We start from the raw sequence: 204,225 nt of genomic DNA, 5'->3' as shown, positions 1-204,225 counted from the left end.
AACCAGTACTAATTGCCCGTGCGGCTTGATCCTATAACCGGTATGTTTCCGGCTGGGTCCGCCTTGTGCCTGATACACACAAATCACAACCCCAAATCTACATTCCCATATTGGTCGCGTTGACCTCGTCAACGTGGCGACAAGTCATAGCCTGGTGACCATAGCGAGTCGGTACCACCCCTTCCCATCCCGAACAGGACCGTGAAACGACTCCGCGCCGATGATAGTGCGGATTCCCGTGTGAAAGTAGGTCATCGCCAGGCTCTCCCATCTACACCCCAGCTCTCACACAGAGCTGGGGTGTTTGCCTTTGCGCGATCAGCTTCGATATCCAGCTCCTCCCGGAGCACCACAGCCCTGAACCAGAGCACAGAACATCCCCTGCAAATACCCATCCGGAAAGTGATCTTTGTGCCATTTTCTGACAAGGAAACCATCAGTTTCAAGATGTTCCCTTTGAATCACCACAATGCCAGTGCTTGAGGTAGTGCTATCGCTGGCTCACGACACATTCGCAAAACTAGGCTGCGTTGAAGGAAAGCTGTGATACTGTATATTTATACAGTATTCATCGGCTTCCCTTGGCGTTTCCATGTTTGCGTTGTCTCCGTCTCTTTCCATCGCCGAAGGTGTGGCGGAATATCCCGTCGCCGCGGGGCGTACAGAGCCTAGATCTCGGTCGCCGGCGCGGAAAGCTCCGGCGGCGGTGTTATCTCCAGAAACGCTGCATCCGGCGTTGTGGAATGCAGGCCATCTGGCGCGAGGCGACGGACGCGTTCTGACCACTGGATATGACGCGTTGGATGCTGAGTTACCTGGCGGTGGTTGGCCTCTCGGTGGATTGACCGAGCTGCTGTGCCCGCAATCCGGTATTGGTGAGTGCCGATTGCTGCGTCCGGCGTTGTCTACGCTCAGCGCGAACGCCCGGCGCATCGCGCTGGTCGCGCCGCCGCATCTGCCGAATGCAGTGAGGCTGGTGGGTTGGGATTTTTCTCCTGAACAAATCGTCTGGGTGCGTGCTGGCGAGTCGGCCGATCTTCTATGGGCAGCCGAGCAGCTTCTACGCAGCAAGGCTTTCGATGGTGTGCTGATCTGGCTGAACCGGGCACGCCCAGGAGAGTTGCGCAGGCTGCAAGTGTTGGCCCAGGCGGGAGAGAGCGCCATCTGGGTGTTCCGGCCGGCTCAGGCGCAGCGTGAGTCGTCGCCGGCGGTGCTGCGGCTTGGGCTGGAGCCAGCTGGCGCCGATGCGCTGTCCATCTTCTTCCACAAGCGGCGTGGGCCGTTGCGTGAATCTCCGTTGCTGCTGCCGTTGGCGGATCCGCTTCGGGCCGGTCGCGCTTCCGTGCGTCCGTTGCCTGTGCCATCGGTCGAGCCGTTCATCATGGATCCGGCCACGGCGAAATTGCTGGCCGCGCTTTCGTCTCCTTCGTCTTCTGTGGCGTTCGACGCTTTGTCGGACGTTTCCGATCAAAACACTTCCGATCATGCCGTTCTGGATCGCGGTGCATCTGCCCCGTCTCCCACTCGACGCGCTTCGACCCCGGTGGTCTGATCCGGCCGCGCTGCCTTTGCCGGTCGTGGTGCTGGAGCAGGAGCGTGTAGTGTCGGCCAACCGTTTGGCGATGCGCGAAGGCGTACATGCAGGCCTGCGCCGAGCGGGCGCGCAGGCGTTGGTACCGCACGCTATACAACTTGACCGTGATGTGGCGGCCGAGACGCGGTTGCTGCAATCGCTGGCGCTGGCGCTGCTGGCATTCACGCCGCATGTCACGTTGGACGTGGCGGATGAGGCGACCGTGTTGTTGGAGGTGGAAGCCAGCTTGCGCCTGTTCGGTGGACATCGCGCGCTGTGTCGGGCAGTGAAGTATTGCGCGGTTCGGTTGGGCGCCATGCCGCAGCTTGGCACCGGGCCGACGGCACGCGGCGCGGCATGGCTTGCCAGTGCGCGGCCGGCGCCGATGCGTGGCCGTCGTCGCACGGCAGGGCGTCACGGGCGAGCGAGGAGGGCGGTTCGGCAGGAGCGGCTGTCGGCGTTGCTTGATCAATTGCCGATCGATGCGGTGGCGCGACTCACGCGGCCCGATTGGCTTGAGGGCCTAGGCTGCCGCACGCTGGCCGATTTGCGGGAGTTACCACGTAGCGGCCTGCGGCGGCGCTGCGGGCCGTTGCTCGTGGATACGCTCGATGCGGCGTATGGCAACGGGCACGAAAGCTTCACCTGGTTTACCGCGCCGTTGCGCTTTGATGTGCAGCTGGAGTTGCCCGGCCGCATCGATAACGCGGAAGGTGTGCTGGCAGCCTCGGAGCAATTGTTGTTGCAACTGGTCGGCTGGCTGTCGGCGCTTCAGTTGGGCGCCAAGACGTATCGACTGACGCTGGAGCACGAACGCCGGCGCGGCCGGAGCAGTGAAGATGCCGCCTCCTCCACGCCGGTGGAGATCGCGCTGGCGCAGCCGGTTCGCACGCTGGCGCACTTGTCGCGGGTGCTGCACGAGCGCGTGCATCGGCTCACGCTGATCGCCCCGGTGGTCGAACTGCGCCTGACGGTGACCGATGCTACGCCGCTCGCGCCGCCTACGGAGTCGCTGTTCCCTGAGCCCGGTGGTCGCGCTGAAGACGCTGCGCGCCTGATCGATACACTGATCGCTCGGCTGGGTGCCGAGAGCGTACTTCACCCCCAGCCGTGTGCCGACCATCGCCCCGAGCGCGCCAACCACTGGGTCGAGGTGAATGCCGCGACCACCGCGCAGAGCCGTGCCGCCGCGCGTCAAGCATTGGCGCAATGGCATGCGCAGCAGCCGGAGCGGCCGTTGTGGTTGCTGGAGAAGCCGATCCCGCTGCTGACACGTCAGAATTATCCGTATTACCGCGGGCCGTTGCGGCTGGTGTCGATGCCCGAGCGCATCGAATCCGGCTGGTGGGACGACGATCTAATCAAACGCGATTACTTCATCGCCGCAGGAGAAAAAGGCGAGCGTTACTGGGTGTATCGCGAGCGCGTTTCCGCAGGCAAGGCCAACGCGGCAGAAGAGGAAGCACGCTGGTATCTGCACGGTTTGTTCGGCTAGGTACATCATGACTTCGCCCACGCCACTTCCCGTTCTGCCCGACTATGCCGAGCTGCATTGCATCAGCAATTTCACGTTCCTGACCGGAGCGTCGCATCCGCATGAACTGGTGGAGCGCGCCAAGCTGTATGGTTATCAAGCGCTGGCGTTGACCGATGAATGCTCTGTCGCCGGCACCGCGCGAGCGCTTGTGGCCTCCAAGGAATACGAACTGAAGCTCATCATCGGCAGCCGCTTTACGGTGCGCAATGCCGATGGCGAACCCTGGCTGCGGCTGGTGCTGCTGGCACAGAACATCGAGGGTTACGGCAACCTGAGCGAGATCATCACGCACGCGCGGCTGGCAGCCCCCAAGGGTGAGTACCGCTTGCTGGCTGACGATTTGGCTACGCCCCAAGGTGAACTCGCTCATCTGCGCGGCGTGCCCGATTGCCTGGCGATTCTGCTGCCTGATTACGATCCCGACCCGCAGCAACTGCTGGCTCAGGCGTGGTGGTGCCAGCGCGTGTTCGGTGAGCGGCTATCGATTGCGCTGGAGTTGCCGCTACGGCATGCAGATGACCGCCATCGCGGCACGGTCTCGGCGGTGTCGGAACAAATCGATGTGCCTATGGTCGCGACCGGCGGCGTGCAGATGCACACGCGCCAACGCAAGCCGCTGCACGACGTGCTGACCGCCATCCGTTTGTCCAAGCCGCTTGCTGAATGCGGGCTGGAACTTGCCCCCAGCGCTGAACAAGCGATGCGCACGCGCATGCAGTTCGCGTTTCTCTATCAAGGGGAGCGCGGTGCCAAGATCCTGCGTCGGACGGTGGAATTGGCGGCGTTGTGCAATTTTTCCCTTGAAGAGATCGAATACGAATATCCGAGCGAAGTCGTGCCGGAAGGCATGACGCCGGCCGAATACCTGCTTGCTGAAACGTTGGCCGGTGCCGCAAAGCGTTATCCAGACGGCGTGCCGAAGAAGGTGCGTGCGCAGATCCAGGAAGAACTCGGACTGATTGCCGAACTGGGTTACGAACCGTTCTTCCTGACCGTCTATGACGTGGTGAAGTTCGCGCGCAGCCAGGGGATTCTCTGCCAGGGGCGTGGCTCGGCGGCCAATTCGGCGGTGTGCTATTGCCTGCAGATTACCGAGGTGAACCCGAACAGCGGCAACACGCTGTTCGCGCGCTTTCTTTCGCGTGCACGCAATGAGCCGCCCGACATCGATGTCGATTTCGAGCACCAGCGCCGCGAAGAGGTCGTCCAGTACATCTACAACAAGTACGGCGTGACACGTACCGCGCTGGCGGCCGCACTCATCACGTATCGCACGCGTAGCGCGCTGCGTGACGTCGGCCGGGCGTTGGGCATTGATCTCGGGATCATCGAGCAGGTGGCCAAGGGGCAGGCGTGGTGGGATAGTCGCAAGGAATTTGCCCAGCGCGCAGGCCAGCAGGGTCTCGATCCGGAATCGCCGTTGGTGCTGCGCTGGGCGCAACTGGTGGATCAGTTGCGTGGTTTTCCGCGCCATCTGTCGCAACACGTGGGTGGGTTCGTGATTGCGCAGGGCAAGCTTTCACGCCTGGTGCCAATCGAGAATGCGGCGATGGAGAACCGCCGTGTCATCCAGTGGGATAAAGATGATCTCGAATCGCTACGTCTGCTGAAGGTGGACGTGCTGGCGCTGGGCATGCTGACGGCCATTCGCCGCACGCTCGATATGGTGGACGCGTTGCCCGGACGGCGCGAGCACTACGGCGCAACCGGCAAGCTCGCCATGCAGCACTTGCAGGATGACGACGAGGAAACCTACGACATGATCTGCCGCGCCGAAACCATCGGCGTGTTCCAGATCGAATCGCGCGCGCAGCAATCGATGCTGCCGCGTCTGCGTCCGCGCGAGTATTACGACCTTGTGATCCAGGTGGCCATCGTACGGCCCGGGCCGATCCAGGGCGGCATGGTGCACCCGTATCTGCAGCGGCGCGAGGCAAAGCGCAATGGCAACACCGATTGCGTGACCTACCCCGGCCCCGAGGTAAAAGCCGTGCTCGAACGCACGCTGGGTGTGCCGATCTTCCAGGAGCAGGTGATGGAGATTGCCATGAAGGCCGGCGATTTCACTGCGGATGATGCTGACCAATTACGTCGCGACATGGCCGCCTGGAAGCGCAAGGGCAATCTCACACAGCATCAGGAGCGCTTGGTGCATGCGATGGTCGTCAAGAGGCGCTACGACCCCGCTTTTGTCGAAGCGCTATGCAAGCAGATGGAAGGTTTTGCCGAATACGGCTTCCCCGAAAGCCACGCGGCAGGCTTTGCCAAGCTGGCTTACGTCAGCAGCTTCCTGAAGTGCCACGAGCCGGCGGCGTTCTTTGCGGCGTTGCTCAACAGTCAGCCCATGGGGTTCTATTCACCGTCGCAACTGGTGCAGGAAGCCCGGCGTAACCATGTGCGCGTGCTGCCGGCGGACGTGACGGCCAGCGTATGGGATAGCACGCTGCATCCCCGCGCCGATGGCGAGGTCGGTGAGAATGGCGTGGTGCAGCCCGACATCCGCCTGGGGTTGAATCGCATTCGGGGCATGCGCAAGCCGGCCGCCGAGCGCATCGAAGCGGCTCGGGCTCAGGCTCCTTTTACCAGCGTGGAAGATCTGGCCCAGCGCGCGGCACTCGATCGCCACGACCTGAACGTGCTGGCCGCTGCCAATGCGCTCAAGCCGCTGGCCGGCCACCGTCGTCAGGCGCTATGGCAAACGCTCGCCCTGCAGGAGCCCGGCCAGGATCACGCGTTGCTACGCCAGGCCCGTCCGGTGGAAGCGCCGCTCGTGCTGCCCGCACCGCCCATTGGTGAAGAAGTGATGGCCGATTACGGCAGCCTGGGGTTGTCGCTGCAGAGTCATCCGGTAGGGCTGCTGCGCGCACGGCTCGACCGCATGCGTTTTGCCACCGCCGCCACGCTGGCCGGCTATCGTAACGGGCAACTGGCGCGCGCTTGCGGCATTGTCACGGTGCGGCAGCGACCGGGCACCGCCAACGGCACCATCTTCGTTTCCATTGAAGACGAGACGGGCGCCATCAACGTCATCCTCTGGCCGCACTTGATCGAGCGTCAGCGACGCGAAGTGCTGAACGCGCAGTTGCTGGGCGTCTACGGCAAATGGCAATGTGAGCGCGAGACCCGGCACCTTGTCGCTCAGCATCTGGTGGATCTGACCCCACTTCTGGGGCGCCTCGCCACTTCCAGCCGCGATTTCCATTAATCCCTCCCTACCCACAACTGCCCGTCGCGTCACCTCCGGCACGGCAATTGCGTGACGAGAGGCGCGCGCAGTCGCCCGACGACGGCACAGGAGGCTCAGGCGGTTCTCTCCCGCAGAGCACCCTCCGATTGGTGGATAGGGCAAGCGCGGATCGACGAAGTGTGGTGCGGGTGCAAGGATTTGCGCTTGAGGCGTCACAAAAAGAGCCTGACAAGCGAAGTAAACGGCATCTACGAGGGAACCGACCCTCGGGATGTCTTGTCACCATAAACAGGGTTGATGAGATGCGCTTTCATCACGCGTCGATATTGGGTGCAGTCGAAATTACGTCTACTCTGTAGAAAACACATCACGGAGGCCGCCCCAAAAAACGTGTGCAACGGCGTGCATAGATGAACCGCCGCTGTTGCCGTGTTGTGCATGACCGCGGATGAAGGTGCAGCCACCGGACCCGCATATTTTCAGCCCATCGTTCGGGTCCAGACCCGGCGGTGTTTCCCATCTCAGGTGCAGGAGCGAACAGATGGAACAGCCTTTCAAGCAGTTACACAGTCTGCGCAAGTCGCGCAAGCTCAAACAGGAAGATGTCGCCAAGATGGCCGGTATCTCTCGCGAAGCGTATTTGCGCGCGGAATCCGGTCGTGCCGATCCCCGCCTGTCGACGCTGATGGCCGTGGCCGGCGCGCTGGGGCTGGAGGTCGTTCTGGCGCCGCGCGAAGCCGTGGCCGAGATCGAGCGCGTGATCGCCAATCACCCGGCGCAGCCGACGCAAGGCGGCGGAGCGGAAGCCAGCCACGAACGTTCAGAGCACGGCGCGATGGGCGGCACCGGTGGCGGTCATGGCCTGGCAGGCCAGTATCGCGGGCCGGAGCGCCATCCGCAGTCGGCCTATCATCCGGGCGCGTCGCATAGCCAAGCGGGCCAGCAAGGTGCGCCGCATGCCGGCAGCAGCGCAGAAGACCGCTCGCGCATGACGTCTTCTTCGGACCGGCCGGGTGCTGGCGGTTCGTCGGGAGGCTCAGATCGTCCGGGCGGTTCGGGTTCGCGCGAATCGTAAGCTGAACCTTCTCTGGTATAGGCCGGGCACGTAAGTGTGCCCGGCTTGCGATTGAGCGCAGGAAGCCGTCGCACTACAATCGGCCGGGCAAACCGCGCCCAGCTGGTTTGTGCGCGTTTGCGCTAACGTTTCCTTTCCCTTTTGTATGAACGGCGATCCGCCACGCACGCATATGGCGCAAGCCGTGTCGCAACACCCGCCGTTCTGGCACAGCCTTAAACAAGACGTTTTTTTCTGGTCGCTGTTGGCCATCTGCGGCGCGCTGACGCTCGCGGCACCCCGGCGCATCATTGAATATCCGGCACTCATTGATTGGCACACCATTGCCGCGTTGGCCGGTTTGCTCATCTTGACCAAGGCGGTTGAGGCCAGCGGCATGCTGCAGCTGCTCGGCCGGCGCCTCGTCGAAGTAGCCAGCAGCCAGCGTGTGCTGGCACTCAGCCTGGTAGCGGCTTCGGCAGCGCTATCGACCGTGTTGACCAACGATGTGGCGTTGTTCGTGATCGTGCCGCTCACCGTCGGCTTGCGGCAGGTGGCCAGTCTGCCGGTGGCGCGGCTGGTGATATTCGAGGCGCTGGCGGTCAATGCGGGCTCCGCGCTCACGCCGATCGGCAACCCGCAGAACCTCTTCCTGTGGCATCAATCGGGGCTGTCGTTTGGTGCGTTTGTCTGGCAGATGACGCCGATGATCGTGCTGCTGATGGCCTTGCTGCTGGTGGTAACGTGGCTGGCGTTTGCCTCGCACGAAATCCATCTGCACAGTGAAACCGGCGACGTGGAGTTACACAAGCGCCTGCTTGTGCCGGCGCTCGTGCTGTACGTGCCGTTTCTGGTGCTGACCGATCTGGGCCATCCGCTGGTGGCGGCGGCCGGGTTGATCGTGCTGTACCTGATCGGCGCGCGCTATGTGCTGGCCCGAGTGGACTGGGGCCTGCTGCTCGTGTTCATGCTGATGTTCATTGACCTGCGGCTGGTGGCGCAGCTTGGCATCGTGCGGCAGGCGCTGGATGCGCTGGCGTTGAGCAATCCCATGCATCTGTATTGGGCGGGCATTGGCGTGTCGCAAATCATCAGCAACGTGCCGGCGGCGATCCTGCTGGCCGAGTATTCGCACGACTGGCCGATGATTGCCTTCGCGGTCAGCGTGGGCGGATTTGGCACGCTGATCGGGTCATTGGCCAACCTGATTGCGTTACGCATGCTGGGTGACCGTCGTGCCTGGTGGGTATTTCACGTGTACTCGATGCCGTTTCTCTTGGCTGCGGCGGGCATCGTGTACGCGTGGCTGATGTGGCTGCGTTAGGCTGGCACGGCATCCCAATCGGGCGCGAAGGCTGGCTGTACGTAACGCAGCGTCTTCGGCAAGGCGGCAATGGCGACACGGTCTGCGTCGTCCAAGCGCAAGCGCAGCGCGTCAAGGTTCGCCTGCTGGCTTTCACGCCGCTGGGCCTTGGGGATGGCGATCACGTCAGGTTGCTCCAGCAACCATGCAATGGCCACCTGTGATGCCGAAGCGCCATGCTTGCGGCCAATCGCCTGCAGCGTAGCATCTTCGGCCGCGCGCCCTTGCGCCAGCGGCGCGTAGGCGGTAAGCGGAATGCCCTTGCCGCGCAGGTAGTGCAGCAGCGCCGATTGGTCCAAAAACGGGTGGTATTCCACCTGCACGCACGCGAGGGGTGCGCCGATCGTGTCGATGGCGGTTTTGAGCATCGGCAGGTTGAAATTACACACGCCAATGGCCCGCACGCGGCCGCTTTCACGCAGCGCCATCATCGCTTCCATCGTCGCCGCCATGTCCATGCCGGGCGCGGGCCAGTGGACGAGATACAAGTCGACGTAATCGAGTTTCAGCTTGGCAAGGCTCTGCTCCAACGCCAGAGGAACGGCGCGCGGCGCAAGCTGGTCATGCCAGACCTTTGTGGTGACGAACATCTCTTCACGCGGCAGGCCCGAGGCGGCGATGGCCGCGCCGACGGCATCTTCGTTGGCATACATCGTGGCGGTGTCGATGTGCCGATAGCCCAGCGCCAGCGCGCTCTCGACGACGGGCTGACAGACGTTGCTCGCCACGCGGAATGTGCCGAGGCCCAGCCTGGGAATGGAAACACCTTGCGTCTTCAATGCTTCTTGCATGTGCGGCTCCTTCGGTTTGCCATGAATGTTGGAGGGCCATGGTGCCGATTGCCGATCTTTGAATAAAGTGCGTACCATGCAAATCATTCGTGAAAAAATTCCCGCAATAGCCACGAAAGGGAAGGGATTGCATGACGTTCGATGGGCAATTGTTCTCCGGCATTACGCTGTTGGCGGCCGTCGTGGAAAGCGGCAGCTTCGTGCGCGCGGCCGATGCGCTCGGGTTGTCACCGTCCGGAGTGAGTCGCGCCGTCAGCCGGTTGGAAGCGCGCATAGGCGTGCGGCTGATTGAGCGGACGACGCGTTCGCTCACGCTCACCGACGAAGGCCGTCGCCTCTACGAACAGGTCAGCCCGCACCTGACGGGCATCGCCGACGCCGCAGCGATGGCCTCGGGTGCAGTTGGCACGGTGCAAGGGCGTTTGCGGGTGAATGTCGATCCGTTTTTCTCGCGGATGGCCCTCGCGACGCCGGTGGCCGGTTTTTTGGAGCGCCACCCGGACTTGTCGCTTGAACTGATCATGCGGGACGACGTCGGCGATCTGGTGGCCGACGGGTTTGATCTGGCGATTCGCTTCGGGCCGCCGCCCGTGGGTTCGTTCGTGGCGCGCAAGCTGGTCGAAACGCGCATCGTGACGGTGGCATCGCCGGATTACATCGCGCGGCGCGGCAAGCCGGCACACCCACGCGATGTGCCTTCACACGAGCGCATCCTGTTCTACAACCCGGTGACGGGGCGCCCCTACGAGTGGGAGTTCTGGCGCCAGAATGAACGCATCGAGATCCGGCCCGCCGGGCGGTTGATGGTGTCGGACGTGCGCACGATGCATGCGGCATGCGTTGCCGGCGCTGGTATTGCCCAGGTGATGGCGCTCGGTACAGAAGAGTTGCGGCGTAGCGGTCAGCTGGTCGACCTATTCCCTGATTGGCCGGACGAGCGCTTTGCGCTGTACGCGCTGTATCCGTCGCGCCGCTACCTGCCGGCGAAGGTGCATGCGTTTATCGATTTCTGCGTCGAGAACCTGCCTGCAGGCTAGCCCGTAAAGTACTGCGGCCGCACTAGGCGGCCGCAGGCAGATGAAGCTGGAAAGCGTCAGACCTTCTTGGCCGCCATCACGGCTTCCGACACGTTGCGCGGTGCCTCAGCGTAGTGCTTGAACTCCATCGTGTATGTCGCACGGCCCTGGCTGAGCGAACGCAGATTGGTGGAGTAGCCGAACATTTCGGCCAACGGCACCTCGGCGTGCACGACCTTGCCGCCGCCGCCCGGAATGTCTTCCGTGCCTTGCACCATGCCGCGTCGTGACGACAGATCGCCGATCACGTTGCCCATGTAGTCCTCCGGCGTTTCCACTTCCACGGCCATCATCGGTTCGAGCAGGATGGGCCCGGCCTTGCGCATGGCGTCTTTGAAGGCCATCGAGCCGGCCATGCGGAACGCGTTTTCGTTCGAGTCCACGTCGTGGTACGAGCCGAAAGTCAGGCGCACCTTGACGTCGACCACTGGGTAGCCCGCCAGCACGCCCGTGTTGAGCGTGTCCCGGATGCCCTTGTCCACCGCCGGGATGAATTCACGCGGGATCACGCCGCCCTTGATCTCGTCGACGAACTCGTAGCCTTTGCCGTCGTTCGGCTCCAGCGTGATGACTGCGTGGCCGTATTGGCCCCGTCCGCCCGATTGCTTGACGAACTTGCCTTCGACGTCTTCCGCGGCCTTCTTGATGGTTTCGCGGTAAGCCACCTGCGGCTTGCCGACAGTCGCTTCCACGCCAAACTCGCGCTTCATGCGGTCGACCAGGATTTCCAGGTGCAGCTCGCCCATGCCAGAAATAATGGTCTGGCCGGATTCCTCATCCGTCTTTACGCGGAATGACGGGTCTTCCTGTGCCAGGCGGTTCAGGGCGATGCCCATCTTTTCCTGGTCGGCCTTGGTCTTGGGCTCGACAGCCTGGCTGATCACGGGCTCAGGAAATTCCATGCGCTCGAGCACGATGACGTGTTCCGGATCGCACAGCGTTTCGCCGGTTGTCACATCTTTCAGGCCGACCGCAGCCGCGATGTCACCGGCCAGCACTTCCTTGATTTCTTCGCGCTGGTTGGCGTGCATCTGCAGGATCCGGCCCAGGCGCTCGCGCTTGCCCTTGACCGAGTTGTAGACCGTATCGCCGGAATTGATCTTGCCCGAGTACACGCGGAAGAACGCCAACTGGCCGACGAACGGGTCGGTCATGATCTTGAAGGCGAGCGCGGCGAAGGGCTCGCTGTCGCTGGCGTGGCGCTCAAGCGGTTCGTCTTTCTCGCCGTGACCCTGGATGGATGGAATGTCCACCGGAGACGGCAGATAGTCGACCACCGCATCGAGCATCGCCTGCACGCCCTTGTTCTTGAACGCAGAGCCACAGAGCATCGGCACGATCTCGCCGGCGATGGTGCGCTGGCGCAGGGCGCGCTTGATCTCTTCCTCGGACAGCGTTTCGCCGCCAAGGTATTTGTCCAGCAAGGCTTCATTGGCCTCGGCTGCGGCTTCGACCATCTTGTCGTGCCACTCCTGCGCGGTCGCCTTCAGCTCTTCGGGAATGTCGACGTACTCGAACTTGACCCCCTGACTCGCGTCATCCCAGACGATGGCCTTCATCTTGACGAGGTCGACCACGCCACGGAAATGGTCTTCCGCGCCAACCGGAATCTGGATCGGCACCGGATTGCCTTTCAGGCGATCGCGCATCTGGCGCTCGACGCGGAAGAAATCCGCACCGATGCGGTCCATCTTGTTGACGAACGCAATGCGCGGCACCTTGTACTTGTTGGCCTGGCGCCAGACGGTTTCGGATTGCGGCTGCACGCCGCCCACGGAGTCGTAGACCATGCACGCGCCGTCGAGCACGCGCATGGAACGCTCCACCTCGATGGTGAAATCGACGTGGCCCGGGGTGTCGATGATGTTGATGCGGTATTCCTGGCGATCCCCCGCCATGCCGCGCCACATGCAGTGCGTCGCGGCAGACGTGATGGTGATGCCGCGCTCCTGCTCCTGCTCCATCCAGTCCATCGTGGCCGCGCCGTCATGCACCTCGCCTATCTTGTGATTGACCCCTGTGTAGAACAGGATGCGCTCGGTCGTGGTAGTTTTGCCGGCGTCGATGTGCGCCGAGATGCCGATGTTGCGATAGCGCTCGATGGGGGTCTGGCGGGGCATGATGTTTCTCTTCCGTTGAAGGACACTCGCATCGCCGACTCCGCACCATGCGAAGGGCGAATGTGCGAGTGGGAACACATTATAGGATCGGTCCTAACCCATCGCATGTAGGGGTATTGGATGAAATTTCATCCCCTTGCCACCTCATATGCGAGTTGGTGCAGGCCCGCAAAGTCCAGCAGTTCGATTTCTCCGTAAGCCAGCCTGAGGATGCCGCGCGCCTGGAAATCCTTCAAAACCTGGTTCACGGTTTGGCGGGACAGTGCCAGCAATTGCGCGAGCTGCTCCTGTGGCACGTGCAGCACACGCCGCGAGCCCAGGCGCAGGTCGCCGTAGCCGTCGGCCATCAGTAGCAGGCGCCGCGCCACACGCACGGGGGCCGGCAGCAGCGCGGTCTCTTCGAGCACGATGAAGGTCAGGCGCAGCTTGTGGGTCAGTAGCAAGGCAAACGCATGCAGCAGCGCGGGTGAGCTATCCAGCAACGCAATCAGCGCCGCTTGTGGCACGTGGAGCAACGCCGTATTGCCGTCGGCGCGGGCGTCATGCGTGCGCGGCTGGCGGTCGAACACGCCGATCTCGCCAAACCAGTTGACGGGTTCCAGCACGGCCAGCAGGGCTTCGCGACCGTCTGCACTCGTCGCGCCGATGCGGATGGTGCCTTCCACCACGCAGTACAGGCCGTCGGGCGCGTCGCCACGCTGGAAGAGGATCTCGCCAGCGCCCAGGCGGCGGACGGAGGCAATGTCGATCAATGCGTCCTGCAAGGCGGCCTCCAACGTGCCGAACCAGCTGCTGGCGTGCAGGCGTTCGCGGTAGGAGCGGGCGTCCAGCGTGCCGGATGGGGCGACGGGGTGGTCCATGGGGGCGGCTGAAGAGCGCTTCGGAAACGTCGAATGTGTCGGCTACGCGACAGAGCGGCGTGCCGTTCACTGACTAGGATGAAACGATCATAACGAGCGTGCGGCTGGAGCGTCCATGCTGCAAACGCACAAAACCGGAGGCCCTCATGCGCAACCTGTCTGACCATCTTTCGAACTACGCCGCCTACCACCAGGACGGCCGCAACATCGCCACGCACTTTGTCGGCATCCCGGCGATCGTGCTGGCGGTTGCGGTGTTGCTGTCGCGCCCTGTGCTGGCAGACCTGTCAGGCGTGCCCGTGACACCCGCGCTGATCGTGCTGGCGCTGACGACGCTGTTCTACCTGCGCTTGGATGCGATTTTCGGCGTGGTGATGTTTGCGTTGATCGCCGCATGCGTTTGGGTGGGCAACCATGTCGCCGCGCATTCGACGGCGGCCTGGTTGTCGGTGGGCATTGGCCTGTTCGTGATCGGCTGGATCATCCAGTTTGTTGGTCACTACTACGAAGGACGCAAACCGGCGTTTGTCGATGATCTGGCGGGCTTGGTGATCGGCCCGCTATTCCTCGTGGCCGAGACGGCGTTTGCTCTGGGTTTGCGCGTGAAGCTGCGCGACGAGGTGGTCAGCCGTTCGCACGCCATGCGCGCCTCGATGGGCGGCAAGCACGCCGCCGTCTGAACTGCTCGCGTCGGGCTATTTCCCTTCAAGCTTTGCGGCCGGTTGAAAGACCGGCGCACGATTCTGCATACCGGCCAGCACCGCCTCGCGCTGATTGGCCGCGCCGATCAGCCCGTCTTGCTCGATCGACTCGGCCAGCAGAATGGCGGCTGTGTCGCCGTCTTCCACAACACGCATCAAGCGCTTGCCGGCGCGGATGGCATCGGGGCTCTTCTGCGCAATGTCGCGGGCTGCCGCCAGCGCTGCAGCGCGCGGATCGTCTACGACATGCGTCGCCAGCCCCAGGACGCAGGCTTCTTCGCCATTAACGACGCGGCCGCTGTAGATCAGCTCGCGCAATCGATCGGGGCGAACCAGACCGCGCATGAGTGCCATGCCGCCCATGTCGGGCACCAAACCCCATTTGATTTCCATGACGGACAGGCGCGTGTCGGCCGCCACGTAGCGCACGTCTGCGCCCAGCGCAATCTGCAAACCGCCGCCGTAAGCGACACCATGCACCGCAGCCAACACCGGCACCGGCAGGTCGCGCCATACCGTGCAAGCGTACTGGGGCAGATTGGCCGCCCCATGCGTGCGCTTGGCAAGACGGCCAGCGCTGATGTCGGAACCTGCATCGCTGCTGCCCAGGCTCGCCATGCTGCCCATGTCCAACCCCGCGCAGAAGGCACGACCCTCGCCTGACAACACCACGGCACGCACATCCGTCTCGCTCATCAGGCGTTCACCCACGGCGACGAGCGCTTCGAACATGGCCGGGTCGATGGCGTTCATTTTCTCGGGGCGGTTGAGTCGGACTTCAGCCACGCCGGCGTCGATGCTGAGCAGGATGCGGTCAGTCATGGAGAGTTGTTCTGTGTGAGGTCGACGTCGAATCAATCGGGAGCGATGACCAATGCGTCGCGCTTGTCCTTCACCTGCGCCCAGTGCGCATGATCGGGCAACGGCGGTTGCACCTTGGTCAGTCGGGGCCAGTCAGCGCGGCGCGAGAGCTGCGCATTCAGTGCGATGAAGTCCTGCTGGTCGGCCGGCACCTCGGCTGCCGGATAGATCGCGCCAACCGGGCACTCCGGCACGCAGATCGAGCAATCAATGCATTCATCCGGATCGATTACCAGGAAATTCGGGCCGGCGTGGAAGCAGTCCATGGGGCAGACTGCGACGCAGTCGGTGTATTTGCATTGGATGCAGGATTCGGTAACTACATATGGCATAACTACGCGGGGTGTTCAAAACCTGTTCAAAATTCGTTCAAAATTATGCAGCATCAATCTGAACTCTGACAGGGCTCAGCCCCCGAGAGTTTGCATAGAGGGCGGCCATTTCGTCAGAGGTGTGACCCAGCAGAGTTTTTGTATCGACGAGCCCCAGCTCGAGATACGTCCGCTTGCAGAGTGATCGGATCTCGTGGAATGAGGGGGCATCCTCGCCACCAATCCCGGCCAGTGTGCGAGCTTTGGCGAACGCCAGGGAGATGCTTGTCAGCCTGATTGGATCTCCGCGCTTCGCATCGCCTTGTGGCTTGATGTGGTGGATCAAATACTTGGTGACCACGCCTGTGGAGCGGCATCGGGCGATCACGTCCCCAAGGGTTACGTTCATGGCGTTAAGACGCAGCTCGAGCGGAATTGCGATGCGCAAGCCGGTTTTCTTTGCGGTCTTGGACCGTTGCAGTACCACCGCGTCGCCCTGGGTGTAGCTGAAGAGCCAGTTCCGAATTGTTGATCGGTCCTGCCCGGAGACGAGGGCTAGCAGCATTGCATTTTGTAGCCACTCCCATACTTCCGGTGCGCGTTCATAGATTCGCTGAAATTCGTCGAGCGTAAGGCGGCGACGCGTGACGGTGACATCGACCCGCTTAGTCGCGCTCGCCGAGTTTTTGTCCATCCATCCAAGGCCCATGCCTTCGGTGCACATTGCGATAAGCCTGCTGCGCAGTGACTGCGCCATGCGGGCCTTGCCTGCCTCTCTGTAAGGCAAGAGCACGGCGGCACACTGCTTGGTCGTTAGCTCGTGGCAAGGCACGTCGCCGATCGCAGCGCGGATTGTTTTATCAAGCGTCAGCCACGTCTTGCGCGTGCTTTGTGAGATGCCGTCGTAGGGCATCTTGTCGAGCAGGTCCGCTACTGTTTCTACGGGCGCAGAAATCTGCTCAACGAGGGAACGGCGCGGCTGCAATGGCAGCGTTGGCCTCGTGCGCTTCAAAGATGGCCTGCGCCAAGGGTATGCGACCTAGAACGTGCAGTTTGCCGTTGCGCGGATCGCGGAACGTGTAATAGCCCTCGCGTGGCTCGTGCAGGTTCGCTGGCCAGTTGGCGCGCTTGCGGATTCTTGGGCGTGCAGCCATTACGCAGCGATCCGGTGGACAAGGCGCCGCCGGGCGTCCTTTGAAAAGACGGCGTGCTCGTCATGATTTGATTCAATTTGGCGAGATCTTTTAGCGGCAGTGGCATATGGGCTCTCCAATAATTTTGGAAGAGTCTAAGGTCGAATCGCCGGTTTGTGGCGCTGAACACCATGCGGTCGCGTGTGTGGCGCGGCCGAGACGGCCGCCCCGCGTAGCGACATTCGAAGCGCCGCCCCTACACCCCCGCCTCAATCAAATCCGAAATCTGCACCGACGCCCGCGCAAAGTCCGTCAGCGCGCGGGCGCGCTTGTGCCGATAGCTGCCGGCGGAGATGACGACGGGCTCTTTGGCGTCGTCGTGCTGCAGGACGATGAGCATGCCGGTGTAGCGGTCCGCCTGGTAGATGTGTTTGTTGAGCAGTTGCAGCGCGCGCTCGACGTCGGCGGGGTAGAGGCTGGCGAGCTCTTCCGGTGTGCGGGCTGCGCGCGGCGCGGCGTCGAACCGGTGAGCCAGGAGCACGGGGCCTATTGTGATCTTCTGAGGATGCGGTAGGGCGAATACGTGCTAGCCCGTCCGGGCGATTCCTCGTGATGTTGATGGGCCGCACGATCTGGCCGGTGCCATTGGCACGGAGTCGTGTGGTCCGGTGTGTGACTACCCGGGTCCTCCGAGGCCAAGCGTGTCCCGCTTGGCTTTTTTTGAGCTGAAGAGGTTGCCGCGACAGTACGCAAACACTGTCGCAGCCGATTGCCCTACACCCCCGCCTCACTGTGCGGATGCTTGATCTCCATCAATACACAAACCTTCCTGGAAACTAGCTTTTTTATGTCCCCCTTTCTTTAGGAGGGCTCGATACAGGAGTTGGCATGATGACCGATCTCGAACTGCGTCAGGATGTGGAGAGGCAACTCGCGTGGGATCCGCAAGTCGAGCACCATAAGATCGCGGTGCTTGCCAAGGACGGTGTGGTAACGCTCACTGGTGAAGTCCCAACGTACTTTGATAAATGGCAGGCGATTAAGGACGTCAAGCGCATCTGTGGCGTGACCGGAATTGCAGAGAATCTGGATGTGACGCTGAGCGGTGCGCAGCCGGATGACACTGACTTGGCTGAAATGGCATTGAACTCGCTCAGATGGCATGTTGCCGTTCCCAAGGATCAGGTCAGACCGATCGTCAGTAATGGCTGGATCACGCTCGAGGGTACAGTGCAGTGGCACTATCAGAAGGACGCCGCAGCCGACGCGGTTCGATACCTGCCCGGGGTCAAAGGGGTAAGTGACTCAATCGTGGTTGAAAACCTTTCAGATGCAAAGGATGTCAGCGACAGGATTGCCGAATCACTGACACGCAATGCGCGTATCGATGCCAGTCATATCTCTGTGCGAGTGCGCGAACATATTGCCCGGCTTGAGGGGACCGTGCGATCCGTGGCCGAACGAGACGAAGCGGAGGCAGCAGCTTGGTCTGCGCCGAGCGTGAACGCGGTCGAAAACCACCTATCAGTGCGTTACGACGGGTGAGCGCTAGTTTCACGGACTCGCCGGGCGCCTAAGATGGCTGCCCGCCTAGTGCCAACGCAACCTTCGTGACCGCGGGGCAGATGCGCGCATCGCTTAACTTCTCTAACCTCTAAGCACCTTTTCTCGACGCTGCTCTAACAGGCAGCGTCTGGACTTTTGCACGGCTCAACTTACAGCTACGACATGCGCAGCGAAGCGCAGCTAGATATCACTTGAGAAAAGCGTGGCAGCGTGCGATGCCCCCCCATAAAGCTATGGCTTCATGATCCAGGGGGGGAGGGCTACCGCGCACAATTCATTGATTGACTCGAAGAATTGCGGCGCGTATAAGAGTTGAGCAGGGTCCTCGAGTTGCTGTCGAACGAATCGTATTCGGCCTTCGCAAGCCGACCATCATTCCAAGTTCGCTCTTGATCATCAAGCCCACTGGAAGTCTCGTCCTGTGGAGATTTTGGGAGCGCAAACATGGATGTCGGCGTCGTCAAGTGGTTCGACCCTGCCAAAGAGTTCAGCCTCACGCTTTCCTCTTCACGTACGCGCTTACGTGCCACCGGGGCGGCAATGCGTTCGGCAAGCATGCCGCTCGGCCTTTCGACGAAGGCGGACCTTGCGTGCATCGATGCAATCACCTCATCGATGCGGATGGTCAAGAAGGGCTCTGCCCTCTACCGAGAGAACGATCCGTTCGGCAGCATCTACGCGATCCATGCAGGGTCATTCAAGACGACCGTTGTGCTCATCAACGGCTTCACGCAAGTTACGGGGTTTCATCTTGTTGGGGACACGCTTGGTCTCGATGGCGTCTTTGCTGACCATCACCAATGTGAGGCGATCGCGATTGAAGATAGCTGTGTTCGCATTATTCCCTTCAAGCGTCTAGAACACTTGTCCGGTGAGGTGAGAGAGATTCAGCGACTTGTGCATCGGGCGATGAGCAGCGAAATCGTGCGGGAATCGGAGCTGCTGCTGCTTCTCGGCAAGATGTCGGTCGATCAACGTATCGCCGCGTTCCTGCTCAACTTGTCAGGCCGTTTTGAGGCTCGTGGTTATTCACCGGTGGAGTTCAGCTTGCAGATGAGTCGGGGGGAAATCGGCTCCTATCTCGGCATCACGCTCGAGACAGCCAGCCGGGCGTTTTCGAAGCTTCAATCGAGCGGGATAGTCTCGGTGCAGGGTAAGAGAATTTGCATTCTCGATTTCGACCGCCTTAACCGCGCGTAGGAGGGTGAGATGCAAACATGGGCAATTCAGCAGTGCCAAGGTTGTTCGATCCACGTGCTGGCGATGCTGGGGGGCGGTGTCGATTTTACCTATGCATACACGGGCTTTGTCTGCGCCCCCAAGACTGAGGCGATGGAATATCCGCGTCTGGAGCGGTTCCACCACATTCGCGCCGATTTCGACTCGACCGACGCAGCCATCTCTGCCGGGATGTCTGAAGGATGCGCAATTGCCGAGCGTTGGTGCTCGTTGGCTCCTGAAGTGAACGTTGCTCGGAGCTGATCTCGCTGTTCACTGCATCTCATTGATGCTGAGCGGCAACCGCTGTCGGTACGTTGGAAAGAGGTGAGTGCGCAACGCCTCGAAGCGCTTACAGAATCCGGCCTGCTTTCTTGAGTTCAATGACGGCGGCCAACAGATGGGCCAAACACTCGCCCATGCTGTTGCAGTCCGTCTGTTCAGGCCGTACAGGGCGGCGAGCTTGACGGGCCTTAGCGGCCCTTGAATTCGAGCACCGAGCGTGGCGTGCCGGCCTTCAGGGCCTTGATGGCCGAAGCCAGCCCGTCCTTCACGTCTTCGGTCTCGAACAAGGGCATGGCAATGTTGAACATCACATCGTCGGCTGCCTGGACACCGCCGTTAGCCCAGGCACGCAGCAGGGCCTTGTGGGCAGCGTGGGCACGCGTCGGGCCGTGCACGAACTTCGCGGCGAAGGCATGCGCCTCTGCAAGCAGCTCGGCATCAGCGACGACGCGGTTGATCACGCCGAAGCGCTCCATCGTCGCGGCGGGGACCCGCTCGGAAGTCAGCGCCCATTCCATGGCACGTGCGCGTCCTGCGCGTTCGGCGATGCGGTAGATGCCGCCCAGAAGGGTCACGAGGGCAAGCGACTGCTCGGGCTGGCAGAACGTTGCGCTTTCGGCGGCAAAGATGACATCGGCGCGCAGCGCCAGTTCCAAACCACCGCCGGCGCACAAGCCGTGCACTACTGCGATGACAGGCAAGGGCAGGCGTTCGAAGCGATTGAAGACGTCCATGTAACCTTCGAAGCGCGCACGCAACTGGCGGGAAGTGTCGTCGGGCCAGGGCATGATGTCGCCGCCAAAGCTGAAGTTCTCGCCTTCGGCGCGCACCAGCACGACGCGCGCCTCACTGCGTTCGATCGCGTTGATTGCCGCGGCCAGTTCGTCAACCATCTGGTCGCCGATGCGATTTTGCGGCGAGCGATCAAGAATGATCGTGGCAATGCCATGCTCGATGGTATGGGTGAGATGAGACATGTCGGGCTCCTGCATTGTCGCAAGTTGAGGTTACGCGAGGTGTTCCTTGAACCAGTCCAGCGCGGCGGCACTGGATTGATCGAATCTGGTGATGTACGGATCGAAGTGGCCGCCTGGGATCGTCACAAGGCGCTTCGGCTCAAGGGCGCGCTCGTAGGCGGCCAGCTCCAGATCGGTCAGCGTGATCGTGTCCTGCAGCGCGACGATCATTAGCAGCGGCGTGGGAGACACGCGCGTAATCCACGTGCCCGGTTCGTACATGCGCGCGGCGCGCGTCGAGCGCACCGTGACGCTGTTCTCCCAGGCGCCGTCTGGCACGGGCTGCAGATAGAACTCAATGGCATCCTTGGCGCGGTACGAAGCAGGGATTGCAGGATCGGCGCTGACGATCGTCTGCCTTCGCGGCGCGGCGCCGCGTGCTTGCGCGCGCTCGTCCGCCGTGAAGGCCTCCTCGATGGCGGCGATGGCGTCGGGCGGAATGCGGCGCAAGCCTTGCTCGAAGCCGCTGATCGTCGGCACCTGCGCGACGATCGCGCGCAAGCGGCGTTCTGTTGCGCCAAGCACGAGCGCGTGGCCGCCGGAATAGCTCGTGCCCCACAAGCCAATGCGCTTCGCGTCGACGACGTCCTGGTGTTCGAGGAAGCTGATCGCGCGCCGCCAATCGGCGATCTGACGCCATGGGTCGATATCCTGGCGCGGCGTGCCGTCGCTGGCGCCGAAGTTGCGGTGATCGTGCAGGAGGACGACAAAGCCGCTGGAGGCGAATTTCTCGGCGGATGGCTCCAGGCCGTGCTCCTTCACGCCGGCATAGCCATGCGCCATGGTGATGGCGGGATAGGGGCCGGTGCCGCTGGTGGGCACATAGAGCCAGCCGCGCAGTGTGATGCCACCCTCTGCTTCGAAGGCGATATCGGTACGTTGAAACATGGGAGTTCTCCCTGTAGAAAGATGTCAGGTGGCGCTCGTCGCCAAGTCAAGCACCCGGTCGCTCAAGCGTGAAGAGCTGCCCCGCGCCGATTTCGAAGTAGTCGGCCGGTCCACCGCCACGCAGGATCGGGCGCGCCTGCGCAGTCTGGTACACACCGTCCTTGATCAACTGCCGGTCAATGTGGATCGCTACCGCCTCGCCTAACACCAGCCACGCCGGGAGCGCCGCGCCGCTCTGCGCCTCAAGCTGCACGATCTGGGTGACCACGCATTCGAACTGCACCGGGCTGGCCGCAACGCGCGATGGCCGCACTTTGGCAGAGGGCAGCGTCTGCAGCTTGGCCAGCTCGAACTCATCGACGTGCGCTGGCACCATTGCCGCGGAGGCGTTCATCGCCTCGGCGAGTTCTCGCGTCGCCAGGTTCCATACGAACTCGCCGGTGTCTCGCGCGTTGGCGAGCGAGTCCTTTGCACCAAGCGAGCAAAAGCCGACGATCGGCGGCTTGTAGCTGAACAGGTTGAAGAAGCTGTAGGGCGCAAGATTGCGCACGCCGTCGTTAGAGACTGTGCTGATCCAGCCGATCGGTCGCGGAGCGACGATGGCGTTGAGGGGATCGTGGCGCAAAGAGTGCCCCTGCGCCGGTTCGTAGAAATGCCAGTCGGTCATAGCTTTACCTCTTGGGGGACGGGCGCAAGGAATGCAGCCTCCAACGCCTCCGGCTCGGTGCGCGTCGGCAGCACCAGGGCCGGAGTGGTGGCTCTATTCATCCCGATACGCGTCCAGAGAATGGTGTCGGATCGGGGGGGCATGAGCCCCCCACCTGAGAAACGATCGGGACGTCCGTTTCAAGTCATTCACTGCCCCGAATCCAAAGAGCAGGGCAGCTTCGTCCTTCTTACTTGTTGACCCAAGGCATAGAGAGGTCGATGTCAGAGACCAGCTTTCCACCGCCGAAGCTCATGCTCTCCAGGGGGATGGCGTACATCAACAGGGTGACATCGTCCTGGCTGACGCCAACCTTTTCTACGGCGTAGCGGGTGACCAACTCCGCGAGCTTGCGCTTTTGCTCCACTGTCCTGCTGGTGCCGGACGTCACCGTTACGATCATGCGTTTGTCGGATCTCTTCAGGTTAGGAAAAGTCGGATGGATGAAGAATTCGTCGTCCTTGTGCTCACTGATGATGACGAAGCGATCATCCATAGGCGTATCCATGGCTTCATGAAGAGCGAGATTTAAAGCATCCGCCAGAGCCCGCTTCTCTTCGCTAGAGAATTTTTGAGCCGGAATGTGGGCATGAAATATTGGCATGAGCGTTTGCTCGGTTGTGTTGTTCAGATTGGATGAGGCGATGAAGTTGGCTGTTTCCCGGCTTAGCTAAAGAAGTCCTGACCGAGTGTTCCCACGAGCCGCTCCTTGAGGTCAGATGAGAATTCGCGGACGACGGGAAACGGGCTTTGGAAGAGCTTGATGTTGTTGATGAGGCCAGACTCATTTCGAGTGAGGATGGTGATGCCGGCGACAGGCTTGCCACTGTGGATGGCATCCCACTCAAGGTAGGTCTTCGTACCGTCCATCGTCTCCGCAGTGAACACGAAGTGTTCATACATCGTGCTCGTCGCGGTAAAGAACGCCCCGATGAGCGTCGGGCCGACCACGGCCTTGCTGAGGGCTGAAGTCTGAAGGCTGGCGTCAGCGGTGAACGACGTCGCGAAGTCGCTCGTTCCTTTCTTTTTGACGATTTGCATCCATGCCGTTGCCGGCGTGTTGTTGTCAGTAGTCATTGCAATCTCCAATCTAGTGTCTATGTCTTCGTTGAGGGGCGCGCGTGCTACTTCTCGAGGTGCCCGAGGAGAAACTCGCCGGCTCTCTGCAGCGCGTCGTGGGCCTGAGGCAAAGAGCCTGTCTGAATGTGCCAAACGTGCAGCATCTCGGGCCAGACCTCGAGGTGCGAATCGCCGCCGGCCGCGCGCACCCTTCGGTCAATTTCAAGCGCGTCGTCGAGAAGTACTTCGTCGCTTCCGACATGGATGAGCAGCGGAGGAAAACCGTGCATGTCAGCGAACATGGGTGAGATGCGCGGATCCTTTAAATCGTGGCCCCCAGCGTAAGCCTTGACCATCTCCCGCATCGCGCTCGTATTGACCATGGGATCGCGTTCGGCCAACTGTGTTAACGAGGGCAGCGTCAGCGTTAGGTCTGCCCAGGGGCTAATGAGTAGGGCTGCTCGCGCGTCCTGGTGGCCTTTCGAGGATGCGTAGGCAAGAACGTTGAGAGCCATGCCACCGCCGCTGGAGTCTCCCGTCACGGCGAACGGCTTGCCAAGCGCACGCACTGCCTCGTAGCCGCGGATGGACTCGTCGTAGGACGCCGGAAATGGGTGCTCAGGTGCCCAGGAGTGGTCCAGGACGATGACCTGGGACTTTGCTGCTCGCGACAGCTCTCCGAGCATGCCCAGATGCGAGGCAGGAGAGCCAGCCACCCAACCACCACCGTGAAAATGGTAGATGACTCGATCTTTGGACGCGCCGGGCGCCGTAATGGCCACCGCGGCTACGCCGCCGAGCTGGGTCGGTTCGACGGTCAGGTCGGCCGCCGGCGGGTTCGCTTGTGAAATTGCCTCCATGCCGACGCGGAGCGTCTCGATGGTGCGTACGGGGTGCGCAAAGCCGGAAGCGAACATCGCCTCGCGCAGCTTGCGGATGGAAGATGAATCGTAGGTCATGGTTCAACTCACTTCAGGTTTACGAAGGTTGCCGGTACCCAGTCGTAGCCAACGCCGGTGTCGGCCTTGCGAACACGGCCCAGGCCAGGGAACGGCATGTGGGCGGCGGCAATCATCGTCTTGTCCGCAGCGAGCTTCACCAAAAGGTCTTCACGCGTTTTGATGGCTGCCGCACTGTCTGAGTCGAAGGCGATGCCGATTTCCGGGTGCGGCATCTGGACGGCGGTGACGTGAGTGACATCGCCCCAGACCAGCAATGACTGACCCTTTGAAGAAATCATGTAGCCGGTGTGACCGGGTGTATGGCCGGGAATGGCATACGGAGCAATGCCGGGAACGATTTCGCCCATGCCTTCGTACGGCTTCCACTTGCCTGCGGCGATGTAAGGCGCGGCGGCATCCTGGGCCACCTCGAAGAAAATTTTTGCTTCTTCCGGGGCCTTGGCAGTGATTTCCTTCGACAGCCAGAAGTCGGCGTCGGCCTTCTTCATCATCACGGTCGCGTTCGGGAAGACGCGTTTCCCGTCTTTGTAGATACCGCCAACATGGTCGGCATGAAGATGGGTCAGCAGCACCAGGTCGATCTGCTCCGGCTTGTAGCCGGAGGCCTTCAAGTTCTGCACGAGCTTGCCCAGGGCGGGGCCGCCCCAGTGACCGCCTGCACCCGTATCGATGAGGACGAGCTTGGAGCCGGTGTTGACGAGGTAGCCTTGGACGGTGGCCGAGACGTTCTTGGGATCGTTCTGGAAGGAGCGCGCCAGGAGGGACTGGATGAGTGCCGGATCGCCATGTAGGAGGTTGGAGTCAATGCTGCCGCTGCCGTCATGGAGAGCGGTGATTTCATAGTCGCCAATCATCGAGCGATAGAAGCCCGCAACCTGCTTGTGCTGCATCGGCGCAGCAGCTCGGGCCGGTGCTACAACAACGAAGGACCCAGCGAATGCTAGCGATGCCGCGAGCACGGTCCGCGAAATGATTGTGGAGAATTTCATAGTGGTTTCCTGACCAGCGTGTGTAGTGGGATACGTTTGTACGTAATGATCTTTAGCGAAACGCCAACTCATCGTGCCTTGTCGGTGCTGCCAGCTTTTCGGCCACCCGCGCGACCGAATTGCTGCGGTGACCCGTGATGAAAGCCGCACGTGCGTTCGATTCCTTCTTCGAGGTGGCATGACCTCTAAGCACTTGCAAAGTGCAAGTGGTTGAAGAATATTCTGACCTCTTGCATAATGCAAGTAGAAATTCAAGGAGGTTGGCTGTGCAACAAACGGGACGATCGGGCTGCCCGATCAACTTGACGCTTGAGCAGATTGGCGACCGCTGGAGCCTGATCGTTATCCGCGATGTCATGTTCGCGAACCGGCGCAGCTATGGCGCCCTGTTGGAGCGAAATGAGGAAGGCATCGCGTCGAACATCCTCGCAAGCCGACTGAAGCACTTGACCGCATCTGGCCTGCTGACACGATCTCCGGATCCGAATCATCAGCAGAAAGGGATCTATAGCCTTACGGAAGCGGCCATACAGCTTGTGCCTGTGCTTGCACAGATGGCTGCCTGGGGCCTCCGCCATACGCAAGCGAGCAAAGAGGCGTCTTTACGCGCGGAGGTGCTGGAAAAGGGCGGCCCTTCACTTTGGAGTGTCCTTATGGACGAACTACGTCACCTGCATCTCGGTGCTCCGCGGCCGGCGAGCTCGGCATTGGACGAACTCCGCGCCGACGACGAGAAGGAAAGCGCAAATTAGTACTAATTGCGTCCTGACATACATCTTGTGGTGCAAAGCTAGCGGTGTCCGCTATGTGAAAACTTCGCCACGGTCTGCAAAGATCACATAGCTGAAGTAGTCGGGCAAAGAAGCTGATCATCCGCCCCTGAAAGTACCAATGGCCGGTCTGTCATCAGAACCGGCCATTTTTCATGGAGAGGCCTCCGTCCGCTTTCGGCTGCCGATTCAACCGGTCAATGCATCAGATCGATGGAATCGTTCCGCTGGCGTATCGAAGTTTAGAGTCTTGCGCGGACGCTCGTTGAGTCGTCTGGCGACAGCATTGAGCTTAGCCTGCGAATGCATGGAGAGATCAGTACCTTTCGGGAAGTACTGTTTCAAGAGGCCGTTCGTGTTCTCGTTCGAGCCGCGTTGCCAGGGATGATGAGGACACAGAAGTAGACCTTGATGTCCGTAGCAACGGTGAAGCGCTTGTGGTCGGCCATCTCCTTGCCGCGATCCCACGTCAGCGACTTGTACAGTTCCTGAGGCAATTTGACGGCGTTCTTGATCAGGGCGTTGATCACAGTCCCCGTATCTTTGCTGGCCACTTTCAGCAGCGTCACGGACCTAGTCTGACGCTCGACCAAGGTGACGATCTGGCTGTTAGCGCTGCCGAAGAGCAGGTCGCCTTCCCAGTGGCCGGGCACCGCACGGTCCTCCGCCGTAGCAGGCCGCTCGCTGATCGGCAGCGTCTCAGAGATCCGGCCATGGTCGTCCGTCTTCTGCGTATGGTGCCGCCAAGGACGCATGGCTCTTTCACGCCGCAAGTGTTCGAGCAGCTCCTTCTTAAGCGCACCGCGGGCCTGTATGTACTGGCTGCGATAGATCGTCTCGTGTGACACCAGGGTAGTCCTTGTTGACGGCATATGCATGCTTGAGCCAGCCGGCAATCTGCTCAGGGGACCACTGTAGCCGCAGCTTGGCTGCCACGACCTGCGCTAGGGTCCGGTTTCTAACGAGCTTGCATAGCTTGGGACGCCGTGCTCGAACCCAGGCAAGTTCATCGGCCCGATTTGCGCGATAGCTATGGATTCCACCATTTCGCCGGAGTTCGCGGCTAATGGTGGACGGAGCTCGCCCTAGCCGGGAGGCGATCGAACGTATCGAGAGCCCCGCCACAACCGAGCGAGAGATCTCTTCTCGCTCGGCAAGCGTCAACGCCAGCCTGGAGCGGTGGCGTTGTGCCGGCTGGATACCGCCGGTCTGCACGAGAATCCCTTGTACAGAAGAATGGTTCCGATCGAACAGTTGGGCAATATGCTGGAGAGAGTCGCCCTTACGCCAGCGCTCCCACATGAGTGCCTTCTGACTCTCTGTGTAATAGATCCGGCGCCGTTGTTTCATTTGCAACACCTCCACTGCTCATGCAGTCTCTAGTGTGTTGCATTGACCGGTTGAATCCGCAGCCAGAAGCAGCCAGTCAAGATTGCCCGCACCGCCGCCAACCCGACCAGCGATGCGAGCCCCAGGCCAACCCCCTACACCCCCGCCTCAATCAAATCCGAAATCTGCACCGACGCCCGCGCAAAGTCAGTCAGCGCGCGGGCGCGCTTGTGCCGATGGCTGCCCGCGGAAATCACGACCGGCTCTTTTGCGTCCTCAGCCTGCAGGACGATGAGCATGCCGGGGTAGCGGTCTGCCTGACTTGACCGGAACAGAAGCCCCGGGGCTCCGTCAGCCGCAAGCCGGTATGATCGTTGGCTGTCACGAGAATCGCAGGGCGACGACGCCATTGATGGCAAGGAGAACCGCATGATCAAGGTCACCGTGATGTACCCGTACACCGAAGGCGCACGCTTCGACCACACCTACTACCGCGAACGGCACATGCCGATGGTGAAGGCCGCGCTGGGCAGCGCCTGCGCTTACTACACCGTTGACAAAGGCTTGACGGGCAGGGCGCCCGGAGAACCGCCCGCCTTCGTGGCGATGTGCGCGTTCATCTGTGATTCGGTCGAAGGCTACGAGGCGGCCATCCAACCGCACCGCGCCGAAATTCTGGGCGACATCGCCAACTACACCGACATCGTGCCAGTGGTCCAGGTCAGCGAGGTCATCGTCGAGCGGTTGGCTCTTTGAGCGCGACGGATCGAGTCTGACGATACGCCCAACGCCTGCACCCCGGCGGGCTGCCGTTAGCATCGCAGCTAGGCCACATTCAAGTGCGTAATTCGCTCGTGCGCGTCGGTGAGGTGGAATCCGTACTGCTCGATATCGTCCAGGCACGAGTTCACATCGACGCCACGGTGCGGCTCGTCCGGGTGCATGTCGAGCACCTTGAACGGGCTCCACGGGCCGTGCCGCTCGGGCAGGTTCGTGCCGCGCTCATCCAACGTGAAACCGAATACGCGACCTTGGCCTCGAAATATGTGTACTTGCATGGTGTTCTCCAGTTGGGCCATTCTCAAAAGGAGAACGCCGCTTTACACTGTGTAAACTAAGTTGGAGTTTACACAGTGTCAAGTCCAGAGCCAACGACGCGCGCCCGGATTCTGCTAGCCACATTGGCGCTCATCGAGGGCGGCGCTACCGGCATCACGATGAGTCAGATTGCCAAGCAGGCAGACCTGTCCCGCCAAGCGCTGTATCTGATCTTTGAGAACAAGGCGGATCTATTCGTCGCGCTGCTTCGATATGTAGACGGCAAGCGGGGGATTGTTCAAGAGCAGGCCCGCATCAGGGCGGCTGAGAACGGTCTTGCAGCACTGCTGGCCCTTGTAGACCGACAGGCTCGACTGTGCCCCGCGTACAAGCCGCTTGCAGATGCCTTTGAACTTCTGCGACGGCAAGATCCCGATGCAGAGCAGGCATGGCAAGACCGGCAAAGCGATCGCCTGGAAGGCTGCCGTGTCGTTGCCGCCCGTATCAAAGCAGACGGCACACTCCGTGATGGGATTTCGGTTACTGCCGCTGCGGATCTTATTTGGTCACTCACCTCATCTGCGACTTGGGATGATCTGGTGGTCAAGCGCGGCTGGACTGCGGCTGCGTATCGGCGGCACGTTAGCGAAGTTTTGCGGCTGTCACTTGTGAAATGAAAATGCGGGTCTGCCTTTGGCCATGGGTTCGGATTGGCGGAGCTTGCCAATCACCTCTGCGACGAGCAGCGCCAAGAAAAAAGGGCGACTATCCGGCCGCCCGTCTTACCCATGCGCCATAAGCTCTATGGCTGCGCGGGCCAGAAGCCCGCTGCGTGTTTCAGCCGTTTTCTGGCAAGCAAACTTACCTGGGTCGAACTGAGCCCAGCAGCGCCAACTCGGCCGCATTCGCAATCTGATCTGCAAAGGTCGGGCTTCCAACCGCACGTGCGAGTGTCACCGCGCCTACTAAGGAAGCCAAAGCTGAATACGCTGCTTCAAGGTTCCGCGGGACGCGGGGCGACGCGGGGCCATCTACGACAGTCTGTGCAACTTCGCGCAATGCCACTTCGAAGGCGGCGCGCGACTCCTGATCGGAGCGAGCCACTTCAGTCGGCAACGTCTGCAGCGTGCAGCTTTCCGACAGGTCGCAGGTTCGCTTTGCGCTGAGATAGAACCGCACAAACTCTGGCCACCAGGCGCGCCCATGCTCTGATTGGAAGTGAAGAACACCTCTTCGCAAATCGTCCATTCCTTGCCTCAGCGACTCACGGAAAACGTCGCCCTTGGAGTCGAAGTGGGCATCCCAGGGCCAGGAAGGAGTGCTTGATGCTGCTTTCAAATTACCTATTCTTTACCGACGCCTGCGAGGAGGCTCTGCGCTGCTATGAGGCATGCGGGCTGGGCCGGATTGTAGAGATGGTGCGATACGGCGCAGACGGGATGCCGCCCAAGAGCGAGGCAATGCGTGGCAAGGTCTGCACGCCAAATTCGAAGGGGATGGTATCGCCTTCTATGCTTCGGACAACGATGACGCAGAGCCGATGCGAGAGTCCGCGCACCATCTGGCGATGGACAGCAGGCGATCGACCGATCAGCTGTTCAGTGCGTTGAGTTCAGGAGGCCTCGTGACGACTGCACTCGACATGCAGCCGTGGGGGGACTACTACGGAAAACTGACGGATCGCTTCGGTGTGCAATGGATGTTGAACTGCCATGAGCCGGCTCGATCGTGATTGCCGAAGGCGCGTGCTAGGCGTTCTTGTCGAGGAGGGGCAGTGCTTGCTGCAAGGTATCACGTCGGTTCCAATAACCTGAGTGCCTCTTCAGGATCGGAAACAGCTCTTCAGAAGTCGGGCGGTCAACATCCGCTTTCGGCCAATGACGGCCAGCCTCAACGACCCGCATCGCTAGGCCAACCCGGCCAGCGATGCGAGCCCCGGCTCAACCCTGTACCGCTGCCTCAATCAAATCCGAAATCTGCACCGATGTAACGGTCTGTCGGATTTGGCCGAAGGTTCCGACGCCGCTGTCCAACCACACCACGCCGAGACCCAGGGCGGCATCGCCAACTACACCGACGTCGCGCCGGTGGTCCAGATCAGCGAGGTCATCGTCGAGCGTTTGGATCGCTGCATCTGTTGAGACTATTTCCCGGCCGAGTAGTTGATGGGAATCCAACGGAAGCCATGCTTATCCGCTTGCAGATGCCCGAGTCCCGGAAAAGGCACGTGAGCGGCGGCGAAAAGTATCTTGTCGTTGGCGATGCGGGTGAATTCCTTGATGCGTTCCTGTTCGGCTAACTGGCTGTCGCTATCGAACGAAACGGTGACCGTCGGATCCTCAAATTGAATAGCCGCGACATGCACGATGTCGCCCACGACCATCAAGCGATTCCCCTGGCTCTCGATCATGTAACCCACGTGCCCAGGTGTATGTCCAGCGCTCTGGTACGCATGGATGCCGGGGCTCAACTCTTGCGCGCCGTCAAACGGCCGCACGCGGCCTGCTCTGATGTAGGGCTCCATGATCGTCATCGCACGGCGATAGCTGCCCTTTTGGTCGCCGCGATTGCCCTCTGGCGCCTTGGCCATGTTCGCCTCGCTTAGCCAGTAATCCAGCTCACGACGATGGACGCGGACGATCGCATTGGGAAAGCGCATGTCTCCATCCGTCGTCAGCCCACCAATATGGTCTGCGTGCATGTGCGTGATGTCGATTTCATCCACCTGGGACGGCGCGTAACCGGATGCCTTCATGTTGGCTGCCAACCTCCCCAGGTGCGGGCCGAAGATGTTGCCTGCGCCGGTATCGATCAAAATCAGTTTGGCACCCGTATTGATCAGGAAGGCGTTGTAGGACGTTTCGAGCGGACTTTGTAGGTAATTCTCGGCCAGCACTTCGTTGACTTTTTGCGGTGTGGTGTTCGTCAGAAACTGGTCAACCGGCAATTCCAGTGTGCCGTCATTGAGTGCGGTGATCTCATAACCACCCAACATGAAACGGTAAAAGCCTGGCGCTAAGGTACGAGCAAAGGGAGCTGCCGCGTGGGCTGCAGACTGCAGTAGCAGAGACATGGCCAGAAGGCTGCAGAGGACAAACAGCTTGGTCATTGGATGTCGATATTTCATGATCGTCTTTTCTGTATCGGTGGCCGCATTGGCATCAAAACGGCGCGGCGGGAGTGCGGTTTGGGTTGGCAGCAACATGGCCACCTACGTCATTTCCCATTCAAGGTGGCTCTGGCCATCGCCGACCAATCCTGGTCGCCGTAGCCGGCATCCACAGCGTCCTGCATGCGCGCATAAACGATGTCGAGCATAGGTAGCTCGCCGTTGGCGTCCCGTGCGGCTTCTTTCGCCAGCCGCAGATCCTTCAGGCCCAGTGTCGCCTTGAAGCCTGGCGGATATTCGTTCTTGATGATGTTGCCGGAGTAGGTCTGATAGGGGCGAGAGCCAAACAAGGTGCCGAGGCTCAGTTCCAGAAAGCGTTCCCGCGGCACACCATGCGCTTCGGACAGCACCACCGCTTCGGCCATCGCTTCGATCGCGAAGCTGATCATCATGTTGCACGCCAGTTTGGCGGCATACGCCATGCGCGGATCGTCGCCCATGTGCCAGATGCGCTTACCAATCACCTCCAGCGCGGGCTTGACCTTATCGATCGCGGCCGGGTCACCGGCGGCAAGAATGTTGAGCTCGGCCCGCGCAGCGACATCGGGCCGTCCCAGTACCGGCGAGGCGACAAAGGCGATGTCGTGGGCGCGATGATGATCCGCCAACTCTTGTGAAAACGCAGCCGAGATCGTGGACGACACCACATGCACCAAGCCAGGCCTTGCCTGCGCCAGAAGATCGCCTTCCATCAACACGCTGCGAATGGCAGAGTCGTCGGACAACATGGTCAATGCCATGTCGGCTTGCAATGCCTGCATTGGCGTATCCATCATTCGCACGCCTGCGACGCTGCCGCCCGAGCGATTCCATGCGACAACCTTGTGGCCGGCCGCAGCCAGGTTGCGTGCGATTTCCCGACCCATCGCACCAAGGCCGATGATTCCGATTTCCATTTGCTTTGCTTTCTCCAGAAAGTCAGGCCCAGCTTGAACGGAGCCAGCCGGGCTGTTGACTGCAGCCAATCGTTCGGCTGGCGATGGAGCGTAGTCTCGCAACGTTCGATACTGTTCATCAACTGAATATAATGAACACCGTCCGTTCAGTTTTGTAAGGGGTGACATGGAGTGGAGTGATGTGAGGATCTTTCTTGCTGTCGCCCGCACGGGCACGCTCGGTGCCGCTGCACGGGCTCTGCGCGTGAGCCACCCGACCGTGGGCAGGCGATTGCGCGCTTTGGAAGAGGCCACAGGGCAGGTGCTGTTTCAGCGGACGGCCGACGGTTTCGTTCTGACTGAAGAAGGGATGGGAGTGCTTCCTCTTGCCGAGCAGATAGAAGAGGGCGCGTTGGCGATGGAGCGGCGACTGGCCGGGAAGCAACAAGCGCTCGACGGCACGCTACGCGTGACCTCCGCCGACTGGTTTGGCGCCTACGTGTTGCCTCCGGTGCTGGCGGCGTATGCGGCCAAATACCCCCAAGTCCAGATTGAGGTGCTTACCGGAACGCGCCTGTTCAACCTGGCGCAACGGGAGGCTGATGTGGCGTTTCGCATTGTGCCGTTCGAGGAGCAGGACATCGTCCAGCGGCGGTTGCTCCAGATGCGCTATGGCGTCTACGTGTCTGCCACCGGGCCCGCCCCGGTCGCTGGCGACGGCAGCGGATATCGGCTGATTACGCCGGATGTATTAAGTGGGTCGTTTCCGGATACGGCATGGCTGAGAGAAATGTTTCCGAATGCAGGCGTCGCGCTGCATTCGAACAACCGGAACGTCAAAGCGCAGATGTGCGTGATGGGAATGGGCATTGCAGTGCTGCCGCGCCCGCTGGGTGACCAGACCCACGGTATCCGCCGGCTGGAGCTGGACGTGGAACCGCCGCATCGCGAGATCTGGATGGGCTACCACCGCGACTTGAGGCGGCTTAACCGCTTGTCTGCATTCGTTGATTTGACGGTCAGGCATCTCGCCAACTCTGCATTTGATGCCTCTGCCAGATCGCTGTGAACGCCCAACTTTGCGTGCAAGCGCATCCATGGGCCGAATGGTTTCCTTCGGCCAATAGTGGCCAACCTCGCTGGCCTGCACCGCCGCCGCCCAAATCCGAAATTTGCACCGACGCCCGAGCAAAGTCGGTCAGCGCGCGGCAGCGCTTGTGCCGATAGCTGCCGGCGAAGATGACGACCGGCTCTTTGGCGTAATCGGCTGTCTCCTCCCAGCGGCATTGGCGACCTACAGGACTGAGCATGCCGATGTAACGGTCTGTCCGGTCGCCCGGAACGGAAGTCTTAAGCCCCGTCGACTGCAAGCCGGTATGATCATCGGCACTCACGAGAATCGCTGGGCGACGACGTCAATGATGGCAAGGAGAACCGCATGATCAAGGTCACCGTGATGTACCCGTACACCGAAGGAACGCGCTTCGACCACACCTATTACCGCGACCGGCACATGCCGATGGTGAAGGCCAGGTTGGGCAGCGCCTGCGCTTACTACACCGTCGAAAAGGGCTTGGCCGGTGGAGCGCCCGGTACACCGCCTGCCTTCGTGGCGATGTGCGCGTTGATCTGTGATTCGGCCGAAGGCTTCCAGGCCGCCATGCGAGAGCACGGCGCCGAGATCCTGGGCGACATTGCCAACTACACCGACATCGCACCGGTGCTGCAGGTTAGCGAGGTCGTCGTCGAGCGATCGGATCGCTAGCCATACGCTGTCGCGCAAATCACGTGCGGAAGTCGTGGCGAGCGGACACCGATGACCTCAGCGATCCTCTATCCCTCGTCGGTCTCGTGAAGTCGGCGCGCGACATGATCGCGGGCTCGCCAGCCGGCTTCTTTTGATACCGCGTACGGCGGCTGCGCTTGAGCAGGATCAACTCTGCGCGCGCTCACCCTCTGTGTAAAAGAGAGAGTCGTACTTAACTTGAGTGAAGGCGTTTGTTTGGAGAACGCCTCTGACGGCGTACGGCTTTTCTGCACTGAAGAGGACCTATGACAGGCGAACCGAAAAATTCCGACGAGCTCATTCAAGTCAAAGCAGTTCTCCGGCGCAACTTGGAGTCCATGGGCGCTATTGCTGCGCGCATGGTGGTGTTGATGAAGTTTCGCGAGGCGGTCTTGCCTTACCTGCCTCCCTCGGCGGCTGAGGGCGCGCTCGATGCATTCAATGCAAGTCTTGAAGAGGCGATCCCGCTGGCTGCTGAGTTTGGAACATTGCCCGCATACAGCGATGCGTTTTTCGACGAAGTGTTGACCACGCGAGCAGCGCTGCAGCGGCGGCAGAACGGGGAGGGGATTCGCGATCATTGAGGCAGCGGCCCGCCCGCATGGGGTTGGAGGGTGGGGCATTGCCAGTGCCGTTGGCGTAGGGTGTTGGTCTGGTGGCGGGAGGCGGTAGGCGGTAGTGTGGCGTTGCGCCATACCGCTTCCCGGGCTGGCCAACGCTATGCGGCGGCGGGTAGGGCGGCGGTGCCTTCTTCAGCGGTCTGCTTGCCGAGCAGAATCGCCGCACTCAACGCCATGCCTTCTGTTACGAAGCCTTCGGGGGAGCATGCAGACTTCCATTCCGACGGTGCTCGCCCGGTAGGCGCGTAGCGGAACTCGCTGGCCCATCTGCCGTCGGCTCGTCGCTGGGTGCGTATTTCGACGTGGCCTTTTTGTGCTTTTACGATTAATTCCATGGGACCCTCGTTATTGTGTCCCCCGCTTCTCCCGGAAGCGGGCGCCATTCTGTGCGGCGCGTCCAACAGCTTCAAGGTATGAACGATTGAACGCAATGTCTAGCGATTTTCTGAGTACATCGCGCGAGGTGTTGAGTGGATGCGTGTTTTCAGGATGTACCGAATCGCGATGCGGTTATTTCTGCCGCGGCAGCGTGCGTCGCTGACTTGCCTTTGGGTGTGTAGAAAATCGTTTGTGCAGATAGCAAGGGTCAGCGCGCTTGCCCAAGGTTCTCCGCTTGCGAATGCGAGCCCGTACGCAAGCAGCGAGTTTTCACCGAGGAGGGCGGCGACGATCGCAGTAAGCCCGCGCAGCAAATCAAAGGAGCCTACACAGCGCGTTTTTTTTGAACGCGCGCCGCGCAGGCTTCCGAGTCTTCCCGTGCGACTGCGGTTGACGTTCGGATACGCTCGAACACATTCGATACCTGTCCTGCTTCGGAACGCGGGGGGATGCAATGCGGAATGCACAGATTGAAGAGACTGGCGGCCCCGCTGAACTGGAGCTGGGTGCCCGTGTCGCCGAGTCGCCGACTGGTTGAGTATTCGGCTCGAACTGCAGGCGGGGGACATGCTCTGGGACAAAGGCTTTGATATGGACGCCGTTGCGCCGTCAGCCTTCTTCGTGAACGAGTCGGGTTGCGCTAACACCTTGCAGTAGAACCGCGCCGTCCTTTTCTTCCGTGGGGATTCCGGTGCTGTGTATCGTGCCGCCGACAGCGTGCCTCTCCGGAAGATGCTCCCCCCAAAAGCGTTGGCGTTCTACAACTCTGAGCGGTATGCGCCCATTAAGGCGCACGTCAGGAGGCCTAGCAGGCGTGCGTGTTTGTCGTCGAACATGCGTTGAACCCACTCACCACCGAACGGTCCTGCCGCGGTAGTCGAGATACTCGAGGCCGGGACGCCCCAGTTTGTTCAGAATCACGTTCACGACGCCCGGAATACTCTCTTCGATTGACAATCGTCCCTCGGGTCCGCCGAGGTCGGTGCGCACCCAACCGGGGGCCACCAGCAGCATGGCTAAGGGCGTGTGCGCCTGGCGCGCAGCGAAGCTGCGCATGAACTGGTTCAGTGCCGCTTTGCTGCCACGATAGAGTTCGCGCTGGCCGGATTCATTGTCGGCAATGCTGCCTTGCCCTGACGACATGATCCCGATCAGCCCAGCCGGCGGAACAAGATGGGCCAGGCTTTCGACCACGCGCATCGGGCTGAGCGCATTGGTCATCATGAGCGCCACGAAATCCTCGGTGGATACCTCGCCGATGGTCTGCGTCGGATCCGGATTGGTCGTCCCCGCATTGACGAACAGAACATCGAACGTCCGGCCGGACAGGCGCTCGCTCAGGGCCCGGATCTGCTCGGGCCGCGTGATGTCCAGCGTTTCGATGGCGATCCGGTCTGGATGCGCATTGGCAAGATCGTGCAAGAGCGTCCTGTCGTTGCCGGCGCGGACCGTGCCCACGACGTTCCATCCCTTCTTGAGAAACTCGGCCGCCATGGCATGACCAAGGCCCCGTGAGGCGCCGATCAGCAAAACGGTGGGCGGGTGGGTGGGAGCGTTGGACAAGGCATTCTCCGTTGTGCGCAGGGGATGCCGTGTATTGTGGGAATAGCTCGTGCTTTGCACCAGACGCCTGGTCGACAATCCACGATTGCACCAGACGCCATAATTGGATCGGTTTTCGATTATTCTGGCCGCATGTCACGCGTCGACCTCAACCTCCTGACTGCGCTGGATGCATTGCTCAGTGAACGTAGCGTCACCGGCGCGGCCCGGCGTCTGAATCTCAGTGTCTCTGCCATGAGCCGCACGCTTTCGCGCCTGCGCATGGCGACGGGCGATCGCCTGTTGTTGCAGGCTGGCCGCGCGCTGGTGCTTACACCTTATGCCGAGCAACTGAGCCAACGTATTCCTGCACTGACCCGTGAAGCGGAGGCGGCGCTGGGGCGTGCCGAACATCGGTTCGACGTCGCTACCCTCGAGCAATGCTTCACCGTGCGCGCGGGTGAAGGCTTCGTCGATTTACTTGGCGCGGCCTTGATGGACCGCATCCATCGTACGGCGCCGGGCGTGCAAGTCCGCTTCACGCCCAAGCCGGACTGGAACGCCCAGCCCCTGCGGGACGGTGCGATTGATCTGGAGATCGGTATTGTCCGAACGGCCGCCCCTGAAGTCCGTACACGGCCGCTTTTCCGCGATCGCTATGTCGGGGTGTGCCGCGTGGGCCATCCTCTCCTGGGCGATGCTCACATCCGCCTGGAGCAATGGGCCGCATGTGGCCACGTCATGGTTTCGCGTACGGGGCAAGCGGAAAATGCGATCGACGTGGCACTGGAGCCGCCAAACCTTCGGCGGAAGGTGGCAATCGTGGTGCCGTCCTATATGAGCGCTATGCAACTGGCCCGCCATTCGGACTTATTGGCCGCCGTTCCATATTCCTGCTTGGGTAATGCCTTTGTAACGGATTACGCGGCTGCCAACGGGCTGCAGTATTTCGAGCTGCCGCTGGCCATACCCGCTTTCACCATTTCAAAGATCTGGCATCCGCGCCTCGATCACGATCCGGCGCATCAATGGTTTCGCACTGAAGTGCTGGAGCTGTGCCAAGCGGCATATCCGCAGAATCCACCACAGGATGCGCGCTGATGGCAGGTAGGCCGTTATCGCCGAATGGCCGGCGTCGGTGCCCGGTCGCACGCTTGACTCTTATATAAGATATAAGACATTTGACCGTGTGGGGTATTGCGATTAGAATCGCGCCCAAGCGGCGCCCGGACCAGCCTCGGGGTGCCTGAAAAGATCCCCTGTAACGTCATCTCAGCAGGTCTCCCATGCTTGAAAACTTTCGCGCTCACGTGGCCGCGCGCGCCGCGCTCGGTATTCCTCCCCTGCCGCTGACGGCTCAGCAGACCGCCGAACTGGTCGAACTGCTGACGAACCCGCCCGCCGGCGAAGAGCAGACGCTGCTCGACCTGATCACCCATCGCGTGCCCGCTGGCGTGGACGAAGCCGCCCGCGTGAAGGCAGGCTTCCTGGCTGCTGTCGCCAAGGGCGAGACCGCTTGCGCGCTGATTTCGCGTGCCCGCGCCACCGAACTGCTCGGCACGATGCTGGGTGGCTACAACATCCAGCCGCTGATCGAGCTGCTGTCCGACGCTGAAGTCGGTGCCACCGCCGCAGAGGCGCTGAAGAAGACGCTGCTGATGTTCGACCAGTTCCATGACGTCAAGGAACTTGCCGACAAGGGCAACGCGAACGCGCGCGCCGTGCTGCAAAGCTGGGCCGACGCCGAATGGTTCACGAGCCGTCCGGAAGTGCCGGAAAGCCTGACCATCACCGTGTTCAAGGTCACGGGCGAAACCAACACCGATGACCTGTCGCCTGCACCGGACGCCACCACCCGCCCGGATATCCCGATGCACGCGCTGGCGATGCTGAAGAACGCGCGCCCTGGCATCACGCCGGAAGAAGACGGCAAGCGCGGCCCGGTCAAGTTCATCGAATCGCTGAAGGAAAAGGGCCACCTGGTTGCCTACGTGGGCGACGTGGTCGGCACGGGCTCGTCGCGCAAGTCGGCCACGAACTCGGTGCTGTGGTTCACGGGCGAAGACATCCCGTTCGTTCCGAACAAGCGCTTCGGCGGCGTGTGCCTGGGCGGCAAGATCGCCCCGATCTTCTACAACACGATGGAAGATGCCGGCGCACTGCCGATCGAACTCGACGTGTCGCAGATGGAAATGGGCGACGTGGTCGAACTGCGCCCGTACGAAGGCAAGGCACTGAAGGACGGCAAGGTCATCGCCGAATTCCAGGTCAAGTCCGACGTGCTGTTCGACGAAGTGCGCGCCGGCGGCCGCATTCCGCTGATCATCGGCCGCGGCCTGACCGCCAAGGCGCGTGAAGCGCTGGGCCTCGCACCGTCGACGCTGTTCCGCCTGCCGCATCAGCCGGCCGACAGCGGCAAGGGCTTCTCGCTGGCGCAGAAGATGGTTGGCCGCGCGTGCGGCCTGCCGGAAGGCCAAGGCATCCGCCCGGGCACGTACTGCGAACCGAAGATGACCTCGGTCGGCTCGCAAGACACCACGGGCCCGATGACCCGCGATGAACTGAAGGACCTGGCGTGCCTGGGTTTCTCGGCCGACCTGGTGATGCAGTCGTTCTGCCACACCGCCGCGTACCCGAAGCCGGTGGACGTGAAGACGCACCAGACGCTGCCGAACTTCATCAGCACGCGCGGCGGTATCGCGCTGCGCCCGGGCGACGGCGTGATCCACTCGTGGCTGAACCGCATGCTGCTGCCCGACACCGTCGGCACCGGCGGTGACTCGCACACGCGCTTCCCGATCGGCATCAGCTTCCCGGCAGGCTCGGGCCTGGTCGCCTTCGCGGCTGCTACCGGCACGATGCCGCTGGACATGCCGGAATCGGTGCTGGTCCGCTTCAAGGGCAAGATGCAGCCGGGCGTTACGCTGCGTGACCTCGTCAACGCGATTCCGCTGTACGCCATCAAGCAAGGCATGCTGACGGTTGCCAAGCAAGGCAAGAAGAACATCTTCTCGGGCCGCATTCTCGAGATCGAAGGCCTGCCTGACCTGAAGGTCGAGCAAGCGTTCGAACTGTCGGACGCCTCTGCCGAGCGTTCGGCCGCCGGTTGCACGGTGCACCTGAACAAGGAACCGATCATTGAATACCTGAACAGCAACATCACGCTGCTCAAGTGGATGATCGCGCAGGGCTACCAAGACCCGCGCAGCCTGCAACGCCGTATCAAGGCGATGGAGCAGTGGCTGGCCGATCCGCAACTGCTGCAGCCGGATGCCGACGCCGAGTACGCTGCCGTCATCGAGATCGATCTGGCCGACATCCATGAGCCGATCGTGGCTTGCCCGAACGATCCGGACGACGTGAAGACGCTGTCCGACGTGGCCGGCGCCAAGATCGACGAAGTGTTCATCGGCTCGTGCATGACCAACATCGGCCACTTCCGTGCGGCGTCGAAGCTGCTGGAAGGCAAGCGCGACATTCCGGTCAAGCTGTGGGTGGCGCCGCCGACCAAGATGGACCAGAAGCAGCTGACCGAAGAAGGCCATTACGGCGTGTTCGGCACGGCCGGTGCGCGTACCGAAATGCCGGGCTGCTCGCTGTGCATGGGCAACCAGGCTCAGGTGCGCGAAGGCGCGACGGTCATGTCGACGTCGACCCGCAACTTCCCGAACCGCCTGGGCAAGAACACGAATGTGTATCTGGGCTCGGCGGAACTGGCGGCAATCTGCTCGCGTCTGGGCAAGATTCCGAGCAAGGAAGAGTACATGGCCGACATGGGCGTGCTCACCGCGAACGGCGACAAGATCTATCAGTACATGAACTTCGACCAGATCGAAGACTTCAAGGAAGTCGCCGACACCGTGCAGATGTAAATGCGTTGTCGCAGCTGCGTCGGGTCGTTCCTGACGCGCTGATGTGTGATGTGAAAAAGGCGCCGGGGGCATTCAGCCCCCGGCGCCTTTTTCTTTTGGATGCGTCGCTGGATTCCGCCGCTCGGCGGAACCCTACAGGGAGGCTCCCTGCGCCGCGCGCCGTCAGTGGATGATGATCGACACCGTGGAATACGCCGGCACCGTGATCGTCTCGCTGTACGTGCCGGCTTTCGTGCCGCGCGCCACCGGGAACTGGCCGAAGCCTTGCAGCGTGGCCGGCACGGACGTCGGCATGGTGCGCTGGCTGCTGTAGCTCGGGCCATTCAGCGCCGGGATCGAGAAACCGCTGTCCGAGCGCGCCGGATACGCGAAGCCCGACGGGCTGCCCGGCACCGGCAGCAGCGCGACCGCCGTGCCCCAGCGGCCCGTTGCATCGCCCAGGCCTGCGCCACCACCGGCCTGGATGGCGTTGTTCAATACCGCAGTCGAATCCGTCGACGAGAAGTTCTGCAGCAGGTTCGTGTAGTACGCAATGCCGTACTGGCGCAGCAGGAAGCCGCCCAGGCTGCCCGAAATCGGATACCCCGGGCACGACGAAGACAGCGACGGATCGAACGCCGTCAGCGAGCAGTCGTACGCGCTTTGCAGCCAGGCCGGGAAGCGGCTGTCGCGCACGTTGTTGAAGGTCGGATCGATCTGGCTGGAGAGCACGTCTTCCATCGTCATCGCTGTCATTTCTTCCAGCCACGTGCCGTACATGTACTGCGAGCCGTGCAGCACGCCGCGCTGGTAGAAGTTGGCCATGTGCGTGAACTCATGGCCGAGCGTCGAGATGACGGTATTCAGTCCGTCGGTGCCGCCGAGGTAAATGGTTTCCGAATCCACATACAGCGACAGCGACTGATTCGACAGCGGCTGCGAGCTGGTGGTGAAGTTGTTGCGTGCCCAGAAGTAGCCAACGCGGCCATAGGCCTGGCCGTCGGGCTGGATGTTCAGCACCACGATGTCGAGCGCCTGGTTCGGGTCGATCAGGCTGGCCGAGCTGGAGTAGCTGCCCCACGGCTGGCCGACCAGCGAAGTGGCCAGCGTATAGACCGACTGCGTGCCCGAAGCGAACTTGGTGATGAGCGTGTTGATGATGCCGTCGCTGATCTTGCTGGAGCCGTATTCGGTGTTTTCCACCCACAGGTTGACGATGCGGCCGTCGGTGGCTGTGGTTTGCTGGCGCAGCGTGGCCGTACGCACGGTGGCGGTGCCGTCCGGCTGCTGGTGGTTCCACGTTCGCTGCGTGCCGACGCTGGCGACCGACTGCGGACGCAGCACCGTATCGTTGGAGGCGCCTTGCGTCTTGAGCGGGCTGCCGCCGGTGGCGTAGCCGTCCAGCGCATGGATGTTGAAATCGGAAAGCTGGCGGTCGAACGCCGCGTTGGCGTCATTGCCGGCCACGTCGGCGGCAGGCTTGGCGACCGGCGCGCCCGTGGCGTTCAGCAGCCCCAGGCCCGTCAGCGAGACGGATGGCATCGGCTGCGCCGCCGCACTCTGGTTCGTGTAGACGAGCGTCACGCTCTGGCCCGTGAGCCCCGCGATCGACACCGGCACCGAGCCGGCCGCTGCGCCCGTATTTGTCGCTTGCCACACGCCCACGCCGGAGCCGGCGTAGGTGTTGCCCAGTGCGCCGCAGTTCGACCCGCTGCACGCCGCCGCCACAGTGATATTGGCGGACGAGCCTTGCGTGGCTGCCGGGGTGGCCCCTGAACTGCCGCCGCCTCCGCCCCCGCCACATGCGGCCAGGGTGCCTGCTGCTGCCACCATCATCGCGATGGTCCATTGCTTCGTGCCGCGCACGACGTTGCTGCTGCGTTCCATCCACTTCTCTCCAAATCCGCACATACCGAATGCGTGCGCAAGGGCGGCTCGTGACTGCCTCAAGCGCAACATGCCGACGGATTCTCTAGGTGAAGTGGCGGATTCGATCCGTGGAAATAACGCCTTCACAGGCGCCAATTCCCCCCGATGTGGGGGTGCGCAAAGTTTGCGTTGTCGAAAAGGTTGAAAAAGTCGTAGCCCCCAGATGTAGATGCAGAAAATGGAGGAGGGCGCCTGGCGCCACTTTGGCGACGGTACCGTCCGCTAGAATGGGCCGCCCGCTCATTCACCGCGCCGCAAACGCGCTCAATACGTCACCCGCCGATGCTCGTTGCGCAGCTCAAATCGTTCTTCATGGTTGCCCGCCTGGGCAGCATCACGCTGGCAGCCAAGCAGCTTGGCCTGTCGCAGCCGACCGTGACTTCGCAAATCCGCGCCCTTGAAGAGGCCTACGGCGTAGAGCTGTTCTACCGGGGCGGGCGCCGGCTCTCCTTGTCGGACGCGGGCGTGCGGCTGATGCCCCTGGTGGACCAGCTCGTGCGCCAGGAAACCGAGATTGACTTTTTCCTGCGCAACTCCGGCGACATGGGATCGGGTCACCTGCGCATTGGCGCGACGGCGCCGTATTACGTGCTCGACATCGTGGATCGGTTCTGCAAAAGCCATCCCGGCATTGACGTCAGCATCGAAGCCGGTAATTCGGTGCAGATGCTCGAAGCGCTGCAGGAGTACCGCGTCGACGTGGCGTCGTCGTCGCAGCGGGTGGACGACGCGCGTTTTCTGCGCATTGAACTGGCGCGCGATCCGCTCGTGCTTGTCGTGCATCGAAGCCACGCGCTCGCCGGCCAGACGAGCGTGCCGGTCAGCGCGCTGTCGCAATGCCGGCTGCTGGTGCGCGAAGTCGGGTCGACCACCCGCGCCATGACGGAAACAATGATGGCCCAGGCAGGCGTCACGCCGGCTTCCACGGTCGAGATCGGCAGCCGGGAGTCCATCCGGGAGGCCATCACGCGCAATCTGGGGGTGAGCGTCATCGCCCGCCAGGAAGTGCCAAGCCACGCCGATCTGCGTGTGCTGCCCTTTGAAGGTGGCGCGCCGGAACTGAGCGAATACCTGTACTGCCTGCAGGATCGGCGCGATGTGCGCTTGATTGCCGCCTTCCTGAGCGAAGTCCGGCCCGTCGCGTCATAGACCGAACCAAAATCCGGAAATGCGCGCATTGGCGTTTTTGGGGTAACTGCCACAAGGGGTACATGTCGGCTGGCTACAGTGGCGACCGTTTTTGCCATTGTCTGCGCCCCCGTGCCCATCTCTCCGCCTGTTATCTACCCGACCGCGGGTTCTGCCGCGCCGTTCCTGTCTGTGCGGCAAGTCTCGCGCCGCTTTGGCGCGTTCACCGCACTCGACGGTGTGTCGCTGGATGTCGCGCAGGGCGAATTCGTCTGCCTGCTGGGCCCGTCGGGCTGCGGCAAGACGACCTTGCTGCGCATCATTGCCGGGCTGGAGGCGCACGACGGCGGCCAGATCGTCGCCGGTGGCCGCGATATTTCCAACCTGGCGCCGCGCGAGCGTGACTACGGCATCGTCTTCCAGTCGTATGCGCTGTTTCCCAACCTGACGGTGGCGCAGAACGTTGGCTACGGACTGGACGCCAGCAACGGCAACCGTGCGCGCATGCAGGAGCGGGTCTCGGAGATGCTCGCGCTGGTTGGCCTGGCCGGCAGCGAGGCGAAGTACCCGTCGCAGTTGTCGGGCGGCCAGCAGCAGCGCGTGGCACTGGCCCGCGCGCTGGCGCCGGCACCGTCGCTGTTGCTGCTGGACGAGCCGATGTCGGCGCTGGACGCCCAGGTGCGCGAACACCTGCGCGTCGAGCTGCGCCGCCTGCAGCGCAAGCTGAACGTCACCACGCTGATGGTCACGCACGACCAGGACGAGGCCATGGCAATGGCCGATCGCATCGCCGTCATGTCCAACGGCCGCATCGAGCAGACCGGCTCCCCGGCGGAGATCTATTCGCGCCCGGCCACCGGGTTTGTCGCCGGGTTTGTCGGCCAGGCCAACTGGCTGCCGCTGGAACGCGCGGAAGATGGCACGCCCACGCTGGCCGGCCAACCGCTGCTGCTCGATCCGGCTTTCGCAGATAGTGCGTCCACGCCGGGCCGCCTGTTCTGCCGCCCCGAAGCCGTCACGCTGCACCCCGACGACGACGCCCCCAACCGCCATCTGGCCCGCGTGGTCGATCAGATTTACCTGGGCAGCCGCACGCGCGTGACGCTGTCGATCGATGGATTGGCCGATGCACCGCTGGTGGCCGAAGTGGCATCGAGCGCGCTGCAAGTTGGCCGCAGCGGCCTGGGCGACAGCAAGCTGTGGATCGCGCTGGAGCGCGACGGCCTGCGCGTGTATGCCTGAGGCCACGATGTCGATGCTGCCCCCCGAGACCCACGTGGTTGCGGCCACGCAATCCGAACCGGTTCGCGCTGCGAGCCGGCCATTCTGGCGTACGGATGCTCCGGTGCTGACTGGCATGAAGCTTGGCTGGCTGCTGTTGCTCACCATCGGCTTGCTGCTTCCCACGGCCATGATGTTGTTGCAGGCCACGGGCCTCGTCGCCAGCGTGCGCAGCACAGACGAGCATGGCTTCGCGCTGGTAGCCCACGTGGTCCAGGCGCCGAATTTTCTTGCCATGGTGGGGCGCACGCTGGCCGTATCCAGTGCCGTGGCCGCGATTGTGGTGCCGCTGGCGTTTGCGCTTGCCTATGCGGTGCAACGCACGCGCATGCCATTGCGCGGCACGATGCGCACGCTGGCGATGCTGCCGCTGTTTGCACCGTCGCTGCTGCCCGGCATTGCGCTGGTCTACCTGTTCGGCAACCAGGGCCTGTTCAAGGCATGGATGAACGGCGGCAACATCTACGGCTTCTGGGGCATCGTGCTGGGCGAGTTGTTCTACACCTTTCCATATGCACTGATGCTGCTGCTGGCGACACTTACGCTCGCAGACGGTCGCTTGTATGACGCCGCGCGTGCCATGGGTGCGAGCCCGTGGCGCACGTTCCGAACGGTCACGCTGCCCGGCGCACGCTACGGCTTGTTCGGCGCCTTTGCGCTGGTCTTCACGCTGGTCGCGACCGACTTTGGCGTGCCGACCGTGGTGGGCGGCAGCTACCAGGTGCTGGCCGTGGAGGCCTACAAGGCGGTGGTAGGGCAGCAGCAGTTTGCGCGCGGCGCCGTCATCGGTTTGATGCTGTTGCTGCCAGCGCTGCTGACCTTTGCGGTGGAGCGCCTCGTGCAGCGCCGTCAGCACGCCGCGCTGGCCAGCCGCGCACAACCCTATCACCCGCAGCCGGATCGCCTGCGCGACGGGCTTTTCCTGCTGCTGAGCGTACTGGTGGTCGGCGGGATTCTGCTGATGCTTGCCACTGCCGTTGGCGCATCGCTGGTGAAACTCTGGCCGTACAACCTCGAGCTGTCGCTGCGCAACTACGACTTCGACAACATGGACGGCGGCGGCTGGCTGGCGTATCGCAACAGCCTGAAGCTGGCGGCGCTCACGACCGTTTTCGGTACCGTACTGATCTTCAGCGGCGCATGGCTGGTCGAAAAGACACGCGCTGCCGGATGGTTGCAATCCGGGCTGCACTCGGCCATCCGCTTTGCCGTGCTGCTGCCGATGGCAGTGCCCGGCCTCGTGCTCGGTCTGGGCTACGTCTTCTTCTTCAACCATCCGGCCAATCCGCTCAACGGCCTGTATGGCGGCATGGCGCTGATGGTGCTCTGCACGATCATGCACTGCGCCACGGCGGCGCACCTTACGTCGGTGGCGTCGCTCGGGCAGCTCGATCCGGTGTTCGAAGCGGTGTCGGCCTCGCTCAAGGTGTCGGCGCTGCGCACGTACTGGCGCGTGACGCTGCCGATGTGCCTGCCCGCCGTCCTGTCGTGCGCGCGTTATCTGTTCGTGTCGGCCATGACCACCGTGTCGGCGGTGATCTTTCTCTACAGCCCCGACACCGTGCTCGCTTCCGTGGCCGTGCTGAACATGGACGACGCCGGCGACATCGGCCCCGCTGCGGCCATGTCCACGCTCATTCTCGCCACGTCGATCGTCGTATCGCTGCTGCTGGAACTCGCCATGCGCGGCATCGTGCGCCGCACGCAGGCTTGGCGCACGGCAGCGCATTGAATTCGCAGTTCGTCATTCGTAGTCCGTCATTGCAACAGCAGAAAGGAAGCAAGAACATGGGTGATTCCTCCCCAATCACGGCGCGCCAGGCGGGCGCAGACCGCCTCAATCAGGGCAGCACGCCGTTGCGGCTGGAAGCTGCGGTGCTCGACTGGGCCGGCACCGTGGTCGACTTTGGCTCGTTTGCGCCCACGCAGATCTTCGTGGAAGCGTTTGCCGAATTTGGCGTGGCCATCACGCTGGACGAGGCACGCGGCCCGATGGGCCTGGGCAAGTGGGACCACATCCGCACGCTGTGCAACGACGGCGCAATTGCCGCACGTTTCTCGCTCGCGCATGGCCGCATGCCGACCGATGACGATGTCACCGCCATCTACAACCGCTTCATGCCGCTGCAGATCGAAAAGGTCGGCGCGCATTCCGCCATGATTCCGGGCGCCCTGGACACCGTCGCCGCACTACGCGAAGCGGGTCTGAAGATCGGCACGTGCTCGGGTTACCCGCGCGTGGTGATGGACCGTGTAGTCGACCTGGCTGCCAGTGCCGGCTACACGCCGGACTGCGTGGTCGCTTGCGACGAAGTGCCCCGCGCGCGCCCGTGGCCTGCGCAGGCCTTGCGTTGCGTGGTCGATCTTGCGATTGGCGATGTAGCGGCCTGCGTGAAGGTCGACGACACGGTGCCCGGCATCGAAGAGGGTCGCCGCGCCGGCATGTGGACCGTTGCGCTGCTCATGTCGGGCAACGCGCTGGGCCTGCCGTACGAGCAATACATCGCACTGTCTGCGGATGAGCGTGCGCGTCATCGCGTTGCCATCTCGGCCGGCTTTGCTGCCTGCCGTCCGCACTACGAGATCGACACGATTGCCGATCTACCTGAAGTCGTGGCCGACATCAACCGCCGCCTCGCGCGCGGTGAGCGCCCGCAGTGCATCTGAGTTTGTTGTCCTGTTTGTTGTCTTTTCCGCTGCATCACACCATACCGAGGAAACCATGACCGCACGTCTTTCCCTGCTGGCCGCCGCAGTCACTTCGGCCGCGATGGCTTTCGCCACGTCGGCTTTTGCCAAGACCACGCTGACCGTATATACGGCGCTGGAAGCTGATCAAGTGAAGGCGTACCAGGAGGCTTTCGAGAAGGCCAACCCGGACATCGAGATCAAGTGGGTGCGCGACTCCACCGGCGTTGTCACCGCCAAGCTGCTGGCCGAGAAGAACAACCCGCGCGCTGACGTGGTGTGGGGCCTGGCCGCATCGAGCCTGGCCATCCTGGACAAGGAAGGCATGCTGACGCCGTACGCACCGGCGGATTTGTCGAAGATCGGCGCTACCTACCGCGACAAGGCGAACCCGCCGGCATGGGTGGGCATGGACGCCTGGGGCGCCGCCATCTGCTTCAACACCGTTGAAGCGCAGAAGCAGAACCTGCCGAAACCGACTTCGTGGGCCGACCTGACCAAGCCCGTGTACGCCGGCAAGATCGTCATGCCGAACCCGGCTTCGTCTGGCACCGGCTACCTGGACGTGAGCGCATGGCTGCAAACGATGGGCGAGCAGAAGGGCTGGGCCTACATGGACGCCCTGCACCAGAACATCGGCCAGTACACGCACTCGGGCTCCAAGCCTTGCAAGATGGCGGCCTCGGGTGAATTCCCGATCGGTATCGCGTTTGAATACCGTGCCGTGAAGTCGAAGAAGGAAGGCGCACCCATCGACATCGTGCTGCCGTCCGAAGGCCTGGGCTGGGACGTGGAAGCCACCGGCATCATGAAGGGCACGAAGAATCTGGACGCTGCCAAGAAGCTGGCCGACTTCTCCGCAAGCCCGGCCGCAATGGCGCTGTACGAGAAGAACTTTGCCGTGGTCGCCACGCCGGGCTTCTCCAAGCCGGATCCGCTGCTGCCAGCCGACTACGAAAAGCGTCTGATCAAGAACGACTTTACGTGGGCCAGCGCCAATCGTGACCGTATCCTGGCCGAGTGGACGAAGCGCTACGACGGCAAGTCGGAGAAGAAGTAAGCGATGCAAGCTCCCGTAACTCAAGGGGGCCTGGATGCCAGCACCGACGTCGCCATTGTCGGGGCTGGCATTTTGGGCTTGGCCCACGCAGCCGCTGCCGTCAAACGCGGCCTGCGCGTGACGGTATTCGAGCGCAGCGATATTGCCGTCGGCGCATCCATTCGCAATTTCGGCCAGATGCTGGTGACCGGCCAGCCGCTCGGCATCATGCTGGACCTCGCGCGCGAAAGCCGCGCGCTGTATCTCGACTGGGCCGACAAGGCTGGCATCTTTGCGCGCGCCAACGGTGCTCTGCTATTTGCCCGCAATGCCGCAGAAGAAGCTGTGCTGGACGAGTTCATGGCAACGCGCGCACCGGCCTTCGGCTACAACGTCAAGCTGCTGCGCAGCGCAGACCTGGCGAACCTCTACGATGGACGCTTCATGCGCCACCGTGCAGCGCTCCAGGGCTTTGACGATCTGCAGCTCTATTCGCGGGAAGCGATTCCGGCGTTGGCCTCGTGGCTGGCCACGCAAGGCGTGCGCTTCCATTTCGGTACGCTCGTGCGCCATGTGGAAGGCGGCCGGCTGGAGACCACCGCCGGCGTGTGCAACGCCCAGCGCGTCGTCGTCTGCAGCGGTCACGATTACCAGACCCTGTGCGCTGACCACCTTCGTGCTCTGCAACCGCAGGTGTGCCGCCTGCAGATGCTGCGCGTCACGCCTGAAGACGGCTTCCGCCTGGAACACGCCGTGCTGACCGGCCTGTCATGCACGCACTACGGTGCATTTGCGGATTTGCCGACCGCCCAGGCGCTGGCCATGCAGATCGAGCATCAGCGCCCCGAGCTGGCACGCCACGGCATTCACCTGCTGGTGAGCCCGACGCCCTATGGCGACTGGATCGTTGGTGATTCGCACGACTACGGCCAGGACGCACGCCCGTTCAACGCCGAGTCGGTCGACAACATCATGCTCGACCTCGCGCGTGACACCTTCGGCAGCAAGCTGCGCGTGGTGGAACGCTGGCAGGGCGTATATGGCGCCAAGTGCCATGTACCCGGCAGCGGCGCGTTCTCGATCACCCGCGTCGACGATCGCACCACCGTCGCGCTGATGCACAGCGGCATTGGCATGAGCGTCGGACCGGCGCTGGCGCATCGGCATATGGATGCGCTGGTCGACGGCACCGAACTGCCCCAATGGACGCCGCCGGCAAGCGTGCCCGCAACGGTGGCTGCCTGACGGAGCGTCGTTCACCAATAAGACGCCCGCACGGTTCACGCCGCGCGGGCGTTCTTGTTTTCAGGCAGCAAAGAGTTCGACGATGGGCCAGCCGCGCGATTCGGCCACGGCCCGCAAGGTGGGGTCGGGGCTGACGGCCACGGGGTGCGAGACGGCCTCGAGCAGCGGCAGGTCGTTGCGTGAATCGCTGTAGAACACAGTGCGCGAGAAGTCCGTCATGCGCTGGCCGCGCTGCGCGAGCCATTCCGTCACGCGCACGATCTTGCCGGCGCCAAACGTGGCGGTGCCGAGCGGGTTGCCCGTGAACGCGCCATCGCTCTGACCGTTGAAGGTCTCGCCCTCGACCGCCAGCAGATGCGGCACGTTGAAGGCGGCGGCAATCGGCTCGGTCAGGTAGCGGTGCGTGGCGGTGACGATGCAGCAAAGGTCGCCGGCGCGCAGGTGTGTGTCAACCAGTTGCCGTGCGCGCGGCAGCATGGCGGGCGCGATGACATCGCGCAGGAACGTGGCACGCCAGGCGTCGAGCCGCGTGCGCGGGTGCTGGGCCAGCAAGCCGAGCGAGAAGCGCGCGTGTCGCCCAAAGTCGAGCGTGCCGTCGCGGTATTCCCGCATCCAGCGTTCGTTGGCTTGCTCGAAAACGCTTCGATCCACGGCGCCCTGGGCGACCAGGAAGCGGCCCCATTCGTATTCGCTGTCAATGGGCAGCAGGGTGTGGTCCAGGTCGAACAGGGCAAGCGATTGCATACAGCGGGCGGGCAGGGGCGGTTGAAAAACCGCGAGGTTACGGCCCTAGCGCGTCGCGGCTGTGTCCATCGCCATAACTTTGGCGATGAACGCATTGGCGTTTTTCTTCGGTGCCTGCGCAACCTGCGGGTTCAGGCAGTCGAGGAACGCGCGTACCAGCCGTGCGTCCTTGCGCTCCTTCAGGAAGTACAGATATTCGTGGATGACCGGCGCGTTGTCTGCAAACGGCAGCACGCGCACGTCGGGGCGGCGCGGTGCTTCCCGCGCGGGCACGATGCTGCAGCCAAGCCCCAGGCTGATCGCCTCGTAAATGGCTTCGCGGCTGCCGATGATGCTCGTGCTGGCAGGCTCGATGCCGGCTGCGGCGAACGCGTCTTCGGTAACGCGGCGGGTGACCGAGCCCGGTTCGCGCATCAACAGCTGGCAGCCTGCAACGTCATCCAGCGTGATGCTCGGCCGCCGCGCAAGCGCGTGGTCCAGCGGCACGACCAGCACCATGGTGTCTTCGGCCAGCGTGATGCGATGCAGGCGTTCGTCATCCACCGCATGAGACGACACAGCCAGGTCGATGCGCACCTCCGACAGCGCCTCGAGCATCTGCTGCGAATTGCCGAATTCGATGGTGATCTCGATGGTCGGATGCCGCGCGCGAAACGCCGCCACGCTGGGCAGGATGTAGTAGGGGCCCGTCGCGCCCACCCGCAGGTTGCCGGTGCGCAGATCGCCGGCATTGCGCAGGAGAAAATCGACGTCGCCTTCCTGCTGCGCAAGGCGCTCGACGATGGGCATGAGGCTTACGCCCAAGTCGGAGAGGTCCAGCCGGCTGCCGCGGCGGTGGAACAGTTCTACGCCGTACATCTCTTCCAGTTGGCGGATGCGTCCGGTCACGGTCGGCTGCGACAGACGCAGGCGCTTGGCAGCCGAGGTGACGCTGCCCTGGCGCGCCACTTCGAAGAACGACATCAATAGATCGCCCAGCATGCTTGTGTTTCCCTGATATGTCTTTCTGATCGTCAGCCGCACAGTCTAGGCAGCGTTTGTGACGCTACATACTGTGAAACCTTACGGTCAGCCAAGGCTGCGCGCGTGGGCGGTGGTCAAGTGCCACGCGCTTGTCAACGCAAAGTGCGCCGAATGGGAGCAAGTTGCGAGGAGGGCGCCGGGCGCACATCATGCTACCGTGTGAACCTACGCGCGTAACACAGGAGACACCATGCCGGTGCTGAAGGTCGATGTCGTCACGGCAGAAGAACGGCTGTACGAAGGCAACGCCAAGTTTGTGGTCATCCCCGGCACCGAGGGTGAACTGGGCATCCTGCCCGGCCATGAACGTCTGCTTACGCGCCTGCGTCCTGGCACCGTCCGTGTCACGCAGGAAAACGACGAGGAGGTGATCCTCTTCGTGGCCGGCGGCTTTGTCGATGTGCAACCCGAGCAGGTCATTGTGCTGGCAGATACCGCCGTGCGCGCGCACGATCTGGACGAAGCCAAGGCCGAGCAAGCCCGCAAGGCCGCGGAAGAGCACATGCAGAACAGCAATAGCAAATTCGACTACGCACGTGCGCAGGCTGAACTGGCTGAAGCCGTTGCCCAACTGGCCGCCATTGAACGTTTGCGCAAGCGCCGCCGCTGAGCCTTTGCCGTCACAAATGCCCCGTGCTGGCGCCACACCACAACGGCGCCCGCATGTCGCCCCAGCCGGGGTGGGGTAAAGAACCGCGCTGGCTCTCCGTTTTAGAGCAGAACTATCGAATTCCCGCTGAACGTCCCTCCAGAGACGTGATCGATTCTGCCGGTCCCGCTGATGTCGCCTCTTGTTGTCATTGCCCGTGTGCTTGCGCTTGGTTGCCGGAAACATCCGAGTGCCGAGCATTTATTCGCGTTGCCTCTGCGCTTGGCCGCGGTGCCACTTGCCAGAAAACGATGCACGCAAATGTTTGCGGTGGCCGGTGCATTGCTTTCTCAGCCCGCGCTGGCACAAACAGACGTCGCCGATCTGACCGCGTTGCCTATCGAGCAACTCATGCAGGTGCAGGTCGTCACCGGGGCGTCCAAGTACGCGCAAGCCGCAAATGAGGCGCCCGCCAACGTCTCGGTCATCACCGCGGCAGACATCAAAGCCTACGGCTGGCGCACGCTGGCCGACATCCTGGGCAGTCTGCCGGGGCTCTACACCAACTACGACCGCAACTACACCACGCTGGGCGCTCGGGGCTTCTTGCGCGCGGGCGACTACGACACCCGTTTCCTGTTGCTGATTGATGGCCATCGCACCAACGACCCCATCTTCGACCAGGCGTCCGTCGGCACCGAAGCCATCCTGGACGTCGACCTGATCGAGCGGGTGGAGTACGTGCCCGGAGCGGGCTCGGCGGTGTACGGATCGAACGCGCTATTCGGTGTGATCAACATCATCACCAAGCGCGGCCGTGACATTGACGGCTTGCAGGCCAGCGGATCAACGGGCAGCGCCAATGCGCGCGATGCGCGCGTGATCTGGGGCAAGCGGGCAGAGAACGGTGCCGAATGGCTGCTGTCGGCCAGCGTGAACGATGCCCCGGGGCGCGACCTCTATTTTCCCGAGTTCAACCAGCCCGGCGTGAGCGACGGCGTGGCTCGCGGCATGGACTACGACCGCGCCAAGCGCCTGTTTGCCAAGGGCAGTTTTGGCGAGTTAGGGCTGACCTTCGGCTACGTCGATCGTACGAAGGGCGTGCCGACGGCGCCTTACGACCAGAGCTTCAACGACCCGCGCTCCCGCACCGTCGACACGCGGCAGATGTTCAACGGCACCTGGCAGCACGCACTGGACGACACGACTGATGTGTCGGCGCGGCTGTTCTGGGGGCGCTATGTCTCGCAGGGGGATTACGCATACAGTCCACCGCCGGTCGGCATCAACCGCGATACCTTTGACACCGCGTGGTACGGCACGGAACTCAAGCTCGTGACGCGCCGCATCGAACGCCACACGCTGGTCATCGGCACGGAGCTGCAACGCGACTACCGTGATGCAATGCGCAATTTCGATACGGTGCCGTACGCCAGTTACCTCGATGACCATCGGAGCAACAACCGGGTGGGCGTGTATGTGCAGGATCAATTCCTGCTCCATCGGGATTGGGTGCTGGATACGGGCCTGCGCTACGACCACACGAGCTTCGCATCGGGCATCTTCAGCCCGCGTGTGGGCCTGATCTGGCATGCCGCCCCAACGACCACCGTCAAGGCGATCTACGGCATGGCCTATCGCGCGCCCAACGATTACGAGCTGAACTACCAGACCAGCGCGCCCGGCGGCCAGCAGGTCACCAATGGGTTGTCGGCCGAGCGTATACGAACGTATGAAACGGTGGTCGAGCAACAAGTTGCCGCTGGCGGCAAGGCGACCTTGTCGGTGTTTCAGAACAACGTTTCCAACCTGATCAGCCAGAGCGAAGACCCGAACACCGGGCTGCTCTTTTTCAGCAACGTAGCGCGTGTGCGCACGCGCGGCGCGGAACTCGGCTACGAGCAGAACTGGCCGGGCGGCACGCGCCTGCGCACGAGCTACAGCTTCCAGCGTTCTGAAAATCTCGATACCGGCCAGGCGCTGAGCAACTCGCCGCGTCACATGCTCAAGCTCAACGCCACCGCGCCTGTGTGGCGCAGCGACTGGCGTGCTGGGGTGGAGGCGCAGTACATCAGCAATCGGCTGACGACCGCTGGCCAAGTGGGCGGTTACTGGATCGCCAACCTGACCTTGCTGGCGGCACGGTTGGCGCCCAATCTGGAGATGTCGGCCAGCGTCTACAACCTGTTTGATCGGCGCTATGCGGATCCGGCTGGTCCGGAGTTAGCGCAGTCGTCAATCGAGCAGGATGGCCGTGCCTTTCGCCTGAAATTTACCTACACCTTCCGATGAGCACCCCGCACGGCAGCGTCCGACGCGCCCGAAGACCCGGCCCGCGCAGATTCTGCGCGGTGTTGGGTGCCGTGCTGGCGGGCGTGGCATGCATGGGCGCCACGCATGCGCAGATGCAGGCCAGCGAGGTGCAGGTCAAGGCGGCGTTCATCTACAACTTTGCACTGTTCACCAACTGGCCGGCCGACGTCATGCAGGCCGACGCCCCGATGGTGGTGTGCGTAACTGCCCAACATCCGTTGCAGGCTGCATTGGAAAAACTGACAGGAAAACCCGTGCGCGGACACCGCCTGGAAATCCGGAAGATCAACGACGGCGCCGTCACCGGATGCCATGTCCTCGTGTTTGATGCGCGTACCCCGAACGGTGTGCGCGTCGATCCGGCTGCGCCCGTGCTGACAGTGTCCGACAGCCCAAAGAGCCAGCGCGCAGCCGGCAACCCGGAGCCGATGATCGCGTTGGCCCTGCATGACGATCGCGTGGTCTTCGACATCGATGCCGTGGCTGCGCGGCAAGCCCATCTTCAGCTCAGCTCACAACTGCTGCGGCTAGCGAGGACCGTGCAATGAGCGAGTCCATCATGACTCCACGGCCTCGATTGGGGCACTCCATGGTGCGGGCCAACATGGCGGGCGCTGGCGCAGCGCTGACCATCGCTGGCTTCCTGCTCATCGTGTTCCAGTTCATCGCGCTGCATGCGGCGTTGGTGCGCGACGTGCACGTGCAGGCGCGCATCGTGGGCGCCAACAGCGTGGCCGCGCTGCTCTTCAATGACCGTCGCGCGGCGGAAGAAACCCTGGCGGCGCTGGAAGCATCGCCGCCGCTGCGTGCCGCCGGCATTTTCAGCGCACTGCGCAAGCCGTTGGCGCTGTATCAGCACGGCGATGCCGCACCGGTGCGCGCGCCCGATGCCACCATGCTGCGGGACTCGGATGTGTCCACGCTCACCACCCTGGAGGTGGTGGAACCGGTGGAGTCGGAGCGCCGCGTGATCGGCTATGTGGTGGTGCGCTCCAGCCTGACCGAGCTGTACATGCAACTGCTCGGCTATGCCGTGCTCACGGTGTCGGTGGGCATCGGCGCGATGGGCCTCGCGTATCTGGTGATCGCCCGCATGCGCCGCGCGGTGCTGCAGGCAGAGGCGCATCTGGATTACCTCGCCCACATCGATTCGGTCACGGAACTGCCGAACCGGCACGCCTTCAACGAGCGCCTGCAGGTGTCGCTCAAGCGCGCGGGCCAGGCGGGTGCAGTGGGGCTGCTCCTGCTGGATCTCGACAACTTCAAGGTTGTCAACGACACGCTGGGCCACAACAACGGCGACCGACTGCTGCGCCAGGTTGCACGGCGGCTGAACGACGTGATCGACCAAGCCAACTTGCGTGCCGTGTTGTGCCGCATCGGGGGGGATGAGTTTGCGGTGATCGCTGAGCTGTCCGGCCGGGCGCAGATTGCCGACACGGAAGCGGCAACGCTGGCCGACGGATTGGCCAAACGCATTCTCGCCGCGCTGGCGGCGCCGTTTGCACTCGACCTGCATCAGATCTACGTAACGGCGAGCGTGGGCGTGAGCCTGTATCCGCATGACGCACGCGATGTTCAGGTGCTCACGCGCAACGCCGACACGGCGATGTACCACGCCAAAAACCACGGCAAGAACGCAGCTGCGAGCTTCACGTCGGAGATGGATCAGCAGGCGCGCCGCCGCCTGCGCGTGGAAGCCGATCTGCGCCGCGCGCTCGATCGCGAAGAACTGCTGCTGGCCTACCAGCCGCAGGTGCGCCTGCGCACCGAAGACGCGCACGATGCGGTGCTCTGCAAGGCAAACGTCTATGGCGTGGAAGCATTGGTGCGTTGGCGTCATCCGGAGATCGGCCTGATCGGCCCTGGCGAGTTCATCGCCGTGGCGGAAGAAACCGGCCTGATCGTGCCGCTCGGCCTGTGGGTGTTACGCACCGCGTGCGAACAGGCCGTGCGCTGGATGCGCGAAGACGGCCTCACGCTGCGGGTGGCCGTCAACCTGTCGGCGCGGCAGACGCGCGATCCGGCCCTCGTGGAGAACGTCATGGACGTGCTGCGCGAAACCGGCATGCCGCCACATCAGCTCGAACTCGAAATTACGGAAAGCGTGCTGATGGAAGACATCGAGACCAATATCGCGCTGCTCGAATCCCTGCACGCGGCCGGCATCAGCCTGTCCATCGACGATTTCGGTACCGGGTATTCGTCGCTGGCGTATCTGCAGCGTTTTCCCATTCAGAAGCTCAAGATCGATCGCAGCTTCGTACAACGCATGCCCGGCGACGGCGAGGCCATTGCCGGTGCGGTGATCGCCATGGCGCATAGCCTGCGCATGCAAGTGGTGGCCGAAGGCGTGGAAGACCCCGAGCAGCTTGCGTTGCTGCGTGAGGCCGGATGCGACCTAGGACAGGGCTACTTGTTCTCGCGCCCCCAGCAAGCCGACGCGTTGCTGGCGTGGCTCAACCGGCTGGACAATCCTGCGGACAACGGCACCGCTGCATGTGCCGAAGAGGATGCGGTGCCGAGCGAATCGTTGCCGTCGTCGTTGGCGGGGTGATTTTGTTCCGCAGAAAGCCCGGTTTCCAGAATTAACCTATTTGGTGCCATAACCAACTAGGTTAAGTTGGCGTGCATGGAAAAACCTACGCCACGCTGCTTCTACAAGAGCATGACGACGCATGCCGACCATCGCGTGTGGCAGGACGTCTATCACGCCAAGGCGAGCGACCAAGACATCTACCTGAAGCTGACCGTCGTTGATGGCGTGCTGATCGTTTCCTTCAAGGAGCTTTGAACATGAAGTGCCCGAGCTGTGGTGCCGCCGAGCTGATTCATGACACACGCGATGTGCCGTATGCCTATAAAGGCGAGACCACTGTCATCCCCTCCGTGACGGGAGATTTCTGTCCGGCATGCGATGAAATCGTGCTCGAACGTGGGCAGGGCGACCGATATGGCGAACTGGTGTCAGCCTTTCAGCGCCAGGTGAATTCGACCTACGTTGACCCAGCCTACATCACCGCGGTGCGTCGCAAACTCAATCTGGACCAACGTGAGGCCGCCGAGATTTTTGGTGGCGGCGTCAATGCGTTCTCCCGCTATGAAACTGGCAAGACGAAGCCGTCTTTGGCGCTGGTGAAACTCTTGAAGCTCCTCGACCACCACCCCGATCTGCTGGCTGAAATCAGGATGGCTTGATCGCCCCAAAAGAAAAAGCCCGCCAATGCGCGGGCTTTTTGTTGGGCGCCATCGGGGAGGCCCTCAGGCCGCCGCCCGCCGCGCCGCCCGCGTAGCCCCGGCCGTCAGTACCACCACCGCAGCCAGGATGATGCCCGTCGCGCCCAGCGTCTGCGGCGCGACCACTTCATCGGCCAGCCAGGCGCCCATCAGCAGCGCGATGGGTGGGTTCACATACACATAGCTTGTCGCCATGACGGTGGACACGCGCTCCACCAGCGCCATGTAAGCCGTGAATGCGATGGCCGAGCCGAACACCACGAGGTAGCCCCATGCAAGCGCGGCATGCATGCCGATGTGCTTCGGCCACGCTTCGCCGGTGATCAGGCTGAGCAGCACGAGCGCTACACCGCCAAAGGCCATCTCCAGCACGAACGCCATCATGCCCTTGGGCATGTCGATACGTTTGGAGAGCTGCGAGCCGAACGACCATGACGCAATGGCGGTGGTCAGCGCCAGTACGCCGACCGTGCTGGCCTGAAACTCCGCTCCGCGAAACAGCACCGCAATCCCGATGCTGCCCAGCGCGATGGCGCCAATCTCATAGGCACGCAGGCGGCCGCCGGCCAGCAGCGTCCACAGCGTGGAGAACAGCGGCATCGACGCGATCATCACCGTGGTGGCACCCGACGAGATGGTCTGCTCGGCCACCGCCGTCATGCCCATGCCGCCCACCAGCATGAACGCGCCGATCAATGCACAGTTGCGGACCTGGCGCAAGGTCGGCCGCTCTTCGGGCTGCTTGCGCTGTCGCAGGATGACCAGCGGGGCGAGCAGCACCGCAGCAGCCAGAAATCGCGAGCCCATCATCAGAAAGGGCGGCAGATCGGTCAGCGCAAAGCGGATGGCGAGATACGTTGTGCCCCACACCACGTAGGTGATGAGCAGGCACAGGGCGATGAAGGGGGACATGACGGAACCTCTGCGAGGAAGTCCCGATGCTACTCAACGCCGGCTTATGCGCAAAACGAGTTTTGTTATCGCTCGTTGTGAGCGGCGTTAGCAAGCAAGTGAGCGGAGGCGTATGTGGAGTTTGAGACCCCAATCACGGGGTTCCAGACCTCACGTTCGGGGTTACGAACCCGGCGTGCGGGGTTTTGGAACCCCATGCATGGGGTTCAGAACCTCAATGTCGGCGTTGGGACTACGAGATATCGAGGTTCTGAACGCCACCGGTCACGTTCCGAACGCCAACGGTGGAGTTCGGAACCTCAAGCGCGGCGTCCGGAACCTCAAGCGTGGAGTGTTGGAGCCCCAAGTGTCGAGTTCAGAACGCCAAGCCTGACGTTCCGAACCTGGGCGGTCGCTCAGATGACCCGGAACCCGTGCGTTCCGTCGCGCCGCAACTGCTCCACCAGACCGAACTCCCAGTCGAGATAGGCCTGCATCGCGGTGCGCGGGGCGCTCGTGCCTTCATACGGGCGGCGATAGCGGTCGATGCGGGCTGAGGCCAGATGGGTCTCGCCGGTTTCAACGGCCAGGCCGGCGGCCACCCATGCCGCGGTGCCTCCGTCGAGCACCCACACCTCGGCCTGCGTCAGCTTGGCAAGGTCGGCGGCGGCAAAGCGGGCGAGCTGGCTGGAGCCGCACGTGAGCACGTAGCGGCGTGCCGCCGGGATGCGCGCCAGCGCTGCGGGCAAGTCTGAGCGCACGGCAAACCACGCCCCCGGAATATGCCGCGCAACGTAGTTGGCGCTTCGTGTGACGTCGATGACGGCGGTGTCCCCCGCTTCCAGCCAGCCGGCCAGGGCGCGGGCGTCGACCGTGCGCACGGCCGGAGGTTGTGGAGCGGGCGTCTGCCCCGTGCCAGTGACGCTGCGCTCGCTGGCGTCGACCGGATCGACGACATAGACCTCCCAGCCCATCTGTGCGAGCCACGAGGCGGACATGTCGGCGCGCACGCCGTCGTCATCGGCCAGGACGATACGGGCGCCGCGCACGGCAGCCGTGTGGTCGGTTTCCTGCACGAGCTGGCCGCCGGGCGCGCTGGCAAAGCCGGGCAGGTGGCCGGCGGCATATTCCTCGGGCGTGCGTACGTCGAGCTTGTAGACCGTGCGGTCCGGTGTCTCGAGTTTGGCAACCTCAGCCAGCGCAATGCGCGGCACGTTGGCGCGTTCGGCCACGGCGCGTGCATCGGCCTGGGCCTGCGCGCGCGTTTCGGCAGACACGTCCTGCGGGTGACGGCGGCTGGCGCCATGGTCCAGCACCTGATCGGCCAGCAGCCAGCCGATGGTGCCGTTGCGCAGTGCCGCCACCGGGTTGGGAATGCCGGCATTCACGAGCGATTGCGTGCCGATGATGCTGCGCGTGCGGCCTGCGCAATTAACGATGACCTGCGTGCTCGGGTCCGGCGCCAGCTCGCGGATGCGCAACACCAGCTCTGCGCCCGGCACGCTCGTCGCCGTGGGGATGCTCATGGTCTGAAACTCTTCATAGCGGCGTGCGTCGACGATGACCACGTCGCGCTTGGCATCGAGCAGCGCTTTGACCTCCTGCGCGCTGAACGAGGGCGTGTGGCGGTGCGCCTCCACGTATTCGCCAAAGGCCTTGCTGGGCACGTTCACGTCCTGGAAGACTTCGCCACCGGCAGCGCGCCAGCCATCGAGGCCGCCTTCGAGCAGGTACACGCGCGTGTAGCCCAGTTCAGCCAGCTTGGCCGCCGCGCGCGGAGCAAGGTCCACGCCGTCGTGCACGCCGTACAGCACGATCAACGTATCGCGGCGCGGAATGCGCGACCACGCTTCCAGCTCTAGCCGGGAGAGCGATAGGTTGGCTGCCCACAGCGGATGCGCTTGCGCGTACGGGTCTTCTTCGCGTACGTCGATCAGCGCGATCTCCTTGCGGGACAGCAGCGCGGCACGCACCTCGGCATACGTGAGCGCGGGGACATGGGTTTCGGCCAGCGGTGCAGCGACCGGCGATTCGATGGCGTCGATGGTGGTGCTCATGATGCAGGCGTGTCCTTGGAGCGGTCCCAGAGATTGGGCAGATGGGTATTCGAATAGCCGGAGACGAAAGGCTTGCGCTCGCCGTCTTCCGTATAGACGGAGCGGTGGATGCCGCCGATGTTGCCGCCGTAGACGTGGATGCTGATCGACGTGCGATCGTCAAAGGCGTTGTGCACGCGGTGGATGTCCCCCACGCGCGGCGAGACGTGTTCTACAGCGCCCGGCTCCAGGCGGATGGCGGGGCCGTCGGGTTGCGGTTTGCCTTGCGCGTCGAGCTTGAACGGCTGCGAGTATTCAGCGCCGCGCAGCATGCCGATCAGACCCCACGTGGTGTGGTCGTGAATGGGTGTGCGCTGGCCCGGGCCCCAGACAAAGCTGACGATGGAAAAGCGCTCGCCGGAATCGGCATGCAGCAGGAACTGCTGGAAGTGTTCGGGGTGCGGCTGCGCGTATTCAGCAGGCAGCCAGTCGTCGCGGGCGACCAGCGCGCCGAGCAGGGCGCCGGCGCGCGAGAGGATCTCGGCTTCGGTCGGCTGCTGATCCAGCAGGCGCGACAGCGCGGTCACGAAATCACGCAGCGGCGCGATGGACTGGGTTGCAGGTGCCGCAGAGGAAGCAGCAGCGGAAGCGGCAGCGAGGGCGGGCGTGCTCATCGGCGGGTTCCTGATGTGGGGTTTCGGTGCATCTTGCTGGACTTGATGGGCGGCGTCCAGCTAAACCCCGAGGGCAGTGCGGCCGGCTGCCAGCAGGATGGAATCGTTCTGCGGCGTGTGGATGCGGCTGCACAGCACATCGCGATAGTGGCGCTCCAGCGGGTTGTGGCGCGACAGGCCGTGGTTACCGGACAGCTGCAGCGCCAGCTCCACTGCGCGGATGGCGTTGGTGGTGACCGTGTACTTGAGGAGCCCGCTATCCGTGATGGAAAGCGGGGCGCCCGCATCCGCTGCCTCGGCTGCATGATCGAGCAGCACGCGGTTGGTGCGCAGCGCAGCCGTAATCTCGCCCACCGCCTCCTGCATGCGCGGCAGCGTGGCCAGCGGCCCGCCCAGGTTGGCCGGTGCCCGCGTGTTCAGAAACTGGACAAGCCAGTCGCGCGCGGCCTGCGCCACCGCGTCGTACAGGCTGCCGAGCAGCACGGTCATCCACGCCTGCTGGTCGAGCTGCGCGCTGGTGTCGGCTTGTGCGGCGCCGTGTACCGGCCATTCGGCAGCAGGGCGGATGTCGACGGCATGGTCGAGCGGAATCTCCACATCTTCCAGGACGACGTCGTGGCTGCCCGAGGCACGCAGGCCGAGGTGGTTCCAGGTTTCTTCAATGCGGATACCCGGTGTTTCCGGCAGCGGGCGCGGCACGAGAAAGATCCCCACGCGCGGCTCGGCTTCATCGGTGCGGCCCCACACGGCCAGCCAGCGCAGGGCAGGGCTTCCGGTGCTGTAGAGCTTGCGGCCCCGGATGCGCCAGGTGGTGCCCGCACGCGTTGCCACGGTGGCGGGCAAGCCACCGCGTGCGGGCGTGCCCAGGTCGGGCTCCACACGCAGCGCGTTGATGAGCGCGCCTTCATTCAGGGCGGTGGCAAACACCTGTTGCCTGACATGCGCCGGCCAGCGTGTATCGGCACGTGCGATGGCGCGGTGCTGCAGGTACGTCATTGCCAGGACCAGCGCGGTGGCCGCATCGGCGTGCGCAATGGACGCAATGATCTGGCGTGCGGCCTTCAAGCTTGCACCGCCACCGCCATGCGTTTGTGGAATGACCTGCGCGATCAAGCCCGATGCATGCAGCAGCGCAAAGTTGTCGTGCGGGAAGCTGCCCTGCAGGTCGTGCTCTGCGGCGGCGGAGGCCAACTGCGGACTAACAGCGGCCAGCACTTCAGCAAGCCGGTCGGGCGGCGTAGGTAGACGATGCAAGGGCGCAGACGACATGACGGTGAAATGTGCGAAGCAGGTGATGTTGCCGCACAGCGTATCGATGTTGCGGAGCGCCGCGAACGATCGATGCCGAATATGCAGCGTTGAAATTATTCGTTAGTGCAGCGCTGGTGATGACGTAACTTCATTCGCATTCACGGCGGGGCGTGACGCCTTGCCCACCTTCTAACGATATGTAGAACGGAGCCAGCATGAGCGTCGATTTCATCGGCATGATCCAAAGCCAGAAGCAATCTGAAATTCACCCGCCCGAACCAAACGGGCCCGTGATCGACCGCGATTACGTACGTGCCTTTGCACAGGCGCACGAGCAGGCCGGCTTTGATCGCATCCTCGTGCCCCATCATTCAACGGGGCCGTCGGCCACGCTCACGATTTCGTATGCAGCCGCATTGACGGAGCGCATTCACTTCATGCTTGCGCACCGGCCCGGATTTACCAATCCGACGCTGGCCGCGCGCCAGATCGCCACGCTGGATCAGTTCACCGGTGGCCGCCTGGGCGTGCACTTCATCTCGGGCGGCTCCGACAGCGAGCAACGTCGCGATGGCGACTACCTTGACCACGACCAACGCTACGCGCGCACCGACGAATACCTCGGCATCCTGCGGCGCATCTGGACAGAGTCGAAACCGTTCGACCACGAGGGCGCGTTCTATCGCTTCGAGCAAGGTTTCTCTGAAGTGAAGCCCGCGCAGAAGCCCCACGTGCCGATCTACTTCGGGGGGGCTTCGGACGTAGCCGTCGAAGTGGCCGGCAAGCATGCCGACGTGTATGCGCTGTGGGGCGAATCGCTCGACCAGGTGCGCGATCTGACGACGCGCGTGCGGGCCGAGGCCGCCAAGCACGGGCGCAGCATCCGGTTCTCGGTGTCGTTCCGCCCGATCCTGGCCGAAACGGAAGACGCCGCCTGGGCACGGGCAGAGAGCATCCTTGAGCGGACCCGCGCGCTGCGTGTGCAGCAGGGCTACAGCCGAGGCGGCCCGCAACAGAGCGAGGGCGCACGCCGCCTGCTCGCGGCGGCCGAACAAGGCGAGCGCGTCGACAAACGTTTGTGGACGGCCATCGCCAAGGAAACTGGTGGACGTTCCAATTCCACCGCGCTGGTCGGCACGCCGGAGCAGGTGGCCGATGCGCTGCTCGACTACTACGACCTGGGCGTCACCACCTTCCTGATCCGCGGTTTTGATCCGCTGGAAGACGTGGTGGATTACGGCCGCACGCTCATCCCGCGCGTGCGCGAGCTGGTCGCGCAGCGTGATGCGCAGCGCAAGGCCGCGTGAGGCCCGGGCATGAGCGCAGTCCTTTCCATCGAGCGCCCGGCATCGTCCACGCTCAAGCTGAACAGCACGCCGCAGCAGAAATTCTGGTTTGATCCGCCCGCCCCGCGGCCGACGCTCGAGGCCGAGCGGCGCCATCGGCAGGAGCGCCTTGCGGGCGCGTTCCGCCTGTTTGCGCGGCACGGCTTCGACCTCGGGCTGGCGGGGCACATCACCGCACGCGATCCGGAGTTGACGGACCATTTCTGGGTCAACCCGCTGGGGGTGCATTTCTCGCGCATCAAGGTGTCGGACCTGCTGCTTGTGAACGCGCGTGGCGAGACCGTTGTCGGCAACCGGCCGCTCAACAAGGCGGCGTTTGCGATTCATGCGGCGATTCACGAAGCGCATCCGCACATCGTGGCTGCGGCGCACACCCATTCGACCTACGGCAAGGCGTGGTCGACGCTGGGCCGGCCGCTGGATCCGCTCACGCAGGACGCGTGCTCGTTCCATGAAGACCATGCGCTGTTCGACGACTTCACCGGCATGGTGGTCGATTCCGGCGAGGGCGAGCGCATCGCGCAAGCGCTCATCAAGCCCGACGGCGGTACGCACAAGGGCGTGATCCTGAAGAACCACGGCATCCTCACAGCCGGCCCGACGGTGGAAGCCGCAGCGTGGTGGTACATCGCGCTGGACAACGCTGCTCACACGCAACTGCTGGCCGAGGCCGCGGGCACACCACAGCCCATCGATCCCGCCACGGCGCGCCACACGCACAGCCAGGTGGGCGGGCAGGAGGGTGCGCTGCACGCATTCGAGAGCCTTTACGCCGGCCTGGTCGCGGCCGAGCCGGATGTGCTCGATTAAGAAGCCGTCGCCTGACAAAACAGATCGAATACATCATCACGGGGAGCATTCAATGAGCGAAGAGACTGCGGGCATCTCGCGCCGCAAGATATTGCACGCAGCAGCCGCCACCGCGCTGGCTGCACCGGCATTGATCCTGGGCCGCAAGGCCTACTCGCAACAGCGCAAGCTGACGTTCGCGTGGAACCAGAACTCGTTTTGCCTGACGCCCATCGTGGTGGCGCAGGAGCGCGGCTTCTTCGAAAAGAACGGGCTGCACGTCGACCTGATCAACTACAGCGGGTCGACCGATCAACTGCTCGAATCCATCGCCACCGGCAAGGCTGATGCGGCAGTCGGCATGATTCACCGCTGGCTCAAGCCGCTGGAAGCGGGTTTTGACGTGAAGATCATCGGCAGCTCGCATGGCGGCTGTGTGCGGCTTGTCGGCTCCAAAGCGGCAGGTGTCACGAACCTGGCGGCGCTCAAGGGAAAGACCGTGGGCGTGAGCGATCTTGCCGCGCCGGGCAAGCACTTCTTCACCATCCTGCTTGCCAAGAACGGTATTGACCCGGACAAGGACATCACTTGGCGCCAGTACCCGGCCGACCTGCTGGGCGTGGCGGTGGACAAGGGCGAGATTCAGGCGATTGCCGATGGCGACCCCAACCTTTTCCTGCTGGAGAAGCGCACGAACGGGGCCTACGTGGAGCTGGCCACGAACCTCTCCGGTGAATACGCACGCAAGGTCTGCTGCGTGATCGGCGCACGCGGCGAGCTGGTCCGCAATGACCGCCCGACGGCATCCGCATTGGCGCGTTCGATTGTGCAAGCCACGGATTTCGTCAACGAAAACCCGAATGAGGCCGCCAAGGTGTTTGCCAAGTATTCGCCCAAGGTGGCGCTGGACGACTTGCGCAAGCTCTACGCCACGCTCACGTACACGCATCACCCGACCGGCATCGACCTGCGCGACGAGATCGCCTTCTACGCAGAAGACTTCCGCCGCATCGGCGTCATCAAGAAGACCACCGATCCGCAGCGCCTGGCGCAGCACGTGTACGTGAATGTGCTGGCCTGATACATGGCGCGTAAGCAGATGAGGAACACATCGACATGAGCACCATCCCGCAAACACTGGAGGCGCCCGCCGCGCTCTCCAACCCATTTGCCGATGCCGTCGAGCGCGGAGGGGCATGGCGCACCGGCGCCGTGGCCGCATTGGCCTGGGCCGCCTTCGGCCTGCTGACGTGGCGCTGGCCCAACCACGTGGTCGGCTTCAGCGATTGGGCATTCACGGCGGAGCTGGGCGTTGCCGCGTTGATCGTCGGCATTGCGCTGTTCGTGGTGGCGTTGGCGGCGGGTCTTGTGACCCCGTTGCGCCCCGTGCAGGAAGCGCTGCAACCGGCGGGGCCATGGCTGATCGCCGTGCCTGCGGTGCTGGCGTTGTGGGAGGTGCTGACCGCCAAGTCCGGCGCATTGCCCACACCGTTCTTTGCGCCGCCGCAGGCGTTGATCGAGGTCTATTTGGAAGACTGGCCGCGTCTGGGCGACAGCGTGCTGAATACGCTCAAGCTGCTCGGCATCGGCTATCTGCTCGGCGCGTTGACGGGCTTTCTGGTAGGCGTGTCGATCGGCTGGTCGCGGGCGGTGGGCTACTGGGTGCATCCGGTGCTGCGCATTCTGGGCCCGCTGCCGGCGACGGCGCTGTTGCCGCTCACGTTCTACTTCTTCCCGTCGAGCTATTCGGCGGCGGCTTTCCTGATCGCCCTGGCGGCCGGCTTTCCGGTGGCGGTGCTCACGTGGTCCGGCGTGGCGGGCGTGAGCAAAAGCTACTACGACGTTGCCCGCACGCTGGGCGCATCCAACGCATTCCTGGTGCTGCGTGTGGCGATTCCGGCAGCGCTGCCCCAGGTGTTCGTGGGTCTGTTCATGGGGCTGGGCGCGTCGTTCACGGTGCTGGTGACGGCGGAGATGATGGGCGTGAAGTCGGGCCTCGGCTGGTACCTGACCTGGGCGCAAGGCTGGGCGTCGTACGTCAACATGTATGCCGCGCTGATCGTCATGGCGCTGCTGTTCTCCAGCATCATCACGCTGCTCTTCAAGGTGCGTGACCGCGCGCTGGTCTGGCAGAAGGGGACGCTGAAATGGTAGCCGTGCTGGAACGCGAGGCCCCGCCATCTGCGGCCACAGCCGGGGCGCGTATCGACGTGCAGGGCGTCAGCCACTGGTTTGGCAGCCGCGCCAATCCGCTGCAGGTGCTCGACGGTGTGAGCCTGACCATACAGCCGGGCGAGTTCGTTGCGCTGCTGGGGCCAAGCGGTTGCGGCAAGTCCACGCTGCTGCGCTTGATTGCGGGGTTGGAGCCACCCACGCGCGGCCGCATTCTGCAGGACGATGCGCCTATCAACGCGCCGGACCCATCCCGTGTGGTCGTCTTCCAGGACCCGACGCTCTACCCATGGCGGCGCGTGTGGGACAACGTCGCGCTGGGCCTGCAAGCGCGCGGCGTGCTCAATGCAGAGCTTGACCGCGTGGACGACGCGCTGGAACGCGTGGGCCTGGGCGGCTTTCATCGGGCGTTTCCGCATGAGCTGTCGGGCGGCATGGCGCAACGTGTGGCGCTGGCGCGTGCGCTGGTCAACGAACCGCAGTTGCTGGTGCTGGACGAGCCGCTGGGCAAGCTGGATTCACTCACGCGGCTGGCCATGCAGAGCGAGCTGGTGACGCTGTGGCAACGCGCGCGCTTCTCGACCGTCCTGGTGACGCACGATGTGGAGGAGGCGCTGTTCCTGGCGCAGCGGGTGGTCATCTTCAGCCCGCGCCCGGCGCGCATCACGGCGGAACTGACGGTGGATCTGCCTTACCCGCGCCATCGCGGCGACCCGCGCTTAAGCGCGTTGCGGCACGAGGCGCTCGGTCATCTCGGCTTGGGCGAGACCTGGTAGATGGCGGCACCATCATGAGCGGACCGGAACCGACGGTCTGGCTCAACGCGCTGCTTGGCTTTCTGCAATGGGCGCAGCATGGCGTGCTGGTGCTGCTGCACACGCTTGGGCTCGCTGGCGAGGTGCACGGGCAGCCGGCATGGCCGTGGGACGTGCGCATCGCCGGCGAAACCCTGCTGATCGATCTTGGGCAAGCGCGGCAACTTGGCCTGACGCTCATCGCCGTAACGCTGGCTTTGCTGGCCATCGTGATGGCCGTGCTGGTGCGCCGCTGGCGGGCGGTGTTGTCTGGTGCCGCGGTAGGCCTTCTGGTGGCGGCGCCGTGGCCGTCGGCGGTTGTGCTGGCGCCCGCCGTGCCGACGAGTTTCCATGTCAGCCCAACGGCGTTTTCGGTGGCGTCGATCACGCACGGTACGCGCCTCTACAGCGCCGCCTGCGCAAGCTGCCACGGTGCAGACGGCCGAGGTGAAGGCCCGTTGGCCGCCACGCTCACGCGCTGGCCCCCCACGGTGGTCGGCCCGTTGCTCGGCCGTCATGCCGATGGCGAGCTGTTCTGGCACATCGCCCACGGCATGCAGGACACGCAAGGTGCGTCGACCATGCCCGCATTTGCCGGTCGACTGAGCGACGCCGATATCTGGGCGGTACTCGACGCCATGAAGGTGCTGGCCGCGCGTGGCGGCGTGCGCGCCGGCGGCTGGCCGCTGCCGGTGGCGCTGCCCGCGTTGTCCGTGCGCTGCGGCGATGCGCCGACTCAATCATTGGCGGCGTGGCGCAACGGCCAGCGTGTGCGCGTGGTGGCGGTGGATGTTGCATCGACAAACGGCATCCCGCTGGAAGATCCGCGTTTCCAGACGTTGCTCATCACGCCGGATGGCACGTTGCCATCGCACCCGGGCGCTTTCCAGGCGCGTTGCGTGGCAGCAGAGGCAGACGCGTGGAACGTGTTCGCCGCTATTGCCGGCGCCGAGCCACAAGCTTTTTCCGGCACGCAGTTGCTGGCTGACCGCAACGGCTGGTTGCGCGCGCGCGGTGCGCGGGGCGCGACGTGGTCCGACGCTGATTTCCTGTGTACCTCTGCCGCACGGGGCGCCGCTCGCAGCACAAGCGGCCTCGATTCCTTGATCGCCCGCATGGACGCCGAACCCGTGCGCTATGTGAAAGGCGGCTTCATCCACTGACCCTCGACCGCATCGCTCCATCACCATGCCGCACCATCGCCGACGTTTTCTGCAATCCACGCTGGCACTTGCTGCCGCGCCTGCCTTGTCCATCGCGCAACCCCGTCTCGTGCTCAAGGCGGGCGACCAGAAGGGTGGCCTGCGCGCGCTGCTGGAAGCGGCCGACGCGCTCAAGGGCGTGCCGTACGACATCCAGTGGACCGAGTTTCCGGCGGCCGCACCGTTGGCCGAAGCGCTCAATGCGGGCGCTGTCGACCTCGGCCCGATAGGCGATGCGCCAGCCATCTTTGCCTTGGCGGCGGGTACGCGCATCAAGCTCATCGGCGCCAACCGATCGGACCCGTACGGCACGGCGGTGCTGGTGCGGCCCGATTCTCCGTTGAAGACCGCGGCAGATCTGAGGGGCAAATCAATCGGCACCAACCGGGGGTCGATTGGGCATTTCGTTGCGCTCAAGGCGTTGGAATCCGCAGGGCTGGGTCCGGACGATGCCAACTTCCGTTTCCTGCCGCCGGCGGATGCCAAGCTTGCGCTGGTCAACGGGTCGATCGATGCGTGGTCAACGTGGGAGCCCTACACAGCGATGGCCGAAACGGCCAAACATGCGCGCGTGCTCGTCAACGGACGAGGGTTGTGGTCGGGCCTCAGCTACCTGGCAGCGACCGACGCTGCGCTGGCGGTCAAGCGCGACGCACTGCGCGATTTCCTGCAGCGCGTGGTGCGCGCGCAGGTGTGGTCGTACCAGCATGTCGACAGTTTCTCGGCCACGCTGGCCCGCATCATCGGCATCGCGCCGGAGGCCGCGCGGCTGCAGTTCGCACGGCGGCAGACCGTGTGGCGCGCCATCGATCCGCAGCTCATTGCGGAACAGCAGCGCACGGCCGATTTCTACGTGAAGGTGGGCCTGCTCAAACAGCGGCTGGAGGTGGCCACCACGTTTGACACGGGGTTTCCGCTGATCGCCTAGCGGGTGTTGCCCGAATGGGATTCCGCACTGGGCCGAGAGCCGCCATGCGGGCCGGCAGTACCCGGCGCTTCTGCGACGTTCTTGGGCAGGTTGGTGGCCGGCGTGACGGCATCTGGCGCGTTGTTGCCGCCCTTGCCAAAACGCGCTGCCAAACGGTCCTGCACTGCGGTCAGCTGGACCTGCTCCTGCGCTTTCTGGGCGCGCTCCGTCTCGGCCTGCTGGGCAGCGGCGGCTTGCTCAGCCGGCGTGGGCGGCGGCAGTTTGCCGTGAGCGGGATGCGGCAGCGCAACCACGGTCAAGCCGATGGCCGATGCGGCGAGCCACAGGGCCGAGCGTGGAATGTTGTTGGGTGTCTGGGGCATGGCGGTCTCCGGGTGGGGATCGCCGTGGCTCCAGCAAATGCGGTGCCGCGTGAGTTCAGCGCCCCTCGGCTAGCGCGTTGTGCAGCACCGTCTTGAGCACGTTGAACACGGGGTTGTCGTTGTCCTTGCGATAGGCCATCCAGAGTTCAACCGGCTTGGCCGGCGTGGTGCGCACCGGGCGATAGACGACGCCCTCGAAGTGCAGCATGGCCGCCGCCGCCGGGATGAGCGCTACGCCAATGCCTGCACGCACCAGCGCCAGCATCGAGTGGATCTGGCTGACGTATTCGACGATGTCGGGCAGCACCTCTGCGCGTTCCAGCAGGCCGCTCACCATCTGGTGGAAATAGCGCGCCTCGTATGGCGAATACATGAGCAGCGGCTGGCCTTCGCAGTCGCGCAGGCTGGGGCGTTGCGGCCAACTATCGGCCACGGCTTCCGGCAGGGCGATCACGAGCGCTTCCTGCGAGCACGGCACGGCAATCAGCTCGCCGTGCTCCACCGGCGGGCGTAGCAGGCCGACATCGATTTCGCGCGCATCCAGCGCCGAGAGCTGCGCGCCGCTCACCATTTCTTTGAGCGTCAATCGCACGCCGGGTGAAGCCGCCCGCACGGCGCTCACCAGCGAAGGCAACTTCCCGTAGCCAACCGATGCGGTAAACCCGATCGCCAACTGTCCGGCAGCGCCCGTCGCGACACGCCGGGCCGTGGCGGCCGCTTCGTCCGCCAAACGCAGGATGCGCGACGCATCGGGCAGGAAACTGCGCCCCGCAGCGGTCAGCTTGACCGAACGGCTGTTGCGCTCCAGCAGCTCTGTCCCGACTTGGTGTTCCAGCAGGCGGACCTGGCGTGACAGCGGTGGCTGCGTCATGTGCAGACGCTCCGCTGCGCGCCCAAAGTGCAGTTCTTCGGCCACGGCAACAAAGCAGCGAAGTTGGCTGAGTTCAAACATCGATTCAAAACCTGTATGGATTGAGTCAGTGCTTATCTTGGATGGGAAAGATCGCCGGTGCAAGAATCGGCTCGCCCCTTCGTCTTGAAGGGCCAATGACAACCATCAGGAGACGAGCATGTCCATGGAAAGCGCGGAAGTCGACCGCCGCAGGTTTCTCAGGAGCGTGGCAGGCGCAGGGCTTGCGGCGGCCAGCGGCCTTGCAGCCGCACAGAAGATCGAAGGGTTCAAGCCGAACGCGCGCTACCCGGACGTGGCGGTAGAAGTGCTGGATCCGAGCTTCCTGAAATACCGGCTCTACAGCAGTTCCGTAGAGCAACTTGCCACCGGCATGCGCTGGGCGGAGGGGCCGGTGTACTTTCCCGCCGGGCGCTACCTGCTGGTGAGCGACATCCCGAACAACCGCATCATGAAGTACGACGAGACGAACGGCGCGTTCAGCGTGTTCCGCGAGCCGTCGAACTATGCCAACGGCAACACGCGCGACCGGCAGGGGCGCCTCGTCACGTGCGAGCACTCCGTGACGCGCCGCATCACGCGCACCGAATTCAACGGCGGCATCACTGTGCTGGCCGATCAATATCAGGGCAAGCGGCTGAATGCGCCCAACGACATCGTGGTCAAGTCCGACGACAGCATCTGGTTCACCGACCCGACGTTCGGCATCAACGGCAACTGGGAGGGCTTCAAGGCGCAGCCTGAGCAGGCCACGACCAACGTCTACCGGATCGACCCGAACGGCGGCATCCGCGCGATCATCACCGACCTCGTCAACCCGAACGGCCTGGCGTTCTCGCCCGATGAGAAGAAGCTCTACGTGGTCGAGTGGAAGGGCACACCGTCGCGCAGCATCTGGAGCTACGACATCGCACCCGACGGCACGGCGTCCAACAAGACCAAGCTGATCGACGCCAACGGCGCGGGGGCGCTGGATGGTTTTCGCGTCGACAAGGACGGCAATCTCTGGTGCGGCTGGGGCTCGGACGGGCGCCTGGGCATCAATTCTGCCGACTACGACGGCGTGAAGATCTTCAACGCGCACGGCAAGCCGATCGGCTTCATCCACCTGCCGGAACGCTGCCCGAACCTGACCTTCGGCGGGCCGAAGAACAACCGTCTGTACATGGCCAGTTCGCATTCCCTGTACGCCCTTTATGTGGAGGCCGAGGGCGCGGTGTGACGCGCCAATGACCAAACGCGGCCGCGCCGTCACGTGCGGCTGCAGCATCGAAATCGGAGACTTAGGGAAGACCCTGTATCAATACAAGTTTTGTATTAATCGAGACAGCAGTTGGCTTGGACTTGAATCGATGCGGGTGCAAGAATTCGTTCATCAACAACACGCATTCATCGCGAGCGAGACATGTCCCGATACAGCCCCAAAGAATTCGCCCAACAGATCGGCTCTGGTCTGCTGTCCTTTCCGGTCACGCACTTCAAGGCGTCGGACCTGTCGTTCGACGAGGCAGCGTATCGCGCCAACCTGAACTGGCTGTTCAGCCACGATGCCGCTGGCCTGTTTGCCGCTGGTGGCACCGGCGAATTCTTCTCGCTCACCGCGGCAGAAACCGACCGCGTGGTGCGCGCTGCCGTGGCGGAAACCGGCGGCAAGATTCCGGTGATCGCCCCGGCGGGCCGCGGTACGGCCGAATCGATCGAATACTGCAAGGCCGCTGAAGCTGCCGGCGCCGACGGCATCCTGCTGCTGCCGCCGTACCTGACCGAAGCCTCCGCCGACGGCGTGGCCGCGCACGTGGAGCAGGTCTGCAACTCGACCAAGCTGGGCGTGATCGTCTACAACCGCGCCAACCAGATCCTCGACGAAAACCACCTCGAACGCCTGGCAGACCGCTGCCCGAACCTGGTCGGTTTCAAGGATGGTGTGGGCGATCTGGAACTGATGACGCGCATCTACGCCCGCCTGGGCGACCGCTTTACCTACGTTGGTGGCCTGCCGACCGCCGAGACCTTTGCGCTGCCGTACCTGACGATGGGTGTGTCGACGTATTCGTCGGCCATCTTCAACTTTGTGCCGAAGTTCGCGCTAGAGTTCTACGCCGCCGTGCGAGCGTTCGACAATGCCAAGGTCTACAAGATGCTCAACGAGTTCGTGCTGCCGTACATCCAGCTGCGCAATCGCAAGCGCGGCTATGCGGTGTCGATCGTCAAGGCCGGTATGAAGGTTATCGGTCGTGACGCAGGTCCGGTCCGCGCCCCCTTGACCGATCTGACCGACGCCGAAATGGCAGAACTGTCTGCGTTGGTGTCGCGCATTGCCGAAGTGGAAAAGCTGGCGGCCTGAGCGCAACCGAAAACACAAGGAATCGATATGCAATTGAGCGGCGAACTGTTGTTGGGTGCTGCCCGCGTGGCGGGTGGTGCCGGCAAGGTTCGCGCCATGAACCCCGCCACCGGGGAATGGCTCGAACCCGAATTCACCCTGGCCTCCAAGGCCGATGCCGCACGTGCCGCTGAACTGGCCGCCGCGGCTTTTGACGTTTACCGCGAGACCTCGCCGGAAACCCGCGCTGCCTTCCTGGAAGCCATCGCCAGCCAGATCGAAGCGCTGGGCGATGCGCTGATCGAACGCGCGATGGCCGAATCGGCACTGCCGCGTCCGCGCCTGGAAGGCGAGCGTGGCCGCACGTGCAACCAACTGCGCCTGTTTGCAAGCGTGGTGCGTGCCGGGGATGCCGTGGGCGCCCGTCTTGATTCGGCCCTGCCGGAGCGCAAGCCGCTGCCGCGCTCGGATCTGCGCATGCGCCGCATTGCGCTGGGCCCGGTGGCGGTGTTCGGTGCGAGCAACTTCCCGCTGGCGTTCTCGGTGGCGGGTGGTGATACCGCATCGGCGCTGGCTGCAGGTTGCCCGGTGGTCGTGAAGGCGCATCCGGCGCACCCGGGTACGTCCGAACTGGTGGGTCGTGCCATTCAAGCTGCGGTTGCCCAGTGCGGGCTGCCGGAGGGCGTGTTCTCGCTCATCCTGGCGGACAACGACGCGGCGGGTGCACTGGTGGCCGATCCGCATATCCAGGCAGTTGGCTTTACCGGTTCGCGCGCAGGCGGTCAGGCGCTGCTGCGCATTGCGCAGGCACGCCCGCAGCCGATTCCGGTGTATGGCGAGTTGAGTGCCATCAACCCCGTCTTCCTGCTGCCCGATGCGCTGGCCAAGCGCGCTGCTGCGCTGGGCCAGCAGTACGTGGCATCGCTCACGATGGGCGCGGGCCAGTTCTGTACGAACCCGGGCTTGCTGCTCGCCATCGACGGGCCGGAACTGGATGCCTTTGAAGCTGCCGCCGCTGCTGCCATGGGCGACGTGGCTGCGCAGCCCATGCTTACGGCGGGCATTCACTCCGCTTACACGCGCGGCGTCGACAAGCTGGCTGCCGAAGCCAACGTGCGCTGTGTCGCGCGCGGGCAAGGCAGCGACCAACCCAACCGGGGGCAAGCCGGCTTCTACATCACCGATGCGAAAAGCTTCCAGGCGCAACCGACGCTGCACGACGAGATCTTCGGTGCCACCGGCCTGGTCGTACGCTGCCGCGATGCAGAAGAGCTGCGCGCGCTGGCTGAATCGCTCGAAGGCCAGTTGACCGCCACGCTGCATCTGGATGCGGGTGATACAGCCATCGCGCGTTCGCTGCTGCCGATTCTGGAACGCAAGGCGGGGCGCATTCTGGCCAACGGCTGGCCGACCGGCGTCGAAGTGTGCCACGCCATGGTGCACGGTGGTCCCTGGCCGGCAACGACGGATGCACGCACGACTTCGGTCGGCACGGCAGCCATCGAGCGCTTCCTGCGTCCGGTGTGCTACCAGGATCTGCCGGCCGAACTGCTGCCCGAAGCGCTGCAAGACGCCAACCCGCTCAAGCTGCGCCGACTGGTAGATGGACGCTGGGCCTGAAGCCGTAGCGCTCGAATAGCAAAAACTACACGCCGGGCCGCACAGGACCCGGCAACCTGAACCACCGGCACGACGGGTGTCGGCTTAAGGAGGAGACGATGGACATCAAAGCCCCCGCAGTGGGAGCACAGGCCGTGCCGCGCGCTGAGCGCATGAGCCGCGTGCGTTTCGTGATCCTCGCGATGCTGTTTATCGTGACGACCATCAACTACGCTGATCGGGCGACCATCTCCATTGCCGGCTCGGCCATGCAGAAGGAGCTCGGCATCGATGCCGTGTCGCTTGGCTATATCTTCTCGGCGTTTGGCTGGGCCTATGTGATTGCGCAGATTCCAGGCGGCTGGCTGCTTGACCGCTTTGGCTCCAAGCGCGTGTACACCTTCAGCATTCTGCTGTGGTCGCTGTTCACACTGGCGCAAGGCGCGATCGGCTTCTTTACCGGGGCCACCGCCATCATCATGGTGTTCTGCCTGCGCTTCCTGGTAGGGGCGGCAGAGGCGCCGTCCTTCCCTGCCAACAGCCGTATCGTGGCAGCCTGGTTTCCCGCCAATGAGCGCGGCACCGCAGCGGCGATCTTCAACTCTGCGCAGTACGCCGCCACGGTGGTGTTTGCCCCGCTGATGGCCTGGCTGGTGCACGCATTCGGCTGGCATCACGTGTTTATCGTGATGGGCGTGATCGGCATCGTCATGGCGGTCGTGTGGAGAGCCTTCGTGCACGAGCCGAAGGACCACCCGGGCGTCAACCGTGCCGAAATCGAGTACATCGAAGCTGGCGGCGGCCTGGTCAACATGGACCGTGCCGGCGTGGCAAAGACGGAAGGGCCGAAACTCGGCTACGTCAAGCAGCTCCTGCAGAACCGCATGCTGATGGGTGTGTACATCGCGCAGTACTGCATCAATGCGCTCACGTACTTTTTCATCACGTGGTTCCCGGTGTATCTGGTGCAGGCGCGCGGCATGTCGATCCTGAAAGCGGGCTTTGTCGCGTCGATTCCCGCGGTGTGCGGCTTCCTCGGCGGCATTCTGGGCGGGATCATTTCTGATGCACTGCTTCGCCGTGGCGCCTCGTTGTCGGTGGCGCGCAAGGTGCCCATCGTGCTGGGCATGCTGCTCTCCATGACCATGGTGATCTGTAACTACGTCGATGCGCAGACTGTCGTGGTGGCCGTGATGGCGCTGTCGTTCTTCGGTAAGGGCCTCGGCGCGCTGGGCTGGGCGGTGAACTCGGATACGGCTCCGAAGCAGATCGCGGGTTTGTCTGGCGCGCTGATGAACACGTTCGGCAACCTGTCGAGCATCACGACCCCCATCGCCATCGGTTACATCGTCAACACCACGGGTTCGTTCAACGGTGCGCTGGTGTACGTCGGTATCCATGCCGCCGTTGCGATCGTCTGCTACCTGTTCATGGTGGGTGAGATCAAGCGTGTGGAACTCAAGCCGCTGTAAGCCACAGGAGCCTTTGAAGTGACGTTGCAATCGATCGAATCCGGCGCGCGCACCCACACACCGCGTGTGACGGAGATGCAGGTGATCCCTGTCGCTGGCCGCGACAGCATGCTGCTGAACCTATGCGGCGCGCATGCTCCGTTCTTTACGCGCAACCTCGTCATCCTGAAGGACAACGCCGGGCGCACCGGCGTGGGCGAGGTGCCGGGCGGGGAGGGCATCCGTCAGGCGCTGGAACGCGTGATTCCGCTGGTGGTTGGTCAATCGATCGGTCGTACCAATGGCGTGCTGAACAGCATTCGCCGGGTGCTTGCGGGCGGGGGCAATGCGGCGCACCCGGCGACGGTGCACCAGGTGACCTCCGCTTCGGAGGCCGCTGTGCTGCGCCAGCCGCACGAGATCAACCTGCGCATGGACAACGTCATCACGGCGGTGGAAGCCGCGTTGCTCGATCTGCTTGGCCAGTTTCTGGAGGTGCCGGTGGCCGAACTGCTCGGTGCCGGCCAGCAGCGCGATAGCGCGCCGATGCTCGCCTATCTGTTCTACGTGGGCGACCGTCGCAAGACTGATTTGCCGTACCTGGATGGCATCAACGGCGCCGACGACTGGCTGCGCCTGCGCCACGAAGCCGCGATGACGCCCGACGCCATCGCACGCTTGGCTGAAGCCGCCACCGCGCGCTACGGCTTTGCCGATTTCAAGCTCAAGGGCGGTGTGATGCCCGGTGCCGATGAGATGGAAGCGATTGCCGCCATCAAGGCGCGCTTCCCGCAGGCCCGTGTGACGCTGGACCCGAATGGCGCATGGTCGCTCAACGAGGCGATTGCGCTGTGCAAGGGCCAAGGGCATCTTCTGGCTTATGCCGAAGACCCGTGCGGCCCCGAAGCCGGCTACTCGGGCCGTGAAGTGATGGCCGAGTTCAAGCGCGCCACCGGCATTCCGACAGCTACCAACATGATCGCCACCGATTGGCGTCAGATGGGCCACGCCGTCCAACTGCACGCGGTCGATATTCCGCTGGCCGATCCGCATTTCTGGACCATGCAAGGCTCCGTGCGCGTCGCGCAGTTGTGCGACGAGTGGGGCCTGACGTGGGGCTCGCACTCCAACAACCACTTTGATGTGTCGCTGGCGATGTTCACGCATGTGGCTGCCGCCGCGCCGGGCAACATCACGGCCATCGATACGCACTGGATCTGGCAGGAAGCCGAGGAGCGCCTGACGCGCGAACCGCTGCGCATCCAGGGCGGCCACGTGGCCGTCCCGGAGCGTCCGGGCCTTGGCATCGAAATCGACATGGAGCGCGTCATGGCGGCCCATGCGCTTTACAACACCCTGGGCCCTGGCGCGCGTGACGACGCCATGGCCATGCAATACCTCGTGCCGGGCTGGACGTATGACCCGAAACGTCCGAGCCTGGGGCGTTGAAGCAAAACCCGTTTGAATCAATCACGGAGTCTGTGATGTCTGAACCGACGCTGGCCCCTGAGGCCGGCAACGCAACTGAAAAGGCGCTGACGATTCGCGTGCACGACGGTGACAACGTCGCCATCGCCGTCAACGCACGCGGCTTGCCGGCCGGCACGGCATTGGTCGATGGCACCGTGCTCGTTGAGGGCGTGCCGCAAGGTCACAAGGTGGCGCTGGTCGACCTGGCCGAAGGCGACGCCATCATCCGCTACAACGAGGTGATCGGCTATGCCGTGAAGCCGCTACCGCGCGGTAGCTGGGTCAACGAGCATGCCGTCAAGCTGCCGTCCGCGCCCGCGCTGGATGAGCTGCCGCTGGCCACGCGCCCCGACCCCAAGCTCGCCAAGCTTGAGGGTTACACCTTCGAGGGCTATCGCAACGCAGACGGCACGGTTGGCACGAAGAACGTGCTCGGCATCATGACCAGCGTGCAGTGCGTGGCCGGCGTGACGGATTACGTTGTTGGCCGCATCAAGCGCGAGTTGCTGCCGCGCTTCCCAAACGTTGACGATGTGGTGGCGCTTAACCACGTGTACGGCTGCGGCGTCGCCATCAATGCGCCGGCCGCCATCGTGCCGATTCGCACGCTGCAAAACCTGGCGCTCAACCCGAACTTTGGCGGCGAGATCATGGTGATCGGCCTGGGCTGCGAAAAGCTTGTGCCCGAGCGCCTCGTGCCGGAAAAGCTCGCGCCGGGCGGCCGCATTCCCATTGAAGTTGCCGGCACCGCAGATTCGCCCGTGCTGCGTCTGCAGGACGAAGCCTTCGACGGCTTTATCGGCATGACCGACGCCATCATGGAGATGGCCGAGCGCCGTCTGGAACACCTGAACAAGCGCCAGCGCGAAACTTGCCCGGCATCCGATCTCGTGGTCGGGGTGCAGTGCGGCGGCAGCGATGCGTTTTCGGGGGTCACGGCCAACCCCGCGGTAGGCTTTGCGGCGGACCTGATCGTGCGCGCAGGCGGCACCGTGATGTTCTCGGAAGTGACCGAGGTGCGTGACGCCATTCATCTGCTCACGCCGCGCGCCATTGACGAAGACGTCGGCCGTGCGCTGCTGCGCGAGATGGCCTGGTACGACGACTACCTGAGCGGCGGCCAGACTGACCGCAGCGCCAACCCGTCGCCTGGCAACAAGAAAGGTGGCCTGTCCAACGTGGTGGAAAAGGCGCTGGGTTCGATCGTGAAGTCGGGCAGCACGCCCATCGTCGACGTGCTTGGCCCCGGTGAGAAAGTGCGTCGCAAGGGCCTGATCTTTGCGGCAACGCCCGCGAGCGATTTCGTGTGCGGCACGTTGCAGCTGGCCTCCGGCATGAACCTGCAGGTCTTCACCACCGGCCGCGGCACGCCGTATGGACTGGCCATGGCGCCCGTCATCAAGGTGTCCACGCGCAAGGCGCTGTCCGAGCGCTGGCATGACCTGATCGACCTCGACGCAGGCCGCATCGCCACGGGCGAAGCGAGCATTGCCGACATCGGCTGGGAGCTGTTCCACCTGATTCTTGACGTGGCGAGCGGCCGCAAGCAAGTTTGCGCCGACAAGCTGGGCCTGCATAATGCGCTGGCTCTGTTCAACCCCGCCCCGGTGACCTGATATGACCACTGAAGTCCACGTTCAACCCGACCCGCTCGCGGGTGTGACCACGCGTTGCCACCGCCTGCTGCTCACTGGCGCAGGCGGCAACCTCGGCAAGGTGCTGCGCGAGCGTCTGCCCAAATACGCCGATTTTTTGCGCTTGTCTGATATATCAAATCTCGGCGAAGCGCGCACCGGCGAGGAGCTCGCACCGTGTGACTTGGCTGATGCGAAGGCCGTCGATGCGCTTGTTGCCGGCACGGATGCGATCGTGCATCTGGGCGGCGTGTCGGTCGAGCGGCCGTTTGAAGAGATCTTGCCGGCCAATATCGCAGGCACTTACAACCTGTACGAAGCTGCCCGTCGCCACGGCGTGCGCCGCATCGTGTTTGCCAGCTCGAACCACACCATCGGCTTCTACAAGCAGGGCGAGGTGATCGACAGCACCGTGCCCACCAAGCCCGATGGCTACTACGGGCTCAGCAAAGTATTCGGCGAACAGCTCGCCAGCTTCTATTTCGATCGCTATGGCATCGAGACGGTCGCCATCCGGATCGGCTCCTCGTTTGCCGAAGCGAAGGACCGCCGCATGCTCGTCACCTGGCTCGGCTACGATGACTTGGAACAGCTTATCCGCCGTGCCCTGTTTGTGCCGAGCGTGGGCTTTACCGTGGTCTACGGTATGTCGAATAACCGCGACCGCTGGTGGGACAACCGCCACGCCGCGCACCTCGGCTACACACCTACGGAGACGAGCGAGATCTTCCGCGCGCAGGTCGAAGCACAACCACCGCTGCCCGCAGATGACCCGGCGGCGCAGTACCAGGGCGGGGCGTTTGTCAAAGCCGGCCCGTTCGGAGACTGACGCAATGCAAGTGAACGTAGAGCCGGTGGTCGAGCGGGTTGGCAGCATGCAATGCGGGGTGGGCGAAAGCCCCATCTGGCACGCCGGCGAGCAGGCGCTGTACTGGACAGACATTCCGGGCCGCAGGCTATGGCGCTGGAACTTCTTCTCCGGCCAGGCCAACAGCTGGGCGTTGCCCGAGATGGCCGGCTGTATTGCCATGACGTCCAACGGCTGGGCGATGGCCATGGAGACGGGCATCTTCCTCGCGCCACAGCCCAGCGCCGGCGCCGAGCTTGGCCCGCTGCAGCGCCTCGCCACGGTGGCGCACCCGCGCCCTGACATGCGCTTCAACGACGGCCGCTGCGACCGCCAGGGCCGTTTCTGGGGCGGGACGATGGTGCAGGACACGTCGCTGGGTCTGCCGATTGGCAAGCTGTATCGCTTTGATGCGCAGGCCACTCACGCCGGGCGTGTAGATGCCGTTATCGACGATCTGATCGTGCCGAATGGCTTGGCTTTCAGCCCCGATGGCAGGACGATGTATCTGTCGGATTCGCATGCAAGCCGCCAGACCATCTGGGCCTTCGACTACGACGTCGACACCGGCACGCCGCACAATCGCCGCGTCTTCATCGACATGAATGTGCACCCGGGGCGTCCGGATGGCGCCGCGGTGGACGCCGATGGCTGCTACTGGATCTGCGGCAACGATGCTGGGTTTGTGCACCGTTTCACGCCGGATGGCCGTCTCGATCGCAGCATTGCCATTCCCACGTCCAAACCTTCCATGTGCGCATTCGGTGGGCCCGGGCTGGACACCCTGTTTGTGACGTCGATCCTGATCGGCGACGACCCGCTCTCGGGCGCCACGTTTGCAGTGCGCCCGGGCGTGACCGGATTGCCGGAACCTGTCTTGCACCTCTGAACCCGCAGTTCGCCCCACACACAAGAACACACCGGGGCTTTTAGGAGACAACTCATGAAACCCATCAAAGGCTTGCGCTGGTGGATCATCGGCCTCGTACTCAGCGGCCTGATCATGAACTACCTGGCCCGCAATGCGCTGGCGGTGGCGGCGCCTGAAGTCAACAAGGTGCTGAACATCAGCACGCAGCAGTACGGCTACATCGTCGCGGCATTCCAGGCGGCCTACATGGTGATGCAGCCGGTGGCAGGCTACGTGCTTGACGTGCTGGGCACCAAGCTGGGTTTTGCGCTGTTTGCGGCGGCCTGGTCGGTGGTCTGCCTGCTGCACAGTACGGCGGGAAGCTGGCTGTCGCTGGCGGCGTTCCGCGCGATGCTCGGGATGACGGAAGCGGCCGGTTTCCCTTCGGCGCTGCGGGCAACGGCAGAGTGGTTCCCGGCTAAGGAGCGGTCGATTGCAACCGGCTGGTTCAACATCGGCTCGTCCGTGGGCGCGGTGGTGGCGCCGCCTCTGGTGGTCTGGTGCATCTTGCACGGCAACTGGCGTTTCGCCTTTGCCGTGATCGGCGGGATCGGCCTGGTGTGGAGCGTGCTGTGGTTCCTGCTGTATCGCGTGCCCGCCAAACACCACCGCCTGTCGGCAGAAGAGCGCGATTACATCCGCGCCGGCCAGGAAACACCCGACGACAACGCGAATGTGCCCAAGCCGTCGTGGGGCAAGATCGTCAGTGGCCGCCGGTTCTGGGGCATCGCCATCCCGCGCTTTTTGTCTGAGCCGGCATGGCAGACGTTCAATTATTGGATTCCGCTTTATATGGCCACCGAGCGCCATATGAACCTGAAAGAGATCGCCCTGTTTGCGTGGCTGCCGTTCCTGGCAGCGGACGTGGGGTGCGTGCTGGGTGGCTATCTGGCGCCGTGGTTCCAGAAGCGATTCTCGGTATCGCTCGTGACGTCTCGCAAGTTGGTGATGGTGACTGGCTGTCTGTGCATGATCGGCCCCGCCTGCATTGGTCTGGCGACGAGCCCCTACACGGCGATTGCGCTGTTCTGCGTGGGTGGCTTTGCGCACCAGACGCTCTCTGGCGCGCTGTACACGCTCACGTCCGACATGTTCGGCAAGCATGAAGTCGGCACAGCTGTGGGGCTGGCGGGCATGTCCGGCTACATGGGTGGCATGCTCTTCTCGCTGGCGGTCGGCACGCTGGCAACGACCATCGGCTACAACCCGCTGTTCGTGGCGCTGGCGGTGTTCGACATCGTGGCGGCCATCCTCGTGTGGACCATGCTCAACGACAACCAGGCGCGTCCGGTGCCAGTGCAGCCAGGCGGAACGGCGCCCAGCACGGCGGTTTGATTTCTCTTGTCGCCAACGTCGATCACGCAGCCCGCTGAGCAATCTTCGGGTTGAGCTTGGCAGGGCTGAGCGGGTCGAAGTCGACCCACTCGCCGTCGCGCCAGCGGCCTGCGGCTTCTTCAACATCCATTCCGCCGCCGCTGGCCAGAATGCGCGCGGCTTCGGCCTCTCGCTCCGGTGTCACATGTACGGCCAGCAGCACGCCGGAATGGCGCGTGCGCAACGTGGCGTCGGGCGGCTGCGCAGGATTGGGCTCGTCTCGCGTGGCGAGCATCGCACCCGCCAGCGAGCCGATATAGGCGCCCACCCCGGCCGCCACTACCGAGAACAGCACGGCCACGTGCAGCGCAATCAGCACCATTACGCCGGCGACCGCGCCAATTGCGGCGCCAATCGCCATTCCCTTGCCGGCGCCCGCATGCGCGCGAGCAGCACCCGGGTCTGCGTTGCGGTCGCCGCCAATCGGAAACGCTGCGTGCTGGCCGGATGGGTTGACGAAGAAGACGTTCACATCGTCCTCGGAAAAGCGCTCGGCAAAAAGCGCGCGTGCGGCGCCTTCGGCGCGTTCAAACGTGTCGAAACGGGCAGCGACGATGAGCGACATGGGGCCTCCTGAGAAACGCATTTCTCATAGCGCAAGCAAGGCGGGGGCCAGCACCCAAAGTGGACCCAAAGTTACCTAGATCAGGTAATTGGCCGGGCAACCACTCGTCTCCATACTTGCCCACCAAGGCCTGATCAAGGCCAATCTCCAGCCACACGATAACGAGAACGTGGCTGCCCAGAAGTCGGGGGCAGCCGGCCGATACCGCCCGGCGATCTGGCGGTCTTTTGGTATTACAACGGGAGGGTGTCTCATGTTCAACGGCTTTTCTGCGGTGCCGGGCGCGGTTGTGCCCTATGCATACGACTGGCTGCTGGTGGGGCTGTCGTATCTCATCTCGGTGGCGGGGGCGTATGTCGGCTTGCGATGGTCAAGACGCGTGCGCAACAAGAACGGCACCATCGACATGGACCGGCTGCTCTGCGCCAGCGTGGCGCTCGGCGGCGGTGCTGTCTGGTCTATGCACTTCATCGGCATGGCGGCCTATCGGACACCCGTCCGGATCGAGTTTGATCTCTTCATGACCATGGTGTCGCTGGTGGTGGTGATGGTGTTTGCCGCCGGCGGCCTTGTCATTGCATCGCGCACCACGGGCAACCGCCTGCGCAACATTTCCGAGGGTGGTGTGCTGACCGGCCTTGGCGTGGCGGTGATGCACTACACCGGCATGGCTGCTGTGCACACCAACAGCAACTTCGACTGGGACATCTCCATCATGGGCATCTCGGCGTTGATTGCGGTGGTCGTGTCGATGGTCGCGCTGTGGCTTGCAACAACCGTCAAAACACGCAGCCAGCAGTGGGGCGCGGCGCTCATCATGGGCGTAGCCGTCTGCGGCATGCACTACACGGGCATGACGGCCGGCACGATGATCTGCACGGGGCAGAGCTATTCGCCGTCGCTGTTCGCCATTGAAGGCAGCAACATCGGCTATGCCGTGTTTGCGCTGGCCGGCACCATCCTGATGATCATTCTGCTGATCGAGGCCTCGCGCAGCGCAAGCAGTGCACGCGCCACTGCATCGGGCACGCTGCGCTGAAACGTGTTGCCTGAACGCCCGGCCGACTGTTTTTCGGTCGGGCGATTCTCATGGCGGTGGCGCGCCCCGCTACAATCGCGGCCTGGCATTTGTCGATGGCGTTTGAAATGGTGCTTGGCTGGTTTGGGATTTCCACCGTGTGGCTGCTGCCGCTGGTGTGGCGGTATGTAACGCGCGCGCTGGCGGGGGAGCGGGACTTCCTCAAAGGTCGGGGCACCGTGCGGCTCTGGCTGGTGACGCTCGTCGCGCTGAGCGCCAGCGCCGCGCTTGAAGCTCTGACTTCCGGGGCCGATCCGCAGGACAAGGCGGGAGGTGCTGCCGGGCGCGCAGTGTCGTCGCTGTTCTCGCACATGCTGGGCTGGACAGGGGCGTTCCTCCTGATGCTGGGCGTGCTGATCTGGGTCGCGCCCATGGTGTTCGGACGATCGTGGGGTCAGGTGTTCAACCGCCGCCGCACGGCTGATGCCGAGATGTCTGCCGAGCCAGACACCCGCCACGACGAACCCGTTGACGATGGCTTGAAACCGACCGCGCTTGGTCTCGGCGGGGCAGGGGAGGCGCGCTGGAGCGGTAATACCGGCCACACGCAGCCCGCCGTGCGTCACCGTGGCATCGAAGCCGTTTCTGCGCGGCGCCAGCCCGCGTGGCAGCCACCCCCGCGAACGCGCCCCTCGCCGCCGCAGCCGGGCGAAATCTGGCCGCTGATCGATGCAAAGAAGGGCGCGCCGGCAGACGCGCCCGCAAGCGCGAAGACGGCGCCGCCTGTCGCAGCGCCCATTCCGCCGCAGGCGCCTCCAGCGCGCCCCAAACCGCGCGCCACGATCGTCAGCAGCCCGTTCCATCAACCGCAACTGGGTCTGCAGGCGCCAGCGCCGGCACCAGCTGCACAGGCCATGCCCCCAGGCGAGCCGGTTGTCCTGGCCGAGCCGGCCGTGCCGGAGTTGGTGGAAGCGCAAGCTCCCGTTGCAGAAACTCAGTCCGTGGATCTGGACGCCGTACGCCAGGAGGCTGAGGCGCTCCTGGCCGAACTGCGCGGGCTGATGGCGCCCGCCGTAGCGACGATGCCCGAGCCGGAGGTTGCCGAGCCGCTAGTCGAAGCTGACGCTGCTCCGATTGTCGAAGCATTGCCCGAGGCGGAAGTGTTGTCCGAGGCGGAAGCACTGCCCCGCACGCCGTCCATCGAGCCTACCGCGCAGCCGGAAGCCGCGCCTGCATTGCCCACGCCCAAGCCGCGCATCGTCTTGCCTGCCGTGGTGGGGGAGGTGGTGTCACGGGCGGCACCGGCCATCGCCGCCGTGCCCGCTCCGGCGCCCGCTCCTACACCTGTTCCGGCTCCTGTTGCACCGCGCATCGTCGATTACCGCCTGCCGGGCACCGCATTGCTGACCGCCGCATCCACCAGCGCTGAAGCGGTCTCCGCCGAACACCTGGAGGAGACCAGCAACCTGATCGCCCAGCGCTTGGCGGAGTTCAAAGTACCGGTGACGGTCGTTGGCGCCTCGGCCGGCCCGGTCATCACGCGTTTCGAGGTCGACCCGGCGATTGGCGTACGTGGCGCGCAGGTTGTCGGGCTGATGAAGGACCTGGCGCGCGCGCTGGGCGTGACGTCCATCCGGGTGGTCGAGACCATCCCCGGCAAGACATGCATGGGCCTGGAGCTGCCCAACGCCAAGCGCGAAATGATCCGCTTGTCGGAAGTCGTGAACGCGGCGGATTTCCAGTCGCACGCATCGCACCTCGTACTGGCCATGGGCAAGGACATCACCGGCAACCCGGTGGTGACCGATCTCGCACGCGCACCGCACCTGCTGGTGGCCGGCACGACCGGCTCGGGCAAGTCGGTGGCCGTCAACGCGATGATCCTGTCGATGCTGTACAAGGCCACGCCCGACGACGTGCGCATGATCATGATCGACCCGAAGATGCTGGAGCTTTCGGTGTACGAGGGCATTCCGCATCTGCTGGCACCGGTCGTGACGGACATGAAGCAGGCCGCGCACGCGCTCAATTGGTGTGTGGGCGAAATGGAAAAGCGCTACCGCCTCATGTCGGCGCTGGGCGTGCGCAACTTGGCCGGCTACAACCAGAAGATCCGCGCGGCGGAACAGGCCGGCCGCAAGGTGCCGAACCCGTTCTCGCTTACGCCCGATGCGCCCGAGCCGCTCTCAACGCTGCCGCTGATCGTGGTCGTCATCGACGAGTTGGCCGACCTGATGATGGTGGCCGGCAAGAAGATCGAAGAACTGATCGCGCGCCTCGCACAGAAGGCCCGTGCCGCCGGCATACACCTGATTCTGGCGACGCAGCGGCCGTCGGTCGACGTCATCACCGGCCTGATCAAGGCGAACATTCCCACGCGCGTGGCGTTCCAGGTGTCCTCCAAGATCGACTCGCGCACGATTCTCGACCAGATGGGCGCTGAATCGCTGCTTGGCCAGGGCGACATGCTGTTCTTGCCGCCGGGCACTGGCTACCCGCAGCGCGTGCACGGCGCGTTCGTTGCCGACGAAGAAGTACACCGCGTGGTCGAACACTGGAAGCAGTTTGGCGAACCCGAATACGACGAGGCCATCCTCGCCGGCGATCCGGCTGAAGTTGCCGCGAGCGGTGATCTGTTCGGTGGCGAAAGCGGCGATGCAGAAGCCGATCCGCTCTACGACGAGGCCGCGGCGTTTGTGCTCAACACGCGCCGCGCGTCGATTTCCTCCGTGCAACGGCAACTGCGCATCGGCTACAACCGTGCTGCACGGCTCATCGAACAGATGGAGGCGGCGGGGCTGGTGTCGCCGATGGGGCGGAATGGGCAGCGTGAGGTGTTGGCGCCGGCAGGCGGGGAGTGACAGGCGGGTGTCTGCCACTCCCGGGGGGGGTGCGGCGCGACTGATTCATTGCGTCTGCTGCGGACCTGAAAACCTTGGCCGACTGGCGGTTTCCCAGAAGCCCAGTCGGGTATCAACTGCCGGCGCCGCTCAACTTTCGGCGGTGACGTTCAACGATTGCAGCCACGCCCCGAGCTGCACCTCGCCCTCCTCATCCAACTGCCCCGACAACACGCCATACCACTCAACGACCCCCTCGGCCGGCAGGGTGGCCTTGAGAATGGGCAGGCTGTTCTCCAGAAAGCCCGGAAAAAACGGGATGCCGCGCATGTACAGGAAGTGCGAATCGGTGATGCGAACGTGCGCGTAGACATCGCGCAGCCAATCCAGATACGGCAATGCCTCGGCCACGTGCCCGCTCTGCGTGAGCGACGAGATGAACTGCGTGCGAGCCGTGACGCTGGACATTTCGTGCGTTTGCTCGTTGATCTCGTCGAACTTCATCAACCAGGCTTCGCCGCGCTTGAGTTCGCCGCACATGACGGAGGTCGTCGCTAGCTGCAGCGCGTTGTGTGCGCTGGGTTCCTGTTCGAACAGCGCAAGCCAGTAAGGAAACGCCTCGGCATAACGGCGCATGTCCGAATAGGCGAGTGCGCATAGGCGGTTGGCGTCGGCGTGGCGACTCGCGTAGGGTGCTGCCGCGGTGATGGCTGCTTCGTACTGGCCTTGTTGGTAGGCCTCCAAGGCAGGGGCGAGTTGGGGGGCGACGTCGGGCGAAGGGTCGTCGCCCTTCGGCGATTGGGGCGGGTTGGGGACGCGGTCGTTGGCGTTTCGGCCGAATAGTTTTTTCAGTAAGCCCATGGTGTCTTCTCGTTGTTCGTCAGTTTGACCACGCACTCTGTAGAGCGAGTAGCCAGCCTAGACATCCGCATACTGCTGGCACATAAACTTGGCGCCGAGCATGTCTGCAATCTCACCGAACGCCGAAGTGAGCGCGTTCACGTGCTGTGCCTCATTGGCGAAGGGCAATTCGTATCGGGCGATGCGTCCGCGAGCATCTGATGAGCGATCGTTACGGGAAGCTCGGAATTCAAATGTGATGTCGTATCCGCCGCCGCCGCGGGCCGGATAAATGACCGTGCATATCACTTTCGCCACAGCGCGATGCCGAAAGCGGAAGCTGTCGTTTCCGCATTTGAAGCCCACCCATGCCTTGTCGTGCGAACGGAATACCACGAGCACATCGTTCGGCGGCAACTGTCGCAGACCGTCCGCCGCTTCGCTTGCGGAAACCATTGAGGTGCCTGCGTCGCCATGGTCTTGTTCCACGACCTCGTGTTGGGCGACCATTCTTAGCAACAGGTCATAGATGAGCCGTGTTGCAGCTTGGCGACCGCTCTCTTCGCCGTACACGATTAGCTGGCGAAAGCGTGCTCTAGCACCAGTCTTCTCCGGCATCGGGACGTCGGCGCTCTCTACAGCGGTCCCAGCCCGTTCATTCTCAGGATTGGCTTTGCTTCGACGGTCCAGCACGGCGCTCAACCAGATGAGAAGAGCCGTTTGCGGCACCAGTACGGCGATCATCACGGCAATCAGGGCACCGAGTCCCGCGAGGAGGCCGTGCTTAGGTGCGACGTGCGATGCAGCTTGCGCCCCGGCGTAGACAGGAAGGGTCAGATAGAGAAGCCAAAACATCTATGACCTGCTCAGTTGCCGAGAACGAATTTAACGTGCTGGATTCGCTAGGGCACACGATGGAAGTGCCGAATGCGATGTGGCCACGGACGCGAGTCGGTCGATGTTGCGGGACCGTGTGCGATGTTAGTGCGAAGTACCGGGGCTGATCACTGTATCGCCGCGCTTAAGGGCGTTCTCGATCAAACGTTTGTTCAGTTCTACACGATTTTTCTTGCGTTCGCGGGAAACGTGCGAATTGATCATTCTCATTCAGCAAGCTGGAACGCCCTGTCAACAGGACGTCCGATTCAGGGTCGTAATATCTCTGCCACTTACCACGCAGGAACTGAGCGATCGTTTGTTCCACCAGGGTCTGCGCCTCAGCGTTCGTCTTTATGCTCTTATCGTTAAGTAGAAGGGAGCTACCTGGCAGGGCAAACGCCATGTTCAATTGCGGGATCAACCACTTTTAACTTTCCGTTGGGTTGACGCATCAAGCAAAAATTTGCGCCGTAGACGAAGCCCGCGTCGGCGTCGTACGGAACAAGGCCGATTCCATACAGCACGCCGGGCTGGAGCTTTTTGGGTTCCGTCAGAATATTGGCGCCCGCGATAGCCTGGCCATAGGTGAGGCACTCGCCGCGCTTCAGATAAAGCGGTTTCGAGGATTCCGGAACCTCGACCTGCCAGTATGACTCACTTCCAAAAGACCCCGTTGCATGAGAAACGCCGACGAAATGGATCCGAACAGGTTGATTTCCATTCTCATCAGCCGCCGCAAGACATACGACGGGCGAGTCACCTGTTTGTTTAATTGCGAGCCCGATCGAACCCTTCGAAGTAGCGAAGCTACACGACGAAATGAAGAAAAAAGAGAGGAGTCCGGCAGCTTTATTTCGGAAGATTCGATGCATTGTCTGGATCTTTCAAAAGAGGGTCAAGCACCTGCCTTAGTTGGTTTGGTGTACCAACATTTCCGGCGTGAATGACGGCTCCATAGTCTTTCAATATACAGAGGGCAAAATAGTCTGAAACCAGGTTGCCCTGCTGCTCCATGTTGTAGTCGCTAAAAACCTGGTTCGGCTCAATCTGATAACGGTAGGCGCTGTTCCCTCGAATGGTCACTGTCAAGCCATGCAAGCGGACAGAGTATCCTTTTTGGTACTGCCAAACATGCGTCATTTCGTGCATGAACCACGCGCGGTTCATGTTTACGGTACGTTTCTGCTTCTCATTTGGGTCTTGAGAGAAATCCTCGACGAAATCTTCATCCCGGAAGTACATGTTTCCATTCGGGGTGACCGCGGTATCTTTACTTTGCAAGTCAAACCAGAAGTAACTACCCCGATGAACTCGTACTCGACTGTAATCCACGCTGTCTTTGAATACGGTTTTGGCCATCTCGATTTCACCTTCCGTCAAGGGGCGCTCGTCACCCTTTACCGTAACCTTCTTAACGGAGGAGCCGACCTCTGTGTCGTTGGTTTTTACGCCGGACAAATCAACCTTCAATTCTTCCGGTGGATTCGTGTTGGTTATTCCGCAACAATCGACGTGTTGTGTGGGAGTCAACGTAGCTGTTTGAATGGGAACTGGTCGGTCAGTGGCAATGCGTTGCGTTTTACCACCATCATCGGTGACGCCAGAAACTGTAGTCCCATCCTGCAGCTGGAGTTTGTAGCTGACATTCGAAAGTACATCGCCTCGCTGATTAACAAACTGGATCTGTTCGTCATAAACCGCAATAGGTCCGAGCAACCCCACAGGCAACGCCGGCAACGCCGCCGCCTGCCCCCCAGGCCCCTCAAACGGATGCCCAGCCCCCTTCACCGACAGCAACCCAGATGTCTCAAACGTCACCGCATTCCCTTCCAGCCGGATCAACGAATCCCCGCCGTGCAGCACGATGTTCTGCTGCGCGAGGATCTCGACTGAATCGGCGGACGAGGTCACGGTAACCGCCTTGTCTGCCAGCACGGCCAGCGCATCGGTATGCGCCTGGATCGACACCGGCCCGCCTTCGGCAATCACGCGCACACCATTGCGTTGAGCAAATAGGCTCACGCCTTTGGCCGCCGCCGCTGCGATGACATTGCCTGCCGCGAGGTGCCAGTCAGCCTGCGCGGTGCCGTGCAAATGCCGCCCCGCGTAGACGGTGGTCGTGGCTTGCGAGGTGAGCGCGATGGTGGATGGCGATTCCGTCACCAGCAGCGGCTGGCCAAATTTGTCGACTGGCTGCTGAGAGTCCTGGCCGTTGACGTTGCTGGGGTACTTGCCGTCCTGCGCAGGGTCGAGCGCTTTGTCAATCGGCTCGAAGGCTTCGTTGGCGGCCAGCGGCAGCGCTTGCTGGCTGGAGGCCGCGTCGGACAAGCGCTGTGCAGTCTGCTGCGCGGCGGTGAGTTGCCCGCGCGCTTCATGGGCGTCGAGCAGCGTGCCGGCGGCTTGCGCGCGCGCGGTGGTCGAGAGCAGCAGGCCCGCGCCCGCGCGCACCACGGCCCAGGCATCGGTGCGCAGTTCGGCGCCAGTGCCGCGCCAGCTGCCGCGGTCTCCGCCTGTGGCGCCGTGCGAGGTGACATAGCCGAGGTTCAGCTGGCTGTTGGCGGTGGAGCTGGCCAGGCGGGTGCGCAACTGGCCGGGATGATCGTCGACGACCCACTGGTTGTAGCCATCGCCGCCGAGGCCCTGCGAATGCCAGCCGGAAAGGGCTTGCCCAAGCGGCGCATCGGCAGGGGCCCAGGGCAGGGCGTCCTGCGTGTTGTGCAGCTGCATGGCGATCATCGGACGATCGATATCGCCGTCGATAAACGTCAGCAGGACCTGCGTGCCGGCGCGCGGCAGGTGATTGCCGCCCCAGTTCGGGCCCGCGCTGGCGCTGGCCACACGCACCCAGGCGGTGACCTGCGTGCGGTCGCTGCTGGACGGGTCGGAAAACGCATTGGCCTCCGGCGCGCGCAGCCACGGAAAACGCACGCGCACGCGGTGGTCGCGGTCGGTGGTAAGCGGCGCGCCGTCATCGGCGATGACCACGGCGGCCTGGCCCTCAGGCGCCGTCGGGCGACGGCGATAGGGCGGCACGATGGGCGCCTCTGCCGGCACAGCGACGAAACGATTGCGGTAGCTGCCCGATTCGATCTCGGTGGTGGAGAGCAAACGCGCGATGTCGGCGCCGAGGTTGTTGGCGGCTTCGTGCTCGACCTGCAGCGTGACGAACGCGCTGTGCTTGCTGTCGAAATGCTGTGTGAGCGTAAAGCGTTGGCCAGCGCCCAATTGGCGCACGCTGCCTTGCCCCTCGTAGCGCAGGTATGCGCCTTCGTGCGCCTGCATGCGCAGTTGCGCGGCGCGGCTGGCCTCTTGCGTATTCGTATATTGATACGAGCCCGAGGCCTCAAAACGCTCCAGCGTCGGCAGTTCGCCACCGGGTTCGCTGGCGCTGGCTTGGGCGCTGGTGGCGGCCAAGGCCTTGTAGTCCCACGAGGCGAGCGTCACTGCGTTGGTGCCGACGCTGTGCGCGTTTGACAGGCGCTCGATCGCGTCGTCGCTTTCGGTGGCGTCAACGCGGTGGAAGCGGATCTCCGGCTGCGGGCAGGCGGGCCGTTGCGCATCGTTGTCGAAGATGACGACAGTGTGACGTGACTGCGCGCTGCCTTGCTGTTGCTTGTCGTCGCTTTGCTCGTGTTCAATGCGGAACGACAGGCCTTCCTCGGCCAGCAGGCGCATCACGAAGGCGTAGTCGGTCTCTCGGTATTGGCAGCAGATCGAGCGCTTGGTACACGGCTGTGTGGCGGCAATCTTGTAATGCGCGGTGGGATATTCGCTGAAAACCTCTTCGATGATCTCCAGCGCGGTCTTGTCCTGATAGACGAAGCAATCGCTGCGCGTGCGCAGCCGATCCAGCCACGGCACGACGCGCAGGCGGTAGCGCGCGAGACCGCCGTCGCCACCAAGCGATGCGCAGTCGGCCACGTAACCGTGCCACGCGCGCCGCTTGCCGTCGGCTTGCACCAGGCGCAGCGTGACTTCCTGCGAAGCCAGCTTGGCGGTATCCAGATGCGCCGATGGGCTCAGGCAATCGATATGCAGGACGAACGAGGCCGACACCGCTTCGGTGGCGGTAAAGCGCTCCACGACCAGGTTGTCGGAAGCGAGCGCCGTCTCAAGCGTGATCTGGCGGGTCTGCTGCCCGAGCAGCGCGCCCAGGACGGCTTGTGGCACGGCGGCCGGCAGGTTGGACAAAGGCTTCATCGGAACAGCGTCGCGCTGGGGTTCGTGTTGCGGTTCAGCAGGAGGATGGGCACGCGGCCCATCGTGGCCATCACGGCAGCGAAATCGTCAGGTGCGAAAAGCGCGGCCCGAGCTTGATGACCTGCGAATAGCCTTCCAGCGTTTCGTTGGTCTTGGTGCTTAGCGTGTGCGACAGGCCGAGGAAGCCCAGCAGCCCGATCAGCGCAAACACGGCGCCGAAAATCCACAGCGGCGTTTCACGCTTGAGCATGTGCGCGACCTTGTCGGGCAGCGGCCAGTGCGGGGCAAACGCGGCGCGCTTGCCCTTGATGGCGGAAATTTCGTCGCCCAGGCGTGCGGTCAGGTAAGCCAGTTTCTCCGGGCCTTCGAGGATGTACTTGCCGCGAAAGCCCAGCAGCAGGCACATGTGAAAGACTTCCAGCGCCTGCAGGCGCGGCGCACCGTGTGCACGCAGCTCTTCAAGCTTGACGAAGAAGGTCTCGCCGGCGAGCTGTTCGCCAAACAGCACGAGCTGCAGCGGGCGGCGCTCCCAGGCCGGGCGGATCGCAAAGTTGGACGACAGGATGGTTTCGTCCACGGCGGCGCAGAACGCGTACTTGGCGTCGAACACGTCTTCGGCCGACACGTTCAGGCGCTTGGCGCCGCGGTCGAAATCGTCGAGGAAGGCACGTACGCGCGAGAGGAAATCTTCTGCGCTGGTCGGCTGCTGGGCATTGCGCAACTGGAACAGCATGAAGAAACCGTCGTACAGCAAGTCGAGCAGCGTGCGCGCGTGCGTGTTGGATTCACGTGCATCCGCCGCAGCGGTTGCCGGTGCCGAGCCGCCAAACAGCGAAGGGGTGGAGGTAGCGCTCATGAAGTCACCGCGATCAATTCAAGTTTGAGTTCCCGGATACCGGCCGGGGCATAGATGGTGAGGGTCTGCGCCTGCAGCATGCGTTCGTACAGCATGCCCCGCGCTTCAACGGCGAAGTAGCACGCGCCCGGGCGCACCGGAATGGCGGGGGGCACCTGCGGCGTGTAGGTGAGCGGCACGCCGGGCATGGACGACAGCACGAGCTTTTCCACGTCGTCTGGGGCGCCGACCTTGAAGCGCGCCGGAATTGCTTCCACCAGTTCGGCTGCGGGCATGTCTGCCGACACCGACAGGTAGAAGCTGGTCTGGTCGTCGATCTTGCCGGAGTCGATGCGGCCGAGGTGGAACGACGGGCGCGTCTCTTCCAGGGCAATCGCAAAGTAGCGCGTGGAGATGACGGTATCGAGCAGCTCGCGCACGATCGTGTCGAGCTTGGCAAACACCGGGCCCGGATTGTCGTGATCGTAGGCGGGTAGGTCGGCCAGCGTGTAGCTCTTGGTGAACGTCATGAGCGCGCCGGCCAGGCGCAGCATTTCCTGGAAGAGCCGCTCAGGGTGCAGGTCGGGGTGGTGATACAGATGCGACAGCGCCGCAAAGGCCGCATTGGCCGTATGCAGCAGCCAGAAGGATGCAATGTCGCCGGAGCGGAATTCGATGATGTTCTTGGTCGGCTCGCGGTGGAAGCCGTACAGCGCGTTGACCTTGGCCTGCAGCGCGTCGAGCAGGCGGCGCAGGCGCTGATACAGCACGGCCGAGGCGTTGATCGCCATGCTGGGCGCGACAAAGCTCTCGTCCAGCTCAAAGCCGCCGGTGCCGGTACGCCGCACACGCACCACGGGCAGCGAGATGAACTGCTCGCGCGGCTCCGTTTCGGCAATCAGCTTGACCGACTTCTTCAGATACGTAATAGCGGCGGGTTCGGCCTCCGTATACAGGTCGGCCGTTTCCTCTTCCGTGCCGACAAAGCGTGACACAGATGCGCCCTCGATCTGCTCGCGATAGTTGCCGCCGTTGTCTTGCAGCGGATACAGCGCGATATGGAAGGTCAGCTCCGACACGCCAGCCGGAATGGCGTCGAGCACCAACGGCGGCGGAAGCGCGTCGGCCTGTGGAGCGAAGTACAACTCGCCGTCGGGAAAGAACAGCGACAGCTCAATCACGCGCAGCACGCCGCTGGCCAGCGCATCGGTATCGAAGCGCGCATGGCGGATGCCCCATCCGTACGGCTGGATGACTTGCGCGGTCGCGTGCAGGCGCGATTCGTGATACGCGTCCTGACGCTGGAAGTGCTGCGGACGCAGGAACAGCCCTTCGCCCCAGAGAATCTTTGCGGAGTAACTCACGTTGGCCCTTGTTGTTCAGCTACCGCACACCGCGGGGGAGAGCAGGTTCAGATCAGTCAGCGGCGTGGTGCCGGCGGGGGTGGTCAGCGTGCCGGACGTGACCGTCATGGCACAGGCGTGCAGCCCGATCACGATGCCCGACTTCTCGTTCTTCTCGGTGTTGAAAGCAAACTTCCAGCGCTGTGACGCGGGGCTGCGGAACAGCGCCACGATGCCCAGCGTGGTTGCTTCGCGCGAGACCTTCTCGGTGAAGTCGTAGCGCTGGCCTGGGATCAGCGTCATCTCGCGCACGTTGACCAGATCGGCGCCCAGCGTTTGCTTCTCACGCGCCGGGTCGATGAAGGTGTCATACGGCGCCTGCAGGAAGCTGGTCGGGTCTTTCAATGAATACAGGCGCACCACTACCGCTACCGGACGGCGGTCGTTGGCGGCGTTCAGGTTATTGCCCGCCGTCATCTTGAGCGGCACTTCGCGCGGCGGCTTCTGTGCATCGGGCAGGTTCGACGATTTGAGCCCCATCGCTTCCAGCGCACCGTTGGCCGCGCCGGCCAGCACGCTCGCACCGGTGGAGCAGGCGGCCAACGCCACCACGGTGGCGCTTACCAGCATCAGCTTGAGCGCCCCTGCGAGACGGTGCTTCAGAGAGTGCTTCAGAAGGCGGCCGCAGCCCGGCTGCCTTGCCGCTTGCCCCCAAGCAGCATCGAATTTCATCATCTTCATGCCTGATTTCTGAATTACTTAATTCTCTTTGTTTGACTGCTGCTGCGCCTGTTCCACTAAAGGGGTGGCGAATTGTTTCGGTTTCTTAATAAAGTAAATCGAAAGAATGTTTCGGTTTCTTAATAATCGGAGATTGTTGCCGGATGTGGCGCTAAGGTACTGAATACAAAGGATGTTTCGGTTCCTTAATAATCCGTTTTTGGTTGTCAACGGCAACGAGCGGAGTGTACTATTTCGCGCCAGTCGAGACCAACAATTAACTCGTCAATTCCGGCGAATTTGATTGGGTATCGACACACCGCTTTGAAACTTTGAAGAGTCTCGCCGTGGCCAAATCCTCGTCTACTTCCGTTCTCCGTTCCTTCATCGTGCTGGCTGCTGCCACCGCGCTCTTTGCGGGTTGTGCGACCAATAACCCCGGACCCCAAACCGACGAGGCCTTCGGCAAGAGCATGTCGGAGGCGGAAGCTGCGGCCAAGGGTGGCCAGCAGGACAAGGCCATTGATCTGTACCAGCAGATCGCCAAGCAGAACCCGACCCGTGACGAGCCATGGGTGCGCATCGCGCAGATCCAGTTCGGCGCAGAGAAATACCCCCAGGCCATCCTGGCTGCAGAAGAAGCCCTGCAGCGTGACAACGCTGATCGCCAGGCCAAGAGCATCCTGGCGGTGAGCGGCCTGCGCGTGGCGCGCCGTTCGCTGCAGGAGCTGCGTGCCGACAGCGCGCTGGCCGGTGACGTGAAGACCGACGCGCAGGTGCTTGCCAAGATGCTGCGCGACACGCTGGGCGAACAAGTCCTGTTCCCGGGTGAGCAGCCGGTCGCCAAGCAGCCGGTGCGCCGCCCCGCGCGTGTTGTCCGCCGCGCAGCGCCGGCCGCCGAGCATGGCACCACTGCTGCGCCTGCAGCAGCCACCGGTGCTGCCAGCGGCAGCGCAGACCCGTTCGGCGCACTGCGTTAAGCACAGCGCTGGTTCGCATTCCTGGAGGAACGTGATGGCCAAGAAAGAAAGCGTACAGAAGCGTCTGCAGAAGGTGCGTCCGCCGCGTGTGCAATTGACGTATGACGTCGAAATCGGCGACGCAATCGAGACGAAAGAGCTGCCATTCGTGGTGGGCGTGGTGGCTGACCTGTCGGGCCAGTCCGAAGTGCAGCAACCCAAGCTGCGCGACCGCAAGTTCGTCAACATCGACCGCGACAACTTCGACGAAGTGATGAAGGGCGTGGAGCCGCGTGCGGCGTTCCAGGTGCCGAACACACTGACGGAAGACGGCGGCCGTTTTGGCGTCGACCTGAAGTTCCGCTCGCTCGAAGACTTCAGCCCCGAAGCCGTTGTCGAGCAGGTTGAGCCGCTGCGCAAGCTGCTCGAAGCCCGCTCCAAGCTGGCTGACCTGCGCAACAAGATGGCCGGTAACGACAAGCTCGAAGACCTGCTGTCGGAAGTGCTGAAGAACACCGAAAACGCGAAGAAGCTGGGCGCCAAGCAAAACGGGGGCGAGGATGCTTGAGAACCAATCCGCTGCGCAGGGCGCCTCGGTTGCGGAAGAGGTGAGCCTGCTGGACAGCATCGTAGAGCAAAGCCGCGTCGCCAAGTCCGACTCCGAGCGTGAGCGCGCGAAAGACATCATTGGCGAGCTGGCCAGCCAGGTGCTGAGTGGCACCGTGGTGGTGTCCGACAATCTGTCGGCCACCCTCGATGCACGCGTGGCCGAGCTGGATCGCCTGATCTCGCAGCAACTGAGCGCAATCATGCACGCGCCGGAATTCCAGAAGCTGGAATCCACCTGGCGCGGGTTGAACTATCTGGTCAAGGAAACGAGTACCGGCCAGACGATCAAGATCAAGGCGCTCAACGCGACCAAGCGCGATCTGACGAAGGACTTCAAGACCGCCATCGAGTTTGATCAGAGCGCGCTGTTCAAGAAGGTCTACGAAGAAGAATTCGGCACCTTTGGCGGTGCCCCGTTTGGTGCACTGATTGGCGACTACGAAGTCACGCGTCAGCCTGAAGACATGTACTTCATCGAGCAGATGGCGCACGTGGCAGCGGCATCGCATGCGCCGTTCATTGCGTCGTCATCGCCTGAGCTGCTGGGCCTGGAATCCTTTGCCGACCTGGGCAAGCCGCGTGACCTGGCCAAGGTGTTCGACACGGTCGAATACGCCAAGTGGAAGTCGTTCCGTGACTCGGAAGATTCGCGCTACGTCGGTCTGACCTTGCCGCGTTTCCTGGGCCGTCTGCCGTACAACCCGAAGGACGGCACCGTGGTCGAGAGCTTCAACTTTGTTGAAGACGTGGACGGCACCGATCACAGCAAATACCTGTGGTGCAACGCCGCCTGGGCGTTCGGCGCACGCTTGACTGCGGCGTTTGACGACTTCGGCTGGTGTGCTGCCATCCGCGGTGTGGAAGGTGGCGGCCTGGTCGAAGACCTGCCGACGCACACCTTCAAGACAGACGACGGCGAAATCGCACTCAAGTGCCCGACCGAGATCGCCATCACCGACCGCCGCGAGAAGGAGTTGAGCGACCTCGGCTTCATCCCGCTCGTGCATTGCAAGAACACGGACTACGCCGCGTTCTTCGCCGCACAGTCGGCGCAGAAGGCCAAGAAGTATGACTCCGACAGTGCAAACGCCAATGCGGTCCTGTCTGCGCAGCTGCAGTACATCTTCTCGGTATCGCGCGTGGCGCATTACCTGAAAGCGATGATGCGCGACAAGATCGGCAGCTTTGCCTCGGCCAAGAACGTTGAGACGTTCCTGAACCGCTGGATTTCGCAGTACGTGCTGCTGGACGACAACGCCACGCAAGAACAGAAGGCGCAATTCCCGCTGCGCGAGGCGTCGATCCAGGTGGCGGAAGTGCCGGGCAAGCCGGGCACGTACCGTTCGGTGGCGTTCCTGCGGCCGCATTTCCAGCTCGATGAACTGTCGATCTCGCTGCGTTTGGTGGCGGATCTGCCCAAGTCGGCCAACTCGTAATTCCTGACCGGACTCTCCCCGGGGGGGAATGTTCGGGCATAACCACCCGTTACGCTCGTTACCCGTTGCAGTACCAACAACCAATCTATTGAAGAGGGTCTCTGTATGAAGGATATCTACGTCAAGTTCGACAGCCCGGCAATCAAGGGGGAGTCGCAAGACAAGGATCACAAGGACTGGATCGAAATCAACAGCTGGTCGCAGGCCATCAGCCAACCGCGTTCGGCCACGGCTTCGACCGCCGGCGGCCACACGGCTGAGCGTTGCGAGCACCGCGACATGGTCTTCACGAAGGATCTGGACGTCGTCAGCCCGCTGCTGTACCAGCACGCTTCGGGCGGCACGACCTTCGGTGAAGTGACCATCGAATTCTTCCGCGCAGATGGCGAAGGCAACCGCGTGAAGTACCTCGAAGTCAAGCTGAAGAACGCCATCCTGAGCGAAGTCGATTCGCAAGTGGTCGCCCAGGGCATTCCGACCGACACGTTCAGCCTGCGCTACGCCGCTGTGCAGTGGAAGTACACGCAGCAGAAGAGCGCCGGCGGCCAAGGCGGCAACTCGCAAGGCGCCTGGAGCCTCACCAAGAACGACAAGACCTACTCGGTTTAACGTTTGGTGTTCTCCTGATGACAAGAGCCGCAGCCGCCGTGCTGCGGCATCTTGTTTTCTAGCAGCATATGAAAGGCTTCGAACCCAGCCTGCTCGACAAGCTCTTCGACGACGAGCCGCACGCGCCCATGCCCACGGCATTGCGCCAGCTCTCGCTGGAAGAACTCAAGAGCACCGTGGCACGCGATATTGAATCCTTGCTCAACACGCGCATCGTGTTGGAAGAGGACGACTTGCACGGCTTGCCGGAATGCAAGCGGTCGTTGCTCACGTATGGCCTGAACGATTTTTCCGGCCTGAGCCTGGCCAGTTTCTACGACCGCAACTACATCTGCCAGTCGCTCACCAAGGCGATCGAGCGGCACGAGCCGCGTTTGCAGCATGTGAATGTGTCGCTGGAGATCAACGAGCGCGCGACCAACGCCTTGTGCTTTGGGATCAGCGCGGTGCTGCTGGTGGGGCCCGCTCGCGAGCCCGTGAGTTTTGACGCCATGCTGCAACCATCGACGCTGCGGTATTCCGTTTCGCGCGGACGCGGCTGAGATTGCACGGACCTGCACAAACGCACCACCCGCAATACGCTGAAGCACCCGCAGGATCGCCACCGGACCGCCACGAAGAATGGAAGAGCTGCTGCCTTATTACGAACGAGAACTGGCCTTCCTGCGCCGGTACTCGCGCGACTTCGCCGAGCGGTATCCGAAGATCGCCGGCCGCCTTGCCATGTCGGGCGACGGCTGCGACGATCCGCATGTCGAGCGGATGATCGAGTCGTTTGCCTTCCTGACCGCACGCGTCAGCAAGAAGCTCGACGACGACTACCCAGAATTTACCGAGGCGCTGCTGGAGGTGCTGTATCCGCACTACCTGCGGCCCTTTCCATCGTGCTCGGTGGCGCATTTCGATGTGCGCGGCGTGGCTGCGCAACTGAGCGCGCCGGTCACGATTGCGCGCGGCACATTTCTCACCACACGCGTGGTGCGCAAGGTCGAATGCCGTTTCCGCACGGCATACGACGTCACGTTCGCGCCGGTGCGCGTTGCCGGCGCGACGTTCGAGCGCGCAGTGTCGGCGCCGGCGGCCGTGCAATTGCCCAAAGGCGCGACGGGCGCCATTGCCATCACGCTCGAATACGTGGGCGAGCGCGGCGGTTTTGAATCGCTGCCACTGGACAAACTGCGCGTCTATATGGACGGCGAGCCGTCTTTCGTGGCTGCGCTCGGTGACGCGCTGTTCCTGCATACCGCGGCTGGCTATGTTGAAGCTGAACGCGCAGGCGTCTGGAAGCGCCTGATTTCCGTGCCTTTGCACGAAGTCGGTTTTACCGAAGACGAATCCCTGATCGATTGCCCGGCACGCTCGCACCCGGCCTATCGGCTGTTGACCGAGCACTTCAGCTTTGCCGAGAAATTCAACTTCTTCGACATCGACCTGGCTGCATTGCGACGCGGCCTGACGCCGGGCGTGCCGGTGCGCCGTCTGACGCTGCATCTGGTGCTGAAAGACGTGCGCAGCGATTCGCACGCCGCACGCCTGCTCGAGAACCTGCAGCCGGAGCACCTGCGCCTGCATTGCACGCCCGTGGTCAATCTGTTCCAGCAGAAGGCCGACCCGATCCGCATCGAACATACGGCCAGCGCCTACCCAGTGGTGGCCGACAGCCGTCGCGCGCACGGCTTTGACATTTATTCCATCGACAACGTGCAACTGGTGCGCGAGACCGCGGCACACGAAAAGGTCACGGAGTTCCGGCCGTTCTACTCCCTCCATCACGGGGAAGAGCCCGGCCGCGCGGGCCATTATTGGCTGGCACGCCGCAACGAGCTGATTGCGCAGCGCAGCCCGGGTTTCGAAACTGAAATCTCCATCGTCGATACGCAGTTCGACCCCGCCAGCCCGCAGACGGATACGCTGAGCCTGACCGTCACCTGCACGAACCGCGACCTGCCTTCGACGCTGGCGTTCGGGCAGCCCGATGGTGATCTGTCGATGGAAGGCAGCTCCATCGCCCGCAACATCACCTTCCTGCGCAAGCCGACGCCGTCGATGCGGTTTGGCGGCGGACGGGCGGCGCAATGGCGTTTAATCTCGCTGCTGGCGCTCAACCATCTGTCGCTCGTGCAGAACGGTCTGCCGACGTTGAAAGAGATGCTGCGTCTGCACGATCTGCCGCGCAACGCGATCTCGGCACGGCAGATCGAGGGCATCGTTGCCCTGGACTACCAACCGGCGACGCAGTGGCTGGCCGGCAAGCCGTTCGCCACCTTCGTGCGCGGCTTGGAAGTGCGCCTCACGCTGGATGAAGACGCCTTTGTGGGCACCGGCATGCACCGGTTCATCCGTGTGCTGGACCACTTTTTCGGCCTGTACGTCCACATGAACAGCTTTGTGCAGTTGATTGCGGTCTCGCGCCGCAGCGGCAAGGAATTGGTCAAATGCGCACCCCGCAGCGGCGAATCGATCCTGGTGTGATCCGGCGGCTGCTCCAGCAGCCGCACCGGTACCAGTTCTTCCAAGCCGTGCGGTTGCTGGAGCAGCTGTTTGCGCGCGAAGGCGGCATGGCGCCCGAGCAGGCACTGGCCACGCGCCTGAGCTTTCGTAACACGCTGTCGCTCTCGTTTCCGCCCAGCGAACTGCAGCACATCGAGGCCGAGGGCATTACCGCCGAGATGCTCGAAACCGATACCGCGTTCATCGCTGCGCTGGAAGAGGGCGCACTCGATTCGCTGGCGATCACGCCCACGTTCTTCGGCATGCTGGGCGGCCAAGGTGCCTTGCCGCTGCGCTACACCGAAATTGTGGCGGAGCGCGAAAGCCTGTGGCGCGACCGCGCTGCACGTGCGTTCTTCGACATCTTCTCGAACCGGGCAACGGCGCTGTTCTACCTGGCGTGGAAGAAATACCGCCTGCCGTTCCAGTACGAAGTCGACAGCAGCAAGCATTACCTGCCGCTGCTGCTATCGCTGGCGGGTGCGGCTGACAAGACGCTGCGCCGCGATCTTTCCACCACGCCGGGGCCGATCCTCGACGAAGCGCTGGCCGGTTATGCCACGGCGATCCGGCATCGGCCGGTGTCTGCGGCGTACCTGCAGCGTGTGCTGTCGGATTACTTCCAGGCGCCGATGCGGGTGGAGCAGTTCGTCGGCGGGTGGTATCGCGTGCCGGCGTCGCAGTACACGCGGCTGGGCAGCACCAACAACGTGCTGGGCGCCACGGCGCTGGCCGGCGCGCGGGTGTGGCAGCGCGACCTGCGCGTGCGCCTGTGGGTCGGGCCGCTCAAGCGCGCGCAGTACCGCAATTTCCTGCCCGGTGCCTCTGGCGCGCTGGCACTGCGCAAGATGCTGACCATCCTGTGCGGCACCACGCTGGAGTTCGAGATCAAGCTGATCCTGCGCCACCAAGACGTGACCGGCAGCACGCTGGACAACAGCAATGACGGCCGCCTGGGCTGGGACACCTTCCTGTGCTCCCGCCCCGCGCAGCAGGACCGCAGCGATGCGCAGTACACGCTCGCGCCGCTGCATTGATACCGACACATTCATCGATTCTTTCGGAGCGCTGCCGCCATGGCCATCCCACTCAAAACCCTGATCGCCAAGCTGAATGCGACCAGCCGGCAAGCCGCCGAGCGCGCCGCGTCGCTGTGCATGGCGCGCGGCAACTACGAGGTCGATCTCGAACACCTGTTCCTGGCGTTGCTGGAAAACCGCCGCAGTGATTTTGCTGTGGCTGCCCGTGCCAGCGGTATCGACCTAGCGGCGCTGCAGCGTGACCTGGAGGCCGAGATCGGCCGCTTCCAGACCGGCAACACGCGCACGCCGGCGTTCTCGCCGTACCTGCCGAAGCTGTTCGAGCACGGCTGGCTGATTGCCTCGCTCGATTCGCAAATCACGCGCATCCGGTCCGGCCATCTGCTGCTGGCACTGTTGACGGAGCCGAGCCTGTCGGCGCTCGCGCAACGTGGCTCGCGCCTGTTCGGGCAGATTCAGGCAGACCGCCTCAAGCACGATTTCGATCGACTGACCGCCGGTTCAGACGAACAAGTGCAGGCCGTGGACATTGCTGACGACGGCGCAGATGCAGCACAGGGCGAAGGCGGCAAGCCCGCTGCTGCCCTGACGTCCACACCCGCGCTGGACCAGTTCACCGTAGACCTGACCCAGTCCGCGCGCGATGGCCGCATCGACCCCGTGATCGGCCGCGATGCCGAGATCCGCCAGGTGATCGACATCCTGATGCGTCGTCGCCAGAACAACCCGATCCTCACCGGCGAAGCGGGCGTGGGCAAGACCGCTGTGGTGGAAGGCCTCGCCCTGCGCGTCGCCGCCAACGATGTGCCGCCGCCGCTGCAGGGCGTGACGCTGCGCACGCTCGACATGGGGCTTCTGCAGGCAGGCGCCAGCGTCAAAGGCGAATTCGAGAACCGGCTGAAGAACGTGATCGACGAGGTGAAGAAGAGCCCGAAGCCGATCATCCTGTTCATCGACGAGGCGCACACCATCATTGGTGCAGGCGGGCAGGCCGGGCAGAACGATGCAGCCAACCTGCTCAAGCCTGCGCTTGCACGCGGCGAGCTGCGTACGATTGCAGCCACCACGTGGAGCGAATACAAGAAGTACTTCGAAAAAGACGCCGCACTGGCGCGCCGCTTCCAGGTCGTGAAGGTGGAAGAGCCCAGCGAGCCGCTGGCGGCCGCCATGCTGCGCGGCATGGCCGGGCTGATGGAGCGCCATTTCGGCGTGCGCGTGCTGGACGAGGCGATTACCGAGGCCGTGCGCTTGTCGCATCGCTATATCAGCGGCCGCCAGTTGCCGGACAAGGCCGTTAGCGTGCTGGACACGGCGTGCGCCAAGGTGGCGCTGGGCCAGAGCGCCACGCCGGGCGCCATTGAAGACGACCAGAAAACGCTCGAACGCCTGCAAGGCGAGATCAATGCGCTGGAGCGCGAGCAAAGCGCCGGTGCCGAGCACGACGCGCGCCTGAAGGCACTGAGCGAGCAGCGTACGGAGCTGGAGCAACGCGTCGCGCAGAACACCGAACGTCTGGCGCAGGAGCGCGCGCTGGTCGCACGCATTCAGGCGCTGCGCGAGGCGCGCGAAAGCGGTACCGCCCAAGCCGGCGAGGAAGACGCATTGCCCGTGGCCGCCAATAGCGACGTCGTCTCGATCCCCAAGCGCAAGCGCGCTGCCGACAAAACGGACGAACAGGACGAACTGGCCAAGCTGCTCGCCGAGCTGCGCGCGCTGCAGGGCGAATCGCCCATGGTGCCGCTGCAGGTGGATGGTCATGTCGTGTCGGAAATCGTCTCGGCCTGGACGGGCATTCCGCTGGGCCGCATGGTCAAGGACGAACTGCGGACGGTGCTGAACCTCAAGCCGCTGCTGGCCGCCCGCGTTATCGGGCAAGACCACGCGCTGGATGCCATTGCCCAGCGCGTGCGCACCGCCACCGCCAACCTGGAAGACCCGAACAAGCCGCGCGGCGTGTTCCTGTTTGCCGGCCCGTCGGGCGTCGGCAAAACGGAAACAGCGCTGGCACTGGCCGACATTCTCTACGGCGGTGAACGCAAGCTCATCACCATCAACATGAGCGAGTACCAAGAAGCGCACAGCGTGTCGGGCCTTAAGGGCTCGCCGCCGGGCTATGTCGGCTATGGCGAAGGCGGCGTGCTGACCGAAGCCGTGCGTCGCAACCCGTACAGCGTTGTGCTGCTGGATGAAGTGGAGAAGGCCCACCCGGACGTGCTGGAGATGTTCTTCCAGGTATTCGACAAGGGCGAGATGGACGACGCCGAAGGCCGCCCGATCGACTTCCGCAACACCATCATCATCCTCACGTCGAACGTCGGGTCGCAGGCCATCATGCAGGCGTGCCTGAACAAACCTGCCGAGGAACTGCCCGACACCGATGCGCTGGCAGAGCTGCTGCGCCCGACGCTCTACAAGGCGTTCAAGCCCGCATTCCTCGGGCGCATGAAGGTCGTGCCGTATTACCCGATTTCCGACGACGTGCTGGCCGAGATCATCACGCTCAAGCTGGGTCGCATCCGCGATCGCGTGGCCATTAACCACAAGGCGACGTTCCAGTGGGACAGCGCGTTGGTTGAATCCGTGCTCGCACGCTGCACGGAAGTGGATGCCGGCGCCCGCGCGGTTGATCACATCCTCAACGGTACGCTGCTTCCGCAGATTGCCGAGTCGGTGCTGACGCGCATGGCCGAGGGCGACAGCGTCGAGAAGATCAAAGTCGGCGTCGGCAAGAACGGCGAGTTCAAGTACCGCATCAACTAAGTGGCTTCGCTGGAGCACATCATGGTCTCTCCGACCGAGTTGGCAAACCTGCTACGTGCGTCGTTCTCCCAGGCCGACCGGCTGCTGCGGCTGGAAACGCCGTTGGGGCCGAACGCGCTGCTGCCTGAACAGGTGGACGCTGCCGAGCACATCGACGCAGGCGGTTTTCGCCTGGAACTCACGGCGCTGTCTGACAACGCCGACATCGATTCGGCCAAGTTGCTCGGCCAGCCGGTGCGGCTGGACTTGCTGACGCAGCAGAGCCGAAGCGCGCTGCGGCCGTTTCATGGTCACGTGACGCGCTTCGAGCAGGTGGGGGCCAACGGCGGCCTGGTGCGCTATCGGCTGGTGATCGAACCCTGGCTGGCATTCCTGCGCCACCGGCAAGACAGCTTCCTGTTCCAGGACATGTCGGTCATCGAGGTGATCGACAGCCTGTTTGGCGACTACCAGGGCCAAGGCCGCCTCGTGCCCGCATGGCGCTGGGCCTTGCGCGACAGCTCGGTTTACACGCGTCGCAGCGTCATCACGCAATACGACGAAAGCGACTTTGATTTCGTCACGCGCCTGCTGGCCGAAGAAGGGCTCTTCTATTTCTTCGAGCACGAAGCCAAGGACGGCGATGCGCTAGGCGTGCACCGCATGGTCATTGCAGATTCGAATGACGTCTTTGCCGACAACGCACAGGCGAGCATCCGTTTTGGCCGTGCAGATGCCACCGCCACCGAAGACGTGATCGACCGCTGGCAAGGCGCCCGCCGCTGGCAAACGAACGCCGTGTCGATTGCAAGCTGGGACTACCGCACCAACGCCAAGCGCGCCGCGCAGCTCGGCGCGCAGCAGCAAGGTAACGACGGCCCGCAGCTGACGCTGCAAGACACCGATTACCCCGGTCAGTACTGGTTTGAAGACAACAACCAGGCACAGCGCGTCGCGCGGCTGATGATGGAAGCGCTGGAGCTGCGTGACAAGCAGTTCGACGGCGAAGGCACAGCGCGCACGTTGGCGACCGGCACGCGCTTCCAGTTGCTCGATCATTTCGATCACGACGATGGCGAGCAGCGCTTTGCCGTGTTGGCCGTGACGCACCAGGCGCGCAACAACTTCAACGACCGCTTCGGCCAGCTGCTGACCGAAACGCTGGGCGCACTGCGTGGCGGCGATGTGCTGGCCGCCGGCAGCAACCACGGCACGGGCGACGACGCGCCGTTCTATCGCAACCACTTCACCGTCGTGCGCGACAACGTGCCCGTGCGCCCGCAGCAGAGCGACGAGCAAGGCCGTGCGTTGCACCCACGTCCGACCGTCAACGGCAGCCAGACCGCGTTGGTGGTGGGCTCGGAAGGCCCTGTGCATACCGATCGGGACCATCGGATCAAGGTGCAATTCCACTGGCAGCGCGGCGCGCGGTCAGCCAGCCGCCAATCGCATCCGGCCGGCGACGACAACGCGCGTGCCAGCGCAGGTCTTGGCGCATGGGTGCGCGTGACCGTGCCCGTGGCCGGACCGAACTGGGGCGGCGTGGTACTGCCGCGCGTCGGCCAGGAGGTGCTGGTCGAATTCCTGCAAGGCGATATCGATCGGCCCGTCGTGGTGGGCGCGGCCTACAACGGCAGCGGCCAGACTGACGCGCAGTACAACCAGAACCAGGCCGGCGCAGCCGGCGCCACCGGCAACGCGCCGGCGTGGTTTGCCGGCGACAGCAAGAGCCAGGGCGCCTACGCCCACAACGCAGTGCTGTCCGGCATCAAGACGCAGGCGCTAGCCGGCAGCCAGTCGGGCTCGTCGGGTTACAACCAACTCGTCTTTGATGACTCCGAAGGGCAGGCCCGCACGCAGCTCAGCACCACGCAGGCCGCCACGGGCCTCGTGCTTGGCCATCACAAGGAACAGGTCGACAGCGCGCGGCAGGCAGATCTTGGCCACGGGGCCGCGCTGGCCACCGACGACAGCGGCAGCGTGCGCGCCGGCGCCGGCCTGCTACTCACCGCGCACGGTGCCGACGCCGGCGCCGCGCTGCAAGACAGCGAAGCCGCCGCCAGTCAGATCGAAGCCGTGAGCTACCTCGCCGAATCGCTTGCCGACGCAGCGCAGAAGCAGAAGGCCGGCCTGGCCGATGAACCTGCCGCCAAGGAGCTTCCCGCGCTCAAGCAACTGCGCCACACCACCGAAGTGCTGCGCCATGCGGAAAGCGCCGGTGAAGGTGCGCAGGCCGTTGCCTACAGCGAACCGCATCTGCAAGTCTCGGCGCCCAAAGGCATCGTCAGCACGACACCGGCCGATGCAGTGCTGGTGGCCGGCACGCAAGCCACGTTGGTCGCCAAGGAGGACACCAACGTCGCCGCGGGCGGCAATCTCTCAGTGGCGGTGGCCGAGGGGCTGAGCCTCTATGCGCACGGCAAATCGCTCCGGCAAGCCGGGGATGCCACACCGGGCATCGCCATGCATGCCGCAAGCGGCAAGGTCGGGCTTTCGAGCCTCAAGGGCGAGACCCATCTGGTGGCCGAGAAGGCCGTGACGGTCGCCTCCACGCAAGGCAATGTCACTGCGGAGGCGAAGCAGCACGTGCTCGTCAATGCGGCCGGTGCGCAGATCAAGGTGACGAATGGAACGATTGAGCTGCATGCGCCCGGGATGGTGACGTTTAAGGGGGCGGGGCATCGGTTTGTGGGGCCGGGTGGGGCGGGGGGGGATAACAACCTAGCCAGCGGCAATCTGAAGGGCTGTGGCGTGCAGGAAAGTAGCGCTGCCGCCAATGGTGCCGGCTCGGTGTCACGTTGAACCGGCAGGACCAAAGCATGACCAATCGCACGTTGGCGGACTTGGAAACCTCTCTATTTGCGGCCGACAGCACAGATACAGACGTGCCACATCCCGACGCCATGGCAAGGTGCCGTGAGTTGGCTGCCCGCTATCACGCGATGAAGGTGCGACAACGGCCGTGGTCACACCCATTGCGCGCCTATCTTCTCTTGGACGCGTGGGAAAGCAATCCGCTGGCTGGCGCGATTTCCGAGGCTTGGCCGGAAGCCGCCACCCTGCGCGTTGCCGTGCCAGACGACTTTTACACGGGGCGCGAGGACGAAGCACCCTGCGTCGTGCCGCTGCCCGACAGCGCGTTACCAGACGGCGCAACGGACACATTGGAGCAAGAGCTGTCACGAGATGCAGTCGCCCGCTTGCTGGAGGCCGCGAGTGTCCAGGCACATCAACGGCTGGTGCGGCAAGGTTTGGGTGCAGTGCTGTTCAGCGCCGACTCTGCGGCCGGGCTTGTACAACACCTCCGCATGCTGGGGTTTCAATATCCCCCCGAAGGCCGGAACGCCAAAGTCTTTCGCTACCAGGACCCACGCGTGATGCAGCGAGTGTGGCCCGAACTGACTGCCGCGCAGCAAGCCATGTGGCTGGGCCCGGTGCAGGGATGGTGGTCGTTGACGCAGCCATGGGGGCCGTGGGCGTTGGAGGACATGGTAGCGACGCAGGATGCCGCCGTGTCGGTACCGGTATGGTTCAGGGCCGAGCAGCCGATGGAGCCAGACGGGCGGGCGGAGGGGACGGTGTTGAACCGCTTGATGGATGCGAAGCAGTGGCAGGCGGCGCATTTGGCGCCGGTTGGGAATCGGGTGTGGGCGCGGCTTGCGGAAAACGGCGTCACTCCAGGCGAGCAACCCAATGCCATCCTGATGCGGCAATTGCTTTCAATCGGTACCGCGCACCATCTGGATGGGGGAAACCTCGAAGACTTCGTCTGGTGCAGCATCCGATACCGCGAAGCACCACCTTCGATTGACTGGGACACGCCGCACTGGTCGCGCGTGTTGAACCAAACGCTGAAAGCACTGAATGCAGATCCGGACGCGCGTTTTGTGAGCGCCTTCGCTGCCTGCCTGAACCCCGGAGACGAAACACATGGTTTGCACCAACCCGTGTGACGATTGCAAGCGAGAAGGCTTGCCGATTCTCTTTACACGCTACGCCGTTGGCTACAGTTCGCGGCCCGAAGGGCTGAGTCTTCTCGACAAGTTCAAACCGACCGGCAAGCTTCAAGCCCAGCCAGGCGGGGTTTCCATCAAAACGGGACGCTACGGCGTACGGATGCTGCGCGCCGGTTACTTGTACTTGCGCATCGAGCGGCGCGGCCTGCTGGAGTGGGAGGGGTACGCCATCCACCCGCATGGCTATCTGAAGCAGTTTCCTGTAATGCTCCCGCAGCAAGCTGAGGCCAAGATCGCCTGCGCACGGGATGCGCGGCAGGCCAATAACAGCTTGGTCTGGATCAAAGACGCAAAGAACGTCAAATCGCTCTGGTATGCGTTCCATCCCGATCCAATCGAGCCGGCGCACCTCAAACGCGAGATCGAACCGAACCCCGCAAAGTATATGCAACAGTTCGATGTTGCTGGCTGGCTCGGTGGCAATACCGGCCAGGCAGACAGCATGCAGCCTGCGCAACTGGACAAACAGGTGCTGGAATATGCCGCGCTTGGGGATGAGAAAGTTCAGGTTGTCGGGAATGAGCAGTTCTTCGGCCTGATGGGCATGACGCCGCAGGAGCGTGGCTGGGGCAATTACGAGGTCGAGGAAACCGACCAGCAAGTCATCCCCACGCCCGATGCGGCGCCGGTGATCATTGAAGAGGTGCGCACGGTCGTCGTAACGCAGCCGACATATCAGAAGGCGCACGGCCCGCGCTTGGAGGGTATACGCAAGTTTCTGCACGACAATAAAGGCGCTGTAGTGGCGTGTGAAGATGCGCTAGGAATTGCACAGGAATTGAGCCTGCATCATTTGACGGCGGCGATTCCGTATGTAGGGTGGCTCAAGACACCCGATGCCAAGGGAGTCAGCAACGCCTGGAAGGACAGCGCCAGCCGCAGCATTCAGACCATCCAGGTGGCGCTCGAGAAAAAAGCGATCGACGACTACGACGCGACCACCGACCGCCTGCGTGAAGTGCAAGAGAACATGGCAGGTCACTACCCCGGGTCCGACAGCCCGATGCCGGTTAAGATTCGCCGGCCTGATGGCAGCTACGAAATCATCAGCGTCCAGGAGTTGAATCGGCGGCGGCGGGCCGATCTGCAAAAACAGGTCGATGCACGTACGGCAGCGCACGACAGCGCCGTCCAGGACATGAACAAGGCTGCGCAGAACAGCATTGCGTCCAACTGCGACATGTCGCGCGTGGAAGAATTTAACAACGAGCACAAGAAGGAACTCGGCGAGCGGGACGCGCAGATGGACCGTATCGCCAGCGATCTCGTCCAGTGGCTCAAGGCTGACGGCTTAACCCATGTGGCGCTGGGCCGTTATAGCGAAACAGCATCCATTGATAGCGGCGATGGCAGCCGCTGCGCCGGCCAATTGTGCTCGATTCTTCTGCAACTGGATAACAGCCCCAAAGGACGTGCGTGGTATAGCGCGCTGGATACCTTTACTCCGGGAAAGAAGAACTTGGTCTGGCGAATGCTAAGCCTGAACAACGCGGAGATCAGTCAGGAAATGCAGGCTGCGCTCAAGCTGGTCGCCAATCCTGTGCCGCCATCTGAGCAGGCCGCTGCCAACGCCCAGGACAGTGCGCGTACCCAGAAAAGCTATGCCGACATGGTTGCGGCGCTGGCCAGCATGAGCAAGACCGTCAAGAACGCGGACAAGATCAGCAAAGAGGTAAAGACGGTCATGGACGGTGGCGAGGCAGTCGCTAAGCGTTTCAATTCTTTAATCGAAATTGGCAAGGCTGCCAAGGACAGCATGCCCGCTGTTCTGCTGTCTGCCATCATGGGCAAGATCAAGGAGCTTTCACCGAGCGCGCTGGAGAGCATGGTGGCGCGGGGGCAAGCGTTGATGCTTGCGCGTGGGCTCGGCACACAGGCAATCGCGCATATCAAGCAACAGCAGGCCGATGCTCTCAGTTCGGCCCTGGTCAAGCAGGCTAAATCGATTCAGCGGCGAGTAGAGCGTGCGATCCTCGGTGGGAGCGCGAACAGTGCCATGCAGGAAATGCGCATAACCCACACTTTGTGCGCGGTGAATGCGCTGGCTGTTTTACCGGCGCTTGGTCGGGCCTATGCCAGGCAGGACACGCGCACCACAGTGGAACTGGCAGGCACAGTCGCCTCGCTGGTCGGTACCTTGAAGCAAGCTCGCGCCGATTTTTATGAAAAGGCATTGTTCAAGAAGGTCCCAGACATTGTGTATAAGACGCACAAGGCCGGGACCGCGACGGTTGCCGAACGAGAGTTGCTGACGCTCAAGGCCGGTGCTGCACGTTATGTGGCTGCAGGAATGGTGGTGGGGGTTGTCTGGGATGCAGTTGACGCGGTAACGGCAAAAACCGAAAAGCAAAATGATCTTATGTGGGCGTATATCGCTCGGACGATCGTTGGAGGTGCTACCGTGGTGGGTACGATTGTTGGCGCCCGTACCCTCACGGCGCCACTACTTTTGCTGAGGTTCAATCTCTTGAGCGCGGTAGTGACAGTGGCGCTTACTGCGACAATAGCGAAACTCAAAGGGCAACCTTGGGTGAACTGGCTGCGCGCTCAGCCTTTCCGCAAATCGGATAGCCCGAAGGTTCCTCATCGAAGTGAAGCGGAAATGATGGACAAGCTAGCCGACGCGTTGGCCGAGATAAGTTGAAGGAACCTTATGTTTGACTGCGAAGCCGCGTTTCACGCGCACCGAAAAAAGCACGGTCAGAAGGAGGCTATCGAGTATCTGGCGGATATCAATCGATATACGCTGCTACGTGCGCCAACGGAACGTGCAAAGGACAAATCGGTCAGCCCGGCTCTTGACTGGGCGCGCACGCTATTCGACTACAACGAGCACTTCATCGAGCTTTCTAACATGGGAGAGGAAGACCGCTCCCTGATGTTCATGTTGGCAATCGCTGTGCTGACGCTTCTTGCGCTGCCGATCATGGGGCTGGCGTTGACGCTGCCAGGGGAGCCGCTATTTACGCACGATTGGAATGTATCGATCATTGCCGGCGGGGGGCTTTTGGGCTTTGTGCTGACATTTGTTTATTTCCTCTGGCCCACCCAGTTTGCGCCAAATTACTTCACATACCTCCGAGCCCGCTATCGCTTCAATCGCAGCACCCGCAAGGTGTATGTGCTCCGACCCAAGCGCTATGGTGGCAATGTCATTCTCGATTGGGACCGCGTCAAAGCTCACGTGAACTGGTGTGCCCCACGCGACATGACGCCCGACCAGATCGATGACAAGTTCGCCCGCCAACGCAGGCAGGAAACCGCGGGCGGGCAGTTCGGCATGCGCGGCTTGGTGCTGTATTGGCCGCCGTTGGACCCGGCCGACCACGAACGCAGAGGTGAAGAGGTGCTCTGGGTTGGCCCCAAGCTGGCTGGAGAGGGTTTGTGGCAGTACATCCGCACGTTCATGGAAGAGGGCATCGACAAGGTGCCGGCCCCGACCGAGTACGAATGGCTGCGAAAAGGCTTCCATACCCCGAGTCAGCATCTTGAGGAAACGGAGTTGTCGGCCTCGCGCGTACTGGATCGTGTCGGTGGTCGCGGCGAGAATTCCGCGCAAACGCAGCTCACATTCTTGGCGACGTTTCTGTGGGCGCCGCTGCATTGCTTGGCGGAGCGGCTGTGCACTTGGCCAACATTTCCGAAAGAGTGGAATAGCGACAGTGGCCGGAAGCGCCGCGAGGACGGCATAGGGCCAGAGGAGCCGCTGCGATGGAAAGCGTCTCCGGAAAGAACTGTTGACGAGCGCCCAGAGCCCAAACATGTTTGACTGTGTGGCAACATTTCACCTGCATCGACAGAAGCATGACAAGAAGGAGCCGTCGGATATATAGCTGATATCAACCGATATACCCGTCTTAAATCGCCGACTTCCTTGCCAAGCGTCGAATACCTGGGTTGCGCTCGATATTGGCGATCCTTAAAAATTACGACAAAAGTTATGGCTATTTAACGTTCTTGTGATTCGGTCTTTGGTAACAAATGCAGCACCGGCAGCTATAAAACTGCTAGCGAACAGGATGAGAAGTTGTCGGCTGCTTTGGTAAAAATGCGTTTCCGATAAATGAGCATCGAGCAACGTCCTGAAGGGCTGGTAAAGCTGACGGGCACGATAACGAACTACAAGGTGACCCGTGCAGAAGCGAGTTTCGTGTTTACGGAGGCCGATCGGGACAAGCTCGGAGTGGTCGCCATTGCAGCGGGCATCGCGGGGTTGAGTGGACCCGCGATCGCGACAGCAGCGTCCGCATCGAGTGCGGAGGAGCATGCTGATTATGTCGAATTCGACCTTGATGGCGATCCGGTCAAGGGCTGGGTCTGGCGCAGTCCTTTCAAAGAAGGGGACAAAGTCGAAGTGGCCGCCGAATGGCATAACGATCACTATGAGACAGCGGGCATTGCGAGACCGCAGGACCGCATCATCGCGTTGTACCCGCATTGCTCTCGGGGTAAGGCACGGCATATCAAGAATGCGGTGAAGTGGTGGGTTATAGGAGTAGCAGGGATACTTGTGGGACTAGGGGCTTCAATACTGGGAATCATGCTGCTGCTCGTCGAGTCGCCGCAGAACTTGCTGCACGACGTTTTCCCGTACGGCTTCCTCGCCATGAGCGCCGGGTTCTATGCGTTCTTCGGCCTGATGACCATTAGCCTCGCCCGAAAATGGATGCCCTTCGTGCGACTGACGGAGCGAGTCTGCCGCACCCTGGGCATCCCTGACTCTGCCAATGTCGATTTGGTCAAATCTGCGAAAGCCCAGCGCAAGCCCGATGACCCGGGGGAATACGGTTCCTTCTACTTCCGCTATTGATCTGACTCCAGAGGCGAATCTCGGTCGATTCCGGGCACATGAAGATTTAGAAACAATCCCCCCAACCGCCTCAAGCCTGCGTAGCATCTCCACCGTCCGCCCCGCGCGTGCGGACGTCACATTTCACGCACGCTGATATGAACGCACTGTCCCGCCTCGCCGCCGCTTTTGCTGTGGTCGCGTTGCTCGTCACGCCCGCTTTCGCTCAGGACGACACCCCGCTGCAGGTTTCGTACCGCCAGGTGCTGACCGAGTATTTCAAGGACGCGCCGACGGCGTCGAAGAAGTACGACGGTCGCCGCCTGGTCTTCAAGGGCCAGGTCTATCCGTTGTCCGACGACAGCCTGAACACGCTGGCCCTGACCGAAGAGCTGAAAGTGGGCGCGCCGTTCCAGGACGATCAGCGTGACGCGCTCAAGGCGCTGTTTCCCGATCACAAGCTTGCGGCGTACAAGCCCAGCAAGGACATCACGCTGGATTGCCTGAACCGGCAGTTCGTTGGCCTGACGCTGGCGCTGGCGGATTGCCGTGTCGGCAAGCCCTGATTTTCGTATTGCATTCCGGTTTCGTTTCCGAACATGGCCTCTCTTCCGTTTGACCAATTGCTCGCTCCGCTGCCCGGCGCCCAGCCGTGCGGTGAAGACATGCTCTTCTCTGCAGAATTCGACAGCATCCAGGATGCGCGCCGGTTTGATGACCCGTCACTCGATCAAGGTGAGTGGGTCACGGAGATCAAGGAGGCCGACTGGCGCGCCGTCATTGCCGAGAGCACGTCACTGCTGCAGAACCGCACGAAGGATCTGCGCCTGGCCGCATGGTTGGCCGAGGCGCTGTCCAAGGAGCGTGGCTTTGCCGGCCTGCGCGAGGGCTACGAATTGATCGCCGGCTTGTGCGAACAGTTCTGGGAGCACCTCTATCCGCTGCCGGAAGCCGATGATCCTGAAGCCCGCACGGGCAGCATGGCGTGGCTTGCGACGCGTTCGAGCCAGCTCATTCGCGAGGTGCCGCTGGTGGACGCGGGCAAGGGCGGCTACAGCCTGATCGATTGGGAAGTCGCGACCAGCCTGGTCGAAGCCATCCGCCGCGATCCGGAACAGGCAGACGAGCTGTCACGCGGAAAAATAACGCAGGAGCAGTTTGAATCCGCACGGCGCGCCACGCCGCCTGCGTTCTACAAGACGCTGCACGACGATGTGGTCGGCTGTGGCGCCGCGCTGCTGCGGTTGGAATCCGTTCTGGATGCACGGGCGGGGGATCACGCGCCGAGTTTCCGCCCGGCGCGGGAAGCCTTGCAGGCGGTGCGCGCATTGGTGGAGCGCTTTGGTGGCAAGCCAGAACCCAAGCCCACCGCGGTGGAAGCGAAGGGCGCTCAACAACAGGCTGCCCAGTCAGCCGCAGGCGCGGTTGTTGAAACGGTTGCCGTCGGCCCGATCCGCACGCGTGCGCAGGCGCTGAACCAGCTGCGCGATGTAGCCGAGTTCTTCCGTCAGACCGAGCCGCACAGCCCCGTTGCTTACCTCGCCGCGCGTGCCGCGAAATGGGGCGACATGCCGCTGCATGCGTGGCTGCGTACGGTGGTCAAAGATGATGCGACGCTGTCGCAGATTGAGGAGCTGCTGGGGCTGGGCGATCCGCCGTCGGAAAGCGCGAGCTGAACCGGCTAGCTGCTCGAACAACCGCCGCAGCCGCTGGATCCGCAGCTACTCGATCCGCAACTGCTGGAGCCACTGCTGCTTGAACTGCAGTTGCTCGACGTGTCGCCTCCGGAGCCGCCGGAACTGGCGCCGGCGGGTGGTCCCATCATCGATCGGTATCCGGCCCACGCTGTGTTGGCCAGCACGCTGGTGCCGCCAAACGCGGTCAACCACAGTAGATCGTGCGTCGACAAACCGGCACGTGGCCCCTGCTGGCCGCGCTGACGATAAGCATCGAGCGCGGCGTTGGCCCCCGCAGTGGGGCCGGCACGGCCGACGCCGATCAGCCGCGCCGTCACGCCCCAGTACACGATGGCGAACAACGCCATCTCGACCAGCAGCCACATCACCGGACGCTCCCGGGACAGCCCCACAAAGACCTTCATCACGCCAAGCCACAGCGTCGCCAGCACAATGGCCCACGCAGCGAGCGTCGTTCCTCGCATTGCCCCGCGGGTCCACAGCCATCCTTCGCTGCGTAGCCGATCTGTCATGTCGGATGCTTCATCGACGAGCCGATTGCGAAAGTTCGGCCACGGCGAGCGCTCCTGCGTTTGCCGGGCGAGCCATGTCCATGCGTTGACGTGGCACTCCGGCGTTCGGTCCTGGTTCGCGACCACGTAGGTGTTGCGGTCGCGTTTCCTTTTAGCCGGAGGGACCATGCGGATCGCACCCGCATCAAGCAGCGCCAACGCCGCAACCTGTGCCATTCGTGCGGCGTCACCGGTGATCAGCGCGGCCTCGGCAGGCGTCAGCTGACGCGGCACGTTGCCCCCGCTGGTTCCCCTTGGGTTGCGGCTGTATGCGACTCGATGCAGGGCCCGGATCAGCAGACATGCCATCACGCATGCGCCCAGGTAGAACGCGAGAAAACGCGGCCCCGAATAGCTCAGCACATCGACATCCGAGGCGGCATTCGTGGTGATGGCGATGAGGCTGACGCCGATCACAAGCCATACGGATGGCATGAATGAGCGCGCGGTTGATGCAGGCGGCGGTGTGACAGGGTTGGGCGGATGTCGTGCGGGGCTGGCAGCCTCTGGCGCACTGTCTGGCTGGACAGGTTCCGGCACCGGCCAGATATCGGGAGGCGGCTCCATACCAAACGTGCGCTGATAGCTTTCGATCGTTTGCTGGTAGTGCTGTGCGTAGGTGTCGTCTTCGTCCGGGGCACCAATACCTGGCGCATGGTGGAGCGGCGCGCCCAGTACCTCCCCGCAGAACACCGTCCAATACTCTTTCGAATATTGCAGATGGAGATGCCAGGCGGCATCAATGGCCTCGGAAGGCGTGACGGGGTGCCCTGCAAACACCGCTAGATACGCGAAGCGCTTGTATTCCTCGATGACAGTCAGCGTATATAAACGCGACCACCCCTCGGCTTCGGCCAGGCGGTGGCTAAACGGCACTGGAGCATCGGGCGCGTCCGGTGAATACTCGCTCAGCCGACGCAGGCAGGCTTCCCGATCGGCTTCGGTCGGGGCGGAATCGGGCAGGATCGATGGGGCGGACGGTGTCATGTGCGTTGCTGTCAACCGTTAATGCCTACTTGCTCGGAGGACACTGCGCGCTTGCATGCACCTAGCCGCGAACGACTAATTCTCTTCATGTCGCTCCAACGCTTCAAATACCGCGCGCTCACAGCGGCCGAAGTCAAAGCTGCGCAAGCGGAGATGGCGGTTACCGTATTCACCAGCCGCCATCATTTCTGGGATCGGGCGCAGAGGCCCCGCCATCAGGCGCATCAGCGTCTGTGAAATGACCACGAGCAACATCGGCGCCAGGGTAAACATCCCGACCATCATCCCCGTGAGGGTGCTGGCATCTTCGAGACCCAACTCGCTGCCCGCCACAAAAAGCATGATCACGAGCATCAGCGCGCTGAAATAACCGAGAAGGCCGATCGCCTCGTTAAAGCCGGAGCTCCTGCGCGACAGTATGGTCTCCAGCGGCTCCGGCAAGTCGCGAGGGCGCTTTGCAACATAGACGGTCTGTGGCTCACGGCGGCCGGTCAAGCGCATGCCCCACGCCGAAAAACAGTCGTTGTCCCACCAGCCTGCAGCAAGCACGCGCATGCCGTTCAGGCCTGCGAAATAGGGCGCATTGGACGAAACACGACGGTCCGTGACCTGGTATTCGCAGAAGTAGATGACCCGGTTGTCCGTCAGCGTGATGACGACGGGGGTCACGCGATAGTAGGTGTCTCGCGAGATATCGTCGGTGTAGTCATATGCGCTGTGCGCATTGGTGTCGACGCTCCGTCCCATGGCCTCATAGGCCTTGAATGCCGCGTTATCCACCTGTACTGAGCGAATGATTCCGCTGACGATCGCGACGGGCGCGCCCTGTCGTCGACTGGCAAGCCAGTGCTCAAGCTGCTGCCAAGCCCATACCAGATGGCACCAGAGCCACCAGATACGCTCTTTCATCGGAGAAAACTGCGCGATTGGCTGCGACGGCTTCCTGGTGGGGGCGAGGTACTCAAGCCGGATCTGGGAGGGCGCACGCCGTTCATCACCCGGCTGTAATGAGGTAGCAGGCGACGGCTCACGCAACCGTGCCCGCCGGCGAGCATCCTCCCGCGTCACTTACTCGCCCGAAACTCAATCCGCCGATTGCGCGAGCGGCCTTCATCGGTGTTGTTGGCGGCGACTGGCTGATCCGGCCCCACGCCCATCGCGGTGAGCGTGCCTTGCTCGGCGCCCTTGGCGATGAGGTAGTTCTTGACCGTTTCTGCGCGCGCCTGGCTCAGGTTGAGGTTCAGCGCGCGGCTGCCGGAGTTGTCGGTGTGGCCGACGATCTCGATCTTGCGGCCGTTCAGGCGCGGGAGCACGGCGGCCATTTCATCCAGAATCGCGCGGCCTTTGGGCGTGAGCGTGGCGCTGCCGGTTTCAAATTCGATGATGCGGTTAGCCAGCGTCTGGTCCAGCAGCCCTTGCTCGGACACCGCTGCCACGCGCAGCCCGTTCTTGATCGTGTAGCTCTGGCCGAGCGCTGTTGCCATGTCGCTTGTGAGCTGCTGGCGCTGCGCCTCGTTACCAACGTCGCCGTGCAGGGAAACCTGCGTGCCGTCGATGTTGAGCTGCCCGCGGTTGACCTGCTTGATGGCCGGCGACAGGATCTTCTGCACATTGGCCGACCAGTTGGGCGGCGACACCACGTTGCCCACTTCAATCTGATCCACCACGTTGGCGCTGCCGTAAAGCTCGCGCAGCTTGGCCAGCACGGTCGCCTTGGTGGCTTCGTCCGGCACCATGCCGCCCGCGACGACCTGGCCAGGCACAGGCGCAGCATCGCCCGCCGCGGCATGCGCGGGCAGGGCACTGCCCAGGCAGGCCAGCATGGCGGCGTTCGCCAGGAGTGTTGCAGGCCGGAAGCCGCGCTTGATTGCATCCAGACCCATGTTCATTCTCCGATGAAGACTTCGCGGAAGGTATCGACTGCCACGCGCAGCGAGAGCTGCGGTTGATCCAGGTAACTCACGAACTTGGCCAAGCCGTAATCTCCGCTGACATGCTGGTCGACCCATTCCGGATCGTCGATGTTGATGTTCTGTTCGGCATACGCCAGCGGCGACATGACGCTGTGCAGCGTGCGTGACGAAGCGCCGTTGAAGCCGATGACCAGTCGCTCGGCACCGTTGATATCGCCCAGGAACAGCGACAGCTCGAAGTCCGCCCGCTGCAGGAAGCGCGACACCAGCTCCAGCCAGAAACTCGCCACCAGGCTGCGATAGAGCGGGTCTGCGGGCAGCGGCAGTGTGAGGCCTTTCTCAAGCCGCGACGAGCCATTCGCCATCACGGGTTGGAGCAGCGTGCCAAGCGCCAGCAGCGTGCGGCGCAGGCGGATGTTGTGGCCTTCCGAGCGCAGCATCTGCTCAAGGCCGGCAACGGTCTGGAAGTCGATGAAATCCGAGAAGCTTGCGTCGTGCGATTGCGTGCTCGTGCCGCCCGTGCCGGTCTCTACGCCGTGCTGACCTTCGGCGAGCAGGCGCAGGCCTTCAGTCGCGTCGGTAGCCGTGCCGAGCGAGATCATCTGCTGGCCGGCGCGTGTCCAAAGGCGCGCCAGTGCAATCGGGCTGCGCGCGATGAAGTTGATCGGGCGATCGACCTCCATGGCTGCCGCCGTCAGGAACGGAAAGCGGCGCGATGACAGATCACTGCTGGCCATGAGCGTGCCCGCAATAGCGAGCTTGCTCTGCGAGCCGAGAAACGCAAACTGCACTGGCTTCCAACTGTCGTAGGTCGTCTTCCAGTCCGGGGCTTCGGCCAGCAATTCCATACCTTGTGCCAGCCAGCGGTCCAGCGTGTCGAGCAACTGGACGTTGTTGGCGCTTTTGACGAAATCGCCGCGCGAAGGAAGCTTGCCGAAGTACGAAAGCTGCAATTGGGTCTGGCTCATTGCGCCGTCCCTCCTTGCTCTTCCGTGATGCTGTGGCGAGCGGCCTGCGTTGACACGGCCGCTTGCGCCGCAGGCGGCGTGCCTGCGGGTGCTGCCGGGGCGGGCGGCGTCAGGGTGTTCTGCGGTGCCGATGCATCGGCAATCGACGTCGGCAGGCGCAGACCGCGCAGGCCTTGGCCTTGCGGCGAATCCGATGCCGTCGTGCCGGCGGTCTGCGGGCTGCTGATGATGCGCAGGCTGATCGATACCGTCAGGTTGTCCTTCGTCCAGGACAGATCGAACGCGCCATCCGGACGACGCTTGCGCTGTGCCGTGGCAATCAGGCGCTCCAGGCCGAAGCGGCCGGGCTCGTTGAGCAGCTCCACCGTGCGGCCGTCAAACGTGGTGGCTGTCACGCGTGCACCCGGGGTGCCTTGCGGATTCGGCCAGACAAAATTAGCCCACTGCGGTGGCGTGTTGCGATAGCGCAGTTGCTGCCCATCGATCTCGATCGTGTACTCGGTCGCGCCTTGCGACGGCACCGGCAGGATCTGGAACACCGTCTGCGGTGCCGCGGCTGCTGCACCGCCTGCGCCGCCGGCCGCACCGCCCGTGAGCGGTGCGATCCAACGCGTGAAGCCCGTGGTGAACTCGGGCACAAATGCGATGCCCAGATCGCCCCACGTGCGGGAGGCGATCATGTCGCCGCGGCGCACCGACAGCGGACCGATCGTCGTGCTGGCGAACTTGGCAATCGCGCCATCCGGGCCGAACACCTGGCCGATCTCAGCCGCACTGGCCTCGATCTTGGCGTTGGGTGCAAACGGATACTTGTCTGCCAGCGTGGTGGCGAACGGCTGATACACCTGCGCGTTCCACACCTTGTTGACTTCGGTCGTGGCCGGGCGGATCGCCACCGCATAGGACTGCAGCAGCGGGCGCACCAGCAGCGGACGCAGCGTGGCGCGCTCGCTGTCGGTCATGCCGGTCAGCATCTGCTCATCCACGTACTTGAGCGTGTCGGCCAGTTCCGAGCCGTTGCCGTCCAGTGTTTGCTGCATGAGCTGGCGTGCACCCGGCCCCGGATCGCCCTGGTTCTTGATCTGGTTGAAGCGCGTGCGCACCTTGGAGAGCGAATCCATATAGCCGCGCAGCAGCGACTTGTCGTCGCGCATGACAACCACGCGGGCGAGCCCCGAGAACTCCTTGCCGACCGGCCCCATCGGAATGGCGCCGGCTTCAGCATTGCCGCCCACCTCCAGGTTGACGTTCACCTGCGACGGCGTCTGGCGCGCGAACAGCTGCTTGAACCATCCCAGCACGCCGGTCTTGGCCTGCTTCAGGCCGGCATTGAACATCGACGGGTTGTCCCACGACGTCTGCTCATACGCGGTGTCGAGCACCTTGCGGATCGGCGAGTTGGTTGGATCGCCCAGCAGATTCATCCCGGTGACGGCCTGATCGAAGCTGGAGAAATCCTGGATCGCCACGCCTTGCATGAAGCGTTGCCATTCACGCGCGTATTCGGTCTTGTACATCGTGACCAGCGCCTTCTGGATCTGCTCGGGGCTGCCTTCCAGCGTGAGGTCGTCGCGCGCGGCAACGTTCAGCACCCAGTCCTTGGTCTGCAGTTCCTTGTTGGCGGCCTCCTTGATGGCGGGCTGCACGTAGCCGAGCCACGCTTCCTTGGTGAACGTGCCGGGCACGGCGTAGCTGCCGGCCACTAGGCCGGCGCCGGTATCGCCGACGATGCGTGCGACGGTCATCGGGGCGTAGCGCGTGGAGGCGCGGGCCTTGATTTCGGCGTACGCGCGTTCGCGTGCGGGCATGCCGCGCACCACGCGGCGCAGATTCTCACGCGTCTGGTCGACCAGCGCGAGGTTGCCTTCCAGCAGCGGCCAGTTGTCGTCGTTCACGCGGGCGAGGAAGAACGACAGGTTGCGCTCCGCCGAGCGGATCATCTGCTCGCGCGGCATGTTGCCCCGGTTGTCTTCCAGCCAGCCGCGCCAGAAGCGCGTGACTTGATCGGTCAGGTGCGCGACTTCCACGTGACGCTTGTCCGACAGCATCAGGTAGGTCTTGAGCGCGTTGTAGCCGTCTTCCACGTTGGTGGGCGAGGCATCGGTGTAGCGCTTGGCACCGGTTGAAGCCGTGGCCTGGTTCGGTGCAGCAGGCGCATTGGCGGCGGCACCTGACGCACCCGACGCACCCGACGCACCCGACGCACCCGACGCACCACCCACGGTGGCGGTGGCCGTCGTCACGGACGTGGTCATCACCGCGCCGGTTTCCGGCGGACGCACCATCGGAGCGAGCTGATCCGGGTGCGCGTTGACCTCCGCCAGGAAGGTTTCGATCGCGCCGCCGACCGGCTTGAGCATGACCTGGCGCAGGCCGTTGTAATACTCGTCGAGCAGCTTGTGCTGCAGCGTGTCACCCTGGTACAGGCCGAGCGACAGCGCGAGCGGATGGTCGTTGCGATACCGGTCGAGCTGTTCGATCCGGTCTTGCAGGATGTCGAGTGCCTCCAGGCGAGCCTGCAGGTCCACCCGGTTCTGCTGCATCTTGACGATCTTGTCGAGGTCGGCTTGCACGTTGGCAGTCAGCGTGCGGTTGCCCATGTACGACCATGTCCAGCCGCCCAGCATCACGCCCAGCGCCAGCACGAGCGCAAAGAACGTGGCGATGCGCAGGCGCGTCTTGGCGGGGCTGGCGAATTGCCGCACGGTCTGCTTGTCGGCAAAGATCACCTTCGAGAACAGGTCGCGCAGGAAAAAGCCGTTCTTGGAGAACACTTCGCGGGTGCGCGCAGCACCGTCGGTCGACAGGCCAAAGCGGCGCGCAATGCGCTCCGCCGACACGCTGTTGGTGGCGCCTTCCTGCAGCGCGCTGGTGAAGTAGAAGCCGCGGAACACCGGCTTGTACTGGAACGGGTTTTCATCGAACAGCGTCATCAGGAACGCGCGCAGCGTCGGCTTGATCGATGCAAACTCCAGCGGGAAGCTCAGCAGCCCCGGCGAGAGCTTGTTGTTCCGGTGCAGCGCGATCTGCGCAACGCTGATCTCCTTCAGCCCGTCGCACAACTCGTCAAAGCGTTGGTCGAACACGGCGGCCACATCCGGCTTCGAGTCCGGCTCGAAGGGCAGGGTGGCGCCCCATACGCGGTCCCGCTCCTGCTTCTCGCTGTCGCCAAAGAATTCGGTAAAGCCGGTGATCAGGTCGGCCTTGGTGAACATCACATACACCGGGGCAAACACTTCCAGGCGTTCGGTCAGTTCCTGCACACGCTGGCGCAGGTTCTTGGCCAGGTTGATGGCGAATTCGGGGCGGTTTTGCGTGAGTTCCGACACGCTGACCGTCACGACGATGCCGTTGATGGGGGCCTTGGGGCGATAGCGCTTGAGCAGGTCGAGGAAGCCGAGCCACTCGCGGCGGTCTTCTTCGTGCACCGAGTAGCGGCCGGCCGTGTCGAGCAGGATGCCTTCGGTGGTGAAGAACCAGTCGCAGTTACGCGTGCCGCCGATGCCCTGGATGACCGCGCCGCCCTTGTCAGCAAACGGAAACTGCAGGCCGGAGTTCAGCACGGCCGTGCTTTTGCCTGCCGCCGGGTTGCCGATCACGATGTACCAGGGCAGCTCGTACAGCGCTGCGCTGCCCGACATCTGTCCGAGCTTGGAGCGCTTGATGGTCTTGACGGCTTCTGCCAGGCGCACGCGCAGGGCTTCCACTTCTTCGCGCTTGTCTGGCGTGGCGGCCTTGTCGGCGGCGGCTTGTTCCAGCACGCCCTCCAGCTTGTTGCTGGCCTGACGGGCGCGCCAACGCTTCCACAGATACGTCAGCAGCCACAGCGCAAGCAGCACGCCTAACGCGACGCCGACCCAGACCAGGCCAACCTCGAAGGTCTGCGCCATCAGCAGCAGGAAGATGGTCAGCACGATCACGCCAAGAATCGATAGCGTGCGTGAGTTGGTCAGGAAGTTCAGGAAGCGTTGCATGTTGCCTTCGGCTCGGGAACAGACGGAATCGGAATCAAAATCAGGAACAAGGTCACGTCAGACTCGGCACCACCGCGATGGCGCCGCGCTGCTGGATGTCGTTGGCGGTAATGGCCAGCACCGGCTTGCCGGTCTGCTGGCTCAACTGGTGCGCCACCACGACCGAGAGCAGCGGGCCTGCAGCGCCCACGTAGCCGCAGGGCGTGCCAATCGGCAGCAGATCTGCAGCCAAGTCCAGCGCTGGAAAACGTTCGGAAAACACGCGTGCCACCTCGACGGTGCGCACGGGGTGCATGCCAGTGTCTGAAACGACGCCGGCAACGGTGATGGGGTCGGCAGCCGAATCGCCTTCTGCGCTGCCTGCCTTCTCGGCGGGTGCTGCGTCCTGTTTGGCCTTGACTGGCGCAGCGGCCAAGGTATCGAGGACGTGGCCCACGGCGTCGCCGAGCGCCTGCAGTTGCGGCTGGCCGCGGTCAGGCGTCGGCGATTCAAGCCGTGCCACGCCGGCGCGCGTGATCGTGAACGACTCCATCGCAGCGGCTTCGCCCCCCAGCGTTGGCGGAAGCAGGCGCTGCGCAATGGCAGGCGCGCACAGCAGCACGCCCGCAGCGGCTTCGCCCGGCACGCGGCCATGCTGGCGATTGGCTTCGAACAATTGCTCGTGCTGCATCAGTTGTTCGACAGCGCTGGGGCCGACCAGCGAATCCGCCACCACCACCATGCGCAGCACGCGCTCGTCGCTGCTGCGGTTCACACCTTGCGTGGCGCGATCGAGCAGCAGCAGCGCATCGGCATCGCCCTTGGCGGTGATGGGCTCAAGCGTCAGTCGGTCGGCGGGCCAGATCAACGCGACGCGTTGGCGCAGCCAGCCATCGGCCACGGCTTGATGCTGCGGTGTCCAGTCGCGCGGGAGCAGGGCGGTGATGATCAGGCGCGTGATTTCCGGCGTGGTCATTTCCGGAACCGTAGCAACGGCGTGTGCTGCCAGCTCTTCGGCCACCTGGCCGGCCAGCAAAAGGGCGCGCAGGCGTTCGTCCAGCCAGTCGACGTCGGGATGATGCTCGGCAAGTTCGGCGCGCAGGTCTTCAATGTCGACGCCTTCCACTTGCGCGGCAAAGATCGGCTGGCCGAAGCCTTGCACATCGGTCAGGCCAGGTTGCGTACTGGCTTGCACTGCGTCCACGACCGAGGCCGCGTCATTGCCCGCGGGCGCGCGCAGGGCGCTGGCCAGCAGCACGGCGCGCCATTGGCGCGTGGCGTCTTGCGGGTCGGGGGCTTTGGCCTCGGTGCCCCCAGCGGCCGGTGCGGTCGCGGCCAGCTCCCGCCCTGCAGCCACATTGGAGCGGATGCCATCGAGCGCGCGCTTGATGACCCAATAGCCGACGATCATGCCCACCGGCAGCAACAGCAGGTAGGTGAGGATGTCGGCGGTGGTGGGCATGCGGTTGGCGGACTGCCACCACACGATGACGGCAATCCACACCACCACGAAGACAGCGAGCAGCGTCAGCCCGGACCGAAAGAGTCTTGCAACCATGTCGTACGCGTTCAGATGCTGCCGGTGTTGCCTTGGCTGGACAGGAGCGTGGCGCCGCAGGCGGTCTTGTCGCCATGGCGCGCCGCCTGCTTGCCGTCGATGATGACGTTCGGGTCGCCCGTCACGATGACGGTCGTGCCGCCGTGGCCGTTCTTCGGACACGTCACTTTGTCGCCCACGCAGGCGATGCCCTTGCCGCCGGTGCTTGTGTTGCCCGATGCGGTGATCACCACGCCGCCGTGGTCCGTCTTGTCACCCAGCAGGATGAAGGGCCGTGTCATTGCATGCTCCCCATGTGTCCTATCGTCATTGCCTTGGTGCGGGCTGTTTGCCGAGCACGCCTTTGCGGCGCAGCTCCACGTGGCCCAGGTCCATCATCTTCCAGCGGCCGCCCCACACGAGGCCGACCGATTCCGCCGTCTGGCCGTACAGCTCGTAGCCGCGCATCGCCCACGGGTCTTTCTCGCTGATGATCAGCTTGCCGTCGCGGAAGAACGCGTTGTCCGCCGCCAGGCCGTACTGGTGATAGCTCTGGAACGCCGTGGCCTGCGTGACATTGCTGCCCATTGCCGCCAGCTTCACTTGCCGCTCGGGGCTTCGGTAGCCTTCGAGCAGCGCCATTTCGTAACCGTGTTCGTCGCGCATGATCTTGTAGACGAGCAGCAAACGCTGGCGGAAATCCGCGTCGAGCAGGTTCCAGTCGCGGCTCGCATCGCGGATGGCCGGGCGGACCTGCTCGACTTCACGCGTGGTGAACACCTCCGGCGGCAAGGGCGGCGGTGGGATCAGCCGTTCGCCATTGAGCAGCGCCGAGATGTGCGGATCGGGCTCGCGCACCTGGTCGTCATCGAACTCGAACGACTGCTGCTCGCGCAGCGCCAGTGCCAGCATGGGCGGCACCGAAAGTACGCCAAGCGCACCGAGCAGCAACATTCGCCGCCGTACCACGAACTGCTTGAACGCCGATACGCCCGACGTCGCGTTGTCCACCGACTCGCGCAACGATCCTGCTGAGCGCGCGCCCACCACCGCAGCCCCTGTGCTCACGCGCCGCCATTGCGCACGCAGCAACGCCGCGCAGCGCTGCCGCACCGACGGCAGCAGCAGCACGGCAGCCACCACCACCATGGCAACGAAGTAGAGAACCAGAGCGAAAAAAACCATACCGACCTGCGGAGCGTGAGCGCCTACGTCAATTCATCCAGATTTATATCTGTATTTAGAACTCTAAATTATTAATAAACGGTAATAATCAAGCGCTCGCTACGCAGAAATATTAAGAAACGATAAAGAAAATACTGCAACGTGCGTCAATCATTTGTCTTTCAGCAAGGCCAGACTTAGAATCAGCAGCCACCACCGGAATCGGCGCTTGTTTGTAATCCATACGTTCGCCGCGCATTCTATTTCAATTCTGGACCCGTGATGAGTAATAACGGCGATTTGAAACAAGAAGGGCCACCAACGCTCTTCAATTCTGAATCCGAGACCGATGAGGCCGGGCATACGCGCATTCTGGCGAGCCTGGAAGGCCGCGTCGCGGCCAGCGGCAAGGCACCGAAAAAGTCGGGACAGCGCTATGGCGTTGCCGCGGCGGTCGTTGTGCTCGCCGCCGGTATCGGCGCATGGATCATGCTGAACCCAAGCGGCGAACCTGCGCCCGCACAGATGGCTGAGCAAGCAGCGCCAGCGGCCGCTCAACCGGCCGCAGCCACGCAAGCAGCACCTGCGGAAGCTACTCACACGGCCGCTGCGGCGCCTGTTGCCTCCGCGAGCGAACCCGTGGCGGAAGTACAGGCTGCCACCATCGTCAATGTTCCGGCGGGCGAAGACCACGCCACGGAGAAGAGCGACAAGGCGCCGGTTGCAAGCGCACTCGCCAAGGAGGCGCATGACGAGGCGCCGGCCACGCACACCCTGGCGGCAAAGTCTTCAGGCACCCCGGCCAATACCGACGAAGGCAAGACGGCAACCGCCAAGCTGGTCGCCAAATCGACGAATACACCATTTAAGGCGTTGCAGCAGCCAACAAAGCCCAAGGCGCAATCCTCTGCCAAAACCGCCAAGAACAAAAAAGGCACATTGGCGCCCGATGATCCTGACGCCGATCTGCTGGCCGCATTGCTTGCGCCGCAGAATGCGGCCAATAAGGCCGCCAATTCACCCACTTACAAAGGGCAATAGCCGCCCGGCTACCCGGTTGGTTGTTTTTACAATCGGGTAATTGAGCGGGGGCGGGTGCGATGCTCGACATTGCGCTGCCTCGTAAATGCCCGCGCTGGTTTCACGAAATCCCTCGGTGATACGCCACGCGTTGCAGCATCGGACAGCGAATGGACGCCACGACCCTTCTTCAGAACCTCTTCGCACCAACACGCCGCCTGTATTCGCTGGAAGGCGATGGGCCGCTTGCGGACCTCGCGGTGGAAGCCTGGCTCGGTCGGGAGGCGCTGTCCGAGCTGTTCGAATGGCGTGTGGTGGCCGTGAGCGCCAATGCGCGCATCGCACTCAAATCGTTGCTGGGCCAGCGCGTCACGCTGGTCACAACGCTGGCCGATGGCACGCAGACCAAGCGCACAGGCCTGATCCGTTTGGCTGAGAAGCTTGGCGCGGATGGCAGCCTCACGCGCTATCGCCTGACCGTGGTGCCCTGGTTCTGGCTGACCACGCAGCAGCGCCATAGCCAGGTGTTCCAGAACCGGCCCCTGCCCGACATCATTGAACAGATGCTGTCGCCGTACGAGCCGTATGCCTCGTGGCGCTACGCGGCCGGTGCTGAAGCGCGCATGGCCGACTTCGGTACACGCGCACACATCGCCCAGTTTCGCGAGACCGACTACCACTTCGTTACGCGCCTGCTGGCCGAAGCGGGGCTCGGTTTCACCACGGTGGAAGACGACCAGGCGCATGGCGGCCACACGCTGGTGATTTTTGCCGACAGCACGCAGCTGCCGGAAGATGCGGAGTCCGCATCGGCAGGCGGTATCCGTTTCCACCGCGCGCACAGCCTGGAAGAGCGCGACGCCATCCAGCAACTCGCCTGCCACAGCCGCACGACGGTGGGCGGCGTGGCTGTGGCCGCGTGGGACCCGGAAGGCAAGCAGAGCGCTCGCGCCCACGCGCCTGCCCGCTTCGCCACCAGCGCGGGGAGCCCGGATGCGTATCTGTCGATCAGTCCGTCGCTGGCCCCCGATTCCGCCAATGCCCAGCGCATTGCCGAACAGGTCATGGAAAGCCTGGAGGCGCGCGCGCTGTTGTTTTCGGGGCGTGGCACGGTGCGTACGCTACGCAGCGGCACGCGCCTGCAGGTGGTGGATTGCCCGCACCTGCCGCAAGACGTGGAAGGCGCCTATCCGCTGTTGATGGATCTGGTCGAACACTGCGGCATCAACAACCTGACCGTCGATACGCACAACGCGCTCAGCCAGCGTTTGGGGGGGCTCGACGCCGCGCTGGAATTCGATACGCCGCCCAGCGCACCGGAATCCGGCCCTGGCATCTTCGGTTTCCAGGAGGCAGAAGGCCCCGTCGAGCGCAACGCCCCAACTGGCGATCTGCTCAAGGCCGCACGCACGCACGGCTACGCGGGAATGTTCCGCGCAAGCGATGCACGTCGGCCGTGGCGCCCCGCTGTGACAGAACCCGATTGCGGCCGCCTGTACGCCGCACCTACCGCGCAAGGCGTGCACAGCGCTATCGTGGTCGGCCCGGACGGCCAGACGCAGGCAGGCGGAGAGGGCGAACACCACGCCACCCCCGCAGGCGAAATCCGCGTGCGCTTCCCTTGGCAACAAGGCGAGCGTGCGGATGACCGCAGCAGCCGCTGGGTGCGGGTCGCGCAGCGGCAGGCCGGTTCCGGCATGGGCTGGCAATGGCTGCCGCGTATCGGGCAAGAAGTGCTCGTCAAGTTCAGCGAAGACGACATCGATCAGCCCGTCGTGATCGGCTCGTTGTACAACGGCCAGGGCGAGGCCGGCATTGCGCCCACGCCGGGCGGGCAGGGCGCATCCGACCAAAACGACAGCACAGCCCTCTACAAGCAAGGCAGCGACAGCGCCGCCAGCGCGCAAGGCAACGTGGCCGGCGGCCACAGCCCGGCGTGGCACGGCATGGGCACGGAGGCCGACGGTCACCGCAACGCCGCCGCCCACACTGGCTTCAAGAGCGCGGAACACGGCGGCAGCGGCTACAACCACCTCGTCTTTGATGACAGCGACGGCCAGTTGCGCACGCAGCTCGCTACCACGCAGCAATTCAGCCAGCTCAACCTTGGGCATCTCGTCCATCAGCAAGACAATCGGCGCGGCAGCTTCCGCGGCCAAGGCTTCGAGTTGCGCACCGATGGCCACGCCGCCGTGCGCGGCCAGGCAGGCCTGCTGCTGACCACCTACCGCGACGCCAGCAGCGGCAAAGCCGTGCCCACCGGCGACAACGCGGCAGGCATTGCGTTGATCAAGCAAGCCAAGGAATTGACGTCATCGCTGGGCCAAGGTGCGGTTACGCACCAGACGGCCGCACTCGACACCGCCAAGAACGACGATGCCCCGCTGGCCAAGCAAGCCAAGGCGGTGGCCGGCATGGTCGACGGCAAGGCGCTTGACGCCGCCAAGCAAGACGCCAGCGCCGGCAACACCGCCACGCAAGGCAAAGTGCCGCATCAGGGCGAAGCCATCGCGCACCTCGCAGGCCGCGCGGGCCTCGTCATGGTGGCGGGGCAAGACCTGCAGCTCGCCAACGGCGAAAGCATCGCGCTGGGCAGCGGCCAGGACACCAACCTCGCCATCGGCAAACAGGCGCGCATGCACGCCGGCCAGGCGATCGGCGTGGCTGCAGGTTTGTCCAAGGCGGGCGACAACAACATCGGCCTGCAGCTCACCGCAGGGCAAGACAACATCGACGTGCAAGCCCAGCACGACGTGCTCAAGCTGATGGCCAAGCAGGACCTGAAGCTGGTGTCGGCCAATATGAATGTGGATTTTGCAGCCGCCAAGCGGATTCGCATCGCCACGGCCGGCGGAGCGTCGATCACGCTCGAAGGTGGGAATATCACCGTGGAGTGTGCGGGGCCGATTACGTATAAGGCGGCGCAGCGGACGTTTGAGGGGCCGGTGAGCAAAACCGTCACTCCTGCAGGGTTCCCGACGACATCGTTCGGGCTCTATGATGAAACCTTCCGTCTGCTGTCCCCGAACGGCAAACCGATGCGGCCGACGCCGTACCAGATCACGGCTGCGCAGGGCGACGGGCACGAATCCAAGACGCAATCCAATACGGGTGGTACCCCTCGCATCGGTACCGAGGCTCCACAGCAGTTGCGTTTCTCGCTGCTGTGGCACGAGACCGAGGTGGATGAGCATGCTCACACCGGCGGGCCCGACCAAGACGTCAGCACGACATAAGCTACGAGGACATCAAGCGCGAGCCATGAGCGATGAAACGACCGTCACCGCTATCACCAACGACCGCCCAGACAGCTGCGTCGATGTGAACTGTCAATGCCCGACGATGTGGTCGCTGGCACAACAGTTTTGCTATCTGCGGCTGTCTAACCGCAAGGGCGAGAAAAACAACCGCCTCATCAACTTCTTTCCGGCCCGGGCTCGGCGTATCGCCGCCACCTATGCCCGCCTCTACCTTGAGCAGGAGGAGCATGGAGACCCGAGGAAAAAGGGACGCTACTACTGGATGGCGCTCGGTGCCTTTGCCAGCAAAACAGTGGCATGCTCGTTGGAGACCCTGCAGTTGTCGACCCGGGCGGTGGGCGATACCGTGCGTACGGGGTTAGGCAAGGGTAACTTCTGGCTGTTTAACGATATTGCTGCATGGCACTGGTATCACAACTTCGATGCTGACTCGTTCGACACGTGCTTGAAAATGCGCGACGTAGACACCTACGTGGACAAGGTCAAGGAGCAGGTGCACAAGATGCCGTGGGCTGGCGAGGCGCTGCCGAAGATCAAAAACCTGCGGTGGACGCCAGAAGTCAAAGAGGCGTTCGATAAAGTCAAAGAGTTTGACGGAGCCACGAGCGACGTGAAACGACGAGATTTCCAGTTCAAGAATCTCATGGCCCTGGCCCGCCATGAACAAGGGAACATCTTGCAACCGCTGATCTATAACGATTCGGATTTCGCTTGGTGGGTACAAGTACAGCGTGGTGGCGCCGATGTCGGCAAATGGACGTGGGGCCATGCAGTAGGGGTCGCCACCAGTTGGATGGCACCCAAGCTCAAGGTGGCTTTCGTGGCGGCGTGCGATACCGACTTGCCAGCGTTTGAGGACGTCGCTCCGGAGAACACGAAACTGGAAAACTACGATAGCCGCATGAAGTGGATTGGCCTGGTTGCAGATAAGTTTCACGGCCTGATGATCAAGGATCCGCGCGGAATGGAAGCGCAACTCTCGACCATGGCTGGCTGGGTCGGCACGCCGGACAGCGTGCGCTACCCCGACGAAACAGCCCCCGCACGATGATGGTTCGAACACGCCGCACGGTTTCGTGTCTTCTCGCAACGCTGGCCGCGCTCCTGGTCATGGGGTGCCAGCCTTCCTCCACCAGCAAGTCATCCAGCAAAATAGTGATGCCGCAAAGTATTGAGATTGAGATCGGCGAGTCGCCGCAGGCGCTCATTGGGCGCTATGGCAAGGCCGTGGATGTTGACAACAAGAATGAGCAGGCCTACGGCGTTACCTTCTATGCGGTGGATTGGCCCGACAGCTCGCAAGGTACGGTCGTCATCAAGAACCAAAAGAGCGAGGTGCGTCTGGACACAGCCCTGGGTGTCTCGGGTTCGTTCGACAAGGCCCACGCTGAAGAAGGCATCTACGACTACAGCATCAGCCTGGGCATCCCCCCGCGAAACAACGTTACGCACGATCAGGCACGCCTGCAGTTCTACGAAATGCTCAAGCGTATCCAGCAGGCCGGCTGGAAGCGGTGGATATATCCGGAAAATCCGCGGTTGGCAGGTGCCGAGGCCTTTCGCTATCGGCTCGTAAAAGACCAAGGGGTGGATTCACTGGACCCGGAGTATGTGCCGGGCCTGGAAGACTGGATGAAACTCCCCGACATGACCTCGTGGCGCTTTTATCTCAACGGGGTCTACATGGACGTTCAGATGTCCAGAGACTCGACGCGCATGAAGGTGGATGAGCCGGGCGCGTACTTCGTCAAAGTCAAGCTCGAGGGCTACGCCAACTTCTGGCGCAATGCGTTCAATGAGCAAGACCGCCCACACTGGCGTGACCTCTTTTCCGGCCTGCAACGCCAGATGCATGCCGAGCGTGCCAACGCCGAGCAAAAGCTGAAGGCTCAGGGCTACACCATTGACACCAGCTACCGCAACCCGGACGAGACGTCCGATGATCAGCCCATCTCGCCGCCCGCCAAGACCGGCGCGAAATGATGGTCGGGCGCGGATGCTTGCAGGTCACTCGCGTGCGGTGACACGGTATGCCTCATGCGCTCGCGTTTCCACTTCCTAAGTCAGTCAGCTCTCTCATATGAACCTGCAATACAAACTCGCCGTAGCCCTCCTCACCACCGCCTGGATGAGCGCAGGCATCTGCGCCCAGCACACCTCCACCGTGCCGGCCTCAGGCAATGCCTCGCAAAGCGGAATCAAGAAAGCCGTGCACGCAAAGAAGCACGGTAAGCGAGCCAAGGTCGCCCGTGCGCGCAAGAACACGCCAGTCACCCGTGACGGCGACGCAGAAGTGCTCGCCCAGGTGCTGGGTTCGGATAACAAAAACCCATTGTGGGGAAAGCCGCAGCAGTAACCGGGCAAATGGCCGCAGCGGTTGTGCACTCAAGGTGCAGTCAGCGCGGTCAGCCCCCCGCCCGCTGCTTCTGCAATAGCGCCAACTGCGTCGTCAGGTAGTTGCTGGTGTTCGTCATGCTGGCTACCACCTTCGACAGCGCATTGAACTGCGCGTAATACAGCGCCTGCTTGGCATCGAGCTGCTTCTGCATCCGGTCGATCTGGGTGCCGAGCGAAGTGATCGAATTGTTGATGGCGTCGGTGGCGTTCTGCACCATGCCGTTGCTCGACAACAAGTTGCCCGATACGGTGTGCAGTTGCGCCGCGTAGCCGCGCTGCACGGTGACGGTGCCGCGGTCGCCCAGCGCACCGCCAGTGACTTGCACCGTCAGGCCATCCACAGCCGAGCCGCTGGCGCCGTACAGGTTCTGGCCCGAACCCGTGGCGGCAGCGCCGTTGATGGTGCCTTGCACATCGCGCCCGGCCGTGGCCGTCGGGCTGCCGCCGAGCAGCGACGCCGCGCCATTACCTGACACAGACACCGTCGATACCGATCCGTATTGCTTGTCGGTCAACGTCAGCACGCCGTTGGCATCGGCGCCGATGGCGACTTCCACCTTGGCTCGCTGCAAGTCAGGCGATGCGTTGATCTGACTTTGGATCTGCGCGGCCAGGCTCGACGGGGTGTAGCTGCCCGCGGGCACCTTGATGTTGGTCGTGATACCGCTGAGCGTGACCGACAGGCTATCGTTCGCGCCACTCTGGATGGTCGTGTTGGCTGCCGCCGAGCCTTTCAGCGAACCCTGCGTGGCCAGTTGCGTGACGTTGATGCCATAGCTGCCGGCCTGTGTGGCCGTCGAAAACGCCGAAACCTTCAGCAGTGAATCCGTCGCCGTGCCCGTGCCGGCAAACACGGCCGCCACCTGGCTGGGCGATTTCTTCAGGGCGGCGGTCAGCTTGGGGTCGTCAATCGACAGCGTCCCTTCCTTGTCCATCGTCACGCCGATGCTGCCCAGCGACTGGAACGCACCGTTGCCGATGCCCTGGCCCAGCACGTCGGTCAACTGGTTGATCATCATCTTGGTGCTGACGTCGCCGGCCAGCGCGCCGTTGTTGGCGGCGTTGGCGGTGTCGAACTTGGTCAGCGCGTTGAGCTGGATGCGCAACGCGTTGTACGCCTTCACAAAATTGAGCACCGACTGGCTGGCTTGGCCAGCGTCGCTGCCGACCGTGACGGTCGTGCTACCCGTCTTCGCCAGCGTGAACGAGGTGCCATCCACCACGTCCGTCAGCGTGTTGGTGGCGCTTTGCACGCTGATGCCGTTGACGGTGGCCATGGCGTTGCGGCCCGTAGCCACCTCGGTCATGTTCTGCGTGCCGGCCGGATCGTGGCTCAGCAGGGATTGCAGTGCGGGGTCGCCCGACACGGAAATCTTCATCTCCGAGTTGGCACCGCCTGCGGTGGACGTCAGCACCAGCCGATAGGGCGAATTGCTGCCGTCGTTGACGATGCTGGCCGAGACGCCCACGTTGGCGCTGTTGATGGCGTCGCGGATGCCGGCGAGCGTGTTGTTCGACGGGTCGATGGTGATCGAGCCGCCGGCCTGGTTGCCGTTTTGCGTGAAAGTGGCGCCGGTGTATTTGCCGTCGGCAAAGCTGCCGCCCGAGACGCTACCGAATGAAAAGGTGAGGGTGGTGGGCGTGCCGCCGCCAATGGGCGTCTTGCTGGATGCCTGCCCGTTGGCCGACAGCACCTGCGCCTGAGCAAGCTGCGTCACGTTGACTTGGTACGTGCCGGCGGGCGCCGTGTTGGACAGCGAAGCAGTGAGGATTGACGTGTCGTGCCCGCTGGCCTTGTTACCCGTGAACGTGTCCGGGTTGTTCAGGGCCGCCATCGCGGTCTGGAAGGTCGACAGCGCGCTTTTGAGGGAGCCGACCGCCGACAACTGCGTCTGAAACGCCTTTTGCTGCGTCTGCCGCAGCGTCATGCCCTTGCTCTCCGCCTGCATTAGCTTCGTAACAAGGTTGTTGACGTCGATATTCGTGCCGATGCCCGGAATGGAAATCGGCGGAATGTAGGTGTTGCTCGTGGACGAAGTGGCCATGGTCGGACGCGCGCAAACGCTTTCTTCACAATCTCCACAATGTGACGGCAGCGCAGCCCGGTTCTTTAGGGCAAACCCTGCTTGGGCAGGCTCTTTGTCCGGGTTTGCTCAGGAAAGCGAAAGGATTGCCGACGCCACACGACGCGACGGGCAGGGCCGACGGTCTCCACCAGGGTGAAGACCGCCGCGCCACGTCAGACCGTCGCGCCTTCCTTGCTCGGATCGACCTGCTTGCCGCGCGCTAGCACCGGGACCAATGCTGCGCCAGTGTGGCTGGCCGCCACCCGCGTCAACGCCTCCGGCCCGCAAGCCGCGACGATCGTGCCGCCCTCATCGCCGCCTTCCGGGCCGAGATCGAGGACCCAGTCCGCCTCGGCAATCACGTCGAGGTCGTGCTCGATCACGATTACGCTGTGCCCGCCGTCTGCCAAGCGATGCAGCACCCGGATCAGCTTGGCCACATCGGCCATGTGCAGGCCGACGGTCGGCTCGTCCAGCACGTACAGCGTATGGGGCGCCTTCTGGCCGCGTCGGGTCAGGTCATCGCGCACCTTGGACAATTCGGTGACGAGCTTGATGCGCTGCGCCTCGCCGCCGGACAGCGTGGGCGAAGGCTGGCCGAGCGTCAGGTAGCCGAGGCCAACGTCCTTCATCAACTGCAGCGGGTGGGCGATGCTGTTCATCGCGCCAAAGAACTCGACCGCTTCGTCGATTTCCATGGTGAGCACATCGCCGATGTTCTTGCCGCGCCACGTGACGGCAAGCGTCTCGGCGTTGAAGCGTTGGCCGTGGCAGACGTCGCAGCCGACCTTCACATCAGGCAGGAAGCTCATGGCGATGGTGCGCACGCCCTGGCCTTCGCAGGCGGGGCAGCGGCCGTCTCCGGTGTTGAAGGAGAAGCGCGAGGCGGTGTAGCCCCGTGCGCGCGCCTCCAGCGTGTCGGCAAAGAGTTTGCGGATGGTGTCCCACACGCCGATGTACGTCGCCGGGCACGAACGGGGTGTCTTGCCGATCGGCGTCTGGTCGACTTCCAGCACGCGGTCGATGGTTTCCCAGCCGGTGACGCTGTCGCAGCCGTGCCAGTCGTGTTTGACGTCGAGCTTGCGCGGCATCTTCGCCTCAGGCGTCTCAGCCTGCGCGGCCTTGCGTGCGCGCCGCGTGGCCGGCGAAGACAGCACCGAACGGCCGACCGCATCGAGCAGGTTCGTCATCAACACATCGCGCGCCAGCGTCGATTTGCCCGAGCCCGATACGCCCGTAATGGCCACCAGGCGCGACAGCGGCATCGTTGCGGTGACGTTGCGCAGGTTGTGCAGCTTGGCGCCGTGCACCGTCAACCATTGCTCGGGCACTGCCTGAGCGCCGATGCGTGGTGCGACCACCTGACGGCGCGGCTGCAGCGGATGCTCGATCGGCTGCGACAGGAACCGACCAGTGAGCGAATCCGGCTGGGCTGCCAGGTCCGCTACGCCGCCTTGAGCCACCAACGTGCCGCCGCGCTTGCCGGCGCCCGGGCCGATATCGATGATGTGATCGGCGCGACGGATCGTGTCTTCATCGTGCTCAACCACCACCAGCGTGTTGCCCTTGTCGCCCAGCTTGCGCAGCGCGTCGAGCAGGATCCGGTTGTCGCGCGGATGCAGGCCGATGGTCGGCTCATCCAGCACGTAGCAGACGCCTTGCAGGTTGCTGCCGAGTTGCGCAGCCAGCCGAATACGCTGTGCTTCACCGCCCGACAGGCTTGGCGCGGCGCGATCCAGGCTCAGGTAGCCCAAGCCGACTTCCTCCAGGAATGACAGGCGGCTGTGAATCTCGGCCACCACGTCGCGGGCGATGTCGGCGTCGCGACCGGTGAGGTCCAGGCCTTCGACCCAGCGGCGGGTCTGGCTGACCGTCCACTGCGCAATGTCGACGATGGGCTTGTCGGCAAACGTCACCGCGCGCGCCGTCGGGTTCAGGCGCGTGCCGTGGCAATCCGGGCAGGGCAGGTCGGTCATGCCTTCCGGATCGACTTCCTCCGACGGCAGCGTCTGCTCGCGGCCGCGATCGTCGCCGCCGAGCACGGTGTCGTCAAACGCGGCGCGCTGTTCGCGCGTGAGCGCCAATCCGGTACCGACGCAGCTCGCGCACCAGCCATGTTTGCTGTTGTACGAGAACATGCGCGGGTCCAGCTCGGGGTAGCTGGTGCCGCAGGTCGAGCACGCGCGCTTGGTCGAAAACACCTTCACGTTGCCGACGTGCGCCGTGCCGCCGTTGTGCATGGCGTGTTGCAGGCCATCCAGCGGCGCGAGCACGTGCATGATGCCCTTGCCGTACTCCAGCGCTTGTTCCAGAAGCGCACGCAGCGCCGCTTCGTTTTCCGGCGAGACAACGATGTCGCCCACGGGCAGTTCCAGCGTGTGCTCGCGGAATCGATCCAGGCGCGGCCACGGATCAACGCTCAGGAATTCGCCATCGACGCGCAGATGCGTATAGCCGCGCGCCTTGGCCCATTTGGCCAGGTCGGTATAGACGCCCTTGCGGTTCACGACCAGCGGCGCAAGCAGGCCGATGTGCTGGCCGCGATGGTCGCGCATGAGCTGGGCAAAGATCGCCTCCGGGCTTTGCGCTGATACCGGCGTGCCGTCATGGATGCAGTGCTGCACGCCCAGTTTCACATACAGCAGCCGCAGGAAGTGCCACACCTCGGACGTGGTCGCCACCGTGCTCTTGCGGCCGCCACGCGACAGGCGCTGCTCGATGGCCACCGTGGGCGGAATGCCGTAGACCGCATCGACCTCCGGACGCCCCGCCGGCTGCACGATGGAGCGTGCATAGGCATTGAGCGATTCAAGATAGCGGCGCTGCCCCTCGTGGAACAGGATGTCGAACGCCAGCGTCGACTTGCCCGAACCCGACACGCCCGTCACCACGTTGAACTTGCCGTGCGGAATATCGACGTTCAGGCCTTTCAGGTTGTGCTCGTGCGCGTGGACGATGCGCACGACGTTTTCGCCCTGGACTTCCGCAAGCGCAGCGCGCTTGGCGCGGCGCTCGGCCAGTGCCGTCTGCAGCGGTACGCCTTCGATGGCTTCCGGCTGGCCGACGCTGGCTTCGTATTGCTTGAGCGCGGCGCCGGTGTGCGATGCAGCACAGTCTTTGACCTGCGCAGGCGTGCCGGCGCAGACAAGCAGGCCGCCGGCATCGCCGCCTTCGGGGCCGAGATCGATGATCCAATCCGCCGCACGCACCACGTCGAGGTTGTGTTCGATCACGATCAGCGAATGCCCGGCGTCGAGCAGCTTGCCGAACGCGCGCATCAGCTTGGCGATGTCGTCAAAGTGCAACCCGGTGGTCGGCTCGTCGAACATGAACAGGCGGCCGGCGTTGGCGGGCACGTCCTGCTTCACGCGCTTGCGGGCGGCCGCCTGGGCGGCCTGTGCGGCTTCGGCCAGAAAGCCGGCCAGCTTCAGGCGTTGCGCCTCGCCGCCGGAGAGCGTCGGCACCGGCTGGCCAAGCTTCACATACTCCAGGCCCACGTCGACGATCGGTTGCAGCACGCGCAGTACTTCGGCGTCATCAGCGAACACGCTGGCGGCTTCGCTCACGGTCAGTTCCAGCACATCGGCCACCGACAATGCGCGGCCGGCACGCGGCAGCTTCACTTCCAGGATTTCGGCGCGATAGCGCGTGCCGTCGCAATCCGGGCAGCGCAGGTAGATGTCGGATAGGAACTGCATCTCGACGTGCTCGAAGCCCGAGCCGCCGCAGGTCGGGCAACGGCCGTCGCCCGAGTTGAAGCTGAACGTGCCGGCCGTGTAGCCGCGCTGCAGCGCCATCGGTGCCTTGGCGAACAGCTTGCGGATTTCATCGAACGCGCCAACGTAGCTGGCCGGGTTAGAACGCGCGGTCTTGCCGATCGGGGATTGGTCAACGAACACCACGTCGCTGATCTCATCCGCGCCGCGCAACGCGCGGAATGCGCCGGGCGATTCCGTCGCCTTGCCGAAGTGCCGCGCCAGCGCGGGGTGCAGCACGTCCTGGATCAACGTCGATTTTCCCGAGCCGGACACGCCGGTCACGCACACCAGGCGCTGCAGCGGAATCTCGACCGTGACATCGCGCAGGTTGTGTTCCGCTGCGCCTTCGAGCACCAGACGCGGCGTGGCATCGTTGACGGGACGCGCTTGCCAGTCGGTCGCATCGGCCACGCGGCGCTGGCCCGACAGATACGCGCCCGTGAGTGTGTCCGCGTGGCGGATGGCCGCCGGCGTGCCGTCGAAGACGATGTTGCCGCCGCGCTCGCCGGGGCCGGGGCCCATGTCGATCAGGCGGTCGGCGGCCAGCATCACCGAAGGATCGTGCTCGACGACCACCAGCGTGTTGCCCGCATCGCGCAGGCGTTGCATGGCTTGGACAATGCGATCCAGATCGCGCGGGTGCAGGCCGATGCTGGGTTCGTCCAGCACGAACAGCGTGTTGACGAGCGATGTGCCGAGCGCCGTCGTCAGGTTGATCCGCTGCACTTCACCGCCAGACAGCGTGCGGCTCTGGCGGTCGAGCGTCAGATAGCCGATGCCGACGTCGCACAGATACGCCAGGCGCGTGCGCACTTCGTCCAGCAGCAGCTTCAGTGCGTCGTCGAGCAGCGTGGTCGGCAGCGTCAGTTCATCGAAGAAACGACGGATGCGCTCGATCGGCAGCAGCATCAGGTCGTGCACGGTCAGCCCGGGCAAGGCTTCGAGCTGGGCGCGGCTCCAGGCCACGCCGCGCGGCATGAAGCGGTGTTCGGGTGCGAGCACGGCGTCGGCGTTTTCCTTGGTGCCGAGGCGCCATTGCATCGACTCGGTTTTCAATCGTGCACCGCCGCAGGTTTCGCAGGTCGTGTAGCTGCGGTACTTGGAGAGCAGCACGCGGATGTGCATCTTGTAGGCCTTCGACTCCAGGTAGTCGAAGAAGCGGCGCACGCCGTACCACTGCTTGTTCCAGCCGCCACGCTTGAAGGCCGGGTCGCCGTTGATGACCCAGTTGCGCTGGGCTTCGGTCATCTCTGCCCACGGCGTGCCGCGCGGGATGTCGGCTGCGGCGGCGTAGCGCATCAGGTCGTCCTGGCACTCCTTCCAGGCCGGCGTCTGCATCGGCTTGATGGCACCGTCGCGCAGCGTCTTGCGCTCGTCCGGAATCACCAGCCCCAGATCGACGCCGATGACGCGGCCGAAACCGCGGCAGGCATCGCACGCGCCGTAAGCGGAGTTGAACGAGAAGAGCGCGGGCTGCGGGTCGGCGTAGCGGAGGTCGCTTTCGGGGCAGTGCAGGCCGGTGGAAAAGCGCCAGATCGTGGGCTCCGCACCTTCATCGGCAGGAAGCACGTAGACGCTGACGCGCCCGCCGCCGCGCTTGAGCGACGACTCGATGGCCTCCAGGGCGCGGGCACGCTCGGTGCCCTGCAGGCGGAAGCGGTCGGCCACCACGTCGAGCAGCTTGCGCTTGCCCGTGGACGATTCGACCACGCGCTCGGCCTGCACGCGCGTATAGCCGCTGACCGACAGCCACTGCGTGACTTCTTCGGGGCTCGTATTGGCGGGCAGCTCGACGGGAAAGGTCACCACCAGGCGCGGATCGCCCTCGCGCGTACGCGAAAGCAGCTCGTCGTAAATGGTTTCCGGCGTGTCGTGGCGCACCGGCAGCGCGGTGTCGCGGTCGAACAGCTGTGCGGCGCGCGCAAACAGCAGCTTCAGGTGATCGTTCAGCTCCGTCATCGTGCCGACCGTCGAGCGCGAGCTTCGCACCGGGTTGGTCTGGTCGATGGCGATGGCGGGGGGCACGCCTTCAACGTGCTCGACCTGCGGCCGGTCCATGCGGTCCAGGAACTGGCGCGCATAGGCGCTGAAGGTCTCGACGTAGCGGCGCTGCCCCTCAGCGTAGAGCGTGTCGAAAACGAGGCTGGACTTGCCGGACCCCGATGGGCCGGTCACGACGGTCATTTCACCCGTACGCAGGTCCAGATCGAGGTTTTTGAGATTGTGCTGACGGGCTCCGCGCAGGCGAATGACACCGGAGGACATGGAGGGCGTTCCTTGGAGCTTGGAGGTAAGGGGGAATGCTGGCGCGGGTGAACCATTGGCAGCTGCGCCGGCAATCAGAATTCGAGCCATAAACTGTAGCGGATTATGAAGATCCGGTTCGGCTACGAAACATGTCGCGAGCGCGAGCGTAACGCAGGGCTCCTGACAACGTTTTGTCAGGAGGCTTCAGCGGAGGGGGCAAAAAGGAGTGGGGTGATGCCTATGTCACCCCAGCGGGAGCGCGATCAGCTTGCTTCGCGTCCGTAAGTGGCTTGGTTGGCGGGCAGGTCAAAACCCGTGGGGCCGGGCGTTCGTGGCACAAAACGGTGGTGCTCGACCATGCCGCCCTTGACGATCACGACAGTCTCTTCAGGGATCTCCGCCCAGGCGCCGGGCAGGTCGACAAGCGGCTCTGACAGCACAAGGAACGCCCCGTCCCCTGCGTCTTCAATTGCGGCGCTGTCAGGATAGAGCTGGTGCAGGTGCTTGAAAGATGTGCTGTGGAAGAGCGAGCGCGATTCGCCCTCGCTGGAATAGCGCGCTGCCACGATCTGGACGCCGTCCGTTGCACAGACCGTCATGTTCAGCGGGTATTCGACGCCGTGGCGGCGGCCGATGTCTTCGATCAGCCCGACCATCTGTTCGAGCGCGCCGCGCGGGTCGCGGTCAAGCCCGAACGAGAGCGCCAGGAAAAACATGATCTCGGAATCGGTCGAGCCTTCGATCCAGCGAAACAGCTCGGGCGCCACTTCCATCATCAGCGCGCGGCGGAGCAACGGATATTCGCGGATCAGCCCGTTGTGCGCAAAAAGCCACCGGCCGTAGCGGAACGGGTGGCAGTTCGTTTCCTGGGCGGGGGTGTCCGTTGCCGCGCGCACGTGGGCGATGAACATGGACGAGCGGATGGCGCGGGCGGCTTCACGCAGGTTGGTGTCGTTCCACGCGGGGTGCAGGCACCGGTATCGGAAAGGCACTTCAGAGTAGCGGCCGTACCAGCCGATGCCGAAACCGTCGCCGTTGGTGGTCGTCTCGCCGCCGAGGCGGGAGCGCAGGCTCTGGTCAATCAACGAGTGCCGCGGCCGGAACAGCACTGTCTCCATCTGAATGGGATTGCCTGAATACGCCAGCCAGCGACACATGATGCGTTTGCCTATAGGGATGCCTTGAAAGGTGAGTCTATGCAATGCGTTTGCGAATGCACAAGAAAATCCCGCCCCTCATCCGGCCAGGGTCTGGGCGGTTTTGCGGCCTTGACAGATGCGTCCGCCATCGTTTTTTTTGGGCGGCGGCTTGCACGATATTCAGCTCGCGAACGCGCATGAGCGCAGCGCACTGGGCATCTGCGAGGGTGGGGCGGACTGGCTGGGCGAGTGCCACCGGCATGTCGCAGAAGTGCTCGGTTGTGACCCAGACGTGCACGTTCAGCGCGGCAACACTGTCGTCAAAACGCATCACCATTGGCTCGCGTTCCGGGGCGGCAGCGTTTTGCACTGTCGCGGCTTGGTCCGGCGGGCGGAGGGCCGGTCCGGACGGGGAGGGGGGCAGAGAATTGAGTGCGCTTGAATGCACTAGCCGCCGCGCGACAGGCCCGGTTTCCAAAAAGACGTCGCCGCCCCTCAGGGGTCTCCAGGCGGGCGGCGTTAGGGTGTGCCCCTCTCGCAGGAGAGGATCGGTAGACCGTGCTGCTCGCTGCCCCTTACTCGTCGACCTCGCTACGCACCATCAGTACCGGCTTGTTGGTCTTGCGCACCACGCCCTCGGCCACGCTGCCGAGCACCAGATGCTTGAGCCCGCGCCGGCCATGCGTGCCGAGCACGATCAGGTCGGCTCCGGTCTCGTTGGCTTCCCCGACAATCGTTGCGGAAATTTGCCCCGGCGCAATGGAGTTTTCGAGCAATTTGGTCGAATGCTTGACGCCAGCCGCGTCCAGCTTCTTCGATACCTCGGCAAGGGTGTCACGGCCGTAGCCGACCACATGGTTGGCGTAGGCAATCGAGTCAACTCCAACCATGTCGAAGGTGATGTCGCTGCTATCGGCTACAAACAGAGCTTCGACTTCCGCGCCCGTCGCCTTGCTGACCACAATGGCCTGGTGCAGCGCAAGATAGGAGGCGTGGCTGCCGTCGACGGCGAGCAGGATTCGCTGATACATGATGGTCTCCAAGGCGTTGCGCAGTCGGGCACCGCGTGTAATCAGCGTAGACAGCATGGCGCCGAGGCTGTTGACGCGTGTCAAAGGTCTTCCGAAGACATCTGCAGGACGGCAGCGCCGGCCACCCGCCCGGCGCGGAGGTCGTCCAAGGCAGTGTTGGCGTCTTGCAATCGATAGGGCGTGACGTGGACCCGCAAGGGAATATTTGCCGCGATGTGCATGAGCGCGAGCCCATCCGCACGCGTGAGATTCGCGACGGAGACCAGCTTGCGTTCTTCCCATAGCAACCGGTACGGAAACGCGGGGATGTCGCTCATGTGAATGCCACCGCAGACCACCGAGCCGCCCTTGACCACGGCCTGCAGCGCCTGCGGCACGAGCGTGCCGATGGGCGCGAAGATCAACGCGGCGTCAAGCGGCTCCGGTGCGGGGCCGTCGCTGGCGCCTGCCCACTTGGCGCCGGTGTCCAGCGCAAGTTGTTGCGCCGCGGTGTCGTCGGCCCGGGTGAAGGCAAAGACTTCGCGCTGCTCTGCCACGGCAATCTGCGTGATGAGGTGGGCCGCAGCGCCAAAGCCGTAGATGCCGATGCGGCGTGCATCGCCCGCCATGCGCAGCGTGCGGTAGCCAATGAGGCCGGCACAGAGCAGCGGCGCCGCGTGTGCATCGTCGTATCGCTCGGGAATCGGCAGGCAGTATCGCGCGTCGCAGACGACGTATTGCGCATACCCGCCATCGCGCGTGTATCCGGTGAAGGCGGGGTGGTCGCACAGGTTTTCGCGCCCGCGCAGGCAATACGGGCAGACGCCGCATGTCCAACCGAGCCACGGCACGCCAACGCGCTCGCCTCGGGCGGGCGTTATCACACCTTCGCCGCATGACTCGACGATGCCTACGATTTCGTGACCGGGAATGAGGGATGGTTTCGGGGCGGTCAGCTCGCCGTCCACGATATGGAGGTCGGTACGGCAGACGCCACACACGGACACCGCGATCCGAACCTCGCCCGGCCCAGGCGTGGGCATGGGCACTTCACGCCAGATCAATGGCTTTCGGGCGCCTTCCATCACCATGGCCTGCATCGATTCAGACATCGCTGCCTCCGTAGCGCGTGTCTGGCTAGTATGGATCAGCCCCGCGGAACCACGTCCCGGCAGTCGACCATCGACTGCGCCAGATCAATCGAAAAGCGTTGCCGCGCACAATACTGAACGGGTGCAATGCAACGGCTATCCATATCCACCGAATGTCTTCACTACTGTCCTTCTCGGTTGCCTTGGGCGTGGGCCTGGCGATCGGCCTTGAGCGCGAGCGTAGCCACACCGGCAGCGCAGAACTGCCCGCGGGCATGCGAACGTTTGCGATCGGGGCGCTGGCTGGTGCCATTGCGGCAAGCCTACCGATACCGCTTGCCGTGCCTACCGTGTTGCTGGCGGTCGCGGTGTTGGCGGCGCTGGGTTATCACCATTCGGCCAATGTCGATCCCGGCGTGACGACGGAACTCGCATTGCTGGCCACCACGCTGCTAGGCGCCTATGCCGTGAGCGAGCCCGAAATGACGGCTGGCCTCGGCACGGTACTTCTTGTCCTGCTCTATGCCAAAGCGGGTTTGCATCGGTTTGCCCGCACGGTCATCACCCAGCGTGAACTCGCCGATCTGCTGATCCTTGCCGTCGCAGCATTGCTGATCTGGCCCGCGGTTCCCGACCGGGACATGGGGCCGCTGAACGCCTGGAACCCGCATACGCTGTGGCTGGTTGTGCTTCTTGTCATGCTGACCGGCAACATGGGCCATTTTGCGGCGCGATGGTTTGGAGAGCGCATCGGCTTGCCGCTGGCCGGCCTGTTTAGCGGATTTGCATCAAGTGTGGCAACGATCACGGTGATGGCAGCGCGGGTCCGGAAGGGCCATCGGCCCGTTGACGGTGCGGTTGCCGCAGCGCTGCTGTCCAATGTCGCCACGCTGGTGCAGATGCTGCTGCTGATTGCAGCCATCAACATCGACTTGTTGCGCGTGCTGGCAGCCCCGCTGGCGGTGGGCATGATGGCGACCGCGGCATGGTCGGCTCTCTGGATATGGCGCGCCAGCGAGCCGCATCAGGAGGCGCCTGAGAGTTCAACGTCATCCGTCAACTGGCGCGTGGCGATCGGTTTTGCGCTGTGGACTGCAGCCTTGCTGCTTGCCGCCGCCGCTGCGCGCACATGGTTCGGAACCGCAGCGGTGGTGGCTGTCACCGTGGTTGGTGCGTTTGCCGATGTGCATGCCGCAACCGCCTCCATTGCAACGCAAGTTGCCGGTCACACGCTGCAAACCTCGACGGCAGGCATGCTGGTGATGCTTGCGCTGACAGCCAATACGTTTTCGAAGGTTGTCGTGGCCATCAGCGGAGGCCGCGTTTTTGCCGGCAAGGTCACCGCCGGTCTGCTGACCATGCTTCTGTCCGGCTGGGCGGTGTTCTGGCTTGTCGCCTAGTCAGTCCCGCCCAATGCCCAGCACCCAATAGAGCGGGCACATGCGGATCAGGCCCGTCACCAGAGGTATCAGCCCCAACCAGCCCACCCACGCCGGCACCTTGCCAAAGAACGCCAGCAAGATCATGGCGATGCCGATCAAGATGCGGACGGCGCGGTCCGCGGTTCCAACATTGGTAAACATGGCTGGGCTCCTGAAGAACGGTGGGTAAAGACTTAGAGAATCAAATCGCACGGCTCATGCTGGCGAGACCCGGTAGCGTTGTCGCGGCCGAGAATGCCGGCCAGCAAGGTCCATTCGCCGCCGATGGCGCGGATGGTGTCGTCCAGGCTGAGCATGCCCACCAGCCGTTGTTGACGATCGACCACGGCCAGACGGTGCAGGCCGTGGCTCAGCATCGAGCGCAAGGCTTCACTGATCACCGCGTCATCGTGGATGGTCAGAAGGCCGCGCGTCATGACCTCCGATACGGCGATCTGGGTGCAGTCGCCGTGGCTGGCAATGCCGTGCACCACCATGTCCCGGTCTGTCACGATGCCCACCACGCGCGAACCCCCAGCGGTGTGTTCCGTGACAAGCAACGCGCGGGCGCTTTCGTCCCGCATCAACCGGGCGGCTTGCTGCAGCGTCGCCGTTGCCTGAACGTGGACGATGCGGTGTGAGCAAATCTCGTCGACCCTCATGCTGAACTCCGATGCGCGTACGTTTTCACTTTCACTATAAGAATGGGCCGGTGTCAGAAGTTGATCCCGCACAAAGTGCCGTGAGCTTTTCCAGACTGCACTAGAGGGGCAGCCGATTGCGGATGAGTCTATCGAGCGTGGGGCGCAAGCCCTTGAGGCAGATCAAGTGGCATCGCCCAGGCATCCGGTGCGCCAAACGCTGATGTAAATCAAGGGGTGATCCGCATGGTGGTCCAACATGGAATCCAGCAACCCCGTTCGGGGCGGACGACGGATTCGATGGAGGCACATCATGTACGACAGGATTCTGGTAGCGGTGGACGGCAGTCCGACAGCAGATCGCGCGCTGGACGAGGCAATCCAGCTTGCGCAAAAGCTTGGCTCTGAGCTGGTCATCGCCCATGTGATCGACAACTCGTATCTGATGTACGACGTTGGCTATATCGATGTCGGCGCCTTTACCGAGGCCTTGGTCAAACAAGGCAATCAAATCGTTGCCGACGCGCGTGCCAAGGCCGAAAAGGCCGGCGTGCACGTTCACAGCGTGGTGGTTGACGACCCCATCGGAACCTTCGATATCGGTACTGCCATTGAACAGGCGGCCCAAAACGTCGGCGCGCAAGTCCTGGTGCTTGGCACGCACGGGCGTCGCGGCTTCCGGCGTCTGTTCCTGGGTAGCGTGGCCGAGAGCGTTGTACGGCTGAGCACACTGCCGGTGCTGCTCGTGCACGCGTTGCCGACGGAAACGCCGCACACGGCCACGGAACCGCTGAGCAATGCCGTCATTGCCTAACCGGGCAGTTCATCTTCTGACACGACATCAGGATCTGACCATGAGCTACGCCAGTGTGATGGTGCATCTGGACCGCAGCGAACGCGCCATGCACCGCCTCAACCTTGCGGCGCAGTACGCACAGGCGCACGGCGCCAAACTCGTCGGCATCTATGCGAGCTTTGCGCCGAGCCTCAGCTGGTTCTACATGATGGAGAACGCTGCACGGTATCTGGAGGAAGACCGCATCCGCCGCGACGGCATCCGCGATGCCGTACACGCGCGCTTTCGCCAGGCGACGGAAAGCCTTGGGGTGGAAACGGAGTGGCGTGCAGTGGAAGGCGACCCCGTGGCACTCGTGCTGCGTGAAGCGCGGGAGACGGATCTTCTCGTCGTTGGTCAACGGAACCACGATGACCCGGACGAATTTATCGCTGGCGACTTTGTGGAAACCCTGATCCTGGAGTCCGGCCGCCCCGTGTTGGTAGTGCCGTACACCGGCAACTTTACGGCGCTGCCCAAGCGTGTGCTCGTCGCCTGGAGCGGCGGCCGCGAAGCGGCCCGTGCGCTGCACGACGCCATGCCAATGATGGCGGGCGCAAATGTGCACGTGCTGCAGATCACCAGCAAGCAGCCCAAGCACTGGGCCGAAGAAACCACGGTGGGTCAGGTGGCGCGTGCGCTGAACGCGCGCGGCATTCATACAACGGTGGAAGAGGCCGACTGTGCAGATTCCGACACCGCCGTGGGTGAGCTGTTGCTCTCGCGTGCGGCCGACTTCAATGCTGATCTGATCGTGATGGGTGCCTACGGGCACAGCCGCCTGCGCGAACTTGTGCTGGGCGGGGTGACGCGCACCCTGCTGAAGACGATGACCGTGCCGGCGCTGATGTCGCACTGAGCCTCGACTCCAATTGAACCCGACGAGATCACCATGAAGAACGATATCCAGCTCAAGCACGATGTCGAAGAGGAACTGCAATGGGACCCGGCGGTGGATGCCAGCCGCTTTGCAGTGCAGGCTAAGGACGGCGTCGTCACGCTCTCCGGCGGCGTCGACACATTCGCCGACAAGCATGCCGCTGAGGAAGCGATCCGGCGCGTTGCCGGCGTGACCGCGCTTGTCATCCATGTGGATGTACGGATGCCGCCAGACATGGCGCGCCCGGATGACGAGATTGCGCAGGCGATCAGCAGTGCGCTGCATTGGAATGCGTCGGTGCCGCCGGATGCTGTCCAGATCACTGTCGAAGACGGCGCGGTGACGCTGCGCGGTGAAGTCGAACAGGACTTCCAGCGCCGCGCAGCACTGGACACGGTGCACAGGGTGCACGGCGTGAAGTCCGTGGCCAATGGGCTGACATTGCGTGCCGCCGCCGGCCCGGCGGACCTGAGCGATCGCATTGCAAAGGCACTGCAACGCCTGGCAGCGGTCGACGCCTCGCGCCTGAGTGTTTCCGTGGCAGACGGCACGGTGACCTTGTGCGGGCCGCTGCGCAACCTCAACGAGTGCCGAGCGGCCCGCGAGGCCGCATGGGATGCGCCAGGCGTGCGTTCTGTCGTCGATCAGATGTGGGTTGGCTCCTAAAAGCAATTTCCCCGTTCCACTGCTTTCGAAATCCCTGGAGTACGAGATGGAAAAGAAGCTGATCGTGTACTACTCGCGCACCGGCACGGCACGTCAGGTGGCCGAGCAGATGGCCGCGCAGAGCGGATGGCAGCTTGCCGAGGTGACGGACGAGCATCCGCGCGCCGGCTTCCTGGGAGATGCGCGCTGTGTCATCGAAACGGTATTCCATGCGCGCGCCAAGTATCGCTATGAAGGTCCGCCCCTTGATGAAATCGAACACGTCATCGTGATCGCACCCATCTGGATGGGCCACCTGGCTTCGCCCATGCGGGACTTCCTGGCTGACCAATTGCTGGGGTCCACGCACCTTTCCGTCATTTGCGTCATGGCGGCGCGCGGGGCATTCCGTGCGGTAGAAGAAATCATGCGCATCACCGCGACCATTCCTGCACCTGTGCTGGCGTTGTTCCAGCGCGATGTGCTCAGCGGGTTGTCGCAGGAGGAGATGGCGGGCTTTATCGATCAGGTGAAGACCGCTGGCCGGTGGGAGCAATCGCGGCAGCGCGCGGCTTGGCTGTCGCCCACGGAAGCCTAACGCCGACACGCCGCGCGACGCTGATTCAACAGAAGGAGACTGGGCATGACCCGCTTTACCGAGGCGCAATGGAAACGGCTGAGGAGCTTGCTCGACGAACAGGAAGCACGCGTGCAGCGCCAGTTGTCTGCGCTGGGCGCATCGGCTGAGCCGGTGCCGCGTGAAGCGCCGTTCGAAAACGCAGAGCTTGCCGATGAAGAGGCCGGCGACCAAACGAACGACGTCATGCTCGCCCGTTACCGAAGCGAGCTTGAGCAACTGAACGCTGCACGCGAGCGTATGGAGCAGCGCAGCTACGGTATCTGCGTCGATTGCGGCGAAGCGATTCCGTTTTTACGCCTGCAAGCCCAGCCGACTGCCATGCGCTGTCTGCCTTGCCAAACAGCGCTCGAGCGCCGCCGGGCATAGCGAGGCGACTCTATCTAGCAGGAGCGAGTTATGAAAAGCGATCTGGGTATCAAGCAGGACGTCAACGACGAACTGCTTTGGGAACCTGCGGTGGATGCCGCAGCGATTGGTGTGGAAGTGGACAACGGCGTGGTGACGCTGACCGGCCACGTGCGCAGCTACATGGAGAAGGTCGCTGCCGAGCATGCGGCTGAGCGTGTTGCCGGCGTGCGCGGGGTCGTGCAGAAGATCGAAGTCCGCCTGCCGGGAGCACACACGGACGAGGATGTCGCTCAAGCCGCCCGTGCCGCACTTGAATGGCAGGTCAGCTTGCCGTCCAACCGCATCGAGGTGCTGGTCGAAAACGGTTGGGTGACGCTCTCGGGTGAGGTGGACTGGCCATACCAGAGCGAGCAGGCGGCGCATGCGGTGGGATCGTTGCGCGGTGTAGCGGGGCTGATCAACCGGCTGCGAATCAAAGCACGCGTGGCGCCAGCCAATGTTGCCGAGCAGATCGGTGCGGCGCTCAAGCGGCATGCCGCGCGTGAGGCCGACCACATCCAGGTCTCCGTTCATGGCGGGACGGTGACGCTCAGTGGCCACATTGGTTCGGCATCGGAGCGGCGCGCGGCCAAGGGCGCGGCATGGTCCGCACCTGGCGTGACGGAAGTCATCGATCATCTCCAGATCACGCCGTAAGGTTGGAAATAATGCAGGAAAAACGCCGCCCCACCAGAAAAAGCGGGGCGGCGTGATTTTTTGAGCGGCAGGGCGAGCGGTCAAAGCTCCGTCAGTGCCGCCTTGTCAGTCAGCTCGATGTTCTTGCCACTCACGACGATCCAGCCTTCGCGCTGGAATCTCGACAGCGCACGGCTGACCGTCTCAAGCTGCATGCCGAGGTAGCTGCCGATTTCTTCGCGGGTCATGCGCAGCGTGAAGCTCAAAGCGGAGTACCCGCGGTCCTGCATGCGCGTGGAGAGATTCAGCAGGAAGGTGGCAACACGCGCTTCCGCGCTCAGCCCGGCGAGCAGCAGCATGAGGCCTGACTCGCGCACGATCTCTTCAGCCATCAATTGGTGAAGGCGACGTTGCAGTGGGCGGATGTCCTGGCACAGGTCTTCAATGCAGTGGAACGGCATGGAGCAGACCGTGCTGTCTTCCAGGGCAATCGCATCGCAGGTGTGGCGATCTGCGGCAATGCCGTCCAGGCCAAGCGTTTCGCCCGGCAATTGGAATCCGGTGACGTGACTTGCGCCGTTGGGGTGCGACACGACCGTTTTGAACGATCCCGACCGAATGGCATAGAGCGCGTGGAAGCTGTCACCTGCGCGGAAGAGTGCTTCGCCTTTGGCGATCTTGCGCCAGGTGTGCACCATCTGATCGAGCTGTTCGCGTTGCCCGGATGGCACAGCGCTCGCGATACAGGTCCAATGCATCATGCAATTGCCACATTGGCTGTTCGGGATCAGTGGCGTAGTCTCCCGGGCCTGTGTGGCGTCGCGCACCAGCCTGAGTTGGGGCAGCGCAGCAGGCTGCCGAAGTTCAACGGGTACGGGGGACTCTATCGTGCGCGGAATCATGGGGCGGCTCCGGAAGGCGTCTGTGGTCTTTGAACCACACATCCTCGGTGAGGTGGTGGGTATCCGGTCACTGCCCTCCATCAAGGCTCGGTGTCCGTAGGCAGAAGTATCGGAGGCGCGGCGTTTGCGCGAAATCAGGCGGCGCTGAGATGTGCGTCGGGATGCGCCATGCCCCTGTCAGGGTTTCCTGACAGCCACAGCAGGGTTTTCCGGAGGGCTTCTCCGTCACATGGGGAGTATCAGCCGCTCCCGGAATGCGATATGTTGTTTGCTTCTAAGCCCTTTTCCGGTGTGCGGTGGCGGACCAAGACACTCAATCCTCGAAGGCAACGCACCGGCGCCTGCCGCAACTGCAATCCACTTCGGCCGAACTGATGGCGGGGGGGCTTGCGATTTTGCTGCTGGCCGCGACGGTTGCTCTGCGAGCCGTCGCCTTCCGGGCTTGGGATGCCCACTTCATCCTGTTGGCCGCGGCAAGCATCGCTGCGGTTGTCGCACTGGTGTTCTATTGGCTGCGGCTTCGGAAGTTGCGAGCCGCTGTCGCCCGGGACGTGACCTACCTTGAAAAGAGCGAAGCCCGGCTGGCCGGCATCATTCGTTCGTCCATGGAAGCCATCATTTCCGTGGATGAAGCCCAACGCATCGTGCTGTTCAATCCCATGGCCGAAACCCTGTTTGGTTGTCCGGCTCGCCATGCCATCGGCCGGCAGTTGTCAAACTTCATTCCTGAGCGGTTTCGCGGCGCGCACGAAGCGCACGTGCGGCGTTTCGGGGTGACGGGCGTGTCGGAGCGCCAGATGGGCAAGCAGCGCCCGCTGTTTGCCCTGCATACCGATGGGCGGGAATTCCCGATCGAAGCGTCGATTTCACAGATCGAGGTGAACGGGGGCAAGCTCTTCACGGTGATGCTGCGTGACACCACGGAACGTGTCCGCGCGGAAGCGGCGCTGCGGCGCTCTCAGGAAGAACTGCAGCATCTGTCGGACAGCGTTCTGGCCACGCGCGAAGAAGAGCGGCACCGCATCGCCCGTGAGCTGCACGACGATCTGGGCCAGCGTCTGAGCGCACTCAAGATGGACATTTCGCTGCTGGCGGCGGATCTGCGGGCCGCAGGAAGTGACAAGGCGCTAATCGACCAGACGCAGGCGATGCAACACGTGATCGACGAGACGATTGTTGCTGTGCGACAGATCTCTGCTGACCTTCGGCCGCCCTTGCTGGATGAGCTGGGGCTCGTGCCCTCCATCGAATGGATGGCCAAGAATTTTCGCCAGCGCTTTGGCTTGGTCGTGAACGTGCATGCGCAAGAGCTGGCAATGAACGAGCGCGCTGCCATCTCGGTCTTTCGGATCGTGCAGGAGGCGCTCAACAATGTCGTGCGCCACGCCGATGCCACTCGCGTTGAGATCGCGTTCTCGCAGCAGGATGACCTGCTGGAGTTGTCCATTCAAGACAATGGGCATGGCTGGAGTGGGGCGCCGCCGGCGGTGGGTGAACGCAAGCCACTGGGGTTGCTTGGCATCCGCGAACGTGCCCGGTTATTGGGCGGGCAGGCAACGATCACCCATGCGCCTGGCGGCGGCTTTCGCCTGAGCGTGAGCTTTCCCGCCGTTCACGAAGCCACTGAGGAGGCGCGGACATGATTCGCGTGATGATCGCCGACGATCATGCCGTGATGCGCGATGGCGTGCGCCATATCCTGGAGCGCGCGGGCGATTTTGAAGTCGCATGCGAAGCGTCCGACGGTACGCAGGTCTTGCAACTGGTGCGTGACAACCAACCGCAGGTGATCGTGCTGGATCTTTCGATGCCGGGGCGCAGCGGGCTGGAACTGCTCCGCCAGCTGCACGACGATCACCCCAGGGTGCGCGTGCTGGTGCTGACCATGCATGCTGAAGAACAGTACGTGGCCCGCGCCTTCCGTGCAGGGGCGGCCGGCTACCTGACGAAGGAAAGCGCCGCGACCGAACTGGTCACCGCGCTGCAGAAGGTGGCGAGCGGCGGCACGTATGTCAGCCCGCCCATGGCGGAGAAGCTTGCGCACAGCCTGGGCGAGCCCAGCGAGGAGGCGGCCCACACGCGCCTGTCCGATCGTGAGATGGAGGTCTATCGGCGGCTGGTGCGAGGCGAGCCCTTGACCGAGATTGCCACCAGTCTGTGTGTGAGCGCCAAGACCATTAGCACCTACAAGATGCGGCTGATGGACAAGCTGCAGCTCTCCAGCGAAGCCGCCCTCGTGCGTTACGCGATACGTCATCGCTTGTTTTCCGACGACGATACGCTGTAGCGCATTCTCCGCAGGACTGAGCCCGGCCTTGCGACACATCAAAGGCCGCCGCCCCGGAATCGCTATCGTTGATGCACATGCATCGGCCGGTCGGTATCACCCCGGGGCGCTCCCCTGTCTGCCGTGCATGGCCAAGGGGGCCATGTGCAAGCCATTCTCAAACTCGCTTACAAGCTGCTGGTCAATGACAAGGCCAAGCTGAGCGGCTTGCTGGTCGGCATTACGTTTGCGGTGTTTCTGATGATTGAGATGACGTCGCTGTTTGCGGGCGTGCTCAATCGGTCTTCGTCTGCCGTGTACAACATCGGCGCACGCATGTGGGTCATGGACCCGGCTGTCAACACCGTGGCCAACACGATCGGCATGCCGGAGTATGTTCTTGATGCGGTGCGCAGCATTCACGGTGTGAAGTTTGCCGTGCCGCTGTATTCAGGTGGTGCACTTGTGCGCCTGAAGAGCGGGACATATCAGCCTGTGACCGTCGTCGGCATCGACGACACCAGCCTGTTCGGCCGCCCGCACATGCTCAGCGGCCGTATCCAGGATCTGTACGGCGAGAACGCTTTCATCGTCATCCAGGACGCCGAGTTCGGAAAGCTGGAAAACCCGCATATCGGCACCGAGTTCGAGGTTAATGACCACCGGGGAGTGATCGTCGGCATTGGCGAGGTGGCGACCAGCGGATTGTTTGGCGTGCCCACCCTGTACACAACGTACCGTCGCGCTGTGCAATATCTGCCCGGTACGCGCTACACGATGTCGTACATCCTGATCGAGCCCAAGACCGAAGCCGACATTGCAGCGATCGAACGCGCGGTAGACCGGCTCGGTTATCGCGCCCTGACCAAGGAAGAGTTCATCAGCCGCATTTCGCACTTCTATACCTTCCAGACCGGGCTTGGCACCAACATCCTGCTGATGACGGTGATCAGCTTCGTGGTAGGGCTGTCCATATCGGGGCAGACGTTCTACACCTTCATTCTCGAAAACCTGGAGCGCTTTGGCGCACTCAAGGCCATCGGAGCCAAGGGGCGTGAGCTGGTCACGATGATCGTTTTCCAGGCCACGTTCGTTGCGCTGGTGGGCTACGGGCTGGGCATCGGCCTATGCGCCGCGTCGATTGCGCTGGTGCGCCTTCGCATTCCGGACTACGCAGCCATGATCACGTTCACCAATCTGATGCTGGCGCTGGCCATGGTGATCGTGATCGCCGGTATATCGGGCTATATCGGCGTGCGTAAGGTCCTGCACATCGAGCCCTTTGACATCTTCCGGGGTTGATCGTGGCCAACGTTGCCATTGCCGCACAGGCGCTCGATAAATGGTTTGGCGAGGGCGAGGCGCGTACTCGCGCGCTCATGCAGGTCAGTTTCGAGGCCGAATTCAACGAGATGCTGTTCATCGTCGGGCCCTCGGGTAGCGGCAAGACCACGTTGCTGAGCGTGATCTCCGGCATTCTGCGCCCGGATGGCGGCCGCGCTGTCGTGGACGGGGTCGATATCTGGAGCCTGGGCGGCGACGCACTAGCCGATTTCCGCTTGAGCAAGATCGGCTTCGTGTTTCAGGACTACCACCTGTTCCCGCGCCTCACCACGGTCGAGAACGTCGCCATTCCGCTGATCCTGCGGCATGTCGCGTGGGACACAGCGCTCGACCAAGCCATGCATTACCTCGATGTGGTTGGGCTGAAGAACCGTGCGCAGTTGCCGCCGGTCAAGCTCAGCGGTGGAGAGCAGCAGCGCGTGGCGATTGCACGCGCCATCGTTTCGCAGCCCGACATCCTCATCCTGGATGAACCCACCGCATCGCTGGATGGCGACACCGGCCGCTCCATCATGCAGTTCGTAAAGACGGAAATCCTGAACGCGCACCGCTGCATCGTGATCGTGACGCACGACGCGCGCATCCTCGACATGGCCAGCCGCATCCTCGATATGGAGGATGGCAAGCTGAGCCGCATTGAACACGGAGAGATGCGATGAAGATCCGATGGTTGTTTGTGCTCTCTGTGATCGGCGCGCTGGCTGGGGTTGGGGCGGCCATCTACTACGCACGGCAGAAGCCACCGCTGCCGCCTGTTTTCCAACCCGCTGCCAATCCGTACGCGACGGGCATTTACGCCAACGGCATTGTCGAAAGCGATCAGCCTAGCGGTGCCAATCTGAACCTGTATGCCGAGGTGTCGGGCACTGTCGCGCGTATCGCCGTGCAGGAAGGGCAAGCGGTCAAGCGCGGCGATGTCCTGATCCAGATCGAGGATTCCGTGCAACGCGCCCTGACGGCACAACAGCAGTCGCAAGCGGATGCCGTCGATGCCCAGTTGAACGCGCTGCTGGCCCAACCGCGTAAGGAAGCGCTGGAGGTCACCCGTGCACAGGTGAGCGCCGCAGATGCCGGTTTGCGCACCGTGCAGGATCAGTTGGATAAGCTTGAGGCGGCTGCCCGGCTCAACCCCAAGGCCGTCAGTCGCGATGCAATGGACAACGCTGCCAACGCGGTACGGGTGGCGCACGGCAATCTTGCTGTTGCGCAACGTCAGTACGACCTGACGCGCGCCGGCGCCTGGAGCTACGACATCCGTACGCTGCAGAAACAGCGCGATGCCTTGCAGAAGGGTGCGGCAGCGGCAGCGGCGCTGCTCGAAAAATATGCCGTGCGGGCGCCGATGGACGGTGTTGTCATGTCCGTCAACACGGCGATGGGTGGCTATGTATCGCCGCAGGGTACCTATGACGCCTACACGCGAGCCAACGTGCCCCTGGTCACGATGAGCACCGGTCAGAACAAGCTGGCCGTGCGTGTGTATGTGGACGAGATTCTGGTGCACCGCCTTCCGCCGGGCTCGGTACAGGCACGCATGTTCGTGCGCGGCACCGATGTCAGCGTGCCGCTGGAGTTTGTGCGCGTGCAGCCCTACGTGTCGCCCAAGGTCGAGTTATCCGACCTGCGCTCGGAACGCGTGGATGTGCGCGTGCTTCCGTTGCTTTTTCGCTTCAAGCAGCCTGACAAGCTCGCCGTCTATCCCGGCCAGCTGGTCGACGTCTATCTGCAGGGGGCGTCGTGAAAACGGTGGCGTGTGCGATGGCCGCAGCGCTGATGGTTTCGGGCTGTGCCGTCGGACCGGATTTTCACGCACCGCCTGCGCCCGGCGTCGATCGCTATCTTCATGATGGCGATCCTGCCCAGGCTGCCTCTGCAGATGGCATTGCGCAGCGCTTCACGGCTGCCACAGTGCCTGCAGACTGGTGGCACGCCCTCGGCAGTCCTGCGCTTGATCAGGCCATGGAAGCAGCCATTACGGCCAACCCGAGCCTGCAGCAGGCAGAAGCAAACCTGCGCGCCGCGCAAGACTTGTTGCGAGCTGGCGCTGGAGTGTTCTATCCGCAGGTGGCTGGATCAGCCGATGTGTCACGTCAGGCAGCGGTGCCCGCCAGGCTCGGGCAGACCGGCGCGCCAAGCCTTTTTATGCTGTGGACACTGGGGGCATCCATCAGTTACGCGGTCGATATCTTTGGCGGCAATCGGCGTGCGGTGGAAGCACTGGCGGCGCAGGCGGAAGAGCAAAGGTATGTAGTGGCCGCTGCCTACCTCACCCTGACCGGCAATCTGGTGAACACCGTGATTGCCCATGCCGCCTATCGGGCGGAAATCGACACCACGCGCCGCCTGATTTCCGTGGTGCGCGAGCAAGTGGAGATTGCGCATGCGCAGGTCGAAGCCGGCGTCACGGCGCATGCCAGCGAGTTGAGCCTTGCCTCGCAATTGGCGTCGTTGGAGGCATCACTGCCGCCGCTGGAGCAAAAGCGTGACCAGGCTGCGCATCTGCAGGTGGTGCTGGCCGGCCGATTTCCTTCGGAGACAGACCCCGTAGACGTTGCGCTCAATGGGCTGCAACTGCCGGCGGACCTGCCCAGACTGGTGCCCTCTGAACTGGTGCGCCAGCGGCCCGACGTTCTGGCCGCACAGGCACGCCTGCACCAAGCCAGCGCCGAGGTGGGTGTTGCAACGGCGGCGATGCTGCCCAGTTTGACCCTGAGCGCAGACTACGCCCGGATGAGCGGTCGCAGCGCAGATCTGTTTGGCGCAAAAGCCGGCGCCTGGAGCGTGGGGGCAAGCCTTGCCGCCCCGCTGTTTGAGGGCGGCACCCTGTATTTCCGTCGTTCCGCATCCCGGCAGGCTTTGCAGGCCGCCGATGCCGGCTATCGGCAGGTGGTGCTCTCGTCGTTCGAACAGGTGGCCGATGTGCTGAGGGCACTTGAACACGATGCAGCGCAGCTTGACGCACAGTTGCGCGCACTGGCGGCCGCAAGTGCCACCCTGGAAGAGATCAACGCGAACTACCGTGCCGGTGTTGCTAACTATCTGCAGGTGTTGAGTGCCGACCTGCAGTATCAGCAAGCCGTGCTTGGCACGCTACAAGTGCGTGCACAGCGGCTGCAAGACACCGTGGCGCTGTTCCTTGCGCTGGGCGGGGGTTGGCGTGGCGCCAGCATTGAACCGCCGGTAGCGGGACACGCACAGCAACCGCCGGGGTGACGACGAGCGTTGAGTTGCGTCAAAGCCCGGCGCGCGTCCTGCGCTCTAATGGTTTGCACATCCAGGTGCTTTGCACGCAATTTCCCATGCGCATCATGCCCATGCCGTCTCCGCATTTGCCCGCCGACGATCTCTCGATGTGGTCGGTGCTTGCCTCACAGGACGTGCTGGGCCGGCTTCAGACCCAGACGCACGGCCTGACGCAGGAAGCCGCAGCACAGCGCCTGCGTGAACACGGGCTCAACCGCGTGGCCAACGGCCATCACGAGGCTGTGCTGAGTGAGCTGGTGCGCCGCTCGGTCAATCCGCTGAATGTGCTGCTCATCTCGCTGGCGGGCGTCTCGGCGGTGTTGGGCGATATACGGGCGGCGGTGCTGATTGCCGTCATGGTGGTACTGAGCGTTGTGTTGGGCTTTCTGCAGGAGCATCGCTCCAACCGCGCGGCGGAGGCACTGCGTCGCATGGTGCACACAACGGCAACGGTAAGGCGCATCGGTTCCGACGGCGCCGAAGCAAGCCAGGAAATCCCGATCGAGCAACTGGTGCCGGGCGATATCGTGCAGCTTTCCGCCGGCGACATGGTGCCGGCGGACTTGCGGCTGCTCAGCGCGAAGGATGTGTTCGTCAACCAGTCGGCCCTGACTGGTGAGGCTATGCCGCAGGAAAAGCATGCGGAACCTTCCGACAGTCAACCTGCGGCAGATTTCGATCGACCTAATCTGTGCTTCATGGGCAGCGCCGTGGTGAGCGGCTACGCGACGGGCGTTGTCCTGACCACCGGCCGCCGGACCGCCTTTGGTCATGTGGCGAACCTGATTGCCGGGCAACGCGAGCAGACCAGCTTTGATCGCGGCATTACCCGGTTCACCTGGCTGATGCTGACGCTGATCCTGGTGATGGCGCCCACGGTCTTTCTCATCAATGGACTGACCAAGGGCAACTGGTTCGAGGCGCTGTTGTTTGCGGTGGCCGTGGCCGTTGGTCTGACGCCCGAGATGCTGCCGATGATCGTCACGGTCAATCTGGCCAAGGGCGCCATTGCCATGTCGCGCAAGAAGGTCATCGTCAAGCGGCTCAACGCCATCCAGAATTTCGGTGCGATGGATGTGCTGTGCACCGACAAGACCGGCACGCTCACACAAGACCGCATCATCCTCAAGCATCACCTGGATTTGCGCGGTGAAGAATCAGATGAAGTACTGGAGTATGCGTTTCTTAACAGCTTCTATCAGTCCGGCCTGAAGAACCTGCTGGACGTGGCCGTGCTCAAGCACGTGGAGCTGGAACAGCGCCTGGATGTACATGCGCGTTTCCAGAAGATCGATGAGCTGCCGTTTGACTTCGAGCGGCGGCGCATGTCGGTGGTGCTGGCGCAGGACGATGGCAAACATGTGCTGATCTGCAAGGGTGCCGTGGAAGAAGTGCTGGCTGTCAGTGCGCGTTACGTGAACGGCGACGAGGCTGGCCCGCTGGAGGCAAGCCACCTCCAAGATACGCGGCAACTGGCGGAGAACCTGAATGCTGACGGTTTCCGTGTCGTGGCTGTTGCATACAAGGAGATGCCGCCCGAGCAAAACCAGTACGTCGTCACAGACGAGTCGGGGCTGACGTTGCTCGGGTACATCGCCTTTCTCGACCCACCGCGTGATACGGCCGCCCCTGCCATTGCTGCATTGAAGGCCCGCGGCGTGGCAGTCAAGATCCTGACCGGGGACAACGGCATTGTTGCGCGCAAGATCTGTCGCGAGGTCGGGCTGGCCGTGGAACCGGTGGTGCTTGGCACCGAGCTGGCCGCCATGTCACCTGACCAGATGGCCGAGGTAGCCGAGCGCGCGTCGGTGTTCGCCAAGGTATCGCCGGCGCAAAAGGCGGCCATTGTCGAGGCACTGCACCGCCGGGGCCATGTGGTGGGCTTCATGGGCGATGGCATTAACGATGGGCCGGCGCTCAAGGCCGCGGATGTCGGCATCTCCGTGGATAGCGCGGTCGATATTGCGAAGGAGTCCGCCGACATCATCCTGCTGGAGAAAAGTCTGGCCGTGCTGGGCGAGGGCGTGACGGAAGGGCGCAAGGTGTTCGGCAACATCGTCAAGTACATCAAGATGGGCGCCAGCTCGAACTTCGGAAACATGTTCAGCGTGCTGGGCGCAAGCCTGTTTCTGCCCTTTCTGCCAATGGCACCGGTGCAGGTTCTGCTCAACAACCTGCTCTACGACTTTTCGCAAACCGCAATCCCGACCGACAATGTAGACGAGGACTACCTTGTCAAACCACGACGATGGGAGATCGGCAGCATCTTGAAGTTCATGCTGTACATGGGGCCCGTCAGTTCGTTGTTTGATTTTGCGACCTATGCGCTGCTGCTGGGCGTCTTTCACGCGTGGGCGGATCCGGCGCTGTTCCAGTCCGGATGGTTTGTTGAATCGCTGCTCACGCAAACGCTCATCATCCATATCATCCGCACAGCCAGGGTGCCGTTCGTGCAAAGTCGGGCAAGTACCGCTCTGGTGCTGACCAGCATCGCCATTGCTTGCGTGGGTGTCGCCATGCCGTTGACATCGGTCGGGGCGCTGTTTGGCTTCGTACCGCTGCCGGCAGCGTACTGGCCGTGCCTGGCAGCGATCATAGTGGCCTACGGGTTGTGTGCCTATGTGATGAAAGCCTGGTACGTGCGCAGATACGGTCTGGATTGAGCGGGCATGTCAGCCAGCCTGGCGCTCGCTTTGCGGGGCCACGTCCAACGCAGCACGCACTTCGGCGTCTTCCACCTGAGGAAAGTCGGCGTAATACAAACCTACCGCCCGGAAGCCCTGCGGCGCGTAGAGGCAGACGACCTCATCGGCAAGCGGTCGGATCTCGTCCAGGCTGTCCGGCGCCGCCACGGGAACCGCGCAGATGAGGCGTTGCGGATGACGCTGCCGTATGGCGTGGAGTGCCGCCTTCATGGAAGCCCCGGTCGCCAGCCCATCGTCGACCACGATCACAACGCGTCCTTCTACGTCATACGGACCGCGATTTGGAGTATAGAGCGCACGGCGCCGACGGATGACTTCCATTTGTTCAGCGCTTTCCTGTTCGAGGTATGTCGTGTCCGCGCCAATGCGGCTCGCATAGGGTGCGAAGTAGGTCCAGCCGCCTTCTTCCACAGAGCCGACAGCCAGTTCAGGGTTGAACGGCGCGCCGAGTTTGCGAACCAGCACCACATCAAGCTGACCGCCGAGTGCGTGTGCGATGAGTGCGCTCATTGGAACCGCACCCCTTGGGATGGCCAACACCAGTGGGTGCATGTCCCGATACTTTTCCAGCGCCTGCGCCAGCATGCGCGCTGCATCTAATCGATCTTTGAATCGCACGGGGCTACCTCGCGTGTCGTTGGGGTTGGGTGGCAGCGCTCAAATAGCGGACGAACCATGCCCGCGCCAGCTCGGCCACCTGTTCGAGGGCACCCTCTTCTTCAAAAAGGTGTGTTGCGTGCGGCACCGTCTCAAGGGCTTTCTCACAACGCATCTGGCTCAGCGCTTGCCGGTTGAGATCGAGAACGTCCGAATCGGCCGCACCTACGATCAGCAGGGTCGGGCAGGCGAGTTTGTCCAGTGCGCGTGGGCCCGCAAGATCCGGCCGACCGCCGCGGCTGACGACCGCCTCGATCGGGCAGGCGTCGTCCGACTCGGTCGCTGCCAGGATCGCGGCCGCGGCTCCGGTGCTGGCGCCAAAATACCCGAGGCGTAACCCGCGTTCGCGGGCGATGCTGCCCACCGCGCGTGTGGCTGTACGCAGACGCCGCGCCAGTAGGTCGATGTCGAACCGGCACGAGGCATGCGATGCCTCTTCGGCACTCAACAGATCGAACAGCAGCGTGCCCAAGCCGGCGGCATGAAGCTGATCGGCAACATACCGGTTGCGCGGGCTGAGCCGCGAACTGCCGCTGCCATGCGCAAAGATCACCAGGCCGGTTGCATTGCCGGGGCAGTCCAACGTGCCTTCCAGCACTGCGTCGTCCGCCACGATATCCATGCTCAGAGAAAGTGGCTCGGCATTCATGGATGGGGTTTCCTGGAGTGAGGTGGCAGCCTGGCGGCTGGAGGCTGCCGGTCGTCTTGTGCTCGATACGGGCGAGGCGTGTGACGATCAGGCGGTCTGTTCAGCTTTTCCCTTTGCTGGGCGGGCCAGTCCGTTCTTCTTCGCCTCGGAGTCTGGCGGAGCCATGTGGTTGAAGCTGTCAAAGAAGGCCTTCAGCGAATCGGATGATGCGGCAAACAACTGCGAGGAAGAGGTCTGTCCTTCAGGTTGCTGCATTTGCTGAGTCCACTCAGTCAGTCGACGCAAATAGGCCGCCTGTAGCTTGTTCGTGAAATCGGCCCATGTCTTCAGAGCGTTAGCACCGTGGCTCGATTGCATCTTCATGAAGATGCTCTGCGCAGCGGCCAGCGATGTCCAGTCATGCGTGCCACTCAGCTCATGTTCCAACGCACGCAGATCTTCCAGCGCAGCCTCTGCCAGCTTGAGGCGGAAATGGGCCAGGTCGATCTGCGCCTCGAGCATGAAGCTGGCGGTGCGGCTCATATCGCGCATGGCGACGCATGCCAGGTTGCATGCCATATCAGCAGGTTGTTGCATTGTGATCTCCGGTGGGGTCTTGGCGGACAGGTGAACGGGGCCGCCGAATGAGGTTTCCATCTGCAGCGTAGGCACTCTGCAGTTGTGTGCGTTGATATGGCGCAAACTGGCGGCCGCGCGTGAAACACCATCGCCGCAGTGCTAGGTCTCGTGGCACTTGGTTGCCTGAGCCAGGCCGTGCAGAATCATTGCCCTTTGCCTTTGATGTAAGGCACCACGTTCGACATTTCGTCAGGTATCACATGTGCCCGCTCGTCCGCACTGAGAGGCTGTTGTGTGGCGATCTGGGCCTCCAGCACGTGCAGATCTGCCTCGGATGCGTCGAGCCCACCGCGCATGCGCTTGCGGATGCGCATACGCAGCCTGTCGACGTCGGCAACGCAGTCCACGATGGCCACGGCCACCCTCAACCGCCGGGCCAGCGAGAAGAAACGTCTGCGTTGATGCTCGGCCAGGAACGTCGCGTCCGCAATCATCGGAAAACCAGACCTCGCGCCCACCTTGCAAACGGCGGCCAGACGCCGATAAGTACGTTCGACCGCACGGGGCAGGTAACGATCTATGGCGGCGACATGCTGGACGCGTTGGCGTTCAACATCGGAGCGCACGCGGATCATCCCTTCTGCTTCGGCAAGCTGTGCGGCGCGGGTGGATTTTCCGCTGCCGGAAAGGCCATGCATGAGAAGAATGCAGGCGTCGTTTCGGCAGAGCAGCTCCCGAGACAGGTCGAGCATGCGGCGTGCCTCGGCGCGCGGCTTGGCGGCCAGATCGGGCGTTCCGTCCAACTGATGGGCGCGTTCCAGCAGCACGCGGGCGCGCACGAGTGCGCGCATCGATGCGTAGAAAGGCAGTACCGTCAACCCGCCATAGTCGCCACATCGTTCGAGATAACGGTTGATCAGGCGATACGCCATCGCATGCAGGCCCGCTGCGAGCAAGTCCATGAACAGAAAGGCTGTGTCGTACATGGTGTCGATCCACCGGAGCGACGGCGAGAATTCAAGGCAGTCGAACGGCGTCGGCTGGCCATTGATCAAGACGATGTTGCCCAGGTGCAGATCACCATGGCATTCGCGGATGTGCTGGCAGCGCAGGCGTGACGCAAACGTCTCTTCGAGGCGACTTGCGTGTTGACGAAGCAGCGATATCGTGGCCGCCGCAATCGGGGGTTCCGTGCTGAGGGCAACGACACCCGCTGCGCAATCCTCAAGCGTGCGCCGAACGCTTGCAGGTGTTCCAGCGTCTGAACCGGCGCGGGCGACAGGCGCGGTTGCGTGGAAGTCTGCAATCAGGTCGGCCAGCGCGTCGATCTCTTCGGGGCGGACCTGCGAATCATGGGCCAATGTGCTCAGCACGTCTTGCTGGGCGAAGCGGCGCATGCGGACCGCGTACTCACAAGGCACGCCTTGTCCATTGACGCGGATGGCATCCGTGGCCGGATCGTGCGAGATCGGCACCACGCCAAGGTATAGCGCTGGGGCGAGGCGGCGGTTGAGACGGCACTCCTCTTCGCAGTCGATCTGTCGCGCACGGAGCGTCGAAAAATCGACGAAGTCCAGCTTGATCGGCTTGCGCACTTTGTATGCAAAATCGCCCGCCAGGAAAACCCACGACAGATGGGTTTCGATCATCTGCAGATCGGCAGCGGGGTGCGGATACGCTGCCGCCTCAAGCATGCGTGTGACCAAGGCTTCCGCTGGCTGCGTGCATGGAATAGTGGTGGCTTGTTCGGCCATACGCAGTTTCGCCTCCGGATACAAGAGGTCAATATCGCGCGGTTGCCGCCATGCGCCCTGACGTAGATCAACGTCCGCGCAGGGCGGTTGCCTAGCATGGAGTCATCGTCCTCTTTGGTGATTGCCATGAAAGCACTCGTCTACGAAGGGCCCGGCAAGATCACTCTGGCCGACAAGCCGAAACCGGAATTGCAGGCGCCCGGCGACGCGGTAGTGCGCGTTACGTTGACGACCATTTGCGGTACCGACCTGCACATCATCAAGGGCGACGTGCCGACATGCGAGTCGGGGCGCACGCTGGGCCACGAGGGCGTGGGTGTGGTGGAGTCAGTGGGCGCGGCGGTGACATCGCTCCAGCCTGGTGACCACGTGCTGATCTCGTGCATCTCGTCTTGCGGCAAATGTGCGAACTGCCGGTGCGGCATGTACTCGCACTGCGAGACGGGCGGCTGGATCCTGGGCAATCGCATCGACGGCGTGCAGGCTGAGTACGTCAGGATTCCGCACGCCGAGACCAGCCTTTACAAACTGCCGCCAGGCGTCGATGAAGAAGCGCTGGTCATGCTGTCCGACATCTTTCCGACCGGATTCGAATGCGGCGTGCTCAACGGTCGCGTGAAGCCCGGCAGCAGCGTGGCGATTGTCGGTGCCGGCCCCATCGGGCTGGCTTCGTTGCTGACGGCGCAGTTTTACTCGCCCGCGCAGATCATCATGATCGACACGAACGCGGCGCGGCTGGAGGTGGCCGGCCGGCTGGGCGCAACGGCCTGCATTGATGTCTCCAATGAAGACGCGGTTGCCGCCGTGAAGCGGCTGACGGAGGGCGTAGGAGTCGATTGTGCAATCGAGGCGGTGGGCGTGCCCGCGACGTTCGAACTCTGCCAGCAGCTCGTTGCGCCGGGTGGGGTGATTGCGAACATTGGCGTGCATGGCGTCAAGGCAGATCTGCATCTGGAAACCTTGTGGAGCCAGAACATCGCCATCACCACGAGGCTCGTGGATACGGTCAGCACACCGATGCTCCTTAAAACAGTGCGTGCGGGGAAGCTGATGCCTGGGCAGCTCATCACGCACCGGTTCAAGCTCGATGACATCCTCACCGCCTACGACACGTTCCGCAATGCTGCGCAGACACATGCGCTGAAGGTGATCATCTCAGCCTAGGCGGCGACACACGTTCGATGGATTTTCAGTTTTGTGAGGTGGATGCCATGAGCGAGGCGATGCTCCTGTCTTATGACCCTGTGCAGTATCTGTTGCCGCCACCAGCGTCCCACGCTGCGCCGGCAGCCATTGCACTGGCGCCGCCGCTATTGGATGGCGGTGGCACGTTGACCGCGGCGCTGATCAAGCGAAAAAGCGTGCGCGAGTTCGCGCCGACGCCACTGTCTCTGCAGCAACTGAGCGAATTGCTATGGGCGGCGAACGGCATCAACCGGCCAGAAACGGGCGGGCGCACCGCGCCGTCAGCGCATGGCTTGAATGAAATCGACATCTACGTCGCGCTGCCAGAGGGCGTCTACGAATACGAGCCGGTGGCGCATCGTTTGCGGCTCAAGCACGCCGTGGACGCGCGCAACCTCACCGGATATCAGGACTTTGTCGGCAAGGCGCCGCTGGATCTGGTGTACGTGGTGAACCATGCGCGTGCAGACCAGATGCCCGGAGCGGTGCGCGAAACCTTTGCCGGCGTAGCGGCAGGGGCAATCTCGCAGAACGTATCACTTTACTGTGCCTCGGCGGGGCTGGGCTGCGTGGTGCGCGGCTGGCTCAATCAGCGTCTTCTGGCAGAGGCCCTGTCGCTCAATGAAGACGAAGTTCCGATACTGGCACAAACGGTCGGTCAGCCGGCCGCAGAGCAATGAGGTATGAGATGAGCAAGGCATGTCGTCTTTCGCCACGCTGCCTTCTTGCCGCGTTGGCTTTTGCCGCCAGCGCGCACGCTGGTGCAGCTGGACCGGATGCGGCGGCCCCGGAGGTTCGCTTCCAGAATGAGATCGCCTATGTGTCAGGCGGTGTGGGGAGCGACGAGCGAGACACCATGCACGCAATGGCACGTCGTTTCAATGTGCGGCTGAACGTGGTGTCGGCCAGAACCGGCGAGGCGTTATCGGACGTGGACGTGTCGGTTGCGGACGAGCGCGGCACGCTCCGTTTGCGCGTGCGCACGGAAGGACCGCTGTTGTATATGCGATTGCCGCGCGGGCGTTATCAGATAACGGCCGCGTATCGGGGCGTGATGCAGACCCTGAGCATTCGCGCTGGCGCGCAGCCGGTCGATGCCGTTGTCCGGTTGCGTATCGAACCCGGAGCAGACGAGTGGCTGCTGTGCAAGCGCGATTGCCCTCGCACTGGCGCACGCCCGACGACGCGATGAGGCCATCATGACAACATATCGCATTGCGCTCATCACCGGTGGTATGGGCGGTCTGGGCGAAGCCATTGCCGTCCGTCTGCATGCCCAAGGGCATCGGGTTGTGGTCACGCATTCGTTGCGCAATACGCGTGTGACCGCATGGCTGGCCGAACAGCGTGCCCAAGGACGTCTGTTCCAGACATTCGCAGTGGATGTGGCCGACTACGACGCTTGCCAGCGATGCGCATCGGATGTGCTCACGACGGTAGGCCCCGTCGACATTCTTGTGAACAACGCCGGCATCACGCAGGACATGACCTTCAAGCGCATGACGCTGGATGCCTGGCGGAACGTGCTGGCCACCGATCTCGACTCCGTCTTCAACATGACCAAGCCGCTGTACGAAGGCATGATCGAGCGCGGTTGGGGCCGCATTATCAATATCTCGTCGGTCAATGGATCGCGGGGCGCGTTCGGGCAGACGAACTACGCGGCCGCCAAGGCCGGCATACACGGGTTCACCAAGGCGCTGGCACTCGAGTGTGCGTCAAAGGGCGTGACCGTCAACACGATTTCGCCTGGTTATCTCGCCACGCGAATGACGCGCGATATTTCCAGCGAGATCATGCAAGAGCGCATTCTTCCGCAAATCCCGGTAGGCCGTCTCGGCCGGCCGGAAGAAGTGGCTGCCCTGGTGGCATTTCTGTGCGGCGAGGACGCCGCCTACGTTACCGGTGCCAACGTTGCCGTGAATGGTGGCTTGCACATGCAATAGCGCATGCGCATGCACACGACCACGACGCCTCAAGAGTGTGATCCGCGTTTGTCGTTGGCCTCGACGAGCATGCGTTCCACGTGCGTGAAAGCCTCGCGAAGTGCGACATATGGGTCCTCGTTGGAGCTGTTGCTCGAAACATGCGTCTCATGCGGGGTGAGCACGTTGACGTGGACGTCGAACGGCTTGCCCTGATGTTGATGCTTGGCTCCCACGGCAAGACTGACGCGGCAGCGTATGAGATCGCCACGAATACGCTTCAAGCGGTCTGCAAGGGTGGCAACCGTTTCTTCGACAGCCTTGGAATGCGGAATACCCTGGAACGAAATATCGACTGGCAGGCTCATGGTCAGGCTCCGGTTGTTGGGTTGCCGGTGTTGACACCGATGCGTTCATTCTTGATCGCACGATTTCCGGCACCTTGATACGGATCAAGCCAATTGGCACGGCAGGCGATTTGTTGCGGTGCACATACAGACGACCTCAGATGATGCGCCAGTTCGGTTCTCACATCGTCCGCCGCAGCAGATATTCGAGTGGCGACGTCGTTGTAGTGCACGAGATGCTCAATGATCTGGGCGCGTTTTCTTCCTGTGATGAGCAGACCAAGGTTTCCCACGGTGTCGCGTCCTCGCCGGTAGCTTGCCGGAAACGACGGGTTGGTCGACTAGGCCGCTTGCCAGCAGGTAATGCATCAATGCATCGGCACAGGGCTTGGTGATTGCCAAACCATAACGGCGATCGCGCGCCATGCCGTTGAGGGGGCGAGCAACTGCAGTTCGCTTATACGGCGTGCCGCCGCAACACGAGCCAGCTCATCCAAGGATGCGGTGAACAGTTCGTGCTGCAGCGCACGGGCCTGCTTTGGGAAAGATTGGCGCGATGGCCTGGCCCACGGGGGACCGATAGGAAGCGTCCAATGGCACGAGGCATCCTCTTGCGTGCACGCGGGTCCATCGTTTCATCTGGCCGTGTCGTGGCCTTGCGCCACATCAAGGGAACCTGTGACTTTGCGGAACCACGACACGCCGTCGGACCGGCTTGCGCGAGATCAAGCTGGCCCACGCGCGCCGCCGTATCGTGGGCAGAGATCAGGGGTGCTTTCATGATCAAGCTGCTCATCTTCATCAACGTGGCCGTGTTCGGTGCAGAGCTCATTGCGGGAGACGCGTTGCTGCGTGCCTTTGCGCTCTGGCCGCTCGGCATATCAGGAGAGGGCATGCGGAGCGGATTCATGCCGTGGCAACCGCTGACATACGCCTTCCTACACGCAAATGGAGCGCATCTGGCGCTCAACATGTTTGGCCTCTACATGTTCGGGCGCGACGTGGAACGCGCCGTGGGAGCGCCTCGGACTTGGCTGCTTTATCTATCCAGCATCTTGAGTGCGGCGTTCGCGCAAATCGCTTTTACGGTCTTGAGCGTTTTTTCGGCGGGGCCGGTCATTGGCGCTTCCGGGGGCGTGTTCGGATTGCTTCTCGCTTATGCCGTCCTGTTTCCCAATCGCATGATCGTGCCGTTGATCCCACCCATCCCGATGCCTGCGTGGGTGTTTGCGACGCTCTATGCGATCGTGGAACTGACACTCGGCGTGAGCGGAACCGAAGTCGATGTCGCGCACTTTGCCCATCTGGGCGGCATGGCAGGCAGCGGGGTGCTGCTTTGGCATTGGCTGCGCGGCACACCACGCGAGTCGTAGGCTGTGCGGGTTAGGCGAGACATGCCATCCATCCTCCTTCGGAGCTGCGGCTGATGAAAACCTGGGTCTTCTCGTTGTGTTGCGCGCTTCTGATGATTGCGTACCCAAGCGCCAACGCAGATATGCCCACCGTGCAGCCGAGTGTAGTGGTGCTCGTCTATCACCGCTTTGCATCGACGGTGGATAGCAGCATGACGGTTCGGATGCCGACATTCGAAGCGCATCTGCGTGCGATCGAGGCGGCCGGTTATCGCATCGTTCCGCTCGCGGACATCCTGCGCTGGCACGAAGGCAAGCAAGATGCGCTGCCGGCGAAGGCTGTCGCCATTACCGTGGATGACGGCCATCGGTCCGTGTACGAGACGTTGTGGCCCGCGCTGCGCGGCCGGAGCATTCCTGTGACGCTATTTGTGTACCCGTCTGCCATCTCAAATGCCGCATACGCGATGACTTGGCTCCAGTTACAAGAGTTGGCCCGCACCGGCCAGTTTGACGTGCAGTCTCATACTTACTGGCATCCGAACTTCCGCGTGGAACGAATGCACCGTAGCGCCGATGATTTCGTCAAGTTCGCCCATGATCAGTTGCGCCGCGCAAAGGTGCGCATCGAAACAGAGATTGGTGTCCCGGTGCATTTTCTGGCGTGGCCTTTTGGCATCCACGATCCTGAACTGGAACGCATCGCGCAGGAGGAGGGCTACACCGCCGCCTTCACGCTGGACGCGCAACCACTGCGAGTGTCTCAACCCGCCCTGGCACTGCCCCGATACCTGATCACCGATGGTTGTGGCGCGCAATGCATGACGAACATTCTCAATGCAACCGGGGGCAACCATGACTAGCCGTCTGCGCCTCTGGCTTGCAGCGGCGTGGCTCTCTTGCGCGCAGGTTGCCGGCGCCGCCGAGCTTCGCGTGGTCGACGCACAGACCCATCTGCCCGTGGAAGGCGCAATCACATTCGTTCAGGGCGAGAGCGGAACGACCGATGCTGCTGGCCTGGTCGCCATTCCGGACACGGCAGTGGATGCACGCAAGACGGTCAGCATCCGCGCCCCCGGCTATGGTCGTGCCGAGCTGGTGCTTGGCGGCGCACAGCCCGCCACTGAGATAGCGCTCAAGCAGATCAAGCCCCGGGCGGTCTATCTGTCGGTACAGGGCGTATCCAATCGATCCTTGCGTGATGCGGCCGTTGCACTACAGGGCGAGACGGCCATCAATGCGCTGGTCATCGACATGAAGGGCGACCGCGGCGACACACCTTACCCGAGTGCGGCCCGTTCAGAAGTGGGCGTGGCGCCCGTACAGAAGAACGGTGCGGCCCGCACCGAGCAGTTTGCCGCCCTGATTCGTCAACTTCGTCTACGTGGCCTGTATCTGATTGCGCGCATTGTCGTCTTCAAGGACGACCGCCTGGCATTGGCGCACCCGGAATGGGCCGTGCGAGATCGCGATGGCGAGGTCTGGCGCGATCGCGAAGATCAACAATGGATCGACCCAAGTATCGAAGCCGCCTGGGCCAATACGCTTGACGTGGCGGAAGAGGCGGCAAGACTCGGATTCGACGAAATCCAGTTCGACTACCTGCGTTTTCCGGACGCCAACGGCTTGCAGTTCCATCAGGCCAACACGCAAGCACACCGGGTTGCGGCCGTGACAGGTTTTCTTGCGCAGGCGAGAGAGCGGCTGCGGCCATACAACATTTACTTGGCGGCGGATATTTTCGGCTACGTGTGCTGGAACACCGACGACACGGCGATCGGCCAACAGATCAACACACTGGGCGCTGTGGTCGACTACATTTCGCCCATGCTCTATCCATCAGGTTTCACATGGGGCTTGCCGGGCGTCAGAAAACCCACCGAGAAGCCCGGCGAGATCGTCTCGCACTCCCTGGCCGAAGCGAAGCGGCGCACAGGTTTTCCGGGGGCGAGGTTCCGGCCATGGCTGCAGGCGTTCCGGGACTATGCCTTTGATCATCGTGAGTTCAATGCGGAGATGATTCGCGCCCAAGTCGATGCTGCCGATGCGGAGGGAACCAACGGGTGGATGCTATGGAACGCGCGCAATCGGTACGATCGAGCCGATTTGCCGCGATAGTCGCGATATTGGGTGCGGTGCTGTTGGCCTGCATGCAAAGCGGGCGGGCCGCCCCCGTCACCAACGAGCTTGGGCCACTGGGTGCGCCTGTGCCCATGCACGATCTGGAAGCCGTAGTAGCCGCGCAGATTGCCGACGGTAATGTGGCCGGGGCGGTCGTAGCGATCGGTGATGCCAGCGGGGTGCGCGAACGCGTCGCGTTGGGTCAGCGATCCAACGGACCTGCCGCTGAGCCGATGACGGAAGACACGATCTTCGATCTGGCATCCCTTACCAAAGCAGTGGCCACGGCCACGGCGGTACTGCAGTTGGCCGAGCGCGGACGTTTGGAGTTGGACGCGCCGGCCAGCCGTTACTGGCCTCCCTTCGCAGACGGAGGGAAGGCGCACATCACAATCCGGCAGTTGCTTACTCACACTTCGGGGCTGCCTCCAGGCCTGGCCGCCCAATCGGAACTCCGGGGCCCCGCCACGGTGCTTCACGCCATCGGGGTCATGCCGCCGATTGCGGCGCCCGGGCATCGTGTCATCTACAGCGATCTCAACTATGTCGCCTTGGGTGAGGTCGTCCATCGTGTCAGTGGGATCGGGCTTGACGCATGGTGTGCGCAGAACATTTTCCAACCGCTTGGCATGCGCGACACGGCGTTCCGGCCGAGCCATAAGGCGATTCCCCGCATCGCGCCAACCATCATTCGCAACGGACGATGGCTTCGCGGCAAAGTGCATGATCCGACGGCCGCGGCACTGGGGGGTGTCTCCGGCAACGCGGGCCTGTTCTCCACGGCAGATAATCTCGCCAGGTTCGCCAGGATGCTCCTTGATGGGGGCCGCTTGGGGGATCGCCGTATCTTGCAACCGGCCAGCGTCGCCCAGCTGTTGACGCCGGACGGTTCGACAGCAGTGGAGGCGACGCGCACGCTGGGATGGGAAGTCCAGGCGCCGTTGATCCCCAACCGCTATCGCGCACCGCGTGCCGGACTTCTTCAGCACCTGGGCTATACCGGAACCGGCTTATGGATCGACTTGGTCACGCGACGATTCGTGATTGTGCTTACAAGCCGGCTGTATCCGGCCGAGCGGGGTAACGCCATGCCGTTGCGTGAGGCTGCGCTGAACCTGGTATCGAGCACTGCGCCGTTGCTCTCCGGTGAACAGATCGCGGCGCGCGCCCCGACCATGGCCGATGCGGTGATCAGTGCCGGAAGCCGCTTACCCATGGCGGTCGGTCCCGTACGATCCGGTATCGACGTGTTGGAGGCCAGCGGCTTCGCACCGCTTGCCGGAAAGCGGGTCGGCTTGGTCACGAATCACAGTGGCTTCGACGCCCAGGGACGGCGCACCATTGATGTACTCAATCAGGCACCCGGTGTGCGGTTGAGCGCCATCTTTGCGCCAGAGCATGGCATTGGCACCGATCTCGATGCGCGCTTTGGTGACACCATTGACGTACGCTCCAACGTGGTCGTCCATAGCCTCTACGGCAACAGCAAGGACATACCACGCAGCGCGCTGACCGATATCGACGTCCTGGTGTTTGACATCCAGGACGCTGGCGTACGGTTCTTTACCTACCTTGCCACCCTGGGGGCGACGCTCGAAGCGGCAGCGAAGGCCCACATCCCGGTGCTTGTGCTGGACCGTCCCAACCCGATGGGCGGTGATCTCGTTGGTGGGCCGGTATCCGATACGGCAAACCGCTCATTGACGAACTACGTGTCTCTGCCGCTTGTGCACGGCATGACGATCGGCGAGCTTGCCAGGTTGCTGAACGACCAGCTGCACATCGGCGCAGCACTGCATGTCGTAGCCATGGAGCAGTACGACCGCGCAATGCGCTTTGCCAATACCGGGCTGGGTTGGGTTCCGCCATCGCCAAACCTGCGTGACTTCGCTGCCTTGGAGCGATATCCGGATGTGGGGCTGATCGAGGGCGCAAGTGTCAGCGTGGGTAGGGGCACGTCGGCGCCCTTCGGCATGGTGGGGGCACCGTGGATGGACGGTGCAGCGGTCGCGCGAGAACTCAATGCGCTGGATACCGGTGCCACCTATACGCCCGTCCATTTTGTTCCCGCGGAGGGGCCATACCATGGCCGCTCGTGCTCGGGTGTGGCGATCCACCGGACGTCTGCGCTCACGCGCCCGGGCCGCATCGGTTTGGCACTGGCCCGGGTACTGTCGGTGCGCTATCCGGAGCATTTCAAGCTGGAGGCGATCCGTACCTCCGTTGGGTCAGAGACGGTCTGGGCAATGCTGCGGGATGGTGTGTCGCTGGACGCGATCGAGCACACCGTCATCGCGCAGACCGATGTCTTTCTTTCCGAGCGGGCCGCCTATCTGCTGTATTGAGGACGACGGCCGCTACGCGCCCAGACGGAGTCCGACAAGGCCAAGCCAGGTGCTGCTACTTCGTCTGGTTGCCGCCATCCGTATAGGTGTCGCGCTTACCCTTCGCACCTTCCGTGTACGGATCGAACTTGCCACTCCTCGACCCTTCTGTGTACGGATCGCGTTTGGCTTGTCTGGCGCCATCCGTATAGGTGTCGCGCTTGCCTTTCGCACCTTCCGTGTACGGGTCAAACTTGCCGCGTCTTGATCCTTCTGTGTACGGATCGCGCTTGGCTTGTTTGGCGCCATCCGTATAGGTGTCGCGCTTGCCCTTTGCGCCTTCTGTGTATGGATCGAACTTGCCGCGTCTCGATCCCTCTGTGTACGGATCGGGCTTGGCCTGCTTGGCGCCCTCCGTGTAGGGATTCACTTTGCCGGCTCTTTGGCCGTCGCCGTTCGGTGCTGTGTCGGACTTACTTTGTGCGTACGCCGACGTGGAAGCTGCCGCCACGACGAGCAGAGTCATCATGAGTTTTCTGTGCATTTTGTGCTCCTGCAAACAAATCAAGTGCAACCGCTGGATCACGGACCGTTTCCATCCATCACGTGCTTGCCCGATGACTCTTTCAAGAATAGGTGGCTGCCAGAGCCCCTCGTTGACAGCAATCAAACAGCTCTCTTTGATCGACGCGCTGCGTAGCGCGTTGCTTTTTGCACGCGCATTTCCATCTGCCAGGGCAGCCGTCACGCACCGCGCGCGCTCTTGGATGTCGTTGGTGGTTGCGACGGCGATCGGGCTTGCGTAGCCGACGCGGCTATCTCGTTGAAGGTGTTGACCAACGTCTGCCAAGAGTCGAGGGACGCGATCAGCAGTTGTGCGGGAGGCGCGGCCGTTCCGGGGCGATGTTGGAACTGATCGTTCCACTCCGTCGCCTGGCGTATATAAGAGCGCTGTGCGTCATTGAGGAAGTCGGCCCATTGGCGAACTGCGTTTGCACTCTGGTTGGCTTGGAGCTTCATGTAGGCGCTCTGCGCAGAAGCCAGTGCGCTCCAGTCTTTGACTGCGTCCGACTGACCTTCCAGCTGGGACAGATTCTCCAGCGCGGATTCCGCCATCTTGATGCGAAGGCGTGCCAGCTGAAGCTGACTATCGACGAAGAGCTCGGCTGCGCGGCTGGCATCGCGCATGGTGGCGCAGGCGAGATTACAGGCTGCATCAGTAGGCTGTGGCATCACGATCTCCGGTTGACATGACTGCAGGGTAGGCGCTTCGTTATTGCCGGAGTTGACCTGACGCAAGTCTCCGGGTTGGCTTGCCTCGCCCTTCTGATGGGGCGTGTTTCCCGAGGTGGTTAGCTGCTTGAGCCAGAGGCGTTGTTCCCGACGCGGTGCGCTCGGCGTGATGCCGATCAACGCCATCGGAGCGGTGTTGGCTAGCATGGATTCATCGGTGCAAAGGAGCATGTCGATGCGGGCAGGTGCGCAGACCTTGTCATGCTGCCTGCCGTAGCCCCTTGAGGTGTGCAATGCCGGAAATCGTCACGCTTACGGTCAATCCCGCAATCGATATCGCCACATCGGTGGAGCGCTTGACTGACACACACAAGATGCGCTGCACCCCGGCGCGCTGTGACCCTGGAGGCGGTGGAATCAACGTCGCCCGCGTTGTTCATCGTCTGGGCGGGGAGTGCCTGGCCATTTACCTTGCCGGCGGCCCGGTGGCCGAGCGGTTGGGACGTCTCCTGTCGGCAGAGGGCCTGCCGTTCGTCGCCCTCGGGATCGAAGGAGAGACACGCGAGAACTTTTCCGTGACGGAACTGTGCAGCCACCGTGAGTTCCGGTTCGTAATGCCGGGGCCGGTCCTCTCGGAAGCAGAATGGCAGCGCTGCCTGGACTACCTGGATGCGCTGCGACCTGCGCCGCGCTACCTCGTGCTGAGCGGAAGCCTTCCGCTCGGGGTCGCCGAAGATTTCTATGCACGCGTTATTGATAGAGCCAAGGTTCATGGCTGCCGGGTCGTACTGGATGCCTCGGGGCCGGCATTGCGCGCGGCGTTGCCGCATGCACCATACCTGATCAAGCCCAGCCTGAACGAGCTTCGACAACTGACGGGGCGCGCGTTGGAGACGGAAGCGGATTGCATGCAGACGGCTCAAGAGATTGTCCGCAATGGGCACGCGCATGCCATCGCGCTCACCCTTGGCGCAGGCGGGGCGATGCTCGTCACACAGGAAGAGGTTGTCCGCTCAGGTGCCATCGCAACGTCAATCGTCAGTACGATCGGTGCGGGCGACAGCTTCGTGGGCGGAATGGTGTGGGCGCTTAATCGGAATGCGCAGATGCGGGAAGCATTTCGATACGGTATGGCCGCAGCTGCTGCAGCGTTGCCCCATGCCGGTACCGAACTGGGTAGCGCCGCCGAGATCGAGCAGCGCTACGCAGAGGTTTCAGTGTCTTGATACGCGCCAGCCGGGGCCGGATTGAGGTGCTACCGGCTCCATTTCACGTGCAGTTCGGTTTCTGCATTGCCATAGTCAAACGTCAGGTGTCCGTGGAATGCATGGTGAATTGCATGGCCGATATCGCGCGCCAGATGAAACCCGGTCGTCAAGATGTTGGTGCCGCTGCTCGTGCTCTCGACAGCCATGATGCGCTCCATCGGATGATCCGCGCGCAGATCTGCCTCGCGGTGGCGGGCGAGCGCCAGAATCTCTTCCCGATGGGCCGCCTCAAAGTCCCCCGACAGTTGGATTCGCCCTGCAGGCATCTGGTCGGCGGCCCGCTGGCATGCGGAGCAGATCAAGGAAGCGGCCCCGGGAGGAGGACTACGCCACAACCAGCGGCCCTTGAGGTAGACAGCACCGCAAACCGGGCAGCAACTTGCAGCCGGTGCCTTGTCAGGTTGCCGATACCGGGTGTGGATCGGCTCCACGGCAAATGGGCTCCAGCGTGCCGGCCGCACTCGTTCGGATTGAGAGCGTTGTTTCATGTTGACTCCTATGAGGGCGAGTTCCTCCGGCCTGCTGCAGACCAGAATCTACACCGCAGCGGCGGTGGACAATTCCCAGAGTACTTCCTGCAGCGCAACGCAATTTGGGCTGAATCAAACCTCCTGCCATAAACACACGTGTCCGGCGGTATGCGTTGCGTGTGTCATTTCGCTAATGCGGTTGTTGCGCGGGCAGCGGTGCCGGGGCGCTGGCGGGGGAGCCCGCTTCTGACTTCGGAGGCGGCATTGGCGTCACGTTGCCAGCCAGAATCATGTCCAGGTCGTGGCGGTCAACCACCTCTTTTTCTAGCAGCATGCGCGACAGCGCTTCCAGCTTGGAGCGCTGGCCTTCCAGCGTGGCGGTCACGCGTGCGCTGGCATCGGTCAGCACCCTGCGGACTTCCGCATCGATCAACTGCGCTGTGTGTTCGCTATATTCCTTGCGCTCGCGCTGCATCAACCCGGCGCCGGCAAGCAGCGGGTTGGGTGTCTGCTCGTAGGTGGCCAGACCGAGCTGCTCGCTCATGCCGAACTGAGTGATCATCTGGCGCGCCATATCAGTTGCGCGCTGCAAGTCGTTCTGCGCACCAGTCGATACGTCGTGGTACACGATCTGCTCGGCAACGTAACCGCCCAGCAGCACGTCGAGCCGGTCCAGCAATTCGCTGTGCTTGAGGAGGTAGCGGTCCTCCGTGGGCGTCTGTTGTGTGTAGCCGAGGGCGGCGATACCTCTTGGAATGATGGAAACCTTCGAGACGCGATCGGATAAGGGCCGGTGCTCGGCCACGATGGCATGCCCCGCCTCGTGGAAGGCGATCGTCTCTTTTTCCTTGGCATTCATCACACGGCTCTTCTTCTCGGGGCCGCCCACGATGCGATCCAGTGCTTGGTCAAAGTCGACCGTCTCCACGGCGGATTTGCCTTCGCGAGCGGCAAGAAGCGCCGCCTCATTGACAAGGTTGGCCAGGTCGGCGCCGGCAAAACCCGGCGTCCGTGCAGCGATTTTGCGCAGGTCGACATCAGCGCCCAGCGTGACGTTCCTGGCATGGACCTTGAGGATCTGCTCCCGGCCCTTGAGGTCCGGCCGATCGAGGGCGATATGGCGGTCAAACCGTCCAGGACGAAGCAGCGCGGGGTCGAGTATCTCGGGCCGGTTCGTCGCGGCCATGATGATGACGCCCTTGTTGCTGTCAAAACCGTCCATCTCGACCAGAAGCTGGTTCAGCGTCTGCTCGCGCTCTTCATTGCCGCCGACCAGGTTGAACGCACGCGTCTTGCCCAATGCATCGAGTTCATCGATGAAGATGATGCACGGCGCCATGGACTCGGCCTGACTGAACAAATCCCGCACGCGCGCCGCGCCTACGCCAACGAACATCTCGACAAACTCCGACCCGCTCATGCTGAAGAAAGGCACCGCTGCTTCACCGGCAACTGCCTTGGCAAGGAGGGTCTTGCCCGTACCGGGCGCACCCACAAGCAACACGCCCTTGGGAATCCTGCCGCCCAGCAGTTGAAACCGCAGTGGCTCTTTCAGAAAGCTCACGATTTCCGAGAGCTCCTCCTTGGCTTCGTCAATGCCGGCAACGTCGGCGAAGGTCACGCCGGTTTCCTTCTGCATGTAGACCTTTGCCTTGCTCTTGCCGATCTCCATCAGCCTCCCGGCTGCGGAGCCGCCCATGCGCCGGATCAGAAAGTTCCAGGCAGCGAAGAGCAGCAGCGCAGGCACAACCCACGACAGGAGCGTGCTCAACCATTTGTTGTCCGGGCGGCCGACAAAGCGAACCTTGGCCGCTTCCAGCTCCTGAACAAGGGCTGGGTCATTCACGCGAAGCGTCTGGAAAGGATGATCGGCCTTGCCCGTGCGTCGGATGACCTCGATCTGCTGCGGCGTCAGCAATGCCTCGGCACCTTCCGTCGAGAATGTGCCGGTGATGTCCTGATCACCAATGGCGACGTCCTTGATCTTGCCCGCTTGCAGGAGGAGCTTGAAGTCGCTGTAGGGGAGAGCGTCGACCTGCCCGGACGTGAACAGCGTTTGGAACGCCAGCATGCTCAACGCAACGATGACGGCGTACCAGAGCGAAAACCTTTGCTGCTGCGGCTTCAAACTCTCTTTCACTTTTTCACCTTCGCATAGTCGCGCGTCAACCAACGTCCCGATCGAACCTTGATATTCGTGCGTGGGCCGGAAAGCCGGTTGATGCGGATCAACCAGCCCGCAAGTCAGTGTTGCCTTCCAGCAGAAAGGCCTGCATTGGCGCTATCGGTGGCGTGCGCGCGATGGCGGAAACAGTCTCCAGCAACCGGCCTGATGCCGGAAGAACACGATGACGAGTGGGCGCACAGATGTCGTCAGCTCTGCCCGCACGCAGCCGCAATCAACGCCGGGGCAATGCAGGCGCGTGATTCGCAGATGCGGTGTGTCGTTCAGGCCGAACCATTTGGCAATCAGTTCGCGCAACGAGGTGTCGTATTGGGGCATGGTGTTCTCCGGCGTCACGCGGCCCGTGCCTGTCGCAGAGGCCGTGCGGTCCGCCATTCGGCGCAAAGTGCCAGCCCCATCAGCTTGAGTAGCGTGCGCGCAGCCCGCGCGGGGCTTCTCAGGCACGCCTCCACCTGCACGCTGCGGCATTCTCCAAACAGGCACCACGAACAGAAGTGCTCGCAATTGTTGGTCAACAGCCGGTAGTTGCGCTCCCCGAGGCGCGAACACGCGCGGCGCGCGACTTCTTCGCCGTCGTAACAGGGGCGGCCTTCGCGCTGGATGGTCACTACAAAACCGCATGCAAAGCAGCTAATGGAAATGCGCTCCACCGGCCCCCGGCGCTGGCGGCGAGAGAAACCGGCGTAGTGAATCACCTGTCCGTTGCCAACATAGATGCCGTGGTGTTCGTATCCATCGCGTTCTGCGACAAGGTGCGCACCAACAGGGAGCAGCGTGTCAAAAGCAGCGAGGTCGTGAGAGTCATTCCACTGGGCGATGCATTCAACGTTCTGGCTCATGGCGCGCTCCGCGTTGTACTGGCTGGGCGTTGTCGTGTTCTGGGGGCGATTCGACAAGACGCTGCGTTGCTTGTTGGCGTGTCCCCAGTATTGGCAGCGCACTCGCCGGCGTCATGCAGGCTGCGCTGAGAATGCTGTCGGAGCTGCGGATTTCCATGTCAGGAAAGCCTGACACGGCGGCCGACACCGCGGAAGCGGTGTGCTCGATACGAATCTCCTGCCCCCCGCACCGCGCTCCTGTGCGCCGCCGTTGATCTGCCGCAAAGCGCTCTGGCACTGTCGTGCCACGATGAATCTGCTGGCCCCAAGATCCCCTGGGGCCAATCATCAGGAGGCAGTCATGAGTCAGCTCAAGCGTTATGACCCGTTCGCCATCGAGCCGGTCGGCGACATCTTCCAAGGGCTTCTGCGCTCGTTCCGCGGGAGTATGGATGGCGCGCTGCCGTTCAAGGTGGACGTGACGGAGTCCGACAAGGCATACAGCGTTGTCGCAGAAATCCCAGGTGTGAAGAAGGAAGACATCGAAGTAACGGTCGATCGCGGCACCGTCATGATCTCGGCCAAGGTGGAACGCAATTCCGAAGAGAAGGAAGGCGAACGCGTCATCCGCAGCGAGCGCTATAGCGGAACCATGCAGCGCATGTTTACGCTGGATGCTGCGGTTGATGAAAGCAAGGTCGATGCGGCGTACGAGAACGGACTGCTGCATCTGACGCTGCCCAAGAAGGACGCGTCACCACAGCAGCGCGTCACGATTCGCTGAGCATCGGGGAGCGTGGCATGCGGCTGCAATTTCTCGGTGCGACCGACACGGTGACCGGCTCGAAATACGTGCTTGAGAGCGGCACGCGCCGTGTCATGGTCGACTGCGGGCTCTTTCAGGGCTACAAGTCATTGCGCCTGCGGAACTGGGACAAGCTCGCTGTCAACCCGCACCAAATCGATGCGGTCGTGCTCACGCATGCCCATGTCGATCACAGCGGCTATCTGCCGCTGCTGGTCCGCAATGGCTTTCGTGGCCCGGTCTATTGCACGAAAGGCACGGCGGAACTATGCAACATCCTGCTGCCTGACAGCGCCCGGCTCGCGCAGGAGGATGCCCAGTACGCGAATGCGCAGGGGTTCTCGCGTCATCATCCTGCATTGCCGCTTTATGACGAAAAAGACGCTGCCAGGGCATTACGCCGCCTGCATCCCATCGACTACGGCGAGCGCTTTCCGGTGACCGATGGCGTGGAAGCCGAGTTCCACCGGGCAGGGCACATCATCGGTGCGGCCACGGCGACGTTGTTGACGGAGGGCCGCCGCATCGTCTTCTCTGGCGACCTGGGGCGGCAGGTCGATCCCGTGATGCGGCCACCTGAGCCCATCGCGGAGGCCGATACCTTGCTGGTCGAATCCACCTATGGCGATCGCGTGCATCCGGAGGGCGACCCGCTCGATGCACTCCAGCAGGTTGTGCAACGGACGATCGGGCAAGGCGGCACGCTGCTGATTCCTGCCTTTGCGGTGGGGCGTACCCAAGAGCTTCTGTATTGCCTCTACGTGTTGATCCGCGAACATCGAATTCCGCATGTGCCGATCTATCTCGACAGCCCGATGGCCGAGCTGGCGACCGAGGTGTTTGCACATCATGTTGACGATCTGCATATCGGAGCGGCCGACTGCCAGGCCGCTTGTGCGTTGGCCATTCCTGTGCAAAGTCCTGAACAGTCGATGCACCTGGGGAACGATCGCGCTCCCAAGATCATTCTTGCGGCAAGCGGCATGGCAACAGGCGGGCGGGTGCTGCATCACCTGAAGAGCTTTGGCGGCGGCAAGCGCAACGCCATCCTGATGTCAGGCTTCCAGGCGGCCGGCACACGAGGCGCCGCCCTGCTGGCCGGTCAACGGGCGCTACGCGTGCACGGACGTGAGGTTGCCATTCGAGCCTCGGTTGAGCAGATTCAGAATCTGTCCGCCCACGCGGATGCCAATGAGCTGATGAGCTGGTTACGGGGCTTCACGCGTCCGCCACGGCAGACCTTCGTCGTGCATGGCGAACCGGCCGCCAGCGACGCCTTGCGCCAGCGCATCGAGCATGAACTGCAGTGGCCAGTCCGCATGCCGGAGTACCGCGAGTCCTACGATCTGGAGGGGGCATGACCGCACCAGCCGTTGCCCTGGAGCCGCAGCGTGTGCTGATTGCTATGCCGGGCTGCGACGCCGCCACCATGCGGCTTGCCATCCCGCTGAGCGCGGAGTTGGGGCATGCCGCCGTGAGCCACTTTCCGGATGGTGAATCCTACGTGCGGCTTTACACGCCCGTGCACGGCGCTGAAGTTGCCATTGTCTGCACACTCGATCATCCCGACGAGAAACTCCTGCCACTGCTCTGGCTGGCGATTGCCGCACGCGAGGGCGGGGCACGCCGGGTTGGCCTGATCGCCCCGTACCTGCCGTATATGCGGCAGGACGTCGTCTTCAATGCGGGCGAAATTCGCGCCGCAGAACACTTTGCCGCCCTGCTGAATCCGGTCTTCGACTGGCTTGTTACGGCGGATCCGCATCTGCATCGCATTTCGCATCTATCGAATGTGTATCGCATGCCGACGGTCGCCGTGGAAGCCGCACCTGCCATTGCCGCATGGATTCAGACCCATGTACAGGCGCCGTTCCTGATCGGGCCCGACGACGAAAGCAGGCAGTGGGTCGAGCATGTGGCCGGCATTTGCCAGGCTCCATGGGCAGCGTTGGCCAAGACGCGACACAGCACATGGCACGTGGAAATGGCGGAGTTGCCAAACATTCCACCACGGTGCGTGCCCGTACTGGTGGACGACATTATCTCGACGGGGCGCACCATGCTCGCTGCGGCAGCCTTGCTGCAGCATGCCGGCAAACCGCAGCCGGTCTGCATTGGGGTGCACGCCGTGTTTGCCGCCGACGCCTACAGCCGGCTTTGCGCGGCCAGCACGGATGTCGTCACGTGCGACACCATCCCCCATCCCTCGAACCAGATTGCACTCACAGAGCCGCTGGTCGACGCCGTTTCACGCATGTTTGATTTACCCCTGGCTTCGAGCAAGCAGATGCTTGTTTGATCAGGGCGCTTTCGTCTCTGGAGGCCATCATGAAACAGATCAGGTTCCTGCCTGACGACCCTACATACTGCGCAGCAGGGCCGCGTCTGCAATGCCGCGCTTCGGTCGATGGCAGCTCCGCAAGCTATGCAATCACGGCCGAGGCCCTTGAGGACCATTTTGGCGCGCGCTCCTGCCAGTCTGACGATCTGCTCAGTGCATTCAAAGTGCACCGCGGTCATATCGAAGATGTCGCACGCATTCTGTTCGAGCAAACAGGTTCCAAGGAGATCACGCTACACAGCGGACACTTCCGTTTTGCAGGCTGACGCGCATGTCATGAGCACGATCTCCATGCCCTCGGCTGACGTACCCGTCGCGCCGCCGGGATGCCTCAAGTTCAAGGCGCTTGGCATTGACACGTGGCAAGAGCACGTCATCTACATGCACCCGGACAGCGCGATCTGCCGGTCGGAGGGCTTTACAGCGCAGGCCCGTGTGGAAGTCCAGATCGGGCTGCGATCGACGATCGCCACGCTGAACCTGGTCGGGTCGGGGCTGCTAGAGAAGCATGAGGTGAGCCTCTCAGCCGCCGCGGTCGATGCGTTGATGGCGCGCCCAGGGGACGAGGTCTGCGTCAGGCATGCGCCGTCGCTCGAGTCGCTGCGCGCCTTGCGGGCCAAGATCTACGGTGGGCATCTGGACGCCAGGCAGTTGCACGAGATCATTGCGGACATCTCGAACGAGCGCTATGCCGACGTCCATATCGCGGCCTTCCTGAGTGCCTGCGCATCGGGCCGCATGACCATCAAGGAAACCATCGACCTTACGCAAGCCATGGTCGACTCGGGCGAGCGGCTGCATTGGGATCGAGCGGTCGTGGCAGACAAGCATTGCGTAGGCGGTCTGCCCGGCAATCGCACCAGCCCCATCATCGTTGCCATCTGCGCGGCGGCGGGGCTGCTGCTGCCCAAAACGTCATCACGCGCCATCACCTCGCCAGCGGGTACCGCCGACATGATGGAAACGCTCACCCGCGTCAACCTCACCGCAGCCGAGCTGCGAAGCGTCGTAGGGCAGGTTGGGGCATCGCTCGCGTGGGGCGGGGCGTTGAGCCTCAGCCCGGCGGACGACGTCTTGATTCGGGTGGAAAGAGCGCTCGATGTCGACAGCGACGCACAGCTGGTGGCGTCCATTCTTTCCAAAAAGATTGCAGCGGGGTCCACCCATGTGTTGATCGATGTGCCTGTTGGCCCGACGGCCAAAGTTCGCAGTGTCGAAGACCTCGAGCGCCTTGAAATGCTGCTCAAGCGCGTGGCCCAGGCGTTCGGGGTGCAGGTGCTGATGGTGCGCACGGATGGCGCGCAGCCCGTTGGCCGCGGGATCGGCCCTGCGCTGGAAGCAAGAGACGTTCTGGCCGTACTGCAGCGCTCGCCAACGGCGCCCTTCGACTTGCGGGAACGGTCGTTATTGCTCGCCGGCGCATTGCTGGAGTTCTGCGGCGCAGCGGTTGCCGGAACGGGGCTCGACATGGCAACCGGCCTGCTGGATAGCGGTGCCGCATGGCGGAAGTTCGAAGCGATTTGCGAGGCGCAAGGCGGCTTGCGCATCCCCGGAGAAGCCATTTTCCGCCGCGACGTCGTTGCTGAGAAAAATGGCATCGTCACCAACATCGACAACCGTCACCTTGCCCGCATCGCAAAACTTGCGGGCGCACCGATACGTCAAGTCGCGGGGGTGGAAATGCATGTGCGACTGCGCGATCAGGTGAGCGTCGGACAACCGGTGTTCACGATCCATGCACAAGCCTCGGGCGAGCTGGAGTATTCGTCGGCATATGCGTTGACGCATGCTGTGGTCGGTCTGTCTCCGATGGGTGGTTGACATCAACCACCAAACGAAAGGCACATTGCTTTACAATCCACACATGCCACGAGCGACCGCAAGCAACTCGCTTCGGGCAATGCTGTTGTTGACCATCGTGTTGATGCAACTGCTAAGCCCGCTTCTGCACGGCCATCTCGGAACACCGAAACAATCTGGCCTGCACGTGCACACCGCACTTCCTGCTGCGGTTGATTCTCATTTCCAATCCGTATTGTTTGCTCATCGTCCTCCTATTGAGGAGTCGGTCGCCATTGGCCTTCATGACTGGGCGTTGACGAGCCAGGAACCCTTCGAGGTGGATGTCGAGCCTGCCATTGGTCCGGCGGATCTTGGCGCATTTCTTTGGGCAGCCGCGGCAGCTGGTGTATCTGCGCTGACCTTCCTCCTGCTTGCGGCGCTGGCTCGCGCCGCTGTATTTCGTCCCGCCTACCGGCCCGCGCCCGTTCGAGCGCGGTGGCGCGATCGCATCAATCGGCCACCTCCGGCCCAAGCACCTCCGCTGCAATCCTGATCCGTACCCGGTTGACGGCCGGTGTGCGCGCTGCTCTGCAACTTGTTGACCTGCAACAAGCCTTTAGCGTCTGCATTGGCGATGATGAATGTGTCAGAAGCGCTGTCTTTTGGCGCATTTCGCACGCCTAACGCTACGCGGCGGTAGCAACTCCACGTTCCATTGGCCCTCCACCGTAAGAGCTTGTCGTTCGCAATGCATGGAAATGCTGGGCGACGGTTGATCTTGAGGTCGCCCGCGTATGCGCGGCAATCAGAGGTGGCGTCCGTGGCGTTGCCTCCGAGGATTGGAGTCAGGCATGTCTTTCAAACGAATCGTCGCGGCCAGTGCGTGTATTGCGCTGATCGCGTTTCCCCTTGAGCAGGCCGCTGCCCAAGCAGGCACCCAGGTGGTGCCGCTATCGGCTGAGCAGGCGCGCTCCCTCGGCGTGCGTTTCAGCCCGGTCGCCGCTTCTTCAGGGTTGGAGGTCGGCACGCATGCGCGTGTCGTGTTCAAGCCGGATGCGCAATATGTAGTAGCCGCCCCATACGCGGGCATGGTGCCCCGGGTGTTGGTGTCGGTCGGGCAAACCGTCCGGGCAGGCCAGCCGCTGGCCGGTTTTTTGAGCCCGCAGCTCTTCGAAACCAGCCGCGCATTGACGGAAGCCAACTCGCAGGCGCGGCTCGCGCAGCAGTCGCTAGCGCGCGACAAGGCGCTGTACGACGACGGCATCATCGCTGCAAGCCGCTGGCAGGCAACACAGGCGCGGGCCACTGAGGCCGGTGCCATGGTCAAGGCGCGCAAGGCAGAGCTGGCCTCCGCAGGCATTGCATTCAGCGGCGCGGGTGGTGAGGCGCAATTGGTTGCCAGCCGTGGCGGTGTGGTTTCCGAAGTCAACGCCGTTCCGGGGGCGCGAGTCGACGCGGCGGCACCGCTTTTCAGGATTGTTGATCCGGCGGCGCTGGAGCTGGACCTGCTCGTTGGCCGCGACATACCGGTGCCTGCCACAGGCGACCGCGTCGAGATCGCACAACGCGGCGCCGGCGGCACCGTCATTGGTGTTGCGCCTTCCGGCGATGGCACTGCAGGTGTGCGTGTTCGCGCATCGCTGGAGCGACGTGGAGACCTGCGTGCCGGGGAGAGCGTCAACGTCACGCTCAAGCTGCGCAGCGCGGCCAATGCAAACGCCCCTGGCCTGCTGCGGGTTCCTGTGGCCGCGTTGGTCTATGTGCGAGGCGTGCCAGGCCTATTCGTCGCAACCGACAAGGGTTTCCGCTTCCAGGATGTCGCAGTCGCCAGTACAGACGACGCCATCGCCGTCGTCCGTGCCAACCTGCCCGCCGGTACACGCGTAGCGGTGACAGGAGTCGGCGCGCTCAAGGGCTTGCTGGCGGGAGAGCAGTGATGTTGCCCCGCCTGATTGAGTTCTCTTTGCGCCAGCGCGTGCTGGTGCTGATTGCGGCTGGCGTGCTCGCTGTGGCCGGCGTGTGGGCGTATCTGAACCTGCCGATCGACGCGTTTCCCGATATCTCGCCGACGCAGGTCAAGGTCGTGTTGAAGGTGCCGGGCATGACCCCGGAGGAAGTCGAGCAGCGGGTCTCCACGCCCATCGAGCAGGAGCTGCTCGGCCTGCCGCACAAGACGATCGTGCGCTCGGTGTCCAAATACGGCATCAGCGACGTGACCGTCGATTTTGAAGAGGGGGTAGACGTCTACTGGGCGCGCCAGCAGGTGTCGGAGCGTCTGGCTGGTTTGGCACGCGATCTGCCATCGACCGCCGTGGGCGGTCTGGCGCCCATCACCACGCCGTTGGGCGAGATGTTCATGTTCACGGTGGAGGGCGATGGCTATTCCCTGGCCGAGCGGCGCCGCGTGCTGGACTGGGTGATCCGGCCAGCGCTGCGCACCGTGGCAGGCGTAGCCGACGTCAACGCCCTCGGCGGCGAGGTGCGCAGCTACGAGGTGACGCCTGACCCCGCCCGGTTGCGAGCCCGCGCCGTCACCCTGGAGCAACTGCGTCAGGCGCTGGACGCCAACAATCGCAACGACGGGGCAGGGCGGCTGGACCGCGGAGACGAGCACTGGGTCGTGCGCGTGGAAGGTGGCATACGCGGGCTGGACGATTTGCGTGCGATTGTCGTGGTGCCGGCGCAGAGCCCGAATTCCGCCCCTGCGGTCACGGTTGGCGATGTTGCGACCGTGCGGCTGGGCGAGGCCACCCGCAACGGCGCTGTCAGCAAAGACGGCAACGGTGAAGCGGTTGAAGGGCTGGTGCTGGGCCTGCGCGGCAGCGATGCCCGCAAGCTGGTCGAGGCGGTGCAGGAGCGGCTGGACGCGCTAGGGCCCCAGTTGCCGAAGGGCATGTCGACCCACGTCTTCTACAACCGTGGCGAGCTGGTAACCCGTGCGGCCAACACCGTGGTTCGCGCCCTGATTGAGGCCAGCGTGCTGGTGGTCATCACCTTGTACGTGTTCCTGGGCGGGGTGCGGGCTGCCCTGGTCGTGGCGACCACACTGCCGCTGTCGATGCTGGCAACCTTCCTTCTGATGCGCTATGTGGGTCTGACTGCCAACCTGATGAGCCTCGGTGGGCTCGCCATTGCGCTGGGCATGCTCGTGGACGCAGCCGTCGTCGTGGTCGAGAACATCGAGACGGCCATGGCGCGCGCGCAAGACCACAAGACAGACCCCGCGCTGCGCGGTGCGGTCATCCGCCATGCAGTCGCAACGGTGGCGGTACCGATGCTGTCGGGCGTTTCGATTATTGCCATCGTGTTCTTGCCGCTGCTGTCACTGCAAGGTCTGGAGGGCAAGCTCTTCGGGCCGGTGGCGCTGACCATCGTGCTGGCGCTGGCCTCGTCCGTGGTGATTGCCTTTACCGTGGTTCCGGCGCTCGCTTCTTTGCTCTTGCTTACGCATGCAGATGAGCCGCCCTGGCTGATGCGAAAGGTCGCGAGCGGTTTTGCGCGAATCCAGGCGTGGACGACCACGCATCGCCGCATGGTGTTCGGCCTGGCCGGGGCGGCGTTGGCGCTGGCCGTGGTGTTGTACATGTCGGTCGGCAAGACGTTCATGCCCACGATGGACGAGGGCGACCTGATCGTGCAGTTGCAGAAAGCACCGTCCGTTTCGCTAACGGCTTCGCTGGACATGGACCAACGCGTGCAGCAGGCGCTGCTCAAGGAGGTGCCGGAAATACGCTCGATCGTCGCGCGCTCGGGTTCGGATGACCTTGGCCTTGACCCGATGGGCCTGAATGAAACCGATACCTTCCTGGTGCTCAAGCCCAAGGATCAGTGGCGCGGCAGCAAGGAAGACATCGCGATTGCGATCCGGCGCGTAATGGAGCGCTTCCCGGGCGTGATCTACGGCTTCACGCAGCCCATTGAGATGCGTGTCTCGGAGATGCTGACCGGCACACGTGGTGACGTTGCCATCAAGCTGTTTGGCAGCGACCTTGCCGCCATCGACGCAGCCGCGCAGGCCATTGCAGCCAAGGTCCGCACCATTCCGGGCGCGGCAGAGGTAATTGCCCCCAGCAACAGTGGTGTGCAGTACCTGAAAGTGTCGCTGGACCGCGCAGCGGTCGGGCAGGCCGGCTTCTCCGGCGACACCCTCCAGGCGCAACTGCGCGCCCTGATCGAGGGCGACCGGATTGGCGTGGTGCCTGAGGGCATCGTTCGCACGCCGCTGATCTTGCGTGGCGGAGCAGGCTTGCGGCAGGCGCCCGAAAACCTGACCAACCTTCTGGTAACGGCACCCGACGGCAAAGCATGGCCGCTCACCTCTCTGGCACGTATCGAACGCGTGGATGGGCCCGTGCGCATCAACCACGAAGACGGCGCCCGGTTTGCCGTGATCCAGGCCAATGTTGATGGTCGGGACCTGGCGGGTTTCGTGCAGGAAGCCCAGGCGGCAGTCAGCGGTATTGGCACGTTGCCAAAGGGATTGCGGGTGGTGTGGGGTGGCCAGTTCGAGAACCAGCAACGCGCCGCAGCGCGCCTTGCGCTGGTTGTCCCATTGGCCCTGTGCGCAATCTTTCTCCTGCTGATGTTGACGTTCCGCTCGGTGCGGCAGGCGGTGCTGGTGGTTGCCAACATTCCGTTTGCGCTCGTGGGGGGCATTGCGGCGCTGCGGATATCGGGCGAGTACCTCTCGGTGCCGGCCTCCGTTGGCTTTATCGCATTGCTCGGGATCGCGGTGCTCAACGGCGTGGTGCTGGTTTCGCACTTCAACACGCTGCTGGAGTCAGGTTTGAGCATGACGGAAGCCGTGCGCGATGGCGTGCGGGACCGGCTGCGGCCCGTCCTGATGACGGCCTGCATTACCGCACTGGGGATGATTCCGCTGCTGCTGGCCAGCGGGCCGGGGTCAGAGATTCAGCGGCCGCTGGCGATCGTGGTATCGGGCGGGCTGATTTCTTCGACCGCCCTGACACTGCTTCTTCTGCCCCTGCTGTTTGAACGTTTTGGGTTGCCTCGGCCGCGTGCGGCCGCCGGGCAGGGAGATTCACAATGAGGTTGGATCTGTTTCGCATCGTATTGGCGGGAGCGAGCACGATGCTGCTTTGCAGCGCCGCCGCGCAAGCGCAAATCTCGCCGGCCTATCTACCGGCGGAGAGCGCAGTGCGCGAGGCCGTCGCACAGTCGCCCGACGTGCTGGCGGCAGAAGCCCGCCGCGATGCTGTACTGGCTCGGGCTGAGGGCATCCGCGCCGGCACAGCGGAAACCGTCGTGCGCGCAATTGGCCAAGGGCGCCAGGTGCGCGATCCCTCCGAACGCCATGCTGAAGGGCAGATCGCTGTGGAGCGGCCATTGCGGCTTTGGGGCAAAGCGCAGGCCGATGGGCAGCTTGCCGATGCCGCCGCCGAGGCGGGTCAGCTTGCCGTCAAGGATGCACGTCATGAGGCATCGCGCCAGATTCTGGCCCTCTGGTTTGGTGCCGTGCGCGCAGGACAGGCACGCTACGCAGCGCAGGAGAACGCCAAAGCGGCGGCTGACCTGGCGGCGCTGACTGCCCGGAGGGTGCAACTGGGCGATGCCTCTCGCCTGGAGGCCGAACTGGCCGCGGCCGATCGGGCGCGCACGCAAGCCGCGCTGGCGACAGCCGCTGCAGCGGAACAAACCGCGCAGGCGGAGCTGCAAGCCCGCTTTCCGGGGCTTGGTCATCCCGCGTTTGGCCCCGATCCAGCGCTGCCCGCATTGCCGCAAGAACCACCAGATCGATTACGTACCCAGTACATCCAGGACAGCCACGAATATCGCCTTGCCATGGCAGAAGAGGCTCAGGCGCAGCATATGGCCAAGCGCGCCGACCTTGATCGCCGGCCTGACCCGACCGTCGGCATGTTTGTTACGGTGGAGCGCGGCGGTGCGGAACGCATCATGGGTGTGAGCGTTGCCATGCCGATCGGCTCGGCGCATCGCCGCTCAGCGGCTGCGGCGGCCGCTGCCGATGCGGAAACTGCTGCAAGGCGCAGACTGGGTGCCGAGCGTCGGCTGGGTGCCGAATTCGATGTCCTTTACGGCAACTTGCAAGGAAAACGGACGAGCGCGCAGGCGCAGATGGAAGCGGCTACGGTGCAAAGGAGCGCATCCGACCGGGCAACGCGCGCATATCGTGCAGGTGAGTCGGGCTTGACTGAGCTACTGGCAGCACGCCGTAGTCTGGCCGAGTCCGTGCTGGCCGAGCGGCTCGCACGCGTCGACCTGCTGGAGGCAGACAGCCGCCTGCAGCTCGATCTGCATCGGATGTGGGACTTTGACGATTGATCTGCCGCGGCTTCACCTTTCACTCAACACACTTTGGATAACGCTATGCAATCCGAACAGAAATACTCCCTCACCATGCGCTCGCTCCATTGGCTCGTGGTTCTGGCGGTGTTAATCGCCGTCGTGGCCATCGAGATCATGGATTTCTTCCCGAAAGGCAGCGCCGAGCGAGGCGCTCTGTTTATGGTCCATCAGACAGCGGGGCTCTCCGTGTTCGCTCTGATGGTGTTGCGCCTGCTGGCCCGAGTGGGCATGCAGGCGCCGCCTCCCGTGCCGGGCTCACCCCTGGTGCAGCTTGCAGCGCGACTCACGCACGGCGCGCTCTATGTCCTGATGGTCGGCATGCCCGTTTTGGGCTTGCTGGCACTGGCCTTGGCAGGCAAGCCGATTCAACCATTCGGACTGAATCTGACGCTGGCGTTGGCGCAGGACAAGTCGTTGGCCCACTTGGCCAAGGAAATTCATGAGTCGGGCGCGACGGTCGTTTATATCGTGGTCGGGCTGCATGCCGCTGCGGCGCTCTGGCACGAGTTCATCCTGAAGGATCGGCTGCTGCGCCGCATGATCTAGCCCACATGGAAACAGCGTCGACAAGAGGCTCAACGATGCACGCCACGCGCTTGCTCGCCAATGTTGCATTGCTTGCCTTGTCGGTGCTGACCTTGGCGGCGGGGCTATGGGCGCGGTACCTCGGTGCCGATGTGCTCGCGCAGCAACTCTGGCTGATTGGCGTTATACCGAACTGGCTGGCCCTGGCCGTCTCGATTGTTCGGTCACTGATGCGGCGGCAGGCCGGGGTGGATGTTCTGGCGGTGATGTCGATCACCTTTGCGCTCCTGTCGGGCGAGGTGCTGGTCGCATCGGTCATTGCGTTGATGCTCGCGAGCGGCCGCACGCTGGAGGACTTTGCCCAGGCGCGTGCGCAGCGCGAGATGACTGCGTTGCTGGGGCATGCGCCCAAGCGGGCCAATCGCTTCGACGACGGACAGTGGCACCAAGTCAGCCTGGAGAAGGTGCAAGCGGGTGACCGGCTGCTGGTGCGACACGGCGAAGTCGTGCCGGTGGACGGTACTTTGTCCGAGCCCGCCGATCTTGATGAGTCTACGTTGACAGGAGAATCGCTCACCCGCCATCGCCAGGCAGCCGATGCAATTTGCAGCGGCGTGCTGAATGTCGGCGCCGCTTTCGAAATGATTGCGAGTGCGTCTGCCGAGAAGAGCACGTTTGCGGGCGTTGTCCGGCTGGTCAGTGCAGCGCAGGCGGAGCGCAGTCCTTCCGTCAGGCTGGCTGACCGGTATGCACTTAGCTTTGGGGGCATAGCCGTTCTCCTGGCGGGGGCAAGCTGGATCCTCACAGGTGATCCGGCGCGTTGTCTTGCCGTGCTTGTCGTGGCCACGCCGTGCCCGCTAATCCTGGCTGTGCCTGTCGCCATCGTTTCGGGGCTGTCGCGTTGCGCCAAGCGAGGCGTACTGGTCAAAGGCGGCGGCGCACTGGAGCGGCTGGCGTTGGCCGACACGCTGTTCTTCGACAAAACGGGCACGCTGACCAGCGGATATGCACGACTGGTCGACGTTGAGTGTGCACCGCAGTACACGTCCGATGTTGTGCTGGGCTTGGCCGGTTCACTCGCCCAGGCGTCGAATCACGTTACGGCAGAAGCCGTCGCCAAGGCCGCGCGCGAACAGGGCGCGACGCTGCAGTTGCCAAGTGCGGTGGTTGAGAGTCCGGGAGCCGGCGTTTGCGGCCGCGTTGAAGGGCATGTCGTTTCCATCGGCTCGTTGCCTTATGTCTTGGATTCGTCTGATGTGCCGCGCTGGGTGGAAGCGTTCGTCAAGCGCATGAGCTATGCCGGCGCGTCGGCTGTCTTTATCGGCGTGGACGGTGAACTGGCGGGCGCATTGCAGTTGGTGGACCGCGTGCGCCTTGAGGCGCCTCGTGCGCTGCGACTCTTGCGTCAAGAGGGCATGACACGCCAAGCGATGTTGACCGGGGATCGGGAAGACGTTGCCGAATCCGTCGCATCCGTGTTGGGGGTGACAGAGGTCTATGCGGGCCTGTCGCCGGCGGCCAAGCTCGCGGCGATTCGAAATGCACGCACCGCGGGTCGGGTGGTCATGGTTGGCGATGGCGTCAACGATGCACCAGCGCTTGCTGCTGCGGACATTGGCGTGGCAATGGGCGCGCGCGGCGCAGCTGCGTCTTCGGAAGCCGCAGACATTGTCTTGCTGGTGGACCGCCTGGATCGGCTCGTTGATGCGGTCCGGATAGCACGCCGCACACGCCGCGTCGCGCTGCGGAGCGTGATGATCGGCATGTCGCTGTCGTTGGCCGCCATGGTTGTCGCAGCGCTCGGTTATCTGCCGCCATTGGCAGGCGCATTGCTGCAAGAGGTCATCGATGTGTTGGCGATCGCCAGCGCGTTGCGAGCGCTACGGCCTACAGAAAACGAGGCAACCGGTTCACTTGTCTCTGCTGACGTCGAGCGCCTCAAGGCCGAACACGCGGAGCTGGAACCCATTCTGAGCCGGATCCGCGTGGTCGCAGACTCGCTTCCCCATATGGAAGGCTGCGCGGCAAAAACCGCGTTGCTATCGCTCAATCAGTCCTTGGCAGAGGTGCTGGTGCCGCATGAGCGCCGCGACGATACCCAGCTCTATCCGGACGTCGCCCGCTTGCTTGGCGGAGATGACCCGATGGCGGCAATGAGCGCCATGCATCGCGAGATATTCCGCATCACGAAGCTGCTGGGCCGGATCGTGGCGGATGTTTCTTCTGACGGACCGGATGCCGCAGTGACGCAAGAGCTGCAACGCTTGCTCTATGGTCTCGATGCCGTCGTGCGGCTGCATTGCGCACAAGAAGACGAACTGTTCCATGTGCTCGGTGGAGAGGCTTGAGCGCCATGGCAAACCTGCTCGTATTGTTCGCGACCGTCCTGCTGCTGAATGTGATGCCGGCCTTCGCACCGCCGACGTGGATGGTGATGTCATGGATCGGCCTTTCACGGCCTGATGCCAACCCGGTGCTTCTTGCGGGCGTTGCCGCCTGCGCGGCAACCCTCGGCCGCCTGGTTCTGGCGCGGCTATCCTGCACGCTTGTCCGTAACCGCTGGATGCGCGAGGCGGATCGTCAGAACATCGATGTGGCGCGCGCATGGCTCGAAGACCGCAAAGGCATGACGGTCGGGCTGATGCTCGCGTACGCCTTCAGCCCGTTCCCATCCAACTACATCTTCATCGCCTACGGCTTGACTGGGATGCGGCTATGGTTGATCGGGCTCCCGTTCTTTGTTGGCCGCTGGATAAGCTACCTGACCTGGACGCACATTGCCCAGTTGGGTGCACGCTATCTGGATGAGGAGACGGAGATCGACGGCGCGTATATGGGGGTGTACTTCATCGTGTCGCAGGTCGTGTTTCTAGCCCTCGTTTATGGGTTCGCCAAACTGGATTGGCGCTACTTTCTGCAAACGAAGCGTCTGCGCTGGCGGCGGCCGGAGTCAATTGCATCGGCTGCCAAAGACACATAGACAAGGGCAGGGCGTTGAGCACGCGCTTCAAAGCAGTCAGATGCTTATGCGGCGCAGGCGCAGCGCATTGGAGACGACAGAAACCGAGCTCAGGCTCATCGCGAGCGCCGCAATCATCGGAGACAGCAGCAAGCCGGTCGTGCTGTATAGAACGCCGGCCGCAAGCGGCACCCCCAAGGCGTTGTAGACGAACGCAAAGCCGAGGTTCTGCTTCATGTTGCCGATCGTTGCCTCAGACAGCGTGCGCGCGCGTGCGATGCCGCGCAAATCTCCCTTGAGGAGCGTAACTTGCGCGCTATTCATCGCGACATCCGTGCCCGTGCCCATGGCGATGCCGACATCGGCCTTCGCTAGTGCGGGCGCATCGTTGATCCCATCACCGGCCATGGCAACGATTCTGCCTTCGCTTTGCAGCCTCGTCACGAGGGCCAATTTATCGGCGGGCCGGACTTCGCCATGAAATTCGGTGATGCCGAGCGATTGGGCGACGGCCTTTGCCGTTACCGTGCCGTCGCCGGTGGCCATGACCACGCGGATGCCCTTGTCCTTGAGCTGCGCCAACGCTTCGGCCGTCGTCGGTTTGATTGGATCGGACACGGCAAGCAAACCGGCAAGCGCCCCATCTGCGGCAAGGTACATGACGCTGGCGCCCCGGGCTCTTAGTTCGTCCGCGGCCTGGGCCAGCGGGGCGGCGTCAATGTGCTCTTGCTCCATCAACACGGTGTTGCCAAGTGCAAGCTTTTTGCCAGCGACAGACCCACGCACGCCGATGCCACTGCTGGATTCGAAATTCTGGGCGGCCTGCAATAACAATCCGCGCGCTCTGGCGGCCTCTACAACGGCCGCCGCCAATGGGTGCTCGCTGCCCTGGTCCAGACTGGCCGCTAAGCGAAGCACTTCCGACTCATCGAAGCCGTTGGCGCCCAAGCAGCGATCAAAGGCGGGCTTGCCTTGCGTGAGTGTTCCCGTCTTGTCGACCACCAGCGTGTCGACCTTGCGCAGATTCTCGATGGCGGCTGCGTCGCGAAACAAAATGCCGTTCATGGCGCCCTTGCCGCTGGCCACCATGATCGACATTGGCGTTGCGAGGCCCAACGCGCATGGGCACGCGATGATCAGCACAGCAACCGCGTTGATGAGCCCATACACCCAGCTAGGCTGCGGTCCAAAGACCCCCCACGCGAAGAGGGTGAGCAGGGCAATCGCCACCACAGCAACAACGAAAAATCCCGCGACCTGATCCGCCATGCGCTGCATGGGCGCCTTGGAGCGCTGAGCCTGGGCGACCAACTGAACGATCTGCGAGAGGACGGTCTGAGAACCCACTTTCTCCGATTCGATGATCAGGCTTCCTGCGGTGTTCATCGTGGCGCCGATCACATGGTCACCCACTCGCTTGGTCACAGGAATGGGCTCGCCAGTAATCATCGATTCATCGAGGGAACTTGAGCCTTCGATCACGATACCGTCGGTGGGAACCTTCTCGCCAGGACGTACGCGCAGACGGTCGCCGACGTGTACGTGGTCCAGGGGTACGTCCATTTCGCTGCCGTCCGGGTTGAGGCGCCGTGCGGTTTTGGGGGCAAGGCCGAGCAGCGATTTGATTGCGGCTGATGTCTGGGAGCGCGCCTTCAACTCCAGCAGTTGACCAACCAGCGTCAGCGAAACGATGACCGCCGCCGCTTCAAAGTAGACGCCGATGCGACCATGCTCCGCGAACGTCTGAGGAAATGCGTTCGGAGCGATGGTCGCGATCACGCTGTACAGATACGCGGCGCCCGCACCCAGTCCAATGAGCGTCCACATGTTTGGACTGCGGTGCATGAAGGATTGAACGCATCGCTTGAAGAATGGATAGCCCGCCCACAGCACGACGGGCGTCGAGAGGGCCAGCTCGACCCAGCTTTGCTGCGTGGCGTTCATCCAGCCATATTGGTGTCCGAACATCGCCAGGACGAACGTGGCAACGGTGAGCGGAAGCGTCCACCAGAAGCGCTGCTGGAAGTCTTTAAGTTCGGGGTTCTCTTCGTCATCCAAGTCCGGAACGATCGGTTCCAGAGTCATACCGCAGATCGGACAATTGCCTGGACGGTCTTGCCGGATTTCCGGATGCATGGGGCATGTGTAGACAGTTCCCGCTTGAAACTCGGCGGGAGCGGCCGCAGCCCGGTCTTTGTCAGCATGCCCGGCAGCTGCTGTTACGGCCCGGCCGTGCTCGTGCATTGCACCGTGTCCGTCATGGCGATGGTCGGCGTGGCCACCATGCGAGTGCGAGGGATCGTGCTCAGCAGCGTGGACGTGGCGGTGTTCTTCCATTGACATCGGCTCCTATCAATTCGACTGCTGCCAGATGCACTTGCTTGAACGGCAACATGCGTTTCTTACGCTCAGGAAACGATAAACCCTCCCATGCAGGGAGGGTCAACTGGAATTGTTGTGCGAAAGCAGCGTTGAACGCACCCCGCCCGAATCTACTTCTGCATCATGCCGCCCACACCGGGACCCATTCCGCGGCCCACGCCCATTCCCATGCCCTGACCATCCTTCATCATTTGCATCATCTCCTGCATCAAGGCCGTGTTCCGTTCCATCATGCCCCGACACGTGGCCATCTGAGTGGCTTGGCCCCTTCTTGCTGCCGGTTGCATAGCGCCCGTCTGTCGCACGCTGGTCATCATGTCTTGCATGACCCGCATGCGCTCGCTCATGAGCGCTTGTCGTTCTTCCGGGGTATTGGCCCGTGTCATGCGTTCCCTGATGGCACGCAGATGGGCGATCTGCGCGTCAAAGTCTGCATTGCTTTGCTGAGTGGCCGTCGCGGCCGGCGGCGATGTCTTTTTGTCGTTGGATGGACCGGCGGCGAGGGCAACAAAACTCGACGCGAACAGTAGCGCGGTCGATGCTGTTGCGATGAGGGTACGTCGATTGTTTGCCATGATGAGCGGCCTAGAGTGTGATGTGCGGCGGATACTCGCTCTGTCAATGTAGAGGCCACGCACGATCGGCCATTGATGCATGTCAAGCGCCGCGGCTTGGTCTTGGCGGAGGGGAGTGGGGCGAACGTGGGCGGCGATTGTCGCGCCACGCGCGCGCCCGTCGTGATCTCTTTGCGGAAACTAGTGCATCGGCCAACCATCGATCCGTTAGAAGCTGCGGTCCGAGCAAACATGACTTGTGAACGTCATTAGTTCCGGTCTAACACGTGCCGGCCCGCAGATATGTGTCCAGCCGGTTTTTAGTTGTCGTGCTCGCAGCCAAATTCAAATGTCGGCACGGGCGTGCACTTTGTGCTCGGTTCGATTCTTCCTGGGGGCGGTTCGTCGGGCGGTGGTGCTGGTGGCTGGCCCGCTGCTGGGCTGGCCTGGCCCGACTTGCTGCATGGCCCGCTCCAGGTCCAGCCGGTTGATCAAGCGCTGCCGCTTGGTCTGCGGCGCCGGACGTTTGGGCCGCGGCGGCTCGCCCACCAACGTGCGCGAGGGCCCGACCTGCCGTCGATCATCGCGCTGCGCCCGCAGTTCGGCCGCCACCGCCAACACGTGCCCCAACCGTTTGTGCTCCACGATCGCGCCCTGGTCAATCTGCGCCAGCCGGTCATAGGTGGTGTAGGGCAGGGTACGCGGAACAGTTTGCCGAAGCACTGCAGCTCAAGCCGGTTGAGCGGGGTGCCAATGTCACCCTGGTCGAGCGAGAAGGTGGGATCCCCGTAGCTGCTGCTCCGCTGGTTGCCGCGATCTCCATGTTGGCGCCGTCTGACTGCAGCACGTATTCAAACGATTGCCGTATGCATCGACCGAAGCATGGTCAATCTTTCACGGGGCTTTGCCGTGCACTCGGCGGATCGCTTGCAGAATGTCCCGCCAGTGCGAATAAATCAGGAAGTGCCCCGCGCCATGGATGACGTGCAGTCGTGCGTCAGGGATTCGCTCCACAAGCTTCCGGGCGCCATCCAGCGCGACGTGCGAATCCAAATCCCCGTGAAAGAACTCGACTGGCATCGAAAGCGCCAAGTCATCCGCGCTCCATCCATGCGTCACTAACAGGGCTTCAGAGACGAGATACTGCTCGCCATACTTCACGCTTGCCAACAAGCCGCGCGCGTAATTCTCACGCATGACGGGGTCGTCGAACACGCGCCGATCGGACTCTGGCACATGCAACATCGCCTGTTCGATATATCGATAAACGTTTTTCTTGATGCTTCGCACTCCGACTCGCAACAGCGGCGGAAGAAGGTTGGGGGAGTATCGCGCGACCAGCATCGGCATACGGGACTGGTCGGAGAACATCTTGAGATCCTTGAAGTGCTCGATTGGTGGCGCCGCTCCAACAAGAATGAGGCCACACACCCGATCAGGCAAACACTGCGCGGTCGCAAGGGCGTAGGGCGTTCCGGCGCCGGAATAGCCAAGCACCACGAACCGTTGCAGACCTAGATGATCGGCAAGTGCGGCAACATCTTTTGGCCAATCCCGTACGCGCCGACCGGGCAAGGGGTCGGAATCCCCGATACCTGGTCGCTCAGGGATGATGAGACGGATCCCGTATTCATCCAGAATGCGATCATCCGGGTGGCGCAAGTGGCGCGAGCCCGCGATGGCATGCATGAGGATGACAGGCAAGCCATCGGGATTCCCGGTGTCCGACCAAACCAGTCGACGTCCATCCGGTAACGTGAGGCGGGAGTCGCGGGACTGGGTTCCTGTCGGATCGCTTGGTACGGGCGGCTCATGCAGACGTGCAGGGGAGGGGGGCGTGCCGTCAACTTTCAGCCACAGCGGCGTCGCATAGATGGCGTGCACCAGTTCGCTCTGCCTTTTGACGCCGACTTTCTCAAAAACCGACTTCAATTGCGTCTTGGCGGTATTGATGCTGATGCTCAGGTTTTGCGCCGCTTCATCCAGCGCACGGCCGGTGATGAGTTGCTGAATCAGCCGCGTTTCGGCCGGCGTTGTTCCGAACATCTTGCGCAAGCCGGACTCCGCGAGCGACCTCGCATTGGAACTCGCGACCCAAACCGCAAGCCGGGCCTCTTCGGTTGTCTGCCCATCACCCATTAGCCGACTCACCCAAATGCACAGGCCGCCATTGGCATCGTCGAGTCGAAGCGGTACATCTCCGCCCGGCTCGGCCATGACCTGCTGCAAGGCGTCCGTCAACGCCTTCTGTGGCCGCGACACCAGACGGCCTGCGGAGATCGCCAGGCAACCGTGTTCGCGCAGCATTACCAGCAGCGTGCTATTGATGCTCACAATCGCCCCGGACGCGCCGATGACGGCAATGCCCAGCGGCAGTTGGTCGAGCGCCGCTTCGAGCAGCCGCCGATGTTCGTCCGACTCGGCAAATTGCCGTTGCAATTCAAAGGCACGGACGAAGTGGGGTGCTAGGTGTACGAAGACACCCCGCTGCGCACCGGTGTCCTGCAGCGGGGCTAGCTGGCCAGAACCGTCAAACCAGTTGGCCACCATACGTTCCGCATCTCGCGTGTCAAAGGGCAACACGGTCTCGGCCTCAAGCGCGGACACGTAATCGGCCATGCTTTCCAGCAACTGCGGCCACAGCGCTTGATCTCCTGCTGTGTCGTAAATCAAGCCGATCAGCTTCGATAGCGCTGCAGCATGAGAGTCTAGGCCGTCGTCCATGGAATCCATGTGAGTGCTTCTGCGAGAGGAGGTACGTCGCTGGATAGTGGTCGCAAGATCATGCCATGCACGCGTCTCGTGGCTCAAATCCGCCACGTTGCGGACTCCATCGGCGCATTTGTTCTGTACCCCGCCATGTTGAAGCATCCCGGTTTGCGGGTTTTCACCCGTTCGGGTGATTCGTCGGCATTTTTTCTCCTATCCAATACGCCCGAACCGAGGTGCAGCGGTCTGCAACCTCGGAACACCCTAGAGGGAGGGAAAATGAAACGCACAGCAATCGCAATCAGCGCTGCGGCGCTTGTCTTGTCCGCCTGCGGCGGCAGTGATCCGACGTCCGGAATTGACAGCCTCGCGGCACAAGTCGTGAAAGGCACGGCCGCGACCGGCGCGCCCATGCCCAGTGCCACGATCAATGCGACCTGCGGATCGGCTTCCGGCACCGCAACGACTGCCACCGACGGTACGTATACGGTCAAAATCACTGGCGGCGGCCTGCCCTGCGTGCTGACCGCCACCAGCAGCGACGGCACCACCGTGTTGCATTCGGTGGTGGGCGGCACGGGCACCTCTAGCAGCGCGGCAGTTGCCCAGATCACGCCGCTGACGGAACTGCTTGTCGCCCAATTGGCCGCCGGTGATCCGGCCAAGTTTGTGTCCGGCTTCAGCACTAGCGCGACGATTTCCGCGGACGCGGTAGCGGCAGCCAATACGGCTGTCATCGCGGCGCTGAAGGCGGCGGGCCTTGATGTTTCCGCGATCACCGACATCGTCGCAGGTGCGATTACAGCTGGTAGCGGCGCGGGCTACGACGGTGTTCTGGATTCGCTCCAAAAGGCCATCACCGCCGCCAACACAACGCTGGCCGAGTTGGCGACCGCTGTGAGCACCAGTACCAGCAGCGGCACCGCGCAAGGCGCTGTTCTGGGCACGCTGCTGGCGCCTGTCGCTACATCCTGCCCGTCGCTCAAGGGCGGCGCGCACCGCGTCATCGATTTCACCGACAGCACAACCTACACCGCTACTGTCGACGCCACCAATCTGACGGTCAGTGCTAACGGCAACAACTACACGCTAACGAAGAACGCGACGTGCGATTACACGCTGAGCGATACGAACCACACCCGCGTCCTGGTCGCGAAATCCGGCATGGCGATCTGGATGAACGGCGGGGGTACTTCTCCCAACCCCGCTGCGGCTGGCACGGTTGGCGTGTCGTTCCCGGCGCAAACGCTCGACACGACCGCGTTGGCGGGTGTATACGACCGCGTCACTTACGGGGCGGCCAGCGCGACGCCCTTTGGCGCATTCGGAACGGCGACGTTCGACGGTGCTGGGGTGAATAGCACCTCCATCAACTGCACCAACGGTGTGGGAAGCTGCGCGCCTGACCCGTCGCCATCCCCCCTTGGTCATGTGGTTGCTACCTCGGACGGTGGCGTGGATTATCTGAACGCAGACGGCACCCTGGGTGCACATGCCTTCGGCTTCCGTAACGCGCAGGGCCAGACCGTGCTGATTGCGTATGAGAGTTCGGGCAGCGTATCGGTACTCTCCAAGCAATCAACGCTGTCGTTGCCCACCGTCGGTGCTACGACCAGCTTCTGGCAGTTCAAGTTGACACCCACCGCAACGCCTCTGCTTGCCATGGCCGACGACTCCAATTCGGTGACGGCGGTCGACTCGATCACAGGTCTGGTCACCCGGAAGTTCCAGGACAACCATACCGATCAGATTACATTCAACAGTCCGTTCGCCGGTACGCGTTACCGCGCAGCAAACGCCTGCACAAACACGACGGGTGGCGCCGGTACCTGTGCGCCTGTGGTGCAACTCCCGTTGCAGGGTGAGGGAATCAATCTGGCGATCAGTGCCAACCCCAGCAATCCGTTCCTGACCGTTTCGATTACGAAGCCCTGAACGGTCACCAAGTGCCAGGTGTTTTCACGCACCTGGTGCCTGGCCTATTCCATCTTGGGGGAAATGATGAAAGCACGAGGCAAATTTGCCGTCCTTGTTCCTGTACTGGTGTTGTTGCACGGGTGCGCCGTGCTGGCACCAGCCGACGACGTTACGGGCACCATTCAGCTCGAGCGCTACAGCGTCGCGGCCTTGGACGGCCTAGCCATCGACGGCAAGACGACGCTGAACGATCTGACGACCAAGCTCGGCCCTGGTAAGTCCGTTGCCCAGCCACACGATTGCTCGACCGGCCTCGCCGGATCGACAGGAAAACGCGATGACAAGCGGCAGTGCCAGATCTATGTCTGGGCCTTCAACCGGATCAACTATGGCGACCGTCGGTTGACCAATCGCAGCCTCAGCATTTCTGTCGTGACCACGACAGGGATCGTCGACCGTCATCAAGGTGGCGGCTACGACAAGCCTTACTGACGTTGGCGGGGGAGTTCATCGTGCTGCTCCCCGATACGCCGTTGGCAGGAGACCCCCGTATCGGGCGAGCCATTGAGGGATGCCGGCGGCGCCAGGCTCCGCGCGCGCTGGATGTCGCGGTAGAGCGCGTACTTGCAGCGGTCCTGGCGGCAGACGCCTTCCTGTGGATTGGGCTTGCTATCTAGGTTGACGAGGAAGTCAGCGCACAACTTCTTCCACCAGGTCGTCCATGGCTCTGAATCGCCCCGACTTTCCTAGACACCCGCGAGCTGTTGGGAATGGCGTTGTTCGAACTCTACCGGTGATAGACCGTTGGCGCTCGAATGGCGCCGTGTTGGGTTGTAAAACATCTCGATGTAGTTGAAGACATCGGACTTGGCCTCCTGCCGGGTGGCATAGATCTGCCGGCGCACCCGCTCGCGTTTGAGCAACTGGAAGAAGCTCTCCGCCACTGCGTTGTCGTGGCAGTTGCCGCGCCGGCTCATGCTGCACAGCAGGTTGTGCTCGCGCAGGAAGCTTTGCCAGGTGTGGCCGGTGAACTGGCACCCCTGATCGGAGTGAAT

General features: G+C 63.1%; 177 protein-coding genes, 1 rRNA gene and 3 pseudogenes. 109 read left to right on the top strand and 72 right to left on the bottom strand.

The annotated features are described in order from the left end of the window. The first annotated feature begins 150 nt into the window (after positions 1-150). The 6 genes from rrf (at position 151) to BM136_RS21555 (ending at position 8,675) form a co-directional block, all read left to right on the top strand. Positions 151-263 (top strand): 5S ribosomal RNA (rrf, locus tag BM136_RS21580). 329 nt (positions 264-592) lie between these two features. Beyond that, positions 593-1,552, top strand: coding sequence for a translesion DNA synthesis-associated protein ImuA (gene imuA / locus BM136_RS21575; protein ID WP_092975553.1), 960 nt, complete (start codon positions 593-595; stop codon positions 1,550-1,552). After that, the gene (locus tag BM136_RS21570) at positions 1,485-3,068 is read left to right on the top strand and encodes a Y-family DNA polymerase (RefSeq protein ID WP_092975550.1); all 1,584 of its coding nucleotides are present in this window, start codon (positions 1,485-1,487) and stop codon (positions 3,066-3,068) included. Before imuA ends, BM136_RS21570 begins: the two co-directional genes overlap by 68 nt. 7 nt (positions 3,069-3,075) lie before the next feature. Further along, positions 3,076-6,315, top strand: coding sequence for an error-prone DNA polymerase (locus BM136_RS21565; RefSeq protein WP_092975547.1), 3,240 nt, complete (start codon positions 3,076-3,078; stop codon positions 6,313-6,315). A 523-nt stretch (positions 6,316-6,838) separates the two neighbouring features. Further along, positions 6,839-7,372: a helix-turn-helix domain-containing protein gene (locus tag BM136_RS21560; RefSeq protein ID WP_092975544.1), complete on the top strand. Its 534-nt coding sequence runs from the start codon at positions 6,839-6,841 to the stop codon at positions 7,370-7,372. A 145-nt stretch (positions 7,373-7,517) separates the two neighbouring features. Next, positions 7,518-8,675, top strand: coding sequence for an SLC13 family permease (locus BM136_RS21555; RefSeq protein ID WP_092975541.1), 1,158 nt, complete (start codon positions 7,518-7,520; stop codon positions 8,673-8,675). Here the strand turns inward: BM136_RS21555 and BM136_RS21550 are convergent. Continuing rightward, the gene (locus BM136_RS21550; RefSeq protein WP_092975538.1) at positions 8,672-9,505 is read right to left on the bottom strand and encodes an aldo/keto reductase; all 834 of its coding nucleotides are present in this window, start codon (positions 9,503-9,505) and stop codon (positions 8,672-8,674) included. The two genes, BM136_RS21555 and BM136_RS21550, sit on opposite strands and share 4 nt — an antisense overlap. A 131-nt stretch (positions 9,506-9,636) precedes the next feature. On the opposite strand from BM136_RS21550, the gene BM136_RS21545 reads away from it, so the two are divergent. Continuing rightward, entirely contained in the window at positions 9,637-10,542 is a 906-nt protein-coding gene (locus BM136_RS21545; RefSeq protein ID WP_092975535.1) for a LysR family transcriptional regulator, read from the top strand. Positions 10,543-10,598: 56 nt separating this feature from the next. On the opposite strand, the gene fusA is transcribed toward BM136_RS21545, so the two are convergent. Both fusA and BM136_RS21535 read right to left on the bottom strand, forming a co-directional pair. Then, positions 10,599-12,701: an elongation factor G gene (fusA, locus tag BM136_RS21540; protein ID WP_092975533.1), complete on the bottom strand. Its 2,103-nt coding sequence runs from the start codon at positions 12,699-12,701 to the stop codon at positions 10,599-10,601. A gap of 128 nt (positions 12,702-12,829) precedes the next feature. Further along, the gene (locus BM136_RS21535) at positions 12,830-13,561 is read right to left on the bottom strand and encodes a Crp/Fnr family transcriptional regulator (RefSeq protein ID WP_092975530.1); all 732 of its coding nucleotides are present in this window, start codon (positions 13,559-13,561) and stop codon (positions 12,830-12,832) included. A 146-nt stretch (positions 13,562-13,707) separates the two neighbouring features. On the opposite strand from BM136_RS21535, the gene BM136_RS21530 reads away from it, so the two are divergent. Then, complete coding sequence (locus BM136_RS21530; protein WP_092975527.1) at positions 13,708-14,241, top strand: Mpo1 family 2-hydroxy fatty acid dioxygenase; 534 nt, start codon at positions 13,708-13,710, stop codon at positions 14,239-14,241. A gap of 15 nt (positions 14,242-14,256) precedes the next feature. On the opposite strand, the gene BM136_RS21525 is transcribed toward BM136_RS21530, so the two are convergent. The 5 genes from BM136_RS21525 to BM136_RS21505 all read right to left on the bottom strand — a co-directional run bounded on the left by BM136_RS21525 (position 14,257) and on the right by BM136_RS21505 (position 17,108). After that, positions 14,257-15,084 (bottom strand): crotonase/enoyl-CoA hydratase family protein, encoded by an 828-nt coding sequence (locus BM136_RS21525; protein ID WP_092975524.1) that lies wholly within the window; start codon positions 15,082-15,084, stop codon positions 14,257-14,259. 32 nt (positions 15,085-15,116) lie between these two features. Beyond that, positions 15,117-15,455 carry a ferredoxin FdxA gene (gene fdxA, locus BM136_RS21520; protein ID WP_027678878.1) on the bottom strand — a complete coding sequence of 113 codons (339 nt, stop codon included), beginning with the start codon at positions 15,453-15,455 and terminating at the stop codon, positions 15,117-15,119. A 43-nt stretch (positions 15,456-15,498) separates the two neighbouring features. Continuing rightward, positions 15,499-16,347, bottom strand: a complete 849-nt coding sequence (locus BM136_RS21515) for a tyrosine-type recombinase/integrase (RefSeq protein WP_092975521.1) — start codon at positions 16,345-16,347, stop codon at positions 15,499-15,501. Between the two features lie 46 nt (positions 16,348-16,393). Next, positions 16,394-16,588, bottom strand: coding sequence for a phage integrase Arm DNA-binding domain-containing protein (locus tag BM136_RS21510; protein ID WP_092975518.1), 195 nt, complete (start codon positions 16,586-16,588; stop codon positions 16,394-16,396). A 235-nt stretch (positions 16,589-16,823) separates the two neighbouring features. After that, on the bottom strand, positions 16,824-17,108 hold the full coding sequence (locus BM136_RS21505) for a hypothetical protein (protein ID WP_254775729.1): 285 nt from the start codon (positions 17,106-17,108) through the stop codon (positions 16,824-16,826). Between the two features lie 347 nt (positions 17,109-17,455). Between BM136_RS21505 and BM136_RS21500 the strand changes: the two genes are divergently transcribed. The 3 genes from BM136_RS21500 (at position 17,456) to BM136_RS21490 (ending at position 19,615) form a co-directional block, all read left to right on the top strand. Then, positions 17,456-18,112, top strand: coding sequence for a BON domain-containing protein (locus BM136_RS21500; RefSeq protein WP_092975515.1), 657 nt, complete (start codon positions 17,456-17,458; stop codon positions 18,110-18,112). 465 nt (positions 18,113-18,577) lie between these two features. Then, positions 18,578-19,333 (top strand): helix-turn-helix domain-containing protein, encoded by a 756-nt coding sequence (locus tag BM136_RS21495; RefSeq protein WP_254775728.1) that lies wholly within the window; start codon positions 18,578-18,580, stop codon positions 19,331-19,333. Between the two features lie 9 nt (positions 19,334-19,342). Next, a complete protein-coding gene (locus tag BM136_RS21490; protein ID WP_092975512.1) occupies positions 19,343-19,615 on the top strand; it encodes a hypothetical protein in 273 nt (90 codons plus the stop codon). Between the two features lie 209 nt (positions 19,616-19,824). Here the strand turns inward: BM136_RS21490 and BM136_RS21485 are convergent, their stop codons facing one another. The 7 genes from BM136_RS21485 to BM136_RS21455 form a co-directional block, all read right to left on the bottom strand. After that, entirely contained in the window at positions 19,825-20,613 is a 789-nt protein-coding gene (locus BM136_RS21485; protein WP_092975509.1) for an enoyl-CoA hydratase/isomerase family protein, read from the bottom strand. 30 nt (positions 20,614-20,643) lie between these two features. Further along, positions 20,644-21,540 carry an alpha/beta hydrolase gene (locus BM136_RS21480; RefSeq protein WP_092975506.1) on the bottom strand — a complete coding sequence of 299 codons (897 nt, stop codon included), beginning with the start codon at positions 21,538-21,540 and terminating at the stop codon, positions 20,644-20,646. Between the two features lie 46 nt (positions 21,541-21,586). Then, on the bottom strand, positions 21,587-22,207 hold the full coding sequence (locus BM136_RS21475; protein WP_092975503.1) for a flavin reductase family protein: 621 nt from the start codon (positions 22,205-22,207) through the stop codon (positions 21,587-21,589). 229 nt (positions 22,208-22,436) lie between these two features. After that, positions 22,437-22,850 carry a tautomerase family protein gene (locus tag BM136_RS21470; protein ID WP_092975500.1) on the bottom strand — a complete coding sequence of 138 codons (414 nt, stop codon included), beginning with the start codon at positions 22,848-22,850 and terminating at the stop codon, positions 22,437-22,439. Positions 22,851-22,912: 62 nt separating this feature from the next. After that, on the bottom strand, positions 22,913-23,323 hold the full coding sequence (locus BM136_RS21465; RefSeq protein ID WP_092975498.1) for a hypothetical protein: 411 nt from the start codon (positions 23,321-23,323) through the stop codon (positions 22,913-22,915). Between the two features lie 47 nt (positions 23,324-23,370). Then, on the bottom strand, positions 23,371-24,264 hold the full coding sequence (locus BM136_RS21460; protein ID WP_092975495.1) for an alpha/beta hydrolase: 894 nt from the start codon (positions 24,262-24,264) through the stop codon (positions 23,371-23,373). An 8-nt stretch (positions 24,265-24,272) separates the two neighbouring features. After that, entirely contained in the window at positions 24,273-25,256 is a 984-nt protein-coding gene (locus tag BM136_RS21455; RefSeq protein WP_092975492.1) for an MBL fold metallo-hydrolase, read from the bottom strand. 266 nt (positions 25,257-25,522) lie between these two features. Here BM136_RS21455 and BM136_RS21450 point away from each other — a divergent pair, with 266 nt between their 5' ends. Then, a complete protein-coding gene (locus BM136_RS21450; RefSeq protein ID WP_175537189.1) occupies positions 25,523-26,008 on the top strand; it encodes a winged helix-turn-helix transcriptional regulator in 486 nt (161 codons plus the stop codon). A 207-nt stretch (positions 26,009-26,215) separates the two neighbouring features. Here BM136_RS21450 and BM136_RS21445 read toward each other — a convergent pair. Together BM136_RS21445 and BM136_RS25440 are read right to left on the bottom strand one after the other, a co-directional pair. Then, a pseudogene (locus BM136_RS21445) lies at positions 26,216-27,376 on the bottom strand (IS30 family transposase). A gap of 134 nt (positions 27,377-27,510) precedes the next feature. Beyond that, positions 27,511-27,654: a hypothetical protein gene (locus BM136_RS25440; protein WP_175537182.1), complete on the bottom strand. Its 144-nt coding sequence runs from the start codon at positions 27,652-27,654 to the stop codon at positions 27,511-27,513. A gap of 130 nt (positions 27,655-27,784) precedes the next feature. On the opposite strand from BM136_RS25440, the gene BM136_RS21435 reads away from it, so the two are divergent. Next, on the top strand, positions 27,785-28,111 hold the full coding sequence (locus BM136_RS21435) for an EthD family reductase (protein ID WP_092975483.1): 327 nt from the start codon (positions 27,785-27,787) through the stop codon (positions 28,109-28,111). A 68-nt stretch (positions 28,112-28,179) separates the two neighbouring features. Here BM136_RS21435 and BM136_RS21430 read toward each other — a convergent pair whose 3' ends face one another. Next, positions 28,180-28,413, bottom strand: coding sequence for a hypothetical protein (locus BM136_RS21430; protein WP_092975480.1), 234 nt, complete (start codon positions 28,411-28,413; stop codon positions 28,180-28,182). A 75-nt stretch (positions 28,414-28,488) separates the two neighbouring features. On the opposite strand from BM136_RS21430, the gene BM136_RS21425 reads away from it, so the two are divergent. From BM136_RS21425 to BM136_RS25435, 3 genes are all read left to right on the top strand, one after another. Next, complete coding sequence (locus BM136_RS21425; RefSeq protein WP_092975477.1) at positions 28,489-29,070, top strand: TetR/AcrR family transcriptional regulator; 582 nt, start codon at positions 28,489-28,491, stop codon at positions 29,068-29,070. 947 nt (positions 29,071-30,017) lie between these two features. Next, complete coding sequence (locus BM136_RS25770; protein ID WP_368073449.1) at positions 30,018-30,125, top strand: VOC family protein; 108 nt, start codon at positions 30,018-30,020, stop codon at positions 30,123-30,125. 271 nt (positions 30,126-30,396) lie between these two features. Further along, the gene (locus BM136_RS25435) at positions 30,397-30,534 is read left to right on the top strand and encodes a hypothetical protein (protein WP_175537187.1); all 138 of its coding nucleotides are present in this window, start codon (positions 30,397-30,399) and stop codon (positions 30,532-30,534) included. Between the two features lie 2 nt (positions 30,535-30,536). On the opposite strand, the gene BM136_RS21410 is transcribed toward BM136_RS25435, so the two are convergent. Beyond that, positions 30,537-31,598, bottom strand: a complete 1,062-nt coding sequence (locus tag BM136_RS21410; RefSeq protein WP_368073448.1) for an MBL fold metallo-hydrolase — start codon at positions 31,596-31,598, stop codon at positions 30,537-30,539. Positions 31,599-31,609: 11 nt separating this feature from the next. After that, positions 31,610-32,458, bottom strand: coding sequence for an NAD(P)-dependent oxidoreductase (locus tag BM136_RS21405; protein WP_092975474.1), 849 nt, complete (start codon positions 32,456-32,458; stop codon positions 31,610-31,612). A 166-nt stretch (positions 32,459-32,624) separates the two neighbouring features. On the opposite strand from BM136_RS21405, the gene BM136_RS21400 reads away from it, so the two are divergent. From BM136_RS21400 to BM136_RS21385, 3 genes are all read left to right on the top strand, one after another. After that, positions 32,625-33,506 (top strand): LysR family transcriptional regulator, encoded by an 882-nt coding sequence (locus BM136_RS21400; RefSeq protein ID WP_092975471.1) that lies wholly within the window; start codon positions 32,625-32,627, stop codon positions 33,504-33,506. Between the two features lie 369 nt (positions 33,507-33,875). Then, positions 33,876-34,202: an EthD family reductase gene (locus tag BM136_RS21390; protein ID WP_092975465.1), complete on the top strand. Its 327-nt coding sequence runs from the start codon at positions 33,876-33,878 to the stop codon at positions 34,200-34,202. Positions 34,203-34,489: 287 nt separating this feature from the next. Next, positions 34,490-34,807, top strand: coding sequence for a hypothetical protein (locus tag BM136_RS21385; protein ID WP_092975462.1), 318 nt, complete (start codon positions 34,490-34,492; stop codon positions 34,805-34,807). 134 nt (positions 34,808-34,941) lie between these two features. Here the strand turns inward: BM136_RS21385 and BM136_RS25240 are convergent, their stop codons facing one another. After that, the gene (locus tag BM136_RS25240; protein ID WP_139219390.1) at positions 34,942-35,178 is read right to left on the bottom strand and encodes a hypothetical protein; all 237 of its coding nucleotides are present in this window, start codon (positions 35,176-35,178) and stop codon (positions 34,942-34,944) included. 892 nt (positions 35,179-36,070) lie between these two features. Further along, on the bottom strand, positions 36,071-36,805 hold the full coding sequence (locus BM136_RS21380; protein ID WP_092975597.1) for an SDR family NAD(P)-dependent oxidoreductase: 735 nt from the start codon (positions 36,803-36,805) through the stop codon (positions 36,071-36,073). Between the two features lie 111 nt (positions 36,806-36,916). On the opposite strand from BM136_RS21380, the gene BM136_RS21375 reads away from it, so the two are divergent. Both BM136_RS21375 and acnB read left to right on the top strand, forming a co-directional pair. After that, entirely contained in the window at positions 36,917-37,864 is a 948-nt protein-coding gene (locus BM136_RS21375; RefSeq protein ID WP_092975460.1) for a LysR family transcriptional regulator, read from the top strand. 185 nt (positions 37,865-38,049) lie between these two features. Then, entirely contained in the window at positions 38,050-40,635 is a 2,586-nt protein-coding gene (gene acnB / locus BM136_RS21370; RefSeq protein ID WP_092975457.1) for a bifunctional aconitate hydratase 2/2-methylisocitrate dehydratase, read from the top strand. Between the two features lie 162 nt (positions 40,636-40,797). Here acnB and BM136_RS21365 read toward each other — a convergent pair whose 3' ends face one another. Continuing rightward, entirely contained in the window at positions 40,798-42,501 is a 1,704-nt protein-coding gene (locus BM136_RS21365) for a M30 family zinc metallopeptidase (protein ID WP_092975454.1), read from the bottom strand. Positions 42,502-42,825: 324 nt separating this feature from the next. Here BM136_RS21365 and BM136_RS21360 point away from each other — a divergent pair, with 324 nt between their 5' ends. From BM136_RS21360 to BM136_RS21335, 6 genes are all read left to right on the top strand, one after another. Next, the gene (locus BM136_RS21360) at positions 42,826-43,692 is read left to right on the top strand and encodes a LysR family transcriptional regulator (protein ID WP_092975451.1); all 867 of its coding nucleotides are present in this window, start codon (positions 42,826-42,828) and stop codon (positions 43,690-43,692) included. A gap of 111 nt (positions 43,693-43,803) precedes the next feature. Continuing rightward, positions 43,804-44,913 (top strand): putative 2-aminoethylphosphonate ABC transporter ATP-binding protein, encoded by a 1,110-nt coding sequence (locus tag BM136_RS21355; protein ID WP_254775724.1) that lies wholly within the window; start codon positions 43,804-43,806, stop codon positions 44,911-44,913. 7 nt (positions 44,914-44,920) lie between these two features. After that, positions 44,921-46,684: a putative 2-aminoethylphosphonate ABC transporter permease subunit gene (locus BM136_RS21350; RefSeq protein WP_092975445.1), complete on the top strand. Its 1,764-nt coding sequence runs from the start codon at positions 44,921-44,923 to the stop codon at positions 46,682-46,684. Positions 46,685-46,740: 56 nt separating this feature from the next. Then, on the top strand, positions 46,741-47,619 hold the full coding sequence (gene phnX / locus BM136_RS21345; RefSeq protein ID WP_092975594.1) for a phosphonoacetaldehyde hydrolase: 879 nt from the start codon (positions 46,741-46,743) through the stop codon (positions 47,617-47,619). Between the two features lie 55 nt (positions 47,620-47,674). Further along, positions 47,675-48,700: a putative 2-aminoethylphosphonate ABC transporter substrate-binding protein gene (locus tag BM136_RS21340; RefSeq protein ID WP_092975442.1), complete on the top strand. Its 1,026-nt coding sequence runs from the start codon at positions 47,675-47,677 to the stop codon at positions 48,698-48,700. A 3-nt stretch (positions 48,701-48,703) separates the two neighbouring features. Next, positions 48,704-49,924 carry a TIGR03364 family FAD-dependent oxidoreductase gene (locus BM136_RS21335; RefSeq protein WP_092975439.1) on the top strand — a complete coding sequence of 407 codons (1,221 nt, stop codon included), beginning with the start codon at positions 48,704-48,706 and terminating at the stop codon, positions 49,922-49,924. A 60-nt stretch (positions 49,925-49,984) separates the two neighbouring features. Here BM136_RS21335 and BM136_RS21330 read toward each other — a convergent pair whose 3' ends face one another. Both BM136_RS21330 and BM136_RS21325 read right to left on the bottom strand, forming a co-directional pair. Then, a complete protein-coding gene (locus BM136_RS21330; RefSeq protein ID WP_092975436.1) occupies positions 49,985-50,668 on the bottom strand; it encodes an HAD family hydrolase in 684 nt (227 codons plus the stop codon). A gap of 45 nt (positions 50,669-50,713) precedes the next feature. Beyond that, positions 50,714-51,649, bottom strand: coding sequence for a LysR substrate-binding domain-containing protein (locus BM136_RS21325; protein ID WP_092975433.1), 936 nt, complete (start codon positions 51,647-51,649; stop codon positions 50,714-50,716). A gap of 232 nt (positions 51,650-51,881) precedes the next feature. Here BM136_RS21325 and BM136_RS21320 point away from each other — a divergent pair, with 232 nt between their 5' ends. The 6 genes and pseudogenes from BM136_RS21320 (at position 51,882) to BM136_RS21295 (ending at position 57,791) form a co-directional block, all read left to right on the top strand. Next, a complete protein-coding gene (locus BM136_RS21320) occupies positions 51,882-52,301 on the top strand; it encodes a F0F1 ATP synthase subunit epsilon (RefSeq protein ID WP_092975430.1) in 420 nt (139 codons plus the stop codon). 300 nt (positions 52,302-52,601) lie between these two features. Further along, positions 52,602-54,572 carry a TonB-dependent receptor plug domain-containing protein gene (locus BM136_RS21315; RefSeq protein WP_092975427.1) on the top strand — a complete coding sequence of 657 codons (1,971 nt, stop codon included), beginning with the start codon at positions 52,602-52,604 and terminating at the stop codon, positions 54,570-54,572. Then, positions 54,569-55,141: a YfiR family protein gene (locus BM136_RS21310; protein ID WP_092975424.1), complete on the top strand. Its 573-nt coding sequence runs from the start codon at positions 54,569-54,571 to the stop codon at positions 55,139-55,141. Before BM136_RS21315 ends, BM136_RS21310 begins: the two co-directional genes overlap by 4 nt. After that, positions 55,138-57,150 carry a putative bifunctional diguanylate cyclase/phosphodiesterase gene (locus BM136_RS21305; RefSeq protein WP_092975421.1) on the top strand — a complete coding sequence of 671 codons (2,013 nt, stop codon included), beginning with the start codon at positions 55,138-55,140 and terminating at the stop codon, positions 57,148-57,150. The genes BM136_RS21310 and BM136_RS21305 overlap by 4 nt, the downstream gene beginning before the upstream one ends. Before the next feature lie 87 nt (positions 57,151-57,237). Continuing rightward, a pseudogene (locus BM136_RS21300) lies at positions 57,238-57,387 on the top strand (type II toxin-antitoxin system MqsR family toxin); the annotation flags it as partial. Between the two features lie 2 nt (positions 57,388-57,389). After that, entirely contained in the window at positions 57,390-57,791 is a 402-nt protein-coding gene (locus BM136_RS21295) for a type II toxin-antitoxin system MqsA family antitoxin (protein ID WP_092975415.1), read from the top strand. Positions 57,792-57,854: 63 nt separating this feature from the next. Here BM136_RS21295 and BM136_RS21290 read toward each other — a convergent pair whose 3' ends face one another. The 4 genes from BM136_RS21290 to BM136_RS21275 all read right to left on the bottom strand — a co-directional run bounded on the left by BM136_RS21290 (position 57,855) and on the right by BM136_RS21275 (position 62,700). Then, complete coding sequence (locus BM136_RS21290) at positions 57,855-58,742, bottom strand: EamA family transporter (protein ID WP_092975412.1); 888 nt, start codon at positions 58,740-58,742, stop codon at positions 57,855-57,857. Positions 58,743-59,137: 395 nt separating this feature from the next. Further along, entirely contained in the window at positions 59,138-60,778 is a 1,641-nt protein-coding gene (locus tag BM136_RS21285) for a rhodanese-related sulfurtransferase (RefSeq protein WP_092975409.1), read from the bottom strand. Next, on the bottom strand, positions 60,775-61,431 hold the full coding sequence (locus tag BM136_RS21280) for a cysteine dioxygenase family protein (RefSeq protein ID WP_092975406.1): 657 nt from the start codon (positions 61,429-61,431) through the stop codon (positions 60,775-60,777). The genes BM136_RS21285 and BM136_RS21280 overlap by 4 nt, the downstream gene beginning before the upstream one ends. A gap of 60 nt (positions 61,432-61,491) precedes the next feature. Beyond that, the gene (locus BM136_RS21275) at positions 61,492-62,700 is read right to left on the bottom strand and encodes an acyl-CoA dehydrogenase family protein (RefSeq protein ID WP_092975403.1); all 1,209 of its coding nucleotides are present in this window, start codon (positions 62,698-62,700) and stop codon (positions 61,492-61,494) included. Between the two features lie 197 nt (positions 62,701-62,897). Between BM136_RS21275 and BM136_RS21270 the strand changes: the two genes are divergently transcribed. From BM136_RS21270 to BM136_RS21240, 7 genes are read left to right on the top strand one after another with little or no spacing between them, the layout of a single operon-like run. Next, the gene (locus tag BM136_RS21270; protein WP_092975400.1) at positions 62,898-63,989 is read left to right on the top strand and encodes an LLM class flavin-dependent oxidoreductase; all 1,092 of its coding nucleotides are present in this window, start codon (positions 62,898-62,900) and stop codon (positions 63,987-63,989) included. A 9-nt stretch (positions 63,990-63,998) separates the two neighbouring features. After that, complete coding sequence (locus tag BM136_RS21265; RefSeq protein WP_092975397.1) at positions 63,999-64,838, top strand: class II aldolase/adducin family protein; 840 nt, start codon at positions 63,999-64,001, stop codon at positions 64,836-64,838. Between the two features lie 52 nt (positions 64,839-64,890). Further along, positions 64,891-65,898, top strand: coding sequence for an ABC transporter substrate-binding protein (locus tag BM136_RS21260; RefSeq protein WP_092975395.1), 1,008 nt, complete (start codon positions 64,891-64,893; stop codon positions 65,896-65,898). 35 nt (positions 65,899-65,933) lie between these two features. Further along, positions 65,934-66,971, top strand: a complete 1,038-nt coding sequence (locus BM136_RS21255) for an ABC transporter permease (RefSeq protein WP_092975392.1) — start codon at positions 65,934-65,936, stop codon at positions 66,969-66,971. After that, on the top strand, positions 66,965-67,765 hold the full coding sequence (locus tag BM136_RS21250; protein WP_092975389.1) for an ABC transporter ATP-binding protein: 801 nt from the start codon (positions 66,965-66,967) through the stop codon (positions 67,763-67,765). The genes BM136_RS21255 and BM136_RS21250 overlap by 7 nt, the downstream gene beginning before the upstream one ends. A 14-nt stretch (positions 67,766-67,779) precedes the next feature. After that, on the top strand, positions 67,780-68,946 hold the full coding sequence (locus tag BM136_RS21245) for a c-type cytochrome (protein WP_092975386.1): 1,167 nt from the start codon (positions 67,780-67,782) through the stop codon (positions 68,944-68,946). Positions 68,947-68,971: 25 nt separating this feature from the next. Further along, positions 68,972-69,913 (top strand): ABC transporter substrate-binding protein, encoded by a 942-nt coding sequence (locus tag BM136_RS21240; RefSeq protein WP_092975384.1) that lies wholly within the window; start codon positions 68,972-68,974, stop codon positions 69,911-69,913. Here BM136_RS21240 and BM136_RS21235 read toward each other — a convergent pair. Together BM136_RS21235 and BM136_RS21230 are read right to left on the bottom strand one after the other, a co-directional pair. Beyond that, the gene (locus tag BM136_RS21235) at positions 69,910-70,275 is read right to left on the bottom strand and encodes a hypothetical protein (RefSeq protein ID WP_092975381.1); all 366 of its coding nucleotides are present in this window, start codon (positions 70,273-70,275) and stop codon (positions 69,910-69,912) included. The two genes, BM136_RS21240 and BM136_RS21235, sit on opposite strands and share 4 nt — an antisense overlap. Before the next feature lie 55 nt (positions 70,276-70,330). Beyond that, on the bottom strand, positions 70,331-71,227 hold the full coding sequence (locus BM136_RS21230) for a LysR family transcriptional regulator (RefSeq protein ID WP_092975378.1): 897 nt from the start codon (positions 71,225-71,227) through the stop codon (positions 70,331-70,333). 118 nt (positions 71,228-71,345) lie between these two features. Here BM136_RS21230 and BM136_RS21225 point away from each other — a divergent pair, with 118 nt between their 5' ends. The 9 genes from BM136_RS21225 (at position 71,346) to BM136_RS21185 (ending at position 82,754) form a co-directional block, all read left to right on the top strand. After that, a complete protein-coding gene (locus BM136_RS21225; protein WP_254775723.1) occupies positions 71,346-72,407 on the top strand; it encodes an SMP-30/gluconolactonase/LRE family protein in 1,062 nt (353 codons plus the stop codon). A gap of 183 nt (positions 72,408-72,590) precedes the next feature. Continuing rightward, positions 72,591-73,529 carry a 5-dehydro-4-deoxyglucarate dehydratase gene (gene kdgD / locus BM136_RS21220; protein ID WP_092975375.1) on the top strand — a complete coding sequence of 313 codons (939 nt, stop codon included), beginning with the start codon at positions 72,591-72,593 and terminating at the stop codon, positions 73,527-73,529. A gap of 27 nt (positions 73,530-73,556) precedes the next feature. Beyond that, positions 73,557-75,128 (top strand): aldehyde dehydrogenase (NADP(+)), encoded by a 1,572-nt coding sequence (locus BM136_RS21215; protein ID WP_092975373.1) that lies wholly within the window; start codon positions 73,557-73,559, stop codon positions 75,126-75,128. A gap of 98 nt (positions 75,129-75,226) precedes the next feature. Then, a complete protein-coding gene (locus BM136_RS21210) occupies positions 75,227-76,579 on the top strand; it encodes an MFS transporter (protein WP_092975370.1) in 1,353 nt (450 codons plus the stop codon). Positions 76,580-76,597: 18 nt separating this feature from the next. Then, positions 76,598-78,007 (top strand): enolase C-terminal domain-like protein, encoded by a 1,410-nt coding sequence (locus BM136_RS21205; protein WP_092975366.1) that lies wholly within the window; start codon positions 76,598-76,600, stop codon positions 78,005-78,007. A 35-nt stretch (positions 78,008-78,042) separates the two neighbouring features. Then, positions 78,043-79,644 (top strand): galactarate dehydratase, encoded by a 1,602-nt coding sequence (gene garD / locus BM136_RS21200; RefSeq protein WP_092975363.1) that lies wholly within the window; start codon positions 78,043-78,045, stop codon positions 79,642-79,644. Between the two features lies 1 nt (position 79,645). Continuing rightward, on the top strand, positions 79,646-80,491 hold the full coding sequence (locus BM136_RS21195) for an NAD-dependent epimerase/dehydratase family protein (protein WP_092975360.1): 846 nt from the start codon (positions 79,646-79,648) through the stop codon (positions 80,489-80,491). Between the two features lie 4 nt (positions 80,492-80,495). Then, entirely contained in the window at positions 80,496-81,398 is a 903-nt protein-coding gene (locus BM136_RS21190; RefSeq protein ID WP_092975357.1) for an SMP-30/gluconolactonase/LRE family protein, read from the top strand. 54 nt (positions 81,399-81,452) lie between these two features. Then, entirely contained in the window at positions 81,453-82,754 is a 1,302-nt protein-coding gene (locus BM136_RS21185; protein WP_092975354.1) for an MFS transporter, read from the top strand. Between the two features lie 22 nt (positions 82,755-82,776). On the opposite strand, the gene BM136_RS21180 is transcribed toward BM136_RS21185, so the two are convergent. Further along, a complete protein-coding gene (locus tag BM136_RS21180; RefSeq protein WP_092975351.1) occupies positions 82,777-83,358 on the bottom strand; it encodes a hypothetical protein in 582 nt (193 codons plus the stop codon). Between the two features lie 253 nt (positions 83,359-83,611). On the opposite strand from BM136_RS21180, the gene BM136_RS21175 reads away from it, so the two are divergent. Together BM136_RS21175 and BM136_RS21170 are read left to right on the top strand one after the other, a co-directional pair. Continuing rightward, positions 83,612-84,397: an MHYT domain-containing protein gene (locus tag BM136_RS21175; RefSeq protein ID WP_092975348.1), complete on the top strand. Its 786-nt coding sequence runs from the start codon at positions 83,612-83,614 to the stop codon at positions 84,395-84,397. Positions 84,398-84,492: 95 nt separating this feature from the next. Continuing rightward, the gene (locus BM136_RS21170; RefSeq protein WP_092975589.1) at positions 84,493-87,237 is read left to right on the top strand and encodes an FtsK/SpoIIIE family DNA translocase; all 2,745 of its coding nucleotides are present in this window, start codon (positions 84,493-84,495) and stop codon (positions 87,235-87,237) included. A 129-nt stretch (positions 87,238-87,366) separates the two neighbouring features. Here the strand turns inward: BM136_RS21170 and BM136_RS21165 are convergent, their stop codons facing one another. From BM136_RS21165 to tssJ, 7 genes and pseudogenes are all read right to left on the bottom strand, one after another. Then, positions 87,367-88,077, bottom strand: a complete 711-nt coding sequence (locus tag BM136_RS21165) for a hypothetical protein (RefSeq protein ID WP_092975345.1) — start codon at positions 88,075-88,077, stop codon at positions 87,367-87,369. Between the two features lie 57 nt (positions 88,078-88,134). Next, complete coding sequence (locus BM136_RS21160) at positions 88,135-88,911, bottom strand: hypothetical protein (protein ID WP_092975342.1); 777 nt, start codon at positions 88,909-88,911, stop codon at positions 88,135-88,137. 404 nt (positions 88,912-89,315) lie between these two features. Then, positions 89,316-89,807, bottom strand: a complete 492-nt coding sequence (locus BM136_RS25235; RefSeq protein ID WP_139219389.1) for a hypothetical protein — start codon at positions 89,805-89,807, stop codon at positions 89,316-89,318. A gap of 838 nt (positions 89,808-90,645) precedes the next feature. Next, positions 90,646-93,135 (bottom strand): annotated as a pseudogene (locus tag BM136_RS21155) (type VI secretion system Vgr family protein); the annotation flags it as partial. A 70-nt stretch (positions 93,136-93,205) separates the two neighbouring features. Beyond that, entirely contained in the window at positions 93,206-93,991 is a 786-nt protein-coding gene (gene icmH / locus BM136_RS21150) for a type IVB secretion system protein IcmH/DotU (RefSeq protein ID WP_092975336.1), read from the bottom strand. After that, entirely contained in the window at positions 93,988-95,334 is a 1,347-nt protein-coding gene (gene tssK / locus BM136_RS21145; protein WP_024978983.1) for a type VI secretion system baseplate subunit TssK, read from the bottom strand. Before tssK ends, icmH begins: the two co-directional genes overlap by 4 nt. A gap of 15 nt (positions 95,335-95,349) precedes the next feature. Further along, the gene (gene tssJ, locus BM136_RS21140; protein WP_254775731.1) at positions 95,350-95,943 is read right to left on the bottom strand and encodes a type VI secretion system lipoprotein TssJ; all 594 of its coding nucleotides are present in this window, start codon (positions 95,941-95,943) and stop codon (positions 95,350-95,352) included. Positions 95,944-96,380: 437 nt separating this feature from the next. On the opposite strand from tssJ, the gene BM136_RS21135 reads away from it, so the two are divergent. The 15 genes from BM136_RS21135 to tssA all read left to right on the top strand — a co-directional run bounded on the left by BM136_RS21135 (position 96,381) and on the right by tssA (position 116,396). Next, positions 96,381-97,013: an outer membrane protein assembly factor BamD gene (locus BM136_RS21135; RefSeq protein WP_092975583.1), complete on the top strand. Its 633-nt coding sequence runs from the start codon at positions 96,381-96,383 to the stop codon at positions 97,011-97,013. A gap of 34 nt (positions 97,014-97,047) precedes the next feature. Then, on the top strand, positions 97,048-97,560 hold the full coding sequence (gene tssB / locus BM136_RS21130) for a type VI secretion system contractile sheath small subunit (RefSeq protein WP_009241817.1): 513 nt from the start codon (positions 97,048-97,050) through the stop codon (positions 97,558-97,560). Then, complete coding sequence (gene tssC, locus BM136_RS21125; RefSeq protein WP_024978980.1) at positions 97,553-99,037, top strand: type VI secretion system contractile sheath large subunit; 1,485 nt, start codon at positions 97,553-97,555, stop codon at positions 99,035-99,037. The genes tssB and tssC overlap by 8 nt, the downstream gene beginning before the upstream one ends. 105 nt (positions 99,038-99,142) lie before the next feature. Next, positions 99,143-99,646: an Hcp family type VI secretion system effector gene (locus BM136_RS21120; RefSeq protein WP_009241815.1), complete on the top strand. Its 504-nt coding sequence runs from the start codon at positions 99,143-99,145 to the stop codon at positions 99,644-99,646. Between the two features lie 68 nt (positions 99,647-99,714). After that, positions 99,715-100,188, top strand: coding sequence for a type VI secretion system baseplate subunit TssE (tssE, locus tag BM136_RS21115; RefSeq protein ID WP_024978979.1), 474 nt, complete (start codon positions 99,715-99,717; stop codon positions 100,186-100,188). 79 nt (positions 100,189-100,267) lie between these two features. Further along, a complete protein-coding gene (tssF, locus tag BM136_RS21110; RefSeq protein WP_092975333.1) occupies positions 100,268-102,118 on the top strand; it encodes a type VI secretion system baseplate subunit TssF in 1,851 nt (616 codons plus the stop codon). Then, positions 102,082-103,173: a type VI secretion system baseplate subunit TssG gene (gene tssG / locus BM136_RS21105; protein WP_092975330.1), complete on the top strand. Its 1,092-nt coding sequence runs from the start codon at positions 102,082-102,084 to the stop codon at positions 103,171-103,173. Before tssF ends, tssG begins: the two co-directional genes overlap by 37 nt. 39 nt (positions 103,174-103,212) lie before the next feature. Continuing rightward, positions 103,213-105,936: a type VI secretion system ATPase TssH gene (gene tssH / locus BM136_RS21100; RefSeq protein WP_092975327.1), complete on the top strand. Its 2,724-nt coding sequence runs from the start codon at positions 103,213-103,215 to the stop codon at positions 105,934-105,936. Between the two features lie 21 nt (positions 105,937-105,957). After that, complete coding sequence (locus tag BM136_RS21095; protein ID WP_092975324.1) at positions 105,958-108,717, top strand: type VI secretion system Vgr family protein; 2,760 nt, start codon at positions 105,958-105,960, stop codon at positions 108,715-108,717. A gap of 17 nt (positions 108,718-108,734) precedes the next feature. Next, on the top strand, positions 108,735-109,868 hold the full coding sequence (locus BM136_RS21090) for a DUF4123 domain-containing protein (RefSeq protein ID WP_092975321.1): 1,134 nt from the start codon (positions 108,735-108,737) through the stop codon (positions 109,866-109,868). After that, complete coding sequence (locus BM136_RS21085; protein ID WP_092975319.1) at positions 109,846-112,575, top strand: T6SS effector BTH_I2691 family protein; 2,730 nt, start codon at positions 109,846-109,848, stop codon at positions 112,573-112,575. The genes BM136_RS21090 and BM136_RS21085 overlap by 23 nt, the downstream gene beginning before the upstream one ends. Positions 112,576-112,584: 9 nt before the next feature. Then, positions 112,585-113,700: a hypothetical protein gene (locus BM136_RS21080; RefSeq protein ID WP_092975316.1), complete on the top strand. Its 1,116-nt coding sequence runs from the start codon at positions 112,585-112,587 to the stop codon at positions 113,698-113,700. Positions 113,701-113,994: 294 nt separating this feature from the next. Then, complete coding sequence (locus tag BM136_RS21075) at positions 113,995-114,741, top strand: putative type VI secretion system effector (protein ID WP_092975313.1); 747 nt, start codon at positions 113,995-113,997, stop codon at positions 114,739-114,741. A 137-nt stretch (positions 114,742-114,878) separates the two neighbouring features. Next, on the top strand, positions 114,879-115,286 hold the full coding sequence (locus BM136_RS21070; protein ID WP_254775722.1) for a hypothetical protein: 408 nt from the start codon (positions 114,879-114,881) through the stop codon (positions 115,284-115,286). 33 nt (positions 115,287-115,319) lie between these two features. After that, positions 115,320-116,396 (top strand): type VI secretion system protein TssA, encoded by a 1,077-nt coding sequence (gene tssA / locus BM136_RS21065; protein WP_092975307.1) that lies wholly within the window; start codon positions 115,320-115,322, stop codon positions 116,394-116,396. Between the two features lie 5 nt (positions 116,397-116,401). Here tssA and BM136_RS21060 read toward each other — a convergent pair whose 3' ends face one another. The 8 genes from BM136_RS21060 to BM136_RS21025 all read right to left on the bottom strand — a co-directional run bounded on the left by BM136_RS21060 (position 116,402) and on the right by BM136_RS21025 (position 127,511). Next, positions 116,402-117,955, bottom strand: a complete 1,554-nt coding sequence (locus tag BM136_RS21060; protein WP_092975304.1) for a TIGR04222 domain-containing membrane protein — start codon at positions 117,953-117,955, stop codon at positions 116,402-116,404. A gap of 75 nt (positions 117,956-118,030) precedes the next feature. Continuing rightward, positions 118,031-118,864 carry a hypothetical protein gene (locus BM136_RS21055; protein WP_092975301.1) on the bottom strand — a complete coding sequence of 278 codons (834 nt, stop codon included), beginning with the start codon at positions 118,862-118,864 and terminating at the stop codon, positions 118,031-118,033. A 155-nt stretch (positions 118,865-119,019) separates the two neighbouring features. Continuing rightward, positions 119,020-119,838 (bottom strand): OmpA family protein, encoded by an 819-nt coding sequence (locus BM136_RS21050; protein ID WP_092975298.1) that lies wholly within the window; start codon positions 119,836-119,838, stop codon positions 119,020-119,022. A gap of 2 nt (positions 119,839-119,840) precedes the next feature. Further along, complete coding sequence (gene tagF / locus BM136_RS21045) at positions 119,841-120,836, bottom strand: type VI secretion system-associated protein TagF (protein WP_092975296.1); 996 nt, start codon at positions 120,834-120,836, stop codon at positions 119,841-119,843. Then, positions 120,833-124,810, bottom strand: a complete 3,978-nt coding sequence (gene tssM / locus BM136_RS21040) for a type VI secretion system membrane subunit TssM (protein WP_092975293.1) — start codon at positions 124,808-124,810, stop codon at positions 120,833-120,835. Before tssM ends, tagF begins: the two co-directional genes overlap by 4 nt. Before the next feature lie 52 nt (positions 124,811-124,862). Beyond that, complete coding sequence (locus BM136_RS21035) at positions 124,863-126,347, bottom strand: hypothetical protein (protein ID WP_092975289.1); 1,485 nt, start codon at positions 126,345-126,347, stop codon at positions 124,863-124,865. 11 nt (positions 126,348-126,358) lie between these two features. Continuing rightward, positions 126,359-126,628: a PAAR domain-containing protein gene (locus tag BM136_RS21030; RefSeq protein WP_092975286.1), complete on the bottom strand. Its 270-nt coding sequence runs from the start codon at positions 126,626-126,628 to the stop codon at positions 126,359-126,361. A gap of 25 nt (positions 126,629-126,653) precedes the next feature. Beyond that, the gene (locus BM136_RS21025; protein WP_092975283.1) at positions 126,654-127,511 is read right to left on the bottom strand and encodes a M15 family metallopeptidase; all 858 of its coding nucleotides are present in this window, start codon (positions 127,509-127,511) and stop codon (positions 126,654-126,656) included. Positions 127,512-127,772: 261 nt separating this feature from the next. Here BM136_RS21025 and BM136_RS21020 point away from each other — a divergent pair, with 261 nt between their 5' ends. From BM136_RS21020 to BM136_RS20995, 5 genes are all read left to right on the top strand, one after another. Then, the gene (locus tag BM136_RS21020; protein WP_092975280.1) at positions 127,773-128,531 is read left to right on the top strand and encodes a hypothetical protein; all 759 of its coding nucleotides are present in this window, start codon (positions 127,773-127,775) and stop codon (positions 128,529-128,531) included. 149 nt (positions 128,532-128,680) lie between these two features. Next, a complete protein-coding gene (locus tag BM136_RS21015) occupies positions 128,681-131,746 on the top strand; it encodes a type VI secretion system Vgr family protein (protein ID WP_254775721.1) in 3,066 nt (1,021 codons plus the stop codon). Positions 131,747-131,771: 25 nt separating this feature from the next. Then, positions 131,772-132,821, top strand: a complete 1,050-nt coding sequence (locus BM136_RS21010; protein ID WP_254775720.1) for a DUF2515 family protein — start codon at positions 131,772-131,774, stop codon at positions 132,819-132,821. Further along, positions 132,818-133,753: a hypothetical protein gene (locus BM136_RS25430; RefSeq protein WP_175537186.1), complete on the top strand. Its 936-nt coding sequence runs from the start codon at positions 132,818-132,820 to the stop codon at positions 133,751-133,753. The genes BM136_RS21010 and BM136_RS25430 overlap by 4 nt, the downstream gene beginning before the upstream one ends. A gap of 97 nt (positions 133,754-133,850) precedes the next feature. Next, positions 133,851-134,126, top strand: coding sequence for a hypothetical protein (locus BM136_RS20995; protein ID WP_092975271.1), 276 nt, complete (start codon positions 133,851-133,853; stop codon positions 134,124-134,126). A gap of 49 nt (positions 134,127-134,175) precedes the next feature. Here the strand turns inward: BM136_RS20995 and fliD are convergent, their stop codons facing one another. From fliD to BM136_RS20965, 5 genes are all read right to left on the bottom strand, one after another. Beyond that, on the bottom strand, positions 134,176-136,212 hold the full coding sequence (fliD, locus tag BM136_RS20990; RefSeq protein WP_092975268.1) for a flagellar filament capping protein FliD: 2,037 nt from the start codon (positions 136,210-136,212) through the stop codon (positions 134,176-134,178). A gap of 194 nt (positions 136,213-136,406) precedes the next feature. Then, positions 136,407-142,256: an excinuclease ABC subunit UvrA gene (gene uvrA / locus BM136_RS20985; RefSeq protein ID WP_092975265.1), complete on the bottom strand. Its 5,850-nt coding sequence runs from the start codon at positions 142,254-142,256 to the stop codon at positions 136,407-136,409. Positions 142,257-142,501: 245 nt separating this feature from the next. Continuing rightward, positions 142,502-143,395 carry a class II glutamine amidotransferase gene (locus BM136_RS20980; protein ID WP_092975262.1) on the bottom strand — a complete coding sequence of 298 codons (894 nt, stop codon included), beginning with the start codon at positions 143,393-143,395 and terminating at the stop codon, positions 142,502-142,504. 557 nt (positions 143,396-143,952) lie between these two features. Continuing rightward, complete coding sequence (locus BM136_RS20970; RefSeq protein ID WP_092975577.1) at positions 143,953-144,408, bottom strand: universal stress protein; 456 nt, start codon at positions 144,406-144,408, stop codon at positions 143,953-143,955. An 80-nt stretch (positions 144,409-144,488) separates the two neighbouring features. Further along, positions 144,489-145,499, bottom strand: coding sequence for a zinc-dependent alcohol dehydrogenase family protein (locus BM136_RS20965; protein WP_092975256.1), 1,011 nt, complete (start codon positions 145,497-145,499; stop codon positions 144,489-144,491). Positions 145,500-145,651: 152 nt separating this feature from the next. Between BM136_RS20965 and BM136_RS20960 the strand changes: the two genes are divergently transcribed. Continuing rightward, complete coding sequence (locus BM136_RS20960) at positions 145,652-146,878, top strand: MgtC/SapB family protein (RefSeq protein ID WP_092975253.1); 1,227 nt, start codon at positions 145,652-145,654, stop codon at positions 146,876-146,878. Here the strand turns inward: BM136_RS20960 and BM136_RS20955 are convergent, their stop codons facing one another. Together BM136_RS20955 and BM136_RS20950 are read right to left on the bottom strand one after the other, a co-directional pair. Next, positions 146,879-147,061 (bottom strand): YgaP family membrane protein, encoded by a 183-nt coding sequence (locus BM136_RS20955; protein WP_092975251.1) that lies wholly within the window; start codon positions 147,059-147,061, stop codon positions 146,879-146,881. A gap of 32 nt (positions 147,062-147,093) precedes the next feature. Next, the gene (locus BM136_RS20950) at positions 147,094-147,561 is read right to left on the bottom strand and encodes a CBS domain-containing protein (RefSeq protein ID WP_092975248.1); all 468 of its coding nucleotides are present in this window, start codon (positions 147,559-147,561) and stop codon (positions 147,094-147,096) included. 292 nt (positions 147,562-147,853) lie between these two features. On the opposite strand from BM136_RS20950, the gene BM136_RS20945 reads away from it, so the two are divergent. From BM136_RS20945 to BM136_RS20920, 6 genes are read left to right on the top strand one after another with little or no spacing between them, the layout of a single operon-like run. Continuing rightward, positions 147,854-148,354, top strand: coding sequence for a universal stress protein (locus tag BM136_RS20945; RefSeq protein ID WP_092975246.1), 501 nt, complete (start codon positions 147,854-147,856; stop codon positions 148,352-148,354). Between the two features lie 40 nt (positions 148,355-148,394). Then, positions 148,395-149,234, top strand: coding sequence for a universal stress protein (locus BM136_RS20940; protein WP_092975243.1), 840 nt, complete (start codon positions 148,395-148,397; stop codon positions 149,232-149,234). Between the two features lie 33 nt (positions 149,235-149,267). Then, positions 149,268-149,921 (top strand): BON domain-containing protein, encoded by a 654-nt coding sequence (locus BM136_RS20935; RefSeq protein WP_092975240.1) that lies wholly within the window; start codon positions 149,268-149,270, stop codon positions 149,919-149,921. A gap of 46 nt (positions 149,922-149,967) precedes the next feature. Continuing rightward, the gene (locus BM136_RS20930) at positions 149,968-150,498 is read left to right on the top strand and encodes a flavodoxin family protein (protein WP_092975237.1); all 531 of its coding nucleotides are present in this window, start codon (positions 149,968-149,970) and stop codon (positions 150,496-150,498) included. A 45-nt stretch (positions 150,499-150,543) separates the two neighbouring features. Further along, positions 150,544-150,906, top strand: a complete 363-nt coding sequence (locus BM136_RS20925; protein WP_092975234.1) for a TraR/DksA family transcriptional regulator — start codon at positions 150,544-150,546, stop codon at positions 150,904-150,906. A gap of 30 nt (positions 150,907-150,936) precedes the next feature. Next, positions 150,937-151,584, top strand: a complete 648-nt coding sequence (locus tag BM136_RS20920; RefSeq protein ID WP_092975231.1) for a BON domain-containing protein — start codon at positions 150,937-150,939, stop codon at positions 151,582-151,584. Between the two features lie 80 nt (positions 151,585-151,664). On the opposite strand, the gene BM136_RS20915 is transcribed toward BM136_RS20920, so the two are convergent. Continuing rightward, entirely contained in the window at positions 151,665-152,465 is an 801-nt protein-coding gene (locus BM136_RS20915) for a helix-turn-helix domain-containing protein (protein WP_092975229.1), read from the bottom strand. 296 nt (positions 152,466-152,761) lie between these two features. Between BM136_RS20915 and BM136_RS20910 the strand changes: the two genes are divergently transcribed. From BM136_RS20910 to mgtA, 7 genes are all read left to right on the top strand, one after another. Further along, positions 152,762-154,108, top strand: a complete 1,347-nt coding sequence (locus BM136_RS20910) for a PAS domain-containing sensor histidine kinase (protein ID WP_092975226.1) — start codon at positions 152,762-152,764, stop codon at positions 154,106-154,108. Then, positions 154,105-154,752, top strand: a complete 648-nt coding sequence (locus BM136_RS20905; RefSeq protein ID WP_092975223.1) for a response regulator — start codon at positions 154,105-154,107, stop codon at positions 154,750-154,752. Before BM136_RS20910 ends, BM136_RS20905 begins: the two co-directional genes overlap by 4 nt. 144 nt (positions 154,753-154,896) lie before the next feature. Further along, a complete protein-coding gene (locus tag BM136_RS20900) occupies positions 154,897-156,033 on the top strand; it encodes an ABC transporter permease (protein ID WP_092975221.1) in 1,137 nt (378 codons plus the stop codon). Next, positions 156,030-156,734, top strand: a complete 705-nt coding sequence (locus tag BM136_RS20895) for an ABC transporter ATP-binding protein (protein ID WP_175537185.1) — start codon at positions 156,030-156,032, stop codon at positions 156,732-156,734. The genes BM136_RS20900 and BM136_RS20895 overlap by 4 nt, the downstream gene beginning before the upstream one ends. Continuing rightward, positions 156,731-157,816 (top strand): HlyD family secretion protein, encoded by a 1,086-nt coding sequence (locus BM136_RS20890; RefSeq protein WP_092975219.1) that lies wholly within the window; start codon positions 156,731-156,733, stop codon positions 157,814-157,816. Before BM136_RS20895 ends, BM136_RS20890 begins: the two co-directional genes overlap by 4 nt. Before the next feature lie 17 nt (positions 157,817-157,833). Beyond that, the gene (locus BM136_RS20885; protein ID WP_175537184.1) at positions 157,834-159,288 is read left to right on the top strand and encodes an efflux transporter outer membrane subunit; all 1,455 of its coding nucleotides are present in this window, start codon (positions 157,834-157,836) and stop codon (positions 159,286-159,288) included. Between the two features lie 101 nt (positions 159,289-159,389). Next, positions 159,390-161,981, top strand: coding sequence for a magnesium-translocating P-type ATPase (gene mgtA, locus BM136_RS20880; RefSeq protein WP_254775719.1), 2,592 nt, complete (start codon positions 159,390-159,392; stop codon positions 161,979-161,981). Positions 161,982-161,990: 9 nt separating this feature from the next. On the opposite strand, the gene BM136_RS20875 is transcribed toward mgtA, so the two are convergent. The 4 genes from BM136_RS20875 to BM136_RS20860 form a co-directional block, all read right to left on the bottom strand. After that, the gene (locus BM136_RS20875) at positions 161,991-162,641 is read right to left on the bottom strand and encodes a phosphoribosyltransferase (protein ID WP_092975211.1); all 651 of its coding nucleotides are present in this window, start codon (positions 162,639-162,641) and stop codon (positions 161,991-161,993) included. Between the two features lie 4 nt (positions 162,642-162,645). Beyond that, a complete protein-coding gene (locus tag BM136_RS20870; protein WP_092975208.1) occupies positions 162,646-163,329 on the bottom strand; it encodes a dienelactone hydrolase family protein in 684 nt (227 codons plus the stop codon). 87 nt (positions 163,330-163,416) lie between these two features. Continuing rightward, positions 163,417-163,905, bottom strand: a complete 489-nt coding sequence (locus BM136_RS20865; protein ID WP_092975205.1) for a hypothetical protein — start codon at positions 163,903-163,905, stop codon at positions 163,417-163,419. A 185-nt stretch (positions 163,906-164,090) separates the two neighbouring features. Continuing rightward, a complete protein-coding gene (locus BM136_RS20860; protein ID WP_092975202.1) occupies positions 164,091-165,641 on the bottom strand; it encodes a bifunctional aminoglycoside phosphotransferase/ATP-binding protein in 1,551 nt (516 codons plus the stop codon). Positions 165,642-165,767: 126 nt separating this feature from the next. Here BM136_RS20860 and BM136_RS20855 point away from each other — a divergent pair, with 126 nt between their 5' ends. From BM136_RS20855 to phbB, 4 genes are all read left to right on the top strand, one after another. Beyond that, the gene (locus BM136_RS20855) at positions 165,768-166,805 is read left to right on the top strand and encodes a zinc-dependent alcohol dehydrogenase family protein (protein ID WP_092975571.1); all 1,038 of its coding nucleotides are present in this window, start codon (positions 165,768-165,770) and stop codon (positions 166,803-166,805) included. Positions 166,806-166,852: 47 nt separating this feature from the next. Then, positions 166,853-167,506 carry a nitroreductase family protein gene (locus BM136_RS20850; protein WP_092975568.1) on the top strand — a complete coding sequence of 218 codons (654 nt, stop codon included), beginning with the start codon at positions 166,853-166,855 and terminating at the stop codon, positions 167,504-167,506. 176 nt (positions 167,507-167,682) lie between these two features. Then, complete coding sequence (locus BM136_RS20845) at positions 167,683-168,018, top strand: carboxypeptidase regulatory-like domain-containing protein (protein WP_254775717.1); 336 nt, start codon at positions 167,683-167,685, stop codon at positions 168,016-168,018. A 7-nt stretch (positions 168,019-168,025) separates the two neighbouring features. After that, complete coding sequence (gene phbB / locus BM136_RS20840) at positions 168,026-168,772, top strand: acetoacetyl-CoA reductase (protein WP_092975196.1); 747 nt, start codon at positions 168,026-168,028, stop codon at positions 168,770-168,772. A gap of 29 nt (positions 168,773-168,801) precedes the next feature. Here the strand turns inward: phbB and BM136_RS20835 are convergent, their stop codons facing one another. Together BM136_RS20835 and BM136_RS25650 are read right to left on the bottom strand one after the other, a co-directional pair. Further along, positions 168,802-169,119, bottom strand: coding sequence for an HPF/RaiA family ribosome-associated protein (locus BM136_RS20835; RefSeq protein ID WP_092975193.1), 318 nt, complete (start codon positions 169,117-169,119; stop codon positions 168,802-168,804). Between the two features lie 2 nt (positions 169,120-169,121). Then, the gene (locus BM136_RS25650) at positions 169,122-169,391 is read right to left on the bottom strand and encodes a hypothetical protein (RefSeq protein WP_254775716.1); all 270 of its coding nucleotides are present in this window, start codon (positions 169,389-169,391) and stop codon (positions 169,122-169,124) included. A 486-nt stretch (positions 169,392-169,877) separates the two neighbouring features. Between BM136_RS25650 and BM136_RS20825 the strand changes: the two genes are divergently transcribed. From BM136_RS20825 to BM136_RS20810, 4 genes are read left to right on the top strand one after another with little or no spacing between them, the layout of a single operon-like run. Beyond that, positions 169,878-170,471, top strand: coding sequence for a rhomboid family intramembrane serine protease (locus BM136_RS20825; protein ID WP_092975190.1), 594 nt, complete (start codon positions 169,878-169,880; stop codon positions 170,469-170,471). 53 nt (positions 170,472-170,524) lie between these two features. Then, the gene (locus BM136_RS20820; RefSeq protein WP_092975187.1) at positions 170,525-171,313 is read left to right on the top strand and encodes a polysaccharide deacetylase family protein; all 789 of its coding nucleotides are present in this window, start codon (positions 170,525-170,527) and stop codon (positions 171,311-171,313) included. Beyond that, positions 171,288-172,568: a putative glycoside hydrolase gene (locus tag BM136_RS20815; RefSeq protein WP_092975184.1), complete on the top strand. Its 1,281-nt coding sequence runs from the start codon at positions 171,288-171,290 to the stop codon at positions 172,566-172,568. Before BM136_RS20820 ends, BM136_RS20815 begins: the two co-directional genes overlap by 26 nt. Next, entirely contained in the window at positions 172,523-174,916 is a 2,394-nt protein-coding gene (locus BM136_RS20810; RefSeq protein ID WP_092975181.1) for an exo-beta-N-acetylmuramidase NamZ domain-containing protein, read from the top strand. The genes BM136_RS20815 and BM136_RS20810 overlap by 46 nt, the downstream gene beginning before the upstream one ends. A 55-nt stretch (positions 174,917-174,971) precedes the next feature. Here BM136_RS20810 and BM136_RS20805 read toward each other — a convergent pair whose 3' ends face one another. Both BM136_RS20805 and BM136_RS20800 read right to left on the bottom strand, forming a co-directional pair. After that, entirely contained in the window at positions 174,972-175,643 is a 672-nt protein-coding gene (locus tag BM136_RS20805; protein ID WP_368073447.1) for a hypothetical protein, read from the bottom strand. Next, a complete protein-coding gene (locus BM136_RS20800; RefSeq protein WP_254775715.1) occupies positions 175,640-176,335 on the bottom strand; it encodes a hypothetical protein in 696 nt (231 codons plus the stop codon). Before BM136_RS20800 ends, BM136_RS20805 begins: the two co-directional genes overlap by 4 nt. A gap of 86 nt (positions 176,336-176,421) precedes the next feature. On the opposite strand from BM136_RS20800, the gene BM136_RS20795 reads away from it, so the two are divergent. After that, positions 176,422-177,354, top strand: coding sequence for a 1-phosphofructokinase family hexose kinase (locus BM136_RS20795; RefSeq protein ID WP_092975174.1), 933 nt, complete (start codon positions 176,422-176,424; stop codon positions 177,352-177,354). A 29-nt stretch (positions 177,355-177,383) separates the two neighbouring features. On the opposite strand, the gene BM136_RS20790 is transcribed toward BM136_RS20795, so the two are convergent. The 4 genes from BM136_RS20790 to BM136_RS20775 all read right to left on the bottom strand — a co-directional run bounded on the left by BM136_RS20790 (position 177,384) and on the right by BM136_RS20775 (position 180,890). Further along, positions 177,384-177,827, bottom strand: coding sequence for a BCAM0308 family protein (locus BM136_RS20790; protein WP_254775714.1), 444 nt, complete (start codon positions 177,825-177,827; stop codon positions 177,384-177,386). A gap of 229 nt (positions 177,828-178,056) precedes the next feature. Then, on the bottom strand, positions 178,057-179,994 hold the full coding sequence (gene ftsH / locus BM136_RS20785) for an ATP-dependent zinc metalloprotease FtsH (protein WP_092975168.1): 1,938 nt from the start codon (positions 179,992-179,994) through the stop codon (positions 178,057-178,059). A 153-nt stretch (positions 179,995-180,147) separates the two neighbouring features. After that, positions 180,148-180,369 carry a hypothetical protein gene (locus tag BM136_RS20780; protein WP_092975562.1) on the bottom strand — a complete coding sequence of 74 codons (222 nt, stop codon included), beginning with the start codon at positions 180,367-180,369 and terminating at the stop codon, positions 180,148-180,150. Between the two features lie 14 nt (positions 180,370-180,383). Then, a complete protein-coding gene (locus BM136_RS20775; RefSeq protein ID WP_092975165.1) occupies positions 180,384-180,890 on the bottom strand; it encodes a lecithin retinol acyltransferase family protein in 507 nt (168 codons plus the stop codon). A gap of 340 nt (positions 180,891-181,230) precedes the next feature. Here BM136_RS20775 and BM136_RS20770 point away from each other — a divergent pair, with 340 nt between their 5' ends. From BM136_RS20770 to BM136_RS20715, 12 genes are all read left to right on the top strand, one after another. Continuing rightward, complete coding sequence (locus BM136_RS20770; RefSeq protein WP_092975163.1) at positions 181,231-181,653, top strand: Hsp20/alpha crystallin family protein; 423 nt, start codon at positions 181,231-181,233, stop codon at positions 181,651-181,653. Between the two features lie 17 nt (positions 181,654-181,670). Next, the gene (locus tag BM136_RS20765) at positions 181,671-183,035 is read left to right on the top strand and encodes an MBL fold metallo-hydrolase RNA specificity domain-containing protein (protein WP_092975160.1); all 1,365 of its coding nucleotides are present in this window, start codon (positions 181,671-181,673) and stop codon (positions 183,033-183,035) included. Beyond that, positions 183,032-183,973, top strand: coding sequence for a ribose-phosphate pyrophosphokinase (locus BM136_RS20760; protein WP_092975158.1), 942 nt, complete (start codon positions 183,032-183,034; stop codon positions 183,971-183,973). The genes BM136_RS20765 and BM136_RS20760 overlap by 4 nt, the downstream gene beginning before the upstream one ends. A 29-nt stretch (positions 183,974-184,002) precedes the next feature. Beyond that, on the top strand, positions 184,003-184,281 hold the full coding sequence (locus BM136_RS20755; RefSeq protein ID WP_092975155.1) for a DUF1488 family protein: 279 nt from the start codon (positions 184,003-184,005) through the stop codon (positions 184,279-184,281). Positions 184,282-184,306: 25 nt separating this feature from the next. Beyond that, on the top strand, positions 184,307-185,836 hold the full coding sequence (locus tag BM136_RS20750; protein ID WP_175537190.1) for a thymidine phosphorylase family protein: 1,530 nt from the start codon (positions 184,307-184,309) through the stop codon (positions 185,834-185,836). A gap of 79 nt (positions 185,837-185,915) precedes the next feature. Continuing rightward, positions 185,916-186,350 (top strand): hypothetical protein, encoded by a 435-nt coding sequence (locus BM136_RS20745; protein WP_254775713.1) that lies wholly within the window; start codon positions 185,916-185,918, stop codon positions 186,348-186,350. Positions 186,351-186,648: 298 nt separating this feature from the next. Next, on the top strand, positions 186,649-187,734 hold the full coding sequence (locus tag BM136_RS20740) for an efflux RND transporter periplasmic adaptor subunit (protein ID WP_092975149.1): 1,086 nt from the start codon (positions 186,649-186,651) through the stop codon (positions 187,732-187,734). Beyond that, positions 187,734-190,847: an efflux RND transporter permease subunit gene (locus tag BM136_RS20735; protein WP_092975147.1), complete on the top strand. Its 3,114-nt coding sequence runs from the start codon at positions 187,734-187,736 to the stop codon at positions 190,845-190,847. The genes BM136_RS20740 and BM136_RS20735 overlap by 1 nt, the downstream gene beginning before the upstream one ends. Further along, complete coding sequence (locus tag BM136_RS20730; protein ID WP_092975144.1) at positions 190,844-192,100, top strand: TolC family protein; 1,257 nt, start codon at positions 190,844-190,846, stop codon at positions 192,098-192,100. Before BM136_RS20735 ends, BM136_RS20730 begins: the two co-directional genes overlap by 4 nt. A gap of 45 nt (positions 192,101-192,145) precedes the next feature. Continuing rightward, a complete protein-coding gene (locus tag BM136_RS20725; RefSeq protein ID WP_092975141.1) occupies positions 192,146-192,670 on the top strand; it encodes a cytochrome b in 525 nt (174 codons plus the stop codon). A 35-nt stretch (positions 192,671-192,705) separates the two neighbouring features. After that, positions 192,706-194,997, top strand: a complete 2,292-nt coding sequence (locus tag BM136_RS20720) for a heavy metal translocating P-type ATPase (protein WP_092975138.1) — start codon at positions 192,706-192,708, stop codon at positions 194,995-194,997. Between the two features lie 5 nt (positions 194,998-195,002). Next, positions 195,003-195,629 (top strand): hypothetical protein, encoded by a 627-nt coding sequence (locus BM136_RS20715; protein WP_092975135.1) that lies wholly within the window; start codon positions 195,003-195,005, stop codon positions 195,627-195,629. A 36-nt stretch (positions 195,630-195,665) separates the two neighbouring features. Here the strand turns inward: BM136_RS20715 and BM136_RS20710 are convergent, their stop codons facing one another. Then, a complete protein-coding gene (locus BM136_RS20710; RefSeq protein ID WP_254775730.1) occupies positions 195,666-197,852 on the bottom strand; it encodes a copper-transporting P-type ATPase in 2,187 nt (728 codons plus the stop codon). Between BM136_RS20710 and BM136_RS25645 the strand changes: the two genes are divergently transcribed. Next, positions 197,811-197,948 (top strand): hypothetical protein, encoded by a 138-nt coding sequence (locus BM136_RS25645; protein ID WP_254775732.1) that lies wholly within the window; start codon positions 197,811-197,813, stop codon positions 197,946-197,948. The genes BM136_RS20710 and BM136_RS25645 overlap by 42 nt on opposite strands. A 152-nt stretch (positions 197,949-198,100) precedes the next feature. Here the strand turns inward: BM136_RS25645 and BM136_RS20705 are convergent, their stop codons facing one another. The 3 genes from BM136_RS20705 to BM136_RS20695 form a co-directional block, all read right to left on the bottom strand. Further along, positions 198,101-198,565 (bottom strand): hypothetical protein, encoded by a 465-nt coding sequence (locus tag BM136_RS20705; RefSeq protein ID WP_092975556.1) that lies wholly within the window; start codon positions 198,563-198,565, stop codon positions 198,101-198,103. Between the two features lie 324 nt (positions 198,566-198,889). Next, the gene (locus tag BM136_RS20700) at positions 198,890-199,267 is read right to left on the bottom strand and encodes a hypothetical protein (protein ID WP_254775712.1); all 378 of its coding nucleotides are present in this window, start codon (positions 199,265-199,267) and stop codon (positions 198,890-198,892) included. A gap of 171 nt (positions 199,268-199,438) precedes the next feature. Next, the gene (locus tag BM136_RS20695; protein WP_175537183.1) at positions 199,439-201,277 is read right to left on the bottom strand and encodes a bifunctional helix-turn-helix transcriptional regulator/alpha/beta hydrolase; all 1,839 of its coding nucleotides are present in this window, start codon (positions 201,275-201,277) and stop codon (positions 199,439-199,441) included. A gap of 255 nt (positions 201,278-201,532) precedes the next feature. Between BM136_RS20695 and BM136_RS20690 the strand changes: the two genes are divergently transcribed. After that, on the top strand, positions 201,533-203,188 hold the full coding sequence (locus BM136_RS20690; RefSeq protein WP_092975125.1) for a hypothetical protein: 1,656 nt from the start codon (positions 201,533-201,535) through the stop codon (positions 203,186-203,188). An 18-nt stretch (positions 203,189-203,206) separates the two neighbouring features. Further along, positions 203,207-203,662 carry a hypothetical protein gene (locus tag BM136_RS20685; protein ID WP_139219388.1) on the top strand — a complete coding sequence of 152 codons (456 nt, stop codon included), beginning with the start codon at positions 203,207-203,209 and terminating at the stop codon, positions 203,660-203,662. 254 nt (positions 203,663-203,916) lie between these two features. Here BM136_RS20685 and BM136_RS20675 read toward each other — a convergent pair. Next, positions 203,917-204,225 (bottom strand): IS3 family transposase (locus BM136_RS20675; RefSeq protein WP_139219387.1); only part of this gene is annotated, 309 nt, incomplete at its 5' end.

The organism is Ralstonia sp. NFACC01 (assembly GCF_900115545.1).
Taxonomy (GTDB): Bacteria; Pseudomonadota; Gammaproteobacteria; order Burkholderiales; family Burkholderiaceae; genus Ralstonia; species Ralstonia mojiangensis.
Note: the sequence above shows the minus strand (reverse complement) of the source record. Positions and strands in the feature narration are given on the sequence as shown.

Excerpts from the sequence above, each read along its gene's own strand:
- imuA (WP_092975553.1), top strand. The coding sequence starts at position 593 with ATGTTTGCGTTGTCTCCGTCTCTTTCCATCGCCGAAGGTGTGGCGGAA.
- BM136_RS21570 (WP_092975550.1), top strand. The coding sequence starts at position 1,485 with ATGCCGTTCTGGATCGCGGTGCATCTGCCCCGTCTCCCACTCGACGCG.
- BM136_RS21565 (WP_092975547.1), top strand. The coding sequence starts at position 3,076 with ATGACTTCGCCCACGCCACTTCCCGTTCTGCCCGACTATGCCGAGCTG.
- BM136_RS21560 (WP_092975544.1), top strand. The coding sequence starts at position 6,839 with ATGGAACAGCCTTTCAAGCAGTTACACAGTCTGCGCAAGTCGCGCAAG.
- BM136_RS21555 (WP_092975541.1), top strand. The coding sequence starts at position 7,518 with ATGAACGGCGATCCGCCACGCACGCATATGGCGCAAGCCGTGTCGCAA.
- BM136_RS21550 (WP_092975538.1), bottom strand. The coding sequence starts at position 9,505 with ATGCAAGAAGCATTGAAGACGCAAGGTGTTTCCATTCCCAGGCTGGGC.
- BM136_RS21545 (WP_092975535.1), top strand. The coding sequence starts at position 9,637 with ATGACGTTCGATGGGCAATTGTTCTCCGGCATTACGCTGTTGGCGGCC.
- fusA (WP_092975533.1), bottom strand. The coding sequence starts at position 12,701 with ATGCCCCGCCAGACCCCCATCGAGCGCTATCGCAACATCGGCATCTCG.
- BM136_RS21535 (WP_092975530.1), bottom strand. The coding sequence starts at position 13,561 with ATGGACCACCCCGTCGCCCCATCCGGCACGCTGGACGCCCGCTCCTAC.
- BM136_RS21530 (WP_092975527.1), top strand. The coding sequence starts at position 13,708 with ATGCGCAACCTGTCTGACCATCTTTCGAACTACGCCGCCTACCACCAG.
- BM136_RS21525 (WP_092975524.1), bottom strand. The coding sequence starts at position 15,084 with ATGACTGACCGCATCCTGCTCAGCATCGACGCCGGCGTGGCTGAAGTC.
- fdxA (WP_027678878.1), bottom strand. The coding sequence starts at position 15,455 with ATGCCATATGTAGTTACCGAATCCTGCATCCAATGCAAATACACCGAC.
- BM136_RS21515 (WP_092975521.1), bottom strand. The coding sequence starts at position 16,347 with ATGCCCTACGACGGCATCTCACAAAGCACGCGCAAGACGTGGCTGACG.
- BM136_RS21510 (WP_092975518.1), bottom strand. The coding sequence starts at position 16,588 with ATGGCTGCACGCCCAAGAATCCGCAAGCGCGCCAACTGGCCAGCGAAC.
- BM136_RS21500 (WP_092975515.1), top strand. The coding sequence starts at position 17,456 with ATGATGACCGATCTCGAACTGCGTCAGGATGTGGAGAGGCAACTCGCG.
- BM136_RS21495 (WP_254775728.1), top strand. The coding sequence starts at position 18,578 with ATGGATGTCGGCGTCGTCAAGTGGTTCGACCCTGCCAAAGAGTTCAGC.
- BM136_RS21490 (WP_092975512.1), top strand. The coding sequence starts at position 19,343 with ATGCAAACATGGGCAATTCAGCAGTGCCAAGGTTGTTCGATCCACGTG.
- BM136_RS21485 (WP_092975509.1), bottom strand. The coding sequence starts at position 20,613 with ATGTCTCATCTCACCCATACCATCGAGCATGGCATTGCCACGATCATT.
- BM136_RS21480 (WP_092975506.1), bottom strand. The coding sequence starts at position 21,540 with ATGTTTCAACGTACCGATATCGCCTTCGAAGCAGAGGGTGGCATCACA.
- BM136_RS21475 (WP_092975503.1), bottom strand. The coding sequence starts at position 22,207 with ATGACCGACTGGCATTTCTACGAACCGGCGCAGGGGCACTCTTTGCGC.
- BM136_RS21470 (WP_092975500.1), bottom strand. The coding sequence starts at position 22,850 with ATGCCAATATTTCATGCCCACATTCCGGCTCAAAAATTCTCTAGCGAA.
- BM136_RS21465 (WP_092975498.1), bottom strand. The coding sequence starts at position 23,323 with ATGACTACTGACAACAACACGCCGGCAACGGCATGGATGCAAATCGTC.
- BM136_RS21460 (WP_092975495.1), bottom strand. The coding sequence starts at position 24,264 with ATGACCTACGATTCATCTTCCATCCGCAAGCTGCGCGAGGCGATGTTC.
- BM136_RS21455 (WP_092975492.1), bottom strand. The coding sequence starts at position 25,256 with ATGAAATTCTCCACAATCATTTCGCGGACCGTGCTCGCGGCATCGCTA.
- BM136_RS25440 (WP_175537182.1), bottom strand. The coding sequence starts at position 27,654 with ATGCTCATCGTCCTGCAGGCTGAGGACGCAAAAGAGCCGGTCGTGATT.
- BM136_RS21435 (WP_092975483.1), top strand. The coding sequence starts at position 27,785 with ATGATCAAGGTCACCGTGATGTACCCGTACACCGAAGGCGCACGCTTC.
- BM136_RS21430 (WP_092975480.1), bottom strand. The coding sequence starts at position 28,413 with ATGCAAGTACACATATTTCGAGGCCAAGGTCGCGTATTCGGTTTCACG.
- BM136_RS21410 (WP_368073448.1), bottom strand. The coding sequence starts at position 31,598 with ATGTTGCTGCCAACCCAAACCGCACTCCCGCCGCGCCGTTTTGATGCC.
- BM136_RS21405 (WP_092975474.1), bottom strand. The coding sequence starts at position 32,458 with ATGGAAATCGGAATCATCGGCCTTGGTGCGATGGGTCGGGAAATCGCA.
- BM136_RS21400 (WP_092975471.1), top strand. The coding sequence starts at position 32,625 with ATGGAGTGGAGTGATGTGAGGATCTTTCTTGCTGTCGCCCGCACGGGC.
- BM136_RS21390 (WP_092975465.1), top strand. The coding sequence starts at position 33,876 with ATGATCAAGGTCACCGTGATGTACCCGTACACCGAAGGAACGCGCTTC.
- BM136_RS21385 (WP_092975462.1), top strand. The coding sequence starts at position 34,490 with ATGACAGGCGAACCGAAAAATTCCGACGAGCTCATTCAAGTCAAAGCA.
- BM136_RS25240 (WP_139219390.1), bottom strand. The coding sequence starts at position 35,178 with ATGGAATTAATCGTAAAAGCACAAAAAGGCCACGTCGAAATACGCACC.
- BM136_RS21375 (WP_092975460.1), top strand. The coding sequence starts at position 36,917 with ATGTCACGCGTCGACCTCAACCTCCTGACTGCGCTGGATGCATTGCTC.
- acnB (WP_092975457.1), top strand. The coding sequence starts at position 38,050 with ATGCTTGAAAACTTTCGCGCTCACGTGGCCGCGCGCGCCGCGCTCGGT.
- BM136_RS21365 (WP_092975454.1), bottom strand. The coding sequence starts at position 42,501 with ATGGAACGCAGCAGCAACGTCGTGCGCGGCACGAAGCAATGGACCATC.
- BM136_RS21360 (WP_092975451.1), top strand. The coding sequence starts at position 42,826 with ATGCTCGTTGCGCAGCTCAAATCGTTCTTCATGGTTGCCCGCCTGGGC.
- BM136_RS21350 (WP_092975445.1), top strand. The coding sequence starts at position 44,921 with ATGTCGATGCTGCCCCCCGAGACCCACGTGGTTGCGGCCACGCAATCC.
- phnX (WP_092975594.1), top strand. The coding sequence starts at position 46,741 with ATGGGTGATTCCTCCCCAATCACGGCGCGCCAGGCGGGCGCAGACCGC.
- BM136_RS21340 (WP_092975442.1), top strand. The coding sequence starts at position 47,675 with ATGACCGCACGTCTTTCCCTGCTGGCCGCCGCAGTCACTTCGGCCGCG.
- BM136_RS21335 (WP_092975439.1), top strand. The coding sequence starts at position 48,704 with ATGCAAGCTCCCGTAACTCAAGGGGGCCTGGATGCCAGCACCGACGTC.
- BM136_RS21330 (WP_092975436.1), bottom strand. The coding sequence starts at position 50,668 with ATGCAATCGCTTGCCCTGTTCGACCTGGACCACACCCTGCTGCCCATT.
- BM136_RS21325 (WP_092975433.1), bottom strand. The coding sequence starts at position 51,649 with ATGCTGGGCGATCTATTGATGTCGTTCTTCGAAGTGGCGCGCCAGGGC.
- BM136_RS21320 (WP_092975430.1), top strand. The coding sequence starts at position 51,882 with ATGCCGGTGCTGAAGGTCGATGTCGTCACGGCAGAAGAACGGCTGTAC.
- BM136_RS21315 (WP_092975427.1), top strand. The coding sequence starts at position 52,602 with ATGTTTGCGGTGGCCGGTGCATTGCTTTCTCAGCCCGCGCTGGCACAA.
- BM136_RS21310 (WP_092975424.1), top strand. The coding sequence starts at position 54,569 with ATGAGCACCCCGCACGGCAGCGTCCGACGCGCCCGAAGACCCGGCCCG.
- BM136_RS21305 (WP_092975421.1), top strand. The coding sequence starts at position 55,138 with ATGAGCGAGTCCATCATGACTCCACGGCCTCGATTGGGGCACTCCATG.
- BM136_RS21295 (WP_092975415.1), top strand. The coding sequence starts at position 57,390 with ATGAAGTGCCCGAGCTGTGGTGCCGCCGAGCTGATTCATGACACACGC.
- BM136_RS21290 (WP_092975412.1), bottom strand. The coding sequence starts at position 58,742 with ATGTCCCCCTTCATCGCCCTGTGCCTGCTCATCACCTACGTGGTGTGG.
- BM136_RS21285 (WP_092975409.1), bottom strand. The coding sequence starts at position 60,778 with ATGAGCACCACCATCGACGCCATCGAATCGCCGGTCGCTGCACCGCTG.
- BM136_RS21280 (WP_092975406.1), bottom strand. The coding sequence starts at position 61,431 with ATGAGCACGCCCGCCCTCGCTGCCGCTTCCGCTGCTGCTTCCTCTGCG.
- BM136_RS21275 (WP_092975403.1), bottom strand. The coding sequence starts at position 62,700 with ATGTCGTCTGCGCCCTTGCATCGTCTACCTACGCCGCCCGACCGGCTT.
- BM136_RS21270 (WP_092975400.1), top strand. The coding sequence starts at position 62,898 with ATGAGCGTCGATTTCATCGGCATGATCCAAAGCCAGAAGCAATCTGAA.
- BM136_RS21265 (WP_092975397.1), top strand. The coding sequence starts at position 63,999 with ATGAGCGCAGTCCTTTCCATCGAGCGCCCGGCATCGTCCACGCTCAAG.
- BM136_RS21260 (WP_092975395.1), top strand. The coding sequence starts at position 64,891 with ATGAGCGAAGAGACTGCGGGCATCTCGCGCCGCAAGATATTGCACGCA.
- BM136_RS21255 (WP_092975392.1), top strand. The coding sequence starts at position 65,934 with ATGAGCACCATCCCGCAAACACTGGAGGCGCCCGCCGCGCTCTCCAAC.
- BM136_RS21250 (WP_092975389.1), top strand. The coding sequence starts at position 66,965 with ATGGTAGCCGTGCTGGAACGCGAGGCCCCGCCATCTGCGGCCACAGCC.
- BM136_RS21245 (WP_092975386.1), top strand. The coding sequence starts at position 67,780 with ATGAGCGGACCGGAACCGACGGTCTGGCTCAACGCGCTGCTTGGCTTT.
- BM136_RS21240 (WP_092975384.1), top strand. The coding sequence starts at position 68,972 with ATGCCGCACCATCGCCGACGTTTTCTGCAATCCACGCTGGCACTTGCT.
- BM136_RS21235 (WP_092975381.1), bottom strand. The coding sequence starts at position 70,275 with ATGCCCCAGACACCCAACAACATTCCACGCTCGGCCCTGTGGCTCGCC.
- BM136_RS21230 (WP_092975378.1), bottom strand. The coding sequence starts at position 71,227 with ATGTTTGAACTCAGCCAACTTCGCTGCTTTGTTGCCGTGGCCGAAGAA.
- BM136_RS21225 (WP_254775723.1), top strand. The coding sequence starts at position 71,346 with ATGTCCATGGAAAGCGCGGAAGTCGACCGCCGCAGGTTTCTCAGGAGC.
- kdgD (WP_092975375.1), top strand. The coding sequence starts at position 72,591 with ATGTCCCGATACAGCCCCAAAGAATTCGCCCAACAGATCGGCTCTGGT.
- BM136_RS21215 (WP_092975373.1), top strand. The coding sequence starts at position 73,557 with ATGCAATTGAGCGGCGAACTGTTGTTGGGTGCTGCCCGCGTGGCGGGT.
- BM136_RS21210 (WP_092975370.1), top strand. The coding sequence starts at position 75,227 with ATGGACATCAAAGCCCCCGCAGTGGGAGCACAGGCCGTGCCGCGCGCT.
- garD (WP_092975363.1), top strand. The coding sequence starts at position 78,043 with ATGTCTGAACCGACGCTGGCCCCTGAGGCCGGCAACGCAACTGAAAAG.
- BM136_RS21195 (WP_092975360.1), top strand. The coding sequence starts at position 79,646 with ATGACCACTGAAGTCCACGTTCAACCCGACCCGCTCGCGGGTGTGACC.
- BM136_RS21190 (WP_092975357.1), top strand. The coding sequence starts at position 80,496 with ATGCAAGTGAACGTAGAGCCGGTGGTCGAGCGGGTTGGCAGCATGCAA.
- BM136_RS21185 (WP_092975354.1), top strand. The coding sequence starts at position 81,453 with ATGAAACCCATCAAAGGCTTGCGCTGGTGGATCATCGGCCTCGTACTC.
- BM136_RS21180 (WP_092975351.1), bottom strand. The coding sequence starts at position 83,358 with ATGTCGCTCATCGTCGCTGCCCGTTTCGACACGTTTGAACGCGCCGAA.
- BM136_RS21175 (WP_092975348.1), top strand. The coding sequence starts at position 83,612 with ATGTTCAACGGCTTTTCTGCGGTGCCGGGCGCGGTTGTGCCCTATGCA.
- BM136_RS21170 (WP_092975589.1), top strand. The coding sequence starts at position 84,493 with ATGGCGTTTGAAATGGTGCTTGGCTGGTTTGGGATTTCCACCGTGTGG.
- BM136_RS21165 (WP_092975345.1), bottom strand. The coding sequence starts at position 88,077 with ATGGGCTTACTGAAAAAACTATTCGGCCGAAACGCCAACGACCGCGTC.
- BM136_RS21160 (WP_092975342.1), bottom strand. The coding sequence starts at position 88,911 with ATGTTTTGGCTTCTCTATCTGACCCTTCCTGTCTACGCCGGGGCGCAA.
- BM136_RS25235 (WP_139219389.1), bottom strand. The coding sequence starts at position 89,807 with ATGCATCGAATCTTCCGAAATAAAGCTGCCGGACTCCTCTCTTTTTTC.
- icmH (WP_092975336.1), bottom strand. The coding sequence starts at position 93,991 with ATGAGCGCTACCTCCACCCCTTCGCTGTTTGGCGGCTCGGCACCGGCA.
- tssJ (WP_254775731.1), bottom strand. The coding sequence starts at position 95,943 with ATGCTGGTAAGCGCCACCGTGGTGGCGTTGGCCGCCTGCTCCACCGGT.
- tssB (WP_009241817.1), top strand. The coding sequence starts at position 97,048 with ATGGCCAAGAAAGAAAGCGTACAGAAGCGTCTGCAGAAGGTGCGTCCG.
- tssC (WP_024978980.1), top strand. The coding sequence starts at position 97,553 with ATGCTTGAGAACCAATCCGCTGCGCAGGGCGCCTCGGTTGCGGAAGAG.
- BM136_RS21120 (WP_009241815.1), top strand. The coding sequence starts at position 99,143 with ATGAAGGATATCTACGTCAAGTTCGACAGCCCGGCAATCAAGGGGGAG.
- tssE (WP_024978979.1), top strand. The coding sequence starts at position 99,715 with ATGAAAGGCTTCGAACCCAGCCTGCTCGACAAGCTCTTCGACGACGAG.
- tssF (WP_092975333.1), top strand. The coding sequence starts at position 100,268 with ATGGAAGAGCTGCTGCCTTATTACGAACGAGAACTGGCCTTCCTGCGC.
- tssG (WP_092975330.1), top strand. The coding sequence starts at position 102,082 with ATGCGCACCCCGCAGCGGCGAATCGATCCTGGTGTGATCCGGCGGCTG.
- tssH (WP_092975327.1), top strand. The coding sequence starts at position 103,213 with ATGGCCATCCCACTCAAAACCCTGATCGCCAAGCTGAATGCGACCAGC.
- BM136_RS21095 (WP_092975324.1), top strand. The coding sequence starts at position 105,958 with ATGGTCTCTCCGACCGAGTTGGCAAACCTGCTACGTGCGTCGTTCTCC.
- BM136_RS21090 (WP_092975321.1), top strand. The coding sequence starts at position 108,735 with ATGACCAATCGCACGTTGGCGGACTTGGAAACCTCTCTATTTGCGGCC.
- BM136_RS21085 (WP_092975319.1), top strand. The coding sequence starts at position 109,846 with ATGGTTTGCACCAACCCGTGTGACGATTGCAAGCGAGAAGGCTTGCCG.
- BM136_RS21080 (WP_092975316.1), top strand. The coding sequence starts at position 112,585 with ATGTTTGACTGCGAAGCCGCGTTTCACGCGCACCGAAAAAAGCACGGT.
- BM136_RS21075 (WP_092975313.1), top strand. The coding sequence starts at position 113,995 with ATGAGCATCGAGCAACGTCCTGAAGGGCTGGTAAAGCTGACGGGCACG.
- BM136_RS21070 (WP_254775722.1), top strand. The coding sequence starts at position 114,879 with ATGAACGCACTGTCCCGCCTCGCCGCCGCTTTTGCTGTGGTCGCGTTG.
- tssA (WP_092975307.1), top strand. The coding sequence starts at position 115,320 with ATGGCCTCTCTTCCGTTTGACCAATTGCTCGCTCCGCTGCCCGGCGCC.
- BM136_RS21060 (WP_092975304.1), bottom strand. The coding sequence starts at position 117,955 with ATGACACCGTCCGCCCCATCGATCCTGCCCGATTCCGCCCCGACCGAA.
- BM136_RS21055 (WP_092975301.1), bottom strand. The coding sequence starts at position 118,864 with ATGAAAGAGCGTATCTGGTGGCTCTGGTGCCATCTGGTATGGGCTTGG.
- BM136_RS21050 (WP_092975298.1), bottom strand. The coding sequence starts at position 119,838 with ATGGGTCTGGATGCAATCAAGCGCGGCTTCCGGCCTGCAACACTCCTG.
- tagF (WP_092975296.1), bottom strand. The coding sequence starts at position 120,836 with ATGAGCCAGACCCAATTGCAGCTTTCGTACTTCGGCAAGCTTCCTTCG.
- tssM (WP_092975293.1), bottom strand. The coding sequence starts at position 124,810 with ATGCAACGCTTCCTGAACTTCCTGACCAACTCACGCACGCTATCGATT.
- BM136_RS21035 (WP_092975289.1), bottom strand. The coding sequence starts at position 126,347 with ATGGTTGCAAGACTCTTTCGGTCCGGGCTGACGCTGCTCGCTGTCTTC.
- BM136_RS21030 (WP_092975286.1), bottom strand. The coding sequence starts at position 126,628 with ATGACACGGCCCTTCATCCTGCTGGGTGACAAGACGGACCACGGCGGC.
- BM136_RS21025 (WP_092975283.1), bottom strand. The coding sequence starts at position 127,511 with ATGGTTTTTTTCGCTCTGGTTCTCTACTTCGTTGCCATGGTGGTGGTG.
- BM136_RS21020 (WP_092975280.1), top strand. The coding sequence starts at position 127,773 with ATGAGTAATAACGGCGATTTGAAACAAGAAGGGCCACCAACGCTCTTC.
- BM136_RS21015 (WP_254775721.1), top strand. The coding sequence starts at position 128,681 with ATGGACGCCACGACCCTTCTTCAGAACCTCTTCGCACCAACACGCCGC.
- BM136_RS21010 (WP_254775720.1), top strand. The coding sequence starts at position 131,772 with ATGAGCGATGAAACGACCGTCACCGCTATCACCAACGACCGCCCAGAC.
- BM136_RS25430 (WP_175537186.1), top strand. The coding sequence starts at position 132,818 with ATGATGGTTCGAACACGCCGCACGGTTTCGTGTCTTCTCGCAACGCTG.
- BM136_RS20995 (WP_092975271.1), top strand. The coding sequence starts at position 133,851 with ATGAACCTGCAATACAAACTCGCCGTAGCCCTCCTCACCACCGCCTGG.
- fliD (WP_092975268.1), bottom strand. The coding sequence starts at position 136,212 with ATGGCCACTTCGTCCACGAGCAACACCTACATTCCGCCGATTTCCATT.
- uvrA (WP_092975265.1), bottom strand. The coding sequence starts at position 142,256 with ATGTCCTCCGGTGTCATTCGCCTGCGCGGAGCCCGTCAGCACAATCTC.
- BM136_RS20980 (WP_092975262.1), bottom strand. The coding sequence starts at position 143,395 with ATGTGTCGCTGGCTGGCGTATTCAGGCAATCCCATTCAGATGGAGACA.
- BM136_RS20970 (WP_092975577.1), bottom strand. The coding sequence starts at position 144,408 with ATGTATCAGCGAATCCTGCTCGCCGTCGACGGCAGCCACGCCTCCTAT.
- BM136_RS20965 (WP_092975256.1), bottom strand. The coding sequence starts at position 145,499 with ATGTCTGAATCGATGCAGGCCATGGTGATGGAAGGCGCCCGAAAGCCA.
- BM136_RS20960 (WP_092975253.1), top strand. The coding sequence starts at position 145,652 with ATGTCTTCACTACTGTCCTTCTCGGTTGCCTTGGGCGTGGGCCTGGCG.
- BM136_RS20955 (WP_092975251.1), bottom strand. The coding sequence starts at position 147,061 with ATGTTTACCAATGTTGGAACCGCGGACCGCGCCGTCCGCATCTTGATC.
- BM136_RS20950 (WP_092975248.1), bottom strand. The coding sequence starts at position 147,561 with ATGAGGGTCGACGAGATTTGCTCACACCGCATCGTCCACGTTCAGGCA.
- BM136_RS20945 (WP_092975246.1), top strand. The coding sequence starts at position 147,854 with ATGTACGACAGGATTCTGGTAGCGGTGGACGGCAGTCCGACAGCAGAT.
- BM136_RS20940 (WP_092975243.1), top strand. The coding sequence starts at position 148,395 with ATGAGCTACGCCAGTGTGATGGTGCATCTGGACCGCAGCGAACGCGCC.
- BM136_RS20935 (WP_092975240.1), top strand. The coding sequence starts at position 149,268 with ATGAAGAACGATATCCAGCTCAAGCACGATGTCGAAGAGGAACTGCAA.
- BM136_RS20930 (WP_092975237.1), top strand. The coding sequence starts at position 149,968 with ATGGAAAAGAAGCTGATCGTGTACTACTCGCGCACCGGCACGGCACGT.
- BM136_RS20925 (WP_092975234.1), top strand. The coding sequence starts at position 150,544 with ATGACCCGCTTTACCGAGGCGCAATGGAAACGGCTGAGGAGCTTGCTC.
- BM136_RS20920 (WP_092975231.1), top strand. The coding sequence starts at position 150,937 with ATGAAAAGCGATCTGGGTATCAAGCAGGACGTCAACGACGAACTGCTT.
- BM136_RS20915 (WP_092975229.1), bottom strand. The coding sequence starts at position 152,465 with ATGATTCCGCGCACGATAGAGTCCCCCGTACCCGTTGAACTTCGGCAG.
- BM136_RS20905 (WP_092975223.1), top strand. The coding sequence starts at position 154,105 with ATGATTCGCGTGATGATCGCCGACGATCATGCCGTGATGCGCGATGGC.
- BM136_RS20890 (WP_092975219.1), top strand. The coding sequence starts at position 156,731 with ATGAAGATCCGATGGTTGTTTGTGCTCTCTGTGATCGGCGCGCTGGCT.
- BM136_RS20885 (WP_175537184.1), top strand. The coding sequence starts at position 157,834 with ATGGCCGCAGCGCTGATGGTTTCGGGCTGTGCCGTCGGACCGGATTTT.
- mgtA (WP_254775719.1), top strand. The coding sequence starts at position 159,390 with ATGCCGTCTCCGCATTTGCCCGCCGACGATCTCTCGATGTGGTCGGTG.
- BM136_RS20870 (WP_092975208.1), bottom strand. The coding sequence starts at position 163,329 with ATGAATGCCGAGCCACTTTCTCTGAGCATGGATATCGTGGCGGACGAC.
- BM136_RS20865 (WP_092975205.1), bottom strand. The coding sequence starts at position 163,905 with ATGCAACAACCTGCTGATATGGCATGCAACCTGGCATGCGTCGCCATG.
- BM136_RS20860 (WP_092975202.1), bottom strand. The coding sequence starts at position 165,641 with ATGGCCGAACAAGCCACCACTATTCCATGCACGCAGCCAGCGGAAGCC.
- BM136_RS20855 (WP_092975571.1), top strand. The coding sequence starts at position 165,768 with ATGAAAGCACTCGTCTACGAAGGGCCCGGCAAGATCACTCTGGCCGAC.
- BM136_RS20850 (WP_092975568.1), top strand. The coding sequence starts at position 166,853 with ATGAGCGAGGCGATGCTCCTGTCTTATGACCCTGTGCAGTATCTGTTG.
- BM136_RS20845 (WP_254775717.1), top strand. The coding sequence starts at position 167,683 with ATGCACGCAATGGCACGTCGTTTCAATGTGCGGCTGAACGTGGTGTCG.
- phbB (WP_092975196.1), top strand. The coding sequence starts at position 168,026 with ATGACAACATATCGCATTGCGCTCATCACCGGTGGTATGGGCGGTCTG.
- BM136_RS20835 (WP_092975193.1), bottom strand. The coding sequence starts at position 169,119 with ATGAGCCTGCCAGTCGATATTTCGTTCCAGGGTATTCCGCATTCCAAG.
- BM136_RS20825 (WP_092975190.1), top strand. The coding sequence starts at position 169,878 with ATGATCAAGCTGCTCATCTTCATCAACGTGGCCGTGTTCGGTGCAGAG.
- BM136_RS20820 (WP_092975187.1), top strand. The coding sequence starts at position 170,525 with ATGAAAACCTGGGTCTTCTCGTTGTGTTGCGCGCTTCTGATGATTGCG.
- BM136_RS20815 (WP_092975184.1), top strand. The coding sequence starts at position 171,288 with ATGCAACCGGGGGCAACCATGACTAGCCGTCTGCGCCTCTGGCTTGCA.
- BM136_RS20810 (WP_092975181.1), top strand. The coding sequence starts at position 172,523 with ATGGAACGCGCGCAATCGGTACGATCGAGCCGATTTGCCGCGATAGTC.
- BM136_RS20800 (WP_254775715.1), bottom strand. The coding sequence starts at position 176,335 with ATGCTAGCCAACACCGCTCCGATGGCGTTGATCGGCATCACGCCGAGC.
- BM136_RS20795 (WP_092975174.1), top strand. The coding sequence starts at position 176,422 with ATGCCGGAAATCGTCACGCTTACGGTCAATCCCGCAATCGATATCGCC.
- BM136_RS20780 (WP_092975562.1), bottom strand. The coding sequence starts at position 180,369 with ATGCCCCAATACGACACCTCGTTGCGCGAACTGATTGCCAAATGGTTC.
- BM136_RS20775 (WP_092975165.1), bottom strand. The coding sequence starts at position 180,890 with ATGAGCCAGAACGTTGAATGCATCGCCCAGTGGAATGACTCTCACGAC.
- BM136_RS20770 (WP_092975163.1), top strand. The coding sequence starts at position 181,231 with ATGAGTCAGCTCAAGCGTTATGACCCGTTCGCCATCGAGCCGGTCGGC.
- BM136_RS20765 (WP_092975160.1), top strand. The coding sequence starts at position 181,671 with ATGCGGCTGCAATTTCTCGGTGCGACCGACACGGTGACCGGCTCGAAA.
- BM136_RS20760 (WP_092975158.1), top strand. The coding sequence starts at position 183,032 with ATGACCGCACCAGCCGTTGCCCTGGAGCCGCAGCGTGTGCTGATTGCT.
- BM136_RS20755 (WP_092975155.1), top strand. The coding sequence starts at position 184,003 with ATGAAACAGATCAGGTTCCTGCCTGACGACCCTACATACTGCGCAGCA.
- BM136_RS20750 (WP_175537190.1), top strand. The coding sequence starts at position 184,307 with ATGCCCTCGGCTGACGTACCCGTCGCGCCGCCGGGATGCCTCAAGTTC.
- BM136_RS20745 (WP_254775713.1), top strand. The coding sequence starts at position 185,916 with ATGCTGTTGTTGACCATCGTGTTGATGCAACTGCTAAGCCCGCTTCTG.
- BM136_RS20740 (WP_092975149.1), top strand. The coding sequence starts at position 186,649 with ATGTCTTTCAAACGAATCGTCGCGGCCAGTGCGTGTATTGCGCTGATC.
- BM136_RS20735 (WP_092975147.1), top strand. The coding sequence starts at position 187,734 with ATGTTGCCCCGCCTGATTGAGTTCTCTTTGCGCCAGCGCGTGCTGGTG.
- BM136_RS20730 (WP_092975144.1), top strand. The coding sequence starts at position 190,844 with ATGAGGTTGGATCTGTTTCGCATCGTATTGGCGGGAGCGAGCACGATG.
- BM136_RS20725 (WP_092975141.1), top strand. The coding sequence starts at position 192,146 with ATGCAATCCGAACAGAAATACTCCCTCACCATGCGCTCGCTCCATTGG.
- BM136_RS20720 (WP_092975138.1), top strand. The coding sequence starts at position 192,706 with ATGCACGCCACGCGCTTGCTCGCCAATGTTGCATTGCTTGCCTTGTCG.
- BM136_RS20715 (WP_092975135.1), top strand. The coding sequence starts at position 195,003 with ATGGCAAACCTGCTCGTATTGTTCGCGACCGTCCTGCTGCTGAATGTG.
- BM136_RS25645 (WP_254775732.1), top strand. The coding sequence starts at position 197,811 with ATGCCCGGCAGCTGCTGTTACGGCCCGGCCGTGCTCGTGCATTGCACC.
- BM136_RS20710 (WP_254775730.1), bottom strand. The coding sequence starts at position 197,852 with ATGCACGAGCACGGCCGGGCCGTAACAGCAGCTGCCGGGCATGCTGAC.
- BM136_RS20705 (WP_092975556.1), bottom strand. The coding sequence starts at position 198,565 with ATGGCAAACAATCGACGTACCCTCATCGCAACAGCATCGACCGCGCTA.
- BM136_RS20695 (WP_175537183.1), bottom strand. The coding sequence starts at position 201,277 with ATGGATTCCATGGACGACGGCCTAGACTCTCATGCTGCAGCGCTATCG.
- BM136_RS20690 (WP_092975125.1), top strand. The coding sequence starts at position 201,533 with ATGAAACGCACAGCAATCGCAATCAGCGCTGCGGCGCTTGTCTTGTCC.